The organism is Paenibacillus sp. FSL R5-0517 (assembly GCF_037974355.1).
Lineage (GTDB): Bacteria > Bacillota > Bacilli > Paenibacillales > Paenibacillaceae > Paenibacillus.
On sequence record NZ_CP150235.1, the window covers coordinates 6,747,421 to 6,917,362 of the forward strand.

Sequence of the window (169,942 nt, forward strand, 5' to 3'; positions counted from 1 at the left end):
CTCCAACATCTCTTGATACTTTTCCTTCAACGATTCCGCATCTACGGCAGTATCCTGCACACCCGCCATTACCGCTTTAATCTGTGTCGCAATGTCCTGGACCTTTCCCAACCTGCCAGCGTTCTTCTCGCCCACCCAGTCATTCAGTGCATCATTTAACTTATCGTGCTCAACGAGAGCTATCTCTGCCGTGATGTTCATTCCGGTATAGCTATAAGCATCCAGATTCGCCGTAATTACATAATCATCAATGCTGTACCAGTAAGGAATTCCCCACTTTTTCAGCCAATGCCCTTGCATATCCCCATTAATACCGAGATCCAGGCTCATTTCCTGGACGAAAGTACCCGTCATATGGATGACAAGTTCGCTGTCTTCATTGATATTGACAACAATATCGGCGCCCACTTGTAATGTAGCGCTTACGCCTGAGGTTCTGCCGTCAATATTTTTCAGCCTCGTGCCGAGTGAAGCAACAACGGTCAGGTTCTCCACACTTACCCGGCTCCCTTTACCGGACGCTAGGGAAGACTGAGCCTTGATCTCCTGAATTTCCTTCGTCTCCATAGCGATATCAGACAGATAATCCGCGGCTTCATTGACGAATCCGCTGTCTCTCGCTTGCTGCTCAATTTGCTCTTCAAGCTCCGCGATCTGCTCTACCGATAACAGATCATCGCCGTCAATCGCTTGCTGCTGATAGATGTTGAAGACATTCTCAATATCCCCAATCGTGGCATCAGTATATTCGATGACGTCCATCTCAGCTTCAGGCGTAATCGAAGTGATACGTCCATAACTGACAATTCGAGAACCATCTTCAGCAAAGTTGCCTTCATAAAAGCCGATAAAGTCACCCACATCCACCGTGGTTAACTCATCCAAGCCGAAAGGCTCATACAGGCTGTCGCTGTAGTTCATCTGGGTATGCTCAACTGTGATGGAATTGTTGTTCCGATCTCCATCTGTGTCCGCTTCCACACTCACCGGCAGAACATCCGGCTTGAGCAATACTTGTTTGATATCCGCATGATCGTAGGTATAAGTGCTTCCGTTTACCGCTGTAATCTGGACATAGGCCACATCGCCGTCGTCAGCGCCGGTGGTTTCTAACGTGCGTCGATCGGGACGAACCCCTTGATATATGGCGACAGTATTGCCGACTTGAATCACGGTGCTGCCGGAATACACGAACGTTCCACTGCTCGCATTCGCCTCGGCAAGCGCATTTTCGCTACCGCCCACCGTCGTGGCAACTACCGAAATCGCAGGGGAACCCACAGCTTCGCCATTCAATATCATATCCGTGACATCCGTAAATGGAAGGTAGATCATGTTAGGGTTCAGCGGAATGTCCAGAACCTCTTGCTTAGCAACACTAAAAACGTAAATACTCGTCGTCGCATCCTGACCTTGGAAGGACAGGTTATCGCTATTCAACTTCAGTTGATACGTATTGCCTTCAACGAATCTTCCGTCTTCAGCTGCGGACGCTACCGTGAAAGCCCCGTTCCCGCCAGTGACGGTAATTCCAGCAAAGTCGGGATTCGCCGTGTCTGAGAAGGTCATATTCGCTTGAACCTCGGATACTGTCAGGTTGCCTGATGCATCGTTTACTGCAATCGTGAAGTCCGGTGCCACATCCAATACCGAATAGCTTGGTGTGCTCTGTACGGCATTATCTATGCTATCTGTATACTTCGCATACAACTTCATATCCTCAGTTAGCGTACTACCCTCTGCAAAGATGAGCGAGAAATCACTATCTGTAAACCACCCTTGGAATATATATCCCTCTTTTGTTGGAGCCGGCAGGTTATTTAGCACCTGACCTTTTCGCACCTTCTGCGCAGCAATCGCCGTGCCTCCGTTGCTCTCAAACGTGAGCGTATACGCAGTGGAACCCGTACCTGGGTTACCTCCGTTATCTCCAGGCGTTCCACCACCGTTATTACCGCCCGGTGACGGCGTTGGCGTTGATGTCACTGGTGATGTCGGTGTTGGTGTCACCGTCGGCGTTGGTTCAGGTGTTGGCGTCACTGGCGTTGAATTCTGCTGTTTCCACGCCTCTACAACTGCATTGTTGCGCATGAAAAGAACCGCAGCTTCCGAGCGAGTTGCTTGCGCACGCGGATGGAAGTTGCCCTTGGCGTCTCCGGCGAACACACCGGCTTGCCACAGCTTGACGACCGCGTCAGCCGCCCAAGGCGATACATTCGCGAGATCACCCGGCTCTGTCGTGACCAGATTCTCGGTCTGATATGGAATCTGTTCGCTTTCAAAATACCGCAACGTCATCGTTGCCATCTGCTCACGGGATACGGTGGCATTCGGCGAGTATTTATCTCCACCCGTACCGTCAGTAATCCCTTGCTTAACTGCCCATTCGACATACGGCGCATACCAACTGCCCACCTGTATATCAGCAAAGCTTGAAGTAGAATACGTCCCTGTATCTATCCCAGCCATCCGTCCGAGTGCCGTCACATACATGGCACGCGTCATTGTCCCTTTAGGTGAGAAGGTACTTGCAGCGGTCCCGCTAAGTATGCCCTTCTCCTGCACATGGACGACTGCATCGTAGAACCAATCCGTCGGACTCACATCCTGGAACCCGCTGGATGTGGTAACTTTGGTCTGTTGCATCGGCAGTTCAGCCGCTGCTGCCGATTGCGCCTGTAATATGGGCACGGCAGACACGATTAAGCTGATCACCAGCATCCACATTAGGACCTGACGGCTCACCTTCCATCCCTGTCTTACTTTTTTCACGTTCATTCATCCCTTCTATGTATAGATCAAACTAAAAAAATACCGTCCAAAATTTGTTGCTAACCAAGCTAATCAATAAAGCCAGACTAATAGCGGAAACCATTGACCCAGATGGGGATCATTGGTTTCCTCCGAGTCAGTTCGCCCGGCACGTAGAGATCAAGCGGGGAAATAAACTTTACATACAGACATGGCATTATCCTAGCTGCGGCGTTCAGCACGTTCGGAACATCAACGTCAGCTAAACATCCAACTGGAGAGATCTGACTGCTTCTAGCTACGATGCTACCAACTTCACAGAATGAAGTCGTTCACCGATCTTTCTTATCAGTCGCAGTCGAATTATGACCGACACAGGCAAAACATGTCGTTTTTTCTTCCGTATTTTATCATGCGAGATAGGGACACTTGTGAATTATAAAGAAAACTTTAAGTAAGCAACTACTCGCAAACGAGAACATTATAGACATCAAGAAATAGCGGCTAGGGAAGGTAACTCCCACACCACTAATTTTCATGAATTCTTTTAGCTAGTCTGTAGACCATCCAGATGATTCGTGTCTAAACGATCCATATACCAGAATCAAATATATCAACTGCTCTCCCCCCAGAGCAGTCTTTGAGAAAGCAAAAAAATACTTCTATGCTTCTTGGAATTTAATGAAATAAAATTCTTCTGCTGATTCTTCGCCACATTGTGGGCGATGTGCCGGAAGCGCTGCCCACTTTCAAACTCGGGATCAAGTGCAATCGGGATGCCTTTATGTACGGAACGTATAACTTCTACATCGCTATGAATCACGCCTATCACACCGATATTGAGAATATCGATGATATCCTCCATCTTTACCGTTGCCGAACGAGCTTCCTGCCTGTCGGCCATATTAATGATGAGCTGCGGAGGAGCCTGAAATATATTTTCTAACAATCCGATTACGCGATCAGCGTCCTGAAGCGACGTACGATGAGGGGTAGTGACGACAATAGCCTCATCTGCAGCTAAAGCTGTATTCCAGAATCCATTTTCAATGCCTGCCGCCGAATCAATCAGCACATAATCATAATCTTGGGCTATTTGCTGCACAACCTCGCGAAAAACTTGCGGATCATCGTGATGCATCACGTCGTTACTACAGGAGATGAAGAACAAGGTGCTAATTCGCTTGTCTTTGACAATCACTTGATGTAAAGCACATCGACCGGTCAGAAAATCGGAAATATGATAGTTTACCCTATTGCTCAAACCAAGCGGAATATCCAGATTTCTCAATCCAAAATCAGCGTCGATCAGGCAAACCCTGTTCCCCGATAAGGCAAGGGCAGTCCCCAGATTAGCCGTCACCGTTGTCTTGCCAACTCCACCTTTCCCTGATGTGATACATATAACTCGTGCCATTGGAGCCACTTCCTTCTTCAAGTACTAATGCGAGACAGCATGACAACCATTTCTTCACATGTTATCGTTTGATCCGGCTTGAATGTACCGCCCTCGTAGCATTAATCAGTTGCCATTTGATGAAATATGTCGTTATATCGACCACAGTGATTTTATCATGATGGATTAACCTAATTGAGAAACCTAAAGAAAACTTTAAATCCGTTCGTATTGGATCGTTAAATTCTTCGGAGAGATGGCACATCATTTTGACGAAGATGGAAAAGCGCAGACTTCTGTTGAGGGATTCGATACCTTGAGTCAATTACGAAGCTAGAGGAATGAATAAAAAATGGGAAAATAGCGTCAAGTACTGTCCCAACGCGATTTTCCCATTTAGAAAAAACTATCCCAAACCCGGTTCGGGCAAATTACCCCTAATATTTTACGAATATCTCGCCCTATTTATGGTAGGCTACCATCCTTACCGCTGTATTCATGCTTGTGACACACTGGTAGCAACCAACATATATCCACTCCCTCGAATCGTGATGATTCGTTCGGGATCAGCGGGGTCAGTCTCAATTTTTTTACGTAAATTACTGATATGTACAGCAACTGTCCTCGTATCTTCCAGACTTTCCATCCCCCAGATGAGTTGAAACAATGTGTCGACACTGACGACACGATCCACGTTTTGCGCCATATAGGACAACAGACTGAACTCTTTTTTGGATAAAAAGATAGGTTTACTCCCCATGTTGACGGACTGCGTGTAGAAATCCAGTGTCAAACCCGGTAACTCCAGCAGTTGTTCCCTTCTACCCGTTGATACTCTGCGAAGATGAGCCTTGATCTTGGCCATGAGAACTCCCGGACTAAACGGCTTGGTCACATAATCGTCGCCACCATAGGATAATGCGCTAATTTTCACTTCATCTTCTTCCTGGCTGCTCAGAAACATGATCGGCGCGCTGGTCAAGTTACGTGCATTTCTACACCAATCAATACCGTTTTCATTAGCCAGCAATACATCCAATACAATCAAATCGGGCTTGAACGTTGTAAGCAGCTCCATCGCTTCTGTCCCGCTATGACTGTATGTGGAGTTAAACCCTTCTCTGTCGCAATACACCTGAACAATCTCGCATATATGGGGATCATCATCGACGATCATAATTCTGTGATTTTGCATTCCATCATCCCTTTCCTTCGCTCCCGATACAAGGAAGCATCACATAGAATGTCGCCCCCATCTTACCGTCACTCTCCGCTCGAACCGTTCCTCCATGCGCAAGTACAATTTCCCTACAGATCGCTAGTCCTAGCCCACTGCCGTCTATTCCATTCCCCAAGCCCGGACGATCGTATCTGTAATTACGTTCAAAAATCTGCTCAAGCTGATCCGGAGGAATACCCATTCCAGAATCCTGTATGCTAATGTTCGCATGGCGAGTATGATTCACCTCGACCACAGCTAACGCAATACGTATCAGCCCTCCCCTAGAGGTGAACTTCATGGCATTCGACAAGAGATTAAATAAAGCCTGCTCTACTCTTTTGGCATCCATCTCGACAACTGGCAAGTCAGATCGTGGATCCTCTGCTTTTTCAATATCCAAAATGAAATCTAACCCTGCATCACGTACAACAAGCTCATATTGTTCAAATAAATCATGCAAGAAGGGAATAATCTGAACCGGCTCCATTCGGTACGAGACTTGTCCGGTCTCCAAATGCGACAAAAAGGACAACTCCTCGATCATGCGGTTAATCCTTATCGTGTTATCTCGGATATACTTCAAATATTGTTCATTACGTTCCGGCTTGACTCTGTCCTGTATGGCTTCTACATACCCAAGCATGCTGGACAACGGCATACGCAGATCATGCGTAATATAGGCAAGAAGCTTCTTCCTTCCTTGCTCAGAGTGAAGCAACCGGTCATACGAAGTGCGGAGATCATCATGGGCTGTAGATAAGGCCTGAGTTCGCTCCTGCACGGTCCGTTCCAGATTCATATTCATTTCGATCAGCTTGTCGTTAGCATACTGCAACTCACGTGAGATTCTCTCCTCATTGGATGCCGTCCTCGTAAATCTCGAAGAAAGCAGAATCATCTGTGCGATCGTAAATATCAATAAACCAAGCGGTGATGTATTTCCGATCAGCGACCATCCGTTGTAATATAAGAAATCGTTGACAACAGTGATCAAAGTAACCACCGACACCAACAGGAAGATCAACGCTCCCTCCATACGTCGCACAGCCATTCGAACCAGCCCGACCATCAGATACATCATATGTAGAACTACCATTACACCAATTACCAGCAAAAACGGAGTATAGATCAGCGCAGGGGTTACCACAACAAAGATACAAAATGCCCCCGTTGCGATCCGGGTGACAAAATGAAACCAGCGTGATACATAATTCGGAAAAATGCAATCAAAATACATCGTGATGATAAATCCACTGATACAAAGTGTTAGATACTCGATCTTGAACTGCAATTCCCAAGGGAATTGTGGCAGCCATTGTGTAAGGACAAGCTCACCGTTGAGTAAGGATCGGACACCGAGCAGTACAGCGAATAGGCCAAAATATAATGGCGCTCTGTCCTTGCGTCGCAGAATGAACAACAGCAGATTATACAAGCCAATCACCAGCAGACTTGACGTGATGAACATGTCGGCGGCAAGATTCAAATTGGTGTTGGTCGTTAGTACATCACTGCCGCCCAGCTCGATGTACTTGGTAATACCACCCCGATTATGTTGGAAGTTAGATACTTGCATCACCAACTCTAACGTATCGTTTTCAGGCTGAACAAATAACAGCTTCGTTGCCAGATGCGGGATCATACTGTTCTTGTCCTGACCAACCCTACCAACTTGTGCCAGGAGCTCGCCATTCACCCATAATTTATAAGCGTGAAAAATGCTGGGTAGCCGCAGAGCAAGACGCTCTTTTTGATCCTGCTCGCTTAGTTGAATAATCAGTCGATAGGTTGCATAGCCTGTCCCACCCAGCTTCTCTCCCTCTAACCGGTAGCCTGACCAAGAGCTAGGGATATTGATCCAGTGGGTCTGGTGTCCCTCCCTTGGTGAACGAACCCGTATATCCTCAGGCGACAACAGCTCTTGCCAGTAGAAAGCCCACTCCCCTGTTAACTTTTGGGGATTCGTACGGAGCTGAACCTGTGTTAGATCCAGAACACCTTCTTCACTTTGGAAGTTAGATGAATCCGGTGTAGAGAGAACGACATAGCCGGCAACCAAGCCAACAACAATGGCAGCAACGATATAAAACCAGATTTTACTATAACCGACTCGAAGAATCCCCCTCATGATGAACCCAACCCCATTCTACAAAAGCGCAATAAGTAAGCTGATTACCCAAATAATATCATCAATGCGGAAGAATGTACTCTGCAAATTTCTAGGAATAGCTTAGAGCAAACCTCAAGATCACGCCCCTTTGACAACCCTCGCTTAGCTGGCACGACACCACAAAAAAAGTATGCACTTTGTAGTGCATACTTCATGAACTATAGAGAACTATTAATGATGTCTGCGAATGCATCCCTATTGTACGTATCATCCTGTATGCGCCATTCTCCCTTATCCTGCAAAAAGGTGATATCGCCCGATAGCGGAATAGAATTGATCTCCTTTCCGTTCTCGTCTGTGAATTTCAGATCGAGCGTGTACTCCACCAGAATCCAGTCGCTCTTGCTGTCTTTGATCTTGGTTTCAATATTTTCAGGATGCAAGTTCGCTTGTTCGATGTATGCAACCTGAAGAGGTAAGACAATATATCGATTAGCCATGTAAGCCTCATAATTTCTGGAGGTTAGGAATGGCTTCATAGTCTCTCCTTTGGCCAATAACCCTTCCATCTCTAACGTATCCTCATAGTCCTTGCCATCCACGGTGAGTTCTGTTGTCTTATACTCCAGCGACATTTCGAGCGCTTGTTGCTGCTCCACCGCCGTCGCCTTCTGATCACTCATATCACTCGGTTGTTCCGTTGTTGGTGGAGTGACAGGTTCAGTGGTTTCTGCTGGTTCAGATGGTGTACACCCCATTAACATGGCGGCGGAAAGAAATAATGTACCCATCACATAAACGAACTTACGCATGGTTATCCCCCTCCCTTTCTCGTCTGTATTACTCTCAATTATCCCTTTAATAGGATATAATGTCCAGTTATTGGACACATCCAAACAAACACATGCCCCTTTCGTAATAGATTATGTTATAGTCATCGAGAAGTGATTTGGAGGCGATAATGATGATGATGATTAAAATTACAAATGGACCAACTCTCGAAGGATAGCGCCTGCGGGTCCAATAACTGCGTGTTTCCTTCAACAATGAAGGTGTGAAAGCTATGTCAATTTATCAAGTCGTACCCATGGTCTATGACTCCAAGGAACAGATTGATGCTATTATTTTACTCGAACAACAATGTAAACTGCTCGATTCCATTCATCTGAAAGCAGATCTTGACCATATCAGCCAAAAAGACGGAGACCACGCGCTCCTTTGTTATTGTGAAGATGAATTGGCAGGACTCCTCAGTTGGTATAATTCTGACGGCGTAACCGGGAATATTAATGCCATCGTACATCCGCATTATCGTCGCCAAGGTGTGTTCACCAGCCTACTGAAACAAGCCATCCTGGACATGAAACCACAGGGGATTAATCAACTCAGTTATCGCGTTCCTCAGGGCTTATCCTCGGGTGTTCTTACTGCCCAGTCCCTTGGAGCCATTTATGATCGTGCGGAGTATTCGATGCAACTTGTGAATCAAGTCGTTGGGGTTGTGGAATCGCCTGAACTAACGTTGTCCGTGGCAGAAGCCAAGGATATGGAGTTTATGGTCACTTGCACATCCCAGGCTTTTGGAGATTCGGAGGACTGGACACGCAATTACTTTATGCAAACGAATGAACCCACCCGAGTTACCTATATTGCATGGCAGGATCAACAGCCTGTTGGACTGGTACGGGTTAACTCCATTAATGCAACAACTGCATTTATTCATAACTTCTGTATTTTACCCGCTTATCAGGGTCGAAAAATAGGACGCACTGCGCTTCATATTCTGGTGAATCTCCTAAGGAAACAACACTATACAGATATTCGCCTATCCGTTGTTACCGAGAACGAACGCGCTTTGAATCTGTACCGTAGTGTAGGTTTTGAGGTGAATTCAGAGTATCACTATTTCAGCGGTAAACTATAGGAGGAAGTACAGAGAGGGAGAGACGTTCCCGCAAGGAGGACGTTCTCTCTCTTTTCTTTTATTAGACCAGTAAATTTAGTTCAGAGATGATTGGAGAATTGGAAAATTAATTTATAGCCGTCGAACGTTTGCCCATACATTTCCCGATAGTGACCTTCGGTATAATTAGCCACCGTTTTCCGCCAGAAAGACTGGCCGATCTTATTGTTCTCCGATGGATTGGTGAACAACTCCCATCTTCCTCTAAACATTCCGAAGATTGTCGACGCTGCGTGTTCAGCCACGCCTACCCCTCGAAACGGCTGCATCAGAAAGAAATCATGTACGAAGAAGTCTATTCCTTGTGAGCAATGAGGCGGCGTGGCTACGAATGCAAACCCTGCTGGAATGCCATCCACAATCATCAGAAACGGATAAAGACACTCCGGTTGTTCCCACCAGATGTTCTGTACATCATACTGATCCTGTAACGTTTTATACTCAGGACTTGGTTCAAAAATGCCGTGTTCATTCGGGGTATGCTCTCCACCTAGACCGTAATGACCGGATAGATCATGAAGATATAGCGGGTACATATTTTTAATCACATACGCCTCGTCCTTATTCGTTAATTTCACTTCTATATTCATATTCACCAACCCTGTCAGATAATTTGAATACGTATTTCAAGAACTCCCTCACGCATCCTTGCACCGTCATATGAATTGTACGCAATATCACCAGCCCCGAATATATAAAGAATCCTTCATAACCATTCTTTATTCTTCTTTACAAGAAAAAAGCCACATTCGATGGCTCGAACGTAGCTTCTATAGTTTCATGCCTTTTTGCAATATACAATTTTCTTGATGCTATCCACGGATAAACAGAATTGCTCTGCAAGCTGATCAATGGTCGCTCCCGCAGCAAAAAGCTGGCAGATTTCAACGTTCCGTTCCCGAATAACCCTTCGGCCACCCGAGTTCTCGCCCCACTTCTTGTGGGCATCCTTGGGCCTCGGAATATAGATCAGGCCTCCGGGGATATGACGCTGTATTTCTCGGAGCAATTCTTCAGGGAAGATGGTATCCGCATTAATATATTTCATGTTGCTCCACTCCTTAAAAGTTAAAATCTTTAAGGCAGCAGAGTCTTACGATGAACACATTGAATATGCACTACAACGGTATGGCGGAAATGAATTTCAGGCTCTATGCAAACAACCGCCGTTGTTCATCACATGGACTCTGCATAGAGCGGGTCGTGAAACTTCTTATGAATCGAATCATGGTAGCCCCCCATTCATATTCGTGCTGAAACTTCAACTATCTATACCATAATAAGGAATAATTATCTTAATGGCAAAATCTACACGTCAAATCGGTAATAAACCCCTGTTAATTCTTCCGAAACGCTCCATAGCTTGTTTGAAATGTCGGCATTATATAATTTTTCGATAACCTTGGCGGTCTTGGGATAGCCCTTAGTACCACCCATACCGCCAGGAGCAATATACTCTCCTCCCGTAATCGTTGGATCTGTTGCAGCGTACAAGGTAGGTAATGCCCCCATGTGAGCAGGTTGACTAATGATTTTCAGAAGACTCCGCATGAATATATTCGCCGGTTTCCCCGAACCGAAGGAGAACAGATTGGTATTCGAAATTCCTGGATGAGCCGCGATACTCATAGAATCCATATGGGCGGAATTAAACTTATTCTGCAGTTCTCTTGCAAACATCAGATTGGCCAGCTTGCTTTGACTGTAGAACTTCATGGGAGCATATCCTTTGGAGCCATCCAAATTATTAAAATCAATTGCGCCATTACCCGCTGCCAAACTGCTTAGAGTAACCACTCTCGATTGCGGAGTAGAAATCAATCGGGGCAATAGCAGGCCTGTAAGCGCGAAATGCCCTAGATGATTGCTACCAAACTGCAACTCAAAGCCATCCTTCGTCAACTGGAATGGAGGATTCATAATGCCTGCATTATTAACGAGAATGGACAAGGAATCGTATTGTTCAAGAAACGCGGCTGCGAACTTACGGATACTGGCTAAATCACTAAGGTCAAGGTGCATAACTATGACCTCTCCAGCTACATGTACAGACGACTTTATCTGGTTAGCTGCCTTTTCACCTTTTTCCACATTACGAACAGCAAGGATAACTTTCGCACCCTTTTCAGCTAACGCTAATGCCGTTTCATACCCCAACCCACCGTTCGAACCTGTCACAATCACTACTTTATTGGATACAGTCGGGATGATGTCTTTAGTCCACACTGTGCTCATATCTCTACACACCTCTCTTATCTTTTTCTTACTACCCAAATATCGAGCGTATATAGCTTTTTATCCCCTGCCATACTGACTTATGCTCCGTTCGAGTAACTCTCTAACCTGTTGTTTCAATTCAGGGGGCGAGATCACTTTCACTTCCGGGCCATAGGAGAGTAACTTTCGTGCTGTAAAAGAAAACTCCTCGGGCGGAACCATTCCACGCCACTCGTTGCCTTCAACCGACTTGAACATCACATCTGAAGCGGCCATCCTTGCTCCAAATTCCGTGAATTGCAGCACCGCTTCTACGCTTGCCCTGTCTTCTTTGGCATCTAGCCACGCCTTCAGGCTTGGAACAGATTCATCAACCGATTCCATCACAGCCAACTGCTGCATGCGATCCACCCGATACAACAACACGCGATCCTTATTTCGTGCTGGCATGTACCAATACCCCTGCCCATAGTAGATGCCATAGGGAAAGACCCGGACTTTTTTATGACCATTGCGGGCATGATACATAAACTGGATTTCTCTCTTTTCCACCGCTGCACCCAATATCTCGGTTGTTAAAGGTTCGGCATGCTCACCGGGATGCTGGACAAAGGTGATATGCTCTCTCATCCGCATAATGAGATCCTGTACATCCTGAGGCAAAGTGGAGAAATACTGTTCAGCCAGATGTTCACGCATGGAACCGTACGGAAAATCCGGGACTTGCTGAAGATACTCCAGCATCATAAATAGTCCTAATGCCTCCTGCTGTGTCAGTTGAAGAGGTGGCAATATCCGATTGGGCAACACCCGATATCCCCCGTTCACACCAACTTCGGTGTACAAAGGAAAACCCAGTGCCTGCAATGCATCCAGATCTCGCTGGATTGTACGTACAGATACGTCAAATCGTTCTGCCAGTTCCCGGGCTGTGAACTTCTGTCTGGAATCCATCAGGCGCATGATAGCCAGTTTCCGATTATTCATATATCCAACTTCCTAACTACGTCAATTTTTGTCATATTTAAAGTGTAACATACATTGTAGAAGGGAGCGATTACTATGAACAACAACAAAACCATTTTGTACATTGCGATGAGTTTGGATGGATATATCGCAAGACCGGACGGTTCGGTAGATTGGTTATTTGATGTGGAGGGTGATGGTGGAGACAACGGGTATGCGGCGTTTTATCAAACGATCGGTAGCGTTGTTATGGGACGTTATACGTATGAAGAGGTGCTCACACTTTCTGAAGATTTTCTCTATGCGGATCGCCCAACGTATGTGCTTTCCCGCTCGGAACAACCTCCCGCTCCGCATGTACAGTTTACAACCGAGACGGTAGATACGCTCATTCCCCGATTAAAGCAGGATTCTGACGGAGACGTATGGATTGTGGGTGGCGGAATACTGGTTGAAGCTGTGTTAGCCCAAAAGTTACTGGATGAGATTGAAGTCGCCATTATTCCCAAAGTTCTTGGTGATGGCATCCCTTTATTCCCGACAGGCACTGTGCCAAGTCAATTCAAAATGATCCGAACTCAGACGCTTGGACAGATCATCTCGATTCGTTATGAGGTACAGAACAGCGATGCAGTGGACACGCCCTCAAATGTCTAGATAAGAAGAAAAGAAAAAGACCATTCTTATGATGAAGGAACCCCATTAAGCGAGACACATCTAACCCTTGGGGTACAATTCATGAAAGAGTGGTCTTTTCATTCCCATGTTTCAAGCTATCCTAACATGCCTCGCACATATTCTGCTAATACCTCTGCCGTCCTACGATGAGATAACTCGCCTGGATGGGTGCGCGCGCCTACAGTCTCTTCGGTTGTATCGGGAAGCTGGATAATCGTAACCTTGCGATCTCCTGTCTTTTTCGTATACGCATTAACCGCACGGTAGATGGCAGGCATCATCGGGAAACCAAGCATGCCATAAGCCCATACGAGATGTGCCGCCGGATTGTTTTCCCGAAGCTTGAACAAGAACTGTTCTACCGCTTTCTCAAAAGCAGCCAGATCTTCTTCATGATACGTACCGTCTTCGTTTAGCCGCTGCTTGTACACCTTGCCGGTGTTAGGGTCTTTCCACTCAGGTGACTGAAACGCACCTCCATCATTGCTACCCAGGTTCACAACCACCACATCCGGCTGCCACGAACCAAAATCATGCGGATCTCCTGCGCCCAACGCTTCGTTACGTTCACCAGTAAGCAGGCCACAGACCTGATCGTAAACATCGGGGATGTTCCCCTTCGGATTGTTATCCCAACTTGTCAGCACACCCCAGCCACTTTGCGAGATGACCCGATATTCTGCATTCAATGCCTCTGCTGTCATATACGTATAGTTATGTATGGCACTAAACCACATCGGAATCCAATCTTCCTCCGCTTTAGCCCCAATCGCACCTTCGCCAGATGTAATGCTGTCACCGATAAATTCTATCTTGTATGGTTTTTCCTGCACAGGCAGGAACGCTCCATCGGATTTCACCGCATGAATCTGCAAGGAACACCCCGGATCACCACTCATCGCTTGAACATCTTTAACGATCCGAACATTCTTCACCACATTCGCGTTCATGCCCCGGAATACACAGACCCAGTACCTTCCCGCCGTTAACATCTGTCTGCTCACTGGAACACCGTTGATTACAATGCTGATCCATGATTCATACATGTCGTATTCGGACTCCACCTCAACCCATAGTTCGGAGCCCTGTACATTGAATTCAACCGCACTTCCCGTCCAAAATAACGTCAACGGCGACAACTCTCCGTTTGTTCTGCCATGTACCTTGAGATTTCCGATCTCAGGCAGAGCAGTTACCTTTACATTCTCATTAGATATCATCATGCAAACCTCCTACGTTTGACTTAGATTATAAGCAGGTTCTTGCTGTTATACCCTTCGAAATCTCCCTCAATAGCAAGCTTAACATGATCGTTCACGTATTTCTGCACAATCTCGCAGTTCTATAATAAGCAAGAATTATAGACTGTAATTTCTATGATACAATGGGGGTATTTCCTAACCAAACTAACTCTCGTGACATGCGAAGAAAAGAGGAGTCCATGGACACAAAGTGGCTGGAATGGGCCAAACATTCAAGCTATCTCACAAACAGGTTTAACCTATGCCAAGGATGTTTATGATATTGAGCGTTATGAGGAATTGAAACGTATTAGTATTGATATCTTAAGCAACTATACCTCTGTTAGCAAAGAGAAAATCTCACTTACATTTGCTAGTGATTCAGGTTACGCAACCCCTAAAGTCGATATACGCGGTGTTGTTTTCAGGGAAGGCAAAGTACTTTTGGTTCAAGAGAAAATAGATGGGGCCTGGGCATTACCCGGGGGATGGAGTGACATCGGCTTATCACCATCAGAAGTAGCTGTGAAAGAAATTAAGGAAGAAGCCGGTTTTGATGTTGTACCGATGCGGTTGTTAGCCGTATTGGACAAAAAATTCCACGGACACCCACCTGAGCCATATCACGTATATAAAATGTTTATCCGATGTGACATTATAGGAGGGCATGCGGAAACAGGGGTAGAAACCAGCGCAGTTGATTTTTTTGCTATCGACGCTTTACCTGAATTATCATTGGAACGAAATACGCTGGAACAAATTAAAATCATGTTTGAATTTCTTGAACAACCAGATAAAGAAGTAATTCTGGATTAAAATAATAACCCCTTCAGCTTCCCGACCTTAGTCCATCAATTCCTGATGTCTATAGTACATGGTCTGCCATAAGGGGTTATCACTTTGACTTTGATAGACTATAAAACCTTACCCAGAAACGCCTTGGTCCGCTCATGTTGGGTATTCTGAAAAAGCTCTACAGGCGTGCCTTCTTCTACAATATATCCGCCATCCATAAAGATCACTCGGTCCGCCACCTCGCGGGCGAAGCCCATCTCATGCGTAACAACAATCATCGTAATCCCCTCGTGAGCGAGGTCTTTCATCACTTGCAGTACTTCTCCAACCATCTCCGGGTCCAGTGCAGACGTAGGTTCATCGAACAACATCACACTTGGGTTCATGGCGAGTGCACGCGCGATGGCTACACGCTGTTGTTGTCCACCAGACAACTGCTCGGGGTAAGCATCCCTCTTCTGAGATAGTCCGACCTTGCTGAGCAGTTCCATTGATTTTTTCTCATTCTCGGCCTTATTCAGTTTCTTGATATGCTTCGGCGCGAGCATGATATTCTCCAGTACGGTCAGATGTGGGAAGAGGTTGAACTGTTGAAACACCATGCCCACATTGGTTCGCAACTGATCGATATCCGTCTTGGGTGAAGTGACCTCGACACCGCCGATTGTCACTTTGCCAGACGTCACACCCTCCAGCAGATTGAGACAGCGTAAGAACGTACTTTTACCAGACCCGGAAGGCCCGATGACACATACGACTTCTTTCTCCTGAATCGTTGTCGAGATATCCTTCAATACCTCATTGGCACCAAACTGCTTTTTCAGATTCTCTACGGTGATCATCGGATTGCATACCTCCTCTCAATGAACCGGGAAGCCCGGGACAATAACACAATAATGATCAGATAGAATATGCCTACCACACCCCAAATTTCGAATGCCCGGAAGTTGGAGGAAATAATAATCTCCCCGCTCTGCGTTAATTCTGCGATACCGATCGCCGACAACAGCGATGTATCCTTAATCGTAATAATGAACTGGTTCACAAAGGTAGGAATCATGCGCCGGGTTGCTTGAGGCAACACGACCAGTCGCATCGTCTGAAAACGAGTTAAACCCAGGGATCGCGCTGCTTCATGCTGCCCATTGCTAATCGAATTGATCCCCGCTCGGAAAATCTCCGAGATGTACGCTCCGGCATTCAGACTAATCGCAATAATACCCGCGGTCATCGCCGGAATGCGCATATCCAGGAACACCGGCAGCCCGAAGTAGATGAAATATACTTGCACCAGAAGGGGTGTACCACGGATGATATCCACGTAAAGTGTAGCTACCAGCCGCAACAATCTATTCAAGGAAGTACTCATCAGACCTGAGATCAATCCAATTACCATCGCAATGATGAGCGAGATCACGACCAGTTTCAACGTAACAACTGTACCCTCTAACAGAAGAGGTAGAGCGTCTATGATGACTTGCAAGGAGGAGTCCATCCGTACCACATTCCCTTCTATTTAGCCGCTGTTCCTAGGTACTTGCCAACAATCTCGTCGTACTTTCCGTTTTCCTGCAATTTCTTCAATCCGTCATTAATCTTCTTCTGCAACTCTGTGTCACCTTTGGCAACAGCAATGCCGTAAAAGTCACCGTTCAATCGATCTCCAACGATTTTGAGCTTGGCGTTCGGGTCAATGGCAATCTTATAGGAGATGACCGGGAAATCCTCCAGCGTAGCATCTGCGTTTTTGTTCGCGACCTCCTGATACATCGATGGGCTGTCATCAAAATATTTCACGGTTGCCCCATAGGTTTTTGCATATTGATCTGCAAGATTGGCACCTGAGGTTCCTTTTTTAATTGCAATCGTTTTTCCTTTTAAACCCTCAGGACTTTGGATGTCCGCGTTATCTTCATGTACGATTAAGGACAGACCGGCCTGATAATACGGGTCCGAGAAGTCCACCACTTTTTTACGTTCGTCGGTAATGCTAATGCCTGCAATGGCTCCGTCCAGTTGATTCGCCGTAATGGCTGGAATAATGCCTTTGAAGTCCATCGGTTTGATCTCAACCTCAAAGCCCTCTTCTTCCGCAATCGCGTTCATGAGGTCAATATCGATTCCTACATATTTGCCGTCCTTCTGGAACTCAAAAGGGGGATACGTTGCATCGGTTCCAAATGTGTATTTCTCAACAGCTGAACCACTTGCCGACTGGGCACTATTCTCTTCACCCGATTTCGCTGCACCGCAGGCACTAAGTGTTAGAGCAAGAACGGACGCCATTACAATGGATGCTACCTTTTTCATAGAAAAACCCCTTTTCCGAATTAGATTGGGATCGACCGAATCGACCATTTGTATTTATGTACGTATTGTAATTTGCTCCCTACGCGAACTTACATGATCCTACATAAAATAATTACAACTTATGAAAATTAAATTAACATAAAGTGTTTTTTTGATAGTTAAACGCAAAAAAGTGCTAATAAAAGATCTTATTTCAGCATTTTATGTAAGGTTATATAACAATAACGAGCGTTAAAAATACAAAAAACCGAACATCCGTGAAGTGTTACCTCCGGGATTTCGGCTTTTGGATATGAGATATCATATCTCAGTTATTCAGTTATTCATCTTTTCAATCGTCTCCATATAGAACACATGCAGGAACTTTTTGATATTCACCTTGCCTTTGTCGGCTGCCTGATCTTCTTCCATGGCTCTCATCTTCACTCGAACATCCTGAAAGTCAAAGTAGAGGGGCGCATAATGCTCAAACTTGTGGTTGCTATAGTCGGTGAGTCCAATCGAGGCCATGTTCGTTAACGCGGCAATCACCGTTCTGCGAATACGTTGTTCCATCGCCTTACTCTCTTTCTCCACATCTTTGGGCGTAGACTTGTACGTCTGGGCCACTGCTTCGTATGACTCCTTCAGCGGCGGCCACTCCCCGGCACGCTTCTGATCAATTGCATATTCCATAAGGGCCACTATATCCTTGCTGCCACTTTCTCCGATGATCCCCAGATCCATCAGAATGCTCCTAGCCGCATCTCGCACCGAACGACCTTGGGCAGGGGCTGGCACCTCCACCAGATTTAATCGGGCCATTGACTGCTTGATCTCCAGCACGTAGCGTTCATACTTCCACTGTTCATTCACTTTGCTGAGCACATGCTCCACTTCTACCCGATTAATCGGTTTATGAATGAAGAATTCAATTCCGTTCTGGTAGGCAGCACCTACCATCTCCTTGTTCTCCACCTGAGAGATCATAATGAATTTGCCGGTATACCCGCTGTGCTTCAGTTTCGCAACCGTCTCAATTCCGTCCTGATCCGGCATCAACAGATCAATCAGCACCACATCGGGACGCAGATCCATGATCATCCGCGCTCCTTCTATGCCGCCCTCTGCCATACCTGCAAGCTCGCCGATTCCACAGGATTCAATGATATCATGCAGCATGCTTCGGCTGACCACATCATCATCCACGATCATGATAGAAAGTGTCATCGACATCGCCCCCCTTGATTAGATTCATTTTGGGAATAGCTATAGCAAATGTAGTCCCTTTCCCTTCCGGAAGTCCCGAGTCTACCTTAATGTATCCCTCCAATGACTGAACGATATCACGTACATGAGACAGACCAATGCCTGTTGCGGCAATGCCGACTTCATTGAACTTCGTTGTATAGCCCGGTTCAAAGATCACATCCCGTTTGGCTTCAGGTACGCCTTTTCCAGTATCCATCACGACCAAATGCACGTCATCTCCCTGCTCATACACATGAATTCGGACCTTCCCATCGTACTCAATCGCCTCTACCGCATTGGCAATCAGGTTGTTCATGACCGTTAGAAGAGGAATGTAATACGGAGACTCACAATCATACTGTTGCTCGATGTCGATCTCCACCTGCTTATGCAGCATCTCACTATATTTTCGGTTTGCTTTGCTGGCAAAGTTCAGCACTTCGGACAAGCTCATGTTGACCGCTTTTTCGTTATCATACAATTTCAGCAGACCCGCAAGAATGCGTTGTGAGTCCTTCTTCACTTCATGAATCTGCTGAGCAATGCCCAGCGTACGCTGACTGTATTGGTTCATCTCCTGCTCTCGAAGATCTCGATATAGATCATAGCTGTCTGCCGTAATGCCTTCGATCGTATTCATTGCTTTTTTCAAGTAAAATACCTCGCCATACAGACCTGAGTTTACACTCAGCATCTGCTCCATCCGTTTCTCCTGCTCTGCATGCAAAAGCCGCATCTGTCTCACCGCAAAGCTGTTGTAGAGCCCAATTATAAAATAACTTCGCAGACCGCCCACCACAAGCAGATACAACCATTCCTTCATATAAAAGATATTGGTCCCACTTAACATGCCGCGAAGCAGCAGCTCAACAAGGTTAGAGGAAAAGTCGATACAGGTAATCAGGCCGCCGAGCAGAAGAGGCTGCATTTCATGGAATCGATGCCTGAGCTTGCTAAGACCATAGGCAAAGACCACATAATACACGCCTGCCCCCAGATTGTCCCGCATGCTTTCCAGAATGGATACGGTCTGTACATGATTGATGAGATCTGCCGACTGAAACAGGAAACTTGCCATACCTGTCAGGATTCCTGTCTTCACATAAGACAAATGTGGCATAATCATCAGCAGAAATAAAAGGATGCTAACCCCCAGGCCGATTCGGAAGTAATCTTCCCGGAACGGATTTATCTTGAATTGCGCCCCTACCGCTGTGGCAAAGGCAATGGCCGTCATCTGCACATTCTCGTTTTTGACCCAATTGCGCATCGATCTCTTCACCCACTATAACAACGTTTAGCGCCCAATGCCGGATTCCGCGCTTCTAATGTTAAATATACTAACATATGAATGATGCATTAGAAATAATTAAAATTAGGGAATGAATAAGAGCGCAACACAAAAAGGCCGGAAGTTTTCACTTCTACGGCCTTTTCCTTATACTTCGTCCGGAATATCAAAGGATACCATCGTCCCCTCACCCGGCTCACTCACGATCGATAATCCCTGACCATACCGTTGCAACAATCTGCGGTTCGTATTCACAATGCCTATTCCGCCTTTTCCACCTGGCGTAGCATGTAGCAGCTCTGCAACCTTCTCCGGTTCCATGCCTTTGCCATTATCCTTCACCTCAATACGGGTATAACCCTCATGGCGAGTAATGGATAGGCATACTGTCCCACCCACATTTCGGCTTAATAACCCGTGTCTTACGGCATTTTCAATCAAGGGCTGAATCGACAGCGGCGGGAGAAGTAGAGGAAGATCCGGCTCTACGTTTAGTACCACCGACAATCGATCTTCAAATCGCGTTTTCTCAATAAAAAGATAGGCTTCCACGAGTTCCAGCTCGTATGATAATTTCACCAGTTCCCCTGTATTGAGATAGTTGAAGCTAATTCGTAAATAGGATGAAAAAGCTTCACCAAGCTTCCGCATATGCTCTGTATCAATATCACTTAGGACCATAAGTGAATTCAGCGTATTGAACAGGAAATGCGGCTGGATCTGAGCCTGCAAATAAGCAGCCTCCATGCGTAAGCGCTCCTGGATGGACTGATTTAGCATGGTCAATGCACGTATCCGATATTTTAGCTCCAGCGCATCTACAGGCTTCGTGACATAATCATTGGCTCCCGATGCAAAACCGGTATATATATCCGGTGGCTGGCTTCGTGCAGTTAACAACAACACCGGAAGCTCTGACATGGAGAATTGTTCCCGCACCTTCTGGGTTAATTCATATCCGGACATATGGGGCATCATCACATCCGTTATGAGCAGATCCCACTGGCGTGTGCCCAGCAGTTCCATCGCTTCCTGGCCCGACCGGGCTGTAGTTATCGTGTAGGGTTCATTTGAAAGAATGCTGACCAGCACATCCAGATTCACCGGATCATCATCTACAGCCAGAATGGTGGCTTTCCCCTCTTTTAACAACGGAGCCATTTCTGCTGTCGCCATGACTTCTTCGTCCCCCATACCTGAGCGGGGTAACAGGAATCCGCTAGGTGCATCTTGCATCATCTCCGCGGCCTGTTCCCATATCGGAGGAAGCTGTGACTGAGTCTGATGGGTGGTTTCATTCGCGAGCGACAGGTCAAAGCTGAATATCGAACCCTTTCCGAGTTCCGAGTGAACCGTTAGTGCCCCGCCGTGCAATTCAACGAGCTCTTTACAAATGTTCAGTCCAAGCCCGATGCCTTGTCCATCGCTTATTCCATATGACCCTTGTTCATACGGAAGGAAAATGCGCATCCTCGTGTCCTCATCCATGCCAATGCCGGTATCCGTCACATGAATCAGAGCCTGTCCTTCACGAATTTCGGCACTCACGGATATCGTTCCTTCCTCGGTATGTTTAAGCGCGTTATGCAGCAGATTATACAAAATCTGAACGAGCCTTTCTTCATCAGCCATGACCGGCGGGAACGATTCCGGAATCTTCATATGAAGGTGGACCGGTTTGCGTTCTGCCATGAATTGAAGCATGGCGATAATACCTGGCACAACCGACTGTATGGAAAGAGGAGCCTGACGTAATACAATACGATGTTCCTTCAGCCGGACTACATCCAGTAGATCACCGAGGAGATGGGACATCCGCCGACCGATCGTAATCAGCAGTTCCATATCCTCCAGGCTCCGTCCATCCAACTTGTCCTTCTCTCGGGTGACTACATTGTGAGCGATGTTAATGATCCCGTGCAGCGGAGTCCTCAGTTCATGTGAGGTATTCGCCAAGAACTGATCTTTAATTTTGTCACCCTTCTGCAGTTCTGTATTCAGCTTGATGTTCTCCTTGGCATTTCTGAAGTATTTCTTGAACCAATAGGCGGAGAAGCCGGTAATGGCAAAGATGATGTCAATGGGATAATAGACTGTTGTCACATCTTTCGATGTCTCACTTGTACTCCACAACATATTGGATATGATGCCTCCGGCTGTCAGGAGTAGAAAGACCATATCCCGATCAGCCTGTTTCCTAAAGAGCATGACACCTACAATGTACAGGAACCAGAGAGAAGAGACGAGAAAGAATAAGTCGATAAAAGCGTAATGAACCATGGCATAGACAACGTGAATGGGCACAGCCAAAATAACAGCAATATAAGCCAATGTCGTGACAATGCCTAATTGAAGGATCTTTGTTGAGATATGTACCATGGTCAATCTCTGGAACAACAGCAGAATACAGGCATTTTGCAGCAGCAGACCAATCAGACGAAGCTTGATCCCCCACGTATAGTTAATAGGGAGCCATAACATCAGAATGTTATCATGACCAGCCATAACCACGATGCCCACAGCTAAGGTTAATATAGCTGCAACAAGTAAGGCCCGCTCCTGGGGGTTGAACACAAACAGAATACAGGCATACATGCCATGAAGGAGTAAAACGAGAAAAATGGCCAGTTGAAAACCGATGGAATACCAACGTGCGTAATCAACCGCCGCCTGGGAACCGAAGCGAACGGGTTTACCGATCCCTCCTATGTACGGGCTATCATAATTGGCTACACGAATGAGTAATTCGATCTCGGTGGTTCCATCATGTTCATAGGTCGCCGTATACGAGTTACTTCTCGGTACATATGTATCTGCATCCTCCGATATCCTCCCCATTCCACCTGTGATATCCCCATTGAGTTCAATCTCGGATGAACTTCGAATGTTTTTGAACCAGAAGGCCACAGGTGTTTGGAGGGGATCCGTCAAAATGCGTAATCGGTATGTGGCATAGCCAATTGCACTCTCCAGATCCCGATTCTTCTCGACATTTTCCCAATTGCCCGGAACTTGGACTACACCTGCCGCAGCTCCTCCCCTACCTGAAATATCCTTACTGGTCAGTAATTCATTCGAATATAGTTCCCATTCTCCATTCAGATACATGATCGGCGTTCGCTCCAGATCAACACCTCGTAAGTCAAGTACACCATTCACAGCGTGATGCTCATCCAACGCAGGGAAGAACTGCGACCAGACCCAACGCATGCCAACCAATGCCACTAACATAATCGACAGGATCAGAACATATTTGAAACGGCTTGCGGACTTTGGTTGTCGTAACCTCATTGGATACGCTGTCCTGACTTGATCAGTCCCAGCTTCCAGTCCCTGTACCATTCGCGGACCTCTTCACTAATCGGTATCTCCAAATCTTGCTCCATTCTGGTAGTTAAGAGACGATACTGCTCCTCCACACCGAGATCGTTGTGCATTTCATCATATAACTTCATTAGAATAAAATAACTTTCTTCTTCATCCGGAAGCATATGCTGGATACGTCGTGTACTCTCAATCACTTTATCCGTCAGTCCATGCTGCTGGTAATACAGACTTAGTTGTCTCATATGATACAGCCACAGATAGCGTAATCTTTCCCGCTCAGGTTCAGCCCACATGTATTCATAATTACCAAGATAGGTACCCTTATATAGATGAAGCGCTTGCTCATAGGCATGAACGGTACTTGCGTCTACGGCCTTCCATTGCCTGATTTCCCGTTCCCACTGCTCACTATCCAACTGAGCCTCACCCAATTCAAGTCGATAACCTGCCTCCAGGTGTCCACTTTGAATCTTAATCATATCCATATTGCAAGTTTTCAGGGTTTGGCGGACATGATACATCGTAGTGTAGAGTTGGTGTGCCGTCTTCTCCTCTTCCATTCCCGGCCACAGAAGCTCCAGCAGAACACTGCGATGAATAACCTGGTTCCGATGGTGAAGCAGGTATGCAAACAGCTCCTGCGCCTTGCTTGTGCGCCATTTGGCAACCTGAATATCCTTGCCCGGAAGCTTAAACTGAATCTGATTAAAACAGCAAATCAAAGGTACGTTTGTATCCTTTGAACGTTGCTCGCGTTTTACACTCAGTTTCTCTCTTACACGACTCACCGTCTGCTTCAATCGATCTTTTTGGATAGGCTTCATGACATAGTCCAAGGCCTGAAGTTCGAAAGCATGTACCGCATATTGATCGTAACTGGTTACAAATATAATCTCGGTGCCGGATGATACCGCCTGAATCTGTCTACCCAGATCCATCCCATCCATCTCTGGCATATGGATATCCAGAAATACAACATCAGGTCTGTGCTCCACAATGCCTGCGATAGCCTCTGTTGGATTCATATATGTAGCAATAATTTCGATGTCGCTTACTTCTTTTTCTAGTGATTTTTGAAGGCCTATCAACGCTAGACGTTCGTCGTCAACCAATATCACTTTCACAGGAGCTTCCTCCTCGACCCTGAGGTCTTGAGATTTATTTTCACTATTATATCATAGGCATTTTAAGTATTATGGTTCTCATTTCCCAATTTCAATTTCTAGCAATTTAATTGTATAATATTAAATAGAAGACAGGTTAACAATCCGGTCTGGAAGAAAGGAAGGTTTCATATGTCAGATGCGAATCAAAGCTTCGGGCAAGCCCTTGTTAAATCATTAGTGGGGGAACGCGGTCATATCCGCATCGCCCATGCTCTACCCGATATCGATGTCACACTTGCTGCTCGTACGCACGAGGCCATGCCTTATACGATCTATCAGTTGGTGAAACATATGCATTATTGGCAGCAATTCATGCTCGAACACTTGGAAGGACGCAAGCCACAGCCCCCTGCTAAAGCGAGTGAGAGCTGGCCTGAGGAGAAAGGCCCTCAGGACGAAGCAACCTGGAAGGCAGATATTCAGGCATTCCTGGCTGGGGTTGATCAAGCGGTAACCATTGCAGAAACAGCACAATTAGATGAGCCACTACTTTATTTCCCGGGGGAAACCAAAGCAGGACTTCTGCGCAATATCGCCTCCCATAACTCGTACCATCTAGGGGAGATTGTTCTGCTACGTCGCTTCTACGGTGCGTGGCCGCCTCCAGGTGGCGGATATCCGGCGTAAACCATATTTACATCATATCTAGTGAACGAATATACAGACACATCTAAGCTGTGAAAGGAGCGATTGTTCCTTTTACAGCTTCTTGTCGTTAGAGGCAAGTTACAAGTAACACCCATTGAACGTACAGGTTACAACGCTCGTATCCTGCTCCAGGCTCATATATTACTTCAAAGTACGTATATGACTTTGAGGTGCGTACTTCTCACCCTTCTTTTTCTGGCCCACAATATGAACAGAAGAAGAGAGGAGCATGTCCATTGCAAACCGAACCATCTGTTATCCGCTACACTGCCCTTGTTATCGGTGCTGGAGGCGTCATTGGAAGAAACCTTATTGATTATCTGATGACACTTCCCGAGTGGAATGTCATTGGTGTATCTCGCCGCGGAGGGGAAGATGCCCCCAGATTACGTTATATATCAGCTGATTTACTGAATGAAGCAGACACACAAGACAAACTAAGTCATTTAACGACCGTTACGCATATTTTCTACGCCGCGTATCAGGATCGCCCAACCTGGGCCGAATTGGTACAGCCCAACTTGGCCATGCTCGTTAATGTGGTGAATACGATTGAACCGATCGCTCCAAATCTCCAACATATTAGCCTAATGCAAGGTTATAAAGTATACGGTGCGCATCTGGGCCCATTCAAAACACCTGCCAAAGAAACGGATGCACATCATATGCCCCCCGAATTCAACGTCAATCAGCAGCAGTTTCTCGAGGAACGGCAACCCGGAAACAGCTGGACCTGGTCAGCCCTTCGCCCGTCTGTGGTGTGTGGATTTGCCCTGGGTAATCCAATGAATCTTGCCATGGTTATTGGCGTATATGCGGCTATCTCCAAGGAACTTGGCTTACCACTTCGATTCCCTGGAAAACCAGGAGCGTATCATTCGCTGCTTGAAATGACGGATGCCACATTGCTCGCTCATGCAACCGTATGGGCAGCAACCGATCCGCGATGTGCCAATCAGGCATTTAATATCACCAATGGCGATCTGTTTCGCTGGAATGAGCTTTGGCCCCGAATCGCTGCTTTTTTTGAAATGGAAACCGCACCTCCACTCCCCCTCTCACTTGCAACTGTGATGGCAGATAAAGAAGATCTATGGAAGTCCATGATTGAAAAGTATGGTTTGGTGAACACCCTTTATGATGATGTCTCTTCCTGGGCATTTGGTGACTTTGTCTTCTCGTGGGATTACGATTTCTTCGCAGATGGTTCCAAGGCTCGCCGCTTCGGATTTCATGATTTCATTGACACTGAGGCTATGTTTATGGATATTTTTAGAAATCTACGTGATCGCAATATCCTTCCGTAACGTAAATAAAATGCAAAATAAGCCGATTCCTGAATTCCAGAATCGGCTCATAGCAGTCCCTCAACGGTCCGTAGTCGTTGGTGGCTTAAACAGAATTTTTCCTCGATCACCATAAACATTCTCCACGTGTATATCGCCCCACCTACACATCAGATGAAGAATCTCTTTAAGAGTCCACCCATATGCTGTTAACTCATACTCCACTTTAGGCGGGACCTGGTGATGAGAAATTCGGACAATGACCCCCGCCTCCGTTAATTCACCAAGTTGCTGAGTCAATACTTTCTGGGTGATCGAAGGGATCAGTTTCATCAGTTCACCATTACGTTTCTTGCCAAAGGTAAGATGGAATAGAATAACGGGCTTCCACTTTCCCCCGATCACTTCAAGAAAAGCTTCAACTGCAGTGTTATATACTTTGAGCGGTTCCTCCATATCACCTTCGGTCTCCCTTCGAGTCTATTGCTTAATCTTCCCGATTCATCTTCTCAAAAATACGGACTAGTTGCGCTCGATCCTCTTCGTTTAATTTCTGGAATAAATTCTTACGCAGCTGCTGGCCCTCCAAGATTGCTCTTCCGAGGACTTCGGTCCCTTTATCCGTAATGTTCAAATAAATAATGCGACGGTCCGCTTCATCAACCATTCTAACGACTAGTTCCTTGGCTACCATCTTGTCCGATAAATAACTGAGTGTAGGCGGCGTGAATCCTAATTTTTTTGCAATATCCGAAGGTCGGCTTTTTCCATTCTGATGGAGATGACTGAGTACAAGCACATGAGAGACACCAAGGTCCTCATTAAATGCTTTGTTCCATTGTATAATCAACTTGTTGGTGAAATTATCCATATTGTGTATAAGCTCAAAAATGTTCTGTTCTTCCATTAGATCCTCCTTGAAAAATAAAACAACAGCCCTCATTTAACTTAAGGGCTGTCATCATTTTACACGCTATTGGGCTGAGTAGCCACCATCGATCACCAGTTCAGATCCGGTAATGTACGAAGAATCATCCGACGCCAGGAACAACGCGGCTTTGGCTATATCGATAGCCTGGCCCAGACGCTGCAAAGGCGTTGCCTGAATTAATCGTTCAAGCAGTTCCTTGGATGTGTTCAAAGATTGGGTCATCGGTGTTTCGATAATCCCGGGAAAAAGAGCATTCACCCGAATGCCTTGACGTCCGAAGGTGGTCGCAGCGGCTTTGGATAATGCACGTACCGCGCCTTTGGATGCCGAGTAATGGTTAAAGCCTTGTCCAATCATAGCCGTGTATGATGAGATATTGACGATGGAACCTTTTTTCTGGGCTGCCATATAGGGAGTGACATGTTTCATGCCAGCGAATGGGCCGTAACCGTTAATGGAGAGCATTTTCTCCCAATCCTGTGCATTGATTTCCTCAAAAGGCTTCTCTGAAGAAATGCCTGCATTGTTGACCAGAATGTCAATTTTCCCAAATCGTTCATTCACTACTTTCGCCAGTGCCTGCCAATCTTCATCCGAAGATACATTCAACTTCATTCCGTACACATTCTCTTTTTGGCTTACTCTCTCCAGTGCTTCCTCATTAATATCTGCTGCAATGACGATGGCGCCTTCCTGCGCAAAAAGATCTACCATGCCCTCTCCGATTCCCGAGGCACCGCCAGTAATAATAGCTACTTTATGATCTAATTTTCCCATGTGGATCACTCCTAACGTATTTTATTTATTTGCATGAATCTAATTCAGTGACTAATTAGTCTAAAAAACTATTATTATTTAGATCCCTAAAATTTATACAATTAAATATTAGACGTCTAAATATTATCAGAGTAACTGTCTTTATGCAATGCGAAATCCTCTATATACTTATTTTGGATTTTTATAACAGACCTAATTCATCTATTTTCATTCTCTGACATATATATAGCTCGGCAGCATGGCCGTTTATACCACTAATCGGGCAGCAAAAAGACTGCTCCCTTCTAAACTGTACCCTATGTGAAGGACATTTCTAAAAAAGACTATACTACTTTAAGAAGATGATCTCAGTACTGGGGTCATCCTTTTTAGGTTCCACTGGTATCTATAGTGATTGTAATAGGTCATATAGGATTTAATTTCTCACTTAACTTCGTCTAGTGTGTCACAGCTTTTCAACGAGGTTTCGTCCTTAAAATGACCAAAGAACGACTCCTGTGGTGCATTATCCCAACAGTTCCCACGTCTGGACATGGATTGCCCAAGGCAGACGGGTTTCGCCTACCGTAACCGTGGTCGAATCCAACAGGAAAAGCAAGCTGCCGACGAAAACGGCAATTCTTTTGAGAAACCAAAAGATGAAATAGCTCCTTGAATACTGCATAAGGCACCTCGGCCACTTTCGTCGAAATACGTGAATTATAAGCTGCTTAAGCCCCGCCGCTTCGGTAACTTTTCCACTGGTTTACAGCGGGAAGTGTCCAAAATCCAAGTAACCGATGAACTGAAAATTGGCGTGATGTATCCTGATATCCGGCATTCCTAACAGCCTGTGCTACTTTTTCGGGTGAGAGAAAGGATTGAAGAAACGAGAGAAATCGGGTAGAATTTTGCATGGAACCGCCACCTTTCGGAGTTTGTAGGGGTACAAACATTTTACCGAGGTTGTGGTTCTTTTTCTACCTTTTATAGGTTATTCAACACGCGTGATATGAATATATTCAATTAGGAATGGGAAATCTGAGATTCGTAAAAGAATCTTGGAGCAGCGATAAAATATATAATGATATCAGACTATTTAATGGTGAAGAACTTGGAGGTATGGGATATCACATCTACGAGAATGAAGACGATATAGAAGATTGGTTAGCGGATTACATGCTTGAGCATCGGACATGGCCAGAACCAATCATTTTTCTGAATAACATGAAATTCATTTCATGGGGAAAACCCTTTCACTGATGGAAGGGCATCGTAGTTTGGATTATTTAAGAGAGTTATACCAGGAAGAGAGAGAAACATTAAAAAACCAACATGAGGTTTGGATAGCAGCACTAAAGTGAAATGGAATACAGGAAGAATAAAAGTGCTCCAATTCAATTATTTGATATTTTATTACAAATTGTAACAAATATGAGGTGGGTTTGTGATGCTATTTGAATGATTAAAAATTGGAAGGAGAATGTAGTTGTGCAAAATTGTACTAGTGTATGTAGTAAATTATTTGTTTTATTCATCTTCGCCTTTGTATCTTTCTATATTCCAACAGGGAAAGCTGAAGCGCTTGCATCGTACGACAGCAAGGTCAATGTATGGGATGTCAAAGCTGCAGGTTTGAATGTTCGCAATGGCCCCGGATCTGCATATCCTATTGTTTCTCAGGTGAGTCAGGGGACAGATCTCGTAGAATATTGTCCATCTGCGAATTGTGGACTTACAACTGGTGGCGATTTTGAATGGAGTCGAGTTTATTATCCAGATTCTCAGATTGGCTACTATGCGAACGCTGCTTCAGGTTGGGCAGCTATGTATAATACTGTAGGGACTACTGTATTCAATTACCAATATGCATCGGTAGCTAAAACAAGTAGAGCAACCAGTATGTATTCAAGTGCCTGTAGCAATCTGAGTGGCACCATCAGACATTTCCCACAGGTGAATTATTACTTGCAATCATTCGATTCTGAATTAAAAGCATCGCCTTGCAATCCTAACGCATGGAGACTGAAGGATTTTCAAGGTGATTCCGATCCACAAGGTTATTTTTATAATGGATATGTAAATGGCTGGAACTTAAAAGCAGAATGATACGTTAAGAATATATACTGAATAAATAAGGGGAGGATTTGAACTGTGAAGAAAAAATTATGGGTATCCTTGCTGACTATACCGCTGACTTTTGCTTCTGTAGGTGGGTATGTTTATTTAAACCAACCGACCGTGGTTAGCGCTCAGAGTGACGTTGAGAGCGCAGCGCAAAAATCTACTCATAGCAATGTGGAGTACATTAAAGAAACATTAGAAGATGGATCGTACAACGTTCGCTATCGGGATCGTGTCAATTTGATTGAGATTACTGAGGAGTATCGGGAGAACAAACTGTATCACAAGATGATTGTTGAAGATGGCGGAAAAAAAGTCACTTCGTATGGACGTGATTTTGAGTCGGGAAAATTGGTGGGTAATACCTGGACGATGCCAAAGAATATTGCAGCTGAAAATGCGAAGTTGCTCCAGATCTCACTACTTGAGAATGCAAAACAAGAGTTACAGAAACAGAAATGGACAGTGCTGGAGCCAGAAGGAGCTCAAGCTCGTTCTCTTGCAGAAAATAACGAGAAGCAAGCAGTGTCTGAAGACGAGCTTCGCAAAGAAATTGTAACAATTAATGTTGAAACGGGTTTACCAACGAAACGTGTTATCTATATGAAAGATAAGAACGGTGAAATTGTCTCAAGCACAACGAAAACAGAGGAGTATAAGTACCTGGATTCCCTGCCGATGAAGGTTCAAAAAATGACTGCAGAAGAATCTGTTGAGATTAAAGAAATTCCAGCACCAGTAATTGAAGACAAAGTGTTTGAAGGTTCATAAACTGAAGTGACCATAAAAAGCCGACACTCAATGATAAACTGTACCCTTTATAATTGACGTTTCTAAAAAAGACTATACTACATTAAGAAGATGATCTCTGTACTGTACGAGGCTACTTAAAAAGTCCAACATCTATAAACAGCTATCCCTCCTCATTTTTTTGAGGAGGGATAGCTGTTCTCCTGTATAATTAAATGATTAATTTCAGGTGGTGTCTCGGATGATTTCAAACCAACAATCTCTTAATCTTAGTCCGTTTATGGACATATACGATATCGTCGTCCCTAAAGATAATATGCTTCGTCAAATCAATGATCTCGTAGATTTTTCATTTGTTCAGGTAGAATTGCAGCATAAATACTGCCTCGAAAATGGTCGCAATGCAGTGCCGCCCATTCGAATGTTCACGTACCTATTGTTGAAATCCATTTTCGATGTATCCGATGTGGATGTTGTGGAACGTTCTAAATATGACATGTCCTTTAAGTACTTTTTAGATATGGCACCTGAAGACGAAGTCATTAATCCTAGTTCACTAACAAAATTTCGCAGGCTTCGCTTGAAAGATGTGGACCTGCTCGACATACTTATTCAAAAGACCGTGGAGATCGCGTTGGAAAAAGAAATTATCAAAAGCAGCGCAATTATTGTGTATGCCACCCATACGAAAGCGCGATTTAATCAGCTATCACCCAAAGAAATATTAATGCAAAAGTCTAAGTTGTTAAGAAAATCCGTTTACAAGAGCGATGAAAAAATGAAGGATAAATTCCCACCGAGAACAACGACGAACGAATTGTCTGATGAACTGGACTATTGCCAAAAGTTATAGATGCAGTAAAAAAAGAAGAATCCCTCCGTGAATACCCAAAGGTGAAAGAAAAGCTGAACTACTTAAAAGAAATCGTAGCTGATCACCATGAGCACTTTCAACTCAGCAATGATCCAGATGCACGCATAGGTCACAAATCGGCAGACTCCTCGTTCTTCGGCTACAAAACACATCTTGCTATGAATGAAGAACGAATTATTACAGCTGCAGTGGTTACGGCTGGTGAGAAAAGTGATGGAAAACAACTTCAAACTCTCATTGAAAAAAGTCGTGACACAGGTATGAAGATCGATACCGTCATTGGAGATGTAGGTTGTAGTGGGTTCCTTGATCGGAATGAATGAAGGCACTTTTGCTTTTCTTGAATCTGCGATTTTTCTGTAAGTGAAGTAACGTATTTGTCGCCAGATCCATAGTCATCCGCTCCGATACATAGTAGGCTACAATTTCATTCGTTGAACTATCCTTGATGGTTGACAAGTAGGCTCGCTTCCCTTGATCATAGCTTAAATAGGTAATATCTGTAAGAAGCGCCTTGCCCGGAATACCCTGCTTAAAGCGACGTTGCAATAGGTTGGGCATGGTGCGATGCTCTTGGGTAGCCTTCATCATTTGTCTGTAGGGATTCGCTTGAGATTCCAGACAATTTGATATTGTCCTTCCAGGGTCATTTTGATGGAACGAGCACCTTTGTTTCTTTTTTTTAACTGAAAAGCACGGCGAACATGCAGGCTGATTTCTTCATCTCTCTGTTCCTTCTGCATGCGTCTGTGGATGGCTGAATGACTCCAGTAACGATAATATCCACTTCTGGACACGCCTGCCGCTTCACACAAAACACTCACCATACGCTGGAATTGATATTTCTCAATCACCTTTCGGATTAACCTATATCGCAAGTTCGGCGTTCGTTTTACTCGTGATTCCACCCCCGTTCGGCCAAACGAATCTTTTATAGAAGCTCGTTCTCGTCTCGAAGCAGTTGAATCTGCGCTTCCAGTTTCACGTTCTTCTCTGCCAAAGTTAACTCTCGCTTCAGGGGCCTGCTAAAATGCTGACCTCGTGTATCTTGTAAGCCTGAAACTCCTTGCTTGTTGTAACTTGCTTTCCAACGTCTAGCTGCGGCTTTGACCCGGGTCATGCCAAGAGTATGAACTTCAAATCCACACGTTTTAAAAATCTCCCTAAAGAGTTGTTTAAACTCGTCCTTATATGTTATCCCTTTGGTCGATACGGACTTCACATAAGGATTTCTAGCCAGTTGCTCCACTTCATAGTCTGTAATTGTTTTTTTTTACTCATCATCTTTCTCCGTTCTTATATAATTCATAGGTATATAAAAAAAATACCCCATAGAGAGACTTTTTCAAAGTGTCTACTCTATCGGGTACAGTTTATTGGCTAGGGTCCAGCCTTTTCAATTTCAACGATTTGTATAAAGAGGAACTCCAGCTCTTCCTTACAGTACACCTTGAAGGTTTGCAGGTTGATGTTCCTCATTCAACAGACCTTGGATAAAGGTTTCAAAATTGGGCGCAAGCCAAGTGATCTTGTAGTTTTCATTTTTATCCACATGTACAACCTCGGGCTCACCTGCATTGCCGGATTCACGATAATCCAGCATCACCACCTCAGATTCGGAAGAGCACTCACATACAACAACACCGATTTCGGGGTAACCCCCCTGCTCGATGATAAACCGGCTGCCCGCTTCACCACCTAACGAGTGTGCCTTCTCCCGTCCAATACCCAGTATTCCCGCGATCTCAACGCGGACCTTCTTGGCAGCCTCTGCCTGGCTAACAGGATAATACCGATAGTGGGGAACACCACCATTATGTAATTTCATCATGTTAATGTAGGATGTTGGCAACTTGAACACTAGCTGCTCCTCTACTGACTCGATCTGTCCATCAGTAGGTGGGGCCAGCACATATTGGTCCACGGCTTCAGCACTGTCATTCCAAAAACCCGTTGGTTCCAGATGGCTAACACTAAAAGGTGCGGTTGAGATCTCAGAGACAGATGGGTCGGGACTCACCGATTCATCTACGGATTCCTCTAAGAGTTCCTCTGAGGATTCCTCCTCCATTTTGCTTCGAATCCATTCCAGAAACTCCAGCGTATCTTCATCCTCAGGGTCCAATTGATCCGCTCTTTCGAACGCTTGCAGCGCATGCGCATATTGCTCCAGATAGTAATAAGCCAGTCCAATCCGATAATGCCAGAGTGGGTCGCCTGTGCCTTCTTTGGCAACCGTCAGGAATTGTTCAACCGCTTCTTCATACCGTTCCAGGTTATTCAGCGCTCGGCCCAGATGGTTAACCAGCTCATAATCCCTTTCTTCCACAGGAATCGCTTGAATTGCATCTACAATTTCCTGAAATTCATCTTCTTCATGCCACTCTTGCAATTGAACCAACAGATCGTCTCTCATTCCTTTGGCCTCCCCGTTCATTCACTCATGATTACGTATTGAAAATTATACCACTATTCAGATCACCATCTCCAGCAACGATCTGCCCGCAAATTTAAATTAAATAGGTGTCATCCAAGTCTATTAAGGCGACTTGGATGACACCCACTATGTTTTGATCATGCAACTCAGATTACTTTACCTATTAGCACATTTGCAGAATTAGTAATTAACGATGTTCTATTTCATTTGTCGTGCTCGTTATTTGAGACTGAATAAGGCCTGCTTTCTGAATCATCTGCTGTCTGGACGTACCATTCCGTATACTGTACTGCGCCTGTATCAGAATCTGATTCCATCGGTTTGCAAGTAAACTGATAGGCTGTCACATCATTACCACGAACGGTTAATGTAATCGCCAGTTCCGGATCACCCCAACTCGGATTTTCGTCCTTAAACTCTCCATTGACTACTTCATTTTGAAATGATGGGCTGGTCATGAAATCTCGGGTCTGAACAAACAGACGCTCTACCTCATTTTCTCCGAGTTGCTTTTCCACGATGTAGGCAATTTCCACCCGTGGAGTGGAATAACGAATCTTAGTCTCTCTAATATTCGGAAACTCCTGCTTGATGTTTTGCTTGTACTCCTTGATTAGAGCGGATGAAACATTGGAATACGAAGTACATCCCATTAAGAAAATAATCAACCCTATGAAAACAAGTAACATCCAATATGTTTTATTACGGATCGTCTCTTCACCTGCTCTTATATTGCATTCTTAACTTAATTCAGTAACTCCACACAATCGTAAACCCAACCTGCACTTAACCAGTTCCCCAAATCACTGGAACCACTGATCGGTGTAATGGTGATCGTATTGGAACCATTCACGAAGTAAGATGCTGGGACATTCCAGCTAAACGTTGTGTTGTTACCACGATAGGTACCAATCGTGAAGCTACGAGAATTGGGCTGTGAAGAAGCGGCAGGGTTGGTTAATGCATGTCCATTAACCGTTACGCTAGGTCTGCCATTATTATAGGCTGCGGTAATTCCGATGTTGAGCGTATGAGTAGATGCTGCTTGAGATGCGTTCAAGTTAAATGTTATTGTGGTTGGTGAATTCTGACCACGGAATTGGATTGCCGGGAATCGATTGGTCGCGCTGCCCGTTGCATAGGTGACAGGCCCCCAGCTTGGATTACGACTATCGGACGGGTGACGGATCGGAATGGTCTGTCCATTCAGGAACTCCCGTGGTGTACCATCCCAGTTACCGATTCGCCAGATGTTGGAGGCTTGACTCGGATCATTGTTGATCGTACGTGTATTCAGCGTCGTCGTTTGGCCTGCCGTGACATTAACCGTTTCCGTATATACCGCCAGTTCTCCCTTATAGGCTGTCATGGTGTATGTCCCTGGAATCATGCTATATTTGGCGGCTGCCCCACTTGAAGAGGTACCCACCCAATACTGAGCATTGCTATTGGCGAACCCAATCGTGTACGCGTACCCTGTATCCATCCCGGAGAGACCATTAAGCACCACGTTCCCCCGACTGGATACCCAGCCCTGCAGATTCAGACCAGACATCCAACTGAAATCAGGTACACTTGGCGTCCCCCCTGTGGTGAAGATCAGAGCGTATGGTCCGTGCAGACCCAGGCGCCAATTTTCCGTTTGTGCATGGCCCGAGTTCATATAATTATAGACTTCCGTCTCCGTTCCACTTTGGAACTGGATGTCACGGAAGAATGGGCCGCCAGAGCTTTTTTCCCGATTGCCGTAGGCCATAAATACACCAACGCCATTACCCGTCACTCCACGAACGGATAAGTCTTTGGCCTGATCATTACCATAATATTTGGAGGCAGACTGTCCATTGGCAAACCCGAACACATCCTGACTTTCAATCGCTCCAGTATTACCCCGGTTGTTAGAATTCGCCGGCACACCTGTCAACACACTCCCATTACCGCGGAAAATGTACCGTAACTCTCCAATCGAAGGTTGAGCCGTGATATGCGTTGCCATGTATATGATGTTCTCGCCACCACGCGAAGCATAATAGTGAGTCAATGTGTTGGTGGAAACGGTAATTAACACCGTTGAACCCGAAGGTGATTTATTCCACGTTACATTTGCAGAAGATCCCAACCCCGAGCCAATATGTGATCCCCTATTGCTGTTCAGCTCCGTGCCGTTCATTTTGGCCGATATGATATCACCATTCGTTTTGTTCACTACATAGACTAATCCCGAACCGGTGTTCACTTCAATTCTGGAGCCGTTGTCTGTGACTTGGATGGTGGCTGCATGGCTTGTGGAGGCAGGGAAAACCAGAATCGTGGAAAACATGACGATGAGTAAAAACATACCTATTCCCTTTTTAACGAAACGTTGAGTCACGCAAATACTCCTCCTGTCAGATCAATTTTTGAAGCGCTTACAATATGATGTATAACAACTTAATTCCGTCTCATATCGATATGTCTGCATATGTGGGCATGTCCATAATCCATGGAATGTTATATCCGCTTGCGTATAGGTCACCACTTCATTTCAATTTAAGCTCTCCCCCTTCTTAAAACACATTGCTGAATAAAAGAAATCTTACAATTTCAATAAAATAATACCATTATATTACATATAATCGCAATGAAAACGACGAATTGATCCGTTAGTAATTCTGAAAACGAAAAACGCAGCTTCAAAAGCTGCGTTCGCGGATACCCATCTAGAGAAGATATCATCTCTTCCGAACAGGTATCCAAATCTCGCTTTTATATTGCTCAACAGTAACATCCTTGTGCTCATTCCATAACATTTCAGGACCCTCACTCAGCTCATAGTCCGATGAAGGAAACCACTCTGCGTAGATCCGGCCCCAGACCTCCTGAAGCGTGTCAGGGAAAGGACCCACGATCGTAAATACGGCCCACGTCGAAGCAGGAACCTTAAGCTGTGTCAGACCTTCAGGCGTTTCTTTGGTCGTAGCTGCGCCAATGTAATGATCCAGTTCTCCCTGTTCCGTCATACGCCCCTCACTGAAATGGGCAGAAGCACTAATTAAGCCCAGAGGCTGGACGTTCGATGCCCACTTAATTGTATCAATTAAATCCGGTGTAAGCTGCTGGTACATCGCAGCGATCTCCGGATTCACCCCATTGAATACGATCGGCACCCTTTTACTTATACCCACGATTCGAAAAGCCTCTTTGTCTTCAATACGGTAGTTCATTTCGTTTCCTCCTTGAATGGTCAGTTGAAATGTCATCCGCGGGAAGGCTTTAAGAGATGGACCATGGTGCCGCGCTTCGGAGGGCGTAGTGCCATGCAAGCTTTGAAATGCCCTAGTGAAAGAATCGGGCGATGTATACCCGTATTTCAGCGCAATATCAATAATTTTGCTGTCACTTTGACTTAACTCCATAGCCGCAAGTGTCAAGCGGCGACGCCGAATATATTCCGAGAGCGTTACACCACTAAGAAAAGAGAACATACGTGTAAAATGATACTCCGAGCAGCAGGCAATTCGGGAAATCTCCTTCATATTCAGGGCGTCCGTCAGATGTTCTTCCATGTAATTCAAGGCTTCATTTAACTGTCTCAACGTATCCATATCATCCCTCCCACGTTAATTCAAGCTTAACAAAGTCTTTCTCTTTGCATCCGACATTACCTGCACCTTTCTGTAGGCTCTGTGCACCCATACCAGAAAAAAAGAGCAGCATCAGCTACTCTTTTAATGTTGATACACACATATCGCGGTTTCAAGTCAAACAGTCAGGCAAGATACTCCGCCATAATCTGCTCAATATCATACGGCGTCACGCCTTCATCGACCGCATAGATGGTATCGGCCTGATCCTTCGTATCCACCAGCTCACCTCTCGCCTTGGCGTGCAGCATGAACATGTCATACAGGTCAGGTTTGCGTAATGTGGTCATTGCTTTGCCCATCAGCACAATGCCCTTCTGATTTCCCTCGACATTATTGTGGTAGTCCGGATATCTGGTCAGTGCCAGATCCGTCCAGATGATTGTTCGCTCAACCAGATCGAGAATAACAGGAATGGCAATCTGGGTGTCGGCAGTGATATCAATTTTGTTCTGGACGGTAGCTGGTTCATAGATTTCGCCTGAACCGGGCTTCTTGCGCATCATCCAGCCTGCAAAACATTCCGGCAAGTTACAGTACGGATGGCTGGTGAAGGAGTGCAATGTCGTCACCACATAGCGTCCGCCATAATCCACGATGGAGGGGATATGCAGATCAATGAATTCACTTGCACCATGTGGTGCAGTCACAATATCCCCACTATGAGCCGCTTTGTATTTGACTGATCGCAGATTGGTATAGGAGATATGTTCAACGTAATTCCATTTCTCGTCATACATGACCGCCGACAAGTCAATATCTACACGCCCCGTAGGTGTGCCGTCCACTTCGCCCTCTTTCCACCAGCTGAAGAAACGTATCGTGTTTCCTTCACCCATCGGGATGCGGCTTCCACGCACAATGGTTCGCAGAGCTTTGCTCGCGGATCGTTGTGAAAAAGGAACCAGATAATGCTGGAGACGTTCATCTATATACGTTTTTCCGAGTGATGGGAAGTCAGAGAACCGTGTAATCAAGGCCTGCTCGCACAATTCCACGACTTCCTGACAGACCGCCTCGTCAAGCTCCGGCAGCTCATTCGGGATGCCAAAAGCCTTTGCTACATTGCCTTTCGGAAAAAAGACCCGCAAATCCGAGGCTTCATTCCGCTGTGCGAAATGCTGTCTCACCTGCAATAACACGGGTGTGGATACCTGTGCAGCCACTTCACCAAAGGCCAGCAGTACATACGCTTCATCTTCAGTTATCCGCAGCATGTGATCCAGTTTTCTCGCAAATTCACCTGGACGCTGCGACAACAGATCGATTAGACTCCATACATTTCGATATTGGAAGGCAAGCTCCACACTTCCGTTGAAGGTCGAATAAGGCTTATTATTACGCAAAATATCAAAGGCTTCATCGCATCGTGGATACCGAAGCTTATATTCCGAAGGATGCAGAATTTCGCCAAGGCGAATCCAGCGATCCTTATATCGCAGCATATCCTCCGTGATGGAGCCACATTGCTCCAATAATCCAAGCAAAAGGCGTCGCTCGCGCCGTTTGAACCTCCGGAAGGGAGACGCCGCAGCGAGACTGACATCACCGTCAGACCAGGCAACAGCCAGACGCAGAACATCACTTGCCGTTTTGAAATATGGACCGATCCGGTCGATGTTCGCCTTTTCATGCTTCAGCAGCGAGGAGACCACGAAGCCTACATTTTCTTTGAACGGAATCTCGGCGGGCAGAATCGCATCCACTTCACTTGGATCTGCATGCTCCAACACGGTATCGATATCTTTCTTGTCTGTTTCCGAGATGGAACCTTTCGCTTCAATGATCTGACGAATGAGTGTCTGGAAGGCTTGTTTGTTTCCCAAACCAATGACTTTCAAGTCCGTCTTCTCCAGCAAAGGCATTCTCTCCACAGATGGTTGATCCGTATAGACGACAGTTAAGTTGGTCAGATAATGAATAATCGCATTAAGGTATAACTCCGCTTCATCCGCTTGCATCACCTGCATCGGGAATCCTGCATACATCGGTGTGTACTTCACATGTGCGCCGACCATGACTCTCAGATCAGCCACAAGTTGAATATATACGGTTTCAAATTGTTCCTTGGACAGCTGCCGCATCGCCTGCATTAACTCATCCGAGAAGGTGTATCCGAGCGTTTCAATATTCTTGAGGGCAGTCGCCAGGTGTGTCTTCGGCAACTGTTGCTTCCCTTCGTTGGGTTCAATGATGAGTTTGTTCGCTCTGCGCAAATAGATCGTATTGTTCATGATAAAAGAGTCCAGGAAAGCCACATCCCTATATAACATGAAAGGTTAGGGTTAGAAGGAAGGAATGGGATAGCCTGGACGCCTCCTCTCTGATAATGAGATCTTCAGGAGAGCTGCGACCCTATGATCTCCAATGATTGTAGAAGGAAGGATCGCAATAGCCTGAAGGCCAGCGGTTCAAAGTTTGTCACCCGAACCTCTGGTGAACCCATCATCTCAGATTCCACGATATGCCAACAGGGTGAAAGTATTACGACACACCATTGAAATTCTTTTTTATATCCACCAAAAGATATATGTGGTTTATGATCTTTCCCAAATCCAGGGGGAGTGCTCAAAATTGTGTCGAATATAACAAAGAAGAACCCTAGAGAATGATGCAGAAACGAGGTTAGGACGATGGAACTTCAAAAATTATATTCTGATTATATACGGCTCAAATTCAATTGTGGAGTTAAGCCTGAGCCTTCGTGCACAGATTATATGGAGTATGGTTTGTATGAGGATAATAGTGCCGAACTGTTTATGGTATCCCACCCAGATGAGACATTTACAAACTGGATGTCGAGACTGCGTCCGAAAGATCCCTATTATGGATCAAGGCCAGACTGGAAGCCGACTCTCTCAGAACCATTTGAACAGCTCGATGTTTATGACGAAATGATTATGTATTATCTGTTATTTACCATCAACACCACGCTGTCGATCAACACGTATAACACCTACAGTGCCATGAATGAATTTATGAAAAGCTATAGCTTCTTCCAATTGTCTCAGCTAAGCGAAATTCCCCAGTTCAGCGAGGAACAAAAGCATCTGTTACGTGACTTTTTCTTCTTTTTTTACCTCTATGCACACCCGGTTAATGAAGATACATTATATGCCTGCTCATTCAGCGAACAACACCTTGTACATACGAAGACCGACATTTCATTGGAGGATTATTTTTCGGCATACCATGATCACTACACCTTACTTCGAAATGAATACAGGGAACAAATCGTAATCACTGCTGAAGAGATCCAAGCCTGCAAACGCCTGACGCTGGAACTGCTATATACCATTGAAGGCCGATCTCCCAAGTTAAACATGCCTTCAGAGGAAGGTTTGGAACCAATCATCATGTTAATTAACAACGTGAGTCAGATGTTACAGTTGTATACAGAGGAACCGGAGGCATTATTCCAGATCATGCGGGATTTCCTTATTCAAGCTGAAGGTCACTCCAGTACATACGCTAACCACTGTTTCAAGACACTGCTTCAGAACTATGCTTCATATATCCTGTTTTTCCGATTTGATGAGGTTCAATTGCTGGTAGATGCTTTCAGGCATACCCCGGCTTGGTGCGAAATAATTGTTAGTAAACTGTTCAACGACTCCATCTTCCTTGAAAAGATCATGAGACTACAGCAGGTCAATCTTGACGCTTATCCAGACGTCACTATGTTCTTTAATGAAGAGGCACGAAAGATGATTTTGTAGCAACGATCTGGCCCTACAAAAAAATGCCTAAAAAAGCCTTTGCCGACCCCCAATGTCAGCAAAGGCTTTTCATTTTAAATTGTTTATTGATCAATCAAGTTGGTTACTTTCAACATTCTTGCAATCAATGCAGTGACCTCAGCACGGGTCATTGTGGTCTTCGGACTCAGAACTTCCGGTCCGTTCCCTTGGATGATTCCCGCTGCAATCAACTGGGCTACATCTTCTTTCGCCCATTTCGATACATCTGCTGCATCACTGTAACGTTCCAGTTCAGAGTTCATCTGATTCGGGCTGATTGCCGCATCCGGTTCAATCAGACGATAAGCACGAGCCACCATGGCAAATCCCTGCTCACGTGTGATTTCCTGATTACCGTAGAAGTTTCCATTATCGTAACCGCGAACGATACCGAATTCATTCGCAAGGGATACCGCATTGCGGAACCATGCCGAATTGTTAACGTCAGGGAATAGATTCTGTGGTGCATCCTGACGCATTAAGCCCAGTCCAAGTACTACAATCTCGGCAAACTCAGAACGAGTAACCTGACGGTTCGGGGAGAACGTGTTATCTCCGTTACCTTTCAGATCTAATCTCGCAGCGATGTTGTTCACATCAATTTTGCCCCAATGGGATCTGGCATCTTCAAAATCCTGCGGATTCCAGATAACTGAATAACTTCCGCTACTGCGCAAGTCATTAATGAGTGCATAGTAACGACTATCGATCTTGGTGACAACCGTTGGTACATGGAAGATGCTACCGTCCGGGTTGATGATTACGCCTGTTGTAATCCGGTTCGGATCGATCCCTTCCGGAAGTGCAATATACTTCGGTGCATAGCCGTTCAGCTGACCGGATCGAACCGTTTGTCCATCTTTTGAGAAGGTGAGATCCAGATCAACCGGTGTGACAAGTAGCTCGTATCCTTGGGATGCGGCTCTCGTTTCGGCGCTGTCAATCAACGTATCCGATGAACGTGCGATATCGATATGGACATCAATATCATTCAATGCTGCATTACCAAGCTGTCCAGATACACCATTCAAGTCCATTTTACCGCCAGGTACCGGATAGATTGCCAGCGGATTGCTGATGTTTAGTTTGGAACCTTGATCTACTAATTGTTTCAGTGTTTCAAGGGTTAATCCATCCACCTTCATATCCCCATCATTCGGCGAATGAATGGCGAATTGCTGACCTGTGCCTTGTGACATGGCATCTTTCAGCTTGGCTGGATCAACTTGAACCAATGTTTCTTTGTTGTCAGATGGTTTGGATGTAGCAAATGGTTGATGACTGCCATCCCGGGTTGTTTCCAGATTATCCTTCACGGGTGCCGGAGTTGGCGTTGGTACTGGCGCAGGTGTAGGTGCTGGCGTACTTCCACTGTTGCCGCCCGTATTACCACCACCGCCATTATTGCCTCCACCATTGTTACCATTGTCACTGGATGCTCTGTTTACGTTGATTTTGTACTCCGTAACATGGCCAAGTGAATCTGTGACTTTAACAACAATGATATTTCCGCCAACTTGAAGCGATAAATTCTCACTGGCACTACCACTTGTAACCTCGTTCCATTCTCCATCTCCAACCGCTATTTCAATCTTCGCAAGTGGATCAAGTGCCGTTGGCGTTAACTGGAATTGATATACGCTATTCGGCACAGAGATGGTGTACGTGTCTTTAGCCGGATCAAAGGCCGGAGATAAGCTTCCTGTGGATGGGATCAACGTTTGCAGCGTTGATGTGTCATTACCAATCACTTTGGTAAGACCCGTTCTCGCATCAGTTAGATCTTGAAGCGCCTGATCTACCTGTGCTTGGGTTGCCGTTGGATCATTCAACACTCGCTCTGCTTCGTTCATCGCATTATCGAGTGCTACCCAGCTGCCTGGCGTATAGGCTGACTCTTCCAGGTTTTCATCTGTAATTTCAATTACTTTCGCTTGCAAAGCTGATTTATCTACAACGGGTACAGATGTTGTAGGGATTAGGCCGTTTCTTGCATCAGTCAAGTCTTGAAGCGCCTGATCTACCTGCGTTTGGGTCGCTGTCGGATCATTCAATACTCGCTCTGCTTCGTTCATCGCATCATCGAGTGCTACCCAACTCTCTTCCGTATAGGCTGACTCTTCTAGGGTCTCACCGATAACATCATTATATTTGCTGTGTAAAACTGACTTATTCACCACAACGATGTCCCTTGCTACTGGTCCGACAGAGACGCCATTTTTAGTCGCCGTAACTTTCAATGTATAGTCTCCGCCAATCACTTGAGAAGAAGGTTTAAATTCCCAACTTCCATCCTCGTGAACAATTGCTTCGCCCACAATGGAATTAGTCGGATCCAGGTGGTTGACAAGTGTTACAACTACTGTTGCACCCACTGTAACTGTACCGCTTAATGTTGGCTGAGCACCTACAATATCCCCTTCATTAGGTTCACTAATGTCCAAGTTAACCGGCATTCGGTAAGTCAAGACAACCTTATTGGCCACATCATCATATGCAACCGCTGCCGTCGTATTGATATCAGATACAAAGAATGTGTAATCTTCTGCCACTGCTTGATACGGGGCCCGACCTATCGCAATGTCGACCACCGGATTCGTACTTTCATCAGGCATGATCTTGGCATACACGCCAACCTTCGATCCCAATTGCATAGGACCAACCAAGGTCAGATAAGCACTACCGGTAGCTGTCGTATTCTTCAGGTACACATTACGTTGGTTCCCATCGGTATTAAAATTATCGTAGACGTAGGCTGTTCCTCCGAAATCAAAACGAGCATCGGCGGCACTTCCCCGCATATACACAGCAACATTCCCTATTGTTTCACCTTCGCTTAATTCGGTTCCCAACAACTTGTTGCCCGTTATCTTGCCTCCGGTCATCCTAAAGTTAGGACTTTGATATAGTCCTACCCCAATAATGACTCCATTTCCATCTGAAATTTCATTATCCGTAATCAGGCCATCCTCAATGACCAGAGAGCCTCCTGAACCAGCACTTAGTACCGAAGGAGGGTTCTCTTTTACATTTCCCGATACCTTGTTGTCATGAATGATGGTGCCCTCTTGGATGACAACCATCGAACTCCCCCCGCTAGTGGATATAACGGTTGCAGGCTGACTAGCGCTCGCTTTCACGATGTGATTTTTAATCTCAGCCTCTTTAAAATTCACTGTTCCGCCCGCACTACTGATTCCATATATCTGGCCGTTGGTGCTTACGTGATTGCCATCTATAATGATTTTCTCAAAAGTTACACTATTCGCTCTATTCCCACCACTGATCTGAATCAAGTTTCCATTAACAAAACTCTCACCACGTATAATGGAGTAAGTATGGCCCTCAGCAGAGGTTATTGTCATATTCTTCCCGGCAGAAGAGATCGCCAATGTGGACTCCTGAATGATGTTAGTTTGCAGGATTATCGTTCCTGTAGCATCGACCTTCTCAAGTGCCTTTTCTATTGTTGCCACCGGCGCTTCTTCCGTGCCCGTGCCATCGATATCGCTTCCTGTCGACGATACGTAGATATTTCCATCAGCTGCGCTTGCTACCGGAGCAAACAGCGACGATATGGTTGACAATAGGACCACAAAAGCCAAAAATGATATTTTTATAGCCTTAAATACTTTCAAGTTCACTTAACCTCCTATGTGATTCGAATATTTTGGTCATCTACTGGGCAAACATTAACGCAATTCTGCTTCTTCTACGTCCCAGCTGTTATCTGACACATATCGTTTTCATTCTACACATAGCCTCTTACCAAACTCTTACCAAACCTTTCTCTAACAAACACAACCAAAAAACAGCCCTGCACATGAAGCTGCAAGGCTGTTGATATTCAATTACATATTTGATTGTTTCCATTGCTGGTACCACAACTCCACTTCCAACCCAGGACGGAGGCCCGCCTCTTGTTCTAATGCAGTAACCAACTGATTGTATTGTGCGATCACGGGATCTTTATTACCTAATTGATCATAAGTCTTCATTAACGCCAGTCCAACTTGTTCCAATGATGGCTCGAATTGCTGTACCCGATGATATAACGTGAGTGCTTCCGTGTGCTGTCCAAGCTCAATATAGTATTGTGCAAGCTGCATGGCGTGGTTACGCCAAAGTGCATGCAGCCGCTGACGCTCCAGCTCGGCCCATACGTAATCGTCCTCGCCATAATATTTGCCTTCATACTGATCTGAGGTCTGCCGATGTTCGACTACTGTGGAAGAAGATAATAAAGGCAATAGGTGCAGCCGATTCTCCCATTCTTCCGCGTCAATTCTGAATTCTCCCGTCTCCAGAAGATAACCAAACTGCTGATAGCGAATAAAAATTTTGTCTTCTCCCATGAATTCGTTCATCATGCTGCGTAAGCGATGGATGCCACTATGCAGATTGGATATGCCTCTCCGCTCATCCAACTCGGGCCACAATAGCTCAAGTAGCGTATCCCGTTTAATCGGTTTGTTCCGATGGTGGAGTAAATAGGCAAATAACTCTCTGATCTTGGTTGTTCTGAACTTCATAAGTTTGGGCGGCTCGTTCGGGTGCAGTTGGACCTGAAGCATTCCCAGACAGCGGATGACCATGGATGGCCCTTCTGCTGTATTCAGAGTTGCAGGCACCATTCGGCGTTGATACATCTTCATCGTTTTTTCCAAACGGTCACGCGTTACAGGCTTCATGATATAGTCCAGCACTTCAAGCCCGTAGGCCGTCAATGCATGTTCGTTATAAGCTGTTGTAAAAATAACCTCTGTTCCAGGGGAAACCTCATGAACCCGTTCGGTCGCCTCAATCCCGTTCATCCCCGGCATCTGTACGTCCATGAAGACGATTTCCGGCAGATGAATTCCGATCTGATCGATAGCTTCTTGTGCCGTCAGAAAAGAGCCGATCACTTCGCAATCCTCTCTCTCTTTCAACAGTTTGTTCAACCTGCTCAGAGCGAGATATTCATCATCTACCAAAATCACTCTCATATGCACAACTCCTCTGGCTCACTGATCATCCTTTAATCTATAATTTTACCATAAATCCTGATGTGGTACCGCTATCATTTGAATATAGAATCTATGTTCTGTATTCAAAAAAATGTTCTTCAATACCAAACGGCATGCAGGATTTTGAAGTAAACTGTCGAAAACTAAAGTCTGCCATGAAACTTATAACCTATAAAAAGATACCCCGATATGTATTGCTGTCGATTCTATTTCTCACTATTTTGCTTGGCTTTCGCTGGATATGGTCCGAGTCTTTCGCTATACCCGAACATCCTGAACCCACCAAAGGCGTATTGGACCTTCGAGGCTGGGACATCGCCAACGCTTCACCCATATCCCTCGATGGAGAATGGGTATTTTACCCCCATGCGTTAATCTCTAATCGTGATATTAAAGTAGCAGACTACTCATCCGCACCCATACAAGTTCCCGGTGACTGGCGGAATGTGTTACCCCAATCCTCATCATCATTTGGATATGGAACATACCGTCTTCGCATACTTGTAGATCCATCCGTGAAGGAAGTCTCTCTCTGGGCTCAGAAAATCCAGACTTCATCCATTATCGAGATGAACGGGACCGTTGTTGCCGAATTTGGTCAACCCGCCACCCATGCCGAAGCCTACCGACCAGAAAGGACTGCATTTGCGACTTCCTATGCGCTTGACGGTTCTTCCGAAATCAATCTCCTGGTGCAGACAGCTAACTTTGATGACCCATATAGCGGAGGGATCACGCGCTCTCTCTATTTTGGCTCTCCAGAAGCCATTGGAAGTGAACGGGGATTATCTATCGATCTGCAAAAGATTACGTTTGCCATACTGGTCTTGCATAGCTTATACGCCTTTATTATGTTTCTGTTTATCCGCAAGGAACGAGCTCTGCTGACGTTCTCGATGCTAACACTAGTAGCTGCCCTAACGGTCACCTCTGACCATGACAATCTGTTATTGAGTTGGATTCCACTCAACTTCACTTGGATCGTTAAGGCCAAAGCATTCTCCTATCCATTGTTCGCATTCTTTCTTGTACAGATGGCTCGAAGTTTCTCCCATAGTCTACAAGGCCGTAAACTATTTCGTATCTACGCCAGCGTGCTTGGTGTGTACTGTGTATTTTTGCTGATCGCACCGGTGACCTTGATCTACCATGTCCTTAAAATTGGACTATCTGATTTCCTGTACCTGTTTGCCATTGGCTGGTCTGTGTACCTGTTCTTCCGCATGGCAGCGGAGAAGCGAAGTGACGCAAGCTTTCTGCTCTTCGCGGCAACCAGCAGCTTATCCAGCGTATTGTGGGGAATCGTGAATTCGCGTAATGAAATTACCAACGTGTATTACCCCATTGATGTGATTGCAGCCATATTCGGCTTCTCTGCCTATTGGTTCCGAAAGTACTTCCGTAATTCAAGCGAAATCGAGAAGTTGTACGAACAGCTCAAAGAGGAGGATCGACAGAAAGATCAGTTCCTTGTGAATACAGCTCATGAACTGCGTACACCGCTGCATGGCATCATCAATATTGCGGAAAGCATCGCGGTCCGTGAACGGCGTAAATCAGGCGGACAGCAAGCAGAAGACATGAAGCTGTTGGTTACCATTGGCCGACGCATGTCCCAACTGGTTGATGATCTCCTTGACGTGATTCGCCTGAAGGAGAAGCGGATTACGCTTCAGAAGAAACCTTTGTCTCTTGCATCTGTCATTCCAGGCGTAATCGGCATGTTCCGATTCATGGCAGAGGGCAAGCCTGTCCATATGGAGGTAGACATTCCAGATACACTGCCACTTATCCAGGCCGATGAGAGAAGACTTGTTCAGGTGCTCTACAATTTGTTGCATAATGCACTCAAATTCACCGATCAAGGTACGATTACCGTATCTGTCCGGGAACATGAAGAAAGCATTGTAATTCAAGTCCTGGATACAGGTGTGGGCATAAGTGAGGAGATACAACAGCGAATATTCGAGGCCTATGAACAGGGAACCCCGGAGGCTCGTTTAAGTGGAGGAATCGGCCTCGGTCTTAATATCAGCAGACAGCTCATCGAACTCCATGGGGGCCAGCTCACCGTGCAATCTGTACCTGGACAAGGTTCGAGCTTCCAAATCTCGCTTCCACGGGAAGATACCACATCGCAAACGGATCAGACTGAACAGCGATGGGAGGCTCACAGCTTTGACGAAATCGCGATTGCAGAGCCGCAGCAGCAGACCTTGTCCCATTCTCATGACAAGACTGTCGCCCGCATTCTTACCGTTGATGATGATCCTGTAAACCTGCGAGTGCTAATCTCCATGCTGGCGAATGAGCCCTATCATATTCAACCTGCGGCCTCGGCCCTTGAAGCACTCCAATTGCTGGATCAGGAGCCGTGGGACTTACTGATTGCCGATGTCATGATGCCTCATATGTCCGGTTATGAACTGACAGAGAACGTACGCAAACGTTATTCGGTATCAGAGCTACCCATCCTGTTGTTGACGGCTCGTAACGAACCAGCGGATGTTTACGCCGGATTCATGGCTGGTGCAACGGACTATGTTACCAAACCCGTGGATGCCGTTGAGTTAAGGCATCGCATCGGATCACTAATCGTGCTGAAACAATCCATCGATGAGCGACTGCGTATGGAAGCTGCCTACTTACAGGCACAGATTCAGCCCCATTTTCTTTTTAATACGCTCAATTCCATCATGGTGCTTAGTGAGATAGACACGGAGCGAATGCAGAGACTGGGTGATACGTTTATCGAATATCTTCAGACCAGCTTTCATTTTGTCAATTCGGAGAAAATGGTTGAGGTCACGCATGAGTTGGATCTCTCCCGTGCCTATCTCTACATTGAGAAAGAACGTTTCATGGATCGGCTGAATGTCATCTGGGATATTCCAGATGATCTTGATCTTTCGCTGCCGCCACTCACCATTCAACCGCTCATTGAAAATGCAGTACGACATGGCGTTCTAAGCAAAGTTGAGGGTGGAACCGTGCATATCCGGATCATCAACCAAACAGCATCCACCCTCATTGAGATTGAGGATGATGGTGTGGGGATGCAGCCCGAGCAGATTGAACGCGCACTTGCGTGGCCTAAGAGAGGATCTGGGGGAACTGGAGGGATCGGATTAACCAATACACATCGCCGGTTGACTCAGATGTACGGACAGGGCTTAAGCATCGTCAGCTCACCAGGCCAAGGTACGAAAGTATCCTTTGTCATCCCTTTGGACCGCAGCACAGGAGTCTGAATGATAAGATAGTTCTGTAACGCTACAACAGGCATTCTGCACAGTCCGTATCCGTATGCTTCATGTGATGTCTAAGGTGAACGCGATAGTGAAGGACATATTCATGTTCTGGTTCAACTCCAAATTCAGTCATATCAAATAAAACGAAAAAAGAGCTAAGCACGGGCTTCATCCCGGTTTAGCTCTTCTTTCGCTTGATTATTATCTAACTCGATAAGCTAGATGTTATACATGCAGGGCTTGTTTTTCATCCGATAATCCCAGTGCCTTGGCAGTTGAAGAATGAACCTCTTTGAGAAGATCCAGATTCTCCACAAGGGAGATGCCATAGGATGGAATCATTTCCTTGATCTTCGGCTCCCATGCCTCCATATGCTGCGGGAAGCAACGCTGAAGAATCTCAAGCATGACCTGAACCGCAGTGGATGCACCCGGTGATGCACCCAGCAAAGCCGCGATTGTTCCATCTGCAGATGTAACTACTTCCGTACCGAATTGGAGCGTACCCTTGCCACCTTGAACGGTATCCTTGATGACCTGCACACGCTGCCCTGCCAGAACCATATCCCAATCTTCGCTCTTCGCACCCGGAACAAAGTCACGCAATTCTGCCATGCGTTGTTCTTTGGATAACATCAGTTGTTGGATCAGGTACTTGGTCAAAGAGATTTCTTTGACACCTGCTGCGAGCATCGTAAGCAGATTATGCATCTTAACCGACGTGATTAAGTCGGCATTGGAACCCGTCTTCAGGAACTTCGGCGAGAATCCGGCAAATGGCCCGAATAATAGCGACTTCTTATTGTCGATGAATCGGGTATCCAGATGCGGAACGGACATCGGCGGAGCCCCTACCGAAGCCTTGCCATATACCTTGGCGTGATGCTGTTCCACGACTTTTGGATTTTTGCACACCATAAAGATACCACTGACCGGGAATCCGCCGATATGTTTACCTTCCGGAATGCCCGTCTTCTGGAGCAGATGCAGACTTCCGCCGCCTGCGCCAATAAAGACGAATTTCGCCTTATGGCGTTCGACTGCACCGCTCTCCAGATTTTTCACAGTTAATTCCCATTGTCCATCATTGGTACGTTTCATATTCTTCACGCTATGTTGGTAGTGGATCGCCACGTTTTGTTCCTTCAGGTGTCCGATTAGCATACGCGTTAAAGCACCAAAGTTAACGTCCGTACCGGAGTCAATTTTGGTCGCCGCAACAGGTTCATTACTTGTTCGATCTTTCATCATCAGCGGCATCCATTTCGCCAGCTCTTTCTTGTCATCCGAGAATTCCATGCCTGCGAACAGCGGGTGATTCGATAAGGAGTCATAACGTCTTTTTAGAAACTGGACGTTGCTCTCTCCGTGTACATAACTCAAATGAGGAATCGGCATAATGAAATCCCGCGGATTACGAATCAGACGGCTATTGACGAGATAGGACCAAAATTGCTTTGAGATCTGAAATTGTTCATTCACTTTAATCGCTTTGCTAATATCTACGGTTCCGTCTGGTCGTTCAACGGTATAGTTAAGTTCGCACAATGCAGCATGCCCGGTTCCGGCATTATTCCATTCGTTGGAGCTTTCCTCTCCTGCAGTGGCTAGCTTTTCGAAAACCTTAATATTCCAGTCTGGTGCCAATTCTTTTAGCAAAGTTCCCAAAGTTGCACTCATAATTCCGGCACCAATCAAGATAACATCTGTACTCGTTTGTCCCTGGCTCATGTCTACCGTCCTTATATCCTATATTTGCCAAAAGGATGTAAGCGTTATCGATTTGGCATTTGCAGCAAGCCCATTCTTGAACGGGGTCGCACCTTCTCTGAATGATTATAACCTTGATCTAGTGTATCAATAATATAGAGCAATTTAAATATGCAATTTCAAGATATTTGCTATTCCATCAGTATACGCTAGTTTACATCGGAACGTTAGCCCGGTTATAGGCCTGAAAGATATATTTGTTCAAAACAAAGAAAGGAGCCCGGTTTTAGTGGGACTTGGCACATGAAATGTTGTATAGCCTTACTTAACTCGTGAAAAGGGATGCACCAAAAGCCGCTTACGAATCGCTTCGCATGGCGGCTTTATATTAAAGATTACCCCTTACCACCCCCGGCGTTTCCGGGAGTACTCAGAAAATCGAAATCAGTTCCTTTGTATACGGATGGCGTTCTTCAGCGAACAACGCATCTGCGCCAAAGCGGTCAACGATCTGGCCTTCCCGCATGACAATGATGCGCTGACTCATCCGATGTACCGCGGCCAAATCATGCGAGATGAACACGTATGACAGACCAAGCGATGTCCGCAGGTCGGTGAGCAACTGCAAAACGGCACCTTGAGAGATAACGTCCAGGCTGGCCGTCGGTTCATCCAGAACGACAACGTCCGGCTCAATGCCAATGGCACGTGCGATCGTGACCCGCTGACGCTGTCCACCACTTAGCTCGTGCGGATAACGTCCAGCTACATCGCGAGGAAGCTCGACCGCTTCAAGCAGCTTTTGCACGTAAGCCTCCTTCGATGTGTAGGTAAAGTGGGACAGTTCTGCGTCCCGTCCAAGCTGTTCGTAAGGATCGATTAGCGAGTCGGATATCTTGAGCTTTGGATTCAGTGCAGCCATTGGGTTCTGAAACACAATCTGAATCTTTCGCCGATGAGGTCGCAACCGTCGGCCGCTCAGCCGCGCGATATCCTGTCCGCCCAGTGTAATCGAGCCTGTATCTGCATCTTCGATCCGAAGCAGACAGCGGGCGAGCGTACTCTTGCCACACCCGCTCTCCCCAACCAGACCAAGACACTCGCCACGGTTCAGGGTGAAGGAAATATCATCTACAGCTGGTCGGTCTGCACCTGCATACGTTCGGCTGAGATGTTCCACCTGAAGCACGGGATGATTTAGGATGCTGGGAGAGGAAGTAGTCTTTGCAACGGCGTTATCTATAACGGTATCTGTATCCGCATGATCTGAATCTGTAGCATTTATGACTGCCTGATCTGTATCTATAGTATCTATGACCACATGGTCTGTAACTGCATTGTCTATCTCTGTATGGTTTGCGCCTTTAGCACGGTCATGAACTCGCACATTGGATTCGTCAGACTGCACAAATCCTTGACGTCCTTCATTTGAAGTCGTCTTCATTCTGTTCCCGCCTCCTTCAATCCCGACTTCAGTGAGCGGCTCAGAACGGGAGCTGCTTCGATTAACTGGCGTGTATATTCATGCTGAGGATGGTCAAGAATGCGATGCTTGCCGCCCGATTCGACGATCTGCCCTTCCTTCATAACAGCCAAGCGGCTGGCATAGCGACGTACATGACGCCAGTCGTGCGTGATAAACAGAATCGCACAGCCCGTCTCCGCTTGTTTGCGTGCCAGCAGTTCCAATACGCGGTGCCCGGATACACTGTCCAGTGCCGTTGTCGCTTCGTCAGCGATCAGCAGACGAGGGGAGAGCATCAGCGATGTGGCAATAGAAGCCCGCTGAAGCTGTCCACCGCTCAACTGGAACGGATATCGGCGCAGCAATTCAGCGCCAAGGCCAACCGATTCCAATGCTTCCTCCGCCCGTTTCTTGCGGATGGCAGAAGACTTCTCCCCATGTACCTTCTGGTATTCATCAAAGTGTCCACCAATGCTACGAAATGGCGTAAACGCTCCCTGATAGTCTTGAAAAATATATGAGATGCGGCTTCCCCGCAGGGCTCGCATCTCCTTTGGCTTCCGTTCGAGCAGGTTGCTGCCCTCGAACATGACTCGCCCCGACGCATGCAGGTTGGGCGGCAGCAGACGACCAATGGCTTGCGAGAGCAAGCTTTTGCCACTACCGCTCTGTCCAACGAGTGCCATGAATTCACCTTCGCGAACAGCCAGAGAGACTCGATCTACAATAGTCCGATCCCGGCTAGAGATGCTCAGTTCCTCAATGGAGAGAATCATGGCTGCACCTCCTTCTTCACATCAAAGCGGTCTCGCAGATAGTCGCCCAGCATGTTGGCAAGCAGGACTACCGAGACAATGGCAAGACCCGGGTAGATCATCAGCTCCGGCCGAGACTGGAAGTAAGGCCGTGAGTCATTCAGCATCGCTCCCCATTCAGGTGTTGGCGGTTGTGCACCTAGGCCAATGTAAGACAGTGATGAGATGAGCAGGATGATTTTGCCCAGATCAAGACTGGCCAGCACGAGCACATGCCCTGCGATATGTGGAAGCAGATGTTTTCTCATGATACGACCGTCCGAAAGTCCATTGGTGCGGGCGATGCGAATGTAATCCTTTTGGGACTCCGATAAAACCGTACTTCGAACGAGACGCGCATAACTAACCCACTTCACGATTACGATCGCCAATACCAGATTGCCGATTCCGGCCCCAAGCAGACCACTTAGCACAATCGCGACAATGGTATCGGGAAAAGCAAGAAAGGCATCCGCGATCCGCATGAACAGTTTATCGACCCAGCCGCGTTTGTATCCTGCGATCAAGCCAAACGGAATACCGATCAGTAGTGCAGCACCGAGTGCCAGCAGGCTATAACCCAACGTTTGACCGCCGCCAAGCAACAGACGTGTCATAACATCACGTCCCAGATGGTCGGTGCCGAACGGATGGAGAGCACTTGCCCCCTGCAATCGTCCACGCAGATCGGTTAACGTATGGTCATGTTTTAAGTATAAAAAGGCATATAAGGAGGCCCCGATGACCAGCAGTGCAAATAACAGACCGATGATCGCCTGCCAGCTATGTTTTTTAGATTTTGCAGTTGAAATGGGCAGGGGTATGGTTTTCATCAGTGGGCCTCCTTTTCCTTGAGTTTCATTTCAGGATTCAAATAACGATAAGACAGGTCAATCGCCGTATTCACGAGGAATACCACGACAGCCATGATCAGGATGTAACCCTGAATCAGAGGATAATCACGCTGGCGGATGGCATCAACGACAAGCTTGCCGATACCCGGATAAGCGAACAACACTTCAATCACGACAACTCCGCCAATCAGGCTGCCGAGACTTACGCCAAATACCGTAATGACAGGCGGAAGACTATGCCGAAACGCGTGTAGCATGAAGATCCGGCCTTCGGATAACCCTCTTGCCCGGGCGGATCGAACGAACTCCTGGCTAAGAGAATCCAACAAGCTGGAACGCAAAAGACGCACATAAACGCTGGAGATGGCAAGTCCCAGCGTCAGAGATGGCAGAATAAGTGAGGTGAATCCATCCCGGCCCATGGTCGGCAGATTGCCAAAGCGTACGCCGAACATGTCGATCAGGATCAGACCCAGCCAGAAGCTTGGCACCGCCGCACCCACAATGGAGAGCATGCGGCTGCCGCGGTCAATCCAACTTCCACGATGAAGCGCTGATAGCGAGCCGAGCGGGATCGCAATGACGAGCATAACCAACAGCGCGCCAATCGTGAGTTCAGCCGTGGCTGGCAGCGCACGCATCAGAGTCTGCATGACGGGCTGGCCTGTCGAATACGACACACCGAAGTCGAACCGAACAAAATCGAGCAACCAGTTGCCAAACTGGACAGGAAGCGAATCGTTGAAGCCCATCTCCTCACGTACAGCTTCAACCTGCTCCTGACTGACGGACAGTTCGTCTACGTTCAGGATCGTCAGCACCGGATCACCCGGAGCCAGACGAATGAACAGGAAGCTCACAAACATAATGAACAACAGAAAAATAAATACCTCAAGGAACTTGCGAAGCAAAATGCGAAACATTACATCACATCCAGCTTATTGGTAATCATGTAATACTCACTGCGAGTGGTAACCCAGTTCTTAATCTTCTTGCCGTTATAGGCAACGATCGTACCCGGATGCAGCACGAAGGAATTCAGCACATTATCATGCACGTAGTTGGCTGCCTTCTCGGCAAGCTCTGCGCGCTTTTCCGGTGCAACCGTGAGATTCAGTTCGTCGATGATTTTGGTCAGTTCCGGGTCTTCCGATCCGCTGAAGTTAAGAGCACCCTTGGGATGGTACGTAGCATTCAGATAATAACCGGCATCCCCACGAGGAGCGGTCAAATTACTGTACGTTGCAATATCCCAGTCGCGGTTGGACGCCATGTAATCTTCCGGTGTGTCGATCTGGCGAATCTGTACATCGATACCAATTTTCTTCGCATCCGACTGGAACACTTGGGCGATCAGCGGCAGATCGGCACGAGACGAATACGTCAGCAAGGTTAGCTGCAACGGTTTACCGTCCTTTGTCATCACGCCGTTTTGCAGTGTATATCCCGCTTCGCCAAGAAATTTTACAGCGACATCAGCTCCGGATTCCGTTGTGGTATCCGTATAGGTTGGCGCGAACGGCAACGATGGCAGGAACGGTCCGATGGCTGATTCACCATATCCTAGCAGGATCGTGTCGACGATACCCTGACGGTCAATCAGCGCGTCCAGCGCACGACGGACATTGAGGTCCTTCATACTCTCCCGCTGCATGTTCATCGTTAGCTGATGCACGCGGAACGTCGATGTAGACTCCACCTTCATGCCGTCTATCGCTTTGAGCGATTCGAGGCTCTCCACTTCTGGGCGGTATACGATATCAACTTGTCCAGATTTGAGTGCTAGTGTGCGGGCATTGGCATCTTCATTGAATGAGAACGTGATGGAATCCAGTGGTGATGCTCCGTCCCAGTATTCATCATATCGATCCAATTCCAGCTTGCTGCCTGGGGTAAAAGAAGTCAGTTTGAACGGGCCCGTACCAATCGGCTTGTTCACAACGTCCGGCTCACTTACGTCGATGATCGCCGTGTTGGGGTTCACCAGTTCCGAAGCGAACTCCGGGAACGGCTGCGTTGTGGTGATCTCCAGCTTGTCGCCCTCGGCTTCAATTGTATCGATCTTCAGCGCGTTCTGGATGGCTACATTCTCTTCCAGTGCACGTTCAAGGGATGCCTTAACGGATTCACCCGTCATTGGCTTGCCGTTCTGGAAGGTCACATCATCTCGCAAGTCGATCGTCCAGTGCTGTCCGTCTTCGCTCTCCCAGCTCTCAGCGAGCCATGGAGCCACCGTCAGATTCTCTTCATCGAGACGCACCAAAGTCTCTGTAATGCCCGCACGCAGCGGCACATAGCTGGAATCCACATGTGGATCTAGTGAACTGGTGGAGAAGTTATATAGGAAGTGAACATTTTTATTATCCGTGGATGGTTGCGCAGCGGGACTGGATTCAGATGATCCGCAGGCGCTCAACAGTCCAGCGCTCAAGGCCAAGGAGACCAGCGCTAACAGTGGCGTCTTTTTATTCAAGGTAATGCCCCTCTCTCTTAATCGTAATAATTATCATCTGAACAATGAGTATTATCATATCGTAATGATTACGTTTTGACAAGAGTTATATTGGTGTTAGAACGAGAAAAAATCCGACTCTCGGATGAGAGCGGATTCTTCATGTTTTTTGTTACATATGAGGGCTATCAACTATAAATTTTGGTTGCCTATACTTCAATGTGGTATGAACTATTTGTACAGATTATCCTTCATAATCATCCTCTAGTGTTGGTATGAATGGGGAAAGAAACGGATCATCATTCTCTGTTACTTTACCTCGAATTAGTGTGTAGACCTTAAACTGATTGGAGGATTCCGCATCATCACTATCTCTTACATAAAGGACTCCATAAGAACCTTGAGCTATCTCACCTATCTTTTTCATTACTTCGGCGGGATCATACTTTGATAAAGGTTTGTGATTATCTAGGCCCGCTATCCATAGTTGAAAGTCACCATTAACTGCTCTCAAGTCCAAAACACCTGTAGGCCAATTTAGCTCCTTTACATATTCCCGCAGATGTTGAATAACTAAACCATATTTATACTCATCTTCTTCAAGCGACGCACACTCTCTAATAGTTGCCCAGCCATGATATTCGTACATTACCTTTCACAGCTCCTTTATCCGTAAACTATGTAGACAGTGCTTCAAAACTATTTATCTTCTGTTAGTCGCGTGGAATGGAGCATGATCGATTTTAACATTTTTCAGTAAAGTCGTTCTCTATGAAGTCAATCGCTTTACATCGTTTAACTTTTCCTGAAGTATTTGAATACTCGTACTCTGCAGTATGTCAGGATTCAATTCAGTAACAAAATCCAGAAACTGATGTGCACTTTTCATAATTTCTTCTGTAAAGGATGCCGAACTTACATTAACACCATTCCAATTTGAGTATCTAAATTCCTCATTTGGTTCAGTAATAAATAAGTCCAGAATAACTTCCCGATCAATATCTTCTACTAAACTAACTTGTAGTTCCACTCCCTGCCGTTTAAACTCCAGCCACAAATTAGCACTATCAGGAATTCGATAAGCAACATATTGATGTATTCTAATCTTCTGGACTATAGTCAGTAAGTCCACAAACCATCTAATAAGTCTTTCATTACCAAATGGGCAATCGTCAAAGAACATACCGTACTTACTTCCGTTAAAGTCCAATTCAATAATTCCCTCGATATCTTGTTTCGTTAGATCAAACTGCTTTGCAGACATTTGTTTGATTTCATCAAAGTTATCAATTGCTTTAAATGAAATAGTGAACATATTTGAACCCCCCTAATCTATTAAATCTCTAATTTTATATATATGTGTACCATAAACAGAATCAACATTATCATTTCTAATGAAAACTTTAATCTGTTCATCAAATACAGTAACAGTATGCAATCCATCCTTTATTCCCTGTTGTTTCAACTGATTAACGGCCTCGGTAGACGCATCAGTTATTTTACTATCAGACCACTCTTTATTAAAGAAAGACTTTCTACTTAGCATTTCATTGATTTGTTCATCGGACATTTTCTTTTGGAGATATGGAAGTTGTTGCTTCGTACTATTAACAGAATGCCTATTAATAACATGGTCAATCAGATTTTGGCTTAACTGAGATCTCTGCACTGTGGCTTTTGAAGTTCCCTCTAGTACATTTTTTTCTATACTCCCATTCTTAGCCTTAGCAGCCTCAATATGCTGCTTAATCTTCACCACAGCAGGATTAGAAGCAGGCAATCGAAACGGACCTTTGCCGCCCGGCATACTCCCACGAACCATCTGAATCCCCATGAAAATCTGACTGAACTTCAGAGACGCCACCATCATCTGAGCATATTTATCCGATACAGGCTCTCCCGTTGTAGGATGAATGCCCATCTCAAACGCCTTGATCTGTAACGCAAAAATATCTTCCCCAGGCGGTTCAACGTTCACAACTTGCATACGATTCAAGTCCAGATGTCCCTGATCCCTCTCATAAGCCTGAAGGGCAGCCTGATCCGTAACACCTTTCTCGTTCACAGGCATCATTTTACCAAGCATCGCGTTATACGCCATCCGATAGCCCTTGTCACCCGAACCGGAATCACCTGTTGATTTGGTCATCATAGCTGCGGCACCGACTGCTCCAAACGCACCACCCAGACTTCCCTTCTGAGCATCTGCATCCTGGAATCGCGTGGCGATATCCTTCAATTCCTTCGATGTATTCACCATACTCTCCAACGCTTTATCCAGTATAGGTCGTGACTGCTCGAACTCATAGTAAAATCGCTCCTGCGTCGCGCCCATCCACATCGCCTGAACGAACATGATCTGTCTCGTCAGATCACTTCGTATACTCTCCAACTGTTGTCTGGCTTGATCCACCTGATTCGATACGTGATGTAGTTGTTCAGGGGTAACTTTGATTGTACTCATAACGTTTCTCCGCTCATTCGAAATAGGATTATCCTATGTTAGCAGAAGTGTGATATGTAAACTATCCGGCTAACATCCTGATTTCACCATGGTAAAAACACAAGCTGTGCTCCTCATCGGTGCTATGGTCCTATATGCATATACCCACTTCAAGGCATATCCTACCAGTTTCAGTAAATACCTTTTCTACTTCATTTCCTCCAACATCACCCGATATCGTCCAATCTGCTCCGCTGTCGCCTCTTCCCGCAAAGATTCCAACAATGCCATGCACCTTATAAAATACCGATCCATCCCTAGCTTATCTGCTAACCAGATTGCCTGCAAAATGAACTCCACTGCCTCCTGTGGTCTTCCCATCCACTGTTCATACGAAGCCCGCCGATAACAGTAATGGTACATATCATCGTTGTTTGAAGAATCCTTTTCTTTGCCAACACTCTGTATCTGATCCTCGAACACCTGTAAAACCCGATCAATCTGCCATCTATGCCGCACTGCTGCCTCCGTAATCACTTTCAGACCTGCCAACCATTCCTCCGCATGCTCAAGCAAAAAGTTCACAAACTCCTCCAGCAGTTGCACCTGCCCAGCTTCAATCTCAAGCGCATACCGATTCACCTGTGCCTTATGCCTGAACTCCTGCACCACCTGCATACCTACCTCATCCAGATCCTCCATCCATCCCAAATCTCCATATTGATCGATACATGCTCGCGCCTGATCTACCTGTCCCATCTTCTGGTGAGCCATACCCCGCATTAGGTGACTGAACCCATAATAGTAGACCAAGGGCCGCTCAATGTGTATATGTGGTACAGGCATTCCCTTTAATTGATACTCCTGCCGCTCTTCATGGATGGACTGCACACATTGATATAACATGTCCGCCCTCTCCATCACCTTGTTCCAATTTTCAAAAGCCACAGCCATGTCCAACATTTCAACAATAATGTCCGGTTTGAGTGATTTTAGGATAGATTTCCGCAAAAACATCCTCCTTAATTATCCATTTTCTTATAATTGTATAGATAAATCAAAAGAAGATCAATATAAATTGTACTTATAAGTACTTTTATTCAAGAGAACAGTTTGTACATATTAGTCTGTAAGGATTCCATAACCTCTTCTAACCTTAAGTGGAGGTGATCAAATGAGTTTACCAGAGGACGTAGGAAATCGAATACGTGAGTTAAGGAAGGCAAAAGGCTGGACTCAGGAACAACTAGCTGAAGCAGCAGGTCTTCATTACAGCTATATTGGTGGAGTTGAACGGGGAGATCGTAACATTTCTTTGGAGACTCTTGAGAAAATAATGAATGGATTGCAGGTCACTGCTGAAGAAATCTTTAAATTCAAAGAAGACTCTGAGTACAAAAGAGCCTTGGATGAACATATAACTTTAATAAGCGGCAAAAGTACAGATACAATCATATCATTGACCAAAATTAGCAAAGAAGTTTTAAATGCTATCGACAAATCACATAAAAATTCCGAATAAATATCTCTACATCAAAATCATACGCTAACACCAAAAAGAGTGGAGTACGTCCCACTCTTCTCTTATCTCTCTTTTCAAATAACTTCCCGCTCAAACTCCGCAAACTCCACTCTGTTCCGCCCATTCTGCTTCGCCTGATACAGTGCCTTATCCACCGCAGCGAATAGCTGGGTCAAATACCCCTCCGGATTGTCCGGCACATGCTCCACTTCAAAGTCCTCAAAGGACAGAATACCAATACTAATCGTAATCGACACCTGCATAATCTCGTGATCCACCATAATGCGGTTAGACTCCACAGCTGTTCTCACGCGCTCTGCGATTTGATTTGCCAAATCATGCTCCGTATGCGGAAGGTAGATCATGAACTCCTCCCCGCCATAACGCGTCAGAATATCAGTACTGCGTATGGATTGTTTGACCGCCTCCGCCGTGTGGACGAGCACTTCATCACCGATGACATGTCCGTAGCGATCATTGATCGCTTTGAAGTAGTCGATATCGAGCAGCAGGAGTGAAAATGGTGTTTTGTATTGAATATTGGTAATGACCTCATGATTCAGATGTTGGGTCAGATAACGGCGGTTGTAACAGTTGGTTAAACTGTCCGTCAGCGCGAGTTCCTCCAGTTTGCGATTGGCCTCGGATAACTCCTGACGGATCAAGTCTAGCGCCTGATTACGCTCCTGAAGCGTCTCGTTCTGGCGATTCATCTCTTTTACATAGAAGCGCTCCTGTGAGACATCTTGGAACGTAAGGATATGACCGATCGGCACAAGAGCCGAATCCACAATCGGAGACGATTGCAGAATATAGTGCCGAATGCTGCTGTCCCGCTCCACGATCACTTCAATATGAGAGAGGGTATTTTCTTTTTTCTTATAATGATTCACGAACTCCCGACAGCTGCCCACAACTTGAACAGACTCCAGAAATACCTCCATATCAAAAGAATCCCCTACATGCAGATCCATAAAGGATCGTGAGGCTTTGTTCGCTTCAACAATGACTTCATTCTCATCCAGTACCAGGATGCCATATGGAATCGTATTGATCACGTCCTCATGCGCGATGGAGACCAGATCGAACACATTGTATCTTTTGATCACATAGACGAAGAACAGGTCTGACATAAAGATCCCCAGCGATGTCATGCCAGGAATGATCGGCAACCAGCGGGCTAGAACGACATTCAGAATCGCATCGATTGTTGCAAAAACAGCCAACACCAAGATACCCCATAGGGTGATCCGTACCTGTTTTTTGATCATGGCAGACGTCTGCGATGAATACACCGCCCGGAACAGAACGACGAGGGAAGCCAAGAAATAGCTCACCAGAATAACCATCACAACCCAGAACCAAGGGCCGTAAGCCCGCTCGATGTACCCGCCCTCCAGGGGAATGACGAACTCGTTCCATGGATTTGCGACTACACCTATAGCCCCGATCACCGCAGGGACAAATAGCAGGAAAGTGCCTTTTGCACTCAACCGCTCCGCGTAACCGGTAATAAAGATCGTCAGTAGAAGCCACCCGCTCCCAAGCAGAGAGACTGCAACGAAAGACAACGTAACATAGAACAACTGCAGACCAGAATCATCCGTAAGCGTACTGGCAAATTGACAGAAAGGCCAGAGCATCATCAACCCGTGAAACAAAAAGTACACCTTATGTAAGTTCGTAATTCTAACCGTAGCAAACACATATACACCTACACCGAACAATAGGACGAATAAAAAGAGATCATACCATACTAATGGGTTCACGAATCTTCTCCTTCTTAGATGCTACAATGACAACGTGATTGCTCATAATTCTATGTGATACCTATATAAAACTTCAATAAACACCTATACAATACCGCTACGTCAAACATTGGTTAATTTAACCATATCTTATCACACCACCATAAGGGTGAGTAGCCCATACACTGGAAGTCTGACCAACCTCTGATCGAAATCCTGATCTATTTTGCGTTTTTGTGAAGGGATCTGACTGTTCCACAAAAAAAAAACCGCCCATATCCAAACGAGCGGCCAGCCAGCAATTGGTTTGATTCAAATGACCCATATCTTTCGCGGAGTTCATCTCTCCGGCAGTAGTACTTAACCTTCTGATCAGGAACATCTACTCTTCCCGTATCTTGGCTATGGCTTGTTCATGATCAAGTCAACGTTCGCCTTCAACGATCTGCTTCTCAGCGATCAACAGCTCCAATTGTTGCTTATAACGTGCCTCGTTTCTGAGATATGCTTCATGACTCATTCCGACCAGATCAGCTTCATATTTAGGGGAATAAAAGGGTTCATTGTCTGAGAATAAGTCTGGATTTTCCTTCAGCAACTCCGTAATTACCTCTGACGTCTTAACCGCATCGCACACTCTAACAACGGCATCCCCAAGTTGTCCTTTACGCATCGCGCCTTCGCGAACCAGCACATCGTCTACTTTCCAGAAATGCTCCGACCATGGCAACCCACTATGTCTGCGGGACGGTACTGAAATCTGGCTTCCATCCGGTAAAACCGTATATAACATCTCATGCTCGTCCGTCATTCTGCCAGGGATGTCCACCCACTCTTCGACGCCATGGATAAATGTATTCCGCTTCAAGTCAACGCCCACTAACAAGATTGTCGCTTTCCGATCCAGCAGTTTCCCCCATGCTGAACCTCTCGCACACGGTGTATCGAAGAGATGATCATCCTTCGTAAACACCTCTGCATCTCTTCCGAGTGCCGCTACCGAGTGCGTAGGATGCCACGAACGAACCACGCCCGGACGTTTACGGAAAAGCTCAGGCAGAATGCCTACGCAGCATACAGAATTTTCCACGTGGAACATTGGGTTATCCGCATTAATGGTAGACCACGTATGAGTGGGAAGCACCAACAATCCGTCTTCCATGTAATCGCTAACGGCATCCAACACCGTATCTGCTCCACCTTCAACCTCGCCCACACTCTTCATTGAAGAGTGCATAAGCAACGTACCTTGGCGATCCAAACCAAGCTGCTCCAGTTGCTGCATCAAGCTTTCTTTTGTGTACATATCCTTTCCTTACCTCCTTCATTTTTTATCCCTTTTCGATGGAAAATCAAACCCATGCTCAGCTCATTATCATGCTTCTCAGCATAACAAACAAAGGGCCGAGGGTTAACCCCCGGCCACAGAGAAAAAATTGTATACGTTCAGGGCAGTAGCTGCCAATCCACTTTTACTTAATAATAACGTACTCCAGATTCACCAGCTTCGCATATGTCACGATCTGATCTGTCGTCAGGTTCAAGGATACAACCGTATGGTGACCGCCACCATTTTCGATCCATGCTCTAACGCCATCCTGGAAGTTCGGCTTCACGCTCCACAATACACGCGCTACCGGCAGGTTAGGTGCTGGAACGGTAGGCTCGAATGCAGATACTTCATTGATCAGCAGTTTGTAGTGGGTACCGAAGTCTGCCATGGATACCACGACCCCTTCGCCTGCCTTGCCATCGAACACAAGACGTGCGGGATCTTCGCGATCGCCAATACCCAGTGGGGACACGATAATTCTAGGTTTCGTGCTAGCCAGTGTAGGATCTACTTCAAGCATGTGGGATTGCAGGATTGCTTCCTGTCCAGCAGCCATTTCGTAGGTGTAATCTTCCATGAAGCCCGTGTTCTCGTTATGGGCCATGATTTTCAGCAAACGATCCAGTGCAGCTGTTTTCCAGTCACCCTCACCGGCAAATCCGTACCCTTGCGCCATCAGGCGTTGCACAGCCAGACCCGGAAGTTGTTTCATGCCATGCAGATCTTCGAAGTTCGTCGTGAAGGCACTGTAACCACCTTCGTCCAGGAAACGTTTGATCGCAATCTCATAGCTTGCTTGCACACGTACACTGGCTTCCCAAGCTTCCTTGCTGTTCGTACCATAATCGAATTCGTAGAGGTCTTTATACTGAGCAATCAGATCATCGATTTCCTGCTCCGTTACGGCGTTCACGTATTGCACGAGGTCGCCAATGCCGAAGTAATCAACCGTCCATCCGAATTGGATCTGTGCTTCCACTTTATCGCCTTCGGTCACGCCAACGTTGCGCATGTTATCTCCGAAGCGAGCGACTTTGAGGTTGAAGCCTTCGTTAAAGGCAACCGCTACGTCCATCCAGTCTGCAACCTGTTGTTGCACTTCCGGGCGCTCCCAGTAGCCAACAACGATTTTGTTTTGTTTTTTCAAACGAGCATTAATAAAGCCATATTCGCGGTCACCATGTGCCGCTTGGTTCAAGTTCATGAAATCCATATCGATGGTTGCCCACGGAATGCTTTCGTTGAATTGAGTCGCCAAGTGCAGCAAAGGTTTTTGCAGCAATTTTGTACCACGAATCCACATTTTCGCCGGGGAGAAGGTATGCATCCATGTGATGACACCTGCTACTTCGTCGCGATAGTTGACTTCTTTCATGATGCTCGTGATTTTATCTGCGGTTACCGCCAGATCCTGCAATACAAGCGGGTACGGCAGTACGCCGCTGGCATTAAGGGCATCCGTAATTTTCTGTGCGTTAGCTTTTACTTCGCCCAGCGCTTCTTCTCCGTACAAGTGCTGTGAACCGACCACAAACCAGAATTCTTTTGCTGCTGACATATAATCATCCTCATTTCATTATTTTATAGTTGAACATTATGGGTTTACACTTGTCACTCCGATTGCAGTACCATCTTCCGATCGCTGGTTATCCCCGGATTTCTTTGATCAATTTTAATAATGATGATATTCCGGTTATAAACGCGAGCGCTTCGCTTCTACAGATTGGTTCTGCACCCTCCGTTATCGTGTAAAGTTTTATACAACTTCGTTGGCAGTAGTAGCATAAGACCTATTCGATTGAATTAGTGTCATCCGATCGATACATAATCAGATTACTTCTGTCCGTAATACGCGTCTTTGCCGTGTTTGCGCAGATAGTGTTTATCCAGGATGCCTTGTGGCAGTTCCTTCGCGAAGTTGTTCAACTGCCGCGCGTACAGGTTCATTTTGCACACTTCCTCCAGCACGACACTGTTCACCACCGCCGACTTGGCATCTTTCCCCCACGTAAATGGTGCGTGACCATGGAGCAAAACTGCCGGAACCGCCATCACATCAATTCCACGTTGTTCGAACGTTTCAATAATGACGCGTCCTGTCTCCGCTTCGTATCCGCGATCCACCTCGTCCTGGTTCAGGAAACGTGCGCAAGGCACCGCTCCATAGAACGTGTCCGCATGTGTGGTTCCCATTACAGGAACATCAAGTCCGGCTTGCGCCCAGATGGTCGCCCATGTGGAGTGTGTGTGCACGATGCCGCCAATCTCCGAGTAATGCTTATATAGTACGGCATGTGTTGCGGTGTCCGAGGAAGGTCTCATCTCACCCTCCACCACGTTACCGTCCAGATCAACCACAACCATGTCGCTTGCTTTCATCACATCGTAGCTAACGCCACTTGGTTTAATGACGAACAGACCGCTTTCCCGATCGATTGCGCTAACGTTACCCCAAGTGAATTTTACAAGTCCATGCTTGGGCAGTTCCAGATTCGCCTGGAATACCTCTTCTTTCAGTTGTTCTAACATATGTTATTCCCTCCCGTTCTCTACCAGATGATCTACAGCTGATTGTTCAATTGTGAGCCCACTCCGGTAGCGTTCGATAAATGCTTCAAATCCCTTCACATCGGATGCATCCGGCGCCACTTCGACTCCCTCAACATCGTTGAAGACCTTCTGCTCCAGGAACACATCCAGGCTCTCCTCTTGATCCTTGTTAATCATGTACGAAGCCAGAAGTGCCATGCCCCATGCCCCGCCTTCACCAGCGGTAGACATTACCGAGACCGGTACGTTCATCGCAGCAGCTACAATCCGTTGTCCGACGACAGGAGTCTTGAACAGACCACCGTGTGCCAAAATACTATCAATGGCTACATTCTCTTCCTCTGTCAAAATGTCCATACCCAGCTTGAGTGCACCGAATGCACTGAACAGATGTGTCCGCATGAAGTTCGCCAGATTGAAGTTGCTTTCCGGGGAGCGGACGAACAATGGACGGCCTTTCTCAAGTCCCGTAATGTTCTCGCCGGAGTAGTAACCGTAGCTAAGCAAGCCACCACCATCAGGGTCTGCCTCCAAAGCCTTGTTAAACAGCACGCTGAACAACTTGCCGTTATCCACTTCATATCCCATCGCTTGAGAAAACTCACGGAACAGTCCCACCCATGCGTTGATATCACTGGAACAGTTGTTGGCATGCACCATCCCTACTGGGCTACCATCCGGCGTGGTGACCATATCGATCTCCGGATACACTTTGGATAGTTCCTTCTCCAGTACGATCATGGCAAACACCGAGGTGCCAACCGAGATGTTCCCCGTACGTTTCTTCACGCTATTCGTTGCCACCATACCCGTTCCGGCATCGCCCTCTGGCGGGCAGAGCGGAATGCCTGCTTGCAGATCTTGCGAAGGGTCAAGCAACTTGGCTCCCGCTTCTGTCAATGCACCTGCGTTCTCACCAGCGAGATATACCTTCGGAAGCAGGTCCTCGACCTTCCACGGATAACCTTTGCCTGCGATCCGTTCATCGAACTGTTGGATCATGGATGGGTGGTAATTATGTGTAGCCTCGTCAATTGGGAAAATGCCTGAAGCATCGCCGATGCCAATCGCCTTATTGCCTGTCAGCAACCAATGGATGTACCCAGCCAAAGTAGTCAGATGATCGATCTGAGGTACGTGTACCTCTTCGTTTAAGATGGCTTGGTACAAGTGGGCAATGCTCCAGCGTTCAGGAATATTGAATTGCAGAAGTTCCGTCAGCTCCCTAGCAGCTGCTCCCGTCGTTGCGTTACGCCAGGTGCGGAAAGGCACCAGCAGTTCGCCCGCGCTATCCAATGCCACATATCCGTGCATCATGGCCGAGAATCCGATCGAACCGACCGTTCGCAGCGTAATTCCATATTTCTGTTCCACATCTTGCTTCATCTCACGATAAGCCGTTTGCAGACCTGTGATGATATCCTCCTGGTTGTACGTCCAATATCCATCTTTCAGGAGGTTCTCCCATTCATAACTGCCTGACGCGATGGTCTCAAAACGCTCGTCAATCAACACCGCCTTAATCCGCGTTGATCCAAATTCAATTCCGAGCGAAGTAGCGCCATTAGTGATGGCTTCTTTCAAGTCCAATTGACTCATAATCACGTGTATCCCCTCTCCGGTTGTGATTCCACATCCCTAAGGATGCATATATAAGGTGAAGCTTCTACTTATGCAGTAACTAATCATGAGTTTTGTATAAGAGGTTGTTCAAAAATCTGTGTTTTCAAAGAATGCGCTTTCCTTTTCTGACAGCCTTAGTATATTTTTTGTACGTACATTTGTCAATCATATATAATAGTTATACTTACAAAGGACACATATTGTACTCTAACTGACCATTCAAAGGTCTTATACAGCTATAAAATGGCTATGCTGTAAGGTACACCTCTTTGCAAAAAGGCCGGATATGTACGGTTTACTTCGAAAAATATGCTGTTTTATATGCATTCAAACTGAATCATGCTAAAATATGTACGTACAACTATTTGAACAACAAGGTTGATATAGATGAGTAACGATGAAAGAAGTGGACTACGTGAAGCCAAAATACCAGGTCATCATTGATGATATAAAGAGTCATATCCTCTCGGGGGCATATAGCATAGGCGAACAGATTCCAACCGAGCTGGCATTACAGGAAAGCTACAATGTAAGTCGCCAGACGGTGCGGAAGGCCATTTTGGAGTTATCAAACGAAGGATTTTTACGAAGCGAAAAGGGTTCAGGAACCTACGTTAGTAATCAGTATCGATCACGATCAGGCGGCAATACGTCAAAGAAAACGATTGGCGTAATCACAACATACATCTCGGATTACATCTTTCCTTCCATTATCCGCGGTATAGAGAGTCGTCTGAATGAGGACAACTATTCGCTACTGCTCGCCAGCACCAATAATGATGTGGCACAGGAGAAAAAAGCACTCGAAATGATGCTCTCCTACGGTGTGGATGGCCTGATTGTCGAACCGACCAAAAGTAATCTGTATAATCCCAATATTGCATACTACCTGTCATTCAAGGAGCAGGATGTACCGTTTACGATGATTAATGCCTTTTATGAAGAGCTGGAGGTTCCGTTCTTCTGTCTGGATGACGTGCAATCCAGTTATCTCGCCACACGTGAATTGATCGCCAAAGGTCATACCCAGATCGGCATTATTGCGAAAATGGATGATTTGCAGGGTAAGTACAGGATGAAGGGGTATATCAAAGCACTTGGTGAAGCGAAGTTACGGTTCCATCCTGATCAAGTGCTTTCCTTTGATACCGCATCGAAACCGGAGTTATCCTCCAATGTAGCAACGTATCTGGATGAAAACAGAGATTCGCTGACCGCAATCGTCTGTTACAACGATGAAGTAGGTCTTGAAGTTGTGCACGCCTGTAGGCAACTGGGCATCTCGATCCCGGATGAGTTATCCATCATTGGACAGGACAATTCGTATATCGCCAAGAACGCCAACATCCGGCTCACCACACTAACTCATCCGCAAGAGCAGATGGGCCGTGATGCTGCCGACTGGGTAATCAAGAATCTGCAAGGCAAAAAGGATCTGCCAACGAACACCTACTATCAGCCGGTGCTGGTTGAGGGGGAGACGGTGAAGGAGATCGAAGTGGAGTAATATTGGTGGGCAAATGGAAAAGCGAGAAAGTTGTTACCGAGCGTTCCTATCCAACATACCGAAAGAAGGCCGTCAGAATGATCTGCGGCCTTCTTTGTTTTTGTTCCATATAATGAGGGATTAACCTTTTCCGATATAAATAATTTAATCTGCTTTAGCCGAGACAGAACTTACTGCGCCTGATCCGTATCATCGCTTACCAAACTTACAACGACGCCTTTCTTCTCCAGTTGCTCTACTACCTGCTCAGCACGATCATTTAACGGATTGTTCGCCAGATACACCTCTGTCAGATGCGGGATGGTATCGAGCACTGCAATATCCTTAATGAGGTTATCTTCTACATATAGATACTCCAAGGTCGGATGATTTTTTAAAGGTGTCAGATCCTGAATTTTATTATCATTCATAATGACCCATTCCAGCTTTAATTTCTGAAGAGGACTCAGATCGGTCACCTGATTACCACTGGCAAGTAGACTTCTCAGTTTAGGCATATTTTTTAATGGAGCCAGGCTTTTGATTTTGTTATCATCCATAACCAGATTTTGCAGATTGGTCAGACCTGATAGTGGCGAGATATCTGTAATCTGATTTCCTTCAACAGCTAAGAACGTTAATTTCTTTAACTTGTTGAGAGGTTTGATATTTTTTATATTTTGGCCAGGCAAGAATAGATCTGTCATATTAACGGCATGTTCAAGACCTTGCAGGTTAGAAATCTTGCTTTTCGTTTCCATAGCATATATGGATTTTAATTTCTTCAAATCGCCAGCCTTTATTTCCTTCTTAGCCGATAGCTTCAAATCTGCTCGAATAACTTTGGCCAGGACTGGGTCCTTAATAAGCGACGACGAAGCCAGCGCACTCGTTGTTGGTAATAGCACAAAAACCATACATAAAACGATCAACCTTTTGATGAATTGATTATGCATATAGAATCTCCCTACATTATTTAATACTAGAAATATACCATGATCTGGAATGAAATACATGGATACTGCCTTTATCCCGGGCAGGATTCCAACACCTAGGATCTCAAGTACGTGTAAGAACGATCTGATCCCCGGAACGGGTTATTTTTACGTTGAATCTTCATGAAAGTTGTAAAGTATGCACTGAGTTTCCGCTCCAATTTAGACGAATGACAGCTTATATGGATGATTTATATACATTAGAATAAGTATAGACCCTTAAAAAGGCAGTGATTTCGATGTTATTTCAACGAGACAAATGGTTGCAGTATCGCACACTCCACAGTGTGCCCTTACTCGCCGAGCGGTTACCCGAGACACAGCTTCTTGAGAAGGAATCGTTAACACATATGTTGCAACACTACCCAGGCTTGGTCCTGAAACCTTGCAATGGAAGCTATGGAAGGGATATCGTGTTCATTGAACGTCAGCGTTCCAATACCTATCGAATTCAGAATGAGAATCATACCATTACCCTGTTGAATACAGATCAGCTGCTCGAATGGCTCGACAAATCCTATAAAGATCACACCTACATTGTCCAGCAACGCCTGCAATTGGCTCGAATTCGCAACAAACCGTTTGATCTTCGGATCATGGTTCAACGCAAAAGGGAAGCGCCATCGAAGTGGAAAGTAACTGGCGCTTATGCCAAGGTCGCATCGCGAGGATATCTAGTCACGAATGTGACCAGCCGTACCTTGCCTGCGCTTAAGGCACTGCAACTTGCAGGTGTCGGAGGCCGGACTTTGCTGGTCCAGGCAGAACGAACTGCACTCCTCGCTGCCAAACAATTGGCAGAACACAACCCTGATCTTAGACAAGTCGGCTTTGACATTGGAATCGATCAGAAAGCTCGGATTTGGATTATTGAAGGGAATTATCAACCCGACTTGCGCCCTTTTCGGCGCTTGAAAGATTCCTCCATGTATCGCCGCATATTATGGTATCAGAAGCATTGATTTGCCACTTCATGATAAGGAAACGACTCGCCCTTAGTAGACTGGGCGAGTCGTTGCTTTGGGTTGAATGGGAGCTACTGCTCAGATTACGTTCATATCCTGAATTCTTATTTCCGGCAACCTCGTCTCGGTGTACTTACTACACGTGTAACCTGGAAACGGTTTGGTCCTACCTGTATGATGGCAAACTGGCTGTAAGACGTGCCCGAGGACGTATATGGTTCAGCTTCGATGTTGCCACTCGGTGTTCTAACCGTTGCCGTAATTCTTGTCACCAAGCACACCCCACGTGAAGAAGCCTGCCAAGTCTCATCACGCTGTACAACATAGTTGTCATCGCTGCAAAAGAGAGATGCATACTCTACTTTTCCTGAAGCATTAAATGATGTGGAATTGTATATTCGAACCAGGGGATAACTCCGTACTCTTCTATTTCCCATTCTCAAAACCTCCTTTAATTTGATAGTTTAGTAAATGCAATAGATTGAGATTTGGTCAGGGATAGAAGTGGACAAGGTTGAAAAAGTGTGTTTGTCCGATGGTTAAGAGGGGAATTTTCGCTTGACTATTTGCCCTGGATCACAAGTCCATATTTATTAAAAATCCAGGATTGGCTCAATTCTTGCATTGCATCATGGCTTATACGCACAGAGGGCTTCTGTTCCTTCATCGCATCTGTGTCCTGTGCCGAGAAGCGAAGCGGCTTTGTTATTTTTTGGATAGAGTCCCTAATCTCATCGAAAAACGCATAGGTCAGCTGCATATGATCCCGGATATCCTCATATATATAGTATTTTCCTTTTTCGTCTTCCAAATTAACCTGAACGCCTTTCGGAAATGAAAGCATGATGTACGGCAGTTCATCCTCTGCCCATTGTGCGTGATATGGGAAAGAAACACCTTCATTTCTCACAAAAAATCCTGAACTTTCCTGATCGGACGCAACAGAAATGGAATATATAAAGAAGGGACGAACATCATTTCTCTGTTCTCCTGCCACATAATACTGATAGAACGTCTGATACGCCTCATACACCTGACTATAATCATGCTCTGTCCGGGCAGCATTGGTATGACGGAATTGCACCTGTCTCTGCTCGAAAATCTGTAATAGACCTTTCAACTCTTCAGGAGTGATGAAAAACTTCAGTTTATAGAATCCACCATTCTTTAATTTGTCCATTTCTTTTCGCTCACCGTCCTATATATGTATCTTATTTCCATTATAGTGATGCACAAATTAGCCGTACAGATTATTATCCGTACGGCTAATTTCGAGTTGTTCGGCTCTGCGAATTTGGGATTTTTAAGGTTTAACTACAGAGAGAAGAGACTCATTTCCCTCAGAGATCACCGTCACATCTGGTGCAAACGTTGCATCACTGACATGTAGTGTTTCTCCAAGCTCCATCGTGCTAATGTCAAATTCAATCGACGTTGGCAAGTGTCTCGGCAATGCCTCCACTTCAATAGAAGCTAATTGAACTTGCACAACTCCGCCCTGTTTTGTGCCAATCGGTGTGCCGTTGAACTTGACAGGAATTTTAGTGCGCATGATCTCATGGGTCTGCACCTGTTGAAAATCCACATGAATCAAATCTCGTGTAACCGAGTCACGTTGGAGGTCTTCCAATAATACGGTCACTGAGTCTTTACCTTCAAACTGCAACTCAATAAAACCAGTTGCCCCTTGCTTCAACCATTTTTGAAAATCTATTGTTGGAATATGAACCATCTCATTCTCCGTATTTCTGCCAAAAACAATGCCTGGCAAACGCCCGGATTTACGTAGGTCCCTAAGTCGGGAAGAATTTAATGGAATGCGTTTTTCCGCTTGAAAAGTAGTAGTCATGCTATGTTCGCTCCTCTTTAATAAATGATATTTTTACATTTTTCATACACATCCAACCATCCCCTGTTGGGGCTAAAGAGAGAAACATAGCATCACCACCTCCAAATACCATCCATTTGATTTTAAAATACATTTAATGTAAGCTCCCATGATATACATGAAGGCACTCTACTCGGAAGAGTAGAATGCCTTTGGGATGCCTCAACCCTATCATAGAAACACTTTTTTGTCGATCAACCTGAAGTATATGATAGAGTATCGTCTACCTCATCCAGACGCCATAGGGAAAAAGGAAAAGGGGCTCTTCCTTTACCAGGAAGAACCCCTTTGATTATAAGGTTTAAATAAGTTCTACATTATGAAGCTTTAGCTGCAACTGTTTTCTCAATTAATGCTTTGGCATCATTAGTAGTAAGGCCTTGTTTTGGTTGAAGTGATTTTTGATCTGTTCCACCAAGAATACCTTTATTAATCAGTTTTACCATAGGTTTCATTGCATAGGCAGACACGGATTTACCATCTTCGAAACTAGCAATAATCGTGGCAGTCTCTTTATCGGTCGCTTGACCTTTTACCAATTTAGCAAGAATTGTAGCAGCTTCCTCGCGTGTGATATCCCGATCAGGATAGAAGTTTCCACCGTAGCCCTGGATGAATCCAGCATGCGTAGCTTCAGCAATCGCATCTGCATAGGTCGCATCAACCGCTACATCCTTGAATGCAGGTGCTGTAGTTACTTCATTTAATTTCAACATATCCACCAACGCACTTACAAATTCAGCACGAGAAATGACTTCTGTAGTCGCAGGCGTTTCTGTTGGCTCAGTAGATGCAGCCACGTTAGTGATACGTCCTTCATTCTTAGCTTCAATGTTACCGCCTTTAAATGTTTTGACAATGTAATCGTAGAATACATCCAGATCGATCGGACCTGCCAAGGATGATTTGGCATCCATCAGCACTTTATAGTTGTCTCCGCCTGCAGCCATGAAGTTGTTAACGACAGCCGTATATGTTTTTGCAGGATCAATGGCTGTGCCGTCTTCCAGACTAAGACCCGTAATGCGCTCTGCAACAGGCTTGTTGAAATCTGCAGCGTATTTCAAACCCGAGATTTGTAGTGTCTTGGTGTTTGGTGTGCCGTCAGCATTGGTACCCCATTGCTGTTGCAACAAGGTTTTAACCTGTTCGCCAGTCAGCTCCAGTTTCACTAATGTATTACCGAATGGTTGAATTTTCGCAAGATCAGCAAAGGTTACATCGCCTTTTGGCAGATCGGCACGAATACCACCTGGATTCATAAATGCGAAGTCAGCAGCGCTTGCTTTATCCCCAAAGTCAGCAGCACGCATTGCATCTGCAATCAGGTTGCCCAGAGGCGCTTCATTATTGTAGGCATCTGTACGCAAAACAGAACCATCTGTTGTGCCCACTGGCTTCGTCAGTTCAGGGTGCTTGTCCAATGATTTCTTGATAATTGCCAATGTTTCAGGGTCTTCTTTTACACCCTCTTGGAGAGTCGTTGTAACCGTAGCTGATTTTTCAGTTACATCCCCCGTTGCAGGATCAATCATAAGCTTGATATCTTCAAAAGCCGTACCATAAGAATACGCTTGAACAATCAGCTTTCCGTTCACTTCACCGTTAGCCAAAGCATGATTGTCACCTGCAACGATTACGTCAACAGGGGAATCTGCTGGTAAAGCTTTTGCCAGATCAGCTGCTTCTCCAGTCGTTACGCCTTCTTTGGTGGTTGCTGGATCATGTGCCAACACGATGATCGTTTCTACACCTTGATCTTGCAATTCTTTTGCATATTTATTAACGGCTTCAACTTCTTCTTCCGGACTTAAGAAACGCACACCAGCTGTACCCGATGGGGATACTTTGCCAGGTGTTGATTTGGTCACTAGTCCGATGAATCCAATTTTGACTCCGCCTACTTCTTTGATTACATAAGGCTTGATCAGTGTTTTTCCGGTAGCGGTTTCAATGACGTTTGCATTAACGTAATCAAATTTTGCACCAGCATGTGTTACCTTACCTTCTTTTGGATCCAGGCCACCAAAGATCTGTGCCTTCAAAGCAGCAACACCTTGGTCAAATTCATGATTCCCCAGAGACCCTACATCAAATCCCATCATATTCATCCATTCCATGGTAGGCTCGTCGCGATCCATAGATGAGACCGGAGCCGATGCACCAACAGAATCTCCATTATGGAAGAGTAGGGAGTTTTCATATTTGGCTTGAGCTTCTTTCAGGTAGGTTGCTAGAATTGGAGCCGATCCTGCCTTTTTATCACCAACGATCGATGTGGTATCTAACTGACCGTGAAAATCATTGATTCCAATCAAGTGTACTTCTACATCATTGCCTGCGGCAGAGACTGAACCTGCTGCCCCCAGTAGTTGTGTGAGTAATAGTGCAGTAGTAGCGATACGAATTGTGCTTTTGCCCAGAACGTTTTTCCAAGACATGAATTACATAACCCCTCTCCAATTATCGATCCTGAGATATTTTACCATAGTTCAATTCAGAAAAGTCATAGAAAATATCAAATGGTTGTAAAAATATTTGGGAGAATGATAGAGAAGAGGTGTGTTTACTACTGGCTAAACATAAAGGCACCCCGCAGGGTGCCCTTATTACCTTCATATAACGGCTCATAAAATATAGAGATCGAGATATTGCTCGGTTAACTATAATTCTTTATGCTCTAACATGTTCATTAATAGAACAACGGCCTCTGCTCTAGTGGTTGGTGATTTAGGTATGAAATTATTGTTTCCCATTCCTTCGACAAGGCCACGTTCCTTCAGCGCGGCCACAGAGGTTTTTGCCCACACAGGAATAGATTTATCATCTGAAAAAAATGTTGCAGCATTGCCTGTAGTAGGTACCTTAAGCGCATTCGCAACCATCATGGCCATCTCGACACGTGTGATATTGGCATTCGGCCGGAACGTGTCGTCGGGATAACCGCTAAGAATGCCCTCCTGCACTGCTTGCGAGACTGCCCATTTGGCCCAAGATCCGATTTCCGTTGTATCTGAGAATACCAGTTCTGCCCCAGCTTTTTGTGAATTCAACGCGTTCATCAGCATGACTGAGAACTCAGCACGTGTAACGTTCTTCCCCGGACTAAACGTTCCATCGGGATATCCGGTGATTATACCGCTGCTTAACGCTTGTTGAATTCTTGCTTCAGCCCAATGTCCCGAGATGTCGCTAAAGTCCAATCCCGTCGCCGGTTCAACTGGAGTATTCAAGATGGGCTTTCCACTAGTTTGATCAACAACAAGGACAGCATACTTCGTGAAGTGATTGACCTCGACTGTGATTTGATTCCCTTGAATAATACCTCCATCTACTTTCTCCCATGTCTTGTTCACTTCATCAAAATAAAAAACAGCTGCCGAATGATGACGCTCAAGACCTGTTGAATCAAATGTAAACGTCAGTTTTATCGGTATGAGGAAGTTCTCCGTAAAATTCTTCATAAGTTCAAATACCGGGCTGGCCAGAATTTCTTTATGTGTTAGCAAAGGTTCCGTATTGGAAACTTTATCAATGGATAAAGTCAGCTCACGAGATGATGCCCCTGCTGGAATTGAGATTTCAATCTCTTTGCCCAGGCTAACCAACCCTGACTTACCAATCGGAACGGTTATTTTACCTGTTGTTGATTTGACTATATTGTCTATCGGGGCGACTGGTGCAGAAGGACTGCTCGGACTTGTTGTTTGTACCGGCTGTACAGTAAAAACAGAGTACGGATTCGACTCCGTTATTCCCTGTCCTGCGTTACCTGCACCATTGGACACTCCCGTATTTTGAAGGGTGATGACATTGACCGATTTGTTCACATTCGCATGCGGGGTTAACGTTGCTGTCCACGTCACTCCCCCATCGGTTGAACGGACAGTAGTCAGTGTACCGCTTGCAATCGTCAGATCTGTGTTATCAAAACCTGACACTGCCTCAGAGAATGTGATTGTTACCAAGGATGTTTTGCCAAGAGTCAGCGTTCCATCAGCTACAACAATCGTTGCCGTTGGTCGGGAGGTATAGACTGCGTAATTATTCGAAGTAGTCGTTCCTGTGCCTGCGTTGCCTGCCATATCGCTAATGCCCGAATTATCAAGCGTAATGACATTGGTTCCATCATCAATTCCTACAGTTGGTATCAATGTCGCAGTCCATGTAATCCCCTCATCAGATGTATGCACAGTACTCAGCGTACCATTTGCAACGGTCAGGTCCTCATTAGTAAATCCTGTAATTGCTTCCGAAAATGTAAAGGTGACCTCTGATGTCTTGTCGGCAGTCAGAATCATATCGGCGACGTTAATGGTTGCTGTCGGTCTGACCGTATCAATGGCGAAGGTATTGGAATCCGTTGTACCTGTACCTGATATGCCGCCCTGATTCACTACACCCGTATTATGGAGTGTAATCTTGTTCGTTCCCGCAGTGATGCCGGCGGTAGGAGTAAATTTTGCTGTATACGTAATATTGTCATTCGTAGCCAGATTGGTAATAGTTCCATTCGTCACCACAAGGTCGGCTAGCGTAAAACCGGTCACTGCTTCAGAGAAGGTGAAGGTCACATCAGACATCTTGCCAATATTCAACGTTGTCTCGGCTACGACAATCGTTGCCGTTGGCCGGGCGGTATAGATCTCATAATTATTCGAAGGCGTTGTCCCCGTACCCGTATTGCCCGCAATATCACGAATACCGGTATTATCAAGCGTGATAATGTTGGTCGCATCGGTGATACCAATATCTGGCGTTAATGTCGCGGTCCATGTTATACCTCCATCGGAGGAACTAAGGCCTCTCACCGTACCATTCTCTACTAATAGGTCGGCAACGTTAAAGCCGGTCACTGTTTCGGAAAATGCGATGGTGATCAGTGATGTCTTCCCAGCGGTTAGAGCCGTATCGGCTACAACAATGGTTGCTGTCGGTCTTAATGTATCAATAGTATAATTACTCGAAGTGGACGTGCCCACACCTACAATACCGTCTAGATTCATCACACCTTCGTTGTTCAGGGTTATGACGTTGGTCGCATCTGTAATATCTGGTTTAGGTGTGAGAGTTGCCGTCCACGTATAACCTCCATCCGAAGAGACCGGTGCAGTCAGTGTGCCGCTTTCCGGAACCGTTAAGTCTCCATTGTCCAACCCTTGTACCGGTTCTGAGAACGTAAAGAATACCTTTGCGGTGCTGCCAATTCCCAGCAGCGCATATTCCATCGAAATTGTTGATGTTGGAGCCGCAGCATACACCTTATCTGATGCTTTGAGACACAACAATCCTGCCATTAGGGATACCACCAGAACAATAATTCCAATCTTCTTCCTTAAATACATATGCTCCTCCTCTTAACGCTCTCTGGACTACTCAATAAAATCAATTCCCTCTTAAATACTTCAAATTTAATCTAATCAATTCGACACATACGTTCGAATTCCTATACCCACAAATAAAAATATATCATTTCCCAAGCAGATGTCTTCCTCTATTGAATAGATAGATTTTCATAGAAAATAATGTATTTTATCTTTTTAGTTGCTATAATGGAATAAAAAGTAATATATTTGAAGCAATCACCTACATAGTCAGCTGAATAACAAGTTTCCATTGAGCTCTCAACCCCTCCACTCCAGGCAACACATCCATTTACATATAGTGCATTCAAGCCACTAATTTTGTCTATTAAAGGAGGTGAACCGGAGAGCGCTGTATATCTGATTTCCCTTTAATTATCATTGGGGGATGTGTTGATTGCTCTTTCACCACTCCTAACCGAACACTGCGTCGCCATATGCATGATCTGTAAGAGTTTATGGTATTACGTATGAAGTCTCAACCATTCTAAGGAATATAGGAGTGTGTCCAATGAATCATTTATTTTTCCCCAAATCTTTTCGAGTTTTTTTGGCTTGCTTGTTGATTCTTGCATTTGCCGTACCAGCGACCGCTTCTGCCGGCTATCTTGGAGATAAGCTCACGATCGGCCAAAGTATGGCTAAGGGAGACTATCTCACTTCGCAGGATGGCAGATTTTCAGCCATTTGGCAGAATGACGGGAATTTTGTCATCTATCAGAATGGTTCTTCTCTTTGGAGTAGCGGTACCAGTAACAGTGGGGCTCTTTCGTTCAAGTTTGAACCACAATACGGAAAACCTGTCATGTATAAATATGGCATGAAATATCAAGATGTGTACCAATATGGTTATCGTTATGGTTTCAACCCGGCTACAGGTAAATACGAATATTACACTGGTTGGGGATGGGATAAAGTTTTGGTGATTGATACTTCTGTACAGGTAGCTGCTTGGTCTCCCAACACCACCTCATGGATTCCAGGTCATCATGGGGGCAGCTTACCATCTAACACAACAGGTGACACACTAGTCATGCAAAGTGATGGTAATCTAGTTCTCTATAACACAACTCTGACCAATGACTATTATCCAAATAGTTGGATTCCTGTCTGGGCTTCGAATACGGGCGGTCGCTAAAAGGTAAATGGATGGGCACGGAATAACTATAGTACAATGAGCCGCATACTTTGCGGCTCTTTTCTGGTATCTAACGTTTTCCGATCCACTCACCAACTTGTATGCACCTCACCGGATAGTAAAAAAATCTGAGGAATCTATTCGATTCCTCAGATTAGCTCAAGATAGCGTGCACATTCTATTAAGTTCAAGTATGTTCACGATGCAAGATTACCACAGATCTTCGGGGATGTACTTCAGCATCGTTTCGGAGCCATCTTCATTGATCTTAAACGTATGGGTTCTCGTTGCTTCCTCAACATGTCCAAATGACCATTTGTCCAAACGGTTGTCTGGATATGAAGGTTCCGCTCCAGTCAGAGGACCTCTATACAGCATTCCGTTAATCATCTTAACGGCTTCCTCTCGGGTAATCTGACTTCCAGGTTGGAAGGAAGCATCTTTATACCCTGATACGATACCGAAACGAAAAACTTCATCGATGGACTGCTCCGCCCAGTTCCCCTCAATATCTGTAAACGAACTGATTCTCAAGATATGGTCCATCTTCAGCTCTTTGGCAACACCAAGATAACGCGCAATGGCTGTTGCCAGCTCTGCTCTTGTAATGGGCTGATCCGGTCTGAATGTATGATCCGCATAGCCTTTAAATATTCCTTTATTTGCAACAGCTTCGATATAATCGGCACCCCAGTAATCTGTAGCAACATCACTGTACAGCTCGACGTGTCGAACCTCATCTTGCAAATGAAGCGTCCGGGCAAAAATAGCTGCAATCTCTGCACGAGTGATGAGCTTTTCCGGTTTCACCTTACCGTCTGGGTACCCCATAATATAACGGTCATGTTTGTGCTCATAACGATTAGAGTACAACATCACTTTAATCAAGGACGTATCGTCTTGTGTATTTATAAGCGTAAGCTTATGATCTGAGCCGACCTCTGCGGTAACAGAAGCATAGATCTCGCCTTCTGTCATTTCGTTAACCTTTAATTTAAACGTCAGTTGGCCACGCGTGTCTCCCGCCAGCTTACCAACATTCCATTTTATTTCTTGGCCGGTAACAACGCCGCCGTTGGCATCAACTACACTCATTCCCGCCGGGATCGTAGATTTAACATACAATCCATCAGCCTCAGTTAACGTTTTATTGGCGTAAATCACCGTAAAGGTTAGAATATCGTCTTCTCTGCCCTTCATTTTGTCCACAAGAATGGCTGTGGCAAAGTCGATTGGCTTGGTCGTTATGGTTGTCGGAGGCTCGGTCGTTGTGACTGGCGGCCTGACGGAATCAGTCGTTACAACTGGAGAACCCCCTCCGTTGGATGTCGGCAGTGGCGTCATGCTAAAGTCGTACAGCACAATCTCCGTACCTACATGAATTAGCGGCTGGTTCGTATCGACAACTCTGCTATCAAAGTCCTTATATCCTGCTTTGGTCGCGGTTAAGTAGTAATCTGTATGCGGAAATACCATGAACGCATACTGCCCAGTCGCATCGCTCGTCTGTGGGTTCGCGTTATCCGCTGGTGGGAAATTGACCACAGGTGGCAAGTTGACCACCGTTCCGTTGCTGTAATGAAGCGTAACGATTGCACCGGATATTGGACGACCGGTTACGGAATCGGTAATTGTACCGTATGGGTCAATGAGTACCTCACTAATACTGATTTGTCCGTCTGAACTGATTTCAATATCAGCATGGCCGACAACAATAGGTTGTGTTCCACCGCCCGGAAGCGGAATGTTATAGATGACATTAGCAGTGTAGCTGCCCTTAAGCACACTGTCGATATTGAATATTCCATCAGAGTCAACTTGGCCTGTATGAGCCCCATTGCCGTCATTGATTATAACCGTATAACCGCCGCCCACCGTTCCGTTGAGTGCCAGGGATCCACCCTGTGATGTTTCCACCAAGACAACACCAGAGACTGTTTTATTCCCCTCAAAGGATCGGCCATCCACACTGGCATTTACTGGAACACTCTGATTAAACGTGACGGATTTTTTCTGTCCGCCAATATCTACTTGCTTCGTAATGGATACATCGTACGTCACATTACCCTGCGGTACAGCCAGGGTGTATACTCCATCATCCGCTGTAACTGCAACAGCATGAAAATCAGCAATGCCGTCACCGTCAAAATCTTTGCTTACTTTGATTAAAGCCCCTTTTACAGGGTGACCTACCTGGTCTGTGACGACGCCCGTAATAACACCAGGGGTAATGGTAATATAGATGGTGTCACTCACATGGAGACCTCTAGGTTTATCGTCAACCGTTGCTGTCAGCGGTATGGACGCAGACCCCGTACCACCAAGAACTGCCGCGGTGAAGGTTGTAGTTGCGATGCCATCGGTATCCGTTAAGACACTTACTGTGTTGGAGTTTCCAACAAAATGACCATAAGTTGTATCTGGCACATCAAATACGACTTCAATCCCTGCCTGAGGACGACCTTCTTTATCAGTCACTACCGACTTAAAGATGGATGTAGATGTGCCGTTACCAAGTATCGACGATGGGTTGGCTGTCAACGTTATTTCGAACTCCACAAGCTCGAAGTCCTGAATAACAACCCCGTTCCCATTGCCGTTGACCGTAGATACGGAAACTTCTCTATGAGCGTGGCTATACTTGTCGCTAATCACTTCTAACATATATTTATTGATCACAACATCTTCAAAGATGTACTTGCCATCTGAATCCGATGTGACCCGTCCCTTCTCTTTACCTGCAAGGTCACGTAGAATTACTGTTGCGCCTAAGATCGGATTCCCGGTTTCTTTATCCATGACCGTTCCGGCAATGCTCGGGTTGGTCATTGTGATTGTCACCGTGGCTATATTGGACTGACCTGTTCCGTCAGAGGCTTGATAGGTGAACGTTACACTGCCGGAAGCTTCTTCTTTTGCCTCGAACGTGAAGGAGCCGTCGGAACTGGCAGTCAGCGTACCTTTGCTTGCGTCGCTAATTGAACTGATATTCACTGCAATGAGGGTATCATTCCCTGCGCTAGTATCGTTGGATAAGATTCCGTTTTCTACCGGGACAGTCAACGTATTTCCTCTGACAACCTGATAGCTGTCATTCTTGGCAACAGGTACCGCTCTGAATTTTGCATAATAGTCTCCAGCTGCATGAACAGTAAAGGTATACGCCGCAGCTGTACTTACTGGACTGCCTGTACCTTCTTCATTGTCATACCAACCTGTGAATGAATAGCCTACAGCCGGATTAGCCGTAATTATAGCTGTTTCGCCTAATCCATAAGTATCATCACCCGAAGTCGTGCCGCCATCATTCCCAATGACATGCGTAGTGATTGGCATCGTAATTGTGATCGTCACCGTCGCTACACTCGAATGAACAGTTCCGTCAAAGGCTTGGTACGTAAACGTCACCTTACCGAATGTGTTCTCCTCCGCACTGAACGTGAACGATCCGTCTGGGTCCACATTCAGCGTGCCCATACTTGGATCGCTGATGGAGCTGATATTCATTACGGTGAGCGGATGATCCTCATCATCCTTATCATTCGAGAGCAAACCTGTCTCGACTGGAACGGTGAGTGTATCCCCACTCTTTATGCGATAATTATCATTTTCTGCCACAGGCTCATGTGTAGAAACGGGTAGCGTAATCGTGATTGTCACCGTAGCTTCATTCGAAAGGGCAATTCCATTATCAGCTTGGTAGGTGAACGTCACAGTACCAGACGCTTCGCTATCCGCCACGAACGTAAATGAGCCATCTGAATTCACATTAAGATCGCCTTTGCTCGGATCACTGATTGAGCCGATATTCACCGCCGTAAGTGGACGATTACCCGCATCTGTATCGTTCAGTAAGATACCCTCTGCCACCGGAACGGTGAGCGTATCTCCCCGCAAGACACTATAAGTGTCATTTTCAGCGAAAGGCAGTGTATCAAATTTAGCATAATAGTCTTCATCCGTCTGAACGGTAAACGTATAGGCTGAATCCATACTTACTGGAGTACCTGTGCCTGCTGTGTTGTCATACCATCCCACGAATATATAGCCTTGATCCGGGCTAGCTGTAAGTGTCGCTGAATCACCGATATTATAGGTGTTATCCCCTGCAGTCGTCCCACCAACAGTTCCGATGACATGTGTAGTGATTACTGCTGTTGTTACATCCGTTACATTGGTAGTTACTGTATTGGAACCCAGGTTCAATCCCGTTATTACAGCATTATCGCTGACTAATGTCTGCTGCGTGCTTGGTGCCGTTATAGTAAACGTGAGCACTTTGCTTCCGTTCGCGGGAACATCAATTCCCGTTTGAGTTTGACCGTCACTGGTGACGCTGAGTCCTGTTTTTGCCGTATTGGTATAGTTATAAATGGTGACTGTATAGTCCATAGAACCGTTCGTTTGAACTGTAGCTGGACCTTTCTTGTCGATTCCTATCATCAGATCAAGTCTACCATTGTTTCCAAGTTTCATCGTCGCCTTGCCCTGGTTCAGCGACTCCTCGGTTACGTACGATGCACCGATTCCATCTGTTTTGGAGATCGTCTGCTTATTCGTTAAAGCAAGATAATAAGGGCTGTCCGTAGGCGGGAAGAAATAAGCTGCTGTCTTGGCCCCATCGATAGCATTACCCGAGTTGAGATAGCGGGATATTTCCCCGACTTGATTTGGTGATACCTGAAAAGTCGGTTTTACTTTATAGCTGAGCTTAAAAGAACCTTCTGTTGGTGGACTATACTCCCCAGACTGTGGGTTGGTCCGGTTTTTGAACCGGTAAATATGCTTCTGCATATCTTCAGCGTCAATATACCAGGTCAGACTGCTCACGCCTGCTACCGTCTTGATGACAGCCCTGCTCCCGTAGCCAGCAAACTGGTAGGCTGTTCCTCCGGTTATGGTCGTAGTTGTATCCACCGCTGCAACAGCATCCCCGATTCTCAAGGTGGACAGATCCACGCTAAAGTCCTCGCTGATTTCGTCTGTGACCACGATGGCACTGGCTATATCAGCCGTCTCTGAGCCAAGATCGGTAGTCTCCGGTATATTCAGAAGTGGAAGTATGGTTGTAGTAGCTTCTACATCATTGGCCAATCCAGCAAAAGCTGAGCTGACGATGTCATAGGTCGGAGCAAATGTATAATAATTGCTGTAGACAAAGGAATCTGCGTAGTTAAAACCATTTGGCCCTTGGGCCGCATACGTTTTCAACCTTTCATACGTGTTCTTTGCCGTACCATAGTTATAATCACTATCTTCTTTATGATCGTTAACTCTTTTCGGGTCAAGACCCGCCCATGCGTAGACTGGCTGGCTACCACTATATGGTCCATTAATTGCCGTAGTGGAACCCAGTCCAACCGTATACACTTTGGCCTGAGTGGATTCTCCTCCATTATAGGCAGTGTACTGACTATCCAGGAGACCCTTCATATAAGCGCCGGTGAGTATAGTCAGCGCTGCGATCTCCGGATCGCCTGTATTGGCCAGACTGGTACCGGCAGCAGCTGGCACATATTTGGTACCATCAGTGCCACTCTGATTATAGTTTGTGATCGTTGTAGCTTCGGTTAATGCATTGTTATAATCCGTTTCAAATGATTTGCCTTTTGGCGAAGAATACCATGCCTTCTTGGCATGAATCGCCGCCCCGTCCGATAGAAGGAACAAATACGGCTGGCGCTTAGGTCCCGCACCCTTGGTTCCCACATTTCTCATCGTCTTCGAAACGCCATACATGATGCCATCCTGTGTTGGTGTTCCTGCCCCCAACGAAACTGCCGATTGTGTTCCAACAGCACCGCCATCCTTGGTCAGATTACTGTTCACCGTGATGGTTTGGTTCGTTGCATATTTCAAATAATCTTCCGCTCCATGTCCTGAACTAAAATTGTAATGTCCTAGTTCCATAAACGTGCCGAGGTGGTTGGCGTTAGCCGATCCTCCAAACCAATAAACGGCAACGCGGTTATTGGGATTGGCATCCATGACTGTGCGGATTGCATCATTGGCAGCCTTGGCCATCGCCTCGACACGATAGTATACACCGGGTCCACCTGCTGTTTCCGCTATTTCTCTGCCATTCATATTGCCCATAGACGAACTCATGTCCAATATGAAGGTTACATCTGCCGCAGGACCGTCAGCACTGCCGCTCCCTCCGACACCTGGATTGGTCGAATTTGCCGTCATATATTCTTGTGCTAGCGCTGACAATTTCACATTGAAACTGCCATCACCCTCTGCTGTGACGCTCTTGTCCGTCCAGATACGCCCGTCTGATGCAGCTGAACCAAAACCGCTAGGCGGCGTATCCGTCACCGGGTCAGCAGTTAACTTGACCTGGTATTGACCGTAATTCGTCTCCGCCATAGTTGGCGCGATTGCCGCATTGGCCACTGAGCCGTCCAAAGGGGCCAAACCACTAACCCCAAACATTAGACACACCGTAAGCAGAATTGAAATACATTTTTTAATATCGTTGTTCATCCTTATTTCCTCCGTACAAAAATGAAATGTAAAATATACTGCATCCTAATACAGCAAAGTCCTTGTGCTTCTTCGTCTACAACCCACACTGTTCAAAAACGATCTATTGCAACGTTTATTACCTTCTTCCCGTCTCCAGATTTATTGCGATTTTTAGTATAATCATTTACTCTAAACAAAAACTGAACAAGAACGTGATGACAGTTGTTTTTACCTGATGGAATTACAAAAATTGAAGTGGTAATAGTAGAATTGGAAGAATAGAGGATGTATGATTGCGAGAATTTATTCTTACATAGCATGAAGAGGAATTAATTAGTGAATTGAAAATATAAAACGCCATAGCTCTGCTTTCTTAAAATTTAAAATTGTACAACATGACGAAAACGCAAACGGGACAAAGCAGGATGAATCTCTGCTTTGTCCCGTTTGAACGTATCGGTGTTCATTCTTTTCACCGATGTATATTTTTAAGGGCTTTTGAGACAGCCCCGCGATTATATAAAATTTCAAGGAGGAAATGTAGAATTAGCTTAATGCTTTTACCAAAGATTCTCCAAATTCTTTAGCACCATCTGGACCATCACCAGTGATAATATCATCATGAGCAACAACATGTTTTTCAACATATGTTACTTTATTCGCTTTTAATTGATCTTTTTGTACATCTACTGGATAACAAGTAGCCTCTCTTCCGGTAAGTAAACCGGTTTTAGCTACAGTAACCGCACCTGCACAGATTCCTGTTACAAGAACTTTATCCGTGTACGCTTGTTTCAAGTAATCTTGTAATTCTTGATTCCCCCATAGATGATCGTTCGTGCCGGATCCACCAATAACGGATACAACATCATAATCAGAAGCAATAACGTCTGAGAAAATGACCTCAGCAGTTGCTTTACCTTCATAATCCCCTATGATTTCACCTGTTTTTGTACTTGCAATGGTCACATCAATTCCGTTGCTTTCCAATTCGGCTTTTGGTTGAAATAATTCGTCCTCATTGAAACGTTCTGGTGGTATAATAAAGAGTGCTTTTTTACTCATTTGTAGTTCCTCCTAGGTAGTGAAAAAGATTTGCCGGTAAGACGACTATTTCATTCTACTGCTTGTTTTCTTCACTGTGAAGAATGCACTTTTGTGTAAGAAGGTTACCTACAGGTTACAATTGATAGGAATAAGGGGGTACGAGCCTATGCCAGATACTTTTAGAGATGAAGTTAAAGAAAAGATCATAAATGGTGATTATAATTGTGAAAAAGAACTTACCTTATCCATTCTAAGTGGTAAATGGAAAATTGTTATTTTATGGCATTTAGGTGTAGAAGGACCCTATCGGTTTAGTGATCTGCAAAGGCTTTTTCCAAAAATATCTCATAAAATTTTAACGAATCAATTAAGAGAACTGATGGAAGATGGAATAGTTCATCGCGAGGTTTATCCAGAAGTTCCACCCAAAGTGGAATATTCCATGACTGAATTGGGAATGACTCTACTTCCTATCGTTGAAATGATGTATGAATGGGGAAAAAATCGGATAGCAGAAATCATAAAAGAAATAGATATTCCGGAATCAAACAATTAAGCCTCCACTCATCGTTCCTTCCTTTATATGATCTCCCTGGCGTTACTTTTCAAATCAATTCGTTTAATTGGCCTTCACCTCTGTATTCAACTAAAATTCATTTATGCTTAAGACCTTAAGGCTAGTGATCATTTCAATATAGTACTAATAAAGGGCATACTAATAAGGAAAGGATGTGGTTCATCATGACTACAATGAAGGCGGTAGGATTAACTCGTTACCTTCCAATTGACGATCCCCAAAGCCTGGTGGACATAGTTGTAGAAAAACCAAAAGCAACAGGTCGTGACATTTTGGTCAAAGTTGCGGCCATATCGGTCAATCCTGTAGATACAAAGGTACGAGCTCCTAAGGAAAGAGTGGAGGAAAACCCTAAAATTCTAGGTTGGGATGTAGCAGGGGTCGTGGAAGAGACAGGACCGGACTGTTCATTGTTTCGTCCCGGAGATGAAGTTTTTTATGCTGGCAGTATTGCACGACAAGGCGGAAACAGTGAATACCATCTGGTCGATGAACGAATCGTCGGGCGCAAACCTGTTTCCTTAAGTTTTGTGGAAGCCGCCGCTCTTCCCCTAACCTCCATTACAGCTTGGGAAGCATTATTCACCCGAATGTCTATTTCCCAAGATCCGGGCCTCAATAAAGGAAAGACTCTGCTGATCATTGGTGCAGCCGGGGGTGTAGGTTCCATTGCCACTCAGCTTGCAAAACAAGCGGGGCTTACTGTAGTCGGAACTGCTTCCCGATCGGAAACGGTTAACTGGGTTAAATCGATGGGCGCGGACTATACCATTAATCACCATGAACCGCTCCTTCCACAACTTCAAGCAATTGGATTTACAAACGTTCCGTATATTTTTTGCCTGAATGCGTTGGAAAAACACTGGGCCGGTATTAGCGAAGCTATCTCTCCGCAAGGCGTTGTAAGCGCAATTGATGATCCAACCTCTCCACTGGACCTCAAATTGCTTAAGCAAAAAAGCGTCACCTTCGTATGGGAGTTTATGTTTACTCGCGCTATTTACGAAACAGATGACATGATTGAGCAGCATTTATTGCTTAATCGTATTGCTGATGCTGTGGACCATCAAAAATTAAAGACAACACTGACCGAGGTTCTTGGACCCATCTCAGCAGAGAATCTCCGTCAAGCCCACAAATTTTTGGAGAGCAATAGGACGATCGGTAAAATTGTATTAGAAGGTTTTATTTGAAAACCTGTTTGCAGAGAGTATTAAAAAATGAGGTTTCTCAATAAATCTGTGATTCGATAATTGCAATTAGAGATAAATATTAAGGCCATCCTTTTGTGGGATGGCCCTTTCTTTTCTGGTTTTTGCTAAAGTAACGTACCCGAAGCGTCTGGCTTGCCTTAACTAATAAATATTGATCTCTGGACACAACCCCACGAAATAGGGATTTCATATAATAATGGAGTAGCAATATCAGAAAAAACACGAATGCATAATCCTCACTCTCCAATTCCATAATAGATCCATTCGTGCAGAATTCAAAGCATGTTATTACAGGAGGGCGATTATGAAGGCTGTAACATTCGGTGGAATGAAGAACATGCAAGTGAATGCAGGTCCCGGATCCAACGATTCAGAAAAACGACGGGATTATCGTCAGGGTCACCTCGACCGCCATATGCGGTTCCGATCTTCATATATACCAGGGGGCGATTCAAGCGCAACCCGGATACGTGGTTGGACATGAACCGATGGGCATTGTCGAAGAAGTGGGCCCCGAGGTGACAAAAGTCAAAAAAGGGGACCGGGTTGTGCTCCCGTTCAATATCTCGTGTGGGAGCTGTCATTACTGCCAGCATGAAATGGAGAGCCAATGCGACAACTCCAACCCCAATCCCCAAGTGGATACGGGAGCTTACTTTGGATTTACCGAACGTTACGGGAATTATTCGGGCGGACAAGCCGAATTGCTATACGTGCCGTACGGCAATTTTATGCCCTTCGTTATTCCGGAGTCATGCGAATTGGAGGATGAGAATCTCCTCTTCCTATCCGACGTACTGCCGACAGCCTATTGGAGCGTGGACAATGGCGGCGTGAAGAAGGGAGATACGGTGGTGGTACTCGGCTGTGGCCCTGTGGGCTTGATGGCACAAAAATTCGCCTGGATGAAAGGAGCTAAACGGGTCATTGCGGTCGACAATCTTCCGTACCGACTGAACCATGCCAAAAAAATGAATAATGTCGAAATCTTCAACTTTGAAGATTTCGAAGACATGGGGCTGCATATAAAAGAAATAACGAGCGGGGGTGCGGATGTCGTCATCGATTGCGTTGGAATGGACGGCAAGAAGACCCCCTTGGAGGAGGAAGAGCAGAAGGCCAAGCTGGTTGGCGGAACGCTCAGCCCGATCAACATCGCGATGAATGCGGTACGGAAATTCGGCACGATTCAGATTACGGGGGTATACGGTTCTAAATACAACCAGTTTATGTTCGGAAACATTTGGGAACGAAACGTAAAGTTGACCATGGGACAGGCGCCCGTGATTCATTACATGCCGATGCTGTATCAAAAAATTGTGGCAGGCGAGTTCGATCCCACGGAGATCATCACGCATAAAGTGCCGCTCGATCAGGCGCATAATGCGTATAACACTTTCTATAACCATGCGGATGAGTGCATTAAATTCATCCTGAAGCCTTAGATGATGGCATGAAAAGAGGGGCTGTTCCACGGGGCATTGTACCCTGATGGACAGCTCTCCATGTTAACTTGTACTCATAACGGGTATGTACCTTTCTTTATTGCTTGCCAAGAACGGCTCTTTGGAGACCGTTCTTTTTTTCTGTCTCTAGATATCGCTGGACAACAACAATAGCATGTTCGTTTTTTTTAATTTAAGAAGATCGTAAACTGCTTTATACGCCATCAAACCTGAAACGTAATGCGGTTTGAAATGCAAATTAACGGTTGTATAATTTTTCCGATTACAGAGCAAGATAACACGACATGATTTTGATTACTTTAAGGAAGGAGAAACAGACTATGGCGGAAGAATATGATCCTCAAATGAAAAATCATTACATGTCCACATGGCTTGATGAATTAAAAGAGAAATTAAACCATATGGATGATGCCGAAGTTGTTGAGCACAGCATGGGTCCCAGTGCTTCAGTCCATCTTTTGTACATAAATACGTTAATCAATCAAGAACGTTTAAACGAGGTGATTATTCAGCCACTTCATCGATCTGACGGCAATTCGCTTTCTTCCTGCTTAACCAACTCCAAACTTTCAGAAGTTATATCGATCGAAGATGCAGAGCAAAAAATAATGCAAGGATTCATTCTTCTATATGATTCAGTCAACAATCAATGGTTAAGTGTGCAACTGGAAAACCCTCTTGGTCGTGCAGTAGAACCTTCCGAAACGGAAACGGTTATATATGGAGCGAAAGACAGCTTCAGTGAACAAATCGATAAAAACATTACCATGTTGCGCAGGCGTTTACCTATAACGACATTAAAAACGGAAAGCTTCACTATCGGTTCATTAAGTAAAACGAAGGTCGTGTTAATGTACATAGACGGATTAACTAATCCAGAATTTGTTTCCCTCGCAAGAGATAAAATTAATAGTGTGGATTTTGATCAATTTTTAGACTCCTCTCAGCTTGCAGCTTTTATTGAAGATCATAATCATACGGTCTTTCCACAGTTTCTACAAACGGATCGGCCGGATGCATGCGCCTACGCATTAGGTGAGGGAAAGTTGACAATATTAGTCTCCAATTCACCGTTTGCCCTAGTGTGTCCTATTACTTTATTTCATCTATTCCAATCACCAGAAGACTACTTTCTTCGTTGGCCGATAGCCAGTTTTTTACGTTTAATCCGGTATGGGAGTTTTATTGTTTCTTTGACGATGATTCCTTTTTATGTTGCGTTAACGACATTTCATTACCAAATGGTTCCACTTCCGATTCTTTTCGTATTATTGGAATCGAGAAGCAAATTGCCCTTTACTCCGTTTGTGGAAGGATTATTCATGATCGTAACGCTGGAAATCATCAAAGAAGCGAGCTTGCGAATGCCGACCAAAACCAGTCAAACGCTAGGGGTTATCGGTGGTATCGTCATTGGACAAGCGGCTGTCGAAGCAGGCTTTGCAAGTAAGGTGTTAATTGTATTGATGGGTATATCGGCTATTGCTTTCTTTTTAGTTCCCAATTATCAAATGACAAAATCCATGGTGCTGTTGCAAGTTGTTCTTCTTATCCTTGCTTCGTTTCTTGGGTTGCCGGGAATCGTAATCGGGCTGATTGGGATTCTTGCACATCTCCATGGATTAACGTCATTAGGTCAACCTTATTTAGCCCCGATTTCTCCTTTTCATGGGAAGGATTGGATCGATCTCTTTATCCGCGGCCCTTTAATTTGGATGAAAACACGTCCGAAATATCTAAAACCACTGCGGAAATCGCGGAAGGAGATGAAGAAGTGAGAAGTTTATTCTTATACAATCGAACTTCCCCTATTGGTGGAATTTATTTTCTTTTTTTGGTCAATCGCATGCAAATGCATTATTTTATTTTAATCATGCCCGTTTATTTGGTCCATTCGTATATGGTTTGGGGAATTGTCGTGATGGGACTGCTGTCCCAACTTAACTTGATGATGATGTCCAAATGGTTTAATTCCAGTTATGCAGCGAAGGGCTATCAAGGATTTTTGCAGCTTTTTGGCAAACGGGCAGTTCAGGTTTTCGCGATACTTGGTTTTTTGATCATATTGTTCAAAATTTCAATCATCACACTGGGATACGTTGAAATGCTCCATAGTTTTATATATCCATCAATGAATAAAAAATGGTTGATCCTAATGATTCTTTTGATCAGTTTATTTGTGGCTTCACATGGAATGGAAAAAACATTGCGTTTTGTCATCATCGCCTTTCTTTGCGGGGCTTGGATCGTAATCATGTTTATTCCTTTTTTCTTTCCGCCGATTGCAAATTACCGCGATTTGTATCCTCTTATCCCCACTGAATGGTCGGGACAATCATGGCAGGGTTTGCTGTTTATTTGGTCGGCCTTTTCCGGTCCAGTATATCTGGTCTTTATGGTTCCATGGTTAAGCTCCAATAAAAAAATATCGAAATATCTGGTGATTGGAAACATGCTGACGATCATAGAATTTTCATTATTGTTCATTGCTTCGGTATTGTTTTACGGTTCCAACTTCTTAAGCAAGATCAATTTTCCAATAGGATATATGGGAAGTTACATTCAAACGAGCGGTTTAGAACGAATCGATCACATCCTTATCTCCTTCCATATGTTTAATTATGTGTTTGACATTTCAATTCTTCTGTTGTGTTTATATGGAGCCGGAAGAGTCTTTATGAGAAAAATGAACAAAGGCGCGACTCGGATCGGATTTTTGTCGAGTTGGTTCATCATTTTGATAAGCATCATCTTAATGGATCAATGGTTATGGGAAACGATTCCGGGTCAAAAGATGTTACTGAACATTCAAATCTGGCTCGGCGCATTCATTTATTTACTTGTTCCTGCGATCCTTTTCACTGCAGTTAAACGAAAGGAGAGTATGTAGCTATGCTACCGTACAAGCACTATGGTTTATTAGCGAGTGTATGTCTTATGTGGATGGCGGGCTGTTCTTCTCCTTATGTCGAGAACAACTTAATAGAGGAGATCGCTCCGGTGGTGTTCTGGTCGATTGGCGAGGGAACAGAAGGAAAGTTGAAAATCAGCACTTTAGTTCCACCACTCATTCAAGAAAAAAAGCGTCTTCTCTCCAAGGAAGTTGATCTGTTAAAGCAGGGAGGCAGGGAATTTAATTTAATTTATTATCAGGAATTGAAGCAGGGGCAGCTACGAATGTTATTAATCAATGAGGAGCTGGCAAAAAAGGGAGGCATTGAAAAGATGATCAATACGATATTGGTTGATCCCGATATTTCAACGCGTGTCTACTTGTTGATTGTCAGAGGCGATTTTGATGAATACATAAAAAATCAATTGACGAAGCAAGAAAACCAAGATTATTTTCTTTATCGGATGTTAAAACATTACGAGAAACATAACCAAGGTGAAATGAGCATCGTCGATATTCATCAATTTATGAAGATGTTATACTCCCCTCTTAAGGATCCGATCCTGCCCGTTTTTCATTCCGATAAGAACAATTTCGATTACCTAGGAACAGCCTTATTCCAAAACGATAAAGAAGTCATGGTCATTCAAGACTTGGACGACAACATTTTTCAACTTCTGGATAATGATCATTTCCTAAAAGTCTTGGCCATTCCAAAGTTATCTATCAGTTTAGGACGTGTTCGATCCAATGTTCGCATGAAATTATCAGAGGACTATTCAACCTTGTCCTTGCATGTGGGATTGCAAGGAAGAATGGAGGAATATCAGGGAGAATTGGATATTCAAAGTGAGAAACAATTGGAACAGTTAATTCATGAAGTTAAGGTCTACCTTGAGGAACAAACGTCAGATTTAATAAAAAGAATGCAACGGTGGAAAGTGGATCCCTTAGAAGTCGGAACCCATTCGCTTAAGCCATTTTCTAAAGAAATAACGGAAGAGCAATGGTTGAAGTATTGGGAAAATATGAAAATTAATGTTGACTACGAAATCAAAGTACATCCTTTAATTAATGGATCGGTTCAAGTGAGGTAGCGGCCGATGCTACTAACCTTCTCCACGTTACTTCGCAGTGTCTGGGAGGTAAGAAGCTTCCACTGCTACACGGAATCTTAATCGCTACAAAGACTGCATTCTTCTGGAATGCAGTCAGCACCTCCTGGTGCTCTATTCGTCAAACAGTGATTAGAAGGATGAGACGCTTAGAGTCTTATTTTTACGCAATAGGAGTACCATTAGGTATTGTTGCCTCCTCCACTAAAGTCTTTAATCGCTCACGAAAATATCTCTCACGCTTTCCAGACAGAACTTAATAAGTTCCGTGCGGTGTTGCATTTTACTGCGCTGGGCGGAACGGTTGCAGGAGTCGAATTCCTTCCTCAATGGATCCCTCCATCAGCTCTAAGAGCTGAGGCACCAGTTCCTGCATCCGGGGGGCGCTTAGGTGCCGATCGAGGGCATCCCGGTTTACCCAGCGCTCGTAGATGATGAATGTGCCAGGCTGACCTTCTACCTCGTGAGCCTCATAGTCAATGTTGCCCAGGTCGTTGCGTGACGGAGTGACAGCAGCAGTCATGAATGCCTTCATCTCGGCTTCTCTCCCTGCTTTGGCTCTCGCCTCCCAGAGTACAGTAACGTAACGGTTCTTTGTATCGTTCATGCTAATTCCTCCTAATGTATAAACACTTCGTATAGCTTTTTGTCCAAAAGAATATGTGAAAATGCCCATTACTGCAGTTTCATCTGGCTGCGGAGCATCCGGTCGAGAAGTTTGTCTGGGAGAATACGGACCAGTCGAGTCAGCAGTGCCGAATCGGAACCGACCGTATAGCGGGTGCGGGGCTTTCTTTCGTGGATTGCGCGTGAAATCACTGCTGCCACTTTCTCAGGGCGAATACCGTTCTTTGCCCACGTTTCAGCCTGAGCCTTCACGGCGTCAAAAAGACGATCATGACGATGGTGCTGGTCCGGTGTCATCAACTTGGCCAGCCGGTCCGCTGTCGTAATCCCTTGCTCCGACAGGCCAGTGCTAACACCACCCGGAGTGATCATAATCACCTTGAGACCAAAAGAGGACATCTCCCTGCGAAGACTGTCATTGATCGCTTCCATAGCATACTTTGCAGCCGAATAAATTCCGAAACCAGGCATGGAGATCTTGCCTCCAACCGAACCAATATTGACCACGCGACCGCCGCTGTTCAGCAAGGCCGGGGTAAGTGCCTGAATAACCGCCACCTGTCCGATCACACTGACTTCAAACTGGCGACGAAATTCATCAAGCGGAACCATTTCAAGAGGTGCATTAACGGCGATGCCGGCATTGTTGACCACTGCCCGCAAAGGGCGACCAAGCGGATCTTGCTCCACCCGTTCAGCCAGCGCCTTTAGTGAGTCGATATTGGTAACATCGACGATCACCGGCTCGATATTTTTGCGTTTGATTTTGTCGGCGTCTTCCTGACGACGAACCCCCGCCAAAACGTGAAATCCTTCAGCGGCCAGCTGCTCCGCGGTAGCCCTACCGATGCCGCTGGACGTACCTGTGACCATGACCAGTTCTTGCGTTTTGAATGACATGATAACCCTCCTAGGTTTGATAAGATATGGATCATGGTATAGCGGTGCTATACGAACATTATAGCGGCGCTATACAAAAATGTCTATAGCAGTGCTATATTTTTTTTGAAGTGTTGTCCTGCTGCCCGAACATCGTTTTGACGGGCTTGGCGTGATGCACTCGAAGCTCACGAAGTACTATGGCGGGAGGGGTTGAGATTTATCGTTGCGTTGAACTTATGGAAATGGGGGTGCGTTTAATGTCGCATTATCCAAACATAAAAAAGATCGCCATCCTCCTGGAAGTCCAGGTTGGATAAGCGATCTTTCTTTTACTTCTTCTAAATTAGGGCTTTGCCTGAAGTCCCCAGGCTCTGTCATCGAATCCCTCATTTTGAATCGGCGTCCGGCCTTTGGATCAATATGATCTGCATTACGCTTTCCCGAATGAGATCAACGACATCGGGTTGGGGTAGGGATGCCTTACGAATCTGGGCCGTCACATACAGCCAAGAGGCCGTATTGGCGGAAGCCCAGACCAGATCTGCCGCAGCCTCGGCTGAAACAGCCAGTTTGCCTTCAACGGCGACTCTCTGAACATTGTGCACTAGTGCTTGGTACGAGTGATCTGCCGCCTCAATATGGGCGCCCTCGAGCAACCTCCCCATCATCGCCGCATAAATCCGAGGACGGGTTGCCGCGAATCGCACATAGTCATCCCATCCTTGACGAAGAGCCATCTCTGGAATGGGGGACTCCACTGCGGCAATCTTGCTATCAAATAACTGTTTGAACGCTTCCACTATAGCTGCACTCAGGAGACCATCGGCATTGCCGAAATGGTGGTAGAGTGTAGGAGCCGTAACCTGAGCGATTGCAGTTACGGCTCGCGTCGTAAATTGGGCTCCGCCATCCTCCTCGAGTACCTTAAGAGCTGCTGCCAATATTTTGTCATATGTGTTCATATGTCCATTATAGCAGTGCTATACTCGTATGTCCATGACGAAGGTTGTACACCTGTGACCAAAGTCTTCGGGTGTTATCAGGCTTAATAAGATAAGCTTATGTTCATACTTCGAAAAATAAATGTGATAGACTACTAGAAGGAGAATTGCCGTTTTATACTAAAGAAACGCTACATAACTGAATGCAGGCAGGTCTTACGATAAACATAGTCAGAAAGGAAATCCCATGAATAGTTCCTTGAAGCAACTCATAAAATCACCCGCATTTCCCGGTGGAATCATAACCATTCTGATATTTTCTCTGGATCACTTTCAATTCGAACTTGTTGATAAATTTCTGCTTTTTGCGGCTTTAGTCATTGTGCCTCTTGTGATTTTACTTTTGAACCATGACGCAAAGAATACATATCAACGAGTGATTTATGCTGCTATGAAATGGCTTCAATTTCCCGCTGCGCTTCTTACTCTAGCTTCGATAATGAGTAGTAAGATATGGGGGCTAGAAAGTACCACAATCCCAGGGATTCTGTCCCTTGGGTGGCTACTGTTCACCCTGCTGCTTGGCATCTATGGCTTGACCACGATTGTGATCTCTAAAGGAAAAGCGGCGGAAGTAGCGATTGGCGCGGGGCTCGTTTATTTTTTTATCGGGGGCATTTGGTTTACCTTATATCAATATCAATTGGACCTCTTCCAAGCTAATCCGGCAACGCACGCGTTAAGCTCGGTTCACTTTCATTTTTCATCTGCAATCGTTCCCATTTTTATTGGTGCACTGGGACGCATCATGACGAAGAAAAGCTGGTATCCCTGGGTCGTTGCCATTGATATCATCGGACCAGTCTTGATTGCTACGGGTATGATTTTCTCCAAGCCGATTGAATACATTGGTGTCGCTTTGTTCGCCTGCAATATTGTGGTTTACACCGCTTATCTCCTTGCTTACTTGAGGAAAAATGCTTTGGATATTAAGGCAGCCTTCTTCTTAGGCCTTTCTTGCCTAGCCTTTTACACGGTTGTTGTCATTTCCATCTTCTATCCGTTACTGAAAAATATGTACTCCTTAACCATACTCGATTTTATTCCTATCTATGGATCTCTGCATGCGTTTGGTTTTGTCTTATGTGGACTAATTGGTTGGGTGTTTATGGTAGACTCCATTAAGGAAAAGACTAACCAATCGGCTTCATAGGAGTAGTTTAGTCAGGTTCGTGCTATAATAGTGATCACATAAATAACATTCATCATTCTGCCGAGATGGCGATGATTAAGGAGATTGAATTTTGACGAACAACCATGATATTGGAGCAGTGAACGAATTACCGGAGAACTTTGAAGAGCTCAAACGAGCGGCTAATCGGACTTCAAGCTGGAGAGACAGACTGAATGCGGTGAATGAATTGGGGAACTGGGATACAGAACCTACCATTAAGTTGCTGCAGCATGTTTTGAAAAATGATCAAGTGTTCCAAGTGCGCGAAGCCGCATATCTTAAGCTGAAACAGTTGGATGAAGATGTACAGATGCCTGCCAAAAACAAAGGCGAGCTGTTTAAAGGGACTAACAAAATTTTGCTGCGGATTAAAAAAAGCCTTCCTGAAGGTCACACATTTGAGGAATTTAAGGAAAAACTGCAAAAGACACGTCTGGATCTCTATGATACTTACGAGGGCGACAAAGATGCTGAGTTCGACGCCTGGCTCCATGGCATTTGGGAGACACTAGGTAGAAGATAGCCACCGTTCACCTCGTATAATAGCTGAGTCTTACAAAGCCACTCCATCAATGGAGTGGCTTCTTTATTTCCTATGATCTGACAAAAAACGCCCCGTCTACTGATTCTTAAAATCAGTAAACAAAGCGCAAAGTTAGAGCCTTTTTGAACAACTTCTATACGATTTATTCTGGGATATAAGGAAGATCCAGTGTCTTCGGAACGTTGATGACATGCTTTTCGGTATACGTACGGATCCCCTCCGCGCCGTATTCACGGCCAATACCCGATTGCTTAAAGCCACCGAAAGGGAACCGAACGTCGAGTCCCTGCACAGCAGCGGTATTAATCATCGTCGTTCCGGCTTCAAGTTGACGTGCAACGGAGATGGCATCTTCTTCTTTGCCCCACACCGAACTCGTCAATCCATATATGCTCTCATTGTGCAGTTGAATAACCTGCTCTTCATCGTCAAATGGTAGAATCGGAACCGTAGGACCAAACTGTTCCTCCACGACAATCGGATCATGAACATCGCAATCCAAAACAAGCGTAGGCTGTAGGTAGTAACCTTGGTCAAACAGCTTCTGATCCAGAATTTGGCCGAGAGGGATGACCTTAGCCCCGCGCTTTTGCGCATCTTCAACCAAACCAAGCACGTAATCTTTCTGCTTCAGGTTATTCACCGGACCTACCGTTGTATTTGAATCAAAGGGATCGCCAATTCGAATCCAGCGATTCGCCGCTTCTATATATTTTTCCACAAACTCATCATAAATAGAACGGTGTACATACACACGTTTGGCGATCATACAGATCTGTCCTGTTGTCAAAAAATTAGAAATGACAATCCGGCGCATCGCTCGCTCATCATGAACATCAAAGCTTTCCAGGAAGATCGCCGCATCATTGCCACCAAGCTCAAGCGTCATATCCTTAATTGTTTCCGAAGCTGCTCTGATAATATGCTTAGCGGTTGCGGTCCCACCTGTAAAGGCGATCTTCGTAACATGAGGATTCGTAGTCAGTTCAACGCCCACATCCGCATCACCATGAACGACATTGATTACACCAGCCGGGAACTCGCTGGCAATAATCTCTGCCACCTTCGCTGCCGCCAGCGGCGCATATGGACTCGGTTTAAGCACAATTGTGTTTCCCGCAAGTAAGGCAGGAGCGATCTTAATCGTAGACAAAGCAATGGGATAGTTCCATGGACTAATCGCTGCTACTACACCAATGGGATCATAGGAAAGAATCGTTTTACCATTCTCATGCTCTTTGATCTCTTCCTGTAGAGCCGATGTAACTTCATTACAAGCAAACTCCATCCACATTAACGAAACATATATCTCACCATGTGCATCATACAGCGGCTTGCCATGCTCTCTGGACAATAAATGAACAATTTCATTCTCAGCTGCTCTAATCTTCTCAATCGCCTTGCGCATCATCATAATGCGTTCATCAATGGAGGTCTGCTTCCAGGTTTTAAAAGCCACTGCCGCCGCTTCAATTGCTTCAACTGCTTGTTCTCTCGTAGTGACAGGGAAATAGCCTACGATCTCGGTTGGGTTTGCCGGATTTTCTTTTGGTAACTGCGAAAGGGATTTTATATTTTGACCATTAATGAACGCTTCAACGATAACTGTCTCTTGGTCTGCTTGCGTCGTCATTTTGCATCCCCTCCGTTATTTAGATGGATTAATTCCAAACTTCTTCTGCAATTTCCTTCACATAACGAAGTTTACGCCATTGTTGTTCTTCCGTTAGAATGTTGCCTTCTTCTGTAGATGAGAAACCACATTGTGGGCTCAAACAGAGTTGCTCAAGAGGAACATAGGTTGCCGCCTCTGCAATCCGGGCTTTAATCTGTTCTTTATCCTCCAACTCGCCTGTTTTCGATGTGAGTAAACCAAGCACGATTTTTAAATCTTTTCGATTCACATATTGTAATGGCTCAAAACCACCCGAGCGCTCATCATCGAATTCTAAAAATAATCCATCTACGTTTAAACCTCCAAAGATAACTTCAGAAGCGTACTCGTAACCACCCGTTGAGAAATAATTTGATTTATAGTTACCACGACAAATATGCATCGTCACAACTAAATCTGCCGGTTTATGAGCCAAAGTCTCGTTAATCATTCGCTGCATCGTTTTCAACTCTTCCGCCGGTTCCAGACCTTTGGCACGCAGCTTATCGTGACCAGCTTCTGAGAATAGGTCTGCCCAAGCGGTATCATCTAATTGCATGTATCGACATCCCGCACCATAGAAAGCTTGAATGGCTTTTTGATACGCCGCAATCGTATCCTGAAGGAATTGCTCCCGGTCCGTATAGATATTGGCGCCATTTTCCAACCGGTATAGAAGCATGTTGGGACTTGGAATGGTCTGTTTCGCGACAGCGTCACCTGCATGCTTTTTCAAAAACTCAAAATCCTTAACAAAAGGATGACTCGAAAAATCCACTTTACCAACAACACGAATCCCGCCCTTGCGAGTCTGCATGTTATGGAATTGAGGTCCATTAATCTCCTCATACAGCTCTACGCCATCCAAGCCACCCAGAAAATCAAAATGCCACCAGCTTCTGCGGAATTCGCCATCCGTAACGGCAGATACGCCATTTTCCTTCTGCTTTTCAATGATTCGAATAATCTCTTGATCTTCCACAGCTCTTAATTCTTCATATGTGATGTTGCCTGATTTATATTGTTCACGTGCCTGACTTAAGTTTGCAGGGCGTAGAAAGCTGCCTACATGATCATTACGAAAAGGTATCATAGTTATTACTCCTTCTAACTTTTTATTCTAATGAGTATAGCATGGTCGAAGGGAATGCTTGTTATATGAAAAAAACATGGCTGGTTATAGCTTTTAACAATAGCCAAAGTGTCAAAAAGCAAAAAAACTACAACCTCATAGAGCAGTGGATGTAGTTTACCTTATATTCAATATCCATTCAGGTTAACATGCACCTTCCTATCTCTCCCAATATATTTATTTTCTAGTATAATAACGGGATACAACAAACATTTTCGAATAGAAGGAGAGTTGTTATGGAATATCATGTATCCAACCATGGGAATGATCAAGGAAAAGGAACAGCAGATCAACCCCTTCGTACCATATCACGCGCTGCAGCTCATGCCATGGCTGGTGATACCGTTATTGTTCATGCGGGAGTATACAGGGAATGGGTTAACCCGGCGAATGGAGGAACGGCGGAGCATCGAATCGTATATCGATCCGCGGGAGACGGGGAAGTCGTGATAACAGGAGCTGAGCGGATTACCAATTGGCAATCTGAAGGAGACCATGTTTGGAGCACAGAAGTGCTCAATTCCATCTTTTCCGTCCGTAATCCCTTTGAGGTTGAGCTCAGTGGAGACTGGTTGTTTGACGGGCCTTTCCCAGTTCATCTCGGGGATGTCTATCTGGATGGAAAATCATTGTATGAGTGCAATAGTGTTGAAAGCGTTCACAATCCTGAAATTTGGCCTGAAGCAAAATATCCCAAGGATTCACTGTTGAAATGGTATGCGGAAGTGGGATCTACGACAACCAAAATCTGGGCCAACTTTGGCGGAAAAGATCCTCGTACGGAAAATGTAGAAATTAATGTACGTCCTTATTGCTTCTGGCCTGAACAACCGGGACTGAACTACATAACCGTAAGTGGTTTCACACTTCGCCAAGCTTCTCCTCAATGGGCACCACCTACAGACTACCAGGAAGGTTTGATTGGACCTCACTGGAGCAAGGGCTGGATTATTGAAAACAATATCATCAGTGAATCCAAATGCGTTGGGATTAGCTTGGGTACCGAAATTGGTACAGGTCACAGCAAGTCTATAGAGAAGCATAGTAAAGGCGGGACTCAACGGGAGCAGGAGGTTATTTTACGAGCATTACGCTCCGGCTGGCATAAAGATCGCGTCGGTAGTCACATCGTTCGGGGTAATGTGATTCATGATTGTGAACAGGCCGGTATTGTGGGCCATATGGGAGCAGCCTTCAGCCGCATTTACCAGAACCGTATCTATAATATTCACCACAAACGACTCAGACATGGTGCCGAAGTCGCGGGAATTAAACTGCATGCTGCACTGGATACTCAGATGAATGAGAATATCATCTATAGCTGTTACCGTGCGCTTTGGCTGGACTGGCAGGCACAGGGCACTCGGATCAGCCGCAATGTATTTTTTGACAACATTTCCGAGGACCTCTTCGTTGAGGTGTGCCATGGTCCATATATGGTCGATCACAATCTATTTCTATCTCCGATGAATTTCAGAAATATGGCTCAGGGCGGGTCATTTGCTCATAATTTATTCGCAGGCCGATTTGTCGTTCGTTCCGAAATTACACGTATCACGCCATATCACTTCCCTCACGAGACCGCCATGGCGGGATACTCCAATATCACTGGAGGCGATGACAGGTACTACAACAATATCTTCTTGGGTGATAACGATGCGAATAAGGGACCTGTTCCTATCACCTTCTTTGAACATCTTCCCCTTAAACCAAGGGATGAAGTTGGAGAGGACGGGAAGACGGTCATGGATGGTGTTCCGGACAATTCCATTTGTTATCTGCGTGCTGTGGGACTTGGTGGCTATGATCAACATCCTGATGTGAAAGATAAGAGATGGTGGGAATACACCAAAGAGGAGCTTATGGAGCTTGGCGATGCGGCAAAAGATTTCTTTATAGGCAATGCCGTTCTTCCGGTGGCTATGGGTGGAAATTTATATCTTAACGATGCGGTTCCAAGTCGTCACGAATCCGATGCGAAGATCTTTACACAGAAGGGTGTGAACGTTGAGATTGATCCTGCGCTAGGTAAGGTGCACATTCAGATCCATGAGCCCGAATTGCTTCGGGGAACCTCTGCCATGTTGGTTACCACGGATCTGCTTGGAAAGACGTATCACGCCAATATGAAGTACGAGGAACCAGACAGCACTCCCTATCATTTTGACTCCGATTTCTTCGGAACAAAGAGACCTGATGCAAACGTCACACCAGGTCCGTTTGAGTTAAGCGAAAAGGGTAGTGTTGAGTTTAAGATTTAGTTTATATTGAGAGTCCAGTCATGATTTTGGGTGTAACTTTTCATGAACTATGCCAATATATACTTCATTTCCCGGCATAAGTGGCGAGAAAATGCCCGAAGAAAACAGAATATCACGAAGATGGCCTTGAGCTTTGACCGAACCTAGCAGCCCCATGGAAGATTCCACGATCCATGAGGGTTTCCCGATCATAACTCAATCCACGCGAGATAACCAATTGACCGAGCGAGTAGAAGGGGGCGGTTCCTTATTCTTAACACTCCTGTTGAGCTTAGCAGCCATCCTATTTTATAAGCTTTTTATGAAATACGTGGCACTGGATGGAAAGTTGGAGCTTGAAAAGATTGTCCAGCTCATGAACTGATTCGATTCATCATTGTACAGAAGGAGCGCATTTAGCGTTCCCTCTGTAGCTGGCAATTGTAAATCATTGCCGCTGCCGCAACCTCATTCTAGAAATCACGATTTCTATGACGAGCAGATTAGGAATCCAACAAACCCAAGCGACAACCCGAAACCCCGCCTCGAAATCGCCAAACAGAAGATTCAGCGGCGCTAACCAGATTCGAAGCGTGACCGCTGCAAAAGTAAGCGCATAACTGCGAAGCATCCATGCTTTATGAGCTTGGATGTCTTTCGCCATAATTTTTCTCGTTGCAACAAGCGTCGTCGCAACCCACAATACATCGAGCGACATGAACCCAAGCCCGGCAATCCAACCTCCCGTGGCAAAAAGGGATAAATACACACTCACGATCCCACTAACTGTAATCGAAAGAACATATCCATACCCCAATAGGCGATGCCAACGTTTCCTATCATTCGTTGGCTTCATAAATAGTTGAAAGGGTCCTATGATCAAGGCAAATATCGCAGTAACAATATGGATGTATAGTACATATATCCATGGTTTTAGTTCAAAATCCGGCTTTTGCAATTTGAAAGAGACAAGTCCTGCATCACTAGCTTTAAGCACGCCATACTGAACAATTGCGTATCCGGCAATTGAAAATGCAAGAATGAGAACAAGTGCCCGAATCATCTTATTTCCCATTTGAATAATCCTCCTCCGTTGATGCACCGTGAAGCTGTTGTCCCTTTAAACCCTATAGTGGCTATAGGTCAATACCAATCTTCTCGATTAAGGCATCGGCTAAGTTAGAAATAATACCCCTTCTGAATATCATCTAAAAGGGTAGGATATACTGGTTTCCATCCTAAACGCTCCTGCGTCAACGCACTGGACGCCGGATTATCCGTTTTCGTGAAAGGTGCAAGCCATCCGAAATGTTTTCCTGCTTCTTCAACCCCAATACCTTGGACCGGCAAGTTCAAATGGAGGCCCAAAGCCGTGGCGATCTCTTGAAATGGAATGCCCTCTTCGCTCACTGCATGAAACCTGGACCCTGCCGGAGCTTGTTCTAAGGCGAGTCTAAAAAGGCGCGCCGCATCCAGTAGATGCACGGATGGCCAACGGTTGTTACCGGAGCCTGTATAGGCGGAGAACCCCTTCTTGCGAGCGATGTTCACCAGATTTGGGAACAAGCCCGTCTTATCGCCTTCACCGTGTACGATCGGTGGGAGGCGTACAATCGAGGAACGTATCCCCCGATTCGCCAAGTCTAGGGTGGTATGTTCTGAAATGATGCGTAATCCACCTTGCGATTGAGGATCCCCAGCGCTGTCCTCCGTTCCAAGACGGCCGGGAGTAAGCGTCATCGTAGGCATCGCGACGACAAGCGCCCGGTCACCGGCGGGTAAGGAGTTGCCGAGTGTCTCGATGGCTCGCCTGTCGGTCTCAATTGCAGCCTTCATAAATCGCATCACTACATGACGAGGATTCCCGCCGAATAAAACCCTAAGCCGAGTTGGAAGGCCCGCATGCGAGAACTTGTGGAAGAAGGCCAAATGAATGACCCCGTCTACTGCAGCAGCCACTTTGCGCAAGCCTGCTAAATCCTCAATCGAACCGACTTGAACCTGGGCACCCAGTGCCGTAAGCCGTTTGCTGGCTTTTTCAGAACGGGCAAGACCAACCACTTGATGGCCGGCATCCAGCAGTTCGCGAACGACCGCCCCTCCGATGAAGCCTGTCGCCCCTGTAACCAATACACGCATATTCAGAAATCCCCTTTCCTATCGATAGGATGTTTACTCTTAATATAGGGGATGGACTACTGCGATCTTTGCCTATTCCGTCGGAGTTTTTGCCTGATTCAACAGATTCCGCCGCTTAAAATGGAAAAATCCGCTAGGCTCTATGCCCGCGGAAATTTGAAAAGCCGTTTACATGTGCGTTTCACTTCAACTTTTGCTGGTCCTGACGCCACCTTGTGATATCTCTAGTTGGAGGACACCCAAAAAATCGGCTGTAATCGCGGCTAAATTGGGAATCGCTCAAATAGCCTACACGCCGGCTCGCCGTAGTTGCGTCAATGGAGCTGGATAACATTAGACGCCTCGCCTCTTGCAGGCGCAGCACCTTTTGATATTGCAGAGGGCTCATTGCAGTAGCCGATCTGAAATACTCGCGAAACGACGATTCGCTCATATGGACCAGCTCCGCCAAATCCGCTACCTTCAACGGCTGAGAAAAGTTATTTTGGAGCCAATCAATCGCTTTTGTAACCTGCTGCATACCCGATTCCGCCAGAACAGTCTCGGCAACATTAACACCGATTGGGCTACGGAGGATGCGGATATAAATCTCGTCTTTCACCAATGGAGCAAGCATTTGAGCATCATCGGGAGAGGACACGCAAGCCATTAATCTTGCAGCAGCGTTCATCATGGCCAAGTCTGCTTCGATGACATAGCACGCACTGCGATTGCGAACCTCCGGTAAACCATTAGGAAATACCATCGGCAGCAACGAAGCAATCCTTTGCGGATCGAGGTATAGACCTATCCCCAAGAACGGTATTTGGGGGCTGGCCTGCATAATTTTCATCGCAACAGGCAAGGCAACGGGGGCAATATACATTCGCGAAGCACCATACTCATAAGCATCCTTGCCTACGGTAATTCGCTTTTTCCCTTGCGCTGCAATGCAGATTACCGGCGAGAACATAGTGTGAACATCATCCGCCACTTCTACTTGCGAATATCGGTTCACATACAGACCATGAATCGGTGAAGCATAGGTCCCATCCTGCGAAGTATGCGTGTAAATCAAACTTGCCAACCGAGCTGCTTCACGATCTAGCGCTGAATTGGCATCATCTAATACAGATACATCCTCATATTTATAGTAATTGTCCATGTTCACAAGCAACTTCTTCCCCCTCAGAACAGGATGATAAGCATGTTCATGATACCACAGGCGCATCCAGAAAGCTTAAGCATTAAAGTTAAATTAGCATGGATATCTCAAGTCTATTACTGACGTTCCAGCATGCGTCTATGCAGATTGCGTTTACTGAGCACCTTCATGCCATTGAGGAGATCGAGCAACGCATCGGTCGACTGGAGAAAGCCTTGATTGAGGAGGCGGCGATCAGTTCCAATGCCGAATTGATTCAGCTTTTACAATCTCTGCGTGGTATTGGATTTCTAACGAACGTCACGCTTGCTGCGGAGATGGGTTCCTTTGCCCGGTTCCGTTCTCCTGCTCAGCTCATGGCTACTTGGGCTTGGTTCCACGGGAACATTCATCGGGAGTCCGTACCCAACGAGGTTTGCTCACCAAAGCAGGAAATGGACGATTGCGTCGCACTTTGATTGAATCGGCCTGGAGTTATCGTCATCGGCCTGCAATTAAAGGGGATCTGGCCCGCCGTTTGGAAGGTCAGCCTGCGGACATCCAGCTTATCTCATGGAAAGCCCAGGAAAGGCTGCACCGAAAAGTCCCGCCGTTTAGTTTATGGATTAAACAAACATAAAAGTGTCGCGGTCACTGCCGTAGCCAGGTAATTGGCCGGCTTTATTTGGGTGCTTGCCCAAACGTTGGAGCTACCGAACGCTCAGTAAATTGTTTTTCATCTCGAGGAGAAGGATGGTTTAAAAGGGAACAACCGGAGTCTAAGGCCCGGGAGTTCATGGAAGGTTCAGGAGAGGATGTACGAGATTCGTTTGCACCAGGCTTTTTATGGGCTGAATGTGCGTGGCTAGCTTGTGACAGCTCTCCTTGACGAAGGCATGCCATGTGGTAACCAACCCACGGATAGCAGCGTGCCAACCGTCGCTCGCATCTGGACTCCCGCGCTTAGGACTTCGGCGAAAAGCAGCATTTTGTGTTGGGTTTGACAAAAACGTTTTTAGCAACGAATATAGTACAACATTCTCTAAAAGAATATGTAAAGGAAAAAAAACAAAAGGAGCATGCCGCGGCTGCTCCTTTTGTTTTTTAGTTAAGTCTACTTTTTCAACTAAAAAATGGATCTAATTTACCCAGGTTTATAAAGAGTTTGTTTGAAGATTTAAGTGAGAAAGTTGAGTTAGTTATAACAAAAAATTTAAATTTTGTTAGTTTGTAACCATTAATAGCCCCAACTTATTTTATTCAGTCTATTCAGATATTTTTGTCCTTCATTCGGCTCAATCATTTTTACAAAATTAGCCATTCCAAAGAGATACTCTTTAAAATATGACTTTTCTTCATTCTTTATCTCTTTAAGATGACTATAAACTCCGTATTTTTCACAATAATAAATATGCTGTTCTAACTTCTTTTTATACTTTCTTTTTACTTTAACAGTCTCACCGACCATTAGACCAGTGATTTCTTTGTAAGGGATATTCTCCTGTATTCTCATTTTATTCAAATTTACATTAAAATTCTCACTTTCTATTATATTAACAATATATGGAATAAGACCCTTTATTTTCCCATCCCCAGAAATAGTTATATCATCAGCATATCTCGAATACCTATATCCAAGATTTAGTACAAGATTTGAAATTCGCTTATCCAAAATATTACATAATATATTAGCTATACATGGACTTGATGGTGCTCCTTGTGGGAGTGTTCCATTATATGTACATAGTTTAGCTAGAGAGTAAGATATCTCCTTAGTATAACCATTACTATGGAAGAGAAGAAAAACTTGTTCAAACTTTATACTTGGGAAAAAATCCTTTATATCAAAATTAATTACTGAGGGTTGATTAACATGCAAAGAAGCATTATCCTTTATATTTCTATCACGTACAAACCCATATGCAGATTCACTTATTGAAAATCTGTATAGAATATTATCTAGTATCCAACGCTGAATTTCTTTCAAATGAAGGCTCGGCATTGTAATTTTTCTAATCCCACCATTTGACTTAGGTAGATTATGTTCAGTATAAAAACCATCTGAACTAACTATATAATAACTCAATTTTTGTATATCTATACCAATTAATAAGGATAGATGTTTTTTATCAAATATTACAGGTAAGTCCTTATTAATCAGCCCTTGCGCATAATTTAAGCAGGCATTTTGATAACGCACTCCATAACCTGACTCAATTAATTTTTCTCTCAGCCTATTTATATAGTTCATTTTATCCCTCATAAATGTCGGTAGTTTCTACCCGTAAAAATAATTACTAGTACTATTCATGTAATAAAATTTAAATAAACATACTTATAACAATCTATCAGACAATTTATTGTATGATACTGCAAATTTATTTGCAGTTGGAGAATTTAGCGATCTTCTAAACTCTCCAGATCAATTAAGAAACATTAGTAAGGGTAGAGACTCTCTACCCGAATCTAGAAATCTACCGACTAGTACTATTTTACTTTATTTTTTTCATAAAACCAACTGGAACATATACTTCATCTAAATCCATCTGCTTATTTCCAATAACACTCGTAATCTCGAAACTATCATAATAATTAATTTCATAAAGACCATGTTCTTTTAACAACTCTATGGATTTTTCAGAAAGTTTATAATGCTTATCAAATATTAGTAAACCTTCACTTTGAAACCTTTCAATTACAAGCAGTATTTGTTGTTTATCAAAACCAAAATTATTACCAATTTCCATATACGAGTAACTCGCCTTAACAGTATTAAAATAAACAAGCAGTATTAAGTCCTTATAATTATTACTCATTTTTTTCTCCTCTTGCTTTTTCCGACTGTAAAGTTTTGTTTGTTTTTCCCTCTTTTAGGTAGAGTGAACCTCTTAAAAAGAGTATTCCATTCCTTTAGTTTTCCGAAATCAGAATGATACCAGAAGGAACTTAGAGTATTGTTCGGTATGTTGTGGTAAAATCCAATAATTAATTGGCTGTCTTTAAACCCCATAATATTTCTATTGCCTTTCCCCCAAATTTCTTCTTCAAACTTGCTAAGTAAAATTCTTTTATCATCTTTTAGAGTGGGGTGCTCGGTGAATATTTTACCGTATGTTTTCTCCACCTTCACTTGTATATCTAAGTTTTCTTTGCTTCGATACTGTTCTATGGCTTGTAATGCTGAATCTGTCGCTGCTAATAGATTAATAATTATTTTTTTTCCATCTAGTTTTTCCTTATATTCTCTTAAAAAATCTGTTATTGTTTTTCCTGATCCGGATATGTCGTCAAAAAATACAGCAATTTTAATATACTCATCATCTTCTATATCTTCAATATTTTTTTTTATAGTTTCTTCGTATATTTGAATTCCATGTTCTCTTACTATTTCTCTTATGAGCATTGTCATTTCATCTGAGCTATTAGTTTTTCCACTTTGAGAAGGAAGTGAAAATATAGCAATATCATCTAAACTATTACTATGTAATATTTCGGATAATTGCTTTAATAACAACCTTTTCACTTCTGTTTTCGGAAAAAATTCAAACTCACTAAAAAGTTGTATTAATATTTCTCTTACAACTTCTGATTCAGTATTATCAATCCACTTATAAAACTTATCTTTGATATCTATTAAAAAATACTCTTCTTCACCATACTTTTCTATAAATTTTTTAATTATTTCCTCATTATTCATACGTCACCTGCTTTTTTTTTAAAAGTAACCTTTATTGTTGAATAGTAGCTTATTTCTTCCAGCCTAGTCCTCTTAATTTACTAAAAACAGTATTTTATAATGATTTCCAACTATTTAATAGGCTATATGAATTAAATCTAATTAAGGAGCCAGTCTAAAAACAAGCCCTACTTGTGGTACGGTTCCCCCCGATTTATCTTGACCGCACGATAAATCTGCTCCACCAACACCAGCCGCATAAGCTGATGCGGCAGGGTCATGCGCCCGAAGCTCAAGCGCTGCTTCGCGCGGCGCAACACCTCATCGGAGAGCCCATGGCTTCCTCCGATAACAAACACGACATGGCTCGTCCCATACGTGCCGAGCTTGTCGATCTCCAATGCCAGCTCCTCGGAACTCCAGAGCTGGCCATCCAAAGCGAGCGCGACAACATGCGCCTCGCTCTTCACATGCGCGAGGATGCGTTCGCCCTCGCGCTCTTTCACCGCCCGAACCTCAGCTTCGCTCAGGGTATCGGGCGCCTTTTCGTCTGCGACCTCGATCATCTGAAACTTGATGTACGGGGCGAGCCGCTTGGCATATTCCTGAATGCCCAGCGTGAGATATTTTTCCTTCAATTTGCCTACGCCAATAATCTGAATAAACATAAAACCCATTCCTCCTAAATTATCTTGCTTGCACAATATTCTTTCTATAAGTAAGATGCTTCACAGCATCGTTCGTTCCAACGGTAATTATACCTATCCTACATATTCCTCCAAATTCTAACGAAACTCACACACCTTATTCAGCCCCATTGCGGCTCCTTTAAAATCTAACGAATCCAAAACACGCTATTTCTCACCAAACGAGCACTCTCCACCACTTTCAAGGCCATTTCAGCAATATAACGTGTCTACGATTCGTTAGATTTCAACCAGGCGGTATTTTCCACGAATAAGGTGCGTCAGGTTCGTTAGCGGTGCTACTCGATCGATCCATAACCACGTCCCTACCCACATCGCTGTCACCCGACATCACGTTCCCCAAGCCCGAGCTTCTATCTCTATTACCAACGCACCTTGCACGTTTGCTACAACCTGGCTCACCCCAACTCGGAACTTGGCGCCTATTTCCTTAATCTTCTCCTACTGTCCCTACTCCACCGTCAGCACCTACAACCCTCGCCCAACTCCAAGCTTCCTACCAACACCCCACCAAATCTCCCACAAAGACAAAAAGAGCGCTTATCACGCTCTCCTTGGCTTCTTGCTGTGATGTTCATACCGGATGGATATTCAGCCCGGGCGCCACCTTAATCGCGCCTACAGCCGTCTAAGTCCTACAGTACGCTAAACGACGAGGAATTCCGCGTGCTGTTCGCACTCTGCGCACTTCGCAGGCGGGTCCCAATCGGCAAATTCCGTCTCCTTTAGATCAACGATATCTGGAGCGTCCTCATACTCATCGACAAACATGTCGATGGCAATGTCCACGTGTTCTTTGCATACAACGTACATCCGTTAAGCATCCTTTCTGTAACCAGCTATGTTCCCGATTCACAACCGCGTATCCCATTACAGGATAGCCACTTCTCAGTTCTATCACACCTGCCACCGAAAAGAAACCCCTAGCCCTAATTTATCGTGCCCAACCTCCACCAAACCTCTCCATTCCGCCGTAAAAGAACACAAAAAGCATCCTTCCCGATACCTCAAACGGTACTCGAAAAGAATGCCCCTGTAACAGCAACAATCACTCAACATAACGAACAAAATCTTGCGACTACGCCTAAATTGAGAAAACAGAGTCACGTATTCGCCTATTCTGTTCCATTCCATTCTAGGAATAGCCTCTATCCCTACTCGTTTTACTTCAATCCCGATTGCGCCTTCGTCAACAGCTTGCCACTTTGAAAAGCAATAACCGCATTGGCACCATTGCCAGCAGTACCTTTATAGTTGTAGACCACCATATTCTCCGCTTCACTCAGCGCTTCACCTTCGCCACCAAGGATCTCGATAACCTCTTCCACAGACATACCAACCTCAAGCTTCTCATACTGGGCAAACGTAATCAGCACCCCGTCCCCTTTCCCGGCCGATCCGTTGTTTCCGGATGCAGCAGGCGTTTGACCACTAGCCCCACCTACTGCAATCACATTTGTACTCAGCTCATTCAACTTGGTCTCAAGTGCTGCGATCTTTTGCTCCTGCTCAACGCTCTTGGCTCCCTGTTCCACCAATTTCTTCTCAAGCCCAGCAATTTTCTCTTGCAGAGCACTTGTATCCACCGATGCTCCTGTCGTAGCAACCTCAGATCCACAGGCAGACAACATCAACAGGGACAGCATCAAGCTTGTTCCCCCAAGTATCTTTTTCTTCAATCGTTCCATTAGAAATACCCCTTCCATTTTGAAATAAAAATAAGATCGACAAACAGATGTTATTTGCATCAGCGACCGTTTGAACATATAGACAACAGTTTACCACAGCCCAAGTCTGATGTATCTGCTACTTTGGCTCCGGGTCTAACTGATCATAGGACATATTACTAATGGTTGATCTACTCATTTGCTGTCGAACGAACACGTCCACTCATAATAACTAAAAAAGAGTGGTCAGTAGATCTGATCACTCTTCTAGCTTTCCCTATTTCAATCCGCCCAACAGTATAGGCTTCGTTGAACTTCCTTTACTCCGGTTTATCTGTCAGCTTCACCGATACTTTCTCCGCTTTGCCATCCCGGTAGAAGGTCACTTCAATCGTATCCCCAATCTTCTTCTGATCGTACAGATACTTCCGCAGATCCAGCGTGGAGGTAATTTTTTGCCCGTCAAATTCCGTAATGACATCATTCAGCTTCATACCTGCTTCAGATGCGGGACCCGATGCCTCCAGTACAACCACACCGCTATCCACGTGAGATGGCAGCTTCAGATCCTTGCGCTGTTCGTCATCCAGGGGGGCATATGGGTTGCTCAGATCCACCGTGTATACGCCCAGGTATGGACGAGATACTTTGCCGTTCACCAGCAGGGAATCTACGGTTTTCATCACTTCGTTCATCGGAATCGCGAAGCCGAGACCTTCCACACCCGTATCCGAGATTTTCATCGTGTTGATGCCGACCACTTTACCGTTCAGATCGACGAGTGCACCGCCACTATTACCCTCATTAATAGCCGCATCCGTCTGGATCACGTTTTGCTCCCAGTCGTACACACCATCCTGATTAATCGATACAGGTAGAATACGATCTGTGTAACTGACAATACCGGAGGTCAGCGTACCGCCCAGACCGAGCGGGTTTCCAATCGCCAGCACCGTTTGACCGCGCTGAAGTTTACTGGAATCACCGATTTCCGCCACTGCACCCAGCCCTTTATCTTCTGCGGATAATACAGCAATGTCGCTCACACGGTCCTTACCGACCAGCTTCGCTTTATGTGTCTCCCCGTCCACAGTCACGATCTCCAGGTCACTCGCACCTTCCACGACGTGGTGGTTGGTCATAATGTAGGCCTTACCATCTTCCTTCTTGAAAATGACCCCTGATCCCAACGCAGAATCTTCCATCGACAGGCTGCTGCCCGTTTTATGGTTCACGATGCTCACAACAGAAGGGCGCACCTTCGCCGCTGCCTGGATAATCCGGTCGTATGGATCAGCTGCCTGTGCTGTCTGAGCACCGCCTCCACCACCATTACCTGTAGCATTAGCCAGCGGTAACGATGAGGGCTGTGTGATGAAGCTAAACAGCATGACGGTCACGATGGAACTGATCACCGAACTAATCACAGCTACTTTCACTGTGGAGCTGATTCCCGTACGCGATCTGCGCGGATTACTCCAGCGGTCACGTCCACGTGCTCTGCCTCCAGGGCGAATGATTTGAAGTTTGCCTTTCTGTTCAGGTTCGGCGCGTCTTGATACTTTGGTTGAATAAAAATCGTCTCCAAACAATCCCATCGTGATCCTCTCCCCTTCGTTGTCACGCATCAAGACCCTGACTGCCGCCTAAGTTGTCGCATGGATCAACGATGGAGTTCTCACATACACCACTCCGCCAACAGCCGAACCTTCCGATCGCTGTTACTCACAAATTTTTTTGATTCCCTCTTCCAAGGTAAAAATTTGTTCATAGCGTATGCTTCCGAAGCAGCTTTCTTTCAGAAAGCTTCCAGGCGATCGCTCTGTTTCTTCAGGTTTCTTCTGTCGTCTACGTTACGTGAAGACTCCAACGGTTTCCCATGCTTTTTTGCATTTTATAAAATGGTCTTTCATATCGCCGCATCCCGGCTTCTAATCGAATAGAGATACAGCGTCTATGTACAACAGAACGGACACGCCATTCTGTCAGTGACTCTATCAATCATGCTCTCGCATTCTATGACATGCCATTTCACACGCAAAACAGCCAAAATCACAATGCTCCTCATATACTAAACACGCCAAATCCCAAAAAGTTGCATAATAACGAAAATTAACGCACATTTCTGCTATAACGCGTTTAACAATAAAGGTCCATAGTATCTATCACCACAAAATCCGGTTCGCTAAGCGCCGTTTTGGCCATTTTGAAGAACTTTTTCATCCCTGCATGGTCACAGGTTCAGCATACACGCCTTATCACTGAAATGTTAGCGGCAAAAAGAGGAATGTTTTCCATCAAGCCTGACTACAATAATAGTAAAAGACAATTCAAAGCTTCATAGAGGAGGAAGTATACATGGATCGCACGCGTACACTCACAGCCATGGACGAAGTTCATATGGCGGCCAAGCTGGCCGATCTCAAGGAAGAACACTATCGCAATACCCTTGCACTGAGTACCATCATCGAACTGCTTATTGATAAACGCATCCTAACCCGCGAGGAAGTCGAGCGCAAAGCCGCCGAACTGGACAGCTTTATGGCTCACCCACCCTATCCCATGGCGTAGGCCGGTCGTAATACGTATCACAGAGTTTGAACTCATGATCCCGATAAAAGCATCCACGGCTCTCCATCGCGTCACGCACCGACATTTTCGCCAAGTCCATCATATTATGGTCCCGGCTAAGATGTGCCAGATACGTGCGCTTGATGCGTCCGTTCATCAGTTCACTAAGCGCTGCCCCTGCTGCTTCGTTCGACAAATGCCCAATGTCGCTCAGAATCCGGCGCTTGGTGTTCCACGGATAACGCCCCATACGCAGCAATTCGACATCATGATTCGCCTCCAGCACCAGCACGTCGGAATCAGAGATCGCATCGCGAACCTTGTCGCTCATGTATCCCAGATCGGTTGCAACAGACAGCTTCTCACTGCCGTCATCGAACGTATACCCTACTGGCTCAGCCGCATCATGCGAGATGCCGAAGGATTCCACGCGCAGTGACCCAAAATCATGCTTTTCACCCGTCTCAAAAATCCTCCGGTTTTCCTCTGGAATCGACCCAACCGACTTTTCCAGCGCCGCCCACGTATTCAGATTCGCGTAGATTGGTAAATTATATTTCCGAGACATCGCGCCTAGTCCTTTAATGTGATCGGAATGTTCATGTGTAACCAGAATCCCGTCCAGTTCTGCCCCAGAAATCTCCCTTTCCTGAAACAGTGCATCCAATCGCTTCGCACTAAGACCCGCATCAATCATGAGAGAGGTCCCCCCATGCTGTATGACCGTGGCATTACCTGTCGAACCGCTGGATAACACGGTAAAATATATCCCCATAACGCATTACTCCCCTGGTTTGTCTGTCTTGGGACTGAATACATCCCCACTGATGCCCTGCACGTACAACACTTCGCCACTTTCCAGCACGAACCGCCATGCCGGCATCGCTACCTGTATATCTGAATTGAACAACTGGCCGTAATAACCCAGCTGAATATCTTTGACAATCGCATCATTTGGCAAAAAGTTCTCGATCAGCGTTCCCAGCGCCTTCGACGCCGGAAGTACCTGCTGATCGCTCTCCTCTGCGGTTGTAATCCGCACCGGAGTCTGACGGTAACCCTTTATTTTCTGGTCGCTGTAGAACAGCTCCAGACTCACATTGAAGAGCGGCCATTTGCCATCCACCAGTGGGTGAAGCACAAAAGCCCCATCCTCGGCCATCAGCTGATCCAGCCGGTATGTCCCGATCTGTGGAATCTCACGCTGTAATGCATCTTCCAGCTCACTCTGTGAGAAAATCAACTTGCTATCTACCGGCTGTTCCAGCTCCATATCAACACCAGCCTTTTGCTCTTCAATGAACTCATAGGACAACTTCGGCAACTTCGGCGTTTCATTCGGAATCGGAGCCAGCACCTGAATGCCCTTCTCTTCCATTGCCTGCTGTGTATTGTCTGCCAGTGAGGTGAAGTCCAGATTGGCTCCGGCCGTCTCCCGCGCATCCATCCAGATCTGGTAACCCAGCACCAGATTGAGCAGCAGAAAGGCATAGATCAACACATTTTTCGCCCGTCCCCAATCCAAAACATCCACCTCCCACTTAACTGACTGAAATACAAATACTTTTAACCCCTCTTGGAAAATGGGTCCCACTCCGCTTGTAGCACTACACTCCTCTGCTCGCTAACGAACTCCACGCGGCTTATTAGCTCCATTTCCCGCAAGTTTGTAATCTAACGAATCGAAGAGAAGTTATTTATAGCATTTATAGGCTTTCTAACGGTTTTCACCCGTTTTCAGCCGGAATAACGTCGCTAAAGTTCGTTAGATTTTGCGTTATAGGCTAATCCGGCATTTAAGGCGTCTCAAATTCGTTAGCCGTTAGCCCTCTGCCCGAGGATAACCATCATCTCCCTTGGGCAGTTCACATCTATTGATCAGGAGGTTATTCTGCACGCGTAGTGATAAAGTACAGCTACTCTTTGGTTTAAAGACTATAACCCATCAAGATACGGTAGTCTCCTCCCCGTTTCCAAAGCGAATAACCCATACCGGAATCAGCCTTAGTCCATCCTCAGTTGTAGAAGGACGATACGCTGGATATACATCCACAACCTGGCGATTCTCACCTGCGACCTTTTTAATCAGAGCCTTCAGCTTGTCTCCGCCAGGCAATTTGACCGATTTCTTGGTCTCTGCACCTTCGTTCAGGTACTCCAGCGATCGTTCATAACTGGATACCGTCTCCTGCTGCATCTCCATGCTAATCGTGCCGAAGCGGAACTGCATGGAATCCATAATCGGATAACTGCCGTAATACTGCTGGAATTCAAGCCGTGTTTTGCTGTCCGTGGTCCCCAGCATCATGCGTGACCGGCCTTTCCAGCCCCCATGCTGATTCACAAAATCAACCGCAGACAACGCATCCTTCGCAGGATCAATCTGTCCTGCTGGCGGTGCCGCCGGATCGGTGTAACTGATCCAGCGCTGTTCCTGTTTCACCTGCAGACTACGTTTACTGTCCGTGTAAATCTCAGACCCGTCTTTTTCCCGGATGTTCCGGGTCATGCTTGGGTCGAAGAACAGACTGCGCTGCATCTGCTCAACCGTGAACTGACCTGTCGGCACATCCGCCTCAATAGTCTCCAGAGGTTCGGCCGGGATATAATAACCGCCATCCATTAAGGTATATGGCGTCCAGTTCGTACCGAAGTCAACATGCTGCTGCACGTCTTGTACGGTCAGGTCCGCCTGCGTTGCTTCATATACCACGTCTCCCTTGGCGCTGAAGAACAGCGCATGGGCCTTCGTTTCATTTTTAGCCGTATAGATCGAGATTCGGTTAATGGTCTCTCCTTGGAATAAGGAATCCGTCCCGAGCCGCATTACCCGCTGCAACAATGCTACGGGAATCCCTTCTTTGAACGATAGCTCAAACCCAGGGTTCTCCTTGCGAATCTGATCCCAGTTCACCGATTGCACGCTACGGCGCTGAAAATCATCGAACGTCCGCCCCTGCAACCTTGAATAGATCAACTGATAGAACGTATTGCCAGGGTAAAACACCGTATGTTTATCCTCACCCAGATGAATAATCATCTGATCAGGGAAGATCAATTCTTCAATATTGCGTTCCTGACCCATATTTTCTGTCTTCACATAGTTCGTCTCTGACGTCACAATGGAATCGCCGCCTCCGGGCAGACGGTAGATTAGAAAATAACTCTGAACCAGACTGGCTACAACAAGGGCAGCAAGCACCAATGATTTAATCCGTTCCTTCACGGTGCTCACCCCCTTCCTCACGCATCGGCAGTGTGAACGTTACTGTCGTGCCTACGTCCACTTCAGACTCCAGAGAGATGCTGCCATCATGCGCCTTCACAATTTCCCGGGCAATGGACAGTCCTAATCCTGTACCTCCCATACTGCGAGAACGAGCCTTGTCCACCCGGTAAAACCGCTCAAAAATGCGATCCAGATCGCGCTGTGGAATACCCATTCCGGTATCTGATACCGAGATGGCAAGGGCGTGTCCATCACTGCGTCTAGCCGCAATCGTAATGGTGCCGCCTTCCAACGTATATTTCAGCGCATTGGATACGACATTATCCAGCACCTGATCAATCTGGTCTCGATCCAGTGGAACAGCCGGAATATCATTCTCCACAGACAGCACTGGCTGAATATCCTTCTGATGCATCTGGAACGAGAAGCGATCGGTCACTTCCTCCAGCATTTCCAGAATGTCGGTTGGTTGTTTCCTCAGCAAAGCCTCTTTGGAATCCAGCCGCGACAGGTGCAGCAGATCCGTAACCAGCCTGATCATTCGCTCCGTCTCGTTCTGAATAACACTAACAAAACGACCGGCAAGCTGCGGGTCTTCCAGTGCACCGTCATCCAACGCTTCCGCGTAACTCTTGATCGTAGTTAGTGGTGTACGCAGTTCATGGGATACATTCGCCACGAATTCACGCCGGGATGCCTCAAGCTCTTCCTGTTCGGTAACATCCTGAAGTACGGCAATTGTTCCCGTGATCCCCCGTTCACGCCGATGAACCGGTGTGAACGTCATCCGAATGACCACAGGCTCTTCTTGTCCTGCGGGTGCAATTTGCAGCAGCGTAGAACCTGTGAACCCACTCGCGAGAGCTTCCGCATCCTCCGGATCAATGCCGAGTAATATGGCAAAATGTCTTCCTTCAATATCCGCAGGATGCATACCCAGTATGCTGCTGGCACGACGGTTTACGAGAATGACTTTCCCGTACTCATCCGTAGCTACCACACCATCACTCATATTGGTCAGAATGGAGGTCAACTTCTCCTTCTCCTCTTCATTCTGCGAGAGTGCATCCCGAAGCCTGCTGGTCATATAGTTAAAAGCCCGACTGAGCTGACCAATCTCATCCGTGCCAAATACAGGTGTCTGCTGATCAAAGTTACCTTCTGCGACCGCTGTCGCCCTCCGAGTCACTTCCTTAATCGGCTGCGTAATCGTATGGGACAGGATCACGCCAAGCACTGCCGTTAACACTAAGGCAATCAGGATACCGGAGATGAAGATTTTGTTGATTCCCTCCATCGTGGAATACAGCTCGTTCATGGATGCTGCGATGTAGACCGCACCAATGATTTTGCCGCCGGACAGCACCGGCTTGGCGACGACTTTTTTGCGAACATTATCCTCGTCCACGATATATTCCTCATTGTCCCGAATGCCTTGTAGCGCACGGCTGACGACGGTCTGGGTGTTTTTGCGCCCCACATAGTCTGAATGTGAACTTAGCGAGGTCGTCAGTACTTTTCCGCTGGCATCCAGCACTTGAATCTCGGCACCGTTAATGTTGAACAGGTTGTTCACCAGCACACGCAGATTTTCCGTTTTGTCCTCGCCAGCCTCTGCTTCGCCACCCGCCATCGTCTCCCCCACCAGAACCGACAGCATCTCCGCACGGGCCTGCAAGTCTTCCGTAAAGTTGCTCGTTAGCGAGTTTTTCATCGCGCTCACAAAATAAACGCCGATCAATTGCATCGCAATCAAAATCAGCAGTACATAGATAATAATCAATTTCGCCTGAATCGTTCGAAAGAACGGGAATCGCGCGAATCGGCCCATTATATCCCCACGCTTTTGGCACTGCGCACGAGATAACCAAGCCCGCGGCGTGTCAGAATCGTTTCCGGTTTGCTCGGATTCTCCTCAATCTTCTCACGCAGACGACGGATCGTGACATCCACAGTACGTACATCGCCGAAATATTCATATCCCCATACCGCTTGCAGCAGATGTTCCCGTGTCATAACCTTGCCGGAGTGCTTCGCCATATAATAGAGAAGTTCGTACTCACGATGGGTCAGATCAAGCGGTTCCCCGCCTTTGTAAGCCGTATACATGTCCATATCAAACGCCAAATCAAATAGCCGCATGACCTGCTTTTCCTCATCTTCCGGCGCTTCTGCCGTAAACGCGAGCTTTTGCCGTCTGCGCATCTGTGCCTTCACTCGTGCAAGCAACTCACGCGTACTGAACGGCTTCGTCACGTAATCATCCGCACCCAATTCCAACCCGAGTACCTTGTCGATCTCGCCATCCTTGGCGGTAAGCATAATGATCGGCATTTCCAGATGAGCGCGCACCTCACGACATACATCCATACCGTCCTTGCCCGGCAGCATCAGATCCAGCAGCATCAGATCCGGTTTTTCGGATAACGCCAGTTCAACCGCACGAATGCCATCAAATGCACAGATGACCTCGTACCCCTCTTTTTCCAAATTAAACTTCAGAATGTCTGCGATGGGCTGTTCATCGTCCACCACCAAAATCTTCCCCTGCATCGGCTGAATTCACCCCTATATCCTGCTTAATCCGCATTAGCGTCTATATCTATCTTCTATGTTCAGCTTGTACCAAAGCCTCGTTGATTGTTGTATATACTCTATAGTTTAACATACCTGAAGCACCGTCACATCCCGATCAGAGGCTTGAAAGGTCTTTCATTTGAAAATTTTTTACAGCAGCAAAAAACAAGGCCAGCATCATTGCCAACCTTGCTCTCCTTAAGCTCTATTAGTTCAGATACGTTAAAGGATTTTCTACCGTTCCATTCTTAATAATCTCAAAATGCAGATGTGTTCCGGTCGAACGACCCGTGTTGCCCATAACACCAATACTCTCGCCTTTTTCAACCACTTGTCCAACCTTAACGCCAATGCTGTTCAGATGTCCATACAGTGTTTCGTATCCGTTACGGTGGTTAATAATGATGACATTACCATAACCGCTTTTCTGTCCAGCAAAAGTAATTACACCCTCGTCAGACGCTTTCACATCGCGGTTACCTACCAGATCGACACCTTTGTGCTGGCGCCCCCACCGTTGTCCGAAGCTGCTGCTCATCGTTGCATTGGATACCGGCCAAGCAAATTCACCTGTGCCCTCGCCAACGACTTTGGTTCCGCTAAGGACCACTTCAGTTACAGCTGCTTTAATCACTTCCTGACCAAGCCACTCTTCCTGAACAACTTCACCATTTTCTTTGGTTATACGGTACTGCATGCTTTTCAATCCGCTTTGTCCTGGACGCACGACTTTTGTGGTACCTGCTTTCAACTCAGCACTTTTGCGTACTTCCACTTGCGGTTTAATCTCAATCTGCTCAACAACCTGCTCCACCGATTTAACGGTTATCGCCGGTTTCGGAACGGTCAAGGTCAGTTCGTCTCCAATTTGAAGCGATGTTTCCTTGATGCCTGGATTATGCTGGCGAATCTCACTTTGTGTAATTTCATACTTGGCAGCAATCGAAGAGATCGTATCTCCTTCATGAACCACATAAGTTACAGGCGCGTCTTTACCGACGGTTAATGCTTTAACCGCCTCGGACACATCCCATATTTTGTTTGGGTCAGCCTTCACCACATCCGTCGCTACATCTTCCTTGATGCCTACCGACTTCAGGGTTGTACTTGGTCCCTCGTTTTTCTTCGAGGAATTAGCCGATACCGACTTCGTCTTCAGCGAACTTCGCACAGTCGATGCCGATATGTATTTGCTCTGCACCTGTTCCAGGATTGCATCCGCTGTAGCCTGATCTTTCACAATACCAATGACTTCACCGTCTACCTTGAGCTCCACGCCTTTGGCGTAGGCTGTTAGCATGTCACCCAGTTTGTCCAGCGTCTCGTCACTGTTCACTTCAGGTTTGTATGCTCTTACCGTTTCGGTTGTGATACCATCCGTGTTCAGCACCATCTCTGCATCCGGATATTTATGTTGATATTCCTCGGTTTTGTCTGTAAATAGTTGTTGTAATTGTGCTTCATCTGCAATGGTACCAATCTCGCTACCTTTAACCATTACTTTATAATACGGCACGGTATTTGCAGTAACATATTGTTTGCCTGCGAACCCGAGCGATGCTGCGATGAATACACCACAAGCTGCTGTAATGATCCATTTGCGCGAGGCCAGAACGCGCTTCTTATTCACACTGAAGGTGGACATGCTCATGTTGTTTTTGTCTTCGGCCGTCCGGTGTTCCCCGGATTGTTCGTGTACCCGGTCTTTGCCCGGTTGGCGTATGCCTCTGAAACCTTTCATGATTCTCTCCTTTTCAGCACTTCTCAGTTCGCATTTCTGTCAAGACATCACCCATCGTGTCTGTCCCATGCTCGTTGATACTTGTATTGGGTGTCCGCAAAATCAGGACTTTAGCTGCGCTCATAAAAGTGTCAAAATTTTAACCTTTTATCACACCCGTATACTTTAACACAGGTTTTACACTTATTTCAACTCTACACATCACACCGCAAAGCCACGCCACGCTTGGTTTTCCTGAATTATCCATAAGTTCTTATGACCGATCCATCACCCATTATGCCTCAACATCCGCTGTACTATGTACTTTTACTCACAATTTAAGACTAGGTTCTAAGACCCAGTGGAATATGCTTTATTTTTCATAAAAATACAAATAAAATCCCTCACCAGATCAACTCTGATAAGGGATAAGGTAAACAACCTGTTTGTGGGTTCTCTTAAACTGGATTTCATTTCATGGCAATTTCGAATTTAATTTGTATGTCTCTACTCTTTCGCGGCAAGAATTACAAATCGCTTCTGCTGCACTTCCCAAAATCCATGTTGCTCCATCTCCATATGAATCTCCATTAATTGCTCACGGAAATATTGTACCTTAAAATCAGGTACTTGCCACGGGATGGTCTTCAGATAATAGACCAGTGCGCCTATATCATAGAAACGCTGCGCGGGAGCTGCTTCACGTGCCTCTAGAATCCGGAATCCACACTGCTCCAACTGAACAACAGCACGATCCAGCTCCCATCCAGCGTAATCCGCTGGCATAGGAATGCCGAGTCGATCATTGATTTCCCTGCAATCTGACCAACCTACCTGTTGAGTTAGGAACAGTCCCTCTGCCGATAGAATCCGCCTAACTTCCTGCTCTTCATACGACTCATGCCGGTTAAGAATCAGATCGAATTCCTCGTCTTCGAAAGGAAGTTGCGAATCATCAGTCACCGGAAACACCTTTACACCTAAAGGTTGTAAACGTTCCTCTGCAATCGGTATATTTGGGAGATAGCCTTCGGTAGCACACGTGTATGGAGGAAGTGGAAGGAGTCTGGACAGCATTTCTCCCCCACCAGTCCCCATGTCGAGCATTCGTTCAGTCTGATTCAACAATCGGCGCGCCATCGTTCCGTAGGACCAAGGCAGCATCCCACTCTGGAGTCGATTACTCCCTGTTACATAGCTAAAATCCCAGCCACTAAAAGGCTGATCTGCCTCTTGTAGTCCTTGCTCAAATACCTCTTTCGTCGCCTCTTTAAACTTCTCTACTGACATTCCTGAATGAGTATGATAAAAGTTCATCTTCAATAAAACCTCCAATTCGTGTATTCATAAACACAATTCCATCTTATCTCTTAAATGCACATATGAATGGAGGTCCACGAATTGGACTGAAGGTTTCTGTAATGTTGCAAAACCGTTTTTATATCTCGTGTTCTTTACCTTTATATTTCATACAATCTTCCCTCCTACATAGGCTAATAAAATTAACGTAAGCACCATTTGCTTTAAAACTAGCATGCTTGAATATCTAATTCTCTTTATATAATTTCCAGTATTTATTTAATTAAATTATATTCAATCGCCATCAACAAGTCCATTACAATATGAATCAGGCGATGCCCAACTAGAGCACGCCTGCTTATTTTATTCTGTTTGCAGGACTTCCATCAGGTTGTCGTACTCTTCGCTGGTCAGGTACTTCGAGATCACCTGTTCAATCTCACGTAATTCCTGTTCGGTTAGGCCACCTTCCATGGCGCCTGAGATCTGCTGCATTTCTTTCTGTGGCAGCTTATTCATGAGCAAGCTGAAGATTTTTTCTTTCTCCTCTGCTGGCAGCTTGTCCTTCGCTCCTGTGATGTCATCCGGTGATACAACAATTGCATCATTTCCTGAGGAAGCACCACCGCTAGCCGCTCCGGTTCCGTTCCCCGAAGCTGAACCGCTTCCCTGGGCTGTTCCTGATTTACTACCCGTGCCTGTATCCGTCCCATTGTTATTTGCGCCTGAGTTTGAGCCTACGGTCGTATCTGTACCTTCACCTGCGCCCTCGCCTGAGCCATTCCCTTGAGACGCCTCGCTGCCTGTATCTACACCAGATTGACTGCTCTCCGTACCATTTCCCATAACTGAAACAGCATCTTCCGGAACCCGCTCTTCGTCCGCTCCGGTCGGCTGATCTGTCGTCCCATTTCCCGATTTATTCCCCTCACTGGTTTTACCACCCAAGGCACCCTGGAACATGGCGGTTAATCCCATCGGTTGACCTTCCCACTGAATATTGAAACTTGCGAGTAGCGACTTCGCATATGACTGTACAATTAATCCGGTCGTAAGCAGGGTCAGTGAACTGACCAGCAACACGGTTAGCACGATTTTGACAAACCAGACAAGCAACTTCATTCCGTTCTCTCCCTCCGATTATCCCACCCGTTCTAGCATGCGCATGTCGGGATCTGTGACTCTACTGTTAACCAGTATTGACGGAAATCTCGGGATTATATCCGATAAACATACAAAAAACCTCCAGTCATCGCTATAGAAGCAACAACTGGAGGTTTCACTGCCTGAATCGACATAATAATCTATTTGATTAATTCAATAAATAATCTCTCTTTTTCTGCAATTACTCGTAGATTGGAAGAACTTGATTCGTTTGCTCACGGTTACGACCAACGGAGAAGATCGCAATTGGAATGCCCGTCAGTTCGGAAACACGTTTTACATAATTCTGCGTGTTCACTGGCAGGTCTTCAAGTTTCTTCGCTCCAGTGATATCTTCGCTCCAGCCTGGCATCTCTTCGTATACCGCTTCACATTCAGCCAGCATTTTGAGGCTTGCCGGATAGTGTGTGATAACCTCGCCGCGGAATTTGTATCCTGTGCAGATTTTTACGGTTTCCAGACCCGTCATTACGTCCAGAGAGTTCAGGGACAGACCTGTAATACCACTAACACGACGCGCGTGACGAACAACAACACTATCGAACCAACCCACACGACGTGGACGTCCAGTTACCGTACCATACTCATGTCCCGTCTCACGGATTTGGTCGCCGATCGCATCATGCAATTCCGTAGGGAATGGGCCATCTCCTACACGAGTTGTGTAGGCTTTGGCTACCCCAATAACTTGCTGAATACGAGCTGGGCCTACGCCAGACCCGATACATACGCCACCTGCGGACGGATTGGATGATGTAACAAATGGATAAGTTCCTTGGTCAAGATCCAACATCACGCCTTGTGCGCCTTCGAACAATACTTTTTTGTTCTCATCAATATATTCGTTCAGAACAACGGATGTATCACGTACATAAGGACGCAGAATTTCTGCATATTCGAGGTAATCTCGCAGAATCTCTTCCACATCAACAGGCTGACCGCCATAGACTTGCTCAATGACGCGGTTTTTTTCTTTGACCAGGTGACGCAGTTTCAGTTCGAAATCTTCAGCATCCAGCAGGTCAACCATTCGAATACCGATACGAGCTGATTTGTCCATGTAACATGGGCCAATTCCTTTGCCAGTCGTACCAATTTTGTTCGGGCCTTTGCTCTCTTCTTCCAGTGCATCCAGTACCATGTGATATGGCAGGATGATATGTGCACGCTCACTGATGGACAGGTTCTTCGTTGTAAAATCATTGTCATGAATATAATTAATTTCTTCGATGAGTGCCTTCGGGTTGATAACCATTCCGTTACCAATAACACACGCTTTATCCGTGTAGAAAATCCCTGATGGAATCATCGTCAGTTTATATTTTTTGTTATCAATCAGAATTGTATGACCCGCGTTGTTACCACCTTGATAACGAGCCACCACATCAGCGCTCTCCGCCAAATAATCCGTGATTTTACCTTTTCCTTCGTCTCCCCATTGCGTTCCCACTACAACTACCGTTGACATAGTTAACATTCCTCCGTGGGTGCCTTGCGCACCTTTGTATTGGTCTGTCCGTCCTCTATCCCGGCAGGCATGTTACGCAATAAACCGACTGAGAAGCGTGCTAACGGACAGTAAAAATGTCCTTCCGTTACATTCAAGGGAAGGTTTGCGCTGCTTTAACGCAGCAGTATTAGTGTACCAGTACCTTTTTTCAAAGTCAAATCAAATGGCGAACAATTAGATATAGTACAACTGTAATGTTCGGGATTTACCCATAATTTCGACACAAAAAACCGGAGACCTCAGTCCAATCTTGCTTGACTGCTATCACCGGTTCAAGGATATCTATTTCAATGTGAATCTATATCTGGTATTTATAACACATGTTTGAGTTCAGTTGCTCTAATAGTTGATCTTCGGGACAGACGAGTTTGCTTCCTGATCGAAGCCGTCAGCACCTGCCCGTTACATCGCAAAGGCGTCATTGTGCGCCCTCTCGTAGTTGACGAATTTATTAAAGTTTTTCAGGAAGACCAGTTCTACTGTACCTACCGGACCGTTACGCTGTTTGGCGATAATGATCTCGATAATATTTTTCTTTTCGGTATCCTGATTATAGTAGTCATCCCGGTAGAGGAACGCTACGATGTCGGCATCTTGCTCAATCGAACCCGATTCCCGCAAGTCACTCATCATTGGACGTTTATCCTGACGCTGCTCTACACCCCGGCTCAGCTGAGACAAGGCGATAACTGGAACTTCCAGTTCCCGGCCAATTTGCTTCAGTGTACGTGAGATCTCGGATACCTCTTGTTGACGGTTCTCCCCGGCTTTGCCGCGTCCACTAATCAATTGAAGGTAGTCAATCAGTATCATACCCAGACCCTTCTCCTTCTTCAGACGACGGCATTTGGCACGAATATCGGCTACCGTGATACCAGGTGTATCATCGATATAGATATTAGCTTCGTTGAGAGCTGCGATACCCATCGTCAGCTTCTGCCAATCTTCATCCCCTTTGAATTCCCCTGTACGAAGAACTCCCGCGTCCAGGTTAGCTTCCGCACAGATCATCCGTTGTACGAGCTGTGCAGCCGACATCTCCAGACTGAAGATGGCTACCGTTTCTTGCGCCCGGATGCCTACATTCTGGGCAATATTCAAGGCGAAGGCCGTCTTACCTACGGATGGACGCGCCGCTACAATGATCAAGTCACTGCGCTGGAAGCCGGCAGTCATCTTGTCCAAATCGATGAAGCCGGAAGGGATACCAGTTGTCGTTCCCCGATTCTGATGCAGCGTTTCGACTTTATCGAATACTTCCATCAATACGTCCTGAATGGCTATAAAACCACTACTGGAGCGACGATTGGAAATCTCCAGAATACGACGTTCAGCTTCTCCAAGCATGGCTGCAACATCTTCGCCGCCTGTATATCCTTCACTTACGATCTGTGTTGCCGTACGAATCAGACGACGCAGCATCGATTTCTCTTCGATAATCTGAGCGTAATAGTCTACGTTCGCGGCTGTAGGTACACCATGTGCCAGCTTAGCCAGATAACTAACGCCGCCGATGTCCTCCAGCTCACCTTTATCCTTCAGAAGCGAAGTCAGTGTCACGAGGTCAATCGGTTGATTTCCCTCACCCAGCTGAATCATCGCTTCAAAGATTAATTGATGGGGTTTATCATAGAAATCCTCGGTTTGCACCCGTTCCATCGCTGTAATCAGGGCTTCACCCTGCAACAGGATTGCACCCAGCACGGCCTGTTCGGCTTCCAGGTTCTGCGGGGGAATCCGGTCGAATAACATTTCTCCGCCCATCTTACTCTTCCGTTACCTGTACCTTCAAGGTTGCCTTCACTTCAGGGTGAACCTTGACAGTTACTTGTGTTACGCCGAGTGTACGAATAGGCTCGTCCAGCTCAATTTTGCGTTTGTCTACTTTCAAACCCTTTTTAGACAAAGCTTCTGCGATCTGTTTGCTGGTAATGGCGCCGAACAGACGACCACCTTCGCCGGACTTGGCTTTCAGTTCAGTCACTTCTGCTTCCAGCTTCTTCGCGAGTGCTTCCGCTTCTGCTTTCTCTTCCTGTTTGAGTCGTTCCTCAGCTGCCTTCTGGTTGTCGAGTGTCTTCATGTTGCCGTCCGTTGCCAGACGAGCAATTCCCCGTGGCAGTAGGAAGTTCTGTGCGTAGCCCTCAGATACTTCCTTCACTTGCCCTTTCTTGCCTTGACCCTTCATATCTTTTATAAAAATGACTTTCATTCGAACAGCCCCTCTTCCTTTTCGATTTCAGCCAGTACGTTCGTCAGCCGTTTTTCTGCCTCTCCAAGCGTTCCTTCGAGCTGAACGGCAGCATTCGTCAAATGTCCGCCACCGCCCAGTCGTTCCATGACAACTTGAACATTCATGCGTCCCAGCGATCTCGCGCTGATGCCAATCAGTCCATCCGGACGCTCACTAATTACAAATGAAGCGACCACGTCAGTCATGTTTAGCAATGTGTCCGCCACCTGGGCGATCATCATCTGTGAAATCTTGCTGCCAGGGTCCGTGACCGCCAGCGCAATGTTCCCGTATACCATTTTAGCATGCTTTATGATTTCTGCCTTAGCAATATATTCTGACAGATCTTCTTTCATCAACCGTTGGACCATAATGGTGTCCGCACCACTACGTCGCAGGAAACCTGCGGCCTCGAACGTTCTAGACCCGGTGTGCAATGCAAAATGCTTCGTATCCATCGTGATTCCGGCAAGCAGAGCCGTAGCTTCAAGTGGAGTAAATTGTACTTTGTCATGAATATATTGCAAAAGCTCCGTTACCAGTTCCGCAGCCGAAGAAGCGTAAGGCTCCAGATAGATCAACACAGCATCATTGATGAACTCCTCACCCCGACGATGGTGATCCACAACGACAACACGGGTTGCAGACTGCACCAGTTTCGGCTCCATGGTCATAGAGGCCTTGTGTGTATCCACCACAACCAGTAGCGTGTGCTCTGTCATCATCTGGGTTGCTTGTTCCGGTGATACAAATGCCTTGGACAACTTCTCGTCCTTGTTCACTTGCTCCATCATCCGTTCAATCGCTGGATTGATTCCATCCAGAACAATGCGTGCTTCCACATTGTACAGGCTCGCCGCTTTCCATACCCCGATGGATGCACCGATTGCGTCCATATCCGGAATTTTGTGCCCCATGATGAGCACTCGATCGCTCTCCTGCATGAGGTCACGCAGCGCGTGCGCAATAACTCGTGCTCTCACTCGTGTTCGTTTCTCCACGGCGTTGGACTTGCCCCCGTAGAAAGACAGACGTTGCCCCGATTTCACAGCCGCCTGGTCGCCGCCGCGTCCAAGTGCCATGTCCAGACTGGACTGTGCCAATTCTCCCATCTCACTGATGCTATCCGAACCAAACGCGAGTCCGACACTGAGTGTCATGGGCACTTTGAGGTCAGCGGTCATCTCCCGAACTTCATCCAAAATGACAAATCGGCTCTGCTCCAGTTCTTGCAATGACTTATGATTCAGCATCAACAGATAACGATCCGAAGACAGCCGGCGCAGGTACACTTCATACTGTTTGGCCCATGATGTAATCTCACTGGTCACACGAGCAATGAGCGCGGTACGCTGCTGGTCGTCCATGCCTTGGGCAGCCTCGTCCAGATTATCCAGAACGAGAATACCCAAAGCCAGGCGTTCATTTTCATATTTATCACGAAGAATGGCTAGCTCCGTAATCTCGTATACATATACATACCGCTCCTGCGGGTTATGAATAACTCCATAATGCCGATCATCCAACTGGAATTCGTCATGGAATTCCCTGGATGCATGTTCCTTCGTCCCATCCTTCTTCTCTTTAGGCTGAGGAAGTTTGGGAAACAAATTAAGCAGCGGATTACCCACCATTGTCTTCTCCTGGAACATCTCCGCAACAAAGCGATTATGCCACTCTACCGTACGATCTTCGCTGTACAGCACAATTCCGAATGGAAGCATGCTGACCGCTTCCCCCTCCATCCGTTTGATCCGGATAGACAGGCCATTAATATAGTCGTTAAGCTCACGGCGGAACGCCAGCTCCGCCTTAATCATGACGATTCCCAGCGCCGAAGCCAGTATCAGACTAATCAAACCAAGCGTCCAGTTATAAATGGTAACGAACATAACGAGCAATAGCAGCAGTATGAACGCCCATACGGTATAGTAGCCGTGCCAGCGTTTCTTCAGAAATTTAGGCAAGACTCATCACCCTATCGTTTTGATTTCGATATTGCCTCACGAAGCGGGAACGCCAGATCGATAATTCCGATAATCCGAAGCGGACCAATGAAGAAGACCGCAGCCGCCAGGAAATAAGGTATAACCGGATTCCATTTCTTTGTATGTGAGAGAAAGAAGAAGAAGCCGATCGCTTGAATCATGAAGCCCAGATTGATTAATGGCGACAGGTTCATGGCAATCATCGTCCAATATGTTCCATCACTTTGTCTCGAGATCACTTCGATCAACAATGCGAGGAAATAATACCAGATCAATGCACGCGGCATACGCCACTCTCTCGCTGGTGGAAGCTTTGATACCACCACACCCATCACATTCAAAATCGGGCGCGCAATGGCGTGCGTAATAAAGGCCATTACCATCGATGTAACAACGAGAGCAAATGGGATCATAAGCTGCGTTTGCTTGGCGACATCCTCGGTCATCTCAGGAGTCCATGCAAACCCGTTAATCATCTGATTCGATGAATTCGTTAACGGTTCAATGGTCAATTTGACTACATCTTCAATATAACTGGACAGGTCGAATTGGAAAATGACACTGCCAATCAAGAGCAACAACAAGTATTCTGCCAACATCATGCCACTTCCCGCCATCAGTGCAAACAGCGCCGATTTGCGTGTTTTATACGCGTGACCCATAACGATCGCTGGCAGGGTAAAGATAAGCAATAGTAACAGATAGATGGGGTGGAATACGACCAAAATAACAGCTACAGGCACGAGATGCCATATAAAAGATTTTAAAGATAATGAAGCATACAAAATAACTCCCGGTATCATCATAAAAAATATGGCAAGTACCGATAAAGGAGTTAACAGCGAAAGTAGCAAGAGCAGATAAACTGCGCTCCAAACAGCTGATTTAAAGCTAAATTTCAACAAATTCACCTCTTACGCATATGATCTTCTAACGCGGAAATATCCTGGTACCAGTCTTCAAGCTGGTGACCTTCCTGTTTATGCTTTCTCAACTTCTCAACTAGCAGAGCATCCAGATCCTTGAAAGGAATACCGAGCCTGCGGCCCAATATGTAACTACTCATAATCAAACTGGCAAGACTGTCCCCGATTCGAGTTGTACTGCCTTCCCATAACGCCTTGAATAATCGGGATACCTGATCAAGCACTTCGGTTTTCAGCCATTCAATCACTTTAGCACGTTTGGCTACATCCAGTTCTTTAGGCATATTGGCGAAAGTCACTCTCCCCCGAAAAAGCTTTATTCTCCATTATAGCATAAAAAGAGGGCCCGCAAAATTACCCCAAAAAGCGGAGAAGTTCTCCGAAACTGATGTCAGGTACTTATGCGGAGTCCTCCGTACATCTTATCGACCTATATATTTGTCAAAAGCTTCGAGTGCGCCCTTGGTTCAGCACTTCTTAAGTTTAACATGATACTGGATGGCTGTGATTATCCCTCATGAAACCATAATATTTAAATTCGGTACAGCTTTACTTAACCTTGATTGATTCTTTGGCTACAATACCCTCGCAGTACTCAATAATTTGACTCCGTCTGACAATACCAATGAATCGATCCATATCGTCGACCACAGGAACAAAGTTCTGAACTTTAGCCAGATTAATCAGGTCTTCCATGTTGGCGTCAATGGATACGGGTTTAATATCCAAGCGGAGTGGAACGTCTTTGAGTAGAAATTTTGAAGCGTTTTCAAATGAAATCTTTCCCTCGGCATTCTTCATATACCACAGTAAGTCGCCTTCGGTAACCGTACCAATATATTTGCCCTCTTTATTCAAAATGGGAACCGCCGTAAAACGATGATATTCCATCCGTTCCAACGTTTGCCGCAGCGTAGAATCCGACGTCACACACGTAACCTCTTGTTTGGGTAGCAAAAAGAATGCGATGTTCATACCCTTGTGTATCCTCCTTATGAATTTCTTCGTTCAACTTATCTCGCTCAACTTATATTATACGGATTAGAACGCAGGATGTTCCAAAAGGATCACAGTTCTCACTGCAAAGAAAAAAAACAGCAGCCCGCGAATAAACGTACTGCTGATTGTGGTCTACAACACATCATCGGTATGGAATTGGTTATTCAATCTTTTGCCGGTCAGGGATCATTACTTCGCCGGCTGGAGTCGATTGATCCATCCAGTTGTTAATCAGCTCTTTGGCATATTGGACATCTTTCTCGTCAGCCTGGCCATAATAGATACCATCCTTTTTCATCCCCTCACCAAGAATGGTGAAGCTCGAAATCTGAGGTTTCTCCTGAGTAAGCACCTGTTTAGCCAGATCAATAATAAACGAAGCTCGCATATCCGTCTGGAAGCTGTCTCCCATAATCTGAATCAATTCGGGAATTTTGGCGATTTGATTCAAATTGAGCATCTCATTCGCCATCGCGTTCAGGAAAATCTGCTGCCGCTTAGTACGATTAAAATCACTATCCTCACGGTATCTTACATAATACAATGCTTCCTGCCCGTCATAGATCGGCTTACCGCCTTCAATCGTGAATTGCACATGATCCGGGTTCTTGTTCACAATGTCCTCATCAATTGGCAGTTTTACACCACCAAGCGCATCAACTACTTTTTTGATCCCGTCAAAGTTGATCGTTGCATAGTAACCTACATCAGCATCAAGGAATTTCTCCACCGTATTGATGGACATATTCTCCCCACCAAAAGCATAGGCATGCGCCAGCTTATCATAATCATCTACGCCGTCCTTGTTTGCATCCCGTCCAACAATCTGCACATACGTATCACGTGGAATGGATACCAGAAGCACACGAGATTCCTTGGGGCGTACTACAGCATAGATAACCGTGTCTGAACGTCCGCGCGTCTTCTCATAGGCACGTTTATCCGAACCCAGCAGTAACACGGAGAAAGGTTCCTTACGGTATACTGTTGGATCAGGCGTATTGTTGCCTTCTTGCGGTACATAAGAGCGGGATAGCTGATCTTCTACCGAGCCGGCGAGAAACAGATCAAATGCCGCCACAGCCAGCTGTTGACGGAACAAATAACCTCCGATTAACAAAACAACAAGTGAAACGAGCGTTATATATAGGCCTTTTCTTCTTTTCTTCTTCTTATCTTTAGTTCTGCTTTTCATCCATTGATTCCTTCTTCACTGTCAAAATGATACTGCCAGGCTATATAAGTTTCAGCTAATATTTACACAAATAACGGAGAGGTCAGAGAAAACCTGAAGAAGCGTAGCGCTCGCCTTTATTACCGGATTTTAACCTTTGGAAAGGAAATCAAAAAATCTGGGGATAACAGCGATCGGGAGGTTACTCTGAACTCGCAGTGATGCAGTGTAACGATTCGTTGAACTTATATAATACCAATTAAACGTCTGAGATACCTTGTGACTCGGTGTTCTTCAAAGTTTTCTCTCTCTGGAATCAAGACACCGCTTACGCTCGTTCTATTGTAATCATTGCGGGAGGAGGAAAAGTTACAATCCGGTTAAATTGAAAAGAACAGTGACTCCTTTTTCGTTTCAAAAGGTACACTGTTCTCTTCATTTTCACACATGATTTTATCCGTTCGTCGATACACTTTCCACATGAAGATTCTTCTCTTTATGACGCAGACGTCCCGTTATAAGCGCAGCCACCAGCGTAAGCACACTGAATATAACCGCGGACCAGAAAAGTCCACTGTAACCTTCGCCTGTCGTTTGATGCAGGGCCTGAAGCAACACATCGCGGATACCTTCATCAGGGATCTGGGACAGGCCCTCGGCCAGACTGGAGACATCACTCCCCGATGCCCCGCCTGACGCATATTGTTGCAGCATTTCAGGTGGCACCTGAATTCCTTTATCAGCGAATCCTGCCTGAATGTTGGACCCCAGATTAGTGAAAGAACGTGCCAGGAATCCGGCGAAAATGGTAGGTGCAATAGCCATTGCCATCTGCCGGAATAACGAGCTGGTCGCTACCGCGATACCTTTGTTATTCTCCCCCGCCTGTTCGGTGACAAGTACGTTAACTGGCGCACCAAGCATCATGCCAAAACCGATACCTACGAGCGTACTCGCGATGACAAATTGCCAGATATGCTCCACCCACAGCGGGAACAGCAGGAACCCAATGGCAGATAATAACCCCGCAACCGATAACGTCCAGATTGGCCCTTTGCGGTCAACAAGGTAGCCACCTCCGCCCGCCCCAATACCGGATGCCAGCGCGAGTGGAGTAAACCAATACCCGGAAGCCGTATTGGATACGCCAAGATACTGTTCAACGAAACCGGGAATAAAGATCACCGAGGCCAGAATGGCTCCCGAGAAAAAGGCAATCAACAGCGTCCAACGAAAGGATGCAATGCCCAGAAGCTGTGTTGATACAACAGGTTCACGTTCAGATCCTTCCAGTCTTTTTTCCATGAAGTAAAAGAGCACCAGAATGATTACACCTGCCAAGAAAAAGCCGAAGAACATTGGTGACCCCAGGCTTTGAATCATGTTCACACCATCCAGATTGCTGAAGCTATACATTAGACTGAGTACACCCAGCGTCAGGACAGCAATACCGCTCCAGTCCACTGCTGCACGATTAAGCTCCTGCTCTTCATGAATAAATCGGATACCTGCAATGAATAGCAGGATGGCAATAGGTACGTTGATCAGGAATAACCAATGCCAGTTGCCCGTAATGTCCAGTATAAAAGCACCGATATTCGGCCCCAAAATGGCCGCAACACCATTCATACCCCCTAGCAGACCCAAGGCTGTACCTTGACGCTCCGCTGGGAACTTACTTAGCACGTAGGAGCTGGCAATGATAAATATTCCCCCACCGCCCAGAGCTTGAATGACACGAGCGATCAGGAAGAACGTAAATGATGTGCTTAGCGCAACCAGCAGGGACCCGATCCCAAACAGCGCCACTTCTATCAAAAACAGTTTCTTGCGACCATAACGGTCAGACAGTTTGCCTGCAATCGGAACACTCACCGCAAGCCCAAGTGTGTAGAGCGTAATCGTCCATGCTCCCCACGTTGGTGACACACCAAATGATGCATTTAAGGTGGTCAGTGAAGAGGTGATGATTCCGTTATCCAGTGCAGCCATAAATACCCCTATGGCAAATAGGACCAGCGGCCATTTCATTTGTTTTTGCATCACATGTTACCTCCCGATCAGATCTTGATTTAAGTATCGTACAGTGGGTCTGATACATATATATTAAACCGAATTGAATAATAATGACTCACTGGTCATTTTAAAACAAAAGAAATCCATATGTCAATTTAACAATATAGTTTATGGTTCATTTTTATCTGTGATCCGATAAAAAAGCTGCCCACAGGTTTGGTAAACCTGCGGGACAGCCCTCATGCCTAACGTATTATGGCTGCATCAGGTGACGATTCAGGAATTTCTCAATCGCACGATACAGATCAAGCTGATTCTCCACATTTGCGAAGCCATGACCTTCATTGGTCTTTAACATATAGGGTACATCGACTCCACGCTTGCGTAATGCTTCAACAATCTGGTCTGACTCGGCTTGTTTGACACGTGGATCATTAGCGCCCTGAACCACGAATAATGGAGCCTTCATCTGGTCGATGTGGAAAAGAGGTGAAATCGCTGTTAACAGCTCCTTGTCTTTTACGGGATCTCCTACACGTTCATAGAACATACTACGCTCAGACTCCCAATAAGGTGGAAGTGAGTCCAGAAGGGTGAAGATGTTGGAAGGACCCACATAGCTGATGCCAGCAGCATAGACATCCGGTGTAAAAGCCAGTCCTGCCAGAGCGGCATATCCACCGTAAGAGCCTCCATATATGGCTACTCGTTTTGGATCAACCGTCCCCTCTTCAACCAGCCAATTCACACCGTCTGTGAGGTCGTTCTGCATCGCTTTGCCCCACTCTTTATTACCTGCATCCAGGAATTCTTTGCCGTATCCCGTGGAACCACGGAAATTGACCTGAAGAACAGCATAACCACGGCTTGCAAGGAATTGAGTCTCAGGATTGAAGCCCCATGAATCACGCGCCCAAGGACCACCATGTGGAACAACCACCAAAGGCAGGTTAGAAGTCTCAGCTCCTTGAGGAAATGTTAGATAACCATGAAGGGTCAGACCATCACGTGACTTATACGTAATAGGCTTCATATCTGCCATTTGACTCTCATCAATCCAAGGTGCAGCATCAGCCAGTTTATCGAGTTTGCCTGTTTTGGAATCATAGAAATAATACGTTCCCATTGCTTTGTCACTATACGCTACGAACAATACTTGGCCTTCCTTACTTATGCTACCGATACTAACTTCCTTGCCTGGCACTTTCTCTTTGATATCCTGCATTAATGTTTTGAACTCTTGATCAAAGAATTCATAGTTCACTTTATCTGTCTCATATACAGCAGCAAGAATAGTACCCTTTTCTTTGGAAGGTACGAAGTTGCTTACATCCACATCTTTATTTTCATAGATGGTTTTGGTTACCTTTTTGCTGCTTGGGCTGTACTCGACAATCGCCGTTTTGTCTCGCTCCAAGTTGGATATCGCATAGATATTTTTGTTATCATACGTGAACATGACTGGCGCAAAAGTCTCTCCAAGCTTCGTTGTCAGAAGCGGCTCAAATTCTTTGTCCTCCGATTCACGATACAGTAACGAAGACACATTGCCATCACTGGACACGGCAACACGAATTTTACCTTCGTGATCCGTCAGCCAGCCCGTAATATTACCCGGGTTCTCTGCAGCAAGTACAGCATCCCCTGTCTTGATGTTAATCCGATACACATCGAAAATGCGCGGATCACGCTTGTTCATGCCTACCAAGATTTCATCCGGAATATTCTCAAGCGGATCTACCAGGATGGCTCTTGTGTTAGGATATGGCGTCAGATCCTTGCTGTTTTTACCATCGATATCCGTGACATATATATGGTAATTCTCATCGCCTGCCTTATCTTGTACATAGAGCAGCTTTTCATTGGTTGCCCAAGCAAATCCTGCAATATTACGTTCTGTTTCGCTCGTAATCCGTGCAGGCTTATCCTGGCCATTTGCAGTAACTACGATATTCATGCGGTTGTTCCACGGCTCCAGGTAAGCAAGATGCTTACCGTCCGGGGACATCTGGAACCCTGCCTGAGCAGGCTGTTTGAAGAAGTCTTCCAGAGGAGTAAGACCATCCGATTTCACATCGAGTCCAAGCGCCAGATATAGTGCATCAGCGAATTCCCCATGGGTGACTGACTGTTTGGCGTTAAATGCGCTACCTTCGATAATAAAATGCTGTTTCACCCGCGCAGCGTCATCCGCATGCACAGCTGGGATCTGATCGGCATCACTGTATACGACTTGGATTCCGTTATCCTTCAGTTCAAATGCACGTGTGAACAACGATGCCATCTGGGCGCGTGTAAGTGGAGCATCGGGGGCATAGCCTTTGGCTTTCCCTTGAATAAATCCGCCTTGTTTTAATGCGTAGATGGCAGGCGCAGCTTCATTCTCTGGCAAAACATCTGCAAAACCCTTGAGTGATGCAGGCGCATCCAGTTGAAGTACCCGTTGCAAAATGATTGCTGCCTCCGCGCGAGTGATTGGAGTCGTTAATTGGGCCATGCCATCTGTCGTACCATCTATGTATCCGAGTTGTTGCAGTGTTTGTGTTGCCTTGGAAGCAATTGCCTCCGAGACAGAGGCTGTAGGTTTAACGGCTTCGGCCGCCTGGACAGCCGGTTGAATCAGTGCGATGGACATAGCCATAGTAAGCGTGAGAGCGTATACCTTTTTACTAATTGCGTTCAAACAATCTCCCCCTTTAAAGTGAATTACATAATAATATGGAATTATACGTAAGTCATTTTACCATGATTAACCATAAGTTAACAGCGAGATGTCTCTCTGAGCAAGCCCATGTCCACTCTTTATTTTGAGCCCGAAAATCCATAGTTGAACAACTTCCGTGTTTCCACAAAACGCCCTTCACGGGTATCGGTCCCAAAAACAACTGAAATCAGTCTTTTGCCATCACGTTCAGCTGTCCCCACAAAGTGATATCCCGATTCTTCATCATATCCGGTTTTCAATCCGTCATTCCCATCATAAGCATAAGGCCCACCAATGGAGGACAACATCCAATTCGTGTTGCTCATGTACATCCCTTTTTGATGCATGGAGACTTGCATTTGACTGGAGATTCTTAAAATCTCGGGATGGTTATTCAGCAGATATCGCGCAAGTTTGCATGCATCTATAGCCGTCATTAAGGTTTGCCCTTGTATTTCCATCGGACGGTTAGGACCAAGCAGCTTTTCACTGAGGCCCGTTGAATTCGTGAATTGTGTATTTTCAGACAACCCGATCTGAGAAGCTTTCTGATTCATCTGCTGCACAAACTTCTGCTCTGAACCACTGATATGTTCAGCGAGAGCGACAGTTGCATCATTGGCTGAATAGACAGCCACGATCTCGAACAGCTCCTGAACGGTGAATTGCTCTCCCTGCTTCAGCGTCAGTTGACTGCCACCCACGGAACTGGCATACAGACTCACATTAACTAGATCGTCCCATCTTATATCTCCTTTAATCACGGCTTCCATCACAAGCAGTTCTGTCATCAACTTACTAACGCCTGCAGGAGCAATCTCTTCGGAGCCGTTAAAATCCATTAGGATCTGTTCGGAGTTCATATCCATTAATACCGCGGATTCAGCTTTAATTCCCGGTTTGCCTACCAGCATGTCCGGTTTTACACCCAAATATATAATGAGCAGTAGAGCCAGCAGCATACCTGCCCGTTTCCACCATTTTTTCATAAGATGATCACCTCTTACCTATATAGACGAAGTGAAGAGGCATTTTGTCTGCACTTTTTTGAAAAAAAGTTAAATTTTTTTTATTTTTTGGTTACAAAAAAAACATGAACCCCATACACCCATGCCAGAGTGTACAGAATCCATGTTTGTAAAGACACTTTAGTTCAATTTCCCAGGAGAATTCTTCATCATAATCTAGCAACCGACTTCTTAAAGGACCCCAATCCTTACAGTTGCTACTGGAAGAAAGGATTACTCAGCTACAACTGCTTTTTCTGCATTCACTTGCAAGTCGCTCAGGTAAACACCTGTTCCATCGCCAATCGCGTAGTTCATTACACGTTTGTTAACTGGTGCTACAACTGCGCGATACAGTGTAGGGAATACAGGAACTTCATCTACCATGTATTGCTGCCATTGATTGTAGATCTCTTTACGCTTGTCTACATCGAATGCTTCAGCAGAGATACCTTGTGCCAGCAATTTGTCATTCTCTTCGCTGGAGAATCTGGAGAAGTTGTAGAGTGCATCACGGCCGTACAGGCCAGATGGATCTACGTCAATACCAACACCCCATGCGGCTTGATACACATCAATGTTCGGATCATCTTTACCTGTGTTACCTACACGGTCATAGAAGCTGTTGAATTCAACCATTTCCAGGTTTACTTTCAAACCAATAGCTGCCCATGATTGAACATAATAACGTGCCAATGGTTCAGCTGTGTCGCCACCTGTCATGGATACAAAGTTGATTTCGAGTGGTGTTCCATCCGGATTCGTACGGAATTCACCATCCAGTTTGTAACCAGCTTCATCAAGCAAAGCTTTCGCTGCTTCTGGATCATACGTTACACCTGGATTGCTGGCATCATGGAATTCTGGGTGAGACGGTGGAATCAGGGTTGTTGCATTCCAACGCAGGCCATTATAGAAACGTTTACCAACTTGATCGTTATCTACAGCCATCCACATTGCTTTACGCAAGTTTTTGTCGCCCATTTTTGCTTCAGCATTGCTTTTAACTTTTCCATTCTCTTCATCCCACGTTCCCAGTTTGAAACCGATGTACGTATAAGCACGATCGATTGCGCCCAGGAATTCTACGTTGGACAGGTTAGCATTGTCTTTATATTGATCTGTCGGGAAGGCATCCACGAGGTCTACCCCGCCAGATTTCAGTTCTTGAACAACCGTTGTCGGGTTGATAACTTTCAGAGTTACACTATCCAGTTTTGGAGCTCCACGCCAGTAGTCATCGTTTTTAACAAAAGTTACAGACTCACCTGGAGTGATAACATCCACTTTAAATGGACCAAAACCAATTGGTTTTTCACGTACTTCTTTGGAAGAAGACATTTTTGCTACATCCATATCTCCGAAGATATGTTTAGCGAGTGGGTACGTCCACACGCCACCTGTCAGCAGGGACGGAGTAGATTCTTTATACGTAATGCTGATTTGTTTGTCGCTCAGCACCTTAATACCAGAGATTGTTTTTGCTTTTCCAGCATGATACTCATCCATACCCACTACACTAGTGAAGTTGGAGTCGTAACGTGGACCATCATACGCTTTGTTACCGATAACTTCATAAGCAAACTGCAGATCTTCAGCCGTTACCGGCTTACCATCATGCCAGTTTACATTGTCGCGAATAGTCAGTGTGAACGTTTTACCATCTTCGGAAGTCTCATATGTTGCAGCACCATCATTGGTGTACACATAGTCTTTATCCCAAGTCAGCAAACCTTCATCGAACCATTGAAGAACCTGTGCATCCGGGTTACCGGAATAAAAGTTGAAATTCAGTGTACCTTCAAAAGCAGTATCCGATACAAGTCCGAATGTAATTGATCCACCTTCGATCGCAGTACCTTCATTCGTTTTGACATTGTTGAAGTCTTCAATGGAGTAAACGCCCTCTTCATTAGCAGGTTTTTCCTCCGTTTTTCCCTCTTCTGTGTTGTTGGTAGCAGGAGCTGGAGTAGCTGCTTCTTTTTCAGAGCACGCTGCGAGCACCAATACAAAGACCAACATCATCGTGAAAAATAGTCCCCGTGAAAATAATCCCTTTTTCATGAACCTTTCCTCCCTTTTTTTAACCTCTTCTTTGTCTTGCATCAGTCGCACGCTTTAGGGCTTGACCGACATTATTTATACTCAACATCAATACCAGGATCAGTACTGATGCGGGTAGCCATATCCACCATCTGGATTCCAGGGTTTGCGGATTACGTGCATAACTTACGAGTGTTCCAAGACTAGGCGTACTTTCGGGAAAACCAAACCCGAGGAAAGACAGCCCTGATTCGAGGCCAATGTTGGCAGCGAGATTCAATGTCATCGTTACGATGATAATGGAGCTCAGATTCGGAAGAACCTGTGAGAGCATAATCTTCAGATGAGAAGAGCCCAATGTTTTTGAAGCTTTTACATAGTCCAGCTCCCGTTCCTGTAATGCTTTAGAACGAATCAATCTGGCGATACCCATCCAGAGAAACGCCGTCATGATTAGAGAGAACGAGATGATATTGTATTTCGGTACTGCCGTAACAAACGCGATAACAATCATCAACATCGGAAGGATCATGAAGAAGTCAACAACACGCATAAACAGGTTGTCTATCATTCCACCGAAGTAACCGGATAAAAGGCCAATTAAGATACCTATGAAGCCAGTCATTAACGTTACAATAATTCCAATAGTCAGCGAGTTACGTGTACCAATGACCAGTTGGCCAAATACATCACGACCCCCATAGTCTGTTCCAAGCCAATATTGTGCAGAAGGTGGTTCATATAAGGCAAACAGATCCACGCGTACGATATCATCCTGATTCAGAATGAGAGACGTGCCATACACCAGCAACATGACCAAGCCCAAGAAAATGAGCGAGATTAGTGCCACCTTATCTCTGACAAGCTCCCTCCATAAAATACTCAAACTGGAGGGGCTTTTATCAACTTTTTGTGAAGTTACAACTACCTCGTTGGCCTTGCTCATCTTGTTTTCACCCCGAAATCTTCAAGTTCTTACTTGATCCGTATACGTGGATCTACAATTCCCAGAATTATGTCAGACAGCAATGCCCCGAGAATGGAAGCTACGCCATATAACAATACGAGTGCAGTCACAACGCTGAAGTCACGCAATGAGATGGAATTCAGGAACAACTGCCCCATACCTGGATAACTGAATATGCTTTCGATAAATACGGTACCACCGATAAGCCCCGTAATCTCATATCCGAAGAATGCGGCGATAGGTAATAGCGAGTTTCTCAAAATATGTCTGTTATAGATCCGGGATTCTGAAGCCCCTTTGGCTCTCGCAGTAATAACGAATTCCTTATGCTTGATATCAATGATTTCACTACGCAAATATTGAACGGTAGATACCGTTGTAATCAGTGCCATGGATAATGCCGGCAATAATAGATGATAGAACTTACTCATTACGTAGCTGAATGTGCCTGGTGTAAGTCCTGGCGCAACGCTTCCTCCCGTCGGGAACCAGCCGAAATGGAATCCGAAGATCCATACCATCACCAGTGCGAAGATAAACAATGGAGCGGCGAAGCCCAAGTAGGTGTAACCAGTGATCAACCGATCAGACCAGGTATCGTTGTAACGACCACTGATGATACCCAGAGGAATAGCAATCAGGTAAGTCAGTACAAGTGTCGCCAGTGCGAGCCAGAACGTGTTTGCTACACGTTGACCGATCAGGTCCGTAACGGGCATTTTGAAACGGAAGGATTGTCCAAAATCACCTTGGATGGCGTTTTTGATCCAGTCCCAATATTGCACGTACCAAGGATTATTCAATCCCAGTCTCTCTCGCTGGGCTTCCAACGCTTTGGGATCAACGCTTGGATCAAGCAATCCGGTTAGCGCATCACCCGGCATGGCCTTGGCCATCAGAAAGACCAAAAGACTTAGTAAAAAGATCTGAGGGATCATTATGATAATTCTGCGTACTATCGTTTTCCACATATGGCCTTCAACCTTTCTGAGGTAGAGCTACTCGGTGAGTATCGGAAATGGATTGGAGCGAGTATGCAAGCCCTTCCTCATCAAAGAAATTTCGGTATGAATGTTCATACTCGGACTTGACCTGTTGACGGAAGGCTACCATTTCCTCTCGTTTGGTTGGGTCCATATCCGGAATGGCAGCAATCAGACGTTTGGTATAGATGTGTTGCGGATTCTCAAAAATATCATTCGTTGTACCTTGTTCCACATATCGACCTTTATACATAATTCCGATCTGATCACACATATGGCGGATGATGCCCAGATCGTGACTGATGAACAGATACGTCAGATTTAATTCTTTTTGAATCTCCTGCATAAAGTTAAGTACCTGAGCCTGTACTGATACATCCAGTGCAGAGACAGGTTCATCCGCGATAATCAGCTTCGGCTTCAGTGCAATAGCCCGTGCAATGCCAATCCGTTGCCGCTGCCCCCCTGAGAATTCATGCGGATACTTGTAGATGGACTCCGGACTCAGACCAACTTTTTCAAGTAATTCTCTTACTTGTCTTTTCTCCTCGGTCGCTGTCAGACGCTCATAGTTACGAAACGGCTCAGCGATGATATCGATAACCCGCTTCTTTGGATTCAATGATGAATATGGATCTTGGAAAATCATTTGTACATCCCGCTGGAGCTGCCTGTTTTTACGTCGCTCCGTAGCCAGGTTTTTGCCGTTAAACAGAATTTTTCCGTCAGTGACATGGTTCAGCCCAATAATGGCTCTGCCTGTTGTCGTCTTGCCTGAACCTGATTCGCCAACCAGTCCATAGGTCTGTCCTTGTTCAATGGAGAAGCTCACATCATCAACGGCCTTTACACTGCCGATTTCCCGTTTAAGCAACCCCCCGCGAATCGGAAAGTGTATCTTGAGCCCTTCTACTTCGAGTAATGCCATTATGTTATTCCTCCTCCGCTTTGGTCAGGGAAATGAAAGTGCTGGTAACAGGTACACCGTACAAAGTGACCTGGTGCAATTTCATGCATCTGCGGGTTCTCTTCATGAGCCGATTCACTAATCCATGGAATTCTGGCTTTGAATCTGCACCCTTTGCGAGGAAGATTTTTGAGTGATGGTACGATGCCTTGGATAACATGTAATTTGGATCTTTCTTCAGACAGGGTGGGAATAGAATTCAACAATGAGCGGGTATATGGATGCTTCGCATCGTTCATCAATGTGAAGATATCTGCGATTTCAACAATTTCGCCTGCGTACATAACGGCAACGCGATCAGCCATCTCAGCCACAACACCCAAATCATGTGTAATCAGAATAATGCCTGCGTTAATTTCATTCTTCAGATCTCGGATTAGCTCCAGAATCTGTAGTTGAATGGTAACGTCAAGCGCCGTCGTTGGTTCATCGGCTATGAGTAGTTCTGGTTTGTTAGCAATCGCAATGGCGATGACAATTCTCTGTCTCATACCACCAGATAATTCGTGGGGATACTGCTTGTATATTTGTTCGGGACGTGGAATCCCTACCTGATTCAATAAGTGAATAACCTTCTCTCTCTTCTCTCTGGAAGACAGCTTAGACTGATGAAGTGTAAGGATCTCTTCAATCTGTTCACCAATAATCATTAGAGGGTTTAACGCAGACAATGGATCCTGAAAAATCATAGCCATTTCTTTACCGCGTAGCTTGTTCAACTTGTTTGGAGAGATGTTGGCAATATCTTGTCCTTTATAGAGAATCTGGCCTTCGATTTTTGCTTTGTTATGCAAACCCATAAGAGAGAATGCAAAAGCACTTTTACCTGACCCAGATTCACCTACAATCGCCAACACTTCATTTTTTTTCACCTTAAGGCTAACGTGATCCACTGCTGCATAATAGTCATCTTCAATTCTGAATGATGTTGTTAGATTTCTGACTTCCAATAGCTCTGTATTCAAATCAATCACCCTAACCCCATAATTTCCGTAGATTGTATTCGTGTGTAGAGGAATGCATCTACTGTATATTTCCAAGTTCTTGAAGATAACGAACAATAGCTTATACAAAATACCAAATCATTAGGAGAAACTAGTTTAAGAGACTTATATTTAGACCATTGGTCAATTAATGTTGATAATTCCTAGTGGAATTATACAGCAAAATAATTAATGTAATCATACGTGTAATTTTAGCTAACGTCAATGCTTATTTTGAGATTTTTGGTATAAATGTTTTTTATACTACAGATTTGGATATTAGTAATATTATAAAGGCATATAGCAAGGATTTGGGGAGTTATTTTCATGTTTTTAGATGTGAGGTGCACATAGGCAAATGGTCAATTTAACATATACATAACATAGTAGTTACATCAGTTGCATGTGTATCTCTTAATTAGGGTAGAGTTTCTTAAATTAACGTGAGGTAAATGTTACATTTAGTAGTGTTGATTATATCTCGAACTATAGCTGAAATTTTTTCAATTGGAGCTACCATGCTTATATTTGAAATAATATGTGCGATCAAAGTAAAAAATCTAGTTATTATAGTATAGTTTTATTTATTTGCTAATGTAAAGACCAAATTGTCATCTTTTATCATTTATTTTACAAAAGAAAGAAAAAAGCCCTGCAAAATGCAGAGCTTAGTTAATATTTATTCATTTCATTGTATATAAACAATTGTTTTAGGAAGTTTCAGGAGGCCTTTTACCACGTTTTAACTCATTGATACTCAAGCCAAAATCCATCTGTAAGTGAGGATAGTCCGGAAAGTTAGCCCAGTCTCCACCCCAAGTGAAACCTAACTCTTTGGCGAGATCTACAACTTCCATCCAGTCTGCCTTGCCATTCCCGTTATCATCTCGCTCCATATCCCACACCACATCACCCTCAGGCGTCCTCAATGCAAAATCAATAGCTAATCCATAGTTATGATATGACTCACCGCCACGCGCATTCGTAACGATATTACCTGCACTTGAGCGTCCTTGGTTGAATAGTGCGTCTTGCTCCTCAGAACTTCGGTAGCCGTGGGTAATAACCATCTCTATTCCTCGTCTCGCTGCCTTCCGTACCAATAATTTCTCATTCTCTGCTACCACAGGATGAAGGCCTGTGATCGGTACAACCTCTTGAATCGTTGTCCCGGGCCACATGTTATCTATATCACCTTTTTGCTGTAACCATACATATATAATGGAAAGTAAAAGAGTTGCTAGAATCCAGGTTTTCAGACTTCTCTTTTTTCTCTGTTTGCCTCTACGCTTTGATGTATTCATATCCACTCCTGGTGATTATTCTGAAATATAGCTATTTCTGCGAACTGAGCCTTTTCAGTAGATTAGACTCTATTATAATTCATTTGAGCCTTAAATGCTTCTATCACCATAGTTTTGGAATCTCAGATTAGCCAGAGTGAGCATGTTATTTTATTGTATAAATACAAAAAAGCAGCCGGCTATGAGCCGACTGCTTCGTATGCAAGCTGAGTATATACTACTCAGTTGTGTATGGCAATAATGCGATTTGACGGGAGCGTTTGATTGCAATCGTCAGCATGCGTTGATATTTAGCGCTAGTACCTGTTACACGGCGTGGCAAAATTTTTCCACGTTCGCTGATAAATTTACGAAGCAAGTCCGTATCTTTATAATCGATGTGAGTAATTTTGTTAGCTGTGAAGAAGCACACTTTACGACGTTTATTACGGCCGCCACGACGTGCCGGTCTTTTATCGTTGTCTCCGCCTTCTCTTTGCTTGAAGCCCATGCTTTTCAGTCCTTTCCTATCATGTAACCCATATCTCCGAAGAGTATCAGTTCATGTTAAAATGGCAAATCATCATCCGATATATCAATCGGTTTTCCGTCATCGGAAAAAGGATCCTGATTGTTGCTACGCGAATTATTGTTATTGTTCGCGCGTCCGCCGCCTCCATAAGAAGGCTCTTCACGCATTGGTTGCCCACCGCCGCCACCGCTATTATCACGGTTAGCTGACTCCAAGAAACGGACATTATCGGCAATAACTTCGGTCACGTATACACGTTTTCCTTCGTTATTCTCGTAGTTCCGTACTTGAATGCGTCCTTCGACTGCAGCCAGGCGTCCTTTGCGCAAATAGTTTGCACAGGTCTCGGCAAGCTGTCTCCAGGTTACGACCGGAATGAAATCGGCTTCCTTTTCTCCCCCTTGGCTTGTAAACGGTCTGTCCACTGCCAAAGTAAATTGCGTAACTGCTACTCCTGCTGGAGTGTAACGCAACTCAGGATCCCGGGTTAACCGTCCGATCAGAATGACACGGTTCAACAATGTAATCCCCTCCTTCAGAGCGTATTGGTGCGTTAATCACGAGTTGTCTTAAGCAGACTTAACGTCGTTGGTAATGAGATAACGAATTACTTCGTCAGAAATCTTCATGAGACGCTCAAGTTCAGTTACAACTGCTGGTTCAGCAGTGAAATGTACCAGAACATAAAAACCATCACGGAATTTCTTGATCTCATACGCAAGACGGCGTTTACCCATAACGTCGTGAGCTGTAACTTCACCACCGCCGTTGGAGATGATGCCTTGGAATTTATCGACTGTAGCTTGAACAACTTCTTGCTCAATGTCAGGACGAATAATGTACATCACTTCATATTTGCGCATAATTTTCACCTCCTTATGGACTCTGGCCCTCAATCCAGGTTGAGAGCAAGGAACGAGCACAAACTCGAACTATATTAATATAACAAATACCAAGACAAAGTGCAAGCAAACGTTCCCTGTACATATTGGCACATGATCAGCCCGGCTATGGAGCACACTACAGAAGCAACAAAGTAACATAATCTGCAGAGGAGGTTTTATCATGGGTGAAAAAACCGAGTTTGAACCAGGAGACAAAGCACCAAACGATGGAGAGTACACGGAAGTCGGGGAAAAAAGCTTTGTCACGGAAATTCAGAATCCAAAGCGGGTAACGCTGCAAAAAGGTGAAGCTTTTCCCGAAACAAGTAATCATAATCGTAAGTGGAAGAAGCTGACCAAAGCCCGCGTCCATTAAGCGCAATACTTTTTTCACAATCCATGTATACAAAACGGAATAAAGCACATAATACAATTAGGCGGTGCACGAGAGAGGTGTGGTTCCGTTGGACAACGAAGCCGATCATTCGCTGTTGGAGATTCATCACGTAATTTAAGAAGCAAGTGGTTATGTGTTGTAAGGCCCTTCGTCTGAAGCACGCGTATTGCTACGTGCAGTACACCAGGTTTCTGATTGTTACGACCGATTGTTTCCTAACAAACAAATGCACCGCCGGATAGAGAGCCCTTCGGGGCTCTTTATTTTTCGTTTTTAATCATTGACGATGCATCTGATATATATAAAGTGTTCAATACATATTCGATAAAACGTTATACAAAAAAGACTTCCCTAATGGAAAGTCTTCTTAACGATCTTTTTATTAAACTCAATGTGTATTGAGTAAATTGTAAATGAAGTGGCGGAAAGGGTGGGATTCGAACCCACGCACGCTGTGACACGCCTAACTGATTTCGAGTCAGCCCCCTTGGGCCTCTTGGGTACCTTTCCGCAGCAATATTGATTATAGCATGATCATTTACAGAACGCAACACTCATGCGGGGCATGCATGTAAACGTTATTTTGAGCACCCTGCCCCTATTATTTTCAAGGTCATGATTCAGTGGACTCTTCGGCTGAGCGCAGTACTTTCTTCATGTTTTTCTCGAATTTTGCTCTTGGAATCAATACGCTATGTTTGCAACCGACACACTTGATCCGAATATCCATACCCATACGAATGATCTCCATCTCATTACTGCCACAGGGATGCTGCTTCTTCATCTGCACGATATCCCCAAGCTGGAAACTTTTACGCTCCACCTGTGCCATCCCCCTCATCTTTATCCAAAGCTGCTGCCTGTTCCAATGCTGCTTGATGACTCATCTCACGATACTCCAGCGTTTTTTTCACATCGCCCTGAATCTGACGTTCCACAGAAGCACGAGAGTTAGGCATACATTCAGCCACAATTCGCACCACATACTCTGATGTGGACATCGACTGTATACCGAGCACATCCGGCACCTTCACAATATTTAGGTCACGCTCTTCGATTCCGACCAAAGATTTCTTCACCAGATGTACCGACTCGTCGAGAGTTAAGTCCGCCTTCATCGGAATATCCACTACAGCCAGCGAATTCGACATGGAGTAGTTCGTTACACTTGCAATCGTCCCGTTCGGGATAATGTGCACCTCACCTTGCCAGCTGACCAGTTTGGTTGTTCTAAGTCCGATCACCTCAACCGTTCCCTTGTAGGTTCCCGTCTGTATAACATCCCCCACAGCGAACTGGTCCTCCAATATAATGAAGAAACCCGTAATCACATCCTTGACCAGACCCTGTGCACCGAAACCAATGGCAAGCCCCAGCACACCTGCACTCGCGAGTAGCGGTCCAACTTGGATATTGATCTCAGATAACAGTAGCAGAATCATTATGAAATTACATGTTATGGAGGTCGCATTTTTCAACAGTTCCCCTACAGTTACGAATCTGCGCGGATTTACGCGAATCTTGCCTTCCTGCTTGCGTTCCATGGAACGATCTATAATGCGATATACCACCTTAATGACAATACGGGTGATAATAAAAATAATAATAATCCGAATTGAGCTGAACATAATGTTAAGCCACATATCGGGATCTGCAATTCTGTTCCAGACTTTATCTGTCCAACGAAGGGCTTCATTCAAAGCACCAGTGGTGTCACTACTTCCTCCTTGAGCAAATTGAAATGGCAACATCCAGCATGCCTCCTCTACATCGGTATGTTATCATAGCTGTCTTCTGTTTTGAAATAGAGGCCCCGGATCTCTACGAACTCGTTACGAATGATCTTTTGCACTCGCTCCAGATCCTCTTTTGGAAACTGGATACATAGCGCACACCCTGCTGTAATTTCTTTTGGCGTAGGGAACAAATCAATCTCTATCTCCGCAAACTCCAGCAGCATTTCAGCACGCAGAGCCTGCTGGGTTGAATCAAATGCAATCAGCATCCAATCATTAATCCATTCGTCCATGTCCGGCTCCTTTCGCCATACGTTTAACCTTGGAGAAAAAGCTTGTCCTCGTGAAGTATAAAACGCTCTACCTTTCCATATACTGTTACTACTATTCCAAGGGAAAGGATAGATCCTATGAATCCTACTTCGCGTTCCTTTTCATCACAAGACATGACCAGTCTAAAAATCCCCCATACCGATCCAGGCATTCACTCCGCCATTACCCATCGGTTAATGTTCCATCTCTATAAAGCCCATTCTCTGCAAAATGTAGTGATCGTCTGCATCGGCACTGATCGCTCAACAGGCGACTGCCTTGGTCCTCTGGTCGGATCAGCCCTTTCCAAGTGGGACAGCCCTTTATTCCATCTCTATGGTACCTTGGATGAACCCGTCCATGCGATGAACCTGCAGGATACACTTCACAATATACAAAAAACACACCATAACCCTTATGTGATTGGCATTGATGCCTGTCTAGGACAATCATCCAGTGTAGGATGCATTCAAGTCGTCAATGGCCCACTCAAACCAGGTGCGGGAGTAAATAAAGAATTACCGCCGGTCGGCGATATCCATCTGACAGGTATCGTTAACGTCGGCGGCTTTATGGAATACTTTGTTCTACAGAACACACGGCTCAGTCTCGTTGTGCGCATGTCCGAGATTATATCCAGCAGTCTGTATTCGGCCATCCGGGAATGGCATACACGTTCTACTCTGCTTGCTGTGCCAGAGTAATAGCTTCCTTTTCCTCTGGGGACAGAGTGTACGCGGACTCTCCCCCTTTAAGAGGTTTTGCATATACATAAGAACCGTCACGGTTATATATCCCCGTAAGGATCATGCCATCCTGGCTGTCGTTAATCATGGCCATGGAGAAGCTCAGATCACTGCCATGCTCTCCATAGGCATTGTATCTTTTCACGCCAACTTTACCTTGAATGCGGGTCAGCTTTTGCATGACAACTTGTAGCTGATTCGTTTGCAGTTTGTGTTCATCCTCAATGCTGTCCATCTGAATTTTCAGATTAATCAGCAATGACTCCAGGTCCTCTACTCCACTGCCAGCCATCATGGCTTCATATTTACGTTTAAACTTTCGTAACTTTGCTCCTTGAGCAATACTCACAATCAGCAAGATCACCGTAAGTAATGCCATTCCGCCAATAATCCATAACAGCTGTTCCAGAATCAGCTCGTTTAATTCAGCCATGTAATTGCAACTACCCCTCTATATTTTTGATCAGATTAACGTCTGTCTGTAATATTATCATTTATTATAAATCAACCCGATATCCCTAAGCTTAATCACACAGCAGCACACTACCAAATGAGTTCAACATTTCAACTATAACCTAGTCTGTCCCCGTCAATTCCAACACTGCCTTAACGAGTGCATCCACATGTCCTCGAGTTGAATTGTATCCCACACTTGCCCTTACTGCTCCGGTAGCGGTTGTACCAGCAGATTCATGTGCAAGCGGTGTGCAATGAAAACCGGAGCGAACCGCAATCCCATAATTCCGATCTAATCGGAAGGCGAGTTGTGCTGAATCATACCCATCCACAGTAAAAGATACCAATCCAGTACGTGGCTGTCCAATCTCTGGACCAAGCATTCGAATGCCCTTAACCGATGACAAGCCCTCCATCATAAGTTGAGTTAGTTCCCACTCATGTTGGTATATCAACGCTGGTGTCAGATCCAGTACATATTTCACACCAGCATTCAGCCCGGCAATCCCGACGGTATTCGGTGTCCCCGCTTCATACCGATCAGGACGCACCTTGGGTTGTTCTACAGCTTCTGACTGGCTTCCTGTCCCCCCATGAAGCAAAGGCTCTATATCAAGCTCTGGAGCAATGTACAAGCCCCCTGTACCCTGAGGACCAAGCAGTCCCTTGTGCCCTGGAAAAGCCAACATATCAATGCCCAATTGTTGGACATTCACAGGCATGACCCCAGCACTCTGCGCCGCATCTACCAATAAAATCGCCCGATGTTTACGACACAGAAGCGAAATTTCTCCAATAGGAAGAATACTGCCAAGCAGATTCGAACTATGTGTACATACCACCAATCTGGTATTAGAACGAAACATACGTTCCATTTGCATCAGATCAATGGCTCCTGAAGCATCAACAGGTACATAATCAATCTCCACATTTCGGAGTCTGCGCATGTACTCCAGTGGACGTCTAACTGAGTTATGTTCAGCCATGGTGGCAATCACATGATCGCCTTCCTGGAGCGAACCTTGAATAGCCAGATTCAAGGCTTCTGTCGTATTTGATCCGAAGGCAATATCATTCGCATTTTTGATTCCAAAAATATCAGATACGGATTTTCTCGCCTCGAACAGTACACGACTTGCTTGAACAGCCATTCGGTGGCTTCCTCTGCCCGGATTAGCCCCTGCAATCTCCATGGCATTCAGCATCGCATCACCGACAGCAGGTGGTTTGGGCCAAGATGTTGCTGCATGATCCAGATAGATAATTCCCTCCACCTCACAACCACCTTTGTCCCTAAAATTAATAATTCGCCTACACGTACTACGTATATGACCCTGTAAACAAAGAATGACATATCGTTTCTCCATGATACAGAGGCGATATGTCATGACATGAGTAAGCCCCGCATGTTGTTAATGAATCTTGGACCGACTGTTATTGTAACAATTCCAATAGCCGTTCCAGATCCTGTTGACTGTAGTAGTTGAGCTCAATTTTACCTTTATCTTTATTGTGCTTGATTTTCACTGTTGTTTTGAAACGTTCACGCAGAGATTCTTCCAACGTATCAATAAATGGATCTTTCTTTTTCAATTTTGACTTGGCTTTAGCCTCACCTGTTTTGGAACGATCCAGTTGTTGAACAGCTTCCTCCAACTCACGTACACTCCATTGCTGATCAATGGTTTGTTTGGCAAGCTGCTTCACTACAACCTCATCTTTAATACCTACGATGGCACGTGCATGTCCCATGGATAATGTTCCACGTGAAACATGGTCCTTCACTTCTTCCGGCAAGGATAACAGACGCAAGAAGTTAGCGATGTGAGAACGTGATTTACCTACTTTTACAGATAACTCTTCCTGAGTCAACGCGAATTGATCCATTAACCCCTGATAAGCAACTGCAACTTCCATCGCATTCAGATTCTCCCGTTGCAGGTTCTCGATCAATGCAATCTCCATTACCTGCTGGTCACTGAAGTTGCGGACTACGGCCGGTACAGTGGCATTACCACAATATTGTGATGCTCTGAACCGTCGCTCTCCAGCAATAATCTCATAACCTCTTAATACAGGACGAACTATAATAGGTTGTATGACACCATGCTGACGAATGGACTCAGCCAGTTCATGGATTGCGCCCTCATCAAATACTTTACGTGGTTGATAGGGGTTAGCCCGCAGTTGACTAATCGGGATTTCTACGACTTTATCATCGTCATTAATTGAAAGCGAAGGAATGAGGGCATCAAGACCTTTTCCAAGCCGCTTACTCATAAGAAATCACTTCCTTTGCGAGCTCTAGATACACTTCCGCCCCTCTGGAACGAGGATCATACGTAATAATGGATTGACCATGAGATGGCGCTTCACTAAGCCGTACGTTACGCGGAATAATCGTTTGATATACTTTTTGTTGAAAATACTTTTTCACTTCTTCAATAACCTGTATCCCCAGATTGGTCCGTGCATCAAACATCGTTAGCAATACCCCTTCAATCTGCAGGGATGTATTCAGATGTTTTTGTACCAAACGAACCGTATTAAGCAATTGACTTAATCCTTCAAGTGCATAGTACTCACACTGGATCGGAATGATCACCGAATCGGAAGCGGTTAACGAATTGATCGTTAACATGCCAAGGGATGGTGGACAATCGATCAGTATGTAATCATAGTTTTTTTTCACCATGGCGAGTGATTTTTTCAGGCGAACTTCCCGTGATATCGTGGACACCAATTCAATCTCGGCTCCGGCAAGCTGAATCGTTGCAGGTATGATATGAAGACCTTCAATCTGAGTCTCCACAATCGCTTCTTGAGGAGGGACCTCATTAATGATGACATCATATATACAATTAGCCACATCTGCTTTATTGATTCCAACTCCGCTGGTTGTATTCCCCTGAGGGTCAATATCGACAAGCAATACTCTTTTCCCGAGTGAAGCCAGTCCTGCACCCAAGTTAACAGATGTCGTCGTTTTCCCCACACCGCCCTTTTGATTTGCTACGGCCATAATCTTAGACAATTACTTCACCTCAAATAAAATAGGAGTCTTTTCTTGTAGGTTGTGAGATATTGTTAACAAAAAGCAGGTGGCTATCGTCCACACAAACAACAACTACCGTTCCATCACTATACCGACCTTTAAAATGTCAGACCTGTCTTGCTTTATAGACATAAAAAGCGGCCCATTGCCGCCATAAGCTTCAATTATTTACGTTTGGGAATATGGATAACGATCTCATAATGATCCTCATGGTCTGCTTCTTTTGTTTTGATATCCAGACCAGAGCCAGTTACCATATCAATGGATTGGCGAATCGTATTCAGTGCAAGTCTAACGTCCTTGGTAAAGGAAATACGTTTGGATTTTTTGATCTTGGAAGATTCCTTGTAGAAGGCAACACGTGCCTCTGTCTGTTTCACGTTTAATTCTTTCTCAATAATCTCACCGAGCAACTTCATCTGCAATTCTTCCGTATCGAGAGAAAGTAATGCTCTTGCATGACGTTCAGAAATTTTGCGTTCCATCAATGCAGCCTTAATGCCATCCGGTAGCTGTAACAACCGGATTTTGTTGGCAATGGTTGACTGGCTTTTGCCGAGTCGTTGCGCAAGACTTTCCTGTGTCAGCTGATGCAAGTCGATCAGCTTCTGATAAGCGACCGCTTCTTCAATTGAAGTCAATCCTTCACGCTGCAGGTTCTCAATCAGTGCAATGGATGCGGCCTGAGAATCGTTGAATTCACGCACAATAGCAGGAATCGTATCCAAGCCCAGTTTTCGAACTGCACGCCAGCGACGTTCCCCGGCAATAATCTCATATGATCCATTTCGCACGCGAACGACAATAGGCTGAATGACGCCATGTGTTTTGATCGTCTGCAACAACTCATCAATTTTATCATCATCAAAAATAGTACGGGGTTGATATGGGCTGCTCACAATTTCATTAACCGGAATCTGTTTGATCTCATCTCCGTTATTGCGCTCCGCCAAACCAAACAACTTCGAAAATTGTTCTTTCATTCCGCAGATTACCACCTAGTTTCGTAATAGCTCCCACAGTCTTTGCAGGTGCTTCTTATTCAATAAGCGACCCTTCAATTGCATCGTTCTTGGAATAAGTTTTGCCTTTCATAATGCTTTCTGTCATGCAACATCGGACGCATATCCATCTATCTATACATATAATCTATGATCACTGTGACCCAGGATCGGATACTTCTATTCTATCATCTTTTCTATCATAATCCTATGCTTACCTATTCTTTAAACTCTGCTAATTTTCCTGCTTTTTCTTTGTGAATATTGGAAATATGACCACTGGCACACATTCAATTAGCGAAAATGTTTATGAGCTAATTTACACGAAGTTTATCATGAGAGGTTCTTTTAGAAATATGTAAAATGCCTTGTCTGTGATGTTAACTAAACCTTTCCTTTTGAAAACAAAAAAAAGAAGATGTTTCACGTGAAACATCCTCTTAATACGTGTTTACAATCTATTTAGTTATGACTGATTACACAGCCATCACAATACTATACCAGTGGCGTCTTCATTGGAGTGCCTGGTTTGCGTGGATACTTATATGGTGTCTTATCAAATTTCTGAATCAGGATGATATGACGCTCTGATTCTTCAACCGGTAGCTGAAATGGATGAACGGCTTTAACCCGTCCTTTCAGCTGATTGAAGCTGAATTCCGCCTCTTTCATTTCCTCACGCGGGTCTCCGCCCTTCATTGCAGCGAATATTCCACTTTTACGAACAAAAGGAAGACAGAATTCATTCAGCACAGCCAGCTTGGCTACCGCACGCGCCGTAACGAGATCGTAGCTGTCACGATATCCTTCTTTGCGTCCAATCTCTTCAGCACGTCCATGAACCAACTCCACGTCTGTCAGGCCAAGGATATCTACCACATGCTGTAGAAAGCCAATCCGTTTATTCAACGAATCAATGATCGTAAGCTTAATGTGAGGGAAACAGATTTTCAGTGGCAATCCAGGAAAACCTGCTCCAGAACCAATGTCAGCCAGCTTATTCACTTTGGTCATGTCAGTATAAAAAGCCAGTGATACTGAATCATAGAAATGCTTGGTATACACTTGCTCACGATCCGTGATTCCAGTCAGATTCATCTTTTCATTCCAGGATACTAATTCCTGATAATATAACTCGAATTGCTCCAACTGGAGTTCTCCCAGCTCTAACCCATGTTTCTTTAAGCGCCGCTGCAGTTGCTGTTGAATATCGTCCATTATTGTCCCCTTGCTGCGGTTACACGGTTATAATGCTCCAGGTAGACCAGCAGAATGGAGATGTCGGCAGGAGTAACTCCAGCAATACGAGAAGCCTGACCAATCGAGATTGGACGAATCATAGCAAGCTTCTGCTTGGCTTCCATAGCAAGACCATGAATCTCATCATATACGATGGTATCCGGAATTTTCTTTTTCTCCATCTTTTGCAAACGTTCCACGTGGATCAATTGTTTCTCAATATAACCCGCATATTTAATTTGTATTTCGACTTGTTCTTTCATATCTGCTGTCAGTTCTACCTCAGATGGTGAGAGCTGTTCAATCAGTTCATACCCCAGCTCCGGGCGACGCAGCAAGGTAAGCAACGTACTGCCATCCTGAATAGGTGTAGATCCGTACTCTTCCAGCTTCGCGTTCACTTCAATCGGGCGAGCTTTAGCCACTTTCAGACGTGCGACTTCCTGCTCGACTTTCGCCTTTTTATCCAGGAATTTCGCATAACGATCATCTGGGATTAGACCAATGTCATGTCCGATTTCCGTCAAGCGCATATCTGCATTATCATGACGAAGCAGCAGACGATATTCAGCACGCGAAGTCAACAGACGATACGGTTCATTCGTACCCTTCGTTACCAGATCATCAATCAGCACGCCAATATAACCTTGGGATCGATCAAGCACAATCGGCTCTTTATCTTGTACTTTGCGTGCTGCATTAATGCCAGCCATAACGCCTTGTCCAGCCGCTTCTTCATAACCGGATGTACCATTAATCTGACCTGCTGTGAACAGACCTGGCAGACGTTTGGTTTCAAGTGATGGCCACAATTGTGTAGGTACCATCGCATCATATTCAATCGCATAACCGTTACGCATCATTTCCACTTTTTCCATACCTGGAATGGAGCGCAGAACCGCAAGTTGTACATCTTCCGGCAGACTTGTAGATAGTCCCTGCACATAATACTCGGATGTATTTTTGCCTTCCGGCTCGAGGAAAATCTGATGTTTAGGCTTGTCACTAAACCGAACAATTTTATCCTCAATGGATGGACAATAACGCGGTCCAGTGCCTTCAATTACCCCCGAAAACATCGGTGCGCGATGCAGATTATCATTAATAATCTGATGTGTTTCCACAGATGTATACGTCAACCAGCAAGGCAGCTGCTCATTATCGGAAGATTCTGTTTCATAGGAAAAGAACTTTGGCTCATCATCGCCAGGCTGAATTTCGGTTTTGCTAAAATCAATCGTATCCTTATGCACACGTGGTGGTGTACCTGTTTTGAAACGAACCAGTTCAAAGCCCAGTTCACGCAGATGCTCTGACAATTTAAGAGATGGTTGTTGATTGTTCGGTCCACTCTCATACATCAGCTCACCCATGATCACTTTGCCGCGCAAGTATGTGCCTGTCGTCAGAACGACTGCTTTGGCCCGATACTCTGTTCCCGTCTGAGTCACGACGCCTACACATTTTCCGTCTTCAACGATCAGGCGATCAACCATACCTTGACGCATCGTCAGATTACGTTCATTCTCCATTGTTTCCTTCATTTTATGCTGATAGGAGAATTTATCTGCCTGAGCACGAAGCGCATGAACAGCAGGCCCTTTACCTGTGTTAAGCATCCGCATCTGAATAAAGGTTTTATCGATATTCCGTCCCATTTCTCCACCAAGAGCATCAATCTCACGCACGACATGTCCTTTCGCCGGTCCCCCAATGGATGGGTTACAAGGCATAAAGGCCACCATATCCAGATTAATCGTAATCATTAGTGTTTTGGACCCCATACGAGCTGCGGCCAGTGCGGATTCCACACCAGCATGCCCTGCACCAACGACGATTACATCATAACTGCCGCCATCAAAAGCCATTCCCGTTTACCCCCTTGTTATGAAAACAAAATACTTCTAACCGTTCATCGGAACTTGCATTCCTATCTATATGAAACCAACACGTAATGGCTACAACATCATTCCATCCTTTGACAACAGGCAGAAATTGTACCTTTCCATCATACACTACGATTCAAGTCAATCCGCAGTATATTTTTTTTACTTTCCTAGACAGAACTGGGAGAAAATCTGATCAATTAATGCATCATGTGCTGTATCTCCAACAATCTCGCCCAAATGCTCCCACGCCAAACGAACATCAATCTGAATCATATCAATCGGAACGAACTGATCTGCTGCTTCATAGGCATCCACCAGGGACTGCTTTGCTTTTTTGAGCAACGCTATATGACGCACATTGCTGACATAGGTCAGGTCTGCCGACTCCAGTTTACCACTGAAAAATAGCGTAGAGATGGCATCTTCCAGTCGATCCACACCCAGATCATCTTTCACTGACATCGGTACAAGCCGTTCTTCCGGAATGTAACGAAGCAGCACGTCACGTTCTACCTGTGGCGTTAAGTCCATTTTATTCATAATGATTATCGATTGTCTACCGCGGATTTGTTCCAATAATTCAATCTCATCCGGATGAAGTGGCTCCGCAGCATTTACGACCATTAAGATCAGATCGGCTTCACTTACCGCGGAACGTGAACGTTCTACCCCGATCTTCTCAACAACGTCCATCGTTTCCCGAATTCCTGCCGTATCAAGCAACTTCAGCGGGATATTATTAATCGTAATAAACTCCTCGATTACATCACGAGTTGTTCCTGGAATGTCCGTGACAATAGCTCGATTATCTTGCGCAAGTGTATTCATCAATGAGGATTTACCTACGTTAGGTCGTCCAACGATCGCCGTCGTGATCCCTTCTCGCAGGATCTTTCCTTGTTCTGCTGTAGTCAACAATTTATCAATTTCAGTCATAACCTGACTGGACTTTTCTTTAATAAAATCAGAAGTTAACGATTCCACATCATGCTCTGGATAATCAATATTCACTTCAATATGAGCCAATGTTTCCACCAAAGTATAGCGTAGATCACGCAGTTTGGAGGACAGTTTACCTTCAACCTGTTTTAAAGCAACCGAGAAAGCCCGGTCCGATTTGGAACGAATAAGATCCATGACACCTTCAGCCTGAGACAGGTCAATCCGCCCATTCAGGAAAGCACGCTTCGTGAACTCACCGGGTTCAGCCAGACGAATATCTAGCTGCAACAGCAGGTCCATGACCCGTTTTACCGACACCACGCCGCCATGCGCACTAATCTCCACGACATCTTCGGTTGTGAACGACCGAGGTGCTCGCATGACTGTGACCAGCACTTCCTCGATCTTCTCGCCGCTCGCCGGATCTATAATATGACCATAATGAACCGTATGGGATGCTGCCTGAGTTAAAGGGGTTTTGCTGCGGAAAATCTTTTCCGTCTCCGACACTGCTTCCGGGCCGCTGACCCGGATCACGGCGATACCCGCCTCTCCAACAGCCGTTGATATCGCTGTGATCGTATCACTGATCATGGTTATCTCTCCTTGCTCTATTTTAAAATTGCCGTCCCTCGGGGAACGCCATATCCATTTTCAAATCTATTAATGATATAACAGATGACATGTCACTTATCGTATTAAGTTCTCTCTTTACTTGTTTCTACACACCTTACCAAATTGCTTCTGTACGAAAAAAGCAATGGCTTCTGCACCGGGCAGGAAGCCATTGCGTCTTCAATTTCGTGTTATTTCGTCGTAATAACCACACGCCGATTAGGCTCCTCACCCTTACTTAATGTCTTAATCTGCGGGTGGTTTTGCAGTTTAGCATGAATGACTTTTCGTTCGAGCGGAGGCATTGGCTCCAGTACAACTTCCTTGCCGGTACGGATGGCTTGTCCAGCCAACCGTTCAGCCAGATCCTCCAGCGTCTTCCGCCGACGTTGACGGAAATTCTCCGCGTCGAGCACAATTCGAACAAAGCTTTCCGAGTATCGGTTCGCTACAATGTTCGTTAGATACTGAAGCGCATCCAGCGTCTGTCCACGTCTGCCAATAATCATGCCCAGATCTTCTCCGGCAATATTGAAGATATGTCCATCCCGCTGTTTTTTGATATGCACTTCAACATCCAGTCCCATACCTGCTGCGACCTCTTTCAAGAAAGCAGCCGCTTCTTCATAGGGATTTTTAGCTGCGATATCCTCAAGTAATGCATCTATTTCAGGTTGGTATGCAGCTGGTTTGATCGGCTGTGGGACAACTTCTGGTACAGGCAACAATTTCACTTCTACTTTGGCCGCCCTCACCCCGAACAAACCCAGGAATCCTTTTGACGGCTGCTCTAACACTTGTATCTCGACCTTGTCCCGACTTACGCCAAGCTCAGTCAATCCTTGGTTTACAGCATCTTCAACGGTTTTTCCTGACGTAATGACTTTGGTCATTTCGATTTTTTGGCCCCTTTCGACCCTTTTCCAGAGACGGTCGCTTTGCCACCGTTTTTGCGTTTAGCTCCATTTTTGGAAGAGCTATTCTGCTTCACGTTGACCTCAGCCACGATTTTATCATTATTCCGGTAAAGGAAATAGTTTTGCACGATCGTGTAGATGTTACTGTAGAACCAGTACAGCGGAAGTGCTGAAGGGAACTGGTAAGACATCACGAAGATCAAAATTGGGTATACCCACAGCATGAACTGCATCGGTCCCACTTGCTGTGCAGGGTTCATACGCATCATCATCCATGTTTGAATGAATGTAGTGATCGCAGCCAGCACTGGCAAAATAAACAGGTGATCGGGTTCTCCGAGCTGGAGCCACAAGAAATCATGGGTTCTCAGACTGGAGTTGCCATAAATTGAGTTATAAAGTGCGATGTAAATCGGCATCTGAATGATAAGCGGCAGACAACCGGCCATCGGATTAACTTTGTTCTCTTGAAACAACTTCATTGTTTCTTGCTGAACTTTCTCAGGTGTATCTTTATACTTCGCTTGAATCTCCTTCAGTTGCGGCTGAATTGCCTGCATGGCTTTGGAGCTACGGACCTGTTTCATTGTTAATGGTAAAATCAATGTCCGAACAATAAGCACCATCACGAGGACAGCCAGTCCATATTCACCGTTAAACCAGTTGGCGAATGTATCGAGCGCTAGTGAAAACCAATATACAACATTACTTTGCCAGAATGAGCCACTGTTCTTCAGATCTTCCGTAGTAACCCCGGCTCCTTGTGGAGTACATCCGGCGAGTACGGTGACCATTGCAATGACTGCAATGAGGAGAATCCACTTCCCCTTTGATGTCTTCAATCGCGACACTTCATAACCCCTCTCTTAACCATTCCATTCCACCGTAAATCATACCATAATTAGGAGGACAAATAAACCGAAGCTTACCGCTTACTTGACTTCAAAAGTGAGCCCTTGCGCATCGCATGGAGCAGGCTTTTTTCCATTTCCTTATAGGGCATGTCCAGCGCACCTTTTCTGACGATAAAAATCAGATCCATCTGCGTAACGATCTCATGTTCATGATGACGAACAATTTCCTTAATCATGCGTCTCATCCGGTTGCGTACGACAGCGTTTCCGATTTTCTTGCTGCAGGATACACCAACCCGGAATTGTTCCGTATCTTTACGGCGGCAGCCATACACCACGAATTGATGATTGGCAAACGATTTTCCATACCGGTATACGCGGCTAAAGTCCGCCCGGTTTCGTAGACGCAGTCTTTTATACACGGCACTTCTCCTTGCTGTTCTCCATCATTCTTATTGACGGAGGCCTCATTACTGTTTTAGTATAGGCTTTCTTGAATGACGGTAAACCGTCTTGGCGACAACTTCATTTGGACGAATTGTTGATCGGCTAATTGAACCGCATAATCATTCATCCGGGATAATTGTTACTCGGCCAAATGAAACGAAACAACATTCATCCTTATATAAAGGTAAGTTTTCGTAAAATGGAAAACTCACTCCACATACATCTTGTGTGTTCAGTACTTTTTCGCAGACCTTTCAGACCTGATCTGTACCAGCATCCAGTCTGAATTGAGCTCATTAAGAAAAAAAAGACCACCTCGGTGGTCTTCAATGCATTAAGCACTCAGGTTTTTACGGCCTTTAAGGCGACGTGCGGCCAAAATTTTACGGCCGTTGCTCGTGCTCATTCTTTTCCGGAAACCATGAACTTTTTTACGTTTGCTAACGTTCGGTTTGAATGTAGGTCTCAATGTATTGCACCTCCTCACAAGGAAATACTTATGTGATGAATCACTTTCATCTTCACAGAAAACACCTTTATATATTTAACCATGTCCACCTGCAAAAGTCAACTGCAAGACGCACAGCTTCTCCCTCTTTTATATATCCTCTCCAGCTGACCCAAAGTAATGACCACAATCCCTTCATTTGAATCTCATTACCAAGCCTAGAAGAGAGTCCTGAAAGTTATCCCCAGACCCTGATCAGAACACCATATTTCATCATTTATAGTTATCCACACCCTCCAATGCCCACTATCTTCTTTATTCCATTCTGTTTGAAGTTATTCACATGTGGATAATGATTATAGGTTATTGATATTGCCGAATTCCAATCATGTTGTATCCGCTTCAATTATGGTTTACAAGCTTTTGAGAAAGGTGTAGGATAAAAATCACATCTTGTATACAAGTATATGGATGGAGCTGGTTACTTACCTGCCTTTAGTAGTCCTTTGAAAAAAACATTAGCCGTTAGCTTGCAGCTTGCAAACTATGGATTGAACTGAAATGTCCAGTCTGCAAAATAGTTATGTTATGATCAGTAATGAACTGATTATTATTAATAGGAGCGTTAGCCATATGCTATTTCCTTCTTCCTGGCTTCAAGGGGCTTCCCGTGGTGAAGCCATAGCCTGCGAATTAAGGCTGCGGATCATCAGTGGTACCCTTCGACCTGGAGAGATTTTGTCGGAAAATCGAATTGCGGCTGATTTTGACAGCAGTCGTTCACCTGTTCGTGAAGCGTTACGAACATTGTCCAATGAAGGCCTTATTCGGCTTGAACGGATGGGTGTCGTTGTCATTGGACTACGAATCAAGGATGTCGAAGAATTGTATGATGTCCGTTTCCTGATTGAAAGTTTTGTGCAGCAGCGACTCGCAGGTGATGTTCCAGCGTCATTAATCACCCAGTTGCGTAACGTAATCGACAAAATGCAACTTGCTGGACGACATCAGGACGCTGTCGAATTCGCCTATCAGGACCTCGTTTTCCACGAAACCATTATTGAAGCCGCCCAGCATTCCCGTATTTCACATCTATGGAAGAGCATTCGATATGTTGTGATGACCGTTATGCTGCTCACGACGCGCAGAGTATTCGTTCAAGGCGAGCAGAAAGTAAGCGCTGTAATTGAGAAACACCGTTTGCTCGTTGAAGCACTTGAATCCGGCGACAAAATGCTCATTCAGGCTGGAGTCCGCACGTATTTTCAGGATTCCGGTAAAACCCTGCACGAAAGCTTTGATTCCTAAAAGGAGCAAGGCGTTTGCAATCATATCCGCTGTGAATGATTGCGGTTCAACTTGTCGACAAGTATACAAAATGCGATTTTGTTTCACTTTGGGCATGATAAAACTAGATTTCTCGCCAATACCTTTTTTCAAGTACCAGCACGAATAAGATTGTTGACGTAAATTTCACTTGTAAGCGTTCTATATCAGAAATAAAGGAGCACATAACATCATGAGCACTCTTTTTGGACTTTCCCACAACGCAACATTATTGGTTTGGACGTTAGTTGCGATCGTTTTTTTAATCGTCTTGATTTCCAAGTATAAATGGAACCCCTTCATCACCCTGCTGTTGTCCGCATTAATGCTCGGTTTGCTTACAGGCATGAAACCTGCCGATGTGATCTCTTCCATTACCGGGGGACTTGGCGGCACACTTGGAACCATTGCAATTGTTATTGCTCTTGGTACGATGCTTGGTAAGATGATGGCCGAATCTGGCGGTGCCGAACGCATTGCAACGACATTGGTCGATCGGTTCGGTGTGAAACGTGTGCACTGGGCCATGATGATTGTTGGATTTATCGTTGGTATTCCTGTTTTCTTCGAAGTCGGCGTAATTTTGATGATTCCGATCATCTTCACCGTTGCACGCAAAACAAATATGTCTCTGCTTCAGATCGGTATTCCCATTTTGGCCGGTCTGTCGACTGTACACGGCTTGGTTCCACCTCACCCCGCGCCAATGATAGCGATTGAAGCCTACAGCGCGGATCTGGGTAAAACCATTTTGTACTCCCTGATTGTTGGTATTCCTACAGCAATTATTGCAGGTCCTTTGTTTGGTAAATTTATAGGCAAAAGAATACACACCGAACCGCCAGCTGAACTGGCTGAACAATTCGCAAACAAAACAAACAGCAACATGCCTGGGTTTGGTATTACCCTGTTTACCATATTGCTGCCGGTTATTTTGATGCTGATTGGTTCCATAGCAAGCATCATTGACCCAAATGCCACGAGCGGCTTCACTGTTTTCAGTGAATTTATCGGTCATGAGATCATTGCTCTGCTCATTTCAGTTGTGTTTGCCCTCTTTTCACTCGGCTTTGCACGTGGGTTCACCAAACATGATATCTCTCGCTTCACCAGTGAATGTCTGGCACCTACAGCGACCATCATCCTCATTATTGGTGGAGGCGGCGCCTTCAAACAGGTATTGATCAATAGTGGTGTAGGTAACGCCATTGCTGATGTCGCTACCCATGCCAACATCAACATCATCCTGTTTGCCTGGCTTGTCGCTGCGCTCATTCGTGTAGCTACCGGTTCAGCAACCGTAGCCATGACAACTGCTGCCGGTATTGTCGCGCCAGTGCTTGCACTCACACCAGGTGTCAATATTGAGCTGGTTGTACTCGCTACAGGTGCAGGGTCACTCATCTTGTCCCATGTGAATGATGCGGGATTCTGGATGATCAAAGAATTCTTTAATATGAGCGTTTCCCAGACATTGAAAACGTGGACCGTTATGGAAACACTATTATCCGTGGTTGGACTGATCTTTATTTTGCTCCTGAGTACAGTGGTATAAATGGCGTCTCTATAGTAGAAAGAAATTAAAATCTCATCGCTTTCTGGAGAAAGAAGGATTAAATACATGAACAACTATATGATTGGGATCGATATTGGTACAACCAGTACCAAATCCGTGTTATTTACCGAGCAAGGCTCCGTTATCAGCACCTCAACGCAGGAATACCCTTTGTATACCCCTGCACCCGATGTTGCCGAACAGGACCCTGAAGAGATTGTACAAGCGGCCCTCCGCTCTGTCCGTGGAGTCATGGATCAGAGCGGTGTTGCTGCCGAGCAGATCCTGTTTGTATCCTGCAGCTCGGCTATGCATAGTGTCATTGCCATGGGACAGGATAACATGCCCTTAACCCGTTGCATCACCTGGGCGGATAATCGAAGTGCCGCATGGTCTGCCCAGCTGCAAGAGAATGGATTGGGGCATCCCATCTATCTGCGCACAGGTACGCCTATCCATCCCATGTCACCACTGACCAAACTAATGTGGCTACGCCACGATGAACCTGAACTTTTCGAGCTCACAGCCAAATTTATTTCGATTAAAGAATATCTATTCTTCCGTCTATTCGGCCAATATGTCGTCGACCATTCCATCGCTTCCTGCACAGGCTTGCTCAATCTGGAACAATTGGACTGGGACGCGGAAGCCCTTGAGATTGCAGGCATTACACCAGACCATCTCTCGAAGCTTGTACCCACAACACATATATTAGAAGGAATGAATTACGAATCGGCTGAAAAAATGGCTCTCTCCCCCTCCACACCCTTCGTTATTGGCGCAAGTGACGGGGTTTTATCCAATCTCGGCGTAAACGCCATTGAACCTGGTGTAGTTGCAGCAACCATTGGAACCAGCGGTGCCATTCGTACCGTCGTGGACCGTCCTGTTACCGACCCAAAAGGTCGAACTTTCTGTTACGCCCTTACAGAGAATCTTTGGGTTATTGGTGGACCTGTGAATAACGGTGGCATGCTGTTTCGCTGGGTGCGGGATGAATTCGCCGCGTCTGAAGTGGAGACAGCGAAGCGACTTGGCATCAATTCCTATGATGTGCTGACCAAAATTGCCGAACGTGTCCGGCCAGGATCGGAAGGACTTCTGTTTCACCCCTACCTCTCGGGCGAACGTGCCCCATTGTGGAATCCGGATGCCCGTGGTTCCTTTTTTGGCTTAACACTCCATCATCAGAAAGAGCATATGATCCGTGCTGTCCTGGAAGGGGTTATTTTCAACCTATACACAGTACTGCTCGCCATGGAAGAACAGATTGGGCAGCCTACCTCCATTCAAGCCACCGGTGGGTTTGCACGCTCACCTCTCTGGCGTCAGATGATGTCTGATATCTTCAATCAGGAAGTGGTTGTGCCCGAGAGCTTCGAAAGTTCCTGTCTGGGTGCTGTCGTACTTGGTTTGTATGCTACAGGGCGGATCAAATCGCTTCATGCCGTCTCTTCCATGGTGGGTACAACACATCGACACACCCCTGTCAAAGAGAATGCTGCTATCTACCAAGAGCTGCTGCCCATCTTTATTCGGATCTCTCGCAAACTGGAAGAGGAATACGCAGATATCGCTGAATTCCAGCGTAAGATGTCCATTTCCCGTCTCTAAATCATCAATCCATACATTGTCCCTTCAGAACAAAAGAGGTTGTCCCACAAAACCAGTAATCGGGTTTTAGAGGGCAACCTCTTTTGTTATACACGTATAATCTATCCTTCCGAATCATATGATACATTCATAGCATTCTACTTCTATGTTTGAGCACCCGCTTACCTCTTTATTGCGGATAATTCACATTCCAGATCCCAAAATGAAGTCCTTTTAGTCCATTATTCTTCTACATCGCCGATCCAGAATTACCATCTGTTTAGAAAATACACCCCTGATCCTGTTCAATGAATTGCATGAGTTTTCCCCCTCTTCATCACTATCCTGACATTAAATTCGTAGCTTTCACCATCGTTCCATTGCCATGAAAAAAGCGAGGTTGAGAGGTAACTCTTTTTCCGATCTCGATCATGCTCCATGTTCACCTCACGGTTATCCACAGACAGGTTATTCACAAACGAAGAATACTTTTACACACAATTTGGCATCATTGACGGATAACCTGTGTATAAAACATTTTTGGTTTTTGGGTCTTTCTGTCGAAAATTAAACAGTTTATAAACAATATATTGTGTTGTGACTAAAAATTATACACAAGTTATTGAATTTGTGGATAAAATCACGCGATACGTTGAAATGCGGGGTTTCTTTTGCTATGATTGTATTACTTTTGGATGTGAATATGTGATCTGACCCATAATATTATCAACAGCCTGTGGATAAAGTTGTGAACAATTTTCCGTTGTTCATACTTTTTTTGTTTTTGACCTGCGGGGGTTTGGGGATAAATTCAACAATATATCTCGTATTTCGACACTGCATCATGGCTTAAGCCACACTTGGAACATGTAAAAGGAGTGACAGTCT

Annotated in this window: 139 protein-coding genes, 1 tRNA gene and 5 pseudogenes (1 of these 145 cut by a window edge); 31 read left to right on the forward strand and 114 right to left on the reverse strand. The window is 45.4% G+C overall.

Features of this window, described 5'->3' with window-relative positions:
- From MKX40_RS30075 to MKX40_RS30095, 5 genes are all read right to left on the reverse strand, one after another.
- Positions 1–2,772, reverse strand: the 5' portion of a protein-coding gene (locus MKX40_RS30075; protein WP_339238780.1) for an InlB B-repeat-containing protein. 4,317 nt of this gene lie to the left of the window's left edge; only the first 2,772 of its 7,089 coding nucleotides appear in the window; its start codon is at positions 2,770–2,772; its stop codon lies off the left edge, out of view.
- Positions 2,773–3,364: 592 nt separating this feature from the next.
- The gene (gene minD / locus MKX40_RS30080; protein ID WP_339238781.1) at positions 3,365–4,168 is read right to left on the reverse strand and encodes a septum site-determining protein MinD; all 804 of its coding nucleotides are present in this window, start codon (positions 4,166–4,168) and stop codon (positions 3,365–3,367) included.
- 475 nt (positions 4,169–4,643) lie between these two features.
- On the reverse strand, positions 4,644–5,342 hold the full coding sequence (locus MKX40_RS30085; protein WP_339238782.1) for a response regulator transcription factor: 699 nt from the start codon (positions 5,340–5,342) through the stop codon (positions 4,644–4,646).
- 4 nt (positions 5,343–5,346) lie between these two features.
- On the reverse strand, positions 5,347–7,497 hold the full coding sequence (locus MKX40_RS30090) for an ATP-binding protein (protein WP_339238783.1): 2,151 nt from the start codon (positions 7,495–7,497) through the stop codon (positions 5,347–5,349).
- A 200-nt stretch (positions 7,498–7,697) separates the two neighbouring features.
- The gene (locus tag MKX40_RS30095; protein WP_339238784.1) at positions 7,698–8,291 is read right to left on the reverse strand and encodes a hypothetical protein; all 594 of its coding nucleotides are present in this window, start codon (positions 8,289–8,291) and stop codon (positions 7,698–7,700) included.
- A gap of 251 nt (positions 8,292–8,542) precedes the next feature.
- Between MKX40_RS30095 and MKX40_RS30100 the strand changes: the two genes are divergently transcribed.
- Complete coding sequence (locus tag MKX40_RS30100; protein WP_339238785.1) at positions 8,543–9,403, forward strand: GNAT family N-acetyltransferase; 861 nt, start codon at positions 8,543–8,545, stop codon at positions 9,401–9,403.
- Positions 9,404–9,483: 80 nt separating this feature from the next.
- Here the strand turns inward: MKX40_RS30100 and MKX40_RS30105 are convergent, their stop codons facing one another.
- The 4 genes from MKX40_RS30105 to MKX40_RS30120 all read right to left on the reverse strand — a co-directional run bounded on the left by MKX40_RS30105 (position 9,484) and on the right by MKX40_RS30120 (position 12,646).
- The gene (locus tag MKX40_RS30105) at positions 9,484–10,032 is read right to left on the reverse strand and encodes a hypothetical protein (RefSeq protein WP_339238786.1); all 549 of its coding nucleotides are present in this window, start codon (positions 10,030–10,032) and stop codon (positions 9,484–9,486) included.
- Between the two features lie 188 nt (positions 10,033–10,220).
- Positions 10,221–10,490 (reverse strand): CD3324 family protein, encoded by a 270-nt coding sequence (locus tag MKX40_RS30110; protein WP_339238787.1) that lies wholly within the window; start codon positions 10,488–10,490, stop codon positions 10,221–10,223.
- 260 nt (positions 10,491–10,750) lie between these two features.
- Positions 10,751–11,677 (reverse strand): oxidoreductase, encoded by a 927-nt coding sequence (locus tag MKX40_RS30115; protein ID WP_339238788.1) that lies wholly within the window; start codon positions 11,675–11,677, stop codon positions 10,751–10,753.
- Positions 11,678–11,737: 60 nt separating this feature from the next.
- Positions 11,738–12,646, reverse strand: a complete 909-nt coding sequence (locus MKX40_RS30120; RefSeq protein WP_339238789.1) for a YafY family protein — start codon at positions 12,644–12,646, stop codon at positions 11,738–11,740.
- Positions 12,647–12,721: 75 nt separating this feature from the next.
- Here MKX40_RS30120 and MKX40_RS30125 point away from each other — a divergent pair, with 75 nt between their 5' ends.
- Complete coding sequence (locus MKX40_RS30125) at positions 12,722–13,282, forward strand: dihydrofolate reductase family protein (protein ID WP_339238790.1); 561 nt, start codon at positions 12,722–12,724, stop codon at positions 13,280–13,282.
- A gap of 116 nt (positions 13,283–13,398) precedes the next feature.
- Here the strand turns inward: MKX40_RS30125 and MKX40_RS30130 are convergent, their stop codons facing one another.
- Positions 13,399–14,523 carry a GDSL-type esterase/lipase family protein gene (locus MKX40_RS30130; protein ID WP_339243253.1) on the reverse strand — a complete coding sequence of 375 codons (1,125 nt, stop codon included), beginning with the start codon at positions 14,521–14,523 and terminating at the stop codon, positions 13,399–13,401.
- 221 nt (positions 14,524–14,744) lie between these two features.
- Between MKX40_RS30130 and MKX40_RS30135 the strand changes: the two are divergent.
- Positions 14,745–15,360, forward strand: a pseudogene (locus MKX40_RS30135) (NUDIX hydrolase).
- Between the two features lie 98 nt (positions 15,361–15,458).
- Here MKX40_RS30135 and MKX40_RS30140 read toward each other — a convergent pair.
- The 7 genes from MKX40_RS30140 to MKX40_RS30170 form a co-directional block, all read right to left on the reverse strand.
- The gene (locus MKX40_RS30140) at positions 15,459–16,181 is read right to left on the reverse strand and encodes an amino acid ABC transporter ATP-binding protein (protein WP_339238791.1); all 723 of its coding nucleotides are present in this window, start codon (positions 16,179–16,181) and stop codon (positions 15,459–15,461) included.
- Positions 16,178–16,834, reverse strand: coding sequence for an amino acid ABC transporter permease (locus MKX40_RS30145; protein WP_074092820.1), 657 nt, complete (start codon positions 16,832–16,834; stop codon positions 16,178–16,180). Before MKX40_RS30145 ends, MKX40_RS30140 begins: the two co-directional genes overlap by 4 nt.
- A gap of 17 nt (positions 16,835–16,851) precedes the next feature.
- Entirely contained in the window at positions 16,852–17,649 is a 798-nt protein-coding gene (locus MKX40_RS30150) for a transporter substrate-binding domain-containing protein (RefSeq protein ID WP_339238792.1), read from the reverse strand.
- A 315-nt stretch (positions 17,650–17,964) separates the two neighbouring features.
- Complete coding sequence (locus MKX40_RS30155; protein WP_339238793.1) at positions 17,965–18,858, reverse strand: response regulator; 894 nt, start codon at positions 18,856–18,858, stop codon at positions 17,965–17,967.
- A complete protein-coding gene (locus MKX40_RS30160) occupies positions 18,830–20,149 on the reverse strand; it encodes an ATP-binding protein (protein WP_339238794.1) in 1,320 nt (439 codons plus the stop codon). Before MKX40_RS30160 ends, MKX40_RS30155 begins: the two co-directional genes overlap by 29 nt.
- Positions 20,150–20,317: 168 nt before the next feature.
- Positions 20,318–23,461, reverse strand: a complete 3,144-nt coding sequence (locus tag MKX40_RS30165) for an ATP-binding protein (protein WP_339238795.1) — start codon at positions 23,459–23,461, stop codon at positions 20,318–20,320.
- Positions 23,458–24,621, reverse strand: a complete 1,164-nt coding sequence (locus MKX40_RS30170) for a response regulator (protein ID WP_339238796.1) — start codon at positions 24,619–24,621, stop codon at positions 23,458–23,460. The genes MKX40_RS30165 and MKX40_RS30170 overlap by 4 nt, the downstream gene beginning before the upstream one ends.
- 171 nt (positions 24,622–24,792) lie before the next feature.
- Here MKX40_RS30170 and MKX40_RS30175 point away from each other — a divergent pair, with 171 nt between their 5' ends.
- The gene (locus MKX40_RS30175; RefSeq protein ID WP_339238797.1) at positions 24,793–25,290 is read left to right on the forward strand and encodes a DinB family protein; all 498 of its coding nucleotides are present in this window, start codon (positions 24,793–24,795) and stop codon (positions 25,288–25,290) included.
- A gap of 257 nt (positions 25,291–25,547) precedes the next feature.
- The gene (locus tag MKX40_RS30180; protein ID WP_339238798.1) at positions 25,548–26,618 is read left to right on the forward strand and encodes an SDR family oxidoreductase; all 1,071 of its coding nucleotides are present in this window, start codon (positions 25,548–25,550) and stop codon (positions 26,616–26,618) included.
- 60 nt (positions 26,619–26,678) lie between these two features.
- Here MKX40_RS30180 and MKX40_RS30185 read toward each other — a convergent pair whose 3' ends face one another.
- From MKX40_RS30185 to MKX40_RS30205, 5 genes and pseudogenes are all read right to left on the reverse strand, one after another.
- Positions 26,679–27,053, reverse strand: a complete 375-nt coding sequence (locus MKX40_RS30185) for a helix-turn-helix domain-containing protein (protein ID WP_339238799.1) — start codon at positions 27,051–27,053, stop codon at positions 26,679–26,681.
- A 31-nt stretch (positions 27,054–27,084) separates the two neighbouring features.
- Positions 27,085–27,504: a MarR family transcriptional regulator gene (locus MKX40_RS30190; RefSeq protein WP_339238800.1), complete on the reverse strand. Its 420-nt coding sequence runs from the start codon at positions 27,502–27,504 to the stop codon at positions 27,085–27,087.
- Between the two features lie 66 nt (positions 27,505–27,570).
- Positions 27,571–28,305, reverse strand: coding sequence for an SDR family oxidoreductase (locus tag MKX40_RS30195; RefSeq protein ID WP_339238801.1), 735 nt, complete (start codon positions 28,303–28,305; stop codon positions 27,571–27,573).
- A 333-nt stretch (positions 28,306–28,638) separates the two neighbouring features.
- Positions 28,639–28,851, reverse strand: a pseudogene (locus MKX40_RS30200) (IS3 family transposase); the annotation flags it as partial.
- Positions 28,852–29,015: 164 nt separating this feature from the next.
- The gene (locus MKX40_RS30205) at positions 29,016–29,201 is read right to left on the reverse strand and encodes a hypothetical protein (protein ID WP_339238802.1); all 186 of its coding nucleotides are present in this window, start codon (positions 29,199–29,201) and stop codon (positions 29,016–29,018) included.
- A 544-nt stretch (positions 29,202–29,745) separates the two neighbouring features.
- Between MKX40_RS30205 and MKX40_RS30210 the strand changes: the two genes are divergently transcribed.
- The 3 genes and pseudogenes from MKX40_RS30210 to MKX40_RS30220 form a co-directional block, all read left to right on the forward strand.
- On the forward strand, positions 29,746–30,393 hold the full coding sequence (locus tag MKX40_RS30210; RefSeq protein ID WP_339238803.1) for an SH3 domain-containing protein: 648 nt from the start codon (positions 29,746–29,748) through the stop codon (positions 30,391–30,393).
- 45 nt (positions 30,394–30,438) lie between these two features.
- Entirely contained in the window at positions 30,439–31,179 is a 741-nt protein-coding gene (locus MKX40_RS30215; RefSeq protein WP_339238804.1) for a hypothetical protein, read from the forward strand.
- Between the two features lie 220 nt (positions 31,180–31,399).
- Positions 31,400–32,322: pseudogene (locus MKX40_RS30220) on the forward strand (transposase); the annotation flags it as partial.
- 297 nt (positions 32,323–32,619) lie between these two features.
- On the opposite strand, the gene MKX40_RS30225 reads toward MKX40_RS30220, so the two are convergent.
- The 6 genes from MKX40_RS30225 to MKX40_RS30250 form a co-directional block, all read right to left on the reverse strand.
- Positions 32,620–32,886, reverse strand: a complete 267-nt coding sequence (locus MKX40_RS30225) for a hypothetical protein (RefSeq protein ID WP_339238805.1) — start codon at positions 32,884–32,886, stop codon at positions 32,620–32,622.
- A 584-nt stretch (positions 32,887–33,470) separates the two neighbouring features.
- Positions 33,471–34,448, reverse strand: a complete 978-nt coding sequence (locus MKX40_RS30230) for an SMI1/KNR4 family protein (protein ID WP_339238806.1) — start codon at positions 34,446–34,448, stop codon at positions 33,471–33,473.
- A 224-nt stretch (positions 34,449–34,672) separates the two neighbouring features.
- The gene (locus MKX40_RS30235) at positions 34,673–35,122 is read right to left on the reverse strand and encodes a hypothetical protein (RefSeq protein ID WP_339238807.1); all 450 of its coding nucleotides are present in this window, start codon (positions 35,120–35,122) and stop codon (positions 34,673–34,675) included.
- A gap of 92 nt (positions 35,123–35,214) precedes the next feature.
- The gene (locus tag MKX40_RS30240; protein ID WP_339238808.1) at positions 35,215–36,840 is read right to left on the reverse strand and encodes a rhamnogalacturonan lyase B N-terminal domain-containing protein; all 1,626 of its coding nucleotides are present in this window, start codon (positions 36,838–36,840) and stop codon (positions 35,215–35,217) included.
- A gap of 340 nt (positions 36,841–37,180) precedes the next feature.
- Positions 37,181–38,053: an AraC family transcriptional regulator gene (locus MKX40_RS30245; RefSeq protein ID WP_339238809.1), complete on the reverse strand. Its 873-nt coding sequence runs from the start codon at positions 38,051–38,053 to the stop codon at positions 37,181–37,183.
- 164 nt (positions 38,054–38,217) lie between these two features.
- Positions 38,218–40,326: a TerD family protein gene (locus tag MKX40_RS30250; RefSeq protein ID WP_339238810.1), complete on the reverse strand. Its 2,109-nt coding sequence runs from the start codon at positions 40,324–40,326 to the stop codon at positions 38,218–38,220.
- A 399-nt stretch (positions 40,327–40,725) separates the two neighbouring features.
- Here MKX40_RS30250 and MKX40_RS30255 point away from each other — a divergent pair, with 399 nt between their 5' ends.
- On the forward strand, positions 40,726–41,811 hold the full coding sequence (locus MKX40_RS30255; protein ID WP_339238811.1) for a hypothetical protein: 1,086 nt from the start codon (positions 40,726–40,728) through the stop codon (positions 41,809–41,811).
- An 83-nt stretch (positions 41,812–41,894) separates the two neighbouring features.
- Here the strand turns inward: MKX40_RS30255 and MKX40_RS30260 are convergent, their stop codons facing one another.
- On the reverse strand, positions 41,895–45,470 hold the full coding sequence (locus tag MKX40_RS30260; RefSeq protein WP_339238812.1) for an S-layer homology domain-containing protein: 3,576 nt from the start codon (positions 45,468–45,470) through the stop codon (positions 41,895–41,897).
- Positions 45,471–45,683: 213 nt separating this feature from the next.
- Entirely contained in the window at positions 45,684–46,820 is a 1,137-nt protein-coding gene (locus MKX40_RS30265) for a response regulator (RefSeq protein ID WP_339238813.1), read from the reverse strand.
- 176 nt (positions 46,821–46,996) lie between these two features.
- Here MKX40_RS30265 and MKX40_RS30270 point away from each other — a divergent pair, with 176 nt between their 5' ends.
- Positions 46,997–50,092, forward strand: a complete 3,096-nt coding sequence (locus MKX40_RS30270; protein ID WP_339238814.1) for an ATP-binding protein — start codon at positions 46,997–46,999, stop codon at positions 50,090–50,092.
- Between the two features lie 225 nt (positions 50,093–50,317).
- Here MKX40_RS30270 and MKX40_RS30275 read toward each other — a convergent pair whose 3' ends face one another.
- The 10 genes from MKX40_RS30275 to MKX40_RS30320 all read right to left on the reverse strand — a co-directional run bounded on the left by MKX40_RS30275 (position 50,318) and on the right by MKX40_RS30320 (position 60,827).
- Positions 50,318–51,823 (reverse strand): malate:quinone oxidoreductase, encoded by a 1,506-nt coding sequence (locus tag MKX40_RS30275; RefSeq protein ID WP_339238815.1) that lies wholly within the window; start codon positions 51,821–51,823, stop codon positions 50,318–50,320.
- A gap of 409 nt (positions 51,824–52,232) precedes the next feature.
- The gene (locus MKX40_RS30280; protein WP_339238816.1) at positions 52,233–53,246 is read right to left on the reverse strand and encodes a dipeptide/oligopeptide/nickel ABC transporter ATP-binding protein; all 1,014 of its coding nucleotides are present in this window, start codon (positions 53,244–53,246) and stop codon (positions 52,233–52,235) included.
- Positions 53,243–54,043 (reverse strand): ABC transporter ATP-binding protein, encoded by an 801-nt coding sequence (locus MKX40_RS30285; protein ID WP_339238817.1) that lies wholly within the window; start codon positions 54,041–54,043, stop codon positions 53,243–53,245. The genes MKX40_RS30280 and MKX40_RS30285 overlap by 4 nt, the downstream gene beginning before the upstream one ends.
- Positions 54,040–54,894 (reverse strand): nickel transporter permease, encoded by an 855-nt coding sequence (gene nikC / locus MKX40_RS30290; RefSeq protein ID WP_339238818.1) that lies wholly within the window; start codon positions 54,892–54,894, stop codon positions 54,040–54,042. Before nikC ends, MKX40_RS30285 begins: the two co-directional genes overlap by 4 nt.
- The gene (gene nikB, locus MKX40_RS30295) at positions 54,894–55,838 is read right to left on the reverse strand and encodes a nickel ABC transporter permease (RefSeq protein WP_339238819.1); all 945 of its coding nucleotides are present in this window, start codon (positions 55,836–55,838) and stop codon (positions 54,894–54,896) included. Before nikB ends, nikC begins: the two co-directional genes overlap by 1 nt.
- Positions 55,838–57,388, reverse strand: a complete 1,551-nt coding sequence (gene nikA / locus MKX40_RS30300) for a nickel ABC transporter substrate-binding protein (RefSeq protein WP_339238820.1) — start codon at positions 57,386–57,388, stop codon at positions 55,838–55,840. The genes nikB and nikA overlap by 1 nt, the downstream gene beginning before the upstream one ends.
- 223 nt (positions 57,389–57,611) lie before the next feature.
- Positions 57,612–58,016, reverse strand: a complete 405-nt coding sequence (locus tag MKX40_RS30305) for an Imm7 family immunity protein (protein WP_339238822.1) — start codon at positions 58,014–58,016, stop codon at positions 57,612–57,614.
- A gap of 120 nt (positions 58,017–58,136) precedes the next feature.
- Positions 58,137–58,682 (reverse strand): hypothetical protein, encoded by a 546-nt coding sequence (locus MKX40_RS30310; RefSeq protein ID WP_339238823.1) that lies wholly within the window; start codon positions 58,680–58,682, stop codon positions 58,137–58,139.
- 12 nt (positions 58,683–58,694) lie between these two features.
- Positions 58,695–59,831, reverse strand: coding sequence for a WXG100 family type VII secretion target (locus tag MKX40_RS30315; RefSeq protein ID WP_339238824.1), 1,137 nt, complete (start codon positions 59,829–59,831; stop codon positions 58,695–58,697).
- Between the two features lie 186 nt (positions 59,832–60,017).
- Positions 60,018–60,827: a DNA-binding protein gene (locus MKX40_RS30320; protein ID WP_339238825.1), complete on the reverse strand. Its 810-nt coding sequence runs from the start codon at positions 60,825–60,827 to the stop codon at positions 60,018–60,020.
- Between the two features lie 157 nt (positions 60,828–60,984).
- On the opposite strand from MKX40_RS30320, the gene MKX40_RS30325 reads away from it, so the two are divergent.
- Complete coding sequence (locus MKX40_RS30325; RefSeq protein ID WP_339238826.1) at positions 60,985–61,332, forward strand: helix-turn-helix transcriptional regulator; 348 nt, start codon at positions 60,985–60,987, stop codon at positions 61,330–61,332.
- A gap of 74 nt (positions 61,333–61,406) precedes the next feature.
- Here MKX40_RS30325 and MKX40_RS30330 read toward each other — a convergent pair whose 3' ends face one another.
- The 5 genes from MKX40_RS30330 to MKX40_RS30350 all read right to left on the reverse strand — a co-directional run bounded on the left by MKX40_RS30330 (position 61,407) and on the right by MKX40_RS30350 (position 68,562).
- Positions 61,407–63,101 carry a diguanylate cyclase gene (locus tag MKX40_RS30330; RefSeq protein ID WP_339238827.1) on the reverse strand — a complete coding sequence of 565 codons (1,695 nt, stop codon included), beginning with the start codon at positions 63,099–63,101 and terminating at the stop codon, positions 61,407–61,409.
- Positions 63,102–63,504: 403 nt separating this feature from the next.
- Complete coding sequence (locus MKX40_RS30335; RefSeq protein ID WP_339238828.1) at positions 63,505–64,386, reverse strand: AAC(3) family N-acetyltransferase; 882 nt, start codon at positions 64,384–64,386, stop codon at positions 63,505–63,507.
- A gap of 166 nt (positions 64,387–64,552) precedes the next feature.
- Positions 64,553–65,971 (reverse strand): L-arabinose isomerase, encoded by a 1,419-nt coding sequence (gene araA, locus MKX40_RS30340; RefSeq protein ID WP_339238829.1) that lies wholly within the window; start codon positions 65,969–65,971, stop codon positions 64,553–64,555.
- Positions 65,972–66,246: 275 nt separating this feature from the next.
- Entirely contained in the window at positions 66,247–66,942 is a 696-nt protein-coding gene (locus tag MKX40_RS30345; RefSeq protein ID WP_047840995.1) for an L-ribulose-5-phosphate 4-epimerase, read from the reverse strand.
- Between the two features lie 3 nt (positions 66,943–66,945).
- Complete coding sequence (locus MKX40_RS30350) at positions 66,946–68,562, reverse strand: FGGY-family carbohydrate kinase (protein ID WP_339238830.1); 1,617 nt, start codon at positions 68,560–68,562, stop codon at positions 66,946–66,948.
- 439 nt (positions 68,563–69,001) lie between these two features.
- Here MKX40_RS30350 and MKX40_RS30355 point away from each other — a divergent pair, with 439 nt between their 5' ends.
- Complete coding sequence (locus tag MKX40_RS30355) at positions 69,002–70,093, forward strand: GntR family transcriptional regulator (protein ID WP_339243255.1); 1,092 nt, start codon at positions 69,002–69,004, stop codon at positions 70,091–70,093.
- A 170-nt stretch (positions 70,094–70,263) separates the two neighbouring features.
- Here MKX40_RS30355 and MKX40_RS30360 read toward each other — a convergent pair whose 3' ends face one another.
- Positions 70,264–71,028 carry a leucine-rich repeat domain-containing protein gene (locus MKX40_RS30360; protein WP_339238831.1) on the reverse strand — a complete coding sequence of 255 codons (765 nt, stop codon included), beginning with the start codon at positions 71,026–71,028 and terminating at the stop codon, positions 70,264–70,266.
- A 278-nt stretch (positions 71,029–71,306) separates the two neighbouring features.
- Between MKX40_RS30360 and MKX40_RS30365 the strand changes: the two genes are divergently transcribed.
- A complete protein-coding gene (locus tag MKX40_RS30365) occupies positions 71,307–72,029 on the forward strand; it encodes a YheC/YheD family protein (RefSeq protein ID WP_339238832.1) in 723 nt (240 codons plus the stop codon).
- A gap of 107 nt (positions 72,030–72,136) precedes the next feature.
- Here MKX40_RS30365 and MKX40_RS30370 read toward each other — a convergent pair whose 3' ends face one another.
- The 6 genes from MKX40_RS30370 to MKX40_RS30395 all read right to left on the reverse strand — a co-directional run bounded on the left by MKX40_RS30370 (position 72,137) and on the right by MKX40_RS30395 (position 79,265).
- Complete coding sequence (locus MKX40_RS30370; RefSeq protein ID WP_339238833.1) at positions 72,137–72,469, reverse strand: hypothetical protein; 333 nt, start codon at positions 72,467–72,469, stop codon at positions 72,137–72,139.
- A gap of 125 nt (positions 72,470–72,594) precedes the next feature.
- Entirely contained in the window at positions 72,595–73,212 is a 618-nt protein-coding gene (locus MKX40_RS30375) for a hypothetical protein (RefSeq protein WP_339238834.1), read from the reverse strand.
- Between the two features lie 123 nt (positions 73,213–73,335).
- Positions 73,336–73,881, reverse strand: coding sequence for a 50S ribosomal protein L25 (locus MKX40_RS30380; RefSeq protein ID WP_339238835.1), 546 nt, complete (start codon positions 73,879–73,881; stop codon positions 73,336–73,338).
- Position 73,882: 1 nt separating this feature from the next.
- On the reverse strand, positions 73,883–74,014 hold the full coding sequence (locus MKX40_RS30385) for a hypothetical protein (RefSeq protein ID WP_339238836.1): 132 nt from the start codon (positions 74,012–74,014) through the stop codon (positions 73,883–73,885).
- 223 nt (positions 74,015–74,237) lie between these two features.
- A complete protein-coding gene (locus tag MKX40_RS30390) occupies positions 74,238–76,361 on the reverse strand; it encodes a 5'-nucleotidase C-terminal domain-containing protein (protein ID WP_339238837.1) in 2,124 nt (707 codons plus the stop codon).
- A 222-nt stretch (positions 76,362–76,583) separates the two neighbouring features.
- The gene (locus tag MKX40_RS30395) at positions 76,584–79,265 is read right to left on the reverse strand and encodes an Ig-like domain-containing protein (protein WP_339238838.1); all 2,682 of its coding nucleotides are present in this window, start codon (positions 79,263–79,265) and stop codon (positions 76,584–76,586) included.
- 529 nt (positions 79,266–79,794) lie between these two features.
- Between MKX40_RS30395 and MKX40_RS30400 the strand changes: the two genes are divergently transcribed.
- The gene (locus MKX40_RS30400) at positions 79,795–80,421 is read left to right on the forward strand and encodes a hypothetical protein (protein WP_253442194.1); all 627 of its coding nucleotides are present in this window, start codon (positions 79,795–79,797) and stop codon (positions 80,419–80,421) included.
- A gap of 210 nt (positions 80,422–80,631) precedes the next feature.
- On the opposite strand, the gene MKX40_RS30405 is transcribed toward MKX40_RS30400, so the two are convergent.
- Positions 80,632–86,910 (reverse strand): Ig-like domain-containing protein, encoded by a 6,279-nt coding sequence (locus MKX40_RS30405; protein WP_339238840.1) that lies wholly within the window; start codon positions 86,908–86,910, stop codon positions 80,632–80,634.
- A gap of 528 nt (positions 86,911–87,438) precedes the next feature.
- The gene (locus MKX40_RS30410) at positions 87,439–87,957 is read right to left on the reverse strand and encodes a DJ-1/PfpI family protein (protein WP_339238842.1); all 519 of its coding nucleotides are present in this window, start codon (positions 87,955–87,957) and stop codon (positions 87,439–87,441) included.
- A gap of 148 nt (positions 87,958–88,105) precedes the next feature.
- Between MKX40_RS30410 and MKX40_RS30415 the strand changes: the two genes are divergently transcribed.
- The 6 genes and pseudogenes from MKX40_RS30415 to MKX40_RS30440 all read left to right on the forward strand — a co-directional run bounded on the left by MKX40_RS30415 (position 88,106) and on the right by MKX40_RS30440 (position 95,186).
- Positions 88,106–88,495 carry a helix-turn-helix domain-containing protein gene (locus MKX40_RS30415; RefSeq protein ID WP_253442200.1) on the forward strand — a complete coding sequence of 130 codons (390 nt, stop codon included), beginning with the start codon at positions 88,106–88,108 and terminating at the stop codon, positions 88,493–88,495.
- A 185-nt stretch (positions 88,496–88,680) separates the two neighbouring features.
- Positions 88,681–89,709 carry a zinc-binding alcohol dehydrogenase family protein gene (locus MKX40_RS30420; protein WP_339238844.1) on the forward strand — a complete coding sequence of 343 codons (1,029 nt, stop codon included), beginning with the start codon at positions 88,681–88,683 and terminating at the stop codon, positions 89,707–89,709.
- Between the two features lie 325 nt (positions 89,710–90,034).
- Positions 90,035–91,175 (forward strand): annotated as a pseudogene (locus MKX40_RS30425) (zinc-dependent alcohol dehydrogenase).
- Between the two features lie 341 nt (positions 91,176–91,516).
- Entirely contained in the window at positions 91,517–92,974 is a 1,458-nt protein-coding gene (locus tag MKX40_RS30430; RefSeq protein WP_339238845.1) for a spore germination protein, read from the forward strand.
- On the forward strand, positions 92,971–94,086 hold the full coding sequence (locus MKX40_RS30435; RefSeq protein ID WP_339238846.1) for a GerAB/ArcD/ProY family transporter: 1,116 nt from the start codon (positions 92,971–92,973) through the stop codon (positions 94,084–94,086). The genes MKX40_RS30430 and MKX40_RS30435 overlap by 4 nt, the downstream gene beginning before the upstream one ends.
- A 2-nt stretch (positions 94,087–94,088) precedes the next feature.
- Entirely contained in the window at positions 94,089–95,186 is a 1,098-nt protein-coding gene (locus tag MKX40_RS30440; protein ID WP_339238848.1) for a Ger(x)C family spore germination C-terminal domain-containing protein, read from the forward strand.
- Between the two features lie 301 nt (positions 95,187–95,487).
- On the opposite strand, the gene MKX40_RS30445 is transcribed toward MKX40_RS30440, so the two are convergent.
- The 3 genes from MKX40_RS30445 to MKX40_RS30455 all read right to left on the reverse strand — a co-directional run bounded on the left by MKX40_RS30445 (position 95,488) and on the right by MKX40_RS30455 (position 97,675).
- On the reverse strand, positions 95,488–95,811 hold the full coding sequence (locus MKX40_RS30445) for a putative quinol monooxygenase (RefSeq protein ID WP_253442212.1): 324 nt from the start codon (positions 95,809–95,811) through the stop codon (positions 95,488–95,490).
- A gap of 68 nt (positions 95,812–95,879) precedes the next feature.
- Positions 95,880–96,731 (reverse strand): SDR family oxidoreductase, encoded by an 852-nt coding sequence (locus MKX40_RS30450; protein ID WP_339238849.1) that lies wholly within the window; start codon positions 96,729–96,731, stop codon positions 95,880–95,882.
- Between the two features lie 368 nt (positions 96,732–97,099).
- The gene (locus MKX40_RS30455; protein WP_339238850.1) at positions 97,100–97,675 is read right to left on the reverse strand and encodes a TetR/AcrR family transcriptional regulator; all 576 of its coding nucleotides are present in this window, start codon (positions 97,673–97,675) and stop codon (positions 97,100–97,102) included.
- Between the two features lie 226 nt (positions 97,676–97,901).
- Here MKX40_RS30455 and MKX40_RS30460 point away from each other — a divergent pair, with 226 nt between their 5' ends.
- Positions 97,902–98,867: a YndJ family transporter gene (locus tag MKX40_RS30460; RefSeq protein ID WP_339238851.1), complete on the forward strand. Its 966-nt coding sequence runs from the start codon at positions 97,902–97,904 to the stop codon at positions 98,865–98,867.
- A 91-nt stretch (positions 98,868–98,958) separates the two neighbouring features.
- Positions 98,959–99,411 (forward strand): HEAT repeat domain-containing protein, encoded by a 453-nt coding sequence (locus MKX40_RS30465; protein WP_339238852.1) that lies wholly within the window; start codon positions 98,959–98,961, stop codon positions 99,409–99,411.
- 163 nt (positions 99,412–99,574) lie between these two features.
- Here the strand turns inward: MKX40_RS30465 and MKX40_RS30470 are convergent, their stop codons facing one another.
- On the reverse strand, positions 99,575–101,065 hold the full coding sequence (locus MKX40_RS30470; RefSeq protein WP_339238854.1) for an aldehyde dehydrogenase family protein: 1,491 nt from the start codon (positions 101,063–101,065) through the stop codon (positions 99,575–99,577).
- A gap of 28 nt (positions 101,066–101,093) precedes the next feature.
- On the reverse strand, positions 101,094–102,179 hold the full coding sequence (locus MKX40_RS30475; protein WP_339238856.1) for a 5-methyltetrahydropteroyltriglutamate--homocysteine S-methyltransferase: 1,086 nt from the start codon (positions 102,177–102,179) through the stop codon (positions 101,094–101,096).
- Between the two features lie 275 nt (positions 102,180–102,454).
- Here MKX40_RS30475 and MKX40_RS30480 point away from each other — a divergent pair, with 275 nt between their 5' ends.
- Positions 102,455–104,479 carry a right-handed parallel beta-helix repeat-containing protein gene (locus tag MKX40_RS30480; protein WP_339238858.1) on the forward strand — a complete coding sequence of 675 codons (2,025 nt, stop codon included), beginning with the start codon at positions 102,455–102,457 and terminating at the stop codon, positions 104,477–104,479.
- 33 nt (positions 104,480–104,512) lie between these two features.
- Here the strand turns inward: MKX40_RS30480 and MKX40_RS30485 are convergent.
- The 4 genes and pseudogenes from MKX40_RS30485 to MKX40_RS30500 form a co-directional block, all read right to left on the reverse strand.
- Positions 104,513–104,704 (reverse strand): annotated as a pseudogene (locus MKX40_RS30485) (NADPH-dependent FMN reductase); the annotation flags it as partial.
- Positions 104,705–104,906: 202 nt separating this feature from the next.
- Entirely contained in the window at positions 104,907–105,533 is a 627-nt protein-coding gene (locus MKX40_RS30490) for a DUF2306 domain-containing protein (RefSeq protein ID WP_339238860.1), read from the reverse strand.
- Between the two features lie 104 nt (positions 105,534–105,637).
- Entirely contained in the window at positions 105,638–106,597 is a 960-nt protein-coding gene (locus MKX40_RS30495; RefSeq protein WP_339238861.1) for an SDR family oxidoreductase, read from the reverse strand.
- Positions 106,598–106,778: 181 nt separating this feature from the next.
- A complete protein-coding gene (locus MKX40_RS30500) occupies positions 106,779–107,741 on the reverse strand; it encodes an AraC family transcriptional regulator (protein WP_339243258.1) in 963 nt (320 codons plus the stop codon).
- A 98-nt stretch (positions 107,742–107,839) separates the two neighbouring features.
- On the opposite strand from MKX40_RS30500, the gene MKX40_RS30505 reads away from it, so the two are divergent.
- Both MKX40_RS30505 and MKX40_RS30510 read left to right on the forward strand, forming a co-directional pair.
- Positions 107,840–108,199: a transposase gene (locus MKX40_RS30505; RefSeq protein ID WP_339238862.1), complete on the forward strand. Its 360-nt coding sequence runs from the start codon at positions 107,840–107,842 to the stop codon at positions 108,197–108,199.
- Positions 108,184–108,360, forward strand: coding sequence for a hypothetical protein (locus MKX40_RS30510; protein WP_339238863.1), 177 nt, complete (start codon positions 108,184–108,186; stop codon positions 108,358–108,360). Before MKX40_RS30505 ends, MKX40_RS30510 begins: the two co-directional genes overlap by 16 nt.
- A gap of 597 nt (positions 108,361–108,957) precedes the next feature.
- Here the strand turns inward: MKX40_RS30510 and MKX40_RS30515 are convergent.
- From MKX40_RS30515 to MKX40_RS30545, 7 genes are all read right to left on the reverse strand, one after another.
- Positions 108,958–109,971, reverse strand: a complete 1,014-nt coding sequence (locus MKX40_RS30515; RefSeq protein ID WP_339238864.1) for a reverse transcriptase family protein — start codon at positions 109,969–109,971, stop codon at positions 108,958–108,960.
- A 241-nt stretch (positions 109,972–110,212) separates the two neighbouring features.
- The gene (locus tag MKX40_RS30520; RefSeq protein ID WP_339238865.1) at positions 110,213–110,536 is read right to left on the reverse strand and encodes a hypothetical protein; all 324 of its coding nucleotides are present in this window, start codon (positions 110,534–110,536) and stop codon (positions 110,213–110,215) included.
- Positions 110,533–111,417: a hypothetical protein gene (locus MKX40_RS30525; RefSeq protein WP_339238866.1), complete on the reverse strand. Its 885-nt coding sequence runs from the start codon at positions 111,415–111,417 to the stop codon at positions 110,533–110,535. The genes MKX40_RS30520 and MKX40_RS30525 overlap by 4 nt, the downstream gene beginning before the upstream one ends.
- A 167-nt stretch (positions 111,418–111,584) precedes the next feature.
- A complete protein-coding gene (gene rlmH / locus MKX40_RS30530) occupies positions 111,585–112,064 on the reverse strand; it encodes a 23S rRNA (pseudouridine(1915)-N(3))-methyltransferase RlmH (RefSeq protein ID WP_017691463.1) in 480 nt (159 codons plus the stop codon).
- A gap of 684 nt (positions 112,065–112,748) precedes the next feature.
- Positions 112,749–112,916: a CxxH/CxxC protein gene (locus MKX40_RS30535; protein ID WP_017691462.1), complete on the reverse strand. Its 168-nt coding sequence runs from the start codon at positions 112,914–112,916 to the stop codon at positions 112,749–112,751.
- 350 nt (positions 112,917–113,266) lie between these two features.
- Positions 113,267–113,791: a hypothetical protein gene (locus MKX40_RS30540; RefSeq protein ID WP_339238867.1), complete on the reverse strand. Its 525-nt coding sequence runs from the start codon at positions 113,789–113,791 to the stop codon at positions 113,267–113,269.
- A 299-nt stretch (positions 113,792–114,090) separates the two neighbouring features.
- Positions 114,091–115,368 carry a trypsin-like peptidase domain-containing protein gene (locus MKX40_RS30545; RefSeq protein ID WP_339238868.1) on the reverse strand — a complete coding sequence of 426 codons (1,278 nt, stop codon included), beginning with the start codon at positions 115,366–115,368 and terminating at the stop codon, positions 114,091–114,093.
- A gap of 760 nt (positions 115,369–116,128) precedes the next feature.
- Here MKX40_RS30545 and MKX40_RS30550 point away from each other — a divergent pair.
- A complete protein-coding gene (locus tag MKX40_RS30550; RefSeq protein ID WP_339238869.1) occupies positions 116,129–116,341 on the forward strand; it encodes a hypothetical protein in 213 nt (70 codons plus the stop codon).
- On the opposite strand, the gene MKX40_RS30555 is transcribed toward MKX40_RS30550, so the two are convergent.
- From MKX40_RS30555 to rpsF, 28 genes are all read right to left on the reverse strand, one after another.
- Positions 116,310–117,116 (reverse strand): MBL fold metallo-hydrolase, encoded by an 807-nt coding sequence (locus MKX40_RS30555; RefSeq protein ID WP_339238870.1) that lies wholly within the window; start codon positions 117,114–117,116, stop codon positions 116,310–116,312. The genes MKX40_RS30550 and MKX40_RS30555 overlap by 32 nt on opposite strands.
- Positions 117,117–117,122: 6 nt before the next feature.
- Entirely contained in the window at positions 117,123–117,866 is a 744-nt protein-coding gene (gene yycI / locus MKX40_RS30560) for a two-component system regulatory protein YycI (RefSeq protein ID WP_339238871.1), read from the reverse strand.
- Positions 117,867–118,286: 420 nt separating this feature from the next.
- Positions 118,287–119,567 carry a two-component system activity regulator YycH gene (gene yycH / locus MKX40_RS30565; RefSeq protein ID WP_339238872.1) on the reverse strand — a complete coding sequence of 427 codons (1,281 nt, stop codon included), beginning with the start codon at positions 119,565–119,567 and terminating at the stop codon, positions 118,287–118,289.
- On the reverse strand, positions 119,551–121,401 hold the full coding sequence (gene walK, locus MKX40_RS30570; RefSeq protein ID WP_339238873.1) for a cell wall metabolism sensor histidine kinase WalK: 1,851 nt from the start codon (positions 121,399–121,401) through the stop codon (positions 119,551–119,553). The genes yycH and walK overlap by 17 nt, the downstream gene beginning before the upstream one ends.
- Positions 121,401–122,123, reverse strand: a complete 723-nt coding sequence (gene yycF, locus MKX40_RS30575) for a response regulator YycF (protein ID WP_339238874.1) — start codon at positions 122,121–122,123, stop codon at positions 121,401–121,403. The genes walK and yycF overlap by 1 nt, the downstream gene beginning before the upstream one ends.
- A 232-nt stretch (positions 122,124–122,355) precedes the next feature.
- Complete coding sequence (locus tag MKX40_RS30580; protein ID WP_339238876.1) at positions 122,356–123,888, reverse strand: peptidoglycan DD-metalloendopeptidase family protein; 1,533 nt, start codon at positions 123,886–123,888, stop codon at positions 122,356–122,358.
- 486 nt (positions 123,889–124,374) lie between these two features.
- On the reverse strand, positions 124,375–125,157 hold the full coding sequence (locus MKX40_RS30585) for a methyltransferase domain-containing protein (protein ID WP_339243259.1): 783 nt from the start codon (positions 125,155–125,157) through the stop codon (positions 124,375–124,377).
- A 372-nt stretch (positions 125,158–125,529) separates the two neighbouring features.
- A complete protein-coding gene (locus MKX40_RS30590; protein WP_339238878.1) occupies positions 125,530–126,288 on the reverse strand; it encodes a hypothetical protein in 759 nt (252 codons plus the stop codon).
- 223 nt (positions 126,289–126,511) lie between these two features.
- On the reverse strand, positions 126,512–127,798 hold the full coding sequence (locus MKX40_RS30595) for an adenylosuccinate synthase (protein ID WP_339238880.1): 1,287 nt from the start codon (positions 127,796–127,798) through the stop codon (positions 126,512–126,514).
- Positions 127,799–128,242: 444 nt separating this feature from the next.
- Positions 128,243–129,604 carry a replicative DNA helicase gene (gene dnaB / locus MKX40_RS30600; RefSeq protein WP_253442260.1) on the reverse strand — a complete coding sequence of 454 codons (1,362 nt, stop codon included), beginning with the start codon at positions 129,602–129,604 and terminating at the stop codon, positions 128,243–128,245.
- A gap of 1 nt (position 129,605) precedes the next feature.
- A complete protein-coding gene (rplI, locus tag MKX40_RS30605; protein ID WP_036611925.1) occupies positions 129,606–130,049 on the reverse strand; it encodes a 50S ribosomal protein L9 in 444 nt (147 codons plus the stop codon).
- The gene (locus tag MKX40_RS30610; protein WP_339238881.1) at positions 130,046–132,037 is read right to left on the reverse strand and encodes a DHH family phosphoesterase; all 1,992 of its coding nucleotides are present in this window, start codon (positions 132,035–132,037) and stop codon (positions 130,046–130,048) included. Before MKX40_RS30610 ends, rplI begins: the two co-directional genes overlap by 4 nt.
- Before the next feature lie 11 nt (positions 132,038–132,048).
- Entirely contained in the window at positions 132,049–132,960 is a 912-nt protein-coding gene (locus tag MKX40_RS30615; RefSeq protein ID WP_339238882.1) for a DUF2232 domain-containing protein, read from the reverse strand.
- 5 nt (positions 132,961–132,965) lie between these two features.
- Positions 132,966–133,268 carry a MazG-like family protein gene (locus MKX40_RS30620; protein ID WP_253442948.1) on the reverse strand — a complete coding sequence of 101 codons (303 nt, stop codon included), beginning with the start codon at positions 133,266–133,268 and terminating at the stop codon, positions 132,966–132,968.
- A 265-nt stretch (positions 133,269–133,533) separates the two neighbouring features.
- A complete protein-coding gene (locus MKX40_RS30625) occupies positions 133,534–133,959 on the reverse strand; it encodes a CBS domain-containing protein (RefSeq protein ID WP_339238883.1) in 426 nt (141 codons plus the stop codon).
- A 184-nt stretch (positions 133,960–134,143) separates the two neighbouring features.
- Entirely contained in the window at positions 134,144–135,178 is a 1,035-nt protein-coding gene (locus MKX40_RS30630; RefSeq protein WP_091035261.1) for an LCP family protein, read from the reverse strand.
- Between the two features lie 432 nt (positions 135,179–135,610).
- Complete coding sequence (locus tag MKX40_RS30635; protein WP_339238884.1) at positions 135,611–137,200, reverse strand: MFS transporter; 1,590 nt, start codon at positions 137,198–137,200, stop codon at positions 135,611–135,613.
- A gap of 226 nt (positions 137,201–137,426) precedes the next feature.
- A complete protein-coding gene (locus MKX40_RS30640; protein WP_339238885.1) occupies positions 137,427–139,856 on the reverse strand; it encodes an alpha/beta fold hydrolase in 2,430 nt (809 codons plus the stop codon).
- 119 nt (positions 139,857–139,975) lie between these two features.
- Entirely contained in the window at positions 139,976–140,866 is an 891-nt protein-coding gene (locus tag MKX40_RS30645) for a D-alanyl-D-alanine carboxypeptidase family protein (protein WP_339238886.1), read from the reverse strand.
- A 252-nt stretch (positions 140,867–141,118) separates the two neighbouring features.
- Positions 141,119–142,948, reverse strand: coding sequence for an oligopeptide ABC transporter substrate-binding protein (locus tag MKX40_RS30650; RefSeq protein ID WP_339238887.1), 1,830 nt, complete (start codon positions 142,946–142,948; stop codon positions 141,119–141,121).
- A 19-nt stretch (positions 142,949–142,967) separates the two neighbouring features.
- Positions 142,968–143,873, reverse strand: coding sequence for an ABC transporter permease (locus MKX40_RS30655; RefSeq protein WP_253442274.1), 906 nt, complete (start codon positions 143,871–143,873; stop codon positions 142,968–142,970).
- A gap of 29 nt (positions 143,874–143,902) precedes the next feature.
- Positions 143,903–144,865, reverse strand: coding sequence for an oligopeptide ABC transporter permease (gene opp4B, locus MKX40_RS30660; RefSeq protein ID WP_253442276.1), 963 nt, complete (start codon positions 144,863–144,865; stop codon positions 143,903–143,905).
- 7 nt (positions 144,866–144,872) lie between these two features.
- Entirely contained in the window at positions 144,873–145,805 is a 933-nt protein-coding gene (locus MKX40_RS30665; RefSeq protein ID WP_339238889.1) for an ATP-binding cassette domain-containing protein, read from the reverse strand.
- Positions 145,805–146,809, reverse strand: a complete 1,005-nt coding sequence (locus MKX40_RS30670; RefSeq protein WP_339238890.1) for an ABC transporter ATP-binding protein — start codon at positions 146,807–146,809, stop codon at positions 145,805–145,807. The genes MKX40_RS30665 and MKX40_RS30670 overlap by 1 nt, the downstream gene beginning before the upstream one ends.
- A 728-nt stretch (positions 146,810–147,537) precedes the next feature.
- Positions 147,538–148,131, reverse strand: coding sequence for a M15 family metallopeptidase (locus MKX40_RS30675; protein WP_339238891.1), 594 nt, complete (start codon positions 148,129–148,131; stop codon positions 147,538–147,540).
- A 217-nt stretch (positions 148,132–148,348) separates the two neighbouring features.
- Positions 148,349–148,621 carry a 30S ribosomal protein S18 gene (gene rpsR, locus MKX40_RS30680; protein ID WP_017691433.1) on the reverse strand — a complete coding sequence of 91 codons (273 nt, stop codon included), beginning with the start codon at positions 148,619–148,621 and terminating at the stop codon, positions 148,349–148,351.
- 56 nt (positions 148,622–148,677) lie between these two features.
- Positions 148,678–149,163 (reverse strand): single-stranded DNA-binding protein, encoded by a 486-nt coding sequence (gene ssb, locus MKX40_RS30685; RefSeq protein WP_017691432.1) that lies wholly within the window; start codon positions 149,161–149,163, stop codon positions 148,678–148,680.
- 48 nt (positions 149,164–149,211) lie between these two features.
- A complete protein-coding gene (rpsF, locus tag MKX40_RS30690; RefSeq protein WP_036611944.1) occupies positions 149,212–149,505 on the reverse strand; it encodes a 30S ribosomal protein S6 in 294 nt (97 codons plus the stop codon).
- A 202-nt stretch (positions 149,506–149,707) separates the two neighbouring features.
- Here rpsF and MKX40_RS30695 point away from each other — a divergent pair, with 202 nt between their 5' ends.
- Positions 149,708–149,902 (forward strand): YjzC family protein, encoded by a 195-nt coding sequence (locus MKX40_RS30695; RefSeq protein ID WP_036671877.1) that lies wholly within the window; start codon positions 149,708–149,710, stop codon positions 149,900–149,902.
- 440 nt (positions 149,903–150,342) lie between these two features.
- Here the strand turns inward: MKX40_RS30695 and MKX40_RS30700 are convergent.
- The 4 genes from MKX40_RS30700 to MKX40_RS30715 all read right to left on the reverse strand — a co-directional run bounded on the left by MKX40_RS30700 (position 150,343) and on the right by MKX40_RS30715 (position 151,952).
- A tRNA-Ser gene (locus MKX40_RS30700) sits at positions 150,343–150,433 on the reverse strand.
- Positions 150,434–150,536: 103 nt separating this feature from the next.
- The gene (locus MKX40_RS30705; protein WP_339238893.1) at positions 150,537–150,746 is read right to left on the reverse strand and encodes a DUF951 domain-containing protein; all 210 of its coding nucleotides are present in this window, start codon (positions 150,744–150,746) and stop codon (positions 150,537–150,539) included.
- Positions 150,736–151,674, reverse strand: a complete 939-nt coding sequence (locus tag MKX40_RS30710; protein ID WP_339238895.1) for a mechanosensitive ion channel family protein — start codon at positions 151,672–151,674, stop codon at positions 150,736–150,738. Before MKX40_RS30710 ends, MKX40_RS30705 begins: the two co-directional genes overlap by 11 nt.
- A 14-nt stretch (positions 151,675–151,688) precedes the next feature.
- Positions 151,689–151,952 (reverse strand): DUF3343 domain-containing protein, encoded by a 264-nt coding sequence (locus MKX40_RS30715; RefSeq protein ID WP_017691427.1) that lies wholly within the window; start codon positions 151,950–151,952, stop codon positions 151,689–151,691.
- Positions 151,953–152,069: 117 nt separating this feature from the next.
- Between MKX40_RS30715 and yyaC the strand changes: the two genes are divergently transcribed.
- Positions 152,070–152,675 carry a spore protease YyaC gene (gene yyaC, locus MKX40_RS30720; RefSeq protein WP_339238897.1) on the forward strand — a complete coding sequence of 202 codons (606 nt, stop codon included), beginning with the start codon at positions 152,070–152,072 and terminating at the stop codon, positions 152,673–152,675.
- Here the strand turns inward: yyaC and MKX40_RS30725 are convergent.
- From MKX40_RS30725 to rpmH, 12 genes are all read right to left on the reverse strand, one after another.
- A complete protein-coding gene (locus MKX40_RS30725) occupies positions 152,650–153,150 on the reverse strand; it encodes a DUF4446 family protein (RefSeq protein WP_062836527.1) in 501 nt (166 codons plus the stop codon). The two genes, yyaC and MKX40_RS30725, sit on opposite strands and share 26 nt — an antisense overlap.
- Before the next feature lie 142 nt (positions 153,151–153,292).
- Positions 153,293–154,447, reverse strand: a complete 1,155-nt coding sequence (locus tag MKX40_RS30730; protein ID WP_339238898.1) for an aminotransferase class V-fold PLP-dependent enzyme — start codon at positions 154,445–154,447, stop codon at positions 153,293–153,295.
- A gap of 160 nt (positions 154,448–154,607) precedes the next feature.
- On the reverse strand, positions 154,608–155,453 hold the full coding sequence (locus MKX40_RS30735) for a ParB/RepB/Spo0J family partition protein (protein ID WP_339238899.1): 846 nt from the start codon (positions 155,451–155,453) through the stop codon (positions 154,608–154,610).
- Positions 155,446–156,207 (reverse strand): AAA family ATPase, encoded by a 762-nt coding sequence (locus MKX40_RS30740; protein WP_024629525.1) that lies wholly within the window; start codon positions 156,205–156,207, stop codon positions 155,446–155,448. The genes MKX40_RS30735 and MKX40_RS30740 overlap by 8 nt, the downstream gene beginning before the upstream one ends.
- A 185-nt stretch (positions 156,208–156,392) precedes the next feature.
- Positions 156,393–157,211: a nucleoid occlusion protein gene (gene noc, locus MKX40_RS30745; RefSeq protein ID WP_253442288.1), complete on the reverse strand. Its 819-nt coding sequence runs from the start codon at positions 157,209–157,211 to the stop codon at positions 156,393–156,395.
- Positions 157,212–157,724: 513 nt separating this feature from the next.
- The gene (rsmG, locus tag MKX40_RS30750; RefSeq protein ID WP_062836523.1) at positions 157,725–158,447 is read right to left on the reverse strand and encodes a 16S rRNA (guanine(527)-N(7))-methyltransferase RsmG; all 723 of its coding nucleotides are present in this window, start codon (positions 158,445–158,447) and stop codon (positions 157,725–157,727) included.
- Positions 158,447–160,336, reverse strand: coding sequence for a tRNA uridine-5-carboxymethylaminomethyl(34) synthesis enzyme MnmG (mnmG, locus tag MKX40_RS30755; RefSeq protein WP_339238900.1), 1,890 nt, complete (start codon positions 160,334–160,336; stop codon positions 158,447–158,449). The genes rsmG and mnmG overlap by 1 nt, the downstream gene beginning before the upstream one ends.
- Positions 160,337–160,516: 180 nt before the next feature.
- Complete coding sequence (mnmE, locus tag MKX40_RS30760) at positions 160,517–161,893, reverse strand: tRNA uridine-5-carboxymethylaminomethyl(34) synthesis GTPase MnmE (RefSeq protein WP_339238901.1); 1,377 nt, start codon at positions 161,891–161,893, stop codon at positions 160,517–160,519.
- A gap of 212 nt (positions 161,894–162,105) precedes the next feature.
- Positions 162,106–162,807 (reverse strand): RNA-binding cell elongation regulator Jag/EloR, encoded by a 702-nt coding sequence (gene jag, locus MKX40_RS30765; RefSeq protein WP_339238902.1) that lies wholly within the window; start codon positions 162,805–162,807, stop codon positions 162,106–162,108.
- Positions 162,804–163,682, reverse strand: a complete 879-nt coding sequence (locus MKX40_RS30770) for a YidC/Oxa1 family membrane protein insertase (RefSeq protein ID WP_124118701.1) — start codon at positions 163,680–163,682, stop codon at positions 162,804–162,806. Before MKX40_RS30770 ends, jag begins: the two co-directional genes overlap by 4 nt.
- A gap of 74 nt (positions 163,683–163,756) precedes the next feature.
- Entirely contained in the window at positions 163,757–164,107 is a 351-nt protein-coding gene (rnpA, locus tag MKX40_RS30775; protein WP_036611981.1) for a ribonuclease P protein component, read from the reverse strand.
- 359 nt (positions 164,108–164,466) lie between these two features.
- Positions 164,467–164,601 (reverse strand): 50S ribosomal protein L34, encoded by a 135-nt coding sequence (rpmH, locus tag MKX40_RS30780; protein WP_017691413.1) that lies wholly within the window; start codon positions 164,599–164,601, stop codon positions 164,467–164,469.
- 612 nt (positions 164,602–165,213) lie between these two features.
- Here rpmH and MKX40_RS30785 point away from each other — a divergent pair.
- The 3 genes from MKX40_RS30785 to gntK all read left to right on the forward strand — a co-directional run bounded on the left by MKX40_RS30785 (position 165,214) and on the right by gntK (position 169,075).
- On the forward strand, positions 165,214–165,888 hold the full coding sequence (locus tag MKX40_RS30785) for a GntR family transcriptional regulator (RefSeq protein WP_339238903.1): 675 nt from the start codon (positions 165,214–165,216) through the stop codon (positions 165,886–165,888).
- Between the two features lie 211 nt (positions 165,889–166,099).
- The gene (locus tag MKX40_RS30790; RefSeq protein WP_339238904.1) at positions 166,100–167,461 is read left to right on the forward strand and encodes a gluconate:H+ symporter; all 1,362 of its coding nucleotides are present in this window, start codon (positions 166,100–166,102) and stop codon (positions 167,459–167,461) included.
- 66 nt (positions 167,462–167,527) lie between these two features.
- Positions 167,528–169,075: a gluconokinase gene (gntK, locus tag MKX40_RS30795; protein ID WP_339238905.1), complete on the forward strand. Its 1,548-nt coding sequence runs from the start codon at positions 167,528–167,530 to the stop codon at positions 169,073–169,075.
- Positions 169,076–169,942: the final 867 nt, after the last annotated feature.

Bases quoted from the DNA above. Each gene is read 5' to 3' on its own strand.
- minD (WP_339238781.1), bottom strand. From the start codon at position 4,168: ATGGCACGAGTTATATGTATCACATCAGGGAAAGGTGGAGTTGGCAAG.
- MKX40_RS30085 (WP_339238782.1), bottom strand. From the start codon at position 5,342: ATGCAAAATCACAGAATTATGATCGTCGATGATGATCCCCATATATGC.
- MKX40_RS30090 (WP_339238783.1), bottom strand. From the start codon at position 7,497: ATGAGGGGGATTCTTCGAGTCGGTTATAGTAAAATCTGGTTTTATATC.
- MKX40_RS30095 (WP_339238784.1), bottom strand. From the start codon at position 8,291: ATGCGTAAGTTCGTTTATGTGATGGGTACATTATTTCTTTCCGCCGCC.
- MKX40_RS30100 (WP_339238785.1), top strand. From the start codon at position 8,543: ATGTCAATTTATCAAGTCGTACCCATGGTCTATGACTCCAAGGAACAG.
- MKX40_RS30105 (WP_339238786.1), bottom strand. From the start codon at position 10,032: ATGAATATAGAAGTGAAATTAACGAATAAGGACGAGGCGTATGTGATT.
- MKX40_RS30110 (WP_339238787.1), bottom strand. From the start codon at position 10,490: ATGAAATATATTAATGCGGATACCATCTTCCCTGAAGAATTGCTCCGA.
- MKX40_RS30115 (WP_339238788.1), bottom strand. From the start codon at position 11,677: ATGAGCACAGTGTGGACTAAAGACATCATCCCGACTGTATCCAATAAA.
- MKX40_RS30120 (WP_339238789.1), bottom strand. From the start codon at position 12,646: ATGAATAATCGGAAACTGGCTATCATGCGCCTGATGGATTCCAGACAG.
- MKX40_RS30125 (WP_339238790.1), top strand. From the start codon at position 12,722: ATGAACAACAACAAAACCATTTTGTACATTGCGATGAGTTTGGATGGA.
- MKX40_RS30130 (WP_339243253.1), bottom strand. From the start codon at position 14,523: ATGATATCTAATGAGAATGTAAAGGTAACTGCTCTGCCTGAGATCGGA.
- MKX40_RS30140 (WP_339238791.1), bottom strand. From the start codon at position 16,181: ATGATCACCGTAGAGAATCTGAAAAAGCAGTTTGGTGCCAATGAGGTA.
- MKX40_RS30145 (WP_074092820.1), bottom strand. From the start codon at position 16,834: ATGGACTCCTCCTTGCAAGTCATCATAGACGCTCTACCTCTTCTGTTA.
- MKX40_RS30150 (WP_339238792.1), bottom strand. From the start codon at position 17,649: ATGAAAAAGGTAGCATCCATTGTAATGGCGTCCGTTCTTGCTCTAACA.
- MKX40_RS30155 (WP_339238793.1), bottom strand. From the start codon at position 18,858: ATGACACTTTCTATCATGATCGTGGATGATGATGTGGTCAGCCGAAGC.
- MKX40_RS30160 (WP_339238794.1), bottom strand. From the start codon at position 20,149: ATGCGCAATTGGGTCAAAAACGAGAATGTGCAGATGACGGCCATTGCC.
- MKX40_RS30165 (WP_339238795.1), bottom strand. From the start codon at position 23,461: ATGAGGTTACGACAACCAAAGTCCGCAAGCCGTTTCAAATATGTTCTG.
- MKX40_RS30175 (WP_339238797.1), top strand. From the start codon at position 24,793: ATGTCAGATGCGAATCAAAGCTTCGGGCAAGCCCTTGTTAAATCATTA.
- MKX40_RS30185 (WP_339238799.1), bottom strand. From the start codon at position 27,053: ATGGAGGAACCGCTCAAAGTATATAACACTGCAGTTGAAGCTTTTCTT.
- MKX40_RS30190 (WP_339238800.1), bottom strand. From the start codon at position 27,504: ATGGAAGAACAGAACATTTTTGAGCTTATACACAATATGGATAATTTC.
- MKX40_RS30195 (WP_339238801.1), bottom strand. From the start codon at position 28,305: ATGGGAAAATTAGATCATAAAGTAGCTATTATTACTGGCGGTGCCTCG.
- MKX40_RS30205 (WP_339238802.1), bottom strand. From the start codon at position 29,201: ATGCAAAATTCTACCCGATTTCTCTCGTTTCTTCAATCCTTTCTCTCA.
- MKX40_RS30210 (WP_339238803.1), top strand. From the start codon at position 29,746: ATGATTAAAAATTGGAAGGAGAATGTAGTTGTGCAAAATTGTACTAGT.
- MKX40_RS30230 (WP_339238806.1), bottom strand. From the start codon at position 34,448: ATGAGAGACGATCTGTTGGTTCAATTGCAAGAGTGGCATGAAGAAGAT.
- MKX40_RS30235 (WP_339238807.1), bottom strand. From the start codon at position 35,122: ATGGGATGTACTTCGTATTCCAATGTTTCATCCGCTCTAATCAAGGAG.
- MKX40_RS30245 (WP_339238809.1), bottom strand. From the start codon at position 38,053: ATGGATACGTTGAGACAGTTAAATGAAGCCTTGAATTACATGGAAGAA.
- MKX40_RS30250 (WP_339238810.1), bottom strand. From the start codon at position 40,326: ATGAACAATACGATCTATTTGCGCAGAGCGAACAAACTCATCATTGAA.
- MKX40_RS30255 (WP_339238811.1), top strand. From the start codon at position 40,726: ATGGAACTTCAAAAATTATATTCTGATTATATACGGCTCAAATTCAAT.
- MKX40_RS30265 (WP_339238813.1), bottom strand. From the start codon at position 46,820: ATGAGAGTGATTTTGGTAGATGATGAATATCTCGCTCTGAGCAGGTTG.
- MKX40_RS30270 (WP_339238814.1), top strand. From the start codon at position 46,997: ATGAAACTTATAACCTATAAAAAGATACCCCGATATGTATTGCTGTCG.
- MKX40_RS30275 (WP_339238815.1), bottom strand. From the start codon at position 51,823: ATGAGCCAGGGACAAACGAGTACAGATGTTATCTTGATTGGTGCCGGA.
- MKX40_RS30280 (WP_339238816.1), bottom strand. From the start codon at position 53,246: ATGAAGACGACTTCAAATGAAGGACGTCAAGGATTTGTGCAGTCTGAC.
- MKX40_RS30285 (WP_339238817.1), bottom strand. From the start codon at position 54,043: ATGATTCTCTCCATTGAGGAACTGAGCATCTCTAGCCGGGATCGGACT.
- nikC (WP_339238818.1), bottom strand. From the start codon at position 54,894: ATGAAAACCATACCCCTGCCCATTTCAACTGCAAAATCTAAAAAACAT.
- nikB (WP_339238819.1), bottom strand. From the start codon at position 55,838: ATGTTTCGCATTTTGCTTCGCAAGTTCCTTGAGGTATTTATTTTTCTG.
- MKX40_RS30305 (WP_339238822.1), bottom strand. From the start codon at position 58,016: ATGTACGAATATCATGGCTGGGCAACTATTAGAGAGTGTGCGTCGCTT.
- MKX40_RS30310 (WP_339238823.1), bottom strand. From the start codon at position 58,682: ATGTTCACTATTTCATTTAAAGCAATTGATAACTTTGATGAAATCAAA.
- MKX40_RS30315 (WP_339238824.1), bottom strand. From the start codon at position 59,831: ATGAGTACAATCAAAGTTACCCCTGAACAACTACATCACGTATCGAAT.
- MKX40_RS30320 (WP_339238825.1), bottom strand. From the start codon at position 60,827: ATGTTTTTGCGGAAATCTATCCTAAAATCACTCAAACCGGACATTATT.
- MKX40_RS30325 (WP_339238826.1), top strand. From the start codon at position 60,985: ATGAGTTTACCAGAGGACGTAGGAAATCGAATACGTGAGTTAAGGAAG.
- MKX40_RS30335 (WP_339238828.1), bottom strand. From the start codon at position 64,386: ATGTACACAAAAGAAAGCTTGATGCAGCAACTGGAGCAGCTTGGTTTG.
- araA (WP_339238829.1), bottom strand. From the start codon at position 65,971: ATGTCAGCAGCAAAAGAATTCTGGTTTGTGGTCGGTTCACAGCACTTG.
- MKX40_RS30345 (WP_047840995.1), bottom strand. From the start codon at position 66,942: ATGTTAGAACAACTGAAAGAAGAGGTATTCCAGGCGAATCTGGAACTG.
- MKX40_RS30350 (WP_339238830.1), bottom strand. From the start codon at position 68,562: ATGAGTCAATTGGACTTGAAAGAAGCCATCACTAATGGCGCTACTTCG.
- MKX40_RS30360 (WP_339238831.1), bottom strand. From the start codon at position 71,028: ATGCATAATCAATTCATCAAAAGGTTGATCGTTTTATGTATGGTTTTT.
- MKX40_RS30365 (WP_339238832.1), top strand. From the start codon at position 71,307: ATGTTATTTCAACGAGACAAATGGTTGCAGTATCGCACACTCCACAGT.
- MKX40_RS30370 (WP_339238833.1), bottom strand. From the start codon at position 72,469: ATGGGAAATAGAAGAGTACGGAGTTATCCCCTGGTTCGAATATACAAT.
- MKX40_RS30375 (WP_339238834.1), bottom strand. From the start codon at position 73,212: ATGGACAAATTAAAGAATGGTGGATTCTATAAACTGAAGTTTTTCATC.
- MKX40_RS30380 (WP_339238835.1), bottom strand. From the start codon at position 73,881: ATGACTACTACTTTTCAAGCGGAAAAACGCATTCCATTAAATTCTTCC.
- MKX40_RS30385 (WP_339238836.1), bottom strand. From the start codon at position 74,014: ATGTATTTTAAAATCAAATGGATGGTATTTGGAGGTGGTGATGCTATG.
- MKX40_RS30390 (WP_339238837.1), bottom strand. From the start codon at position 76,361: ATGTCTTGGAAAAACGTTCTGGGCAAAAGCACAATTCGTATCGCTACT.
- MKX40_RS30395 (WP_339238838.1), bottom strand. From the start codon at position 79,265: ATGTATTTAAGGAAGAAGATTGGAATTATTGTTCTGGTGGTATCCCTA.
- MKX40_RS30400 (WP_253442194.1), top strand. From the start codon at position 79,795: ATGAATCATTTATTTTTCCCCAAATCTTTTCGAGTTTTTTTGGCTTGC.
- MKX40_RS30405 (WP_339238840.1), bottom strand. From the start codon at position 86,910: ATGAACAACGATATTAAAAAATGTATTTCAATTCTGCTTACGGTGTGT.
- MKX40_RS30410 (WP_339238842.1), bottom strand. From the start codon at position 87,957: ATGAGTAAAAAAGCACTCTTTATTATACCACCAGAACGTTTCAATGAG.
- MKX40_RS30415 (WP_253442200.1), top strand. From the start codon at position 88,106: ATGCCAGATACTTTTAGAGATGAAGTTAAAGAAAAGATCATAAATGGT.
- MKX40_RS30420 (WP_339238844.1), top strand. From the start codon at position 88,681: ATGACTACAATGAAGGCGGTAGGATTAACTCGTTACCTTCCAATTGAC.
- MKX40_RS30430 (WP_339238845.1), top strand. From the start codon at position 91,517: ATGGCGGAAGAATATGATCCTCAAATGAAAAATCATTACATGTCCACA.
- MKX40_RS30440 (WP_339238848.1), top strand. From the start codon at position 94,089: ATGCTACCGTACAAGCACTATGGTTTATTAGCGAGTGTATGTCTTATG.
- MKX40_RS30445 (WP_253442212.1), bottom strand. From the start codon at position 95,811: ATGAACGATACAAAGAACCGTTACGTTACTGTACTCTGGGAGGCGAGA.
- MKX40_RS30450 (WP_339238849.1), bottom strand. From the start codon at position 96,731: ATGTCATTCAAAACGCAAGAACTGGTCATGGTCACAGGTACGTCCAGC.
- MKX40_RS30455 (WP_339238850.1), bottom strand. From the start codon at position 97,675: ATGAACACATATGACAAAATATTGGCAGCAGCTCTTAAGGTACTCGAG.
- MKX40_RS30460 (WP_339238851.1), top strand. From the start codon at position 97,902: ATGAATAGTTCCTTGAAGCAACTCATAAAATCACCCGCATTTCCCGGT.
- MKX40_RS30470 (WP_339238854.1), bottom strand. From the start codon at position 101,065: ATGACGACGCAAGCAGACCAAGAGACAGTTATCGTTGAAGCGTTCATT.
- MKX40_RS30475 (WP_339238856.1), bottom strand. From the start codon at position 102,179: ATGATACCTTTTCGTAATGATCATGTAGGCAGCTTTCTACGCCCTGCA.
- MKX40_RS30480 (WP_339238858.1), top strand. From the start codon at position 102,455: ATGGAATATCATGTATCCAACCATGGGAATGATCAAGGAAAAGGAACA.
- MKX40_RS30490 (WP_339238860.1), bottom strand. From the start codon at position 105,533: ATGGGAAATAAGATGATTCGGGCACTTGTTCTCATTCTTGCATTTTCA.
- MKX40_RS30495 (WP_339238861.1), bottom strand. From the start codon at position 106,597: ATGCGTGTATTGGTTACAGGGGCGACAGGCTTCATCGGAGGGGCGGTC.
- MKX40_RS30500 (WP_339243258.1), bottom strand. From the start codon at position 107,741: ATGGACAATTACTATAAATATGAGGATGTATCTGTATTAGATGATGCC.
- MKX40_RS30505 (WP_339238862.1), top strand. From the start codon at position 107,840: ATGGATATCTCAAGTCTATTACTGACGTTCCAGCATGCGTCTATGCAG.
- MKX40_RS30515 (WP_339238864.1), bottom strand. From the start codon at position 109,971: ATGAACTATATAAATAGGCTGAGAGAAAAATTAATTGAGTCAGGTTAT.
- MKX40_RS30520 (WP_339238865.1), bottom strand. From the start codon at position 110,536: ATGAGTAATAATTATAAGGACTTAATACTGCTTGTTTATTTTAATACT.
- MKX40_RS30525 (WP_339238866.1), bottom strand. From the start codon at position 111,417: ATGAATAATGAGGAAATAATTAAAAAATTTATAGAAAAGTATGGTGAA.
- rlmH (WP_017691463.1), bottom strand. From the start codon at position 112,064: ATGTTTATTCAGATTATTGGCGTAGGCAAATTGAAGGAAAAATATCTC.
- MKX40_RS30535 (WP_017691462.1), bottom strand. From the start codon at position 112,916: ATGTACGTTGTATGCAAAGAACACGTGGACATTGCCATCGACATGTTT.
- MKX40_RS30540 (WP_339238867.1), bottom strand. From the start codon at position 113,791: ATGGAACGATTGAAGAAAAAGATACTTGGGGGAACAAGCTTGATGCTG.
- MKX40_RS30545 (WP_339238868.1), bottom strand. From the start codon at position 115,368: ATGGGATTGTTTGGAGACGATTTTTATTCAACCAAAGTATCAAGACGC.
- MKX40_RS30550 (WP_339238869.1), top strand. From the start codon at position 116,129: ATGGATCGCACGCGTACACTCACAGCCATGGACGAAGTTCATATGGCG.
- MKX40_RS30555 (WP_339238870.1), bottom strand. From the start codon at position 117,116: ATGGGGATATATTTTACCGTGTTATCCAGCGGTTCGACAGGTAATGCC.
- walK (WP_339238873.1), bottom strand. From the start codon at position 121,401: ATGGGCCGATTCGCGCGATTCCCGTTCTTTCGAACGATTCAGGCGAAA.
- yycF (WP_339238874.1), bottom strand. From the start codon at position 122,123: ATGCAGGGGAAGATTTTGGTGGTGGACGATGAACAGCCCATCGCAGAC.
- MKX40_RS30580 (WP_339238876.1), bottom strand. From the start codon at position 123,888: ATGAAAGGTTTCAGAGGCATACGCCAACCGGGCAAAGACCGGGTACAC.
- MKX40_RS30585 (WP_339243259.1), bottom strand. From the start codon at position 125,157: ATGTCAGTAGAGAAGTTTAAAGAGGCGACGAAAGAGGTATTTGAGCAA.
- MKX40_RS30590 (WP_339238878.1), bottom strand. From the start codon at position 126,288: ATGAAGTTGCTTGTCTGGTTTGTCAAAATCGTGCTAACCGTGTTGCTG.
- MKX40_RS30595 (WP_339238880.1), bottom strand. From the start codon at position 127,798: ATGTCAACGGTAGTTGTAGTGGGAACGCAATGGGGAGACGAAGGAAAA.
- dnaB (WP_253442260.1), bottom strand. From the start codon at position 129,604: ATGGGCGGAGAAATGTTATTCGACCGGATTCCCCCGCAGAACCTGGAA.
- rplI (WP_036611925.1), bottom strand. From the start codon at position 130,049: ATGAAAGTCATTTTTATAAAAGATATGAAGGGTCAAGGCAAGAAAGGG.
- MKX40_RS30620 (WP_253442948.1), bottom strand. From the start codon at position 133,268: ATGCCTAAAGAACTGGATGTAGCCAAACGTGCTAAAGTGATTGAATGG.
- MKX40_RS30625 (WP_339238883.1), bottom strand. From the start codon at position 133,959: ATGAACATCGCATTCTTTTTGCTACCCAAACAAGAGGTTACGTGTGTG.
- MKX40_RS30630 (WP_091035261.1), bottom strand. From the start codon at position 135,178: ATGAAAAGCAGAACTAAAGATAAGAAGAAGAAAAGAAGAAAAGGCCTA.
- MKX40_RS30635 (WP_339238884.1), bottom strand. From the start codon at position 137,200: ATGCAAAAACAAATGAAATGGCCGCTGGTCCTATTTGCCATAGGGGTA.
- MKX40_RS30645 (WP_339238886.1), bottom strand. From the start codon at position 140,866: ATGAAAAAATGGTGGAAACGGGCAGGTATGCTGCTGGCTCTACTGCTC.
- MKX40_RS30650 (WP_339238887.1), bottom strand. From the start codon at position 142,948: ATGAAAAAGGGATTATTTTCACGGGGACTATTTTTCACGATGATGTTG.
- MKX40_RS30655 (WP_253442274.1), bottom strand. From the start codon at position 143,873: ATGAGCAAGGCCAACGAGGTAGTTGTAACTTCACAAAAAGTTGATAAA.
- opp4B (WP_253442276.1), bottom strand. From the start codon at position 144,865: ATGTGGAAAACGATAGTACGCAGAATTATCATAATGATCCCTCAGATC.
- MKX40_RS30665 (WP_339238889.1), bottom strand. From the start codon at position 145,805: ATGGCATTACTCGAAGTAGAAGGGCTCAAGATACACTTTCCGATTCGC.
- MKX40_RS30675 (WP_339238891.1), bottom strand. From the start codon at position 148,131: ATGAATACATCAAAGCGTAGAGGCAAACAGAGAAAAAAGAGAAGTCTG.
- rpsR (WP_017691433.1), bottom strand. From the start codon at position 148,621: ATGGGCTTCAAGCAAAGAGAAGGCGGAGACAACGATAAAAGACCGGCA.
- rpsF (WP_036611944.1), bottom strand. From the start codon at position 149,505: ATGCGCAAATATGAAGTGATGTACATTATTCGTCCTGACATTGAGCAA.
- MKX40_RS30695 (WP_036671877.1), top strand. From the start codon at position 149,708: ATGGGTGAAAAAACCGAGTTTGAACCAGGAGACAAAGCACCAAACGAT.
- MKX40_RS30710 (WP_339238895.1), bottom strand. From the start codon at position 151,674: ATGTTGCCATTTCAATTTGCTCAAGGAGGAAGTAGTGACACCACTGGT.
- MKX40_RS30715 (WP_017691427.1), bottom strand. From the start codon at position 151,952: ATGGACGAATGGATTAATGATTGGATGCTGATTGCATTTGATTCAACC.
- yyaC (WP_339238897.1), top strand. From the start codon at position 152,070: ATGAATCCTACTTCGCGTTCCTTTTCATCACAAGACATGACCAGTCTA.
- MKX40_RS30725 (WP_062836527.1), bottom strand. From the start codon at position 153,150: ATGGCTGAATTAAACGAGCTGATTCTGGAACAGCTGTTATGGATTATT.
- MKX40_RS30735 (WP_339238899.1), bottom strand. From the start codon at position 155,453: ATGAGTAAGCGGCTTGGAAAAGGTCTTGATGCCCTCATTCCTTCGCTT.
- noc (WP_253442288.1), bottom strand. From the start codon at position 157,211: ATGAAAGAACAATTTTCGAAGTTGTTTGGTTTGGCGGAGCGCAATAAC.
- rsmG (WP_062836523.1), bottom strand. From the start codon at position 158,447: ATGGACGATATTCAACAGCAACTGCAGCGGCGCTTAAAGAAACATGGG.
- mnmG (WP_339238900.1), bottom strand. From the start codon at position 160,336: ATGGCTTTTGATGGCGGCAGTTATGATGTAATCGTCGTTGGTGCAGGG.
- mnmE (WP_339238901.1), bottom strand. From the start codon at position 161,893: ATGATCAGTGATACGATCACAGCGATATCAACGGCTGTTGGAGAGGCG.
- jag (WP_339238902.1), bottom strand. From the start codon at position 162,807: ATGACCAAAGTCATTACGTCAGGAAAAACCGTTGAAGATGCTGTAAAC.
- MKX40_RS30785 (WP_339238903.1), top strand. From the start codon at position 165,214: ATGCTATTTCCTTCTTCCTGGCTTCAAGGGGCTTCCCGTGGTGAAGCC.
- MKX40_RS30790 (WP_339238904.1), top strand. From the start codon at position 166,100: ATGAGCACTCTTTTTGGACTTTCCCACAACGCAACATTATTGGTTTGG.
- gntK (WP_339238905.1), top strand. From the start codon at position 167,528: ATGAACAACTATATGATTGGGATCGATATTGGTACAACCAGTACCAAA.